The organism is Citrobacter sp. CK188 (assembly GCF_030333525.1).
In the GTDB taxonomy this organism is placed as follows: domain Bacteria; phylum Pseudomonadota; class Gammaproteobacteria; order Enterobacterales; family Enterobacteriaceae; genus Citrobacter_B; species Citrobacter_B koseri.
In genome coordinates this window covers 173,014-403,699 of record NZ_JAOWFU010000034.1, presented here as the reverse complement: position 1 = coordinate 403,699, position 230,686 = coordinate 173,014, and the positions used below count along the sequence as shown (strand labels likewise).

Annotated in this window: 215 protein-coding genes, 3 tRNA genes, 1 other RNA gene, 3 pseudogenes and 1 riboswitch; of the genes and pseudogenes, 120 read left to right on the top strand and 102 right to left on the bottom strand. The window is 54.3% G+C overall.

Going from position 1 to position 230,686, the window contains the following annotated elements; translation table 11 throughout:
• Positions 1-44 precede the first annotated feature (44 nt).
• The 8 genes from sspA (at position 45) to nanQ (ending at position 6,810) form a co-directional block, all read left to right on the top strand.
• Complete coding sequence (gene sspA, locus OGV67_RS15590) at positions 45-683, top strand: stringent starvation protein SspA (RefSeq protein WP_012135361.1); 639 nt, start codon at positions 45-47, stop codon at positions 681-683.
• Positions 684-688: 5 nt separating this feature from the next.
• Positions 689-1,189 carry a ClpXP protease specificity-enhancing factor gene (gene sspB / locus OGV67_RS15585; protein ID WP_012135360.1) on the top strand — a complete coding sequence of 167 codons (501 nt, stop codon included), beginning with the start codon at positions 689-691 and terminating at the stop codon, positions 1,187-1,189.
• A 115-nt stretch (positions 1,190-1,304) separates the two neighbouring features.
• Entirely contained in the window at positions 1,305-2,093 is a 789-nt protein-coding gene (gene nanR, locus OGV67_RS15580) for a transcriptional regulator NanR (RefSeq protein ID WP_012135359.1), read from the top strand.
• 137 nt (positions 2,094-2,230) lie between these two features.
• Positions 2,231-3,124: an N-acetylneuraminate lyase gene (nanA, locus tag OGV67_RS15575; protein ID WP_115614377.1), complete on the top strand. Its 894-nt coding sequence runs from the start codon at positions 2,231-2,233 to the stop codon at positions 3,122-3,124.
• Positions 3,125-3,244: 120 nt separating this feature from the next.
• Complete coding sequence (gene nanT, locus OGV67_RS15570) at positions 3,245-4,735, top strand: sialic acid transporter NanT (protein ID WP_115614378.1); 1,491 nt, start codon at positions 3,245-3,247, stop codon at positions 4,733-4,735.
• Positions 4,736-4,784: 49 nt separating this feature from the next.
• Positions 4,785-5,474, top strand: a complete 690-nt coding sequence (locus OGV67_RS15565; RefSeq protein ID WP_104868130.1) for an N-acetylmannosamine-6-phosphate 2-epimerase — start codon at positions 4,785-4,787, stop codon at positions 5,472-5,474.
• Complete coding sequence (gene nanK / locus OGV67_RS15560; RefSeq protein WP_115614379.1) at positions 5,471-6,343, top strand: N-acetylmannosamine kinase; 873 nt, start codon at positions 5,471-5,473, stop codon at positions 6,341-6,343. Before OGV67_RS15565 ends, nanK begins: the two co-directional genes overlap by 4 nt.
• On the top strand, positions 6,343-6,810 hold the full coding sequence (gene nanQ, locus OGV67_RS15555) for an N-acetylneuraminate anomerase (RefSeq protein WP_115615316.1): 468 nt from the start codon (positions 6,343-6,345) through the stop codon (positions 6,808-6,810). Before nanK ends, nanQ begins: the two co-directional genes overlap by 1 nt.
• Positions 6,811-6,940: 130 nt before the next feature.
• On the opposite strand, the gene OGV67_RS15550 is transcribed toward nanQ, so the two are convergent.
• The 3 genes from OGV67_RS15550 to gltB all read right to left on the bottom strand — a co-directional run bounded on the left by OGV67_RS15550 (position 6,941) and on the right by gltB (position 14,126).
• Positions 6,941-8,026 (bottom strand): PDDEXK nuclease domain-containing protein, encoded by a 1,086-nt coding sequence (locus tag OGV67_RS15550; RefSeq protein WP_115608792.1) that lies wholly within the window; start codon positions 8,024-8,026, stop codon positions 6,941-6,943.
• 209 nt (positions 8,027-8,235) lie between these two features.
• Entirely contained in the window at positions 8,236-9,654 is a 1,419-nt protein-coding gene (gene gltD, locus OGV67_RS15545) for a glutamate synthase subunit GltD (RefSeq protein WP_012135351.1), read from the bottom strand.
• Between the two features lie 11 nt (positions 9,655-9,665).
• Positions 9,666-14,126: a glutamate synthase large subunit gene (gltB, locus tag OGV67_RS15540; protein WP_147293774.1), complete on the bottom strand. Its 4,461-nt coding sequence runs from the start codon at positions 14,124-14,126 to the stop codon at positions 9,666-9,668.
• A gap of 673 nt (positions 14,127-14,799) precedes the next feature.
• On the opposite strand from gltB, the gene mnmL reads away from it, so the two are divergent.
• The 4 genes from mnmL (at position 14,800) to mtgA (ending at position 19,873) form a co-directional block, all read left to right on the top strand.
• Positions 14,800-15,729 (top strand): tRNA modification radical SAM protein MnmL/YtqA, encoded by a 930-nt coding sequence (gene mnmL / locus OGV67_RS15535; RefSeq protein WP_112001513.1) that lies wholly within the window; start codon positions 14,800-14,802, stop codon positions 15,727-15,729.
• A 198-nt stretch (positions 15,730-15,927) separates the two neighbouring features.
• On the top strand, positions 15,928-18,264 hold the full coding sequence (gene arcB / locus OGV67_RS15530) for an aerobic respiration two-component sensor histidine kinase ArcB (protein WP_012135343.1): 2,337 nt from the start codon (positions 15,928-15,930) through the stop codon (positions 18,262-18,264).
• Positions 18,265-18,494: 230 nt separating this feature from the next.
• Positions 18,495-19,148, top strand: a complete 654-nt coding sequence (gene elbB, locus OGV67_RS15525; RefSeq protein WP_115608795.1) for an isoprenoid biosynthesis glyoxalase ElbB — start codon at positions 18,495-18,497, stop codon at positions 19,146-19,148.
• On the top strand, positions 19,145-19,873 hold the full coding sequence (gene mtgA / locus OGV67_RS15520) for a monofunctional biosynthetic peptidoglycan transglycosylase (RefSeq protein ID WP_115608796.1): 729 nt from the start codon (positions 19,145-19,147) through the stop codon (positions 19,871-19,873). The genes elbB and mtgA overlap by 4 nt, the downstream gene beginning before the upstream one ends.
• On the opposite strand, the gene yrbL is transcribed toward mtgA, so the two are convergent.
• The 12 genes from yrbL to OGV67_RS15460 all read right to left on the bottom strand — a co-directional run bounded on the left by yrbL (position 19,848) and on the right by OGV67_RS15460 (position 28,689).
• The gene (yrbL, locus tag OGV67_RS15515) at positions 19,848-20,519 is read right to left on the bottom strand and encodes a PhoP regulatory network protein YrbL (RefSeq protein ID WP_012135340.1); all 672 of its coding nucleotides are present in this window, start codon (positions 20,517-20,519) and stop codon (positions 19,848-19,850) included. The genes mtgA and yrbL overlap by 26 nt on opposite strands.
• 210 nt (positions 20,520-20,729) lie before the next feature.
• Positions 20,730-21,002, bottom strand: coding sequence for a PTS phosphocarrier protein NPr (npr, locus tag OGV67_RS15510; protein ID WP_012135339.1), 273 nt, complete (start codon positions 21,000-21,002; stop codon positions 20,730-20,732).
• On the bottom strand, positions 20,999-21,853 hold the full coding sequence (gene rapZ / locus OGV67_RS15505; RefSeq protein WP_012135338.1) for an RNase adapter RapZ: 855 nt from the start codon (positions 21,851-21,853) through the stop codon (positions 20,999-21,001). The genes npr and rapZ overlap by 4 nt, the downstream gene beginning before the upstream one ends.
• Before the next feature lie 36 nt (positions 21,854-21,889).
• Positions 21,890-22,381: a PTS IIA-like nitrogen regulatory protein PtsN gene (gene ptsN / locus OGV67_RS15500; protein ID WP_012135337.1), complete on the bottom strand. Its 492-nt coding sequence runs from the start codon at positions 22,379-22,381 to the stop codon at positions 21,890-21,892.
• A 125-nt stretch (positions 22,382-22,506) separates the two neighbouring features.
• Complete coding sequence (gene hpf, locus OGV67_RS15495) at positions 22,507-22,794, bottom strand: ribosome hibernation promoting factor (RefSeq protein ID WP_012135336.1); 288 nt, start codon at positions 22,792-22,794, stop codon at positions 22,507-22,509.
• A 22-nt stretch (positions 22,795-22,816) separates the two neighbouring features.
• Entirely contained in the window at positions 22,817-24,250 is a 1,434-nt protein-coding gene (gene rpoN, locus OGV67_RS15490) for an RNA polymerase factor sigma-54 (protein WP_012135335.1), read from the bottom strand.
• 47 nt (positions 24,251-24,297) lie between these two features.
• A complete protein-coding gene (lptB, locus tag OGV67_RS15485) occupies positions 24,298-25,023 on the bottom strand; it encodes an LPS export ABC transporter ATP-binding protein (RefSeq protein WP_012135334.1) in 726 nt (241 codons plus the stop codon).
• 6 nt (positions 25,024-25,029) lie between these two features.
• Positions 25,030-25,584, bottom strand: coding sequence for a lipopolysaccharide ABC transporter substrate-binding protein LptA (gene lptA, locus OGV67_RS15480; RefSeq protein WP_047460976.1), 555 nt, complete (start codon positions 25,582-25,584; stop codon positions 25,030-25,032).
• A complete protein-coding gene (gene lptC / locus OGV67_RS15475; RefSeq protein ID WP_012135332.1) occupies positions 25,553-26,128 on the bottom strand; it encodes an LPS export ABC transporter periplasmic protein LptC in 576 nt (191 codons plus the stop codon). Before lptC ends, lptA begins: the two co-directional genes overlap by 32 nt.
• Positions 26,125-26,691 (bottom strand): 3-deoxy-manno-octulosonate-8-phosphatase KdsC, encoded by a 567-nt coding sequence (gene kdsC, locus OGV67_RS15470; RefSeq protein WP_012135331.1) that lies wholly within the window; start codon positions 26,689-26,691, stop codon positions 26,125-26,127. Before kdsC ends, lptC begins: the two co-directional genes overlap by 4 nt.
• 19 nt (positions 26,692-26,710) lie before the next feature.
• The gene (gene kdsD, locus OGV67_RS15465) at positions 26,711-27,697 is read right to left on the bottom strand and encodes an arabinose-5-phosphate isomerase KdsD (RefSeq protein ID WP_012135330.1); all 987 of its coding nucleotides are present in this window, start codon (positions 27,695-27,697) and stop codon (positions 26,711-26,713) included.
• Between the two features lie 14 nt (positions 27,698-27,711).
• Positions 27,712-28,689 (bottom strand): calcium/sodium antiporter, encoded by a 978-nt coding sequence (locus OGV67_RS15460; RefSeq protein ID WP_012135329.1) that lies wholly within the window; start codon positions 28,687-28,689, stop codon positions 27,712-27,714.
• Between the two features lie 212 nt (positions 28,690-28,901).
• On the opposite strand from OGV67_RS15460, the gene mlaF reads away from it, so the two are divergent.
• The 7 genes from mlaF (at position 28,902) to murA (ending at position 33,744) form a co-directional block, all read left to right on the top strand.
• Complete coding sequence (mlaF, locus tag OGV67_RS15455; protein ID WP_012135328.1) at positions 28,902-29,714, top strand: phospholipid ABC transporter ATP-binding protein MlaF; 813 nt, start codon at positions 28,902-28,904, stop codon at positions 29,712-29,714.
• A gap of 7 nt (positions 29,715-29,721) precedes the next feature.
• Positions 29,722-30,504, top strand: coding sequence for a lipid asymmetry maintenance ABC transporter permease subunit MlaE (gene mlaE, locus OGV67_RS15450; protein WP_047460983.1), 783 nt, complete (start codon positions 29,722-29,724; stop codon positions 30,502-30,504).
• Between the two features lie 4 nt (positions 30,505-30,508).
• On the top strand, positions 30,509-31,060 hold the full coding sequence (mlaD, locus tag OGV67_RS15445; protein ID WP_012135326.1) for an outer membrane lipid asymmetry maintenance protein MlaD: 552 nt from the start codon (positions 30,509-30,511) through the stop codon (positions 31,058-31,060).
• A gap of 18 nt (positions 31,061-31,078) precedes the next feature.
• Positions 31,079-31,714: a phospholipid-binding protein MlaC gene (mlaC, locus tag OGV67_RS15440; RefSeq protein ID WP_012135325.1), complete on the top strand. Its 636-nt coding sequence runs from the start codon at positions 31,079-31,081 to the stop codon at positions 31,712-31,714.
• Complete coding sequence (gene mlaB, locus OGV67_RS15435; protein WP_049010395.1) at positions 31,714-32,007, top strand: lipid asymmetry maintenance protein MlaB; 294 nt, start codon at positions 31,714-31,716, stop codon at positions 32,005-32,007. Before mlaC ends, mlaB begins: the two co-directional genes overlap by 1 nt.
• Before the next feature lie 169 nt (positions 32,008-32,176).
• Entirely contained in the window at positions 32,177-32,431 is a 255-nt protein-coding gene (gene ibaG, locus OGV67_RS15430; RefSeq protein WP_024130986.1) for a BolA family iron metabolism protein IbaG, read from the top strand.
• A 53-nt stretch (positions 32,432-32,484) separates the two neighbouring features.
• Positions 32,485-33,744, top strand: a complete 1,260-nt coding sequence (gene murA, locus OGV67_RS15425) for a UDP-N-acetylglucosamine 1-carboxyvinyltransferase (protein ID WP_012135322.1) — start codon at positions 32,485-32,487, stop codon at positions 33,742-33,744.
• A gap of 71 nt (positions 33,745-33,815) precedes the next feature.
• Here the strand turns inward: murA and sfsB are convergent, their stop codons facing one another.
• Together sfsB and ispB are read right to left on the bottom strand one after the other, a co-directional pair.
• A complete protein-coding gene (sfsB, locus tag OGV67_RS15420; RefSeq protein WP_012135321.1) occupies positions 33,816-34,088 on the bottom strand; it encodes a DNA-binding transcriptional regulator SfsB in 273 nt (90 codons plus the stop codon).
• A gap of 235 nt (positions 34,089-34,323) precedes the next feature.
• Positions 34,324-35,295 (bottom strand): octaprenyl diphosphate synthase, encoded by a 972-nt coding sequence (gene ispB / locus OGV67_RS15415; protein ID WP_024130985.1) that lies wholly within the window; start codon positions 35,293-35,295, stop codon positions 34,324-34,326.
• Positions 35,296-35,553: 258 nt separating this feature from the next.
• Here ispB and rplU point away from each other — a divergent pair, with 258 nt between their 5' ends.
• The 4 genes from rplU (at position 35,554) to cgtA (ending at position 38,392) form a co-directional block, all read left to right on the top strand.
• Positions 35,554-35,865 (top strand): 50S ribosomal protein L21, encoded by a 312-nt coding sequence (gene rplU, locus OGV67_RS15410; RefSeq protein WP_000271396.1) that lies wholly within the window; start codon positions 35,554-35,556, stop codon positions 35,863-35,865.
• Positions 35,866-35,884: 19 nt separating this feature from the next.
• Positions 35,885-36,142: a 50S ribosomal protein L27 gene (gene rpmA / locus OGV67_RS15405; protein WP_012135319.1), complete on the top strand. Its 258-nt coding sequence runs from the start codon at positions 35,885-35,887 to the stop codon at positions 36,140-36,142.
• A 96-nt stretch (positions 36,143-36,238) separates the two neighbouring features.
• Positions 36,239-37,204, top strand: a complete 966-nt coding sequence (locus OGV67_RS15400) for a DMT family transporter (protein ID WP_012135318.1) — start codon at positions 36,239-36,241, stop codon at positions 37,202-37,204.
• A 15-nt stretch (positions 37,205-37,219) separates the two neighbouring features.
• On the top strand, positions 37,220-38,392 hold the full coding sequence (cgtA, locus tag OGV67_RS15395; RefSeq protein WP_012135316.1) for an Obg family GTPase CgtA: 1,173 nt from the start codon (positions 37,220-37,222) through the stop codon (positions 38,390-38,392).
• Positions 38,393-38,540: 148 nt separating this feature from the next.
• Here cgtA and dacB read toward each other — a convergent pair whose 3' ends face one another.
• On the bottom strand, positions 38,541-39,974 hold the full coding sequence (dacB, locus tag OGV67_RS15390) for a serine-type D-Ala-D-Ala carboxypeptidase (protein WP_049010979.1): 1,434 nt from the start codon (positions 39,972-39,974) through the stop codon (positions 38,541-38,543).
• A gap of 247 nt (positions 39,975-40,221) precedes the next feature.
• On the opposite strand from dacB, the gene greA reads away from it, so the two are divergent.
• On the top strand, positions 40,222-40,698 hold the full coding sequence (gene greA / locus OGV67_RS15385) for a transcription elongation factor GreA (protein WP_012135312.1): 477 nt from the start codon (positions 40,222-40,224) through the stop codon (positions 40,696-40,698).
• 155 nt (positions 40,699-40,853) lie between these two features.
• On the opposite strand, the gene yhbY is transcribed toward greA, so the two are convergent.
• The gene (gene yhbY / locus OGV67_RS15380) at positions 40,854-41,147 is read right to left on the bottom strand and encodes a ribosome assembly RNA-binding protein YhbY (protein ID WP_004139797.1); all 294 of its coding nucleotides are present in this window, start codon (positions 41,145-41,147) and stop codon (positions 40,854-40,856) included.
• A gap of 126 nt (positions 41,148-41,273) precedes the next feature.
• Between yhbY and rlmE the strand changes: the two genes are divergently transcribed.
• The 6 genes from rlmE (at position 41,274) to OGV67_RS15350 (ending at position 46,862) form a co-directional block, all read left to right on the top strand.
• On the top strand, positions 41,274-41,903 hold the full coding sequence (gene rlmE / locus OGV67_RS15375) for a 23S rRNA (uridine(2552)-2'-O)-methyltransferase RlmE (protein WP_000145975.1): 630 nt from the start codon (positions 41,274-41,276) through the stop codon (positions 41,901-41,903).
• Between the two features lie 99 nt (positions 41,904-42,002).
• Entirely contained in the window at positions 42,003-43,937 is a 1,935-nt protein-coding gene (gene ftsH / locus OGV67_RS15370) for an ATP-dependent zinc metalloprotease FtsH (protein ID WP_012135310.1), read from the top strand.
• A 90-nt stretch (positions 43,938-44,027) separates the two neighbouring features.
• Entirely contained in the window at positions 44,028-44,876 is an 849-nt protein-coding gene (gene folP, locus OGV67_RS15365) for a dihydropteroate synthase (RefSeq protein WP_286465714.1), read from the top strand.
• On the top strand, positions 44,869-46,206 hold the full coding sequence (gene glmM, locus OGV67_RS15360) for a phosphoglucosamine mutase (protein WP_115614380.1): 1,338 nt from the start codon (positions 44,869-44,871) through the stop codon (positions 46,204-46,206). The genes folP and glmM overlap by 8 nt, the downstream gene beginning before the upstream one ends.
• A gap of 227 nt (positions 46,207-46,433) precedes the next feature.
• Entirely contained in the window at positions 46,434-46,766 is a 333-nt protein-coding gene (gene secG / locus OGV67_RS15355; protein ID WP_012135307.1) for a preprotein translocase subunit SecG, read from the top strand.
• Positions 46,767-46,775: 9 nt separating this feature from the next.
• Positions 46,776-46,862 (top strand) — tRNA-Leu (locus tag OGV67_RS15350).
• Between the two features lie 205 nt (positions 46,863-47,067).
• On the opposite strand, the gene argG is transcribed toward OGV67_RS15350, so the two are convergent.
• Positions 47,068-48,411, bottom strand: a complete 1,344-nt coding sequence (argG, locus tag OGV67_RS15345) for an argininosuccinate synthase (RefSeq protein ID WP_049010995.1) — start codon at positions 48,409-48,411, stop codon at positions 47,068-47,070.
• A 346-nt stretch (positions 48,412-48,757) separates the two neighbouring features.
• On the opposite strand from argG, the gene OGV67_RS15340 reads away from it, so the two are divergent.
• From OGV67_RS15340 to mtr, 12 genes are all read left to right on the top strand, one after another.
• A tRNA-Met gene (locus OGV67_RS15340) sits at positions 48,758-48,834 on the top strand.
• A gap of 207 nt (positions 48,835-49,041) precedes the next feature.
• A complete protein-coding gene (gene rimP / locus OGV67_RS15335; protein WP_012135304.1) occupies positions 49,042-49,494 on the top strand; it encodes a ribosome maturation factor RimP in 453 nt (150 codons plus the stop codon).
• 28 nt (positions 49,495-49,522) lie between these two features.
• On the top strand, positions 49,523-51,010 hold the full coding sequence (gene nusA / locus OGV67_RS15330; protein ID WP_012135303.1) for a transcription termination factor NusA: 1,488 nt from the start codon (positions 49,523-49,525) through the stop codon (positions 51,008-51,010).
• A gap of 24 nt (positions 51,011-51,034) precedes the next feature.
• Entirely contained in the window at positions 51,035-53,719 is a 2,685-nt protein-coding gene (infB, locus tag OGV67_RS15325; protein WP_012135301.1) for a translation initiation factor IF-2, read from the top strand.
• 168 nt (positions 53,720-53,887) lie between these two features.
• Positions 53,888-54,289, top strand: coding sequence for a 30S ribosome-binding factor RbfA (gene rbfA, locus OGV67_RS15320; RefSeq protein WP_001040203.1), 402 nt, complete (start codon positions 53,888-53,890; stop codon positions 54,287-54,289).
• A complete protein-coding gene (gene truB / locus OGV67_RS15315) occupies positions 54,289-55,233 on the top strand; it encodes a tRNA pseudouridine(55) synthase TruB (RefSeq protein WP_049010997.1) in 945 nt (314 codons plus the stop codon). Before rbfA ends, truB begins: the two co-directional genes overlap by 1 nt.
• Positions 55,234-55,385: 152 nt before the next feature.
• Entirely contained in the window at positions 55,386-55,655 is a 270-nt protein-coding gene (gene rpsO / locus OGV67_RS15310; RefSeq protein ID WP_003861789.1) for a 30S ribosomal protein S15, read from the top strand.
• 246 nt (positions 55,656-55,901) lie between these two features.
• Positions 55,902-58,037: a polyribonucleotide nucleotidyltransferase gene (pnp, locus tag OGV67_RS15305; RefSeq protein ID WP_047461008.1), complete on the top strand. Its 2,136-nt coding sequence runs from the start codon at positions 55,902-55,904 to the stop codon at positions 58,035-58,037.
• A 109-nt stretch (positions 58,038-58,146) separates the two neighbouring features.
• Positions 58,147-59,031, top strand: a complete 885-nt coding sequence (gene nlpI, locus OGV67_RS15300; RefSeq protein ID WP_286465713.1) for a lipoprotein NlpI — start codon at positions 58,147-58,149, stop codon at positions 59,029-59,031.
• 105 nt (positions 59,032-59,136) lie between these two features.
• The gene (yrbN, locus tag OGV67_RS15295; RefSeq protein WP_010723222.1) at positions 59,137-59,217 is read left to right on the top strand and encodes a protein YrbN; all 81 of its coding nucleotides are present in this window, start codon (positions 59,137-59,139) and stop codon (positions 59,215-59,217) included.
• On the top strand, positions 59,210-61,108 hold the full coding sequence (gene deaD, locus OGV67_RS15290; protein ID WP_024130983.1) for an ATP-dependent RNA helicase DeaD: 1,899 nt from the start codon (positions 59,210-59,212) through the stop codon (positions 61,106-61,108). Before yrbN ends, deaD begins: the two co-directional genes overlap by 8 nt.
• 153 nt (positions 61,109-61,261) lie before the next feature.
• Complete coding sequence (mtr, locus tag OGV67_RS15285; protein WP_115614382.1) at positions 61,262-62,506, top strand: tryptophan permease; 1,245 nt, start codon at positions 61,262-61,264, stop codon at positions 62,504-62,506.
• 90 nt (positions 62,507-62,596) lie between these two features.
• On the opposite strand, the gene OGV67_RS15280 is transcribed toward mtr, so the two are convergent.
• The 3 genes from OGV67_RS15280 to ubiU all read right to left on the bottom strand — a co-directional run bounded on the left by OGV67_RS15280 (position 62,597) and on the right by ubiU (position 65,782).
• Positions 62,597-63,604, bottom strand: a complete 1,008-nt coding sequence (locus OGV67_RS15280; RefSeq protein ID WP_115614383.1) for a luciferase-like monooxygenase — start codon at positions 63,602-63,604, stop codon at positions 62,597-62,599.
• Between the two features lie 295 nt (positions 63,605-63,899).
• Positions 63,900-64,778: a U32 family peptidase gene (locus OGV67_RS15275; protein ID WP_115614384.1), complete on the bottom strand. Its 879-nt coding sequence runs from the start codon at positions 64,776-64,778 to the stop codon at positions 63,900-63,902.
• Positions 64,779-64,786: 8 nt separating this feature from the next.
• The gene (ubiU, locus tag OGV67_RS15270) at positions 64,787-65,782 is read right to left on the bottom strand and encodes a ubiquinone anaerobic biosynthesis protein UbiU (protein ID WP_047461020.1); all 996 of its coding nucleotides are present in this window, start codon (positions 65,780-65,782) and stop codon (positions 64,787-64,789) included.
• Between the two features lie 220 nt (positions 65,783-66,002).
• Between ubiU and ubiT the strand changes: the two genes are divergently transcribed.
• Together ubiT and OGV67_RS15260 are read left to right on the top strand one after the other, a co-directional pair.
• The gene (gene ubiT, locus OGV67_RS15265; RefSeq protein WP_024130981.1) at positions 66,003-66,527 is read left to right on the top strand and encodes a ubiquinone anaerobic biosynthesis accessory factor UbiT; all 525 of its coding nucleotides are present in this window, start codon (positions 66,003-66,005) and stop codon (positions 66,525-66,527) included.
• Complete coding sequence (locus OGV67_RS15260) at positions 66,521-67,024, top strand: GNAT family N-acetyltransferase (RefSeq protein WP_012135286.1); 504 nt, start codon at positions 66,521-66,523, stop codon at positions 67,022-67,024. The genes ubiT and OGV67_RS15260 overlap by 7 nt, the downstream gene beginning before the upstream one ends.
• Here the strand turns inward: OGV67_RS15260 and OGV67_RS15255 are convergent.
• Complete coding sequence (locus OGV67_RS15255) at positions 67,011-67,313, bottom strand: GIY-YIG nuclease family protein (protein WP_024130980.1); 303 nt, start codon at positions 67,311-67,313, stop codon at positions 67,011-67,013. The genes OGV67_RS15260 and OGV67_RS15255 overlap by 14 nt on opposite strands.
• 52 nt (positions 67,314-67,365) lie before the next feature.
• Between OGV67_RS15255 and OGV67_RS15250 the strand changes: the two genes are divergently transcribed.
• The 3 genes from OGV67_RS15250 to OGV67_RS15240 all read left to right on the top strand — a co-directional run bounded on the left by OGV67_RS15250 (position 67,366) and on the right by OGV67_RS15240 (position 69,702).
• Positions 67,366-67,806: a YhbP family protein gene (locus tag OGV67_RS15250; RefSeq protein WP_115614385.1), complete on the top strand. Its 441-nt coding sequence runs from the start codon at positions 67,366-67,368 to the stop codon at positions 67,804-67,806.
• A gap of 32 nt (positions 67,807-67,838) precedes the next feature.
• The gene (locus OGV67_RS15245) at positions 67,839-68,474 is read left to right on the top strand and encodes an NAD(P)H-binding protein (protein WP_024130979.1); all 636 of its coding nucleotides are present in this window, start codon (positions 67,839-67,841) and stop codon (positions 68,472-68,474) included.
• 190 nt (positions 68,475-68,664) lie between these two features.
• Positions 68,665-69,702 carry a permease gene (locus OGV67_RS15240; RefSeq protein WP_114848364.1) on the top strand — a complete coding sequence of 346 codons (1,038 nt, stop codon included), beginning with the start codon at positions 68,665-68,667 and terminating at the stop codon, positions 69,700-69,702.
• A gap of 96 nt (positions 69,703-69,798) precedes the next feature.
• Here OGV67_RS15240 and dolP read toward each other — a convergent pair whose 3' ends face one another.
• From dolP to OGV67_RS15220, 4 genes are read right to left on the bottom strand one after another with little or no spacing between them, the layout of a single operon-like run.
• Positions 69,799-70,374 (bottom strand): division/outer membrane stress-associated lipid-binding lipoprotein, encoded by a 576-nt coding sequence (gene dolP, locus OGV67_RS15235; protein ID WP_012135280.1) that lies wholly within the window; start codon positions 70,372-70,374, stop codon positions 69,799-69,801.
• Positions 70,375-70,383: 9 nt separating this feature from the next.
• Positions 70,384-70,974 carry a DnaA initiator-associating protein DiaA gene (gene diaA / locus OGV67_RS15230; protein WP_012135279.1) on the bottom strand — a complete coding sequence of 197 codons (591 nt, stop codon included), beginning with the start codon at positions 70,972-70,974 and terminating at the stop codon, positions 70,384-70,386.
• 20 nt (positions 70,975-70,994) lie between these two features.
• Positions 70,995-71,390, bottom strand: coding sequence for a YraN family protein (locus tag OGV67_RS15225; protein WP_047461029.1), 396 nt, complete (start codon positions 71,388-71,390; stop codon positions 70,995-70,997).
• Positions 71,348-73,393: a penicillin-binding protein activator gene (locus OGV67_RS15220; protein WP_286465709.1), complete on the bottom strand. Its 2,046-nt coding sequence runs from the start codon at positions 73,391-73,393 to the stop codon at positions 71,348-71,350. The genes OGV67_RS15225 and OGV67_RS15220 overlap by 43 nt, the downstream gene beginning before the upstream one ends.
• A 62-nt stretch (positions 73,394-73,455) precedes the next feature.
• Between OGV67_RS15220 and rsmI the strand changes: the two genes are divergently transcribed.
• Complete coding sequence (gene rsmI, locus OGV67_RS15215) at positions 73,456-74,319, top strand: 16S rRNA (cytidine(1402)-2'-O)-methyltransferase (protein WP_047461036.1); 864 nt, start codon at positions 73,456-73,458, stop codon at positions 74,317-74,319.
• A gap of 2 nt (positions 74,320-74,321) precedes the next feature.
• Positions 74,322-75,347, top strand: a complete 1,026-nt coding sequence (locus OGV67_RS15210) for a Fic family protein (RefSeq protein ID WP_286465707.1) — start codon at positions 74,322-74,324, stop codon at positions 75,345-75,347.
• Here the strand turns inward: OGV67_RS15210 and OGV67_RS15205 are convergent.
• The 8 genes from OGV67_RS15205 to garD form a co-directional block, all read right to left on the bottom strand.
• On the bottom strand, positions 75,344-76,117 hold the full coding sequence (locus OGV67_RS15205; protein ID WP_047461039.1) for a DeoR/GlpR family DNA-binding transcription regulator: 774 nt from the start codon (positions 76,115-76,117) through the stop codon (positions 75,344-75,346). The two genes, OGV67_RS15210 and OGV67_RS15205, sit on opposite strands and share 4 nt — an antisense overlap.
• Before the next feature lie 110 nt (positions 76,118-76,227).
• Positions 76,228-77,271 (bottom strand): galactitol-1-phosphate 5-dehydrogenase, encoded by a 1,044-nt coding sequence (gene gatD / locus OGV67_RS15200; RefSeq protein ID WP_115614388.1) that lies wholly within the window; start codon positions 77,269-77,271, stop codon positions 76,228-76,230.
• Positions 77,272-77,315: 44 nt separating this feature from the next.
• Positions 77,316-78,689: a galactitol-specific PTS transporter subunit IIC gene (locus OGV67_RS15195; protein ID WP_047461045.1), complete on the bottom strand. Its 1,374-nt coding sequence runs from the start codon at positions 78,687-78,689 to the stop codon at positions 77,316-77,318.
• 4 nt (positions 78,690-78,693) lie between these two features.
• Positions 78,694-78,978 carry a PTS galactitol transporter subunit IIB gene (gatB, locus tag OGV67_RS15190; protein ID WP_058668144.1) on the bottom strand — a complete coding sequence of 95 codons (285 nt, stop codon included), beginning with the start codon at positions 78,976-78,978 and terminating at the stop codon, positions 78,694-78,696.
• A 29-nt stretch (positions 78,979-79,007) separates the two neighbouring features.
• A complete protein-coding gene (gatA, locus tag OGV67_RS15185; protein ID WP_047461052.1) occupies positions 79,008-79,472 on the bottom strand; it encodes a PTS galactitol transporter subunit IIA in 465 nt (154 codons plus the stop codon).
• Between the two features lie 14 nt (positions 79,473-79,486).
• Positions 79,487-80,758: a tagatose-bisphosphate aldolase subunit GatZ gene (gene gatZ, locus OGV67_RS15180; RefSeq protein WP_112001525.1), complete on the bottom strand. Its 1,272-nt coding sequence runs from the start codon at positions 80,756-80,758 to the stop codon at positions 79,487-79,489.
• A 158-nt stretch (positions 80,759-80,916) separates the two neighbouring features.
• Complete coding sequence (locus tag OGV67_RS15175; RefSeq protein ID WP_115614389.1) at positions 80,917-81,771, bottom strand: tagatose bisphosphate family class II aldolase; 855 nt, start codon at positions 81,769-81,771, stop codon at positions 80,917-80,919.
• 273 nt (positions 81,772-82,044) lie between these two features.
• On the bottom strand, positions 82,045-83,616 hold the full coding sequence (garD, locus tag OGV67_RS15170) for a galactarate dehydratase (protein ID WP_012135264.1): 1,572 nt from the start codon (positions 83,614-83,616) through the stop codon (positions 82,045-82,047).
• A 409-nt stretch (positions 83,617-84,025) separates the two neighbouring features.
• On the opposite strand from garD, the gene garL reads away from it, so the two are divergent.
• The 14 genes and pseudogenes from garL to OGV67_RS22180 all read left to right on the top strand — a co-directional run.
• Positions 84,026-84,796, top strand: a complete 771-nt coding sequence (gene garL, locus OGV67_RS15165; RefSeq protein WP_024130976.1) for a 2-dehydro-3-deoxyglucarate aldolase — start codon at positions 84,026-84,028, stop codon at positions 84,794-84,796.
• 28 nt (positions 84,797-84,824) lie between these two features.
• A complete protein-coding gene (gene garR / locus OGV67_RS15160; protein ID WP_012135258.1) occupies positions 84,825-85,715 on the top strand; it encodes a 2-hydroxy-3-oxopropionate reductase in 891 nt (296 codons plus the stop codon).
• Positions 85,716-85,811: 96 nt separating this feature from the next.
• Complete coding sequence (garK, locus tag OGV67_RS15155) at positions 85,812-86,957, top strand: glycerate 2-kinase (protein ID WP_058668141.1); 1,146 nt, start codon at positions 85,812-85,814, stop codon at positions 86,955-86,957.
• A 32-nt stretch (positions 86,958-86,989) separates the two neighbouring features.
• An RNA gene (gene rnpB, locus OGV67_RS15150) (RNase P RNA component class A) lies at positions 86,990-87,368 on the top strand.
• A 970-nt stretch (positions 87,369-88,338) separates the two neighbouring features.
• Positions 88,339-89,277: a transcriptional regulator TdcA gene (gene tdcA, locus OGV67_RS15145; protein WP_047461068.1), complete on the top strand. Its 939-nt coding sequence runs from the start codon at positions 88,339-88,341 to the stop codon at positions 89,275-89,277.
• A gap of 103 nt (positions 89,278-89,380) precedes the next feature.
• Complete coding sequence (gene tdcB, locus OGV67_RS15140; RefSeq protein WP_012135254.1) at positions 89,381-90,370, top strand: bifunctional threonine ammonia-lyase/L-serine ammonia-lyase TdcB; 990 nt, start codon at positions 89,381-89,383, stop codon at positions 90,368-90,370.
• Positions 90,371-90,404: 34 nt separating this feature from the next.
• A complete protein-coding gene (tdcC, locus tag OGV67_RS15135) occupies positions 90,405-91,736 on the top strand; it encodes a threonine/serine transporter TdcC (RefSeq protein ID WP_012135253.1) in 1,332 nt (443 codons plus the stop codon).
• Positions 91,737-91,767: 31 nt separating this feature from the next.
• On the top strand, positions 91,768-92,976 hold the full coding sequence (gene tdcD / locus OGV67_RS15130; RefSeq protein WP_024130974.1) for a propionate kinase: 1,209 nt from the start codon (positions 91,768-91,770) through the stop codon (positions 92,974-92,976).
• 32 nt (positions 92,977-93,008) lie between these two features.
• Positions 93,009-95,303, top strand: a complete 2,295-nt coding sequence (gene pflB, locus OGV67_RS15125) for a formate C-acetyltransferase (RefSeq protein ID WP_047461071.1) — start codon at positions 93,009-93,011, stop codon at positions 95,301-95,303.
• Positions 95,304-95,316: 13 nt separating this feature from the next.
• Entirely contained in the window at positions 95,317-95,712 is a 396-nt protein-coding gene (locus OGV67_RS15120; protein WP_012135250.1) for an enamine/imine deaminase, read from the top strand.
• Positions 95,713-95,812: 100 nt separating this feature from the next.
• Positions 95,813-97,177, top strand: a complete 1,365-nt coding sequence (gene tdcG / locus OGV67_RS15115) for an L-serine ammonia-lyase (RefSeq protein ID WP_012135249.1) — start codon at positions 95,813-95,815, stop codon at positions 97,175-97,177.
• 381 nt (positions 97,178-97,558) lie between these two features.
• Positions 97,559-98,890, top strand: coding sequence for an SLC5/6 family protein (locus tag OGV67_RS15110; RefSeq protein WP_047461077.1), 1,332 nt, complete (start codon positions 97,559-97,561; stop codon positions 98,888-98,890).
• Between the two features lie 25 nt (positions 98,891-98,915).
• Positions 98,916-100,226: an L-cysteine desulfidase family protein gene (locus OGV67_RS15105; RefSeq protein WP_115614391.1), complete on the top strand. Its 1,311-nt coding sequence runs from the start codon at positions 98,916-98,918 to the stop codon at positions 100,224-100,226.
• Positions 100,227-100,241: 15 nt separating this feature from the next.
• Positions 100,242-100,334: pseudogene (locus OGV67_RS22180) on the top strand (hypothetical protein); the annotation flags it as partial.
• 20 nt (positions 100,335-100,354) lie between these two features.
• On the opposite strand, the gene OGV67_RS15100 reads toward OGV67_RS22180, so the two are convergent.
• Both OGV67_RS15100 and OGV67_RS15095 read right to left on the bottom strand, forming a co-directional pair.
• Positions 100,355-100,519: a protein YhaL gene (locus OGV67_RS15100; RefSeq protein WP_047463896.1), complete on the bottom strand. Its 165-nt coding sequence runs from the start codon at positions 100,517-100,519 to the stop codon at positions 100,355-100,357.
• 26 nt (positions 100,520-100,545) lie between these two features.
• On the bottom strand, positions 100,546-101,247 hold the full coding sequence (locus tag OGV67_RS15095; protein ID WP_286465702.1) for a pirin family protein: 702 nt from the start codon (positions 101,245-101,247) through the stop codon (positions 100,546-100,548).
• A 104-nt stretch (positions 101,248-101,351) separates the two neighbouring features.
• Between OGV67_RS15095 and yhaJ the strand changes: the two genes are divergently transcribed.
• Positions 101,352-102,248 (top strand): DNA-binding transcriptional regulator YhaJ, encoded by an 897-nt coding sequence (gene yhaJ, locus OGV67_RS15090; RefSeq protein WP_012135243.1) that lies wholly within the window; start codon positions 101,352-101,354, stop codon positions 102,246-102,248.
• Between the two features lie 89 nt (positions 102,249-102,337).
• On the opposite strand, the gene OGV67_RS15085 is transcribed toward yhaJ, so the two are convergent.
• The 11 genes and pseudogenes from OGV67_RS15085 to OGV67_RS15035 all read right to left on the bottom strand — a co-directional run bounded on the left by OGV67_RS15085 (position 102,338) and on the right by OGV67_RS15035 (position 109,773).
• Positions 102,338-102,703 carry a DUF805 domain-containing protein gene (locus OGV67_RS15085; RefSeq protein WP_012135242.1) on the bottom strand — a complete coding sequence of 122 codons (366 nt, stop codon included), beginning with the start codon at positions 102,701-102,703 and terminating at the stop codon, positions 102,338-102,340.
• 156 nt (positions 102,704-102,859) lie between these two features.
• Positions 102,860-103,855, bottom strand: coding sequence for a glutathione S-transferase family protein (locus tag OGV67_RS15080; protein ID WP_049010352.1), 996 nt, complete (start codon positions 103,853-103,855; stop codon positions 102,860-102,862).
• A gap of 68 nt (positions 103,856-103,923) precedes the next feature.
• Entirely contained in the window at positions 103,924-104,316 is a 393-nt protein-coding gene (locus OGV67_RS15075) for a DoxX family protein (protein ID WP_012135240.1), read from the bottom strand.
• A gap of 277 nt (positions 104,317-104,593) precedes the next feature.
• On the bottom strand, positions 104,594-104,893 hold the full coding sequence (locus OGV67_RS15070; RefSeq protein ID WP_115614392.1) for a YqjK-like family protein: 300 nt from the start codon (positions 104,891-104,893) through the stop codon (positions 104,594-104,596).
• Positions 104,883-105,288, bottom strand: a pseudogene (locus tag OGV67_RS15065) (phage holin family protein). Before OGV67_RS15065 ends, OGV67_RS15070 begins: the two are co-directional and overlap by 11 nt.
• Positions 105,289-105,290: 2 nt before the next feature.
• The gene (locus OGV67_RS15060) at positions 105,291-105,596 is read right to left on the bottom strand and encodes an ElaB/YgaM/YqjD family protein (protein WP_012135237.1); all 306 of its coding nucleotides are present in this window, start codon (positions 105,594-105,596) and stop codon (positions 105,291-105,293) included.
• 41 nt (positions 105,597-105,637) lie between these two features.
• Positions 105,638-106,006: a DUF1090 domain-containing protein gene (locus OGV67_RS15055; protein ID WP_049010354.1), complete on the bottom strand. Its 369-nt coding sequence runs from the start codon at positions 106,004-106,006 to the stop codon at positions 105,638-105,640.
• A gap of 147 nt (positions 106,007-106,153) precedes the next feature.
• Positions 106,154-106,537 (bottom strand): EnvZ/OmpR regulon moderator MzrA, encoded by a 384-nt coding sequence (gene mzrA, locus OGV67_RS15050; RefSeq protein WP_047461090.1) that lies wholly within the window; start codon positions 106,535-106,537, stop codon positions 106,154-106,156.
• Positions 106,538-106,540: 3 nt separating this feature from the next.
• Complete coding sequence (yqjA, locus tag OGV67_RS15045) at positions 106,541-107,203, bottom strand: DedA family general envelope maintenance protein YqjA (protein WP_012135234.1); 663 nt, start codon at positions 107,201-107,203, stop codon at positions 106,541-106,543.
• Positions 107,204-107,552: 349 nt separating this feature from the next.
• Complete coding sequence (exuR, locus tag OGV67_RS15040; RefSeq protein ID WP_012135233.1) at positions 107,553-108,329, bottom strand: transcriptional regulator ExuR; 777 nt, start codon at positions 108,327-108,329, stop codon at positions 107,553-107,555.
• Positions 108,330-108,471: 142 nt separating this feature from the next.
• Positions 108,472-109,773 (bottom strand): MFS transporter, encoded by a 1,302-nt coding sequence (locus tag OGV67_RS15035; protein ID WP_047463898.1) that lies wholly within the window; start codon positions 109,771-109,773, stop codon positions 108,472-108,474.
• A gap of 472 nt (positions 109,774-110,245) precedes the next feature.
• Between OGV67_RS15035 and uxaC the strand changes: the two genes are divergently transcribed.
• The gene (uxaC, locus tag OGV67_RS15030) at positions 110,246-111,658 is read left to right on the top strand and encodes a glucuronate isomerase (RefSeq protein ID WP_104868156.1); all 1,413 of its coding nucleotides are present in this window, start codon (positions 110,246-110,248) and stop codon (positions 111,656-111,658) included.
• 14 nt (positions 111,659-111,672) lie between these two features.
• Entirely contained in the window at positions 111,673-113,160 is a 1,488-nt protein-coding gene (locus OGV67_RS15025; RefSeq protein ID WP_012135230.1) for a UxaA family hydrolase, read from the top strand.
• Positions 113,161-113,430: 270 nt separating this feature from the next.
• On the opposite strand, the gene sstT is transcribed toward OGV67_RS15025, so the two are convergent.
• The 4 genes from sstT to OGV67_RS15005 all read right to left on the bottom strand — a co-directional run bounded on the left by sstT (position 113,431) and on the right by OGV67_RS15005 (position 117,783).
• Positions 113,431-114,675, bottom strand: a complete 1,245-nt coding sequence (sstT, locus tag OGV67_RS15020) for a serine/threonine transporter SstT (protein ID WP_012135229.1) — start codon at positions 114,673-114,675, stop codon at positions 113,431-113,433.
• Between the two features lie 254 nt (positions 114,676-114,929).
• Entirely contained in the window at positions 114,930-115,898 is a 969-nt protein-coding gene (locus tag OGV67_RS15015; RefSeq protein WP_012135228.1) for a TerC family protein, read from the bottom strand.
• A gap of 325 nt (positions 115,899-116,223) precedes the next feature.
• The gene (locus tag OGV67_RS15010; protein ID WP_012135227.1) at positions 116,224-117,210 is read right to left on the bottom strand and encodes a Gfo/Idh/MocA family protein; all 987 of its coding nucleotides are present in this window, start codon (positions 117,208-117,210) and stop codon (positions 116,224-116,226) included.
• A 69-nt stretch (positions 117,211-117,279) separates the two neighbouring features.
• The gene (locus tag OGV67_RS15005; RefSeq protein ID WP_012135226.1) at positions 117,280-117,783 is read right to left on the bottom strand and encodes a M48 metallopeptidase family protein; all 504 of its coding nucleotides are present in this window, start codon (positions 117,781-117,783) and stop codon (positions 117,280-117,282) included.
• A gap of 86 nt (positions 117,784-117,869) precedes the next feature.
• Between OGV67_RS15005 and rlmG the strand changes: the two genes are divergently transcribed.
• A complete protein-coding gene (gene rlmG, locus OGV67_RS15000; RefSeq protein WP_115614394.1) occupies positions 117,870-119,006 on the top strand; it encodes a 23S rRNA (guanine(1835)-N(2))-methyltransferase RlmG in 1,137 nt (378 codons plus the stop codon).
• A gap of 92 nt (positions 119,007-119,098) precedes the next feature.
• Here rlmG and OGV67_RS14995 read toward each other — a convergent pair whose 3' ends face one another.
• From OGV67_RS14995 to ebgR, 7 genes are all read right to left on the bottom strand, one after another.
• Positions 119,099-121,117, bottom strand: a complete 2,019-nt coding sequence (locus tag OGV67_RS14995; protein WP_115614395.1) for an NADPH-dependent 2,4-dienoyl-CoA reductase — start codon at positions 121,115-121,117, stop codon at positions 119,099-119,101.
• Between the two features lie 229 nt (positions 121,118-121,346).
• The gene (gene ygjK / locus OGV67_RS14990; protein ID WP_286465697.1) at positions 121,347-123,698 is read right to left on the bottom strand and encodes an alpha-glucosidase; all 2,352 of its coding nucleotides are present in this window, start codon (positions 123,696-123,698) and stop codon (positions 121,347-121,349) included.
• A gap of 16 nt (positions 123,699-123,714) precedes the next feature.
• Positions 123,715-124,776, bottom strand: coding sequence for a protein YgjJ (ygjJ, locus tag OGV67_RS14985; RefSeq protein WP_200003478.1), 1,062 nt, complete (start codon positions 124,774-124,776; stop codon positions 123,715-123,717).
• A gap of 82 nt (positions 124,777-124,858) precedes the next feature.
• Complete coding sequence (locus OGV67_RS14980; RefSeq protein WP_115614396.1) at positions 124,859-126,292, bottom strand: amino acid permease; 1,434 nt, start codon at positions 126,290-126,292, stop codon at positions 124,859-124,861.
• A 67-nt stretch (positions 126,293-126,359) separates the two neighbouring features.
• On the bottom strand, positions 126,360-126,809 hold the full coding sequence (locus OGV67_RS14975) for a beta-galactosidase subunit beta (protein ID WP_049009427.1): 450 nt from the start codon (positions 126,807-126,809) through the stop codon (positions 126,360-126,362).
• Positions 126,806-129,898 carry a beta-galactosidase subunit alpha gene (gene ebgA, locus OGV67_RS14970; protein WP_071257787.1) on the bottom strand — a complete coding sequence of 1,031 codons (3,093 nt, stop codon included), beginning with the start codon at positions 129,896-129,898 and terminating at the stop codon, positions 126,806-126,808. Before ebgA ends, OGV67_RS14975 begins: the two co-directional genes overlap by 4 nt.
• 207 nt (positions 129,899-130,105) lie before the next feature.
• Positions 130,106-131,089 carry a transcriptional regulator EbgR gene (ebgR, locus tag OGV67_RS14965; protein ID WP_049009429.1) on the bottom strand — a complete coding sequence of 328 codons (984 nt, stop codon included), beginning with the start codon at positions 131,087-131,089 and terminating at the stop codon, positions 130,106-130,108.
• Positions 131,090-131,308: 219 nt separating this feature from the next.
• Here ebgR and OGV67_RS14960 point away from each other — a divergent pair, with 219 nt between their 5' ends.
• On the top strand, positions 131,309-131,641 hold the full coding sequence (locus OGV67_RS14960) for a tRNA-binding protein (protein WP_049009430.1): 333 nt from the start codon (positions 131,309-131,311) through the stop codon (positions 131,639-131,641).
• A 349-nt stretch (positions 131,642-131,990) separates the two neighbouring features.
• Here the strand turns inward: OGV67_RS14960 and ygjG are convergent, their stop codons facing one another.
• Entirely contained in the window at positions 131,991-133,370 is a 1,380-nt protein-coding gene (gene ygjG / locus OGV67_RS14955) for a putrescine aminotransferase (RefSeq protein ID WP_111925746.1), read from the bottom strand.
• A 431-nt stretch (positions 133,371-133,801) separates the two neighbouring features.
• Between ygjG and OGV67_RS14950 the strand changes: the two genes are divergently transcribed.
• Positions 133,802-135,322, top strand: a complete 1,521-nt coding sequence (locus OGV67_RS14950) for a methyl-accepting chemotaxis protein (protein WP_115614397.1) — start codon at positions 133,802-133,804, stop codon at positions 135,320-135,322.
• 327 nt (positions 135,323-135,649) lie between these two features.
• Positions 135,650-137,215 (top strand): methyl-accepting chemotaxis protein, encoded by a 1,566-nt coding sequence (locus OGV67_RS14945; RefSeq protein ID WP_115614398.1) that lies wholly within the window; start codon positions 135,650-135,652, stop codon positions 137,213-137,215.
• Here OGV67_RS14945 and OGV67_RS14940 read toward each other — a convergent pair.
• On the bottom strand, positions 137,212-137,772 hold the full coding sequence (locus OGV67_RS14940; RefSeq protein WP_115614399.1) for a PadR family transcriptional regulator: 561 nt from the start codon (positions 137,770-137,772) through the stop codon (positions 137,212-137,214). The two genes, OGV67_RS14945 and OGV67_RS14940, sit on opposite strands and share 4 nt — an antisense overlap.
• A gap of 239 nt (positions 137,773-138,011) precedes the next feature.
• Between OGV67_RS14940 and OGV67_RS14935 the strand changes: the two genes are divergently transcribed.
• Entirely contained in the window at positions 138,012-138,788 is a 777-nt protein-coding gene (locus OGV67_RS14935) for a siderophore-interacting protein (protein ID WP_047463900.1), read from the top strand.
• Positions 138,789-138,847: 59 nt separating this feature from the next.
• On the opposite strand, the gene OGV67_RS14930 is transcribed toward OGV67_RS14935, so the two are convergent.
• The gene (locus tag OGV67_RS14930; protein WP_115614400.1) at positions 138,848-140,506 is read right to left on the bottom strand and encodes a glycerone kinase; all 1,659 of its coding nucleotides are present in this window, start codon (positions 140,504-140,506) and stop codon (positions 138,848-138,850) included.
• A gap of 594 nt (positions 140,507-141,100) precedes the next feature.
• Here OGV67_RS14930 and OGV67_RS14925 point away from each other — a divergent pair.
• Both OGV67_RS14925 and dhaR read left to right on the top strand, forming a co-directional pair.
• Positions 141,101-142,198, top strand: a complete 1,098-nt coding sequence (locus OGV67_RS14925) for a glycerol dehydrogenase (RefSeq protein ID WP_024130968.1) — start codon at positions 141,101-141,103, stop codon at positions 142,196-142,198.
• Between the two features lie 105 nt (positions 142,199-142,303).
• Entirely contained in the window at positions 142,304-144,229 is a 1,926-nt protein-coding gene (gene dhaR / locus OGV67_RS14920; RefSeq protein ID WP_114848348.1) for a dihydroxyacetone kinase operon transcriptional regulator DhaR, read from the top strand.
• A 54-nt stretch (positions 144,230-144,283) separates the two neighbouring features.
• On the opposite strand, the pseudogene OGV67_RS14915 reads toward dhaR, so the two are convergent.
• Positions 144,284-144,381: pseudogene (locus OGV67_RS14915) on the bottom strand (hypothetical protein); the annotation flags it as partial.
• Positions 144,382-144,968: 587 nt separating this feature from the next.
• On the opposite strand from OGV67_RS14915, the gene OGV67_RS14910 reads away from it, so the two are divergent.
• A complete protein-coding gene (locus OGV67_RS14910) occupies positions 144,969-145,268 on the top strand; it encodes a DUF1889 family protein (protein ID WP_071257989.1) in 300 nt (99 codons plus the stop codon).
• Between the two features lie 116 nt (positions 145,269-145,384).
• On the opposite strand, the gene OGV67_RS14905 is transcribed toward OGV67_RS14910, so the two are convergent.
• A tRNA-Ile gene (locus OGV67_RS14905) sits at positions 145,385-145,460 on the bottom strand.
• Positions 145,461-145,585: 125 nt separating this feature from the next.
• Between OGV67_RS14905 and mug the strand changes: the two genes are divergently transcribed.
• The gene (gene mug, locus OGV67_RS14900) at positions 145,586-146,092 is read left to right on the top strand and encodes a G/U mismatch-specific DNA glycosylase (protein WP_115608821.1); all 507 of its coding nucleotides are present in this window, start codon (positions 145,586-145,588) and stop codon (positions 146,090-146,092) included.
• Between the two features lie 52 nt (positions 146,093-146,144).
• On the opposite strand, the gene rpoD is transcribed toward mug, so the two are convergent.
• The 3 genes from rpoD to rpsU all read right to left on the bottom strand — a co-directional run bounded on the left by rpoD (position 146,145) and on the right by rpsU (position 150,345).
• On the bottom strand, positions 146,145-148,019 hold the full coding sequence (rpoD, locus tag OGV67_RS14895) for an RNA polymerase sigma factor RpoD (RefSeq protein ID WP_256372597.1): 1,875 nt from the start codon (positions 148,017-148,019) through the stop codon (positions 146,145-146,147).
• Between the two features lie 200 nt (positions 148,020-148,219).
• On the bottom strand, positions 148,220-149,965 hold the full coding sequence (gene dnaG, locus OGV67_RS14890) for a DNA primase (RefSeq protein WP_012135203.1): 1,746 nt from the start codon (positions 149,963-149,965) through the stop codon (positions 148,220-148,222).
• Between the two features lie 164 nt (positions 149,966-150,129).
• The gene (gene rpsU, locus OGV67_RS14885; protein ID WP_001144069.1) at positions 150,130-150,345 is read right to left on the bottom strand and encodes a 30S ribosomal protein S21; all 216 of its coding nucleotides are present in this window, start codon (positions 150,343-150,345) and stop codon (positions 150,130-150,132) included.
• A 237-nt stretch (positions 150,346-150,582) separates the two neighbouring features.
• Here rpsU and tsaD point away from each other — a divergent pair, with 237 nt between their 5' ends.
• Positions 150,583-151,596 (top strand): tRNA (adenosine(37)-N6)-threonylcarbamoyltransferase complex transferase subunit TsaD, encoded by a 1,014-nt coding sequence (gene tsaD / locus OGV67_RS14880; protein ID WP_047461129.1) that lies wholly within the window; start codon positions 150,583-150,585, stop codon positions 151,594-151,596.
• Positions 151,597-151,682: 86 nt separating this feature from the next.
• Here tsaD and ureG read toward each other — a convergent pair whose 3' ends face one another.
• The 10 genes from ureG to ttdA all read right to left on the bottom strand — a co-directional run bounded on the left by ureG (position 151,683) and on the right by ttdA (position 159,764).
• The gene (ureG, locus tag OGV67_RS14875; protein WP_115614401.1) at positions 151,683-152,300 is read right to left on the bottom strand and encodes an urease accessory protein UreG; all 618 of its coding nucleotides are present in this window, start codon (positions 152,298-152,300) and stop codon (positions 151,683-151,685) included.
• Between the two features lie 9 nt (positions 152,301-152,309).
• Positions 152,310-152,984, bottom strand: a complete 675-nt coding sequence (locus OGV67_RS14870; RefSeq protein WP_047461132.1) for an urease accessory protein UreF — start codon at positions 152,982-152,984, stop codon at positions 152,310-152,312.
• Positions 152,984-153,442, bottom strand: a complete 459-nt coding sequence (gene ureE / locus OGV67_RS14865; protein WP_115614402.1) for an urease accessory protein UreE — start codon at positions 153,440-153,442, stop codon at positions 152,984-152,986. Before ureE ends, OGV67_RS14870 begins: the two co-directional genes overlap by 1 nt.
• A 9-nt stretch (positions 153,443-153,451) precedes the next feature.
• The gene (gene ureC, locus OGV67_RS14860; protein WP_115614403.1) at positions 153,452-155,155 is read right to left on the bottom strand and encodes an urease subunit alpha; all 1,704 of its coding nucleotides are present in this window, start codon (positions 155,153-155,155) and stop codon (positions 153,452-153,454) included.
• Complete coding sequence (locus OGV67_RS14855; RefSeq protein WP_012135195.1) at positions 155,148-155,468, bottom strand: urease subunit beta; 321 nt, start codon at positions 155,466-155,468, stop codon at positions 155,148-155,150. Before OGV67_RS14855 ends, ureC begins: the two co-directional genes overlap by 8 nt.
• Before the next feature lie 10 nt (positions 155,469-155,478).
• Positions 155,479-155,781, bottom strand: a complete 303-nt coding sequence (locus tag OGV67_RS14850) for an urease subunit gamma (RefSeq protein ID WP_042289336.1) — start codon at positions 155,779-155,781, stop codon at positions 155,479-155,481.
• A 10-nt stretch (positions 155,782-155,791) separates the two neighbouring features.
• The gene (locus tag OGV67_RS14845; RefSeq protein ID WP_197982138.1) at positions 155,792-156,649 is read right to left on the bottom strand and encodes an urease accessory protein UreD; all 858 of its coding nucleotides are present in this window, start codon (positions 156,647-156,649) and stop codon (positions 155,792-155,794) included.
• 89 nt (positions 156,650-156,738) lie between these two features.
• Entirely contained in the window at positions 156,739-158,202 is a 1,464-nt protein-coding gene (locus OGV67_RS14840; protein WP_104868171.1) for an anion permease, read from the bottom strand.
• Positions 158,203-158,250: 48 nt separating this feature from the next.
• A complete protein-coding gene (ttdB, locus tag OGV67_RS14835; protein WP_104868172.1) occupies positions 158,251-158,856 on the bottom strand; it encodes a L(+)-tartrate dehydratase subunit beta in 606 nt (201 codons plus the stop codon).
• On the bottom strand, positions 158,853-159,764 hold the full coding sequence (ttdA, locus tag OGV67_RS14830; RefSeq protein WP_012135190.1) for a L(+)-tartrate dehydratase subunit alpha: 912 nt from the start codon (positions 159,762-159,764) through the stop codon (positions 158,853-158,855). The genes ttdB and ttdA overlap by 4 nt, the downstream gene beginning before the upstream one ends.
• A 210-nt stretch (positions 159,765-159,974) precedes the next feature.
• Between ttdA and ttdR the strand changes: the two genes are divergently transcribed.
• Entirely contained in the window at positions 159,975-160,910 is a 936-nt protein-coding gene (gene ttdR, locus OGV67_RS14825; RefSeq protein WP_115614404.1) for an L-tartrate utilization transcriptional activator TtdR, read from the top strand.
• Between the two features lie 103 nt (positions 160,911-161,013).
• Here the strand turns inward: ttdR and plsY are convergent, their stop codons facing one another.
• A complete protein-coding gene (gene plsY / locus OGV67_RS14820; RefSeq protein WP_012135188.1) occupies positions 161,014-161,631 on the bottom strand; it encodes a glycerol-3-phosphate 1-O-acyltransferase PlsY in 618 nt (205 codons plus the stop codon).
• A 106-nt stretch (positions 161,632-161,737) separates the two neighbouring features.
• Between plsY and folB the strand changes: the two genes are divergently transcribed.
• The gene (gene folB, locus OGV67_RS14815) at positions 161,738-162,106 is read left to right on the top strand and encodes a bifunctional dihydroneopterin aldolase/7,8-dihydroneopterin epimerase (protein ID WP_012135187.1); all 369 of its coding nucleotides are present in this window, start codon (positions 161,738-161,740) and stop codon (positions 162,104-162,106) included.
• A gap of 90 nt (positions 162,107-162,196) precedes the next feature.
• On the top strand, positions 162,197-163,015 hold the full coding sequence (gene bacA, locus OGV67_RS14810) for an undecaprenyl-diphosphate phosphatase (protein WP_071257838.1): 819 nt from the start codon (positions 162,197-162,199) through the stop codon (positions 163,013-163,015).
• Positions 163,016-163,117: 102 nt separating this feature from the next.
• Here the strand turns inward: bacA and OGV67_RS14805 are convergent, their stop codons facing one another.
• Both OGV67_RS14805 and OGV67_RS14800 read right to left on the bottom strand, forming a co-directional pair.
• The gene (locus tag OGV67_RS14805; protein ID WP_012135183.1) at positions 163,118-164,359 is read right to left on the bottom strand and encodes a multifunctional CCA addition/repair protein; all 1,242 of its coding nucleotides are present in this window, start codon (positions 164,357-164,359) and stop codon (positions 163,118-163,120) included.
• Between the two features lie 64 nt (positions 164,360-164,423).
• Positions 164,424-165,044, bottom strand: coding sequence for a TIGR04211 family SH3 domain-containing protein (locus OGV67_RS14800; protein WP_012135182.1), 621 nt, complete (start codon positions 165,042-165,044; stop codon positions 164,424-164,426).
• Between the two features lie 241 nt (positions 165,045-165,285).
• Between OGV67_RS14800 and OGV67_RS14795 the strand changes: the two genes are divergently transcribed.
• The 4 genes from OGV67_RS14795 (at position 165,286) to glgS (ending at position 171,440) form a co-directional block, all read left to right on the top strand.
• A complete protein-coding gene (locus OGV67_RS14795) occupies positions 165,286-166,587 on the top strand; it encodes a CYTH domain-containing protein (RefSeq protein WP_115614405.1) in 1,302 nt (433 codons plus the stop codon).
• A gap of 135 nt (positions 166,588-166,722) precedes the next feature.
• Positions 166,723-169,563, top strand: a complete 2,841-nt coding sequence (glnE, locus tag OGV67_RS14790) for a bifunctional [glutamate--ammonia ligase]-adenylyl-L-tyrosine phosphorylase/[glutamate--ammonia-ligase] adenylyltransferase (RefSeq protein ID WP_114848343.1) — start codon at positions 166,723-166,725, stop codon at positions 169,561-169,563.
• Positions 169,564-169,622: 59 nt separating this feature from the next.
• A complete protein-coding gene (gene hldE, locus OGV67_RS14785; protein ID WP_012135177.1) occupies positions 169,623-171,056 on the top strand; it encodes a bifunctional D-glycero-beta-D-manno-heptose-7-phosphate kinase/D-glycero-beta-D-manno-heptose 1-phosphate adenylyltransferase HldE in 1,434 nt (477 codons plus the stop codon).
• 174 nt (positions 171,057-171,230) lie between these two features.
• Positions 171,231-171,440 (top strand): cell surface composition regulator GlgS, encoded by a 210-nt coding sequence (gene glgS / locus OGV67_RS14780; RefSeq protein WP_012135175.1) that lies wholly within the window; start codon positions 171,231-171,233, stop codon positions 171,438-171,440.
• A gap of 34 nt (positions 171,441-171,474) precedes the next feature.
• On the opposite strand, the gene ubiK is transcribed toward glgS, so the two are convergent.
• Positions 171,475-171,771 (bottom strand): ubiquinone biosynthesis accessory factor UbiK, encoded by a 297-nt coding sequence (gene ubiK, locus OGV67_RS14775; protein ID WP_024130961.1) that lies wholly within the window; start codon positions 171,769-171,771, stop codon positions 171,475-171,477.
• Positions 171,772-171,903: 132 nt separating this feature from the next.
• Positions 171,904-172,109: riboswitch (FMN riboswitch) on the top strand.
• A 105-nt stretch (positions 172,110-172,214) separates the two neighbouring features.
• Here ubiK and ribB point away from each other — a divergent pair.
• Together ribB and OGV67_RS14765 are read left to right on the top strand one after the other, a co-directional pair.
• Positions 172,215-172,868 (top strand): 3,4-dihydroxy-2-butanone-4-phosphate synthase, encoded by a 654-nt coding sequence (gene ribB / locus OGV67_RS14770; RefSeq protein ID WP_012135173.1) that lies wholly within the window; start codon positions 172,215-172,217, stop codon positions 172,866-172,868.
• A gap of 293 nt (positions 172,869-173,161) precedes the next feature.
• A complete protein-coding gene (locus OGV67_RS14765; RefSeq protein WP_012135172.1) occupies positions 173,162-173,338 on the top strand; it encodes a hypothetical protein in 177 nt (58 codons plus the stop codon).
• Between the two features lie 19 nt (positions 173,339-173,357).
• Here the strand turns inward: OGV67_RS14765 and zupT are convergent, their stop codons facing one another.
• Positions 173,358-174,131, bottom strand: a complete 774-nt coding sequence (gene zupT / locus OGV67_RS14760; protein WP_114848342.1) for a zinc transporter ZupT — start codon at positions 174,129-174,131, stop codon at positions 173,358-173,360.
• Positions 174,132-174,272: 141 nt separating this feature from the next.
• Between zupT and ygiD the strand changes: the two genes are divergently transcribed.
• A complete protein-coding gene (gene ygiD / locus OGV67_RS14755; RefSeq protein ID WP_047461156.1) occupies positions 174,273-175,061 on the top strand; it encodes a 4,5-DOPA-extradiol-dioxygenase in 789 nt (262 codons plus the stop codon).
• A gap of 85 nt (positions 175,062-175,146) precedes the next feature.
• On the opposite strand, the gene OGV67_RS14750 is transcribed toward ygiD, so the two are convergent.
• The 3 genes from OGV67_RS14750 to tolC all read right to left on the bottom strand — a co-directional run bounded on the left by OGV67_RS14750 (position 175,147) and on the right by tolC (position 178,666).
• On the bottom strand, positions 175,147-176,307 hold the full coding sequence (locus OGV67_RS14750) for a glutathionylspermidine synthase family protein (RefSeq protein ID WP_115614407.1): 1,161 nt from the start codon (positions 176,305-176,307) through the stop codon (positions 175,147-175,149).
• Between the two features lie 5 nt (positions 176,308-176,312).
• Complete coding sequence (locus OGV67_RS14745) at positions 176,313-176,981, bottom strand: DUF1190 family protein (RefSeq protein WP_012135168.1); 669 nt, start codon at positions 176,979-176,981, stop codon at positions 176,313-176,315.
• A gap of 215 nt (positions 176,982-177,196) precedes the next feature.
• Positions 177,197-178,666, bottom strand: coding sequence for an outer membrane channel protein TolC (gene tolC, locus OGV67_RS14740; RefSeq protein WP_012135166.1), 1,470 nt, complete (start codon positions 178,664-178,666; stop codon positions 177,197-177,199).
• Between the two features lie 199 nt (positions 178,667-178,865).
• Here tolC and nudF point away from each other — a divergent pair, with 199 nt between their 5' ends.
• From nudF to parE, 5 genes are read left to right on the top strand one after another with little or no spacing between them, the layout of a single operon-like run.
• Positions 178,866-179,498, top strand: a complete 633-nt coding sequence (gene nudF, locus OGV67_RS14735) for an ADP-ribose diphosphatase (protein ID WP_024130957.1) — start codon at positions 178,866-178,868, stop codon at positions 179,496-179,498.
• A complete protein-coding gene (locus OGV67_RS14730; RefSeq protein WP_012135164.1) occupies positions 179,495-179,917 on the top strand; it encodes a DUF1249 family protein in 423 nt (140 codons plus the stop codon). The genes nudF and OGV67_RS14730 overlap by 4 nt, the downstream gene beginning before the upstream one ends.
• A gap of 24 nt (positions 179,918-179,941) precedes the next feature.
• A complete protein-coding gene (gene cpdA, locus OGV67_RS14725) occupies positions 179,942-180,769 on the top strand; it encodes a 3',5'-cyclic-AMP phosphodiesterase (protein ID WP_012135163.1) in 828 nt (275 codons plus the stop codon).
• Positions 180,769-181,350 (top strand): esterase YqiA, encoded by a 582-nt coding sequence (gene yqiA, locus OGV67_RS14720; RefSeq protein WP_214143710.1) that lies wholly within the window; start codon positions 180,769-180,771, stop codon positions 181,348-181,350. Before cpdA ends, yqiA begins: the two co-directional genes overlap by 1 nt.
• A 28-nt stretch (positions 181,351-181,378) precedes the next feature.
• Positions 181,379-183,271 carry a DNA topoisomerase IV subunit B gene (gene parE, locus OGV67_RS14715; RefSeq protein WP_012135161.1) on the top strand — a complete coding sequence of 631 codons (1,893 nt, stop codon included), beginning with the start codon at positions 181,379-181,381 and terminating at the stop codon, positions 183,269-183,271.
• A gap of 75 nt (positions 183,272-183,346) precedes the next feature.
• Here the strand turns inward: parE and OGV67_RS14710 are convergent, their stop codons facing one another.
• Complete coding sequence (locus tag OGV67_RS14710; protein WP_115614408.1) at positions 183,347-184,198, bottom strand: helix-turn-helix transcriptional regulator; 852 nt, start codon at positions 184,196-184,198, stop codon at positions 183,347-183,349.
• Positions 184,199-184,363: 165 nt separating this feature from the next.
• On the opposite strand from OGV67_RS14710, the gene OGV67_RS14705 reads away from it, so the two are divergent.
• The 3 genes from OGV67_RS14705 to OGV67_RS14695 are packed head-to-tail and all read left to right on the top strand — an operon-like array spanning position 184,364 to position 188,710.
• Positions 184,364-186,184 (top strand): DUF2264 domain-containing protein, encoded by a 1,821-nt coding sequence (locus OGV67_RS14705; RefSeq protein WP_115614409.1) that lies wholly within the window; start codon positions 184,364-184,366, stop codon positions 186,182-186,184.
• Positions 186,185-186,216: 32 nt separating this feature from the next.
• Positions 186,217-187,485, top strand: coding sequence for an oligosaccharide MFS transporter (locus tag OGV67_RS14700; protein ID WP_058668117.1), 1,269 nt, complete (start codon positions 186,217-186,219; stop codon positions 187,483-187,485).
• A gap of 34 nt (positions 187,486-187,519) precedes the next feature.
• A complete protein-coding gene (locus OGV67_RS14695; RefSeq protein ID WP_112001547.1) occupies positions 187,520-188,710 on the top strand; it encodes a glycoside hydrolase family 88 protein in 1,191 nt (396 codons plus the stop codon).
• Between the two features lie 161 nt (positions 188,711-188,871).
• On the opposite strand, the gene OGV67_RS14690 is transcribed toward OGV67_RS14695, so the two are convergent.
• From OGV67_RS14690 to qseB, 4 genes are all read right to left on the bottom strand, one after another.
• Positions 188,872-189,186 carry a putative quinol monooxygenase gene (locus tag OGV67_RS14690; RefSeq protein ID WP_012135156.1) on the bottom strand — a complete coding sequence of 105 codons (315 nt, stop codon included), beginning with the start codon at positions 189,184-189,186 and terminating at the stop codon, positions 188,872-188,874.
• Between the two features lie 30 nt (positions 189,187-189,216).
• On the bottom strand, positions 189,217-189,798 hold the full coding sequence (locus OGV67_RS14685; protein WP_286465687.1) for an NAD(P)H-dependent oxidoreductase: 582 nt from the start codon (positions 189,796-189,798) through the stop codon (positions 189,217-189,219).
• Between the two features lie 109 nt (positions 189,799-189,907).
• On the bottom strand, positions 189,908-191,257 hold the full coding sequence (gene qseC, locus OGV67_RS14680) for a quorum sensing histidine kinase QseC (RefSeq protein WP_049009955.1): 1,350 nt from the start codon (positions 191,255-191,257) through the stop codon (positions 189,908-189,910).
• Positions 191,254-191,913 carry a quorum sensing response regulator transcription factor QseB gene (gene qseB / locus OGV67_RS14675; RefSeq protein ID WP_049009957.1) on the bottom strand — a complete coding sequence of 220 codons (660 nt, stop codon included), beginning with the start codon at positions 191,911-191,913 and terminating at the stop codon, positions 191,254-191,256. Before qseB ends, qseC begins: the two co-directional genes overlap by 4 nt.
• Before the next feature lie 153 nt (positions 191,914-192,066).
• Between qseB and OGV67_RS14670 the strand changes: the two genes are divergently transcribed.
• The 5 genes from OGV67_RS14670 to OGV67_RS14650 all read left to right on the top strand — a co-directional run bounded on the left by OGV67_RS14670 (position 192,067) and on the right by OGV67_RS14650 (position 199,586).
• Positions 192,067-192,459, top strand: a complete 393-nt coding sequence (locus tag OGV67_RS14670; RefSeq protein ID WP_012135152.1) for a YgiW/YdeI family stress tolerance OB fold protein — start codon at positions 192,067-192,069, stop codon at positions 192,457-192,459.
• Positions 192,460-192,590: 131 nt separating this feature from the next.
• Entirely contained in the window at positions 192,591-194,849 is a 2,259-nt protein-coding gene (parC, locus tag OGV67_RS14665) for a DNA topoisomerase IV subunit A (protein ID WP_115614410.1), read from the top strand.
• Positions 194,850-195,089: 240 nt separating this feature from the next.
• Complete coding sequence (gene plsC, locus OGV67_RS14660) at positions 195,090-195,827, top strand: 1-acylglycerol-3-phosphate O-acyltransferase (RefSeq protein ID WP_047461176.1); 738 nt, start codon at positions 195,090-195,092, stop codon at positions 195,825-195,827.
• Between the two features lie 70 nt (positions 195,828-195,897).
• Positions 195,898-197,310 (top strand): cell division protein FtsP, encoded by a 1,413-nt coding sequence (gene ftsP / locus OGV67_RS14655; RefSeq protein ID WP_012135149.1) that lies wholly within the window; start codon positions 195,898-195,900, stop codon positions 197,308-197,310.
• Positions 197,311-197,414: 104 nt separating this feature from the next.
• Positions 197,415-199,586, top strand: coding sequence for a YgiQ family radical SAM protein (locus OGV67_RS14650; protein WP_115614411.1), 2,172 nt, complete (start codon positions 197,415-197,417; stop codon positions 199,584-199,586).
• A 57-nt stretch (positions 199,587-199,643) separates the two neighbouring features.
• Here OGV67_RS14650 and OGV67_RS14645 read toward each other — a convergent pair whose 3' ends face one another.
• From OGV67_RS14645 to yqhD, 3 genes are all read right to left on the bottom strand, one after another.
• Positions 199,644-200,105 (bottom strand): HIT family protein, encoded by a 462-nt coding sequence (locus OGV67_RS14645; protein WP_049009960.1) that lies wholly within the window; start codon positions 200,103-200,105, stop codon positions 199,644-199,646.
• A gap of 114 nt (positions 200,106-200,219) precedes the next feature.
• Complete coding sequence (gene dkgA, locus OGV67_RS14640) at positions 200,220-201,047, bottom strand: 2,5-didehydrogluconate reductase DkgA (RefSeq protein ID WP_012135146.1); 828 nt, start codon at positions 201,045-201,047, stop codon at positions 200,220-200,222.
• Between the two features lie 103 nt (positions 201,048-201,150).
• Positions 201,151-202,314, bottom strand: a complete 1,164-nt coding sequence (gene yqhD, locus OGV67_RS14635; RefSeq protein WP_115614412.1) for an alcohol dehydrogenase — start codon at positions 202,312-202,314, stop codon at positions 201,151-201,153.
• Positions 202,315-202,507: 193 nt separating this feature from the next.
• Here yqhD and OGV67_RS14630 point away from each other — a divergent pair, with 193 nt between their 5' ends.
• Positions 202,508-203,407, top strand: a complete 900-nt coding sequence (locus OGV67_RS14630) for an AraC family transcriptional regulator (RefSeq protein ID WP_024130956.1) — start codon at positions 202,508-202,510, stop codon at positions 203,405-203,407.
• 47 nt (positions 203,408-203,454) lie between these two features.
• Here OGV67_RS14630 and yghB read toward each other — a convergent pair whose 3' ends face one another.
• Together yghB and metC are read right to left on the bottom strand one after the other, a co-directional pair.
• On the bottom strand, positions 203,455-204,114 hold the full coding sequence (gene yghB / locus OGV67_RS14625) for a DedA family general envelope maintenance protein YghB (protein ID WP_012135142.1): 660 nt from the start codon (positions 204,112-204,114) through the stop codon (positions 203,455-203,457).
• Positions 204,115-204,245: 131 nt separating this feature from the next.
• Positions 204,246-205,433, bottom strand: a complete 1,188-nt coding sequence (gene metC, locus OGV67_RS14620; RefSeq protein WP_115615318.1) for a cystathionine beta-lyase — start codon at positions 205,431-205,433, stop codon at positions 204,246-204,248.
• 251 nt (positions 205,434-205,684) lie between these two features.
• Between metC and exbB the strand changes: the two genes are divergently transcribed.
• Both exbB and exbD read left to right on the top strand, forming a co-directional pair.
• On the top strand, positions 205,685-206,419 hold the full coding sequence (exbB, locus tag OGV67_RS14615) for a tol-pal system-associated acyl-CoA thioesterase (RefSeq protein WP_071257847.1): 735 nt from the start codon (positions 205,685-205,687) through the stop codon (positions 206,417-206,419).
• A gap of 6 nt (positions 206,420-206,425) precedes the next feature.
• Positions 206,426-206,851 (top strand): TonB system transport protein ExbD, encoded by a 426-nt coding sequence (exbD, locus tag OGV67_RS14610; RefSeq protein ID WP_012135139.1) that lies wholly within the window; start codon positions 206,426-206,428, stop codon positions 206,849-206,851.
• Positions 206,852-206,983: 132 nt separating this feature from the next.
• On the opposite strand, the gene OGV67_RS14605 is transcribed toward exbD, so the two are convergent.
• Together OGV67_RS14605 and OGV67_RS14600 are read right to left on the bottom strand one after the other, a co-directional pair.
• Positions 206,984-207,406, bottom strand: coding sequence for a hypothetical protein (locus OGV67_RS14605; protein WP_047461188.1), 423 nt, complete (start codon positions 207,404-207,406; stop codon positions 206,984-206,986).
• A 1-nt stretch (position 207,407) separates the two neighbouring features.
• Positions 207,408-207,812, bottom strand: coding sequence for a hypothetical protein (locus OGV67_RS14600; RefSeq protein ID WP_012135137.1), 405 nt, complete (start codon positions 207,810-207,812; stop codon positions 207,408-207,410).
• Positions 207,813-207,916: 104 nt separating this feature from the next.
• Here OGV67_RS14600 and OGV67_RS14595 point away from each other — a divergent pair, with 104 nt between their 5' ends.
• Positions 207,917-208,420 (top strand): ESA_00282 family adhesion-associated protein, encoded by a 504-nt coding sequence (locus OGV67_RS14595; RefSeq protein ID WP_012135136.1) that lies wholly within the window; start codon positions 207,917-207,919, stop codon positions 208,418-208,420.
• Positions 208,421-208,483: 63 nt separating this feature from the next.
• Here the strand turns inward: OGV67_RS14595 and OGV67_RS14590 are convergent, their stop codons facing one another.
• Positions 208,484-209,524, bottom strand: a complete 1,041-nt coding sequence (locus OGV67_RS14590) for an aldo/keto reductase (protein ID WP_012135135.1) — start codon at positions 209,522-209,524, stop codon at positions 208,484-208,486.
• Positions 209,525-209,680: 156 nt separating this feature from the next.
• Here OGV67_RS14590 and yghX point away from each other — a divergent pair, with 156 nt between their 5' ends.
• The 13 genes from yghX (at position 209,681) to OGV67_RS14525 (ending at position 221,352) form a co-directional block, all read left to right on the top strand.
• Positions 209,681-210,568 carry a YghX family hydrolase gene (gene yghX, locus OGV67_RS14585; RefSeq protein WP_047461196.1) on the top strand — a complete coding sequence of 296 codons (888 nt, stop codon included), beginning with the start codon at positions 209,681-209,683 and terminating at the stop codon, positions 210,566-210,568.
• 216 nt (positions 210,569-210,784) lie between these two features.
• Positions 210,785-212,425, top strand: coding sequence for a methyl-accepting chemotaxis protein (locus tag OGV67_RS14580; protein ID WP_115614413.1), 1,641 nt, complete (start codon positions 210,785-210,787; stop codon positions 212,423-212,425).
• 83 nt (positions 212,426-212,508) lie between these two features.
• Positions 212,509-212,796 carry a DUF2623 family protein gene (locus tag OGV67_RS14575; RefSeq protein WP_012135131.1) on the top strand — a complete coding sequence of 96 codons (288 nt, stop codon included), beginning with the start codon at positions 212,509-212,511 and terminating at the stop codon, positions 212,794-212,796.
• Between the two features lie 187 nt (positions 212,797-212,983).
• Positions 212,984-214,102, top strand: a complete 1,119-nt coding sequence (gene hybO, locus OGV67_RS14570; protein WP_012135130.1) for a hydrogenase 2 small subunit — start codon at positions 212,984-212,986, stop codon at positions 214,100-214,102.
• A 2-nt stretch (positions 214,103-214,104) separates the two neighbouring features.
• Positions 214,105-215,091, top strand: a complete 987-nt coding sequence (hybA, locus tag OGV67_RS14565; protein ID WP_024130950.1) for a hydrogenase 2 operon protein HybA — start codon at positions 214,105-214,107, stop codon at positions 215,089-215,091.
• Positions 215,081-216,259, top strand: coding sequence for a Ni/Fe-hydrogenase cytochrome b subunit (hybB, locus tag OGV67_RS14560; protein ID WP_012135128.1), 1,179 nt, complete (start codon positions 215,081-215,083; stop codon positions 216,257-216,259). The genes hybA and hybB overlap by 11 nt, the downstream gene beginning before the upstream one ends.
• Positions 216,256-217,959 (top strand): hydrogenase 2 large subunit, encoded by a 1,704-nt coding sequence (hybC, locus tag OGV67_RS14555; protein WP_012135127.1) that lies wholly within the window; start codon positions 216,256-216,258, stop codon positions 217,957-217,959. The genes hybB and hybC overlap by 4 nt, the downstream gene beginning before the upstream one ends.
• Positions 217,959-218,453, top strand: a complete 495-nt coding sequence (locus tag OGV67_RS14550) for a HyaD/HybD family hydrogenase maturation endopeptidase (RefSeq protein ID WP_115614414.1) — start codon at positions 217,959-217,961, stop codon at positions 218,451-218,453. The genes hybC and OGV67_RS14550 overlap by 1 nt, the downstream gene beginning before the upstream one ends.
• Positions 218,446-218,937: a hydrogenase-2 assembly chaperone gene (hybE, locus tag OGV67_RS14545; RefSeq protein WP_115614415.1), complete on the top strand. Its 492-nt coding sequence runs from the start codon at positions 218,446-218,448 to the stop codon at positions 218,935-218,937. Before OGV67_RS14550 ends, hybE begins: the two co-directional genes overlap by 8 nt.
• A complete protein-coding gene (hypA, locus tag OGV67_RS14540) occupies positions 218,930-219,271 on the top strand; it encodes a hydrogenase maturation nickel metallochaperone HypA (RefSeq protein WP_012135124.1) in 342 nt (113 codons plus the stop codon). The genes hybE and hypA overlap by 8 nt, the downstream gene beginning before the upstream one ends.
• 17 nt (positions 219,272-219,288) lie before the next feature.
• Complete coding sequence (gene hybG / locus OGV67_RS14535) at positions 219,289-219,537, top strand: hydrogenase maturation factor HybG (RefSeq protein WP_012135123.1); 249 nt, start codon at positions 219,289-219,291, stop codon at positions 219,535-219,537.
• 79 nt (positions 219,538-219,616) lie between these two features.
• On the top strand, positions 219,617-220,669 hold the full coding sequence (locus OGV67_RS14530) for an ABC transporter substrate-binding protein (protein WP_286465683.1): 1,053 nt from the start codon (positions 219,617-219,619) through the stop codon (positions 220,667-220,669).
• On the top strand, positions 220,669-221,352 hold the full coding sequence (locus tag OGV67_RS14525) for a molybdate ABC transporter substrate-binding protein (RefSeq protein ID WP_110493823.1): 684 nt from the start codon (positions 220,669-220,671) through the stop codon (positions 221,350-221,352). Before OGV67_RS14530 ends, OGV67_RS14525 begins: the two co-directional genes overlap by 1 nt.
• 97 nt (positions 221,353-221,449) lie before the next feature.
• Here the strand turns inward: OGV67_RS14525 and yghU are convergent, their stop codons facing one another.
• Positions 221,450-222,319, bottom strand: coding sequence for a glutathione-dependent disulfide-bond oxidoreductase (gene yghU, locus OGV67_RS14520; RefSeq protein ID WP_200003476.1), 870 nt, complete (start codon positions 222,317-222,319; stop codon positions 221,450-221,452).
• Positions 222,320-222,540: 221 nt separating this feature from the next.
• On the opposite strand from yghU, the gene OGV67_RS14515 reads away from it, so the two are divergent.
• The 3 genes from OGV67_RS14515 (at position 222,541) to OGV67_RS14505 (ending at position 228,088) form a co-directional block, all read left to right on the top strand.
• Entirely contained in the window at positions 222,541-224,829 is a 2,289-nt protein-coding gene (locus OGV67_RS14515; protein ID WP_286465682.1) for an FdhF/YdeP family oxidoreductase, read from the top strand.
• 158 nt (positions 224,830-224,987) lie between these two features.
• Positions 224,988-226,850 carry a bifunctional glutathionylspermidine amidase/synthase gene (gss, locus tag OGV67_RS14510; protein ID WP_012135118.1) on the top strand — a complete coding sequence of 621 codons (1,863 nt, stop codon included), beginning with the start codon at positions 224,988-224,990 and terminating at the stop codon, positions 226,848-226,850.
• A 182-nt stretch (positions 226,851-227,032) separates the two neighbouring features.
• Complete coding sequence (locus OGV67_RS14505; RefSeq protein ID WP_012135116.1) at positions 227,033-228,088, top strand: NAD(P)-dependent alcohol dehydrogenase; 1,056 nt, start codon at positions 227,033-227,035, stop codon at positions 228,086-228,088.
• A gap of 51 nt (positions 228,089-228,139) precedes the next feature.
• Here the strand turns inward: OGV67_RS14505 and OGV67_RS14500 are convergent, their stop codons facing one another.
• On the bottom strand, positions 228,140-229,117 hold the full coding sequence (locus tag OGV67_RS14500) for an AraC family transcriptional regulator (RefSeq protein ID WP_223849108.1): 978 nt from the start codon (positions 229,115-229,117) through the stop codon (positions 228,140-228,142).
• Positions 229,118-229,224: 107 nt separating this feature from the next.
• Entirely contained in the window at positions 229,225-230,055 is an 831-nt protein-coding gene (locus OGV67_RS14495; protein ID WP_012135114.1) for an alpha/beta fold hydrolase, read from the bottom strand.
• A 188-nt stretch (positions 230,056-230,243) separates the two neighbouring features.
• Between OGV67_RS14495 and OGV67_RS14490 the strand changes: the two genes are divergently transcribed.
• Positions 230,244-230,669, top strand: coding sequence for a MerR family transcriptional regulator (locus OGV67_RS14490; protein ID WP_058668106.1), 426 nt, complete (start codon positions 230,244-230,246; stop codon positions 230,667-230,669).
• Positions 230,670-230,686 lie beyond the last annotated feature (17 nt).

Genomic DNA, 230,686 nt, shown 5'->3' with positions numbered 1-230,686 from the left:
GTGGCTGGTAGCAGTAAAAATTCTGAATATACCTGGAGGTTTTCATGGCTGTCGCTGCCAACAAACGTTCGGTAATGACGCTGTTTTCTGGTCCTACTGACATCTATAGCCATCAGGTCCGCATTGTGCTGGCGGAGAAAGGTGTTAGTTTCGAGATCGAGCATGTGGAGAAGGATAACCCACCTCAGGATCTGATTGACCTCAACCCGAGTCAGAGCGTACCGACCCTGGTGGATCGTGAGCTGACCCTGTGGGAATCTCGCATCATTATGGAATACCTGGATGAGCGTTTCCCTCATCCGCCGCTGATGCCGGTTTACCCGGTTGCGCGTGGCGAAAGCCGCCTGTACATGCACCGTATCGAAAAAGACTGGTACACGCTGATGAACGTCATCGTGAACGGGTCCGCTTCTGAAGCTGACGTTGCGCGTAAACAACTGCGTGAAGAGTTGCAGGCGATCGCGCCTGTGTTTGGTCAAAAACCGTATTTCCTGAGCGATGAGTTCAGCCTGGTTGATTGCTATCTGGCGCCGCTGCTGTGGCGTTTGCCGCAACTGGGTATTGAGTTCAGCGGTGCGGGCGCTAAAGAGCTGAAAGGCTATATGACCCGCGTCTTTGAACGTGACTCGTTCCTCGCTTCTTTAACTGAAGCTGAACGTGAAATGCGCCTCGGTCGGGGTTAATCAGTATGGATTTGTCACAGCTATCCCCACGCCGTCCATATTTGCTGCGTGCATTCTATGAATGGTTGCTGGATAACCAGCTCACGCCGCACCTGGTGGTGGATGTGACGCTGCCTGGCGTGCATGTCCCTATGGAATATGCGCGCGACGGGCAAATTGTTCTGAACATTGCTCCCCGTGCGGTTGGGAATCTGGAGTTGGCCAACGACGAAGTGCGTTTCAACGCGCGCTTTGGCGGCGTCCCGCGTCAGGTCTCCGTGCCGCTGGCTGCGGTACTGGCGATCTATGCGCGTGAAAACGGCGCAGGCACAATGTTTGAACCTGAAGCCGCTTACGATGAAGACGTCGCCAGCTTAAATGATGACGATGTAACGCCGGGCGCGGAGAGCGAAACGGTCATGTCCGTGATTGATGGTGATAAGCCCGATCATGATGATGACAACAATCCTGATGACGATCCGCCGCCGCCGCGTGGTGGTCGACCCGCATTACGCGTAGTGAAGTAACCAAGACAGACAGGCCCTGAGGGCCTGTTTTTTTTCACGCCTGCCACGATTTCACCCCACTTTCGATCCTGTGATAGGATGGCTTTAGTTGCTGTTTTCCTCGACGATTTACATAATGGACGCTATGAACGCATTTGATTCGCAAGCAGAAAATTCTCCGCCAACCATCGGCCGTAGTTTGCGCAGCCGTCCGCTGGCGCGTAAAAAACTGTCGGAAATGGTAGAAGAAGAACTGGAGCAGATGATTCGTCGCGGTGAATTCGGCGAAGGGGAGCAGCTGCCGTCTGAGCGGGAGTTGATGACCTTCTTCAACGTGGGCCGCCCGTCGGTGCGTGAAGCGCTTGCCGCGCTCAAGCGTAAAGGTCTGGTGCAAATCAATAACGGCGAACGCGCCCGCGTGTCGCGGCCTTCTGCTGATACCATCATCAGCGAACTTTCCGGCATGGCGAAAGATTTCCTCTCGCACCCCGGCGGTATCGCCCACTTTGAGCAACTGCGCCTGTTCTTTGAATCAAGCCTTGTGCGCTATGCGGCGGAACACGCGACGGATGAGCAAATTGATCTGCTGGCGAAAGCCCTGGAGATCAACAGCCAGTCGCTGGACGATAACGCGCTCTTCATTCGTTCCGACGTCGAGTTTCACCGCGTGCTGGCGGAAATCCCCGGCAATCCGATCTTCATGGCGATTCATGTCGCGCTGCTGGACTGGCTGATCGCTGCGCGTCCTGCGGTCTCCGGGCAGGAGTTACATGAGCATAATAGCGTGAGTTATCAAGAGCATATCGCTATTGTCGATGCCATTCGTCGGCGCGATCCAGATGAAGCTGACCGCGCGCTGCAAACCCACCTCAATAGCGTATCCGCCACCTGGCACGCCTTCGATCAAAAGAAAAAATTGCGTTAGCGATCGCGATCCTGACGATCGTTTAGTGAAGTAGATCGCACTCTGTGCGTTCTGTACTGGGGTGCTGCTTATTTGATCTGGTATAACAGGTATAAAGGTATGTAGTCAGATAACACTAATCATCGACAGAGGTCGTTATGGCAAAAGATTTACGAGGCGTAATGCCAGCGTTGTTAACTCCTTTTGATAACCAGCAGAAACTGGATATTGAGAGCCTGCGCCGTCTGGTGCGTTTCAACATTGCACAGGGCATTGATGGGCTGTACGTCGGCGGCTCGACCGGGGAAGCGTTCGTTCAGAGCCGCGCAGAAAGAGAGCAGGTCCTGGAAATTGTGGCGGAAGAGGCGAAGGGCAAGGTGACGCTGATTGCCCATGTCGGTACGGTCAGTACCGAAGAGAGCCAGCAGCTGGCCAGCGCGGCGCATCGTTACGGTTTTGATGCCGTTTCCGCCGTGACGCCGTTTTATTATCCGTTTAGCTTTGAAGAGCATTGCGATCACTACCGCGCCATTATCGATTCCGCTGAAGGATTACCGATGGTGGTGTACAACATTCCTGCGCTGAGCGGCGTGAAGCTGACGCTGGATCAAATCAACACGCTGGTCACGCTGCCCGGCGTTGGCGCGCTGAAACAAACCTCCGGCGATCTCTATCAGATGGAGCAGATCCGCCGTGCGCATCCTGATCTGGTGCTCTACAACGGTTATGACGAAATCTTCGCTTCCGGTCTGCTGGCAGGCGCAGATGGGGGAATCGGCAGCACTTACAACATTATGGGCTGGCGTTATCAGGGGATTGTTAAGGCCTTGCAGGAAGGCGATGTAGTGAAAGCGCAGCATCTGCAAACCGAGTGCAATAAGGTCATCGATCTGCTCATTAAAACCGGCGTGTTCCGTGGGCTGAAAACGGTGCTGCACTACATGGACGTGGTCTCCGTACCGCTGTGCCGTAAGCCGTTTGCGCCGGTTGATGAGAAGTATCTGCCTGAACTGAAAGCGCTGGCGCAGCAGTTAATGCAGGAACGCGGTTGACCGGTTGCCGGATAGCGCTAACGCTTATCCGGCCTACAAAATATGAAACGTAGGCCGGGTAAGGCGCGGCGAAGCCGCCATCCGGCAAAGCGACAATAAAAATCGTCGGGAGAATGAAAAATGAGTACTTCTACCCAGAATATCCCGTGGTATCGCCATCTCAACCGGGCGCAGTGGTGGGCATTTTCCGCCGCCTGGCTGGGATATTTGCTTGATGGTTTTGATTTTGTGTTGATTGCCCTTGTTCTGACGGAAGTGCAGGGCGAGTTTGGGTTAACGACGGTTCAGGCGGCCAGCCTGATCTCGGCGGCGTTTATTTCCCGCTGGTTTGGCGGGCTGATGTTGGGCGCAATGGGTGACCGCTATGGCCGACGTCTGGCGATGGTCACCAGTATCATTCTTTTCTCTATGGGGACGCTGGCCTGCGGTTTTGCGCCCGGCTATACCACCATGTTTATCGCCCGTCTGGTGATCGGTATGGGAATGGCGGGCGAATATGGCTCCAGCGCCACCTATGTCATTGAAAGCTGGCCGAAGCACTTACGTAATAAAGCCAGTGGATTCCTGATTTCCGGTTTCTCCGTCGGGGCGGTCGTGGCGGCGCAGGTTTACAGCCTGGTGGTTCCGGTCTGGGGCTGGCGCGCGCTGTTCTTCATTGGCATTCTGCCGATCATTTTCGCGCTCTGGCTGCGTAAAAACATCCCTGAAGCGGAAGACTGGAAAGAGAAACACGAAGGCAAAGCGCCGGTGCGCACGATGGTGGATATTCTCTACCGGGGCGAACATCGCGTCGTCAATGTGCTGATGACGATCGCCGCCGCAACCGCGCTGTGGTTCTGCTTTGCGGGCGACCTGCAAAACGCGGCGATCGTGGCGGTGTTAGGGTTACTGTGCGCCGTTATCTTCATCAGTTTTATGGTGCAAAGCAGCGGCAAACGCTGGCCAACGGGCGTGATGCTGATGATCGTGGTGCTCTTTGCTTTCCTCTATTCATGGCCGATTCAGGCGCTGCTGCCAACGTATCTGAAAACTGAACTGGCTTACGATCCTCACACTGTTGCGCAGGTGCTTTTCTTTAGCGGCTTTGGGGCGGCAGTCGGCTGCTGCGTGGGCGGTTTCCTCGGCGACTGGCTGGGTACGCGCAAAGCCTACGTTTGCAGTTTGCTGGCTTCCCAGGTGCTGATCATTCCGGTATTTGCGATTGGCGGCGCAAACGTCTGGGTACTGGGTCTGCTACTGTTTTTCCAGCAGATGTTGGGGCAGGGGATCTCCGGGATCTTACCGAAACTCATTGGCGGTTATTTTGATACCGACCAGCGAGCGGCAGGTCTGGGCTTTACCTATAACGTCGGCGCACTGGGCGGCGCGCTGGCCCCTATCATAGGGGCGCTGATCGCACAGCGTCTGGATCTGGGCACCGCGCTGGGATCGCTCTCCTTCAGCCTGACCTTTGTGGTGATCCTGTTGATTGGGCTGGATATGCCGTCTCGCGTACAGCGCTGGCTGCGTCCTGAAGCATTACGTATGCATGATGCTATCGACGGAAAACCATTCAGCGGGGCCGTGCCGTTTGGCGGCGACAAAAGCGCCTTTGTAAAAACCAAAAGCTGATGAGGTTTGCCCGGCCAGTTTGCCGGGCGACCTGCGTAAGGAAGTGGATATGTCGTTACTTGAACAACTGGATAAAAACATTGCCGCCAATGGCGGGTTGATTGTCTCCTGCCAGCCGGTTCCAGGCAGCCCTCTCGATAAACCGGACATCGTGGCTGCGATGGCGCTGGCGGCGGAGCAGGCTGGCGCCGTCGCGCTACGCATTGAAGGCGTGGACAATTTGCGGGCGACCCGTGCGCTGGTCTCCGTACCGATTATCGGTATTCTCAAGCGTGACCTTGACGACTCCCCGGTACGCATCACGCCATTCCTTGAGGATGTGGATGCGCTGGCACAGGCCGGGGCGGATATTATTGCGGTTGACGGTACTGACCGTGTACGTCCGGCGACCGTTGATGCGCTGCTGGCGCGTATTCATCAGCACCAGTTGCTGGCGATGACCGACTGCTCGTCACTGGAGGATGGATTAGCCTGTCAGCGGCGTGGTGCGGAAATTATCGGCACCACGCTGTCGGGATACACCACGCCGGACACACCGGACGAACCTGACCTCGCGCTGGTCAAAGCCCTGCATGATGCCGGATGCCGGGTGATTGCCGAGGGGCGTTACAACACGCCGGCACAGGCCGCTGAAGCCATGCGTCACGGCGCGTGGGCGGTGACGGTGGGATCTGCCATTACGCGGCTGGAACATATTTGTCAGTGGTACAACACGGCATTGAAAAAGGCGACGTCATGAGCACGCTGGCGATCGATATTGGCGGCACCAAGCTGGCTGCCGCGCGGGTGGATGATGATTTACGCATCCGCGAACGACGTGAATTGCCGACCCCCGCCAGCAAAACGCCGGATGCGCTGCGAGAGGCGCTAAAAGCGCTGGTTGAACCGCTGCAAACGACCGCGCAGCGGGTGGCGATAGCCTCTACCGGCATTATCAGAGAAGGCGCGCTACTGGCGATAAATCCGCATAACCTGGGTGGTCTGCTGCATTTTCCGTTGGTGCAGATGTTAGAAGATCTTACCGGTCTGCCGACGCTGGCGGTGAATGACGCGCAGGCGGCGGCATGGGCGGAATACCATGCCCTTGCGTCTGATGTCCGCGATATGGTGTTTATTACCGTGTCGACCGGCGTTGGCGGCGGCGTGGTGAGCGACGGCAGATTGCTCACCGGGATGAGCGGTCTGGCCGGGCATCTGGGGCATACGCTGGCCGATCCGCAGGGGCCGGTTTGCGGTTGCGGACGACGCGGCTGTGTGGAGGCTATCGCCTCAGGACGCGGCATTGCGGCAGCGGCGCAGGGTTCCCTGGCCGGGTGCGACGCCAGAACTGTCTTTGCACATGCGGCTGCCGGGAACGAACAGGCTGTGCGTCTGGTTCAGCACTCCGCGCAGGTTGTCGCGCGGTTAATTGCCGATGTTAAAGCGACAACGGATTGCCAGCAGGTGGTTATTGGCGGCAGCGTAGGGTTAGCTGAGGGATATCTGGCGCAGGTACGCCACTTTCTGGCGCAGGAACCAGCGGTTTATCAGGTGGCGTTGAGCGCAGCGCATTACCGACATGACGCGGGGCTACTGGGTGCCGCGTTGTTAGCTCAGGGAGATAAATGATGTTGATGGGAGAAATTCAGTCGTTACCGTCTGCCGGGCTGCATCCGGTATTGCTGGATGCGTTAACCCTGGCGCTGGCGGTAAGGCCGCAGGAGAAAACGCCCGGGCGCTACGAATTGCAGGGCGACGATGTGTTTATGAATGTGATGCAGTTTGCCACGCAGTCGCCGCAGGAGAAAAAAGCGGAGCTGCATGTGCAGTACATCGACATTCAGCTGTTATTGACGGGTGAGGAGCGCATTCTGTTTGGCGTAGTCGGGTCAGCGCGCGAATGCGAGGAGCTGCATGGTGAAGAGGATTACCAGCTTTGCCGCCGTATCCATGAACAGCAGTCCATTACGCTGACACCGGGGATGTTCTCCGTGTTTATGCCGGGGGAACCCCATAAGCCCGGGTGTATGGCTGGCGAGTCAGGGGAGATTAAGAAAGCTGTGGTGAAGGTGCGCGCCAGCTTATTAGAGGCATGAAAATACCGGATGGTTTATAGCCATCCGGTGTAACGCTTTATATCTCCCGATAGTGCATAATCCCGTCAGTCGAGTTGTTGAAAATTCAGCTCGTGACGCAGTGCTTTTCCTGATGTGCAAAGTAAATTGGTTATTCAGTTGATTCAACTTGCTGTGCAGTCAGTGCTATTTGTGAACGAATGAGCTCATCTGCCAGTAGTTTTTCGTCAGGCAACTGCACTTTGTACTCGCTCGCCATGATGGTATTCGGCAGGCCGTTTAGCGCGTAATGCGCTTCCCCCGCGCCTTTTCCTGCGCACAAAACCAACCCGACGGGCGGGTTTTCTCCCGGCATTGTCCAGTGCTCTTTGGCATAGTTCAGGTACATATTCATCTGCCCGGCATCCGCATAACTGAATTTGCCGACCTTCAGGTCAACGAGCAACAGGCAACGCAAGCGGCGATGGAAGAACAACAGATCGACGCGGAACCAGCTATCGTCTATGCGTAATCGGCGCTGGCGGCCGACAAAAGCAAAATCGTCACCAAGCTCCAGCATAAAGTCCATCAGGTGACTGAGCAGCGCCTCTTCGAGATCCGACTCGGAATACTCGTCCTTCAGGTTAAGAAATTCCAGAATGAACGGGTCGCGTATGGCTCGCTCCGGCAAGACTGTTGGCTCGGCGGGCGCAGGCTGCTGCAACATGGCGGATTTGTCATGGGACAGTAGCGTCCGTTCGTAGAACTGGGTGGAGATTTGCCGATCGAGTTGCCGCACAGACCAGCCGTTACGTAGCGTCTCTTTCTCGTAAAAAGTGCGGGCATCGGGATTTTTTACCGATAGTAAACGCACGTAAGCTGACCAGGGAAGCGGAAAAACTTTAGCGAGTTGTATCAAATGTGAAGATTCCGCAGACACTGTCTGCGGAATTTCAATATACTGAAAACATAGATAAAATGTTCTCATTTGCCACAGATTCCTGGTGGAAAATCCACGCTTATAGCGCTGGCTTAAATCTGCGGATAACCGCTCAATGAGTTGAATACCATAAGCCGCTCGTGCTTCGCCGCCTTGTTCAAACTCGACAATTCTCCTGCCGATTTCCCAGTAGGTTGCCGTCATCAAAGCATTAATACTGCGGACGGCCTCGGTATGGGCATTGTCCACTAATCGAATAATACCGTCATGGATTTGCTGATAATCGTCAGCGTGTTGAAGTGGTGTTGGTACAGTCATGTCATCCCTGGCGCGATAGTTGCGAAATGAAAAATATATCGCTACCAATACGCTTCAGGCATATCCTGGTCAATCCAGGAGAGGTGTATTACATTGAGTTACAGCCGTATTTGCGAGCGGCTTTCGAAGAATGAATTCGCATATATTTAGCAGAGAAATATTGGCTCCCCATCCATCAGCGTCAGGCTGTGGCAGGGGAGCCAGAAGTATTACACTTCCAGGTAATTCAGGATACCGTCTGCCGCTTTACGGCCTTCGGCAATTGCCGTGACCACCAGATCCGAGCCTCGCACGATGTCGCCACCGGCGAAGATTTTCGGGTTGCTGGTCTGGAAGGCGTTTTCATTACCTTCCGGCGCGATAATCCGCCCCTGGGAGTCCAGCTCCACGCTGTGTTTCGCCAGCCACGCCATGCTGTGCGGGCGGAAACCAAACGCCATTACCACCGCATCTGCCGGGATCACATGCTCGGAACCGGCGACGATTTCCGCACGACGACGACCTTTCGCGTCCGGCGCGCCCATTTCGGTACGCACCATCTTCACGCCGCTTACTTTACCGTTGGCATTCACTTCTACGCCCAGCGGCTGCACGTTGAACTGGAATTCGACCCCTTCTTCGCGCGCGTTTTTCACTTCGCGTCTGGAGCCTGGCATGTTCTCTTCGTCACGACGATAGGCGCAGGTGACGTGCGTCGCGCCCTGGCGAACCGAGGTACGCACGCAGTCCATCGCGGTGTCGCCGCCGCCCAGTACCACGACGCGTTTGCCTTCCATACTGACGAACGGTTCGTCAGTGGTTTCGCCAAAGCCCATGATCTGTTTGGTGTTGGCAATCAGGAACGGCAGGGCATCGAACACGCCGTCGGCATCTTCGTTTTCCAGCCCGCCGCGCATTGATTGATAGGTACCAACGCCGAGGAACACCGCATCGTACTCTGCCAGCAAGTCGTCCAGCTGCACGTCGCGACCCACTTCGGTATTCAGTTTGAACTCAATGCCCATGCCGGTGAAGATCTCACGACGGCGGGTCATCACCTCTTTTTCCAGCTTGAAAGCCGGGATACCGAACGTCAGCAAACCGCCGATTTCCGGGTGACGGTCAAAGACCACCGCCTTCACGCCGTTACGGGTGAGTACGTCGGCACAGGCCAGCCCTGCCGGGCCCGCGCCGATAATCGCCACGCGTTTGTCGGTCTGACGCACGCCAGTCATGTCCGGGCGCCAGCCCATTTCGAACGCTTTATCGTTGATATAACGCTCGATGTTGCCGATAGTCACTGCGCCGAACTCGTCGTTGAGCGTACAGGAGCCCTCGCACAAACGATCCTGCGGGCAGACGCGGCCGCACACTTCCGGCAGCGTGTTGGTCTGGTGAGACAACTCCGCCGCTTCGAAAATACGTCCTTCGTTCGCCAGCTTCAGCCAGTTCGGGATGTAGTTATGTACCGGGCACTTCCACTCGCAGTACGGGTTGCCGCAGGAGAGGCAGCGATCCGCCTGCGCTTTGGCCTGGCCTTCGGAAAACGGTTCGTAAATTTCAACAAACTCGATTTTGCGGATCTTCAGCGCCTTCTTCGGCGGATCAACGCGTTGCAGGTCGATAAATTGGTATACGTTCTGACTCATTGCTCTACCCCTTACTGCGCCTGCACACGCAGCTCAGCTGCGCTACGACTACGGTGACCCAACAGTGCTTTCACATCACTGGACTTCGGCTTAACCAGCGCGAATTTGGTTGAGAATACTGACCAGTTAGCCAGGATCTCTTCACCGCGCTGAGAACCGGTATGCTGCACATGCTCGGTAATCAGACCGCGCAGATGTTCTTCGTGGATGGCCAGGTCATCGACGTTCAGCACTTCCACCAGCTCCGGGTTCACGCGTTTGCGGAACTCGCCGTCTTCATCCAGCACGTAGGCGAAGCCGCCCGTCATGCCAGCACCGAAGTTAACGCCCGTTTTGCCCAGTACACAGACAATACCGCCCGTCATGTATTCACAGCCGTTGTCGCCAATGCCTTCTACCACGGTGATGGCCCCGGAGTTACGTACTGCGAAACGTTCGCCCGCGCGGCCCGCCGCATACAGACGACCGCCGGTCGCGCCGTACAGACAGGTATTGCCGATGATGCTGGCCTCATGACTGCGAAACGCTGAACCCACCGGAGGACGCACCGCCAGCAGACCGCCCGCCATGCCTTTACCGACGTAGTCGTTGGCATCGCCCGTCAAATACAGCTCCACGCCGCCCGCGTTCCAGACGCCGAAGCTCTGACCTGCGGTGCCGCTGAAGTGTGCCTTGATCGGGTCAGAGGCCAGCCCCTGATCGCCATGCGTCTGAGCGATATAGCCAGAGAGCGACGCGCCCACGGAGCGGTCGGTGTTGCGAATGTCGAACCAGAAGGTTTTGCTCTGGCGCTCATCGACAAACGGCTTCGCCTGTTGCAGCAGTTGCGCGTTCAGCACGCCGTTATCAAACGGCGGGTTATGCTCGGTGCAGTACAGCGCTTTACCCGGATGAGGCTCAGCGGTTTCCAGCAGTCGGGACAGTTCCAGCTTCTGCTGCTTAGCGGTAAACCCTTCCAGCTCTTTCAGCAGGTCGGTACGGCCAATCAGATCCACCAGACGCTTCACGCCAAGCTGCGCCATCAGCTCGCGGGTTTCGCGGGCGATAAACTCAAAGTAGTTGGTCACTTTGAACGGCAGGCCGTGGTAGTGGTTCTTACGCAGTTTGTCATCCTGAGTCGCCACGCCTGTCGCGCAGTTGTTCAGGTGGCAAATACGCAGGTATTTACAGCCCAGCGCCACCATCGGGCCGGTGCCGAAGCCAAAGCTCTCCGCGCCGAGAATCGCTGCTTTGATGATGTCGAGGCCCGTTTTCAGGCCGCCGTCCACCTGCAAACGGATCTTGTGACGCAGACCGTTAGCCACCAGCGCCTGCTGGGTTTCCACCAGGCCCAGCTCCCACGGACAGCCCGCATATTTCACGGAGGAGAGCGGGCTGGCGCCGGTGCCGCCGTCATATCCGGCGATAGTGATCAGATCCGCATAGGCTTTCGCCACGCCGGTAGCGATGGTGCCGACGCCCGGTTCAGAAACCAGCTTCACGGAGATCATCGCTTTCGGGTTGACCTGTTTCAGGTCGAAAATCAGCTGCGCCAGATCCTCGATAGAGTAGATATCGTGGTGCGGCGGCGGAGAAATCAGCGTCACGCCCGGTACGGAATAGCGCAGTTTGGCGATGTACGGGGTCACTTTATCGCCCGGCAACTGGCCGCCTTCGCCCGGCTTCGCGCCCTGAGCGACTTTAATCTGAATGACGTCAGCATTGACCAGATACGCTGGCGTTACGCCGAAGCGGCCGGAAGCGACCTGTTTGATGCGCGACACTTTGTTGGTGCCGTAGCGCGCCGGGTCTTCGCCGCCTTCGCCGGAGTTGGAGTTACCGCCGATGCTGTTCATCGCTTCCGCCAGCGCTTCATGCGCTTCCGGGCTCAGCGCGCCGATGGACATCGCCGCGGTATCGAAGCGTTTAAACAGCTCATTCGCCGGTTCAACATCGTTGATGCTGATGGCGTTATCGCCAGGATTGAGCGCCAGCAGATCGCGCAGCGTTGCCGCCGGACGTTCGTTAACAAGCGCGGCATATGCCTGGTAATCGCGGTACTCGCCGCTCTGCACCGCCTGTTGCAGGGTGCGCACCACATCCGGGTTATAGGCGTGGTATTCGCCGCCGTGCACGTATTTCAGCAGACCGCCCTGATCCAGCGGTTTACGCGCCAGCCAGGCACGTTTCGAGAGGTTCAGCAGATCCTGCTGGAAGTCGGCAAAACCGGCGCCGCCAATGCGGCTGACCACGCCCTGGAAGCAGTGGCTCACCACGTCATCATGCAGACCGACCGCTTCAAACAGTTTGGAGCAGCGGTATGAGGCGATGGTCGAAATGCCCATTTTGGACATGATCTTGTACAGACCTTTATTGATGCCGTTACGGTAGTTCAGCATCACGGTACGGTAGTCTTTGGCGATGGCCTGGGTGTCGATCAGACGGCCCAGCGTTTCATAGGCGAGATACGGATAGATCGCCGTGGCGCCAAAGCCCAGCAGCACGGCAAAGTGGTGCGGGTCACGCGCGCTTGCGGTTTCTACGATGATGTTGGCATCGCAGCGCAGGCTCTTATCCACCAGACGAGTCTGTACCGCCCCGACAGCCATCGGCGCCGGAACCGGTAAACGGTTTTTGGCGATGTTACGGTCAGAGAGCACCAGCAAGACGGTGCCGTTACGCACCATCTGTTCAGCCTTATCGCACAGCGCTTTCACCGTTTCTTCGAGCGAGGTTTCCGTCACATCGAAGGTGATATCCAGCGTATCGGCGCGGTAATGCTCCTCTTTCATGGTGGTGAGCTGTTTGAAATCGGAGTACAGCAGAATTGGCGATTTAAAGCTCAGACGGTGCGCCTGTCCTTCCGCTTCGCAAAAGACGTTCATCTCGCGGCCAATGCTGGTGGCCAGCGACATGACGTGCGCTTCACGCAGCGGGTCGATTGGCGGGTTGGTCACCTGCGCAAACTGCTGGCGGAAGTAGTCGTAAATAATGCGCGGCTGGCTGGAAAGCACGGCGAAGGGGGTGTCATCACCCATTGAACCGACCGCTTCCTGGCCGTTTTCGCCCAGTACGCGGATGACGGAATCCAGCTCTTCGGCGCTGTAGTTAAACTGTTTCTGATAGCTGGCGAGCATGTCGTCGTCCAGCTCGCGGTTTCCGACCTGATCGTCGGCCAGATCTTCAAACGGCACCAGGCGGCGGACGTTCTTCTCCATCCACTCTTTATACGGATGGCGGCTTTTCAGATCGTCATCGGTTTCCGCAGAGTGCAGGATGCGCCCGCCACGGGTGTCGATCACCATCAGTTCACCGGGGCCGACGCGGCCCTTTTCCACGACTTCGTCAGGCTGGTAGTCCCAGATCCCCACCTCAGAGGCGCAGGTGATCAGTTTATCTTTGGTGATGACGTAGCGCGCCGGACGCAGACCGTTACGATCGAGGTTACAGGCAGCGAAGCGACCGTCGGACATCACGATGCCCGCCGGGCCATCCCACGGCTCCATGTGCATGGAGTTAAAGTCAAAGAAGGCGCGCAGGTCCGGGTCCATATCCGGGTTGTTCTGCCATGCGGGCGGCACCAGCAGGCGCATGGCGCGCACGATGTCCATCCCGCCTGCCAGCAGCAGTTCCAGCATGTTATCCAGCGAGCTGGAGTCGGAACCGGTCTCGTTGACGAACGGCGCGGCGGATTGTAAATCCGGGATCAGCGGCGTCTGGAATTTATAAGTACGGGCGCGCGCCCACTGACGGTTGCCGGTAATGGTGTTGATTTCGCCGTTGTGCGCCAGGTAGCGGAACGGCTGCGCCAGCGGCCAGCGCGGCACGGTATTGGTGGAGAAGCGCTGGTGGAACAGGCAAATGGCCGATTCCAGACGCAAATCCGCCAGGTCCAGGTAGAAGCGCGGCAGATCTGCCGGCATACACAGACCTTTATAGATGTTCACCAGGTTCGACAGGCTACAAACGTAGAAGTCTTTATCGTCCTGAAGGCGTTTCTCAATGCGGCGGCGGGCGATAAACAGGCGGCGTTCCATATCCCGGGGACGCCAGCCCGCAGGGGCGTTAACAAAAATTTGCTCAATACGTGGCAGGGAGGAGAGGGCGATTTCACCGAGGACACCTTCGTTGGTCGGCACATCGCGCCAGCCCACAATCGACAGGGTTTCCCGCTGTAATTCTTCTTCGACGATACGACGTGATGCCGCCGCCAGCTCAGAGTCCTTATTCAGGAAGAGCATACCGACAGCGTAGTTTTTGGCTAAACGCCAGCCGCGCTCTTCTGCAACGATGCGAAAAAAGCGATCGGGTTTTTGCAGCAGCAAACCGCAACCGTCGCCGGTTTTACCGTCAGCGAGGATCGCGCCACGGTGCTGCATACGGGCCAGTGCGTGTATGGCGGTACGCACTACCTTGTGGCTAGGTTCGCCTTCTATGTGGGCGATCAGGCCGAAACCACAGTTATCCCTCTCAAGGGATTTATCGTACAACATATCAGTGAACCTCCCCAGGCTCTGCGGGACTCCCATCCGATACCGATTGCGCACGGGCACAGAAAGAGCGTGGCGACGGGGGTTGCGTATCATACGCTTACCTCGCATTCGCCCTCTTTTATCCTTTTCGCATCGGTAAATACGTTTAAGAGGGAATCTCAATTACTGCATAAATATGATGAGCAGGCTGCTCATCCAGAAAGCTTCCAGCGGATTTCCAACTTATCGGGAATCCACACACAGGTCAAATGGCAATCTTATTTATGCAAAAATGTGCTATAGGTCGATTAACTTTATGAATGTATTGAAAATAATGACTTTTTTACATTGATTTGATGCGGCATAAGCGCGGGGGAGAGTGTGATCTGTCTCACTATCATAACGGCCTGTTAGCCCTTATCTCACCTTGATTATCCGTAATGCTTAGCATTTTATGCTGGTTTAAGCGGTGCAGGCATTTCATGATACTGTTTTTTAGCCAGTGTCATCAGAAGATAAAAAAAGTGTGCAGTTATAAGGAAAAGTAATTAGCTATGGAGTGAATGAAATCGCGGTAATTTTGCTTGATTATGCAATAAATAAAAGCCTGCCGGAGCGATTGATCCAGGTCATCGCCGACAAAGGCTAAAAATGGCAGGCTTTGGCCTCTTTTCAAGGCGCGGTCTATCAGATTATGCAGTTACAGAAATTAGTCAATATGTTTGGTGGGGATCTTTCTCGTCGTTATGGGCAAAAAGTTCATAAACTGACGTTGCACGGCGGATTTAGCTGTCCAAACCGCGATGGCACCATCGGACGTGGCGGGTGTACTTTCTGTAATGTCGCCTCTTTCGCCGATGAGGCGCAGCAGTATCGCTCCATTGCCGAACAACTGGCGCATCAGGCGCATCTGGTCAATCGCGCCAAACGTTATCTGGCCTATTTCCAGGCGTACACCAGTACCTTTGCCGAAGTGCAGGTGCTGCGTTCTATGTATCAGCAGGCGGTAAGCCAGGCCAGCATTGTTGGGCTGTGCGTCGGTACGCGCCCCGACTGTGTACCGGATGCGGTGCTCGATCTGCTCTGCGAATATAAAGACCAGGGCTATGAAGTGTGGCTGGAACTGGGATTGCAAACCGCGCATGACAAAACGCTACGCCGTATTAATCGCGGCCATGATTTTGCCTGTTATCAGCGAACCACCCAACTGGCGCGTGAGCGTGGGCTGAAAGTGTGCTCGCATCTGATTGTGGGTTTACCCGGCGAAGGGCAGACGGAATGCCTGCAAACGCTGGAGCGCGTGGTGGAAACGGGCGTGGATGGCATTAAGCTGCACCCGCTGCATATTGTAAAAGGCAGCATTATGGCGAAAGCCTGGGAGGCGGGACGCCTGAACGGCATTGCGCTGGAGGCGTATACGCTGACGGCGGGGGAGATGATCCGCCATACGCCGCCGGAGGTTATTTATCATCGCATTTCCGCCAGCGCCCGTCGTCCGACGTTGCTCGCCCCGCTGTGGTGTGAGAATCGCTGGACGGGCATGGTGGAGCTGGACCGCTATCTTAACGAACATGGCGCGCAAGGCTCCGCGCTTGGCACTCCGTGGATTCAGCCGGAGAGCTAACCATCCGTAGGCGTGTAGGCCTGATAAGCGAAGCGCCATCAGGCAGCCTGGCGCACATTGCCGGATGGCGGCTATGCCTTATCCGGCCTACCGCCTACCCGGTCATTTCACCGATAACCTCCGCATTTATTGCACAATTTTCAACGTACTGCTCAGAATTGAGTATTATTGTGCGAAGTTGTCGTGAAGGAATCCCCTATGAAGCAAATTCGTATGCTGGCGCAATACTATGTCGACCTGATGATGAAGCTGGGTCTGGTGCGCTTTTCGATGCTGTTGGCGTTAGCGCTGGTGGTGCTGGCGATAGTGGTGCAGATGGCGGTCACCATGGTGTTGCATGGTCAGGTCGAAAGTATTGATGTCATCCGCTCCATCTTTTTTGGCCTGTTAATCACGCCCTGGGCCGTCTATTTCTTGTCGGTGGTGGTGGAGCAACTGGAGGAGTCCAGGCAGCGCCTGTCACGGCTGGTACAAAAGCTGGAAGAGATGCGCGAGCGCGATCTCAAACTCACGGTACAACTGAAAGACAATATTGCTCAGCTTAATCAGGAAATTGCCGATCGCGAAAAAGCGGAGGCTGAGCGCCAGTCGACCTTCGAACAGCTAAAAGTGGAAATCAAGGAGCGTGAAGAGACGCAGATTCAGCTTGAACAGCAATCCTCTTTCTTACGCTCTTTCCTCGATGCGTCGCCGGATTTGGTTTTTTATCGCAATGAAGATAAAGAGTTTTCCGGCTGTAACCGCGCGATGGAACTGCTGACCGGCAAGAGTGAAAAACAGCTCGTCCATTTAAAACCGGCTGACGTCTATTCCCCCGAAGCGGCGGAAAAAGTGATTGAGACCGACGAAAAAGTCTTCCGCCATAATGTCTCGTTGACCTATGAACAGTGGCTCGATTACCCGGACGGGCGCAAAGCGTGCTTTGAAATTCGCAAGGTGCCCTATTACGACCGCGTTGGTAAACGTCATGGCCTGATGGGCTTTGGGCGCGATATTACGGAACGTAAGCGTTATCAGGACGCGCTTGAACGCGCCAGCCGCGACAAGACCACGTTTATCTCTACGATCAGCCACGAGCTGCGTACGCCGCTGAACGGCATTGTCGGCTTAAGCCGCATTCTGCTGGATACCGACCTTACCAGCGAGCAGGAAAAATACCTGAAAACCATCCATGTCTCTGCGGTCACGTTGGGGAATATTTTCAACGATATCATTGATATGGATAAGATGGAGCGGCGTAAAGTCCAGCTGGATAACCAGCCGGTAGATTTCACCAGTTTCATGGCGGATCTGGAGAATCTCTCCGGCCTGCAGGCGCAGCAAAAAGGGCTACGCTTTGTGCTCGATCCGACGTTGCCGCTGCCGCATAAGGTGATCACCGACGGCACGCGTTTGCGCCAAATTCTGTGGAACCTGATCAGCAACGCCGTGAAGTTTACCCAGCAAGGGCAGGTGACGGTGCGCGTACGCTATGACGAAGGCGATGTGCTGCATTTTGACGTGGAAGATTCCGGCATCGGTATTCCGCAGGATGAGCAGGATAAAATCTTCGCCATGTATTATCAGGTGAAAGACAGTCATGGCGGTAAACCCGCGACGGGGACCGGGATTGGCCTGGCGGTATCGCGCCGCCTGGCAAAAAATATGGGCGGCGACATCACCGTTTCCAGCCAGCCGGGTAAAGGTTCCGTCTTTACGTTAACCGTACATGCGCCAGCCGTGGCGGAAGAGGTCGAGGACACGCTGGAAGAGAATGACATGCCGCTGCCTGCGCTGCATGTGCTGCTGGTCGAGGACATTGAGCTGAACGTCATTGTGGCGCGTTCAGTGCTGGAAAAACTGGGCAACAGCGTTGACGTGGCGATGACCGGGAAAGCCGCGCTGGAAATGTTCACCCCGGGTGAATACGATCTGCTGCTGCTGGATATTCAACTGCCGGATATGACGGGCCTGGATATCTCCAGAGAACTTACCCGCCGCTATGCGCGGGAAGAATTACCGCCGCTGGTCGCACTCACTGCTAACGTCCTGAAAGACAAGAAAGAGTATCTGGACGCGGGAATGGACGATGTGTTGAGCAAGCCGCTGTCGGTTCCGGCGTTAACCGCAATGATTAAAAAATACTGGGATACCCGTAACGAAGAGGAGAGCACTGTGACATCTGAAGAGAGCAGTAAATCGCAAGCGTTGTTAGATATCCCGATGTTAGAGCAGTATATCGAACTGGTCGGCCCGAAATTAATTACGGATGGACTGGCGGTGTTCGAGAAAATGATGCCGGGTTACTTAAGCATCCTGGAGTCCAACCTGACGGCGCGGGATACCAAAGGCGTTGTTGAAGAAGGCCACAAAATTAAAGGCGCGGCGGGCTCCGTCGGGTTGCGTCATCTACAGCAACTGGGTCAGCAAATTCAGTCGCCGGATCTTCCTGCCTGGGAAGATAACGTGGGTGAATGGGTTGAAGAGATGAAGCAGGAGTGGCAGCACGACGTCGCGGTGCTGAAAGCCTGGGTGGCAAACGCGGAAAAAAAATGACCCCGGATTGACCGGGGTGCGCGAATACTGCGCCAACACCAGGGAAATCGTGGCTGCGCCGTAAGTTATGATTGTTTTTTACACAGGCGCAGCTCTGCTTTTCAGGCCGCACGCAGTTAAGATAGCAAATCTTAAATGTTTTGTTACATGAATCAGTTAAATGTGTGAAGCGCAGCATTTTAATCAGAATTATTAATACGCTTCAGTAAGTTGCGAAAAGGATCATCACGATGAAAAAAATTGGCGTAGTGCTCAGTGGATGTGGCGTATACGACGGCGCCGAGATTCATGAAGCCGTTCTGACCCTTCTGGCGATTGCCCGCAGCGGCGCGCAGGCCATCTGCTTTGCGCCGGATAAACAGCAGGCTGATGTGATTAATCACCTGACGGGCGAAGCGATGGCGGAGACGCGAAATGTCCTGATCGAAGCCGCGCGCATTACGCGAGGGGAAATTCGTCCACTCGCCCAGGCGATCTCCAGCGATCTGGACGCGCTGATTGTTCCGGGTGGATTTGGCGCGGCGAAAAACCTGAGTAATTTTGCCAGCCAGGGCAGCGAGTGCCGGGTAGATAGCGACCTGGCCGCGCTGGCAATCGCCATGCACCAGTCGGGTAAGCCGTTAGGGTTTATGTGCATTGCCCCGGCAATGCTGCCCAGGATTTTTGGTTTCCCGCTTCGTCTGACGATTGGCACCGATATCGATACGGCGGAAGTGCTGGAAGATATGGGGGCCGAGCATGTGCCATGTCCGGTTGACGATATTGTGGTGGATGAAGATAACAAAATTGTCACCACGCCTGCTTACATGCTGGCGCAGGATATTGCACAGGCGGCGACCGGCATTGAAAAACTGGTGTCTCGCGTACTGGTTCTGGCTGAATGAGTAAAGGGCGTTTCACTCCGCTGGCGTCCCTGCGCCGTTTGCTCCTGCGCATCCTTGTGGTGCTGGCGGTTTTTTGGGGCGGCGGCATCGCGCTGTTCAGCGTCGTTCCGGTGCCTTTTTCCGCAGTGATGGTGGAACGGCAGATTAGCGCGTGGCTGCAAGGCGATTTCGGCTATGTTGCGCATTCCGACTGGGTTGGCATGGATGCGATCTCGCCGTGGATGGGGCTGGCGGTGATTGCGGCGGAAGACCAGAAATTCCCGGAACACTGGGGCTTTGATGTTTCGGCCATTGAGAAGGCGCTGGCGCACAATGAGCGTAATGAAAACCGAATTCGTGGGGCGTCCACGCTTTCTCAGCAAACGGCGAAGAATCTCTTTTTATGGGATGGCCGCAGTTGGCTGCGCAAAGGGCTGGAGGCCGGGCTCACCGTCGGGCTGGAAACCGTCTGGAGTAAAAAACGCATCCTGACCGTCTACCTGAATATTGCGGAGTTTGGCGATGGCGTGTTTGGCGTGGAAGCGGCGTCGCAGCGCTATTTTAATAAACCTGCCAGCCGGTTAAGTATGTCAGAAGCCGCGCTATTGGCGGCGGTGCTGCCAAACCCTTTACGCTTTAAAGCGAACGCGCCTTCAGGCTATGTGCGTAGCCGTCAGGCGTGGATTTTGCGTCAAATGCGCCAGTTGGGCGGCGAATCGTTTATGACGCGTAACCATCTGTATTAAGATTGCGCTGACGCGCGGCCTCAAGAGAGGGGAGCGGCAGCGCGCTTTTGTCTTCTTCCTGGCGGTTCATCTTCAGCGCCGCCACCAGACCCGGTTGGGCAATCAACCGTTCCCACTGTCTTTCCTGTTTGCGATGGCAAAACCAGGCTGACCAGCTTGCCAGCGGGATCAGCGTGCTCTCGCCGATGTTGTCGCAGATCACCGGGATCGCTTCGGATTCGCTAATGCGGTGACACAGAATATTTTGCGGCTTCAGGGTCATGGTGACGATGCGGTTATCGTAGATATAACGCTTGAGCGTTTTCAGCAACTGGCGCAGGACGGCGGCATCTTCGTCATTGCGGCACTGCGCCACAAATTCAGTCAGCGTGACGGACGGTTTGCCATCGAAATCGGTTATCACATCGTAGACGTAACCCGTACCACAATCGGTCTCTACCGTACCGTGATAGCGCGGGATGCCGCTCCAGTCTTGCAGGTAACGTGACAGATGCGCGTAATATTTCAGCTCGCGGCGGATCTCTTTCTTGCCGCTGCGGTCGGCATTGTAAATGATCTTAATGCAGCGTTGGGCATCGCCCGGATGCGCATAACATTTACGATGGCGTCCGGTGCCCAGGGGATTTTGTTCAGATAAAAGTATCATGAGATCTCCTGGTAATGTTGCTAATAGAACCAGTATGAACGCTCAACTTAAATAGAACGTAAACAACACTTCTTAAGGTTTTCTTAAGGTTTAATCAGGACGGAAAAGCGCACGGAATGTACAATATCGACGCAGGCAGAAAGGCGAGAGAATAAAAAAAACGCCGGATGGCGTTTTCTGGGAGAAAGGAGGAGACGAAAGCGAAATGGCCTAATCTTCGTCGAATCCTGAATTGAACAGCGCGATCACCGCCGCCAGCGCTTCGACCTCCTGCGGGCCGGTAGCTTCAATTTCTATCTGGCGACCTTTAGCAGAGTCCAGCATCAGCAGGGCAATGACGCTATTGGCTTCGGCTTCGGTGCCTTCATCATTGCGTAACAGCACTTCGGCCTCAAAACCCTGCATTAATTCAAACAGTTTCATGGCAGGCCGGGCATGCATACCCAGCTTGTTCGTGACTTCTACAGTCTGCTTCACGGTCATGTTTTGCGTTTTTCCAGCGTTCTATGGCGTGACTGCACGTTCTTACCGCGTGAGCGGAAGTAGTCTGCCAGCTGTTCTGCAATATACACCGAACGGTGTTTCCCGCCGGTACAGCCGATGGCTACGGTGAGATAGCTACGGTTGTTTGTCTCCAGCATGGGTAACCATAACTCAAGATAGCTGCGAGTCTGGTAGATAAAATTGTGTACTTCTGTGTGCCTGTCGAGGAATGCCGCAACCGGTTTATCGAGACCGGTCATTGGACGCAGTTTCGGGTCCCAGTGCGGGTTAGGCAGGAAGCGCACGTCAAAAACATAATCGGCATCGATTGGAATACCGTGCTTGAAGCCGAAGGACTCGAACACCATTGTCAGCTCGCGTTCGCGCTTACCCAGCAGACGGGTACGCAGCATTTCCGCCAGTTCATGCACGGACATTTCAGAGGTATCGACAATCAGATCGGCGCGGGAGCGCAGCGGTTCCAGCAGATCGCTTTCCTGGTCGATGGCGCTCTCCAGGGAGAGATTTTTGCTGGAAAGCGGATGCAGACGGCGCGTATCGCTGTAACGGCGAATCAGCGTGTTGCGATCGGCATCAAGGAACAGAAGCTGTGGTGAAAACGCATCGGGCAGGTTGTTCATCGCCTGCTCGAAAATTTCAGGGGACTCAGGCATGTTACGCACGTCAATGCTGACGGCCGCAGAAATCTGGCGATCGGCCAGCGTACGAGCCAGATCGGGCAACAGCACCACGGGGAGGTTGTCCACGCAGTAAAAACCCATATCTTCCAGCGCACGCAGGGCGACAGATTTCCCTGACCCTGAACGACCGCTGACGATCATCAGTACCATGTACCGTTTCTCCTCACAACAGATGCCATTGGGTGGTTATGCCTCATCCTTTCCACCTTCGGTGTCAGTGATGATTTGATACAGCTCTTCGTCACTCTGCGCGGCGCGCAGGCGGCGGCAGATGGTTTTATCCGCCAGACGTTTAGCGACCAGCGACAGTGTATGCAGATGTGTTTTGGTCTGATCTGCGGGCACCAGCAGGGCGAAAAGCAGATCGACCGGTTGATTATCAATGGCATCGAAAGCGATAGGCGTTTCGAGTTGGACGAACACGCCGACGGCGCGCAGCGTATCTTCTTCCAGCTTGCCGTGCGGGATGGCGATACCATTGCCAATACCGGTACTGCCCATTTTCTCACGCGTCAGGATTGCTTCAAATACCACCTGCGGAGGCAGGCTGAGCTGTTTTGCCGCCAGTTCACTGATAATCTCCAGCGCACGTTTTTTGCTCTGGCAGTGAACGCCGCTGCGCGTACATTCCTGGTTAAGTACGCTGCTCAGTTGTAGAGTCGTATCGTTATTTGTCATAATTTCACCTAAGAACCTGTTCCATCAGAATGATTCCTGATGAGGCAGATTCGGAGCGCTAACTGTACAAATGGCCTGTTGTGCGTCACAACAGGCCGTCCTGCACTCGCTAACTGCCCGGACAATTAGTGTTGTTTCAGTTTATCTTTGTGTTTCGTTAGCTGCCTTGCCAGTTTATCGATCAAACCGTCAATGGCGGCATACATATCCTGACCTTCCGCGCTGGCGTGAATTTCGCCACCGTTTACATGCAGTGTCGCATCCGAGATGTGTGTTACCTTCTCCACTTTCAAAACAACGTAGACCTGATTAATCCTGTCAAAATACTGCTCAAGTTTGGCGAATTTGGTTGAGACAAAGTCGCGCAGGGCTTCAGTAATTTCGACGTTATTTCCAGTGATGTTGAGCTGCATAGTGTCTTCCTTATCGGTTGGTTCAAACCAGCTGTTTGCGCTGATTGGACGGCGGAATGGATAAAGACTCTCGGTACTTCGCAACGGTGCGGCGCGCCACCATGATACCCTGATCCGACAACATAGAGGTTAACTTGCTGTCGCTCAGCGGCTTCGCGGGGTTCTCCGCAGCAATTAATTTCTTCACCAGCGCACGTATCGCCGTGGAAGAGGCTTCGCCTCCGCCTTCGGTATTCACATGGCTGGAAAAGAAATACTTCAGTTCAAAAATGCCGCGTGGACTGTGCAGATACTTCTGCGTGGTCACACGGGAAATCGTCGATTCGTGCATCTCGACGGCCTGGGCGATGTCCGCCAGCACCATCGGTTTCATAAACTCTTCGCCTTGCTCGAAGAAGGCCTGCTGCTGCTCAACAATACAGCGGCTCACGCGTAACAGGGTGTCGTTGCGGCTTTCCAGACTTTTGATCAGCCACTTCGCATCCTGAAGGTTGCTGCGAATGAACTGGCTGTCGGCATCATTACGCGCGCCGTTGCACAGGGCGGCATAATGTTGATTGATCTGTAGACGGGGAATGCTGTCGCCGTTCAGCTCCACCATCCAGTAACCGTTATGCTTACGCACCAGCACATCCGGGATCACATATTCAGGTTCGCCGGTCTGGATAGACTGACCCGGTCTGGGATCGAGCGACTGGATAAGATTGACTGCCTCTTTCAGCACCTCTTCTTTCAGCCGCGTAACGCGCATCAGGGTGCGGAAGTCATGATTGGCCAGCAGATCGAGGTGATCGCTGATGATCAACCGGGCGTCTTCCAGCCAGGGCGTGGATTTATCGAACTGTGAGAGCTGGATCAGCAGGCAGTCACGGAGATCTTTCGCCGCCACGCCGATGGGATCGAAGCGTTGAACGCGTTTGAGTACCGCTTCTATTTCATCGAGGCCGATCTCTTCATCGCCGATGCTTTCGAGAATGTCATCCAGCGAAATGGTGAGATAGCCGGTATCATCAACGGCATCGACAATTGAGGTGGCAATCGCGCGATCGGTATCCGAGAACGGAGTCAGCCCGACTTGCCACATCAGGTAGTCCTGGAGGGACTGCGTGGTTTCGCCCTGGTACACCGGCAGCTCGTCGTCGATGTAGTCGCCGCTGGTGCCGGACGGCGTACCTGCGGTGTAAATCTCATCCCAGCTGGCGTCAAGCGGCAGCTCTTCGGGCATCTCTTTCTGTTCGAGCGCGTCTGCGGTATCCAGGGCTTCGTTGTCCTGGGTTTCGCGCGTGTCGATTTCATCGTGAAGATCGGTTTGCTCAAGCAGCGGATTACTCTCCAGCGCTTGCTGAAGTTCCTGCTGAAGTTCCAGCGTAGACAACTGCAACAGACGGATGGCCTGTTGTAGCTGGGGCGTCATCGCCAGTTGTTGGCTGAGCCTGAGTTGCAAACCTTGCTTCATGTTCAGAGTCGTTTTCTCCCGCTGTGACGTCGCAGTCTTCTACCCTATCAGAGTCTGAAGTCTTCCCCAAGGTATACGCGCTTAACGTGCTCGTCTTGCAGGATTTCTGTCGGTGTGCCGTGTGCGATCAGATGCCCCTGGCTGACAATATACGCGCGTTCACACACCGCCAGCGTTTCACGAACGTTGTGGTCGGTAATCAGAACGCCGAGACCGCTGTCGCGCAGGTGCTCGATAATGCGTTTGATGTCGATGACGGAAATCGGGTCAACGCCTGCAAACGGTTCATCCAGCAGGATAAATTTCGGATTTGCGGCCAGCGCGCGGGCAATCTCCACACGGCGGCGCTCACCGCCGGACAACGCTTGTCCGAGGCTGTCGCGCAGATGCTCGATGTGGAACTCTTCCATCAGTTCATTGGCGCGGTCTTCACGCTGTTCGGTCGTGAGATCGTCGCGAATTTGCAGCACCGCCATCAGGTTATCAAACACGCTCAGACGGCGGAAAATGGAGGCTTCCTGCGGTAAATAGCCAATACCGCGACGCGCGCGGGCATGCAGCGGCAGCAGGCTGATGTCCTCATCGTCAATAATAATGTTGCCAGCATCGCGCGGCACAATGCCCACCACCATGTAGAAGGTAGTGGTTTTGCCTGCGCCGTTCGGCCCGAGCAGACCGACGATCTCCCCGGAATTCACGGTGAGGCTGACATCTTCCACCACGCGACGGCCTTTATAGGCTTTCGCAAGATTCTTTGCAGTTAATGTTGCCATAACGAATTAGTTACCCTTCTTCTGTGCCGGGGTCTGGTCTTTGTTTTTGTCCTGCAACTGCGACGGCACCAGAACCGTCGTTACACGTTTGCCTTTTTCGCTGAACGCCTGCATTTTCTGCTCTTTCACCAGGTAAGTGATCTTATCGCCGGTGATGTTGCTGTCGAGCTGCTCCAGGTAGGCGTTACCGGTCAGGACGACGAAATCTTTCGCCAGTTCATAATGCATTTTTTGGGCATGGCCTTTTACCGGCTTGCCGTTGTCCTGCATCTGATAAAACGTCGCCGGGTTGCCGAAGCCGTCGATCACCTCTTTGCCTTGCTCGCCGCCCGGACGGGTGACGACCACTTTGTCGGCATTGATTTTGATGGTGCCCTGAGTCACGACGACATTTCCGGTAAACGTCACCACGTTACCCTGCATATCCAGTGACTGCTGGTCCGATTCAATATGAATCGGTTGTTCGGTATCGCCGGTGACCGCGAACGCCGGAAGACTGGCGGCCAGAAGTGTGCTGGCAAGCACAAGATTAAGGCTGAGTTTGTTTGTTTTGAATTTCATAGGAGGTTCTAACCTTTTCAATCAGCTCGGCGTTCTTGCTGCGTAAGTTGCCGCGCATTTTCAGTCCGCTGGAGTTAAATGTTGTTCCGTATAACGTGACCAGATCTTCAGAGGTGACATCCTGCGTCACCAGGTTGATCGTCGCGTTATCCGTCGTGATTCTGCGTAGTTGAGCGTCAGGCGCCAGCGCATTGACTTCAACGTGACCATACAGATAGAGCATCCGGTCTTCGGTCAATTTCGCCTTATCCGCTTTAATCGACCATGTCGGGACTTTATCTTTATCAAAGGTGGTTAATACCGGTTGGGTAAACCACGAAAGCGCCTGTTCTGAATAATATTCAACGTGCTGCGCAATAAGACGATAGTTCAACGCGCCTTCCGGGCTATAGACGACCGTATCGGTATGCTCGCTCTTATAAGTCGGATCGCTGGTGTTCACCACAACCTGAGCAGGATCGTCTTTATCCGCCAGATTAATTCCGATCAACACCAGTACGGCCAACGACAGTAGAATGATAACCCAACGTCTGGTTTTACTCATATCGATTGCCCTTTGGCCTCATCAAGCTTACCCTGCGCCAGCAAGAGTAGATCGCACACTTCCCGCACCGCGCCGCGTCCACCGGCGATATGCGTCACATAGTCGGCGCGGGGGATCAGGAGCGGATGCGCATCAGCGACCGCAACGCTCAGACCCACTTTTTCCATCACCGGCCAGTCGATCAGATCGTCACCGACGTAAGCCACATTTTCAGGCGCAACGCCCAGCTTATCGAGCAGGTCGCCAAACGCGATAAGTTTGTCCGACTGCCCCTGATAGAGATGCGTGATCCCCAGGGTGGCACAGCGATCTTCTACAAGTTTAGCCTTTCGTCCGGTAATAATAGCGACCTCAATCCCGGAAGTGAGCGCACAGCGAATGCCGTAGCCATCACGGACGTTAAAGGCCTTCAGCTCTTCACCGTTGTTGCCCATATAAATCAGACCATCAGACAGCACGCCATCCACATCGAGGATGAGCAGACGGATGTTTTCCGCCTGGGCGATAACCTGTGTACTGACGGGGCCATAACAGGTCGCAAGCGACGCACCTGCTTTACTCATTTCTTTTATCCTTGAGTTTCTACACTACGCCTGCACGCAGTAAATCATGCATATGTAACACACCCAGTAACTGGTCGCCATCAGCAACCAAAACGGAGGTGATATGACGGGACTGCATTAAGTTCAGGGCGTTAACGGCGAGAATACCGGGGCGAACGCGAATTCCCCCTGGCGTCATGACGTCGGCAATCCCTAACTGGCGAACATCCACACCCATATCGAAAACACGACGCAAGTCGCCATCGGTAAAGATGCCGTCAATCTTCATTGTGTCATCACAAATGACGGTCATGCCGAGATTTTTACGCGTAATTTCCAGCAGGGCATCACGCAGGCTGGCGTTTTTATTCACATGCGGGATTTCATCGCCGGTGTGCATGATATCGTTAACGCGCAGCAGAAGTTTACGGCCAAGTGCGCCGCCCGGATGCGACAACGCAAAATCTTCGGCGGTAAAGCCGCGGGCTTTTAATAACGCGACCGCGAGCGCATCGCCCATGACCAGCGTAGCCGTGGTGCTGCTGGTCGGTGCCAGACCCAACGGGCAGGCTTCTTTCGGCACTTTAACACACAGATGCACATCCGCCGCACGCGCCATGCTGCTTTCTGGCCGCCCGGTGATACAAATCAGCGGCACCTGCAAGCGTTTGAGAACCGGGATTAATGCGGCAATCTCATTGGATTCGCCAGAGTTGGAAATCGCGATCACCACATCCTGCGAGGTGACCATGCCGAGATCGCCATGCGCGGCCTCGCCCGGGTGAACAAAAAAGGCGGAAGTGCCGGTGCTGGCAAAGGTGGCGGCCATTTTCCGCCCGATATGACCTGATTTTCCCATCCCCATGACAACGACTTTGCCTGTGCACGAGAAGATTTTTTCACAGGCGAGCGTGAAGTTCTGGTCGATGTATTGATCAAGCTCCGCCAGGCCTTCACGTTCAATCTCCAGGACGTCTTTGCCTGCTTTCTGAAAGTCAAAACCCGGTTGTAACGCTAAGTGCGACATAGTCCGTTTTCCCGTTATCCAATAAGAAGCGGCGATAGCCAGTACAGCATCGCCAGCCATACGATAAAACCGCCGGTCAGCAGCACGCCTGCGCCCCGACCAATCTGGCGCGGACGCCGCCAGCACAGCAATGCCAAAACAATGCTCACTAACAGCATCACGCTATAGTCACGCCCAAACGCCAGCGGGTTGACGTCGCCTGGCGTAATCAATGCAGGCAGCCCCAGAACGATGGCGATATTAGAAATATTGGCGCCGATAATGTTGCCAATGGCGATATCATTTTCACCTTTGCGGATGCCCGCGATCGCCGTCGCCAGCTCCGGCAGGCTGGTGCCAATCGCAATCACCGTCAGGCCGATAGTCAGTTCGCTCATGGCGAAGTAGTTCGCCAGTACGGTGGCGTTATCAACCACCATCCGCGTCGCCATCGGCATAATAATCAGCGCGATACCCAGCCACAAAAACGCGACGGGTAAGCCGCCTTCGCGCGGCAGCTCTGCCACCTGCTCCCGGGTGAGGCTGTCATTTCCCTGCCGCTCCGCCAGGCGCGCGATCTTAACAATGAACAGCAGCCATAGCACGGCCAGCAGCAGAAGAAAGATTCCGTCGCTACGGCTCAGCTCGCCATCGTGCAGGACGGAACCCGCCAGCACACTGACAAATAACATTAGCGGCAATTCGCGGCGCAAAACATCAGAATGCACGGTAAAAGGGTGAAACAGCGCCGCCAGGCCCAGAATCAGCAAGATATTGATGATGTTGGAGCCGAGCGCGGTGCCTACGGCTAAGTCCAGTTGCCCGTGAAGCGACGCGGCAACCGAGACAATTATCTCCGGTAATGATGTTCCGATACTGACGACCGTCATCCCGATAATGAGCGGAGGAATCCCCACTGCCCGACACAAAATCGATGCGGCAAACACCAGACGATCGGCGCTGTAGACCACCAGAAGTAAACCAATAATTAACAGCGCCGTAGCTAAAAGCATCTAAAGTCCTTTCTTCAGGTATACTCGCCGGTCCACTGGAGGGATCTTCTGGAAGCCGTAACGAAGTCTTAATTTTGACTTTATGCGGCTAAAAAGTAAAACAAATGCCAGCTTTAGCTAACCAGGGCAGGTAATATTCTGTAAATATGTTGGGTTCATGGCTAAATTCAGCGCCATGCTTAGATCAACAAGGCGATACAAAGGATGAATCAATGGGTCAGTCTGTGGCGAATTTAGTCGATATGCGCGACGTCAGCTTTTCGCGTGGCGACCGCTGCATTTTCGATAATATTTCCCTGACCGTGCCACGCGGGAAGATCACGGCGATCATGGGGCCATCGGGGATCGGTAAAACCACGCTGTTACGACTGATTGGCGGACAAATCCCGCCGGATAGCGGGGAAATACTGTTTGATGGCGAAAACGTACCGGCTATGTCTCGCTCGCGGTTGTACACGGTACGAAAACGGATGAGCATGCTGTTTCAGTCGGGGGCGCTATTCACCGACATGAACGTGTTTGATAACGTAGCCTACCCACTGCGGGAGCACACGAATTTACCCGCGCCGCTGTTGAAAAGCACGGTGATGATGAAACTGGAAGCCGTTGGTCTGCGCGGCGCGGCAAAGCTCATGCCCTCTGAACTGTCCGGGGGGATGGCGCGGCGTGCGGCATTAGCCCGTGCTATTGCGCTGGAACCCGACCTCATTATGTTCGATGAGCCGTTTGTGGGTCAGGACCCGATTACGATGGGCGTACTGGTGAAGCTGATTTCAGAACTGAACAGCACGCTGGGCGTAACCTGCGTTGTCGTGTCCCACGATGTGCCGGAGGTGCTGAGCATCGCCGATCACGCCTGGATTATGGCGGACAAAAAAATCGTGGCGCACGGTAGCGCGAAGGAACTGCAAGAAAATGCCGACCCGCGCGTCCGCCAGTTCCTGGACGGTATTGCCGACGGGCCGGTTCCGTTCCGCTATCCGGCGGGCGATTATCACTCCGATTTACTCGAAACAGGGAGTTAAGCCACTCATGCTGTTAAATGCGCTGGCATCGCTCGGACACCGGGGGATCAAAACCCTCAGAACGTTCGGGCGTGCCGGGTTAATGTTATTCAATGCGGTGATTGGTAAGCCGGAATTTCGCAAGCATGCGCCGCTGCTGGTGCGTCAGCTCTATAATGTGGGCGTCCTGTCGATGCTCATTATTATCGTCTCTGGCGTTTTTATCGGCATGGTGCTCGGGTTGCAGGGCTATCTGGTTCTGACGACCTACAGCGCGGAAACCAGCCTGGGTATGCTGGTGGCGCTTTCATTGCTGCGTGAACTGGGGCCGGTTGTCGCGGCGTTGCTGTTTGCCGGGCGCGCAGGGTCTGCGCTGACCGCAGAAATTGGTCTTATGCGAGCGACTGAGCAGCTCTCCAGTATGGAAATGATGGCCGTCGATCCGCTGCGCCGGGTGATCTCTCCGCGCCTGTGGGCGGGGGTGATTTCGCTGCCACTGCTGACGATTATCTTCGTGGCCGTTGGCATCTGGGGAGGATCGCTGGTTGGCGTTAGCTGGAAGGGGATCGATGCCGGTTTCTTCTGGTCGGCGATGCAGGATGCCGTCGACTGGCGTCTGGATCTCGTGAACTGTTTGATTAAGAGCGTGGTGTTCGCCATCACGGTAACGTGGATTGCGCTGTTCAATGGGTATGACGCGATTCCGACCTCTGCCGGGATTAGCCGCGCAACCACGCGCACCGTTGTGCACTCGTCTTTGGCCGTTCTGGGTCTGGATTTTGTGTTGACCGCACTGATGTTTGGGAATTGAGTTCATGCAAACGAAAAAAAGTGAAATTTGGGTAGGGATCTTCTTGCTGGTTGCGTTGCTGGCGGCGCTGTTTGTTTGCCTGAAAGCGGCCAATGTCACCTCAATGCGCACGGAGCCGACCTACACGATTTATGCGACCTTCGACAATATTGGCGGCCTGAAAGCGCGCTCTCCGGTGCGCATCGGCGGGGTGGTTGTCGGCCGGGTTGCGGATATCTCGCTGGATCCGAAAACCTACCTGCCGCGCGTCACGCTGGATATTGAAGAGCGCTATAACCACATTCCTGATACCAGTTCGCTGAGTATCCGCACCTCTGGCCTGCTGGGGGAGCAATATCTGGCGTTAAACGTTGGGTTTGAAGATCCTGAACTGGGAACGTCTATCCTCAAAGATGGCGACACTATTCAGGACACCAAGTCCGCGATGGTGCTTGAAGACATGATTGGTCAGTTCCTTTACAACAGTAAAGGGGACGACAATAAGAATTCTGGCGATGCGCCAGCGCCAACTGAAGGCAATAATGAAGCGACACCGCCTGCGGGCGCAACAAATTAATCACAGGAGAATCGATGTATGTTTAAGCGATTAATGATGGTAGCGCTGCTGGTCATTGCACCGTTGAGCGCGGCAACCGCGGCGGACCAGACTAACCCGTATAAATTGATGAATGAGGCGGCGCAGAAAACCTTCGATCGTCTGAAAAACGAACAGCCGAAAATCCGTGCCAACCCTGATTACCTGCGCGACGTCGTTGACCAGGAACTGCTGCCGTATGTGCAGGTGAAATACGCGGGCGCGCTGGTACTGGGTCGTTACTACCGGGAGGCGACGCCGGCGCAGCGTGACGCCTATTTCGCGGCGTTTCGTGAATACCTGAAACAGGCTTATGGTCAGGCGCTGGCGATGTACCACGGCCAGACTTACCAGATTGCGCCGGAACAACCGCTGGGCAATGCGACCATCGTGCCGATCCGCGTGACGATCATCGATCCGAATGGCCGTCCTCCGGTTCGACTGGATTTCCAGTGGCGTAAAAACACCCAGACCGGTAACTGGCAGGCTTATGACATGATCGCGGAAGGCGTCAGCATGATCACCACAAAACAGAATGAGTGGAGCGATCTGCTGCGTACCAAAGGCATCGACGGCCTGACCGCGCAGTTGCAGTCAATTTCTCGTCAGAAAATTTCGCTGGAAGAGAAAAAATAATGACGCAGTCACTTAGCTGGACGCGCGAAGGTGACACGCTGGCATTAGCGGGAGAGCTGGACCAGGACGTGCTGAACCCTCTGTGGGATGCGCGCGTTGATGCGATGAAAGGCGTAACCTGCATCGATCTGAGCCAGGTCTCCCGGGTGGATACCGGTGGTCTGGCGTTACTGGTGCATCTTGTCGATCAGGCGAAACGACAGGGCAACAGCGTTTCGCTGCAAGGGGTAAACGAGAAGGTTTACACGCTGGCGAAGCTCTATAATTTGCCTGCTGACGTGCTTCCACGTTAATTTTTGTAGGCCGGATAAGGCCTTGTGCCACCATCCGGCACAACCCCTAAGTGGGATTTGCCACCAAAGCCTTGCCTGATTTATCAGCTGGGCTTTTTGCTTATTTATGACAGCGCCACTTTGCTCTAAGATGTTGGGCTGTTTTCCCTATTTGACGAATGAAGAGCCCATGGAAAATCATGAAATTCAGAGCGTGCTGATGAGCGCACTCTCCCTCCAGGAAGTCCACGTCTCTGGCGATGGCAGTCACTTTCAGGTTATCGCCGTGGGTGAGATGTTTGACGGCATGAGCCGGGTCAAGAAGCAGCAGTCTGTGTACGGCCCGTTGATGGAGTTTATTGCGGATAACCGTATCCATGCCGTATCGATCAAAGCGTATACCCCAGCGGAATGGGAACGCGATCGCAAACTTAACGGTTTTTGAGCGACGGGCGACACGCCGGTAGCAGATATGAATTCTTAACAGAGAACAGAATAATGGATAAATTTCGTGTACAGGGGCCGACAACGCTCCAGGGCGAAGTCACAATTTCAGGCGCTAAAAATGCCGCATTGCCGATCCTTTTCGCGGCGCTGCTGGCAGAAGAGCCGGTAGAGATCCAGAACGTTCCAAAGCTGAAAGACATCGATACGACGATGAAACTGCTCAGCCAGCTTGGAACGAAAGTGGAACGTAACGGTTCTGTCTGGATCGACGCCAGCCAGGTCAACATCTTCTGCGCGCCTTACGAACTGGTAAAAACCATGCGCGCGTCGATTTGGGCGCTGGGGCCGCTGGTTGCGCGTTTTGGTCAGGGACAGGTTTCTCTGCCAGGCGGCTGCGCCATCGGCGCGCGTCCGGTCGATCTGCACATCACCGGCCTGGAACAATTGGGCGCTGAGATCAAGCTGGAAGAAGGCTATGTGAAGGCGTCTGTTAATGGTCGCCTGAAAGGCGCGCATATCGTGATGGACAAAGTCAGCGTCGGTGCGACGGTGACCATCATGTCTGCGGCAACGCTGGCCGAAGGGACCACCGTGATTGAAAACGCCGCGCGTGAGCCGGAGATCGTCGATACCGCGAACTTCCTGGTGACGCTGGGAGCGAAGATCAGCGGTCAGGGCACCGATCGTATTACCATTGAGGGCGTTGAGCGTCTGGGCGGCGGCGTATACCGTGTTCTGCCCGATCGCATTGAAACCGGCACCTTCCTGGTCGCGGCGGCGATTTCCGGCGGTAAAATCGTCTGCCGTAACGCGCAGCCGGATACGCTGGATGCCGTACTGGCTAAACTGCGTGACGCCGGAGCGGATATTGAAACCGGTGAAGACTGGATCAGCCTGGACATGCATGGCCAGCGTCCGAAAGCTGTGAATGTGCGCACCGCGCCGCACCCGGCTTTCCCGACCGATATGCAGGCGCAGTTCACGCTGCTGAACCTTGTCGCGGAAGGGACGGGTTTCATCACGGAAACCATTTTCGAAAACCGCTTTATGCATGTGCCTGAACTGATCCGTATGGGTGCGCACGCGGAAATCGAGAGCAACACCGTGATTTGCCACGGCGTTGAAAAACTCTCCGGGGCGCAGGTGATGGCGACCGACTTGCGTGCGTCTGCGAGCCTGGTGCTGGCGGGATGCATTGCAGAAGGTACGACGCTGGTCGATCGTATTTATCACATCGATCGTGGCTATGAGCGCATTGAAGACAAACTGCGCGCGCTGGGCGCGAATATTGAGCGTGTGAAAGGCGAGTAATTTTTTCCGCATGCACTGGTAGCCCCTTGTTCGGGGGCTACCGTTCAGAGCGTTATCCGTTCCTTACTTCTCTATTTCCCTTTTCGAGCCCGCATCAGACGCGTTCTGTCAATGAACTCATGGGTTTCTGGGTCATGATAGCGCGACGGCCAGATCACCCAGGGTTCTGTACCCAGCGCCTTCGCAATGATGAGCTCTCCTTTCGGCCACGGTCGGGTCAGGGCGTTTGCCAGCGTCGAGGAACTTAATCCATTCTTGCGTGATTCCGCCGCCATAGATGTCCCTTTTTTACGTAATCCGGCAATGATGTCTGCGGGATGCCAGTCAATGAGTTTATTTTCCATTATTCCCTCACTCCTTCGGTCAGTCAGTCGCTTGCGGCCTGGATAATCAGCCTGTGAGAAATACTATACGCCAGGTGATAGTATTGCTCTAATATGTTCCTGTAAAGAGTATGCATATTCATAAAATGTGACAGCATACGTGCGATGGGTAAAGGGCTGGGAAAGAAACGAACAACTGGAATTTACTGGAACTTAAAGATTCATCCCGCGCAGAGCACGGGATGAGAAGGGAGGGTTAACGATCGCGTTGTACGGCGATGTGCGCCAGACCGATCAGGGCTTCGCGCCACGGCGTATCAGGCAGAATCTGTAGGGCGGCGATGGCTTTATCGGCCTCGTCTTCTGCACGCTGACGCGTCCATTCCAGTGAACCGCAGGCGGTCATGGCTTCCAGAACGGGTTCCAGAAGGTGGCGCCCATTGCCTTGTTCAATGGCGGTACGGATCATTTGCGCCTGCTCTGGCGTACCGTTACGCATAGCGTGCAGCAGCGGCAGCGTTGGTTTTCCTTCGTTGAGGTCATCGCCGACATTTTTACCTAACTGCTCGCCATCAGCGCTGTAATCGAGTAAATCGTCAATCAGCTGAAAGGCCGTACCGAGATAACGACCATAATCCTGCAACCCTTTTTCCTGCTCAGGAGTACAGCCAGCAAGAAGACCGGAACACTGCGCCGCAGCTTCAAACAGGCGCGCCGTTTTGCTGTAAATCACGCGCATGTAATTTTCTTCGGTGATATCCGGGTCGTTGACGTTCATCAGTTGCAGCACTTCGCCTTCGGCGATGACGTTCACCGCTTCTGACATTACTTCCAGCACTTTCAGCGAGCCAAGGCTGGTCATCATCTGGAACGCGCGGGTGTAGATAAAATCACCGACCAGGACGCTGGCGGCGTTGCCAAATGCCGCATTCGCCGTTGCCTTCCCACGACGCATATCGGATTCATCCACAACATCGTCGTGTAGCAGGGTGGCGGTGTGGATAAACTCGATTAAGGCAGCGATCGTGACGTGCGCATTTTCCTGATAACCAACGGCGCGCGCAGCGAGTACGGCAATCATCGGGCGGATACGTTTTCCGCCGCCGCTAACGATGTAATACCCTAACTGATTGATCAGTTGGACGTCGGAATTGAGCTGTTCAAGGATTGTCGCATTGACACCCGCCATATCTTGCGCGGTTAACTCATTGATTTTTTCTAAATTCATCGCAAAAGCCGGGCTTATCGCCCCGATTAACTCATCATGGGATGAGATAACTAAGGGTTTAGGGTTAGGAATATATGCTGATTGTACTGAAAAAACGGCGCAGATAAACGTTACCGTACACGTTGTGTTTTTTTTCTTCATGTATTGACGGTAGCACTTGTCAAAGGCTCGCGTTTTGCGTAATATTCGCGCCCTATTGTGAATATTTATAGCGCACTCTGAATCATTGAAAAGGCGTGCGCGGAAGCGGAGTTTTTTATGTACGCGGTTTTCCAAAGTGGTGGTAAACAACACCGAGTAAGCGAAGGTCAGACCGTTCGCCTGGAAAAGCTGGACATCGCAACTGGCGAAACTATTGAGTTCGCTGAAGTTCTGATGATCGCAAACGGTGAAGAAGTCAAAATCGGCGTTCCTTTCGTTGATGGCGGCGTAATCAAAGCTGAAGTTGTTGCTCACGGTCGTGGCGAGAAAGTTAAAATCGTTAAGTTTCGTCGTCGTAAACACTATCGTAAGCAGCAAGGCCACCGTCAGTGGTTCACTGATGTGAAAATTACTGGCATCAGCGCCTAAGACCTGAGGAGAGATTTAAATGGCACATAAAAAGGCTGGCGGCTCAACTCGTAACGGTCGCGATTCAGAAGCTAAACGCCTGGGCGTTAAGCGTTTCGGTGGCGAAACCGTTCTGGCGGGTAGCATCATCGTTCGTCAACGTGGCACCAAATTCCACGCTGGCACTAACGTAGGTTGCGGTCGTGACCACACTCTGTTTGCTAAAGCAGACGGTAAAGTGAAATTCGAAGTTAAAGGCCCGAACAACCGTAAATACATCAGCATCGTTGCTGAGTAAGTTCTTCGTGGTCCGGTAACGGATTAAAGCCCCGCAACGTGTTGCGGGGCTTTTTACATTGAAAACCCGGAAAATTTTCTTGTAGGGAAAACGGGCATGAAGCAGCAGGCTGGCATTGGCATCCTTTTAGCACTCACCACTGCAATGTGTTGGGGCGCCTTGCCAATTGCAATGAAGCAGGTGCTGGAGGTGATGGAACCTCCGACCATTGTCTTCTATCGCTTTTTAATGGCGAGTATCGGCCTTGGCGCAATCCTGGCAGTTAAAAGAAAGCTCCCGCCATTGCGTATTTTTCGCAAACCGCGCTGGCTGGTGTTGCTGGCGATTGCAACAGGTGGACTTTTCGGGAATTTCATCCTGTTCAGCTCTTCCCTGCAATATTTGAGTCCGACGGCATCGCAGGTTATCGGTCAACTGTCACCGGTTGGCATGATGGTCGCCAGCGTCTTTATTTTGAAAGAAAAGATGCGCGGCACGCAGGTGATTGGCGCGCTCATGCTGCTTTGTGGGCTGGTGATGTTCTTTAATACCAGTCTGGTCGAGATTTTTACCAAACTGACCGATTACACCTGGGGTGTGATCTTTGGGGTCGGTGCGGCGACGGTCTGGGTGAGTTATGGCGTCGCGCAAAAGGTGTTATTGCGTCGTCTGGCCTCACAGCAGATCCTGTTTTTACTGTACACTTTATGTACGATTGCGTTATTGCCGCTGGCGAAGCCGGGGGTTATCTCGCAGTTAAGCGACTGGCAGCTCGCGTGTTTGATTTTCTGTGGGCTGAATACGCTGGTAGGATATGGCGCCCTGGCGGAAGCGATGGCGCGTTGGCAGGCAGCGCAGGTAAGTGCGTTAATCACGCTCACTCCGCTGTTTACGCTGTTATTTTCAGATCTATTATCTATGGCCTGGCCCGATTTCTTCGCCAGACCGATGTTAAACCTTTTAGGTTATCTCGGTGCGTTTGTCGTGGTTGCGGGCGCGATGTATTCCGCCATTGGTCATCGTATTTGGGGCGGTTTACGCAAGCATGAAACGGTGGTTTCGCAACCCCGCTCAGGCGAATGATTTACGGAGAGTAAAATGAAGTTTGTTGATGAAGCATCGATTCTGGTCGTTGCTGGCGATGGCGGTAATGGTTGCGTGAGCTTCCGCCGCGAAAAATACATCCCGAAAGGCGGCCCGGATGGCGGTGATGGCGGCGATGGTGGCGACGTCTGGCTGGAAGCCGACGAAAACCTGAACACGCTGATCGATTACCGCTTTGAAAAATCGTTCCGCGCTGAACGTGGTCAGAATGGCGCAAGCCGTGACTGCACCGGTAAACGTGGGAAAGATGTCACGATCAAAGTGCCTGTCGGTACGCGTGTTATCGATCAGGGCACCGGCGAAACCATGGGCGATATGACCAAACACGGTCAGCGTCTGATGGTTGCCAAAGGCGGCTGGCACGGCCTGGGCAATACCCGCTTTAAGTCCTCTGTTAACCGTACTCCGCGTCAGAAAACGATGGGCACGCCGGGCGATAAGCGCGATTTGATGCTGGAGCTGATGCTGCTGGCGGACGTGGGTATGCTGGGGATGCCAAACGCCGGTAAATCAACCTTTATCCGCGCGGTATCTGCGGCAAAACCGAAAGTGGCGGACTATCCGTTTACCACTCTGGTGCCGAGCCTTGGCGTTGTGCGTATGGACAACGAAAAGAGCTTTGTGGTTGCCGATATTCCGGGGCTGATTGAAGGCGCGGCGGAAGGCGCGGGTCTGGGGATTCGCTTCCTGAAGCACCTGGAACGTTGCCGCGTACTGCTGCACCTTATTGATATCGATCCTATCGACGGTTCCGATCCGGTGGAAAACGCCCGTATCATTATCGGCGAACTGGAAAAATACAGTCAGGATCTGGCTGCTAAGCCGCGCTGGTTAGTGTTCAACAAAATTGATTTGCTGGACCAGGCCGAAGCGGAAGAAAAAGCGAAAGCTATCGCGCAGGCGCTGGGCTGGGAAGATAAGTACTACATGATTTCCGCTGCCAGCCAGACTGGCGTGAAAGATCTCTGCTGGGATGTGATGACCTTTATCATCGAGAACCCTATCGTTCAGGCTGATGAAGCGAAGCAGCCGGAGAAAGTGGAGTTCATGTGGGACGATTATCACCGTCAGCAGCTCGCTGAAGTCGAAGACGAAGCGGAAGATGACTGGGATGACGACTGGGACGAAGACGACGAAGAAGGCGTCGAGTTCATCTACAAACGTTAATCTGGTTCAAATGCCCGGTGGCGCTTACGCTTACCGGGCCTACGGATAGTAGGCCGGATAAGGCGCAAAGCGCCGCCATCCGGCAATTAAATGACCCATCTAGTGTGTAGGCCGGATAAGCGTCAGCGCCATCCGGCACTATCCTCACCTAGTTGTTCTGATAAAGATCTTTGTACAACCGGCTTTCAAAACGTACTAACGGAATACGACGATTGCGCTGGTCAGCTGGCGTAACGGCATACCCGGAAAGATACTGAACAAACGCCATCCGTTGCCCACTTGCCGTTGTAATAAATCCCGCCAGATTATAGACCCCTTGCAGCGAGCCTGTTTTCGCCGAAACTTTACCATCAACCCCAGCCTGATGCAGACCCGCACGGTATTGCAGAGAGCCGTCATATCCCGCCAGCGGCAGCATGGAGATAAAGTTCAGCTCGTTGTCGTGTTGGGCGATGTATTGCAGCACCTGCATCATGGTGGCCGGGGCAATCAGGTTGTGGCGAGAGAGGCCCGAACCGTCAGCGATGATGGTATTGCCAATATCAACGCCAGCCTGCTGACGCAGGATCTGGCGTACGGCATCAGATCCCGCCCGCCATGTGCCGGGGACGTTGAAGCGTGCGTGGCCGATCATGCGAAAGACGGTATCGGCAATCATGTTGTCCGATTTTTTCAGCATAATCTTAAGCAAATCATGCAGCGGCGCAGACTGCTTGCTGGCAACCACCGTTCCGGGTTCGTTGACCTGCGTCTGGCGTAACAGCGTACCGCTGTAGGTAATACCTGCTTGTTTTAACTCGTCTTTCAGGATCGCTCCGGCATAGCTGGCGCCGTCCTGAATGGCGAAGGCCAGCGGTAACGGTTCGGCGCGCTGCGGCAGGCAGCCTGTCAGCGTGAAGCGGTTTAAATCCCCCGGAACGACATCCAGCTCACAGTATTGCGCTTCCGCAGAGCCGCGTGGGAGGGTGCGAACCTGACTGAACATGGTCACCGGGTAATAGGACGCCACGCGAATATACGCTAAGTCATTCGGTTTTTGCGCGCTGTAGAGGGAGATGGAAAAGCAGTTGCGATCGACAATGGCGGCTGCGGGGGGGGCGCTAAAACATTGCGTCATGTCATTCCAGGGCCAGCCTGGCGCTTTATCATGGCTGGCGAAAATGGAGGTGTCGATGAGCACATTTCCCGCAATTTGCGTCACGCCGGATTTTTTCAGCGTCGCGACCATATTGCGAATATCCTGGCGTTTTAGCGTCGGATCGGCACCAAATCGCGCCACTAAGTCCCCTTTTAAGACGCCATTGTCCACGTTGCCTTTTGTCTCCAGCGTGGTGGTAAAACGAAAATCGGGGCCGAGCTGAATCAATGCCGCGAGGGCCGTGATCACTTTTTGCGTACTGGCGGGCAGCGCCATCTGCTGGCTATGGTAATCAATCGCGGGCGTGGACGCGCCGACCTTCTGAGCCATGAAAGCAAGGTTGGCCCCATCAGGGAGCTGATTGATGTATTCATCAACATTCGCGGCCTGGACGCTGAACGCTATACTGGTGGTCAATCCGATGATAAATCTGGAAAATCGCATAATCTCGCGCTAACAACCTGGAAACAAGCCGTCATACTACGGCGCAATGCCCTGGAAAGTAAACGATGACCCATAGGGAACTCCAGGGTAAAATACGTATCAAATTGAGAATTGTAGCTGACCTGGGGCTTTGTACCCGGGTCGGTATTTTTTTGCTTCTGGCTTTGGTAGAACGCATACCGGAGCAGGCTTAGCAGCCGAGGCGGGGTCAATCACCCCCTACAGGAATGTTCAAGAGGTATAACAAATGCAAGCTATTCCGATGACTTTACGTGGTGCCGAAAAACTGCGCGAAGAGCTGGATTTTCTGAAATCTGTGCGCCGTCCTGAAATCATCGCCGCTATCGCGGAAGCGCGTGAGCATGGCGACCTGAAAGAGAACGCCGAGTATCACGCTGCGCGTGAACAGCAGGGTTTCTGCGAAGGACGTATCAAGGATATCGAGGCGAAGCTGTCGAATGCGCAGGTGATCGACGTGACGAAGATGCCGAACAACGGACGTGTTGTTTTCGGCGCAACGGTAACTGTTCTGAATCTCGATAACGATGAAGAGCAGACCTGGCGTATTGTCGGCGATGACGAAGCGGATTTTAAACAGAACCTGATTTCCGTGAATTCACCTATCGCGCGCGGCCTGGTTGGCAAAGAGCAGGATGACGTCGTGACCATCAAAACGCCTGGCGGCGAAGTGGAATACGAAGTGATTAAGGTGGAATACCTGTAAGAATTACCCAATACTCAAGATGTTGATGTATTGTAAAGAAAGGAAAAAGGCCGCTATGCGGCCTTTTATCAACGAAGAGAGCGTGGCATTTTGCTCTCCTGCTTGCGGAAAACCCCTCGTTTTACACAGATTTTGTGTTCGACTTTAGGATATTCTTAGCGTGGCAGCGAGATTTTACGTTCTTTAGTTGGGCGATAAAGTACCAGCGTTTTACCGATGACCTGTACGTTACAGGCGCCGGTTTCGCGTACGATAGCTTCCACGATCAAGGTTTTGGTTTCGCGATCTTCCGAGGCGATCTTCACCTTGATAAGTTCATGGTGCTCTAACGCTTGTTCAATCTCGGCCAGTACCCCTTCGGTCAAACCATTGTTGCCAAGCATAACTACCGGCTTGAGCGGATGTGCCAGACCTTTCAGGTGCTGTTTTTGTTTAGTACTCAGATTCATCGTATATTTTTGCTTACGTTGGGATTGAAAACGGGTCATTCTACCGCCATCTCCCATATATCACCAAATGAGCGCGTAAAAATTTACGCTACGGGTAACGATGAATTGCCCCGACGGGAAAGTTAAATGACAGGTAAAAAGCGTTCTGCCAGCTCGAGTCGCTGGCTTCAGGAACACTTTAGCGATAAATATGTTCAACAGGCGCAGAAAAAGGGGTTACGTTCCCGTGCCTGGTTTAAACTTGATGAAATACAGCAAAGTGACAAACTTTTTAAGCCGGGGATGACGGTTGTCGACCTCGGTGCTGCGCCAGGAGGCTGGTCACAGTATGTGGTCACGCAGATTGGCGGCAAAGGCCGTATCATCGCTTGCGATCTTTTACCTATGGATCCTATCGTTGGTGTGGACTTTCTTCAGGGCGATTTTCGTGATGAACTTGTTATGAAAGCGCTGCTGGAACGCGTGGGTGACAGTAAAGTACAAGTTGTCATGTCAGATATGGCACCAAACATGAGCGGAACACCGGCGGTGGATATCCCCCGCGCCATGTATCTGGTGGAACTGGCGTTAGAAATGTGTCGTGATGTGCTGGCGCCAGGTGGAAGTTTTGTAGTGAAGGTGTTCCAGGGCGAAGGTTTCGATGAGTACCTAAGGGAAATTCGCTCCCTGTTTACGAAGGTTAAAGTTCGTAAGCCGGACTCTTCGCGTGCGCGTTCACGCGAAGTGTATATTGTAGCGACCGGGCGAAAACCATAACCGGGGGATTTCAGACGAAAGTTTGAAAGAAGCTGGATATAGAGTATCCTGACGCTGTTTTTAACACAGTTGTAATAAGAGGTTAATCCCTTGAGTGACATGGCGAAAAACCTAATACTCTGGCTGGTCATTGCCGTTGTGCTGATGTCAGTATTCCAGAGCTTTGGGCCCAGCGAGTCTAATGGCCGTAAGGTGGATTACTCTACCTTCCTGCAAGAGGTCAACCAGGACCAGGTTCGTGAAGCGCGTATCAACGGACGTGAGATCAACGTTACCAAGAAAGATAGTAACCGTTACACGACCTACATTCCGGTTAACGATCCGAAGCTGCTTGATAACCTGCTGACCAAAAACGTCAAGGTTGTTGGCGAACCACCTGAAGAGCCGAGCCTGCTGGCTTCAATCTTTATTTCCTGGTTCCCGATGCTGTTGCTGATCGGCGTCTGGATCTTCTTCATGCGTCAGATGCAGGGCGGCGGTGGCAAAGGCGCCATGTCGTTCGGTAAGAGTAAAGCGCGCATGCTGACGGAAGATCAGATCAAAACCACTTTTGCCGATGTTGCAGGTTGTGACGAAGCGAAAGAAGAAGTGGCTGAGCTGGTCGAGTATCTGCGTGAACCAAGCCGCTTCCAGAAGCTGGGCGGTAAAATCCCGAAAGGCGTCCTGATGGTCGGCCCTCCGGGTACGGGTAAAACCCTGCTGGCGAAAGCTATTGCAGGCGAAGCGAAAGTCCCGTTCTTTACGATTTCCGGTTCTGACTTCGTCGAAATGTTCGTCGGTGTTGGCGCATCTCGTGTGCGTGACATGTTCGAACAGGCTAAGAAAGCGGCGCCGTGCATTATCTTCATTGATGAAATCGACGCCGTAGGCCGCCAGCGTGGCGCGGGTCTGGGCGGCGGTCATGATGAACGTGAACAGACATTGAACCAGATGCTGGTTGAGATGGACGGCTTCGAAGGTAACGAAGGTATCATCGTTATCGCGGCGACTAACCGTCCAGACGTACTTGACCCTGCGCTGCTGCGTCCTGGCCGTTTCGACCGTCAGGTCGTGGTAGGTCTGCCAGACGTGCGTGGTCGTGAGCAGATCCTGAAAGTGCATATGCGTCGCGTACCGCTGGCGCCGGATATCGATGCGGCAATCATCGCACGCGGCACGCCGGGCTTCTCTGGCGCCGATCTGGCGAACCTTGTGAACGAAGCGGCGCTGTTTGCTGCCCGTGGCAACAAGCGTGTGGTATCCATGGTTGAGTTCGAGAAAGCGAAAGACAAAATCATGATGGGTGCGGAACGCCGCTCCATGGTGATGACGGAAGCGCAGAAAGAATCTACCGCTTACCACGAAGCAGGCCATGCGATTATTGGTCGCCTTGTTCCAGAGCACGATCCGGTGCATAAAGTGACGATTATTCCGCGCGGTCGTGCGCTGGGTGTGACCTTCTTCCTGCCTGAAGGCGACGCGATTAGCGCCAGCCGTCAGAAACTGGAAAGCCAGATCTCCACGTTGTACGGCGGTCGTCTGGCGGAAGAGATCATCTATGGCGTAGAGCATGTTTCTACCGGTGCGTCGAACGACATTAAAGTCGCGACTAACCTGGCGCGTAACATGGTCACCCAGTGGGGCTTCTCCGATAAGCTCGGTCCGCTGCTGTATGCAGAGGAAGAGGGTGAAGTGTTCCTGGGACGTAGCGTTGCGAAAGCCAAACACATGTCTGATGAAACCGCGCGTATCATCGACCAGGAAGTGAAAGCGCTGATTGAACGTAACTACAATCGCGCTCGTCAGATCCTGAATGACAATATGGACATCCTGCATGCAATGAAAGATGCGCTCATGAAGTATGAGACTATCGATGCGCCGCAGATTGATGACCTGATGGCGCGCCGCGAAGTTCGCCCGCCGGCTGGCTGGGAAGATCCGAACGGCACCAACAACTCTGACAACAATGGTACGCCTCGTGCGCCGCGCCCGGTTGATGAACCGCGTACGCCGAACCCAGGCAACACCATGTCAGAGCAGTTAGGCGACAAATAAGTTATCTGTTATTGATGACTCTGCTTCACCGAAACCCTGGGGCTTGCTCCGGGGTTTTTTATATTTGAAATAACATCAGAAGGATTAGCTATGAAACTCTTCGCCCAGGGCTCCACGCTGGATCTCTCTCACCCACACGTAATGGGCATCCTGAACGTCACGCCGGATTCTTTCTCCGATGGCGGGACGCACAATACGCTGGTGGAGGCGGTGAAGCACGCTAATCTGATGATTAACGCCGGAGCGACGATTATTGATGTCGGCGGCGAATCAACGCGACCGGGAGCGGCGGATGTCAGCGTTGAAGAAGAACTGGAACGCGTGATCCCGGTAGTTGAGTCCATCGCCCAGCGTTTTGAGGTATGGATTTCAGTGGATACCTCAAAACCGGAGGTGATTCGGGAATCGGCAAGAGTGGGTGCTCACATCATCAACGACATTCGCTCTCTCTCTGAACCGGGCGCGCTTGAGGCGGCGGCTGAGACTGGTTTACCGGTCTGCCTGATGCATATGCAAGGGCAGCCTAAAACAATGCAGGAAGCGCCAAAGTACGAAGACGTTTTTGCGGAGCTCAATCGCTACTTTATTGACCAAATAGCACGCTGTGAAAGGGCAGGCATCGCAAAAGAGAAATTGTTGCTCGACCCGGGATTCGGTTTCGGTAAAAATCTCTCCCATAACTATACGTTACTGGCACGTCTGGCGGAGTTCCATCATTTTAACCTGCCGCTGCTGGTGGGAATGTCACGTAAATCGATGATTGGTCAGTTGCTCAACGTCGGGCCCTCCGATCGTTTGAGTGGGAGCCTGGCGTGTGCGGTTATCGCCGCAATGCAGGGGGCGCATATCATTCGTGTCCATGACGTTAAAGAAACCGTAGAAGCGATGCGTGTGGTAGAAGCCACTCTGTCTGCAAAGGAAAATAAACGCTATGAGTAATCGTAAATATTTTGGCACCGATGGGATCCGTGGTCGTGTAGGCGATGCGCCCATTACTCCTGACTTTGTGCTTAAGCTGGGCTGGGCCGCAGGGAAAGTGCTGGCGCGTCATGGTTCACGTAAAATCATTATCGGTAAAGACACGCGTATTTCTGGCTATATGCTGGAGTCTGCGCTGGAAGCCGGTCTGGCGGCAGCGGGATTGTCTGCCTCTTTTACCGGCCCGATGCCGACGCCTGCGGTGGCTTATCTGACCCGAACCTTCCGTGCAGAGGCCGGGATCGTTATCTCCGCTTCACATAACCCGTTTTATGACAACGGGATTAAATTCTTCTCCATTGACGGCACCAAACTGCCTGATGAAGTTGAAGAGGCCATTGAAGCAGAGATGGAAAAAGAGATCACCTGCGTGGATTCCTCAGAGCTGGGTAAAGCCAGCCGTATTGTGGATGCTGCGGGGCGCTACATTGAGTTCTGCAAAGGTACGTTCCCGAACGAACTGAGCCTGAATGAGCTGAAGATTGTTGTGGATTGCGCCAACGGCGCGACCTATCACATTGCACCGAACGTCCTGCGTGAACTGGGTGCGAATGTCATTGCGATTGGCTGTGAGCCGAACGGCGTCAATATTAATGAAGAAGTCGGCGCTACGGATGTGCGTGCGCTACAGGCGCGCGTGATTGCGGAGAAAGCTGATTTAGGGATCGCGCTGGACGGCGACGGCGATCGCGTGATCATGGTTGACCATGAAGGGAATAAAGTCGATGGCGATCAGATCATGTATATCATCGCCCGCGAAGGTTTGCGTCAGGGTCAACTGCGCGGTGGCGCAGTCGGTACGCTGATGAGCAACATGGGCCTGGAGCTGGCGTTGAAACAGCTGGGCATTCCGTTCGCGCGTGCTAAAGTCGGCGACCGCTACGTGCTGGAAAAACTGCAAGAAAAAGGCTGGCGTATTGGGGCGGAAAACTCCGGCCACGTTATTCTGCTGGATAAAACCACCACCGGTGACGGTATTGTCGCGGGGCTACAGGTTCTGGCGGCGATGGTGCGTAACCACATGAGTCTGCACGATTTGTGCAGCGGCATGAAAATGTTTCCGCAGATTCTGGTTAACGTACGTTATGCGGCCGGTAGCGGCGATCCGCTGGAGAATGACAACGTTAAGGCGGTGACGGCGGAAGTCGAAGCGGTGCTGGGAAATCGTGGTCGCGTGCTGCTGCGTAAGTCCGGTACTGAACCGTTAATTCGCGTAATGGTAGAAGGCGAGGATGAAGCGCAGGTTACTGAGTTTGCTCATCGTATTGCGGATGCCGTAAAAGCGGTTTAATCCTGGTGATAAGTGACTAAAAAGGCGGCGTTTGCTGCCTTTTTGTTGCAGGAAAAAGACCTTTTTGCTGTTTTTTTCCGCAGTTGATACAATGCACTAAAATTGCCCTTGCGAAGGTCATTCGCTTTGGTTAGTATTCACACCCGCTTCAGTGGGAAACAGTAAATTATCCCGCTTTATTGGTTGAAGCATTGGTATGCGGCAACTCCGCAAGGAACAGGTTGATTATGTACGAAGCTCTTTTGGTAGTTTTCCTTATTGTGGCAATTGGCCTGGTAGGCTTGATCATGCTACAGCAAGGTAAAGGCGCTGATATGGGAGCCTCCTTTGGAGCAGGCGCTTCCGCTACGCTGTTTGGTTCAAGTGGTTCTGGTAACTTCATGACCCGTATGACGGCTGTACTGGCAACGTTGTTCTTCATCATCAGTCTGGCGCTGGGCAATATCAACAGCAACAAGACCAATAAAGGAAGTGAGTGGGAAAATCTGAGCGCTCCGGCAAAAACCGAGCAGACTCAGCCAGTTGCACCGGCACAGCCGAGCAGCGATATCCCACACTAAGATTTCCGTGCCGAGGTGGTGGAATTGGTAGACACGCTACCTTGAGGTGGTAGTGCCCAATAGGGCTTACGGGTTCAAGTCCCGTCCTCGGTACCAATATTCCGAAAGAAAGACGCTGAAAAGCGTCTTTTTTTTCGTCTGTATTTCGCGGGGGTTATAGACTTTGTTTTTGTCGGTTGGATAAGGCGTTTACGCCGCCATCCGACATGTTACGTAATGTGCCTGATGGCACTTCGTTTATTAGGCCTACACCGCCCACAAAAAAGGCCGCTTATGCGGCCTTTAATCGTTGTCCGTTAACTTACTTGCTTTTGTTTTCCAGATTCTCAACCTGCGGCAAACCTGTCGCGGAAGAGGCGGAAAGCAGGCCTGACTGCGCATAACCAAACAGTTTTTCACGCGTATCGGTGATATCCAGATTGCGCATCGTCAACTGACCGATACGGTCATCCGGCGAGAACACGGAGTCACCTTTTTCCATCGTCAGACGCTCTGGTTTGTAGGTCAGATTGTCAGAGACGGTATTCAGGATCGAGTAGTCGTTACCACGACGCAGCTCCAGCGTGACTTCACCAGTAATCTGGCTGGCCACCCAACGTTGCAGACCGTCACGCAGCATCAGCGCCTGGGAGTCAAACCAGCGGCCCTGATACAGCAGGCGGCCTAACTGACGGCCATGCGCATGATATTGCTCGATAGTGTCTTCGTTGTGGATGCCGGTCAGCAGACGCTCATAGGCGATATGCAGCAGAGCCATCCCCGGCGCTTCATAGATACCCCGGCTCTTCGCTTCGATGATACGGTTCTCAATCTGATCGCTCATGCCCAGACCGTGACGGCCGCCGATACGGTTAGCTTCCAGCATCAGTTCAACATCATCGCTGAAGGTCTTACCGTTTAGCGCGACAGGATGCCCCTGTTCAAAGCGCACGGTAACTTCTTCCGCCGGGATTTTCACGTTTTCATCCCAGAACTTGACGCCCATGATTGGATTGACGATTTTGACGCTGGAGTTCAGGAATTCCAGATCTTTGGCTTCATGGGTCGCGCCGAGCATGTTGGAGTCAGTGGAATAGGCTTTTTCGACGGACATCTTGTAGTCGAAACCGCAGGCAATCATAAACTCGGACATCTCATGACGACCGCCCAGCTCATCAATAAAGTCGGTATCCAGCCACGGTTTGTAAATCTGTAGCTCCGCGTTGGTCAACAGGCCGTAACGGTAGAAACGCTCGATGTCGTTTCCTTTATAGGTACTGCCGTCGCCCCAGATGTTAACACCATCTTCCTTCATCGCAGCGACCAGCATCGTGCCGGTAACGGCGCGGCCCAGCGGCGTGGTGTTGAAATAGGTCAGTCCGCCGGTGGTGTTATGGAAAGCGCCGCACTGAATCGCGGCGATCCCTTCGGCAACCAGCTGTTTACGGCAATCAATCAGGCGAGCGTTCTCTGCACCGTATTCCATTGCGCGACGAGGAATGGCGTCATAGTCATCCTCATCCGGCTGACCCAGATTCGCAGTATATGCATAAGGGACAGCGCCTTTTTGTCGCATCCACAGCAGTGCAGCACTGGTGTCCAGGCCGCCGGAAAAAGCGATACCAATACGTTGACCTACCGGAAGATGCTTGAGAATCGTCGTCATAAATAAAACCCTGCTTGATAGACTGATGAAGAGATCGGCTTTCTGCTCTAAGTGCATTTTTATGCAAAATAAGTGAGTTTTCATTTAATCATCTTTTACGGATGACAGGAAGAGTTTAGTGATAATTTCGTTAAAAAACGGTATGGGGTGGCTTCTTTCCTGACTGGCGCGGCTTCTTAACGGAGGCCGGGTTGGTATTCATTCATGTGCATATTATTAACGCGGTTGACATATCGCATATCGAATCAATATAATACGCGCAGATTTTACGTCCCGTCCTCGGTACCAAATCCCAGCAGTATTTGCATCTTTTACTCAAAGCGAGTAAAATTTGCCACGTTTCAGGCGCGGGGTGGAGCAGCCTGGTAGCTCGTCGGGCTCATAACCCGAAGGTCGTCGGTTCAAATCCGGCCCCCGCAACCACTTTCCCTTAGAGTTCTTTTTCAAATATACTGTGAAGACTTAGGCCTTCGTAGCTGGATTTGAAAAAAATTCTTTCGGAAGGTTCTCCAGACCGCAGTTGCGGTTATAGGGTTCAGTTATCTAAAGCCCCGATTTATCGGGGTTTTTTGTTATCTGACTACAGAATAACTGGGCTTTAGGCCCTTTTTTTATGTCTTGGGGGTGGGCTTGTCCACATTAGAGCAAAAATTAACAGAGATGATTACAGCGCCAGTTGAAGCCTTAGGTTACGAACTGGTCGGCATCGAATTTATTCGCGGTCGCACATCCACACTGCGCATCTATATTGATAGTGAAGATGGCATCAATGTTGATGATTGTGCTGATGTGAGTCACCAGGTGAGCGCGGTGCTGGATGTCGAAGATCCCATCACTGTGGCATACAACCTGGAAGTCTCCTCGCCAGGTCTCGACCGTCCTATGTTCACGGCTGAGCACTACGCGCGTTTCCTGGGTGAAGAAGTGACGCTGGTACTTCGTATGGCGGTACAAAACCGTCGTAAATGGCAGGGCGTTATCAAAGCGGTTGACGGTGAAATGATCACTGTCACAGTCGAAGGTAAAGATGAAGTGTTCGCGCTGAGTAATATCCAGAAGGCGAACCTGGTTCCCCACTTTTAATAGTCTGGATTGAGGTGAAAAGCCCGCGATGAACAAAGAAATTTTGGCCGTTGTTGAAGCCGTTTCCAATGAGAAAGCGCTGCCACGCGAGAAGATTTTTGAAGCGCTGGAAAGTGCGCTGGCTACAGCAACGAAGAAAAAATACGAACAAGAGATCGATGTTCGCGTACAAATCGATCGTAAAAGCGGTGATTTCGATACCTTCCGTCGTTGGTTAATCGTAGAAGAAGTCACGCTGCCGACAAAAGAAATTACGCTGGAAGCGGCGCGTTTTGAAGACGAAAGCCTGAACCTGGGCGACTACGTTGAAGATCAGATTGAATCGGTCACCTTTGACCGTATCACCACCCAGACGGCAAAACAGGTTATCGTACAGAAAGTACGTGAAGCCGAGCGTGCGATGGTGGTCGATCAGTTCCGCGAGCACGAAGGCGAAATCATCACCGGCGTGGTGAAGAAAGTAAACCGCGACAACATCTCTTTGGATCTGGGCAGCAATGCTGAAGCCGTGATCCTGCGTGAAGATATGCTGCCGCGCGAAAACTTCCGTCCTGGCGACCGTATTCGTGGCGTTCTGTACTCCGTTCGCCCGGAAGCGCGCGGTGCGCAACTGTTTGTGACGCGTTCCAAACCGGAAATGCTGATCGAGCTGTTCCGTATCGAAGTACCGGAAATCGGCGAAGAAGTCATTGAGATTAAAGCGGCGGCCCGCGATCCGGGTTCCCGTGCGAAAATCGCGGTGAAAACCAACGACAAGCGTATCGATCCGGTCGGCGCCTGTGTGGGTATGCGTGGTGCGCGCGTTCAGGCTGTTTCTACTGAACTGGGCGGCGAGCGTATCGATATCGTCCTGTGGGATGATAACCCGGCGCAGTTCGTGATTAACGCGATGGCGCCAGCAGACGTCGCTTCTATCGTGGTGGATGAAGATAAACACACCATGGATATCGCTGTTGAAGCCGGTAACCTGGCTCAGGCGATCGGACGTAATGGTCAGAACGTCCGTCTGGCTGCGCAACTGAGCGGCTGGGAACTTAACGTGATGACGGTTGATGACTTGCAGGCTAAGCATCAGGCTGAAGCACATGCAGCTATCGATACCTTCACCAAATATCTCGATATTGATGAAGAGTTCGCAACCGTACTGGTTGAAGAAGGTTTCGCGACGCTGGAAGAACTGGCCTACGTGCCAATGAAAGAACTGCTGGAAATCGACGGGCTGGATGAACCGACCGTTGAAGCGCTGCGCGAGCGTGCCAAAAACGCACTGACCACTCTGGCACTGGCCCAGGAAGAAAGCCTTGGTGATAACAAACCGTCTGACGATCTGCTGAATCTGGAAGGATTGGGTCGCGACCTGGCATTCAAACTGGCTGCCCGTGGTGTTTGTACGCTGGAAGATCTCGCTGAGCAGGGCATTGATGATCTGGCTGATATCGAAGGGTTGACCGACGAAAAAGCCGGTGAGCTGATTATGGCTGCCCGTAATATTTGCTGGTTCGGCGACGAAGCGTAATAAACTGTAGCAGGAAGGAACAGCATGACAGATGTAACCGTAAAAGCGCTGGCCGCAGAGATACAGACCTCCGTGGATCGCCTGGTACAGCAATTCGCTGATGCCGGTATCCCGAAGTCTGCTGATGACTCTGTGTCCGCACAAGAAAAACAGACTTTACTGGCGCACCTGAATCGTGAAAATGGTTCAGGGCCGGATAAGTTGACGCTGCAACGTAAAACGCGCAGCACGTTGAATATTCCAGGTACCGGTGGAAAAAGTAAATCGGTACAAATCGAAGTCCGCAAGAAACGCACCTTTGTGAAACGCGATCCGCAAGAGACAGAACGTCTCGCCGCGGAAGAGCAGGCGCAGCGTGAAGCGGAAGAGCAAGCCCGTCGTGAGGCAGAAGAAACAGCCAAACGCGAGGCGCAACAAAAAGCTGACCGTGAGGCCGCAGAACAAGCTAAACGTGACGCCGCTGAAAAAGCGAAACGTGAAGCTGCGGAAAAAGACAAAGTGAGCAATCAACAGACTGACGATATGACCAAAACCGCCCAGGCCGAAAAAGCCCGCCGTGAAAATGAAGCAGCAGAGCTGAAGCGTAAAGCGGAAGAAGAAGCGCGTCGCAAACTTGAAGAAGAAGCGCGTCGCGTAGCAGAAGAAGCTCGCCGCATGGCGGAAGAGAACAAATGGACTGATAACGCGGAGCCGACTGAAGACACCAGCGATTATCACGTTACCACGTCTCAACACGCCCGCCAGGCCGAAGACGAAAACGACCGTGAAGTTGAAGGCGGCCGTGGTCGTAGTCGCAATGCGAAAGCAGCGCGTCCGGCGAAAAAAGGCAACAAACACTCTGAATCGAAAGCCGATCGTGAAGAAGCCCGTGCGGCCGTTCGCGGCGGTAAAGGCGGTAAAAACCGTAAAGGTTCTGCTCTGCAACAGAGCTTCCAGAAACCGGTTCAGGCTGTTAACCGTGACGTTGTGATTGGTGAAACCATCACCGTTGGCGAGCTGGCGAACAAGATGGCGGTAAAAGGCTCTCAGGTCATCAAAGCGATGATGAAACTGGGCGCGATGGCAACCATCAACCAGGTCATCGACCAGGAAACCGCACAGTTGGTTGCCGAAGAGATGGGCCACAAAGTTATCCTGCGTCGTGAAAACGAGCTGGAAGAAGCGGTAATGAGCGACCGTGATACAGGTGCGGCGGCAGAACCGCGTGCTCCGGTTGTGACCATCATGGGTCACGTTGACCACGGTAAAACCTCTCTGCTGGACTACATTCGTTCAACGAAAGTGGCCTCTGGCGAAGCGGGCGGCATTACCCAGCACATCGGTGCTTACCACGTTGAAACCGACAACGGTATGATCACCTTCCTGGATACCCCGGGTCACGCCGCGTTTACCTCTATGCGTGCTCGTGGTGCGCAGGCAACGGATATCGTTGTTCTGGTTGTGGCGGCAGACGACGGCGTGATGCCACAGACCATCGAAGCTATCCAGCATGCGAAAGCGGCGGGTGTGCCGGTTGTGGTTGCGGTGAACAAGATCGATAAGCCAGAAGCCGATCCGGATCGTGTTAAAAACGAACTGTCCCAGTACGGCATCCTGCCGGAAGAGTGGGGCGGCGAAAGCCAGTTCGTCCACGTATCTGCAAAAGCGGGTACTGGCATCGACGAACTGCTGGATGCAATCCTGTTGCAGGCTGAAGTCCTCGAACTGAAAGCAGTTCGTAAAGGCATGGCGAGCGGCGCGGTAATCGAATCCTTCCTGGATAAAGGTCGTGGTCCGGTTGCAACTGTCTTGGTTCGTGAAGGTACGCTGAACAAAGGCGACATCGTCCTGTGCGGCTTCGAATATGGCCGCGTTCGTGCAATGCGTAACGAACTGGGTCAGGAAGTGCTGGAAGCGGGTCCGTCCATTCCGGTTGAGATCCTGGGTCTGTCCGGTGTTCCGGCTGCCGGTGATGAAGTGACCGTGGTTCGTGACGAGAAGAAAGCCCGTGAAGTTGCGCTGTATCGTCAGGGTAAATTCCGCGAAGTTAAACTGGCGCGTCAGCAGAAATCTAAACTTGAGAACATGTTCGCTAACATGACCGAAGGCGAAGTTCATGAAGTGAACATCGTACTGAAAGCGGACGTTCAGGGCTCTGTGGAAGCGATCTCCGACTCTTTACTGAAACTGTCTACCGACGAAGTGAAAGTGAAGATCATCGGTTCCGGCGTAGGTGGTATCACCGAAACCGACGCAACCCTGGCTGCTGCATCCAATGCGATCCTGGTTGGCTTCAACGTGCGTGCCGATGCCTCTGCGCGTAAAGTGATTGAAGCGGAAAGCCTGGATCTGCGCTACTACTCCGTCATCTATAACCTGATCGACGAAGTGAAAGCGGCAATGAGCGGCATGCTGTCTCCAGAACTGAAACAGCAGATCATTGGTCTGGCTGAAGTCCGTGACGTGTTCAAATCACCGAAATTTGGCGCTGTCGCAGGCTGTATGGTTACTGAAGGTACGATTAAACGCCACAACCCGATCCGCGTACTGCGCGACAACGTGGTTATCTACGAAGGCGAGCTGGAATCCCTGCGCCGCTTCAAAGATGACGTTAACGAAGTCCGTAACGGCATGGAATGTGGTATCGGCGTTAAGAACTACAACGACGTTCGCGTTGGCGATATGATCGAAGTGTTCGAGATCATCGAGATCCAACGTACGATTGCGTAAGGTCGGCCGGGTTGTAGGCCGGATAAGGCGTTTACGCCGCCATCCGGCAATGTAATGCCTGATGGCGCCATGCTTATCAGGCCTACAATTTATAGCCCACGCCACCCGGCATGAAATTTAAAAAGGGGCTTTTGGCCCCTTTTTTGTCTTTATTCTGGAGAATTTATTATGGCGAAAGAATTTGGTCGCCCGCAGCGCGTAGCCCAGGAAATGCAAAAAGAGATCGCTATCATCCTGCAACGCGAAATTAAAGATCCGCGTCTTGGCATGATGACCACCGTTTCCGGTGTGGAGATGTCCCGCGATCTGGCCTATGCCAAAGTGTATGTCACCTTTCTGAACGACAAAGATGAAGACGCGGTAAAAGCGGGCATCAAAGCGTTGCAGGAAGCGTCTGGCTTTATCCGTACCCTGCTGGGGAAAGCGATGCGTCTGCGTATCGTGCCGGAACTGACCTTCTTCTACGACAACTCGCTGGTTGAAGGGATGCGTATGTCTAACCTGGTGACCAACGTGGTGAAACATGACGAAGAACGTCGTGTGAACCCGGACGACAGCAAGGAGGACTAATGAGTCGTCCTCGTCGTCGTGGTCGCGACATTCACGGCGTCCTGCTGCTGGATAAGCCGCAGGGCATGTCCAGCAATGACGTCTTGCAGAAAGTAAAACGCATCTATAACGCCAACCGTGCCGGACATACCGGCGCGCTGGACCCGCTGGCGACGGGCATGTTGCCCATCTGCCTCGGGGAAGCGACAAAGTTTTCGCAGTATCTGCTGGATTCTGACAAACGTTATCGCGTGGTTGCCCGCCTGGGGCAGCGTACCGACACCTCCGATGCCGATGGTCAAATCGTGCAGGAACGTCCGGTGACCTTCAGCGCAGAGCAGTTAGCTGCCGCGCTGGAGACGTTCCGTGGCGATATCGAGCAGATTCCATCGATGTATTCGGCGCTGAAGTATCAGGGCAAGAAGCTCTACGAATATGCGCGTCAGGGGATTGAAGTTCCCCGTGAAGCCCGCCCGATTACCGTTTACGAACTGCTGTTTATTCGCCATGAAGGGGATGAACTGGAGCTGGAGGTTCACTGCTCGAAGGGCACCTACATTCGCACCATTATCGATGATTTGGGTGAGAAACTTGGGTGTGGCGCGCATGTGATCTTCCTGCGACGTCTGGCGGTCAGTAAATATCCGGTTGACCGTATGGTCACGCTGGAACAGTTACGTGAGCTTGTTGAACAGGCGGAACGGCAGGATATTCCGGCTGCGCAACTGTTAGATCCACTGCTGATGCCGATGGACAGTCCGGCTTCGGACTATCCAGTTGTCAATCTTCCTTTAACGTCATCGGTTTACTTTAAAAACGGTAACCCGGTACGGACGACAGGCGTGCCGCTTGAAGGGCTGGTTCGCGTGACGGAAGGTGATGACGAAAAATTTATTGGCATGGGCGAAATCGACGATGAAGGCCGCGTGGCGCCTCGTCGGTTAGTGGTTGAGTACCCGGCGTAATGCTGCTCCGTCTTGCGATAACAGGACGCTACGAGTAGAATACCGCCGCTTAACGTCACGTAAATTTTTTAACAAGTTCGCGCGGCGTTTACATGGGGTCGCTGAATTAGAGATTGGCACCCTTTCATTCTTTATTATTTTTGGAGTTCATCATGTCTCTAAGCGTTGAAGCTAAAGCTAAAATCGTTTCTGAGTTTGGTCGTGGTACTAACGACAGCGGTTCTACCGAAGTTCAGGTTGCTCTGCTGACTGCACAGATTAATCACCTGCAGGGCCACTTTGCAGAGCACAAAAAAGATCACCACAGCCGTCGTGGTCTGCTGCGCATGGTTTCTCAGCGTCGTAAACTGCTCGACTACCTGAAACGTAAAGATGTTGCACGTTACACCGCGCTGATCGAGCGTCTGGGTCTGCGTCGCTAATTCTTGCGAGTTTCAGAAAGAGGGGGCCTTCATGGCCCCTTTTTTCAACCAGACGGCAGCAATTCACTGGAAACTAATGTATTGTTGCTATGGATGATCTTCCGTTGCAGAGGTTCGCGCGGCTAATGAGAGGCTTCACCCAAAGAGCATGGGTTAGGGTTGTCATTAGTCGCGAGGATGCGCAGAAGATCGGGTATTAACGATGGCGCCTGAGTGTGCCGTCAAAAATTAAGAAAGGGTATTATTTTGCTTAATCCGATCGTTCGTAAATTCCAGTACGGTCAGCATACCGTTACGCTGGAAACTGGCATGATGGCGCGTCAGGCAACTGCCGCCGTTATGGTAAGCATGGATGACACTGCGGTATTCGTTACCGTTGTTGGTCAGAAAAAAGCGAAGCCGGGCCAGGATTTCTTCCCGCTGACCGTTAACTATCAGGAGCGTACTTACGCTGCTGGCCGTATCCCGGGCAGCTTCTTCCGTCGTGAAGGCCGTCCGAGCGAAGGCGAAACCCTGATTGCGCGTCTGATTGACCGCCCGGTTCGTCCGCTGTTCCCAGAAGGCTTCGTTAACGAAGTTCAGGTTATCGCAACCGTCGTTTCCGTTAACCCGCAGGTTAACCCGGATATCGTCGCGATGATCGGTGCTTCCGCCGCGCTGTCTCTGTCCGGCATTCCGTTCAACGGCCCGATTGGCGCCGCGCGTGTTGGTTATATCAATGACCAGTATGTACTGAACCCGACTCAGGACGAACTGAAAGAAAGTAAGCTGGACCTGGTGGTTGCCGGTACTGAAGCGGCTGTTCTGATGGTTGAATCCGAAGCAGAACTGCTGAGCGAAGACACCATGCTGGGCGCCGTGGTATTCGGCCACGAGCAGCAGCAGATTGTGATTCAGAACATCAACGATCTGGTGAAAGAAGCGGGCAAACCGCGTTGGGACTGGCAGCCGGAAGCGGTAAACGAAGCGCTGAACGCGCGCGTTGCTGCACTGGCCGAAGCTCGCCTGAGCGACGCTTACCGTATCACCGACAAACAGGAGCGTTATGCTCAGGTTGACGTGATCAAATCTGAAACCATCGCTGCGCTGGTTGCAGAAGACGAAACCCTGGACGAAAACGAACTGGGCGAAATCCTGCACGCTATCGAGAAAAACGTTGTTCGTAGCCGCGTACTGGCCGGCGAGCCGCGTATTGATGGCCGTGAAAAAGACATGATCCGTGGCCTGGACGTGCGTACTGGCGTGCTGCCGCGTACTCACGGTTCCGCGCTGTTCACTCGTGGCGAAACGCAGGCGCTGGTCACGGCGACGCTGGGTACCGCTCGTGACGCGCAGGTTCTTGATGAACTGATGGGCGAACGCACTGACAGCTTCCTGTTCCACTACAACTTCCCTCCGTACTCCGTTGGCGAAACCGGCATGGTCGGTTCTCCGAAGCGTCGTGAAATTGGTCACGGTCGTCTGGCGAAGCGCGGCGTTCTGGCAGTTATGCCGGAAATGGACAAATTCCCGTACACCGTTCGCGTGGTGTCTGAAATTACCGAATCCAACGGGTCTTCCTCTATGGCTTCCGTGTGTGGCGCTTCCCTGGCGCTGATGGACGCAGGCGTGCCGATTAAAGCGGCCGTTGCGGGTATCGCGATGGGTCTGGTGAAAGAAGGCGACAACTTTGTTGTTCTGTCTGACATCCTGGGCGACGAAGACCACCTGGGCGATATGGACTTCAAAGTGGCGGGTTCCCGCGACGGTATCTCTGCGTTGCAGATGGATATCAAAATTGAAGGTATCACCAAAGAGATCATGCAGGTTGCGCTGAACCAGGCAAAAGGTGCGCGTCTGCACATCCTGGGCGTGATGGAACAGGCGATCAACGCGCCGCGTGGCGACATTTCTCAGTTTGCTCCGCGTATCCACACCATCAAGATCAACCCGGACAAGATCAAAGACGTTATCGGTAAGGGCGGTTCTGTTATCCGTGCTCTGACCGAAGAAACCGGCACCACCATCGAAATCGAAGATGACGGTACGGTGAAGATCGCGGCGACCGACGGCGAAAAAGCGAAACATGCTATCCGTCGTATCGAAGAGATCACTGCGGAAATCGAAGTGGGCCGTATCTACAATGGTAAAGTGACCCGCATCGTTGACTTTGGCGCGTTTGTTGCCATTGGCGGCGGTAAAGAAGGTCTGGTACACATCTCTCAGATCGCTGACAAGCGCGTAGAGAAAGTGACCGATTACCTGCAAATGGGTCAGGAAGTACCGGTTAAAGTTCTGGAAGTTGATCGCCAGGGCCGCGTACGTCTGAGCATTAAAGAAGCAACTGAGCAGTCTCAACCAGCTGCTGCGCCGGAAGCTCCGGCAGCAGAACAGGGCGAGTAAGGTTGCCATTTGCCCTCCGCTTTGGCGGAGGGCCTTTGACCCGGCAGGACGCCTTGTCAGCAACCGGGGAACAGGACGTTCATTCAATCGTTGTCTTCGGGAGTGGGAAATGAAGCCTTTTTTGCGCTGGTGTTTCGTTGCGACAGCACTCACGCTGGCAGGATGCAGCAACTCTGCCTGGCGTAAGAGTGAAGTCCTCGCGGTGCCATTGCAACCGACTTTGCAGCAGGAAGTGATTCTGGCACGCATGGAACAAATTCTTGCCAGTCGGGCTTTAACCGATGACGAACGCGCACAGCTTTTATATGAGCGCGGAGTGTTGTATGATAGTCTGGGTCTGAGGGCATTAGCGCGAAATGATTTTTCACAAGCGCTGGCAATCCGACCGGATATGCCTGAAATATTCAATTACTTAGGCATTTATTTAACGCAGGCAGGCAATTTTGATGCTGCCTATGAAGCGTTTGATTCTGTACTTGAGCTTGATCCAACTTACAACTACGCGTACTTAAATCGCGGTATCGCATTGTATTACGGCGGTCGCGACAAGTTAGCGCAAGATGATCTGCTGGCGTTTTATCAAGACGATCCCAATGATCCTTTCCGCAGCCTGTGGCTTTATCTCGCTGAGCAGAAGCTCGATGAGAAGCAGGCGAAAGAAGCGTTAAAGCAACGCTTCGAGAAATCGGATAAAGAACAATGGGGATGGAACATTGTCGAGTTCTACCTGGGCAACATTAGCGAAGCAACGCTGATGGAACGCCTGAAGGCGGACGCAACGGATAACACCTCGCTCGCTGAGCATCTCAGTGAAACCAACTTCTATTTAGGTAAGTATTACCTAAGTCTGGGGGATTTGGACAACGCTACGGCATTGTTCAAACTGGCGGTGGCTAACAACGTTCATAACTTTGTTGAGCACCGATACGCATTGTTGGAATTATCGCTCCTGGGCCAGGACCAAGATGACCTGGCAGAATCGGACCAGCAATAGCTGACGTACACATCAGCCCGTAATCTTTTTGATTGCCATCACCTTCACGGGTGAGGGCGTTGTTGTTCGTTAATACACCTACTTTGAGCCGGTTCACACTTTTCAATGAAAATTGCAGATCAATTTCATGATGAGTTATGTAGACTGGCCGCCATTAATTTTGAGGCACACGTACTACATGGCTGAATTCGAAACCACTTTTGCAGATCTGGGCCTGAAGGCTCCTATCCTTGACGCCCTTAACGATCTGGGTTACGAAAAACCATCTCCAATCCAGGCAGAGTGCATCCCGCATCTGCTGGGCGGTCGCGATGTTCTGGGTATGGCCCAGACCGGTAGCGGCAAAACCGCAGCGTTCTCCTTACCGCTGCTTAACAATCTTGATCCTGAGCTGAAGGCACCTCAGATTCTGGTGCTGGCACCGACCCGCGAACTGGCGGTTCAGGTTGCTGAAGCCATGACGGATTTCTCTAAACATATGCGCGGCGTGAACGTGGTTGCCCTGTACGGCGGCCAGCGTTATGACGTGCAGTTACGCGCCCTGCGTCAAGGGCCGCAGATCGTTGTCGGTACGCCGGGACGTCTGCTTGATCACTTAAAACGCGGCACGCTGGATCTCTCAAAACTGAGCGGTCTGGTGCTGGACGAAGCTGACGAAATGCTGCGTATGGGCTTCATCGAAGACGTTGAAACCATCATGGCGCAGATTCCTGAAGGTCATCAGACCGCACTGTTCTCTGCCACCATGCCGGAAGCGATTCGTCGCATTACCCGCCGCTTTATGAAAGAGCCGCAGGAAGTGCGCATTCAGTCCAGCGTGACCACGCGTCCTGACATCAGCCAGAGCTACTGGACTGTCTGGGGCATGCGTAAAAACGAAGCGCTGGTGCGTTTCCTGGAAGCTGAAGATTTTGATGCGGCGATTATCTTCGTTCGTACTAAAAATGCGACCCTGGAAGTGGCTGAAGCGCTGGAGCGTAGCGGTTACAACAGCGCCGCGCTGAATGGCGATATGAACCAGGCGCTGCGTGAGCAGACTCTGGAGCGTCTGAAAGACGGTCGTCTGGATATCCTGATTGCAACTGACGTTGCGGCCCGTGGCCTGGACGTTGAGCGCATCAGCCTGGTTGTAAACTACGATATCCCGATGGACTCCGAGTCTTACGTTCACCGTATCGGCCGTACCGGTCGTGCGGGTCGTGCTGGCCGCGCGCTGCTGTTCGTTGAGAACCGCGAGCGTCGTCTGCTGCGCAACATTGAACGCACCATGAAGCTGACCATCCCGGAAGTGGAACTGCCGAACGCAGAACTGCTGGGCAAACGCCGTCTGGAAAAATTTGCAGCGAAAGTTCAGCAGCAGCTGGAAAGCAGCGATCTGGATCAGTATCGCGCGCTGCTGGCGAAAATCCAGCCGACCGAAGAAGGCGAAGAGCTGGATCTCGAAACGCTGGCTGCCGCACTGCTGAAAATGGCGCAGGGCGAACGCACGCTGATCGTACCGCCGGATGCGCCGATGCGTCCTAAACGTGAATTCCGTGACCGTGATGACCGTGGTCCGCGCGATCGTAACGATCGTGGCCCGCGTGCTGACCGTGGTGACCGTGAAGATCGTCCGCGTCGTGAACGTCGTGACGTTGGCGATATGCAGCTGTACCGCATTGAAGTGGGCCGTGACGATGGTGTTGAAGTGCGTCATATCGTTGGCGCGATTGCTAACGAAGGCGACATCAGCAGCCGTTACATTGGTAACATCAAGCTGTTTGCTTCCCACTCCACCATTGAGCTGCCGAAAGGTATGCCGGGTGAGGTGTTGCAGCACTTTACGCGCACCCGCATCCTGAACAAGCCGATGAACATGCAGCTGCTGGGCGATGCGCAACCGCATTCCGGTAACGAGCGTCGTGGCGGTGGTCGTAGCTTCGGTGGCGAGCGTCGTGAAGGCGGTCGTGGTTTTGGCGGCGAACGTCGTGAAGGTGGCCGTGGTGATGGTCGTCGTTTCAGCGGTGAGCGTCGTGAAGGCCGTGCGCCGCGTCGTGACGACTCCACCGGTCGTCGTCGTTTCGGCGGTGATGCGTAATTCACGCTAAATCGCGGTCTCGCACCGTAAAGTAAAATATACAGCCCCGATGATTGCGATCGGGGCTTTTTTTATTTCCTTTGTACTCGCGTACTGGTACAGTGCGACACAATAAAATGTAGTCGCAATATTATTCACTGGAGAGAGGGCTGAATGGCAACACTAACCACCACCCAAACGTCACCTTCGCTGCTTGGCGGCGTGGTGATCATCGGCGGCACCATTATTGGCGCGGGAATGTTCTCCCTGCCGGTGGTCATGTCCGGTGCGTGGTTCTTCTGGTCGATGGCGGCGTTGGTGTTTACCTGGTTCTGTATGCTGCATTCCGGGCTGATGATCCTCGAAGCCAACCTCAACTACCGGATTGGCTCCAGCTTTGACACCATCACCAAAGACCTGCTGGGTAAAGGCTGGAACGTGGTGAATGGGATCTCTATTGCCTTTGTGCTCTATATCCTGACCTACGCCTATATCTCGGCGAGCGGCTCGATTCTGCATCATACCTTTGCTGAAATGTCGCTGAACGTTCCGGCGCGGGCGGCAGGTTTTGCGTTTGCGTTGCTGGTGGCTTTTGTTGTCTGGTTAAGTACCAAAGCGGTTAGCCGGATGACGGCGATTGTGCTGGGCGCGAAAGTCATCACCTTCTTTCTGACGTTCGGCAGTCTGCTGGGGCACGTCACGCCGGCGACGCTGTTTAACGTGGCCGAAAGCAACGCGTCTTACACGCCGTACCTGCTGATGACACTGCCGTTTTGTCTGGCGTCGTTTGGTTATCACGGCAACGTGCCAAGCCTGATGAAGTATTACGGTAAAGATCCGCGTACCATCGTGAAATGCCTGGTGTACGGTACGCTGATGGCGCTGGTGCTGTATACCATCTGGCTGTTGGGTACGATGGGTAATATTCCGCGCCCGGCGTTTATCGGTATTGCGCAGCAGGGCGGTAATATTGATGTGCTGGTACAGGCGCTGAGCGGCGTACTGAACAGCCGCAGTCTGGATCTGCTGCTGGTGGTGTTCTCTAACTTTGCGGTAGCGAGTTCGTTCCTCGGCGTGACGCTCGGTCTGTTTGACTATCTGGCGGATCTGTTTGGTTTTGATGATTCGGCGCTGGGGCGCTGCAAAACTGCGCTGCTGACTTTCCTGCCGCCGGTGATTGGCGGTCTGCTGTGGCCGAACGGGTTCCTGTATGCTATCGGCTATGCGGGGCTGGCGGCAACCATCTGGGCAGCCATTGTTCCGGCTCTGCTGGCGCGAGCTTCACGCCAACGCTTCGGCAGCCCGAAATTCCGCGTCTGGGGCGGCAAGCCGATGATTGCGCTGATCCTGGTATTCGGTATCGGCAACGCGCTGGTGCATATTCTGTCGAGCGTGAACTTGCTACCAGTGTACCAGTAAGTTTGTTGTGCCGGATGGCGGCTACGCCTTATCCGGCCTGAACAATCTCGTAGGCCCGGTAAGCGAAGCGCCACCGGGCAAAACAACGCACTACCCCACCAACTCTTCTTTCACCTGCATCGCCAGGTCAAACGAATGCAGCCGCGCCTGATGATCGAAAATCTGCCCGTTGACCATAATCTCATCCGCCTGCGTTTCGCGCAGAATAGATTCCAGCCCGTGACGTACTTTGGCTTTATCGCCCACCAGCGACATGCTCAGCACCTGCTGCACGCCATATTGCTCGGACGGCGACCAGAACTGATCCATATTTTGAATTGGCGCGGGTAGCTGCCCGGTCTCGCCGCGACGCAGTTTCACAAACGCCTGCTGCATAGAGGTAAACAGAAATTCCGCATCGCGATTGCTGTCAGCGGCGATGATATTGATGCACACCATCGCATACGGTTTTTCCAGCCGCGCGGACGGCTTGAACTGGGTGCGATAGAGATGCAGCGCCTGGAACAGCATATCGGGCGCGAAGTGGGAGGCGAAGGCGAACGGCAGACCACGCTGCGCCGCCAGCTGTGCACCGTACAGGCTGGAACCCAGCAGCCACACCGGTATCTTCTCGCCATAGCCCGGAACCGGGCGTACATGTGGATTGGGATCGCGCGCGTCGAACCAGTCCACCAGTTCAGCGACGTCGCGCGGGAAATTATCAATATCGCCGCTCATATGACGGCGCAGCGCCATCATGGTGCGCTGATCGCTTCCCGGCGCGCGCCCCAGGCCCAGATCAATCCGTCCAGGATAGAGCGTATTCAGCGTACCGAACTGCTCGGCGATAACCAGCGGTGAGTGGTTGGGGAGCATCACCCCGCCAGAACCCAGATGCAACGTGGTGGTATTGGCGGCCAGATAGCCAATCAGCACCGATGTCGCCGCGCTGGCGATACCGGTCATGTTGTGATGTTCCGCCAGCCAGTAGCGGTGATAGCCGCGCCGTTCTGCCAGACGGGCGAGATCCAGTGAGTGTGAGAAGGCCTCTTTCGCAGAGGAGCCTTCGGGGATCGGTGCCAGATCCAGCAGCGAAAATGGAATGGTTTTGTCAGTCATAACGGCTCACTTTGTCGTCGGTGAATCATTTAATACTGCATTAAAATTTGATTACCGTTGTTAACAAAGTGAGCGGTATAAGGCGGGGAGCAAACATCAACTGCCTGATGGCGCTTCGCTTATCAGGCCTACAAACGCATTGTAGGCCGGATAAGGCATTTATGCCGCCATCCGGCAAAAGTTTATCAGTCCAACCGTAGGCCGGATAAAGCATTTATGCCGCCATCCGGCAAAAGTTTATCAGTCTAACCGTAGGCCGGATAAAGCATTTATGCCGCCATCCGGCAAGGTTCAGTTACACCTGTAGTTCCAGACCGGCCAGGCGTTTCCAGTAACCGTTGCAGTCGCTGTGCGCGGCCAGCGGCAACGGCGCGCTGCCGTTTTCATTGGCGCGGAAGGCGTCGAGCATGGCGAATGTCTCCGTACCCAGCGGGGAAAGGCGCACAATGTCGACCAGCCCCTGCATGGAGGTCAGTTCGTTGCCGAGGTTATAAACGTAGCCGCTCATGGTCTGAATACCGTTAAGCACGAACACCTGCTGATTCTCCTGCGACAACACGTTGCGCCCGTTCGGGTACTTGATGCAGCAGGTTTCACACTCGTCTTTCGGGCGGTCTTCCGAACGCGCGGTAAAACAGCGGGCGGAGTACGCCAGCGGCAGATGACCGTAGCTCAGCACTTCCACTTCAAACTGATTGCGGATGCCGAGCTCATCGCACTGGTTCAGCAGATTCACCAGCCAGTCGCGGGAAAGCTCGACCGGCATGCACCAGCGCACCATGCCCTGTTTAAGCAGCAGACGCAGCGTTACCGCGTTATAGCAGTTAAGCGCGTGACCGGCGACAAACGGCAGCTTGCGCTCGGCGCACATATTCACGACGCCGAGGTCGCTGGCCTCCAGCAGGAAGTCGCCGTTTTCCACATAGCGTTTTAGTTCGCCTAATTCAGAGGCGGCCTGTACCAGCGCCAGCGTGGAGAGCACGATCTGCTTGCCGCTTCCGGCAAGGGATTTCGCCATATCAAGCCAGTCGCCCACTTTGGTGGCGCGGCGTTTGCTGCACACCGCTTCGCCAAGGTAAATCACGTCGGTGCTGCTGGTGGCAGCCTGCTGATAAAATGCTTCCAGCGTCTCTTTCGGCCAATAGTAAAGCACCGGCCCTAAGGAATATTTCATTGCTTCTCTCACTGCCATTTACGGTGATACGCGCCAAGCGTGGTCTGAGTGCCTTCGGACATGGAGCCAAGCGTCTCCATCCAGGCGCTTTGCGGGACGAAGTTTTGCGGGTCGGCCATGCAGCGGTCGATCGCCTGACGCCACACTTTCGCCACCTGGCTGACATACGCCGGGCTGCGCTGACGTCCTTCAATTTTCACCGAGGCGATATTCGCCGCCAGCAGGTCAGGCAGCAGTTCCAGCGTGTTGAGGCTGGTAGGTTCTTCCAGCGCGTGGTAGCGCTCGCCATCAACCAGATAGCGACCTTTACACAGCGTTGGATAACCGGCGTTCTCACCGTCCTGATAGCGGTCGATGAGCACCTCGTTCAGGCGCGATTCCAGCCCCTGGGAGGTCTGTTGCCAGCGCACGAAGCGGGCCGGAGAGCAGGCGCCAACGGTATTGGGGGATTCACCCGTCAGATAAGAGGAGAGGTAGCAACGGCCTTCCGCCATAATGCACAGGCTGCCGAAGGCGAAGACCTCCAGCGGCACGGGCGTGACGCGGGCGAGCTGTTTCACCTGATGAATGGAAAGCACGCGCGGCAGGACGACGCGCGCAACGTCAAAGTTGCGATGGTAGAAGTTAATTGCTTCTTCATTCGTTGCCGATGCCTGAACAGAGACATGGCGCTCAATATGCGGATAGCGTTCTGCTGCATACTCAAGCATAGCAAGGTCGGCCAGGATCAGCGCATCCGCGCCCAGTTGCGCCGCCATATCCACGGCACGCTGCCAGCGAACATATCCATCCGGGTGTGCAAACGTGTTAATCGCGATGTGCAGTTTACGGCGATGTTGATGGACGTAATTCACCGCTTCCTGCAATTTTTTCTCAGTAAAATTAAGACCGGCGAAGTGACGGGCGTTAGTATCATCTTTTAGCCCGATATAAACGGCATCAGCACCGTTCTCAATGGCCGCCTTAAGCGCCGGGAGATTTCCGGCAGGGCAGAGCAGCTCCATAATTATTCCTGAATGTTGCGCCGTCCAGGCCGCAAAATTGTTAACGAAGAGAGATTTTAGTTAACCTTGCTGCGACAATTTTTGATTTAAGGCAGTTAAAGGCGTATTGGTTACACCTATAACTGGGTAACAATTTCGTATCGAATTGTTGATTTACGCCGCTATGTCGTTTATCTGATATGGCAAAATAACGGGATTATTGAAACAGGGAGTAAAGCTCGTGTTGGATAAACTGCGTTCACGCTTAGTACATTTTGGCCCGTCTCTGATGAGTGTTCCGGTTAAACTGACGCCCTTTGCGCTGAAGCGCCAGGTTCTGGAACAGGTTCTGAGCTGGCAATTTCGTCAGGCGCTGGCAGATGGGGAGCTTGAGTTCCTCGAAGGCCGTTGGTTAAGTATTACGGTGCGTGATATTAACCTCAGATGGTACACCTCTGTTGAGAACGGCAAACTGATTGTCAGTCAGAACGCTGAGGCCGACGTGAGCTTTAGCGCCGATGCCAGCGACTTGTTGATGATTGCTGCGCGTAAGCAGGACCCTGATACGCTCTTCTTCCAGCGTCGTCTGGTCATTGAAGGCGATACAGAGTTAGGGCTGTATGTGAAAAACCTGATGGACGCCATCGAACTGGAGCAGATGCCGAAAGCGTTACGCATTATGCTGCTGCAACTGGCGGATTTTGTTGAGGCGGGTATGAAAACCTCGCCAGAAACCAAACAGACCTCGGTAGGTGAACCATGCTGATTCGAGTTGAAATTCCCATTGACGCGCCCGGTATCGACGCTTTGCTGCGCCGCACGTTCGAAAGCGATGCGGAAGCGAAGCTGGTGCATGACCTGCGCGAAGATGGCTTCCTGACGCTGGGTCTGGTCGCCACTGACGACGAAGGTCAGGTGGTTGGCTATGTGGCGTTTAGTCCGGTCGATGTACAGGGTGAAGACCTGCAATGGGTGGGAATGGCGCCGTTGGCGGTAGATGAAAACTACCGTGGACAAGGGCTTGCGCGCCAACTGGTCTACGAAGGACTGGATTCACTCAACGAGTTTGGCTATGCGGCGGTCGTCACGCTAGGCGAGCCGGCATTGTACAGCCGTTTCGGTTTTGAACTGGCGGCGCATTACGATCTTCACTGCCGCTGGCCGGGCACCGAAAGCGCTTTCCAGGTACACCGCCTGGCGGAAGACGCGCTGGACGGCGTGACGGGCCTGGTGGAATACCACGACCATTTCAATCGCTTTTAAGCGTTGGGGTTTGCAGGCTGGCCAGTAACGCCTCAAACCCTTCACCTTCTGTCACGAGGCGCTCCTTCTGGCGCTTTGTGAGTCTCTTGATGCGATACTCCATGCGCAGGGCAAGCGAGCGCTCGCCGACCTGCGCCGAAAACGCCAGGGTGAGTTCCCCTTTTCCGCGCAACGCTTTTGCGCCTTTACCACTTTGATGCTGCTTATAGCGGCGCGCCACATCGGTCGTAATCCCGGTGTAGAGGGCATTGTCTGCGGTGCGGATCAGATACAGATACCAGGGTGTCATCATGACCATTAGCGTGTTAATTTTCAGATGCCCAGTATAAGAGAGAATAACGATGGAAACACTCACCGCGATAAGCCGCTGGCTGGCAAAGCAGCATGTGGTCACCTGGTGCGTTCAGCATGAGGGCGAACTCTGGTGCGCAAACGCGTTTTATCTGTTTGATGCGCAAAAGGTCGCGTTTTATGTACTCACGGAAGAGAAAACGCGCCATGCGCAGATGTCCGGCCCGCGCGCGCCCGTTGCCGGAACGGTCAACGGCCAGCCGAAAACGGTGGCGCGGATTCGCGGAATACAGTTTAAAGGGGAGATCCGCAAGCTTGAGGGAGAGGAACGCGATGCGGCGCGTCAGGCCTATCTCCGCCGCTTTCCTGTCGCCAGAATGTTGCCTGCGCCAGTATGGGAAATCCGCCTGGATGAAATCAAATTCACTGACAACACGTTGGGATTTGGCAAAAAAATGCACTGGCTACGCAGCCCGATCCGTAGCCTATAGTTAGATGAATGGTTGAGGTTATGGAGCGCGCGATGACTCAGGTGTTAATTACAGGGGCGACGGGGCTGGTGGGAGGACACCTCCTGCGGATGTTGCTTAATGAACCCCGGATTCATTCGATAGCCGCGCCCACACGCCGCCCTCTGGCGGATATGGTCGGCGTTTATAATCCTCACGATCCTCAACTGACCGATGCGCTGGCGCAGGTGACCGATCCGGTGGACATTGTTTTTTGCTGTCTGGGAACGACTCGCCGCGAGGCCGGAAGCAAAGAGGCATTTATTCATGCGGATTATACGCTGGTGGTGGATACCGCGCTGACGGGGCGGCGGCTGGGCGCCCGGCATATGCTGGTCGTGAGTGCGATGGGCGCAAATGCGCGATCGCCGTTTTTCTATAACCGGGTCAAAGGTGAAATGGAAGAGGCGTTAATCGCCCAGCAATGGCCGCGCCTGACGATTGCGCGTCCCTCCATGTTGCTTGGCGACAGAGCTAAACACCGGATGAATGAAACGCTGTTTGCGCCACTGTTCCGGCTGCTGCCGGGAAACTGGAAATCCATCGACGCCAGAGATGTGGCGCGTGCGATGCTGGAGGAGGCTCTGGCGCCGGAGCAAGAAGGCGTTACCATCCTGACCTCATCCCAGTTGCGGGAAAGGGCGTTATAGCATCTGTTCACTGCCGGATGGTGGCTAACGCCTTATCCGACATGGGATTTCGTGGCGTTCTCCAGGCCCGATAAGCGCGAGCGCCACCGGGCATTTTGCCCCCATCCGATAAAAAACGACGTTTCCAAACATTTCCCAAAGGCGTAGTATTCACGGGCTTAATTATCTCAATAACTTCCTGGGGAATGCTATGGCTGGTCAGTCTTCATCTCAGGCGGTGACGCCATTTCAATGGTGGAAACCCGCACTCTTCTTTCTCGTCGTTATCGTTGGCCTCTGGTATGTGAAATGGCAGCCTTATTACGGCAAAGCCTTCACGGCTGCGGAAACGCACAGTATCGGTAAATCTATTCTGGCGCAGGCGGATGCGAACCCGTGGCGAGCGGCCTGGGACTACGCGATGATCTATTTTATCGCGGTCTGGAAGGCGGCGGTGCTGGGGGTGATCCTCGGTTCGCTGATTCAGGTGTTGATCCCGCGCGACTGGCTGCTGCGTACGCTGGGGCAGTCGCGTTTTCGCGGCACGCTGTTTGGCACCCTGTTCTCGTTGCCTGGCATGATGTGTACCTGCTGCGCCGCGCCGGTGGCAGCGGGAATGCGTCGCCAGCAGGTTTCTATGGGCGGCGCGCTGGCGTTCTGGATGGGTAATCCGCTGTTAAACCCGGCAACGCTGGTGTTTATGGGCTTTGTGCTCGGCTGGCATTTTGCGGCTATTCGTCTGGTTGCCGGGCTGGCGATGGTGCTGGTGGTGGCGACGCTGGTGCAGAAATGGGTGAAAGAGTCGCCGCAGGTAGACATTCCTCAGGAGATCGCCGTATCTGAACCGCAGGGCGGATTCTTTGCTCGCTGGGGAAAAGCATTGTGGGCGCTGTTCTGGAGTACGATCCCGGTTTATATCCTGGCGGTACTGGTATTAGGCGCGGCGCGCGTCTGGCTGTTCCCGCATGCCGATGGCGCAGTTGATAATACGCTGATGTGGGTTATTGCGATGGCCGTCGCGGGATGCCTGTTTGTGATCCCTACCGCCGCAGAGATTCCGATTGTACAAACGATGATGCTGGCAGGAATGGGAACCGCGCCTGCTCTGGCGCTGCTGATGACCTTGCCGGCGGTGAGTCTGCCATCGCTGATTATGCTGCGTAAAGCCTTCCCGGCAAAAGCGTTGTGGCTTACAGGCGTACTGGTGGCGATTTCTGGGGTGATAGTGGGAAGTATTGCGCTGGTGTGAAGTGGCAATGCCGGGGGCGCTTCGCTTGCCCGGCCTACGTAAGTGCTTCTCTGTAGGCCGGATAAGGCGCAGCCGCCATCCGGCTAAAACGGCGGGTTATTTGATAAACGTAAAGGCGGTGGTGACGCGTTTCACACCGCTGACCCGGCTGGCGATGTCCGCAGCGGCTTTTGATTCACGCTCGGTGACCAGACCCAACAGGAAAACCTCGCCATTTTCGGTCGTCACTTTTACGTTGGACGATTTCACCTGATCGCTGGTCAACAGCTGCGAACGCACTTTGGTGGTGATCCAGGTATCGTTCGAAGCCGTCCCAAGACCAATCGGCTGGCCCTGACGGATTTCGTTATACACTTCTGTCGCCCCATCGACACCCATCGCAATCTGTTTTGCCCGCGAGGAGAGTTCGCTATTCGGCGACTGACCCACCAGTAATACCTTGCCCTGATACGCCGTTACGTTGATGCGCGCTTCTTTCTTGATTTGTTCGTCTTTCGACAGCGCGCTGTTTACGCGCAGCTCCAGGGTTCCGTCATCCACCTGGGTGCCAACGCTACGCGGATCGGTTGCGGCTTTCGTACCCACAGCGGCGGTTCCAACCACCGCGGCAGCGACGCAACCTTGCAACAGCAACGCAGAAATAAGGACTGCGAGTGGCGAAAATGCCTTCATATGTACTCCTTAATCATCCTGGTGAGGGAAAAGCGTGTTGTCGATCAAATCGCACAAGCAGTTTACCGTCAGCATATGCATTTCCTGAATGCGCGCGCTGTGGTGCGAGGGAATACGGATTTCAACATCCTGCGGCCCTAATAACCCGGCCAGCTCGCCCCCGTCATAGCCTGTCAACGCCACAATGGTCATATCCCGAGTGACGGCGGCCTCAACGGCCTTAACGATATCGCGACTGTTGCCACGCGTAGAAATCGCCAATAAAACATCACCGGCATGGCCCAGCGCACGGACCTGTTTTGCATAGATTTCATCATGCAGGCGATCGTTGGCAATCGCTGTTAAGACCACATTATCGGTATTAAGTGCAATAGCGGGTAAACTGGGACGTTCTGTTTCAAAACGGTTGATCATGCTGGCAGCAAAATGCTGTGCGTTGGCGGCGGAAGTACCATTACCACAACAGAGAATTTTGTTGCCGTTGAGCAGGGAGTGAACCAGCGTCATGGCGGCACGGGAAATTGCATCCGGGAGAGCTTCTGCCGCAGCAATTTGCGTTTGAATGCTTTCTGTAAAGCAGACCTTAATTCTATCGAGCACGCTAATCCTTAAATCTTCAATTATGAGCGGTCGTTAAAGGCATCCTTAAACCACTCAACATCATTTCCGGTGAAGGCTAACACATCGAACCGGCAATCCACAGTATCAAAACTCCCATTGTGGCGAGCAAGCCACAAGCGGGCGGTCTGTAATAATTTGTGTTGTTTGCTCCAGGTCACACTGGCGGCCGCGCCGCCAAACTGTGCCGAGCGGCGATAACGAACCTCAACAAAGACCGTGGTTTTTCCGTCACGCATTATCAGATCGATTTCGCCGCCGCGCTCACGCACGTTGGCGGCAACAAAACGCAGTCCCTTGCTCTCCAGCCAGCGGCGTGCGGCGGCTTCCCACACGTCGCCGGTCTGTTTACTCGTTAACTGGCGGGGACGATTTGCCCTTGCTGGTATTTGAGCCATGATAACTTCCTGTTAATCACGCAATCCTGTGTGGCGGTTAACGCCCCGGTATTACCGTTAATTTCAAAACCCGGCACCTGGCGCATCTGCGAGAAGTGGTTCGCCAGCGACCACGCGTCTACGCCCATCGCGTACATACGGGCAAGGGAGTAGTCGTTGCGTACGGCGCCGAGCGCCAGCTGCATTAACGGCATGTTGCTACCGGCCAGCATTGGGATCTCGCTGTACTGCAAGCCTTCCATCTCCAGACGGAAGTCGGGGCCGGAAGTGCCCTGCGCGCTGCGCGAGCTGGCGTACAGCGTTGCGCCGCTTTGGCTGCCGTTACGCATGGCGATCATCGGTTTAATAAACCCGATCTCTTCCGGCGTCGCCAGAATGTAGACCGCGTCAACGCGACCGCCGCCGCCAGTGATCTGCGCGTCTGTCGGTGGTGCTGGAATCGTCAGGCCGCCAATGGTGACGCCTGGCTGTGAGGGCTGGCTGGCGGCGACAGGGCTGCCCGTCAGGGCAATGCCGGAGCCGCCGTTGACGCCCATTCTCAGTTCAGCGGTAGAACCGAATTTCTGCTGCAACACCGTGCCGCCGCCCAGCTTCTGCCACTCCTGAGCGAAAGCGTTCGCCACGCGATCGCCCAGCCCGCTGCGTGGAATCAGCAACAGCGGATTTTGTTTGCCCTGGTCGTGAATATGATGCGCCGCGTCGCGGGCTTCATCTTCAGGTGAGAGGGCAAAGTAGCAAATATTGGCGTGGTTCTGCACCTTCTCAGGCTGATTAAGCGCCAGGACATTCAGCGGCGTATTGCTTTTGATCAGCTCTTCAACGTTATTTTTCAGCAGCGGGCCGACAACAATGCTGGCGCCATCCTGCTGAACCTGCGTGAGGATCTGATCCAGCGGTTGAGAGGTGGTGTCGTAGATTTTCAGTTCAGCGGAAGGGTTGGCCGGCGCGCTCGCCGTAGCGGTCTGCGCCGGGGCGCTTACCGGTTGTTCGACAGGCTGCGTTTGTTCGTCGCCGGTTAAATCGTTCACCGCCGCCTGGGAAGGGCTGGCGACGCCGTCAGCGGCTTGCGGCTGGGCAGGTTCTGCCGACGCTGTCGGTTCCGCGACAGGCGCAGCGGCAGGCTGCGCGTCCACCGGTTGCGTCCCCAGATTTTTCGCCGCTTCAAAACCTTGCTGAATGGTGCGGCCAAAAATGGCGGCCTGGCCGTTCAGCGGCAGCAGCAGGGCGATTTTGCTGGTAGAAGCCGGTTTAAAGCTTTGCACATTGACCAGTTGTGTAGGCAGCAGTTTTGCCCCTGGGTTTTGCGGGTAGCGTTTTTGCCAGTCGGCAATCCCGGCTTTCATCATGTCCGGGTCGTTACGGTTATCGAACCAGACACGCTGTAAATCCAGCCAGCCTTGCAGGACGTTTTCATCGGCGTTAATGACCAGCGCCTGAGCCTGTTCCTGGGTCATAGAGGAGAGCGCTTGCCAGGTGGCGTCCATGTTCTTCTGCTTGTCTTTTGCAGACAGCAGCGGCTCCTGGGCGATTAACGCGCGCAGCAGTGAAAGAGAAGGGCGGCCCTGGCTGGCATCAATTTTCGCCTGCCAGTAACGCGCCTGTTGGTTCTGAACCAAATCAGCCGGAGTGAGTTTTTCCAGCAGCGCCTGCGCGCCGGCGATATCTTTCTGCGCCAGTTTGATCTCAACCGCCAGCAGCGACTGTTCGCGACGTTGCGCATCGTTCAGGTTTTGCGGCAACTGGTTGAATAATTCGATGGCATGTTGGCTTTTGCCTTCTTTCAGCAGTGCACGAATGGCGAGTAATTGCCAGTTGGTCTTGCTATCATCTGAACTTTGCTGCATTTGTTGCAGATAAAAGCCGGAATCAGCTTGTGCCGTGCCCTGCATATGGGCAGCACTTTGATCCGGCGCCTGGGTGCCACAGCCCGCGAAAATCAATGCTGCCAGAATGACAGGCAGCGCGCGCGCGGCTTTCAAACGAGAAAATGTTGAGGGTACCATACTGTATCCAGTGATATTTTTTACGCAATGCTCAATATTAAATCGGCAATACGGACGACACAATGAAACAAAACGAATCGGCGGATAATTCTCAGGGCCAACTCTATATTGTACCTACTCCTATCGGGAATTTGGCTGATATTACCCAACGAGCGCTCGAAGTTTTGCAAGCCGTTGATTTAATTGCCGCTGAAGACACTCGTCATACCGGACTATTGTTACAACACTTCGCGATTAACGCCCGCTTGTTCGCTTTACATGACCACAATGAGCAGCAAAAAGCCGAGACGCTGGTGGCGAAGCTGAAAGAGGGGCAGAACATTGCGCTGGTTTCTGATGCCGGAACGCCATTGATCAATGATCCGGGTTACCATCTGGTGCGCACCTGTCGTGAAGCCGGCATCCGTGTGGTTCCGTTGCCGGGGCCGTGCGCCGCGATTGCCGCGCTGAGCGCCGCCGGGTTGCCGTCCGATCGTTTTTGCTATGAAGGTTTTCTGCCCGCGAAATCGAAAGGCCGCCGTGATGCGCTGAAAGCGATTGAAGCAGAACCACGGACGCTGATTTTTTATGAATCCACGCACCGTTTGCTGGACAGCCTGGAAGATATGGTCGCCGTGTGGGGAGAATCTCGCTACGTGGTGCTGGCGCGTGAGCTGACCAAAACCTGGGAGACCATTTACGGCGCGCCGGTCGGCGAACTGCTGGCATGGGTGAAAGAGGACGAAAACCGCCGCAAGGGGGAAATGGTACTGATTGTCGAAGGGCACAAAGCCCAGGACGATGCGCTTCCCGCCGACGCGCTGCGAACGCTGGCGTTGTTACAGGCGGAACTGCCGCTGAAAAAGGCCGCCGCTCTTGCCGCCGAAATCCACGGCGTGAAAAAGAACGCGCTGTATAAGTATGCGCTGGAGCAGCAGGGGGAGTAACAGTGAGCACCTACCAACCACCTTTCGTCATCACTCCATTGATCCTCAATCAAGTCATTGAGGTTGGTGAGTTGATGGGGCATTGGGCTGCGATGGCTGGTAGGACATCTCCTCTTTTGCGCAAAGAGAATCGTATTCGCACTATTCAGGCCTCTTTAGCGATTGAGCATAATTCGTTGACTACGGAACAAGTCACCGCTCTGATGGAGGGGAAACGTATTCTGGCTCCTGCTAAAGATATACAGGAAGTTAGAAATGCGATTCTGGCCTATGAAAAGATGTCGGAATGGAAAAGTGAAAAATTATCTGACCTTTTACAAGCACATCGGGTCCTTATGCTCGGTCTGGTCGATAATCCGGGCCAGTTACGTACCGGAAATGTTGGTGTTTACAGGGAAAAACAGCTTATTCACATGGCTCCTCCGGCCTCACAAGTTTTTCGTTTGATGAATGATTTACTTGGCTGGTTAAAAACGACAGAGCTCCACCCACTGATTGCTGGTGCTGTTTTCCATTATGAGTTTGAATTTATTCATCCTTTTGCCGACGGAAATGGACGTATGGGGCGGTTGTGGCAGACATTAATCCTACGTGAGTGGCGATCGGAATTGGCGTGGCTACCTGTAGAGACGCTGATCCACTACCAACAGGACCGATATTACCAGGTGTTAGGGCAGTGCGATCGGCAAAGTAGCTGTACGCTATTTATAGAATTTATCCTGGAAAACATCATCTCTGCTTTGCAGGAGGGATTGGGAAAATCACCAGCCCTGTCGGAAGAAATGTCGGAAGAAATGTCGGAAGAAATGTCGGAAGAAATGTCGGAAGAAATGTCGCCTGATTTACTGGATATAGAAAAACGCATTCTACAAATCTTGTCGAATCATCCGGGCAGATCCGCCAAAAGTATCGCTGATGAGTGTGAGCTCTCAGCCCGAACCGTAGAACGCTATCTGAAAGCGTTGCAGCTAAAAGGCAAACTGCAACGCGTTGGCGCGACAAAAGGGGGGATGTGGCGGGTAATTTAAACGACCAGCAGTTCAACGCCTGTTTTGGCCAGCGCTGATTTATCCTGTTTGCTGATGCTGTCGTCGGTTATTACACAGTTAATCTTCTCCATTGGAAGTACCTGATTAAAACCACGTCGGTTAAATTTTGTCGCATCCAGTACGGCAATGACCTTATGTGCCGCAGCAGCCATCACGCTACTAATCGAATAGCCTTCATTGAAAGTTGTAATGCCGTTAGTTGCATCAATCCCATCAGCTCCAACAAACATGAGATCCGCACTGATCCCATGTAGCGAGCGTTCCGCAATTGTGCCATGCATGGAATGCGTTTTGTGTCGCACGGTACCACCACAAACGACCAGGGTCAGGTCTTTATTGTCGGATAAGGTAAATGCGGCAGGTAAGCTATTTGTGATAACGGTGATATTGCTTTTTCGGGTTAATGCTTCAGCAATCAGCAATGTCGTACTTCCGCTATCCAGAATAATGGTCATCCCTTCTTCAACCATCGAGGCTGCGGCCTGGGCAATCCGTTTTTTAGGGTCGCTGGCGAGTTGATAGCGATCTTCGAGTATGACTTCCTGATTGTCGCCTTCAGCCAGATGACTTCCAGGTTTTGCCGCGCCGCCATGAAAACGTGTGACAAGCCCTTTTTCTTCCAGCAAACGCAGGTCGGCGCGGATAGTGACTTCAGAGATACCAAAGGTATTCGAAAGATCCATAACCAGTACGCTACCCTGCGTATTAATCAGATCGACAATTTTGTTCCTTCTCTCAAATGAGTTCATATTGATTTGCCTGACAATTAACTGTGACTAGTTTAATCGAAGGATTGCGAAAGGTGAACGCTAAATTTCGAAAGTAATTGTGAGCCAGCGCAGGTTGCTGGCTCATGATGTCAGGAGAGCTTAAGTAAGATTTTTCCCTGCATTGGCGTGCCGTTAAGCGCTTTCACTGCGTCGGCAAAACTATCAGCATCACCGCGATGGGCAATTAACGGTTCAAGTTGTAGACGTTTTTCCGTGAGTAAACGCGCTGCGGTTTCCCACTCTTCACCAGGCCAGGGACTGGAATAGTTCATCCAACTACCAAGTATTGTTAACTCTTTACGCAGAATTTGCCCAAACACGCCTGATGTCAGCGTCAGGTCATGGTGCAATGTTCCTACCAGAGCTAACTGGGCGCGTGGCCCTGCTATTTCGATGGTCAGGGAGACCGTTTGCGGCGTACCTGCTGTCTCCAGAATCAATTGATCAAACTGAATATCAGATAGTGCGGTGTAGATCTCTGACGCGGTCATTTCACGACTGTTAAAGGTGTACGTTGCGCCCAGCTCTTTAGCCAGTTCAAGTTTCTGGGGATTAATATCAATTGCTGTAACGCTTTTGGCTCCCAACTCACGGGCGCACTGCATCGCCAGCAGTCCAATGGTACCTGCCCCTACGATAATAACGTTTTTACCTTTACAGCCTTGCGCCAGGTGAAAGGCGTGTAACCCTACGGTGATGGGTTCGATAAATGCGCCATCTTCAATTGGCATATCGGAAGGAAGCCGGAAGAGGTTGGCGCGTTTAACGACAACGTATTCAGCATTGCCCCCTTCACTACGTGAACCGACAAACTGGTATTGCTTGCATAATGAAAAATATCCCCGTTCGCATTGCGGGCAGTGAAAGCAAGGAAGAAGCGGAACACAGGCGACGGCATTGCCAGGCTGCATATCGGTAACACCTGAACCATAAGATTCAACGTAACCGCTAAATTCATGGCCTAACGTGATTGGATAATAATGCGCTCCGTGGGCGAAAATACGGGGGATATCTGAACCACAAAGACCCGAGCTAATAACCTTGATTAATACATCATCATCGGCCTGTATTTGTGGTATGGGACGTTCTTCAACGCGTACGTCTCCCTCAGCGTGAATCACCACTGATTTCATAAGTTTCTCCAAAGATGTTAAGGGGAGCGAATGCTCCCCTGGAATTAAGAGGCTGTTTGACTTTGCTGGGTAGCTGCTGCTTTTTCAGCGGCCATAAAGTTGCGGGCTCTGCGCCAGGTCAACAGAACGCCGGTAAAGTAGATGGCACCGATAACCACGAGACCAATAACATTTTGCCAGGTGAAAAGTTCAATGAGTAACCAGGTGACTGGAGAACCCCCCTGGTCCATGGAAGCTACCATCCCGCCAGCCTTCAGAGCCCCGGCATTAGCGGCGAGCTGGGTATGCAGGCCGATAGTTTGTGTGGCGATCCATAGCGTGATACCCATGATAATGACACCGGATATCAACGTGCGGAACAGGTTACCCTGATGTACTGCTACCGCCATTGCGACAAAGAAACCGATAGTGGCGAGATCACCGAATGGGAGTACCTGATTACCGGGCACCAGTACCGCGATCAGAATAGTCAGCGGAATAAAAATCAGGCTGGCGGAAACCACTGAGGTGTGGCCTAGTAATAGTGCAGGGTCCAGGCCAATCAGGAATTCCTGCCCGCCAAATTTAGCTTGCAGACGTTTGCGGGCATGCCTGGCAATAGGCGTTAAACCATCCATGATCGGTTTAATCACCCGTGGCATCAGGAGCATGACTGCTGCTGTTTTTACAGCCAGTTGCAGCACGCTTTTCACGTCATAGCCTGCCAACATACCGATAACGAGCCCCATGACGAAACCGACAGTAACGGGTTCTCCGAAAGGACCAAAGCGTTTTTGTACATCATCTGCGCTGAAGTGAATGCGATTCAGGCCCGGAATTTTTTCAATGATCGTATCAACCAGTACCGCTATCGGGCCAAGATAAGCAGACGAACCATGTGGGATGGCGATCCCCTCCAGACCAAAGAAATCGCGGGTATCTTTGGCAAACCAGTCACCCAGTTTGTAGACAAAGGCGGCATGAACAACGACGCCCAGGATACCCAACCAGTAAGAACCTGTCGCAAGATGCAGCATGGCGCCAGTAAATGTCATGTGCCAAATATTCCAGATATCGACATTCACAACGCGTGTCATTCGCGTGATCAGCATGATGACATTAACGCCAATAGCGACAGGGATGGCGATCAGTGCAATTTGCGACGCCCATGTCATCGGAGACGAACCCGGCCAACCGATATCAATAACATGCAGGTTTATCTGGAACTGTTCTGCCATGGCTTTCGCCGCAGGTCCGATAGAGTCGAGCATCAGACCAATCACCAGCCCAATACCAACAAAACCAATGCCGATGTGCAGACCGGATTTAAAACAATCCCCGAGCTTCATCCCCAGTAATTTAGAGAAGACGATAATCACCAGAGGCAGCATTACCGTGGGTCCTAAGTCCAGGATATAACGCATTATTTCGCTAAACATGACGTTACCCCTTAAGGATGCTCAGGATTTTTTGCTGCAATGCTTCAATACCCACGCCAGAAACAAATGGCATGCCGTGAACGACCGGGATATCGCCAAAGGTACGGTCAACGCGGGCGGTGGTACAAATAAGATCCGCGCCATCCATATAGGTTTCGATCTCCGTGACCCGGCATTGCACGAGATCAAGATCGATATTGTGAGCTTCACATAATTCTTTAATTTCTTCTGCGGCCATGGTTGAGGTCGCTACCGCACCGCCACAGGCCACGATTACTTTACGTTTCATAGGGTATTCCTTTTATTATCAGTTTGTTATTAGACCTGGGCGCACGGCTCAGACTCAAGGATGGTTTCCCGGAAGAGCGTAGCCAGCTCGGAATCAGGTGCGCTCAGCAAGGCGTCAAGAATGCTCGGATTTTGTAGCTCACTAAAAAGACGGCGCAGAAGCTTCAGCTGTGCCGCAGGGTTTTCAACGATGAGTGCGATGATTAAAGAAACGGCGATCTCTTCGTCATCGTCGGCCTGTTGAAACTTCACCGGGTTATCCGGTCGAATCAGATAGATTGCGGGTGATTTAGCATGAATGGCTTCGCAGTGCGGAATGGCGACGGCATGGCGTTCCAGCGCGATCCCTGTCGGGAAATTCGCCTCGCGTTCTACCAGTGCCTGCGGATAGCTTTCATGTACAACACCTTTTGCCAGCATCTCCTCTCCAATGTGTGCCAGCACTTGCTGGCACGAGTTAAAGTCAATTCCGGTTCGGACAAAAAGTTGGCTCATATATTCTCCGAATATCAGGCGGTTTCAGGCACACAACCAAAGCGGTAGGCACGCAGAACGTCCTGGATTTTGTCGATAATCAAGTTATGAGGTGTGGCGGTTAGTACCCCTTCGGACAGACGTTCAAACTGTACGGGCATAAACTGACTGATGAGTCCTGGCGGTAATGAAACCCCGTTCAGATTGGCAATTAATTTCTCCACACTTTGACGAATGCGTGGATGCGGCCAGTAGTAGCGAATACGATCGGATAAGCTGAAGTGAATATCGATCATCGCCTGGCTCCAGGTCGGACGATAATACTTCTTCCAGTAACCTGGCTCGTTAAGCATCACTTCATCGATCACTTCCAGTACCCGGCTGCGTTGTTCTGGAGAAATCAGTTCGTTCTCCATTTGCGCGAGTGCAAAAATCGCTTCACGTAAAGCAAAGGTCAGTGCCGGGCCGACTTTCAGAATGGCGTAGTGATCGCGTACCAGTGCGCGGTAGGCGTGACGTGTTTGATAGTCGGTAGAGTGGGCCTCATACACCATCGGCGTGTCTTTAATCCATGCGGAAAGCGCTTCAGCGGCCTGCGGTTGATAATGAATAATTTGGGAGTGATCGAATTCCACGCCAGGCTGTACCACAATGGCGATAATGCGAGTTAATGCTTCCTCGAGCCCTAATGCGCGAAAGGCGACCTGGTGCGTTTCCAGCGTACGGGCGGCATCTTCTTCACGCGTGACGTGAACGCGGCCGATGCTACTGGCTTCACCGCCGGGAACAGGAACTTCAGTGCCAATGACATAGGTTAAATGGCGCTTTTGTTCTTCAGTGGCCGTTGTTTCAGCGGCCTGGCAAAGTACAGCTGCGCGTTGGGCCACGACCATAGGATCAAGTGGGGTTGGATCGTCGGCACATGACATTGATGCATCCAGGTGGATTTTGCTAAAACCTGCGGCGACATAAGCCTTAATTAACTCAACAGATTTCTCCATTGCGGCGGCTGCGGATTCATTCTGCCAGCAGTTAGGCCCCAGGTGATCGCCACCCAGAATCAATCTTTCACGCGGGAATCCTGTTTCCTGTGCAATGTTATAAACAAAATCGCGGAAGTCGGCGGGTTTCATGCCGGTATAACCGCCGAACTGATTAACCTGGTTGGATGTTGCTTCAATCAAAACTTTATTGTTTGTCGCGAGATCAAAGCGTAGCGCCGCTTCAATCACTAACGGATGTGCTGAACAGACGGAACAAATGCCTGACGCTTCACCTGCCTTATGACGAGAGATTATCTCTTTCACATCTATCTCCGATATCTTTTGTTTATCTTCATAATATTTTTGGATTGAAGGCAAAGGGTAAAAGCGACTTTCGTGATCCAGCTATAAAAAGATACCCTTGACCAAAATCCTTACAATTCATGTAAATGAATGAGTTAAGAGGCTGTGATATAGCAGCCTTATAGCCTTCCTTCGCAACCGCAGTCGGTGATGACTTTACGTACGACATCTTTCATTGCGGCTTTGGCCGGAACCATGTAGTGCCGTGGATCGCTGGCATCGGAATGTGTATGCAAATAATTTTTCAGGGCGTCGGAAAAAGCGATTTTTAGCTCGGTTGCGACGTTGACTTTACAAATACCCAGTGAGATAGCCTTGCGAATATCACTGCCGGGTAGCCCTGATGCGCCATGTAAAACTAAAGGGATATCAACATGCTGTCGGATCTCTGCCAGGCGTTCGAAATCCAGTTTCGGTTCTGCGGTATACAGACCATGTGCGGTGCCAATCGCTACGGCCAAAGAGTCGATACCTGTTTTAGCTACAAATTCTTGAGCCTGTTCTGGATGGGTATACAAAGCATCTTTGCCATCCACGATGAGATCATCTTCCTGTCCGCCCAGACGCCCCAGTTCTGCCTCAACACTGACGTCATAACGATGGCAGTAATCCGTTACGTTTTTCACTAAGGCGATGTTGTCTGCAAACGGCAGGTGCGAGCCGTCGATCATCACTGAGCGAACGCCTGCCCTGACTTTCTCTTCGATATCCATTGTTTTCTCATGATGATCGAGATGAATGGCCAGAGGATGGTTCCAGGTTTTTGCCAACTCGCTGGCAATTGCCACGATATTACTGACGCCAGCGTAGCTGAAGGTTCCTGGTGTTCCGGCAACGATCAATGGCGCACGCATTTCAGCGGCGGTTTCCACCACGACCTGTAATGTTTCGAGGTTGTGGATGTTGAATGCGGGCACCGCGTAACCTTCACGCTGAGCTTTCTTTAGCATCGTTTTGGTTGAAATGATAAACATCCTTCCTCCGAATTCTTTCGTTTGTTTTCTTCGAAAGAAGATATAGGGTTTCGTAATGTTGTTTTGTGATTTTGATCTAATAAATGAAAGTTTCGAAAGTATCTGGAGGATTACGAAAGTCGTGCGATGAAAAGCGCTGTAAGAATGAAGCAAGGGTTGGGGGGCTTATCAATTCAGACGTAGAAAGAGGGAGGCAGCAGAAGATATAAAATGTAGAGTCTTTAAAAAGCGTTGCCGGATGGCGATGCGATCCCCATCCGGCCTTTTTCGTCATCAGGTCACTGGCGCGGGGTTAAACACGGCCAGCTGGTTATGCAGCCCCCATTGGTCTGAGAAGGTTTTCTTACGACCGCTCGCGACGTCCAGAATAAAGTGGAACAGCTTCCAGCCCACGTCCTCAATGCTCTCTTCCCCTGTGGCAATGGTGCCCGCGTTGATGTCCATCAAATCAAACCAGCGATTCGCCAGCTCTGTGCGGGTCGCCATTTTGATTACCGGAACCGCCATCAGGCCATATGGCGTTCCGCGACCGGTTGTGAACACCTGCACGGTGATCCCGGAAGCGACCTGCTGCGTGCCGCAGACAAAATCACTGGCGGGCGTGGCGGCGTAAATTAAACCGCGTTTTGTCGGTCGCTGACCGGGGGACAGCACTTCCACAATTGCGCTCTGCCCGGATTTTGCGATAGAGCCCAACGCTTTTTCCACCACGTTCGCGAGACCACCTTTTTTGTTGCCCGGCGACGGGTTGGCGCTGCGGTCGGTTTTCCCCATATCAAGATAATTATCGTACCAGGCCATCTCTTCCAGCAGGCGTTTGCCGACCTCTTCGTTAATCGCGCGTGGCGTGAGAAGGTGGATCGCATCACGGACTTCGGTGACTTCCGAGAACATCACCGTCGCGCCGCAACGCACTAACAGATCCGAGGCGTAACCCACCGCCGGGTTGGCCGTCACGCCGGAAAACGCATCGCTGCCGCCGCACTGCATTCCGACCACCAGTTCGGAAGCCGGGCAGGTTTCACGCTGGCGCTGGTTGAGCTTCGCCAGGTGGCGTTCGGCCACCTGCAAAATATCCTCGACCATCGACTTAAAGCCGACGTGCTGCTCATCCTGCAAACGCACAATACTGGCGCTGTCCACCGGAATCCCTTTCACATCTTCCGTGCCTTCCAGCAGACGTTCCGGCTGAAGTTTTTCACAGCCAAGGCCGATGACCATAACTTCGCCGCCGAAGTTCGGGTTCAACGAGATGTTATGAATGGTGCGGATAGGCACCACGGCCGCAGGCGCGTTGATCGCCACGCCGCAGCCGTACAAGTGGTTCAGACCGACAACGCCGTCTACATTCGGGTATCCGGGTAGCAGGTCACGCTCAATGATCTTCACGACATAATCCACGACGCCCGCCACGCAGTGTACGCTGGTGGTGATGCCGAGCAGATTCTTGGTGCCGACGCTGCCATCCGCGTTGCGGTAGCCTTCAAACGTGTAGCCTTCCAGCGGCGGCAGCGGTTCCGGCACTTTCGTCGCCAGCGGCAGGGTGTGTAACGGCGGCGCTTTCGGTAGCTCAACCAGCGACTCATCTATCCAGCTGCCGCGTGCGATGTCGCGAACGGCATAGCCGATCACCTCGCCATAACGCACGATTTCGCCGTGGGCAGGAATCGCCTCCAGCGCCACTTTATGCCCCTGAGGAATATGTTCAACCAACGCCAGACCGTCCGGGAAACGCGTTCCGGCTTGCAGACCATTGTCATTAACAATAATTGCCACGTTATCGGTGTCATGCACTTTAATATAAAACGCGGTTGGCGATTCTTGTCTAATTTCGATATCGGCCATTGTCCAGTATTCTCCAGCCAGGTGGTGATAATAAATGTGTTAAAGAGAACAACTGCTTTTTATTGTCAGAATTAAAAATACGTTGCTGCTAAATAAAGAATGCCAGGAGTTTTTGTTTAAAAATGTGATCGCGATCGGCCATTATTCCCGATGATACGGGCGCTGGGCGAGTAATGTACAAATCTGTGCATCACCGCCCATGACGTTGTGCAAATGCTCAAAATATTATTCATTGTGAATATTAAAATTGAGCAATACAACAATGTTTAGCGGCGTAAGTATGATTATACTGATTCACGACTTTCATTATCCGCTATCGATAAAATATCAGCGTAATTCCTTAGATGAGCAAATCGAAATATCTCCCGGAATTGCGGAAATAAATAATGATTCATCCAGGGTATAAATGATGAGTAACGATATCTTCCCGAACAAATTTAAAGCTGCGCTGGCAGCGCAACGCATTCAGATCGGCTGTTGGTCCGCGCTGGCAAACCCCATCAGTACGGAAGTGTTAGGGCTGGCAGGTTTTGACTGGCTGGTGCTGGATGGCGAACATGCGCCGAACGATATCTCAACTTTTATTCCACAACTGATGGCGTTGAAAGGCAGCGCCAGCGCGCCGGTGGTACGGGTGCCGACGAACGAGCCGGTCATCATTAAGCGTCTGCTGGATATCGGTTTCTATAACTTCCTGATCCCGTTTGTCGAGACGGAAGAAGAAGCCGTTCGCGCCGTGGCCTCGACGCGTTATCCGCCGGAAGGCATCCGCGGGGTCTCCGTTTCCCATCGCGCCAATATGTTTGGCACCGTGCCGGATTACTTTGCCCAGTCAAATAAAAACATCACCATTCTGGTGCAGATCGAAAGCCAGCAGGGGGTGGATAACGTTGATGCTATCGCGGCCACTGAAGGCGTTGACGGTATTTTTGTCGGCCCAAGCGATCTGGCTGCGGCGTTAGGTCATCTTGGCAACGCCTCTCACCCGGAAGTACAGAAAACCATTCAGCATATCTTTGCCCGCGCCAAAGCCCACGGTAAACCGTGCGGCATTCTGGCGCCGGTCGAAGCCGACGCGCGCCGCTATCTGGAATGGGGCGCGACGTTCGTTGCTGTGGGGAGCGATTTGGGCGTGTTCCGCTCCGCCACGCAAAAGCTGGCTGACGCCTTTAAGAAATAACCACCACTGAAACAAGAGAGAGAAGATTATGACGATGAAAGTAGGTTTCATTGGCCTGGGCATCATGGGTAAACCAATGAGCAAAAACCTCCTCAAAGCCGGTTACTCGCTGGTGGTTTCTGACCGTAACCCTGACGCGATTGCCGAAGTTATTGCCGCAGGCGCAGAAACCGCAACCACGGCAAAAGCCGTTGCCGAACAGTGCGATGTGATTATCACCATGTTGCCGAACTCGCCGCATGTGAAAGAAGTGGCGCTGGGCGAAGGCGGCATTATTGAAGGCGCGAAGCCAGGCACCGTTTTGATCGATATGAGCTCTATCGCTCCGCTGGCAAGCCGTGAAATCAGCGACGCGCTGAAAGCAAAAGGTATCGATATGCTGGATGCGCCGGTAAGCGGCGGCGAGCCGAAAGCGATCGACGGCACGCTGTCGGTGATGGTTGGCGGCGATAAAGCGATTTTCGATAAATATTACGATCTGCTAAAAGCAATGGCCGGTTCCGTGGTGCATACCGGTGATATTGGCGCGGGCAACGTGACCAAACTGGCTAACCAGGTGATTGTCGCGCTGAACATCGCAGCCATGTCTGAAGCGCTAACGCTGGCGACCAAAGCGGGGGTGAACCCGGATCTGGTGTATCAGGCGATTCGCGGCGGTCTGGCGGGTAGCACCGTGCTGGATGCGAAAGCGCCGATGGTGATGGAACGGAATTTCAAACCGGGCTTTCGCATCGATCTGCATATTAAAGATCTGGCGAATGCGCTGGACACCTCTCATGGCGTAGGCGCGCAGCTGCCGCTGACCGCCGCCGTGATGGAAATGATGCAGGCGCTACGTGCCGATGGTCTGGGCACGGCCGACCATAGCGCCCTGGCCTGCTACTACGAAAAACTGGCGAAAGTGGAAATCGCTCGCTAATGACGTCATGCCCGGTCGCGCGCGGCGGTCCGGGCCTATGACCCTGGCCGGATAAGTGAAACGCCATCCGGCGTTGTGCAGTAACAGGCTACAACTATGAAAATCGTAATCGCCCCAGACTCTTATAAAGAAAGCCTTTCTGCCGCTGAAGTTGCGCAGGCGATAGAAAAAGGATTCCGGGAAATTTTTCCCGATGCGCAGTATGTTTCTATCCCGGTCGCTGACGGCGGAGAGGGAACGGTCGAAGCCATGATTGCCGCCACGCATGGAACGCAGTATACCGCTTTTGTGACGGGGCCGCTGGGGGAGACCGTCATGGCCAACTGGGGCATGTCCGGGGACGGCAGCACCGCGTTTATTGAAATGGCGGCGGCCAGCGGGCTGGCGCTGGTTCCGCCAGAAAAGCGTAATCCGTTGATTACCACGTCGCGCGGTACCGGAGAGCTGATCCTGCATGCGCTGGAGCACGGCGCCAGAAGCATTATCATCGGCATTGGCGGCAGCGCGACCAATGACGGCGGCGCGGGCATGGTGCAGGCGCTGGGCGCCCGATTAACGGATGCGAACGGTACTGAAATTGGGAACGGCGGCGGCAGCCTGAACAGCCTGAATGCGATTGATATCTCTGGTCTCGATCCGCGTTTAAAAACGTGTGCTATCCGGGTGGCCTGCGATGTGACCAATCCACTGACGGGCGAAAATGGCGCGTCGCGAATCTTTGGGCCGCAGAAAGGCGCGACCGAAAAGCTCATTCATGAACTGGATGGCAATCTTGCTCATTATGCCGACATGATTAAAAAGTCGCTGCGCGTGGATGTGGAAAATGTCCCCGGCGCGGGCGCGGCTGGCGGGATGGGGGCGGCCTTAATGGCTTTCCTCGGCGCAGAGTTACGCAGCGGCATTGAGATAGTCACCACGGCGCTCAATCTGGAAGAACATATCCACGACTGCGCGTTAGTCGTCACCGGCGAAGGGCGTATCGACAGCCAGAGTATTCACGGCAAAGTACCGATAGGCGTCGCCAGTGTGGCGAAAAAGTATCATAAGCCAGTGATTGGGATCGCGGGGAGTCTGACGCATGATGTGGGAGTGGTGCATCAGCATGGCATTGATGCCGTGTTCAGCGTGCTTACCCGCATTGGCACGCTGGATGAAGCCTTTCGCGGCGCGTTTGATAATATCTACCGCGCCTCGCGAAACATCGCCGCAACGCTGGCGATAGGAATGCGCAGTGCAGGGTGACAATGGCGTGCAAACCCTCTATACTGCGCGCCGAAGCTGACCAGACAGTCGCCGCTTCGTCGTCGTCCCTTTCGGGGGAGACGGGCGGAGGGGAGGAAAGTCCGGGCTCCATAGGGCAGGGTGCCAGGTAACGCCTGGGGGGCGCAAGCCCACGACCAGTGCAACAGAGAGCAAACCGCCGATGGCCCGCGCAAGCGGGATCAGGTAAGGGTGAAAGGGTGCGGTAAGAGCGCACCGCGCGGCTGGTAACAGTTCGCGGCACGGTAAACTCCACCCGGAGCAAGGCCAAATAGGGGTTCATAAGGTACGGCCCGTACTGAACCCGGGTAGGCTGCTTGAGCCAGTGAGCGATTGCTGGCCTAGATGAATGACTGTCCACGACAGAACCCGGCTTATCGGTCAGTTTCACCTCTTCATGTAAAAACCCGCTTCGGCGGGTTTTTGCTTTCATAGCGTTTGGGTTTCCCGGTACTGCCTGATGGCAGAGCGCTTTGGTAGGCCGGATAAGACGCGTGAGCGTCGCCATCCGGCAGATTCCCCGCGTACGTTGCCTGATGGCGCTACGCTTATCAGGCCTGTGGCAGAGCGCTTTGGTAGGCTGGATAAGACGCGCCAGCGTCGCCATCCGGCGGATTCCCCGCAGAGATTGCCTGATGGCGCTATGCTTATCAGTCCTGTGGCTGAGCGCTTTGGTAGGCCGGATAAGACGCGTTAGCGTCGCCATCCGGCGGATTCCCCGCAGAAGGTGCCCGATCGCGCTGCGTAACATAATCTCCCCGCCAAAAGATATTTCTTGTTCTGTGACCACTAACACAAAACGCTGTGTGGTGATTTTTTAACCGGATAAAAGATTGGCAGTTGATCGCTATCACAAAATTACGCGCTACAAAAATTGACAATCACAGTGTTAATATATTGTTGGTAATGATAATGGCGTGTATTAAATGAATTAAATATTCGTGTGTGTAATGTTTTTTTACAAACAAATAAGAAGAAAAAATGTGATATGCCACAATCTTTAATCCCAATAAGGGCGTAATTGTACTTATTTTTGATTAATTGTCCGTTAAATTTAAACGTAAATCTGCGTGTTAATTATGCGATAATTGATTGAATTATCGTCTTTCCCGAATTTGTAAAATAGCGAATGAAACGCATATGTTATCGCCATAAAATATTGTTATCCCCTCATGATTTTTTGACAAAAATCATGATAAAGTGCAGTCGTGTTCTTTCAACTTGTTGATAATAAATGGTTTATTTTTTAAAAAATAAGCTTGCAAAATGTAAGGTCAGTTAATTTGTGAGTAGTCGCACATAACCATGTAACCTTTATTTGGTACACTTCATGCCGTCAACAAAGTAATTAGTGCAGGTCGATATGAATACTATTCTTCTCCCTAAAACACAGCACTTGGTGGTCTTTCAGGAAGTCATTAGAAGTGGTTCTATCGGTTCTGCCGCAAAAGAGTTAGGGTTAACTCAGCCTGCTGTAAGTAAAATTATCAATGATGTTGAGGCCTATTTTGGCGTTGAGTTAATCGTTCGCAAAAATACCGGTGTCACGTTAACCAGCGCAGGTCAGGTGCTGCTTACCTGGTCTGAATCCATCACCCGTGAAATGAAAAACATGGTGAACGAGATGAACAGCATGACCTGCAACACGGTGGTCGACGTTTCGTTTGGTTTTCCTTCGTTGATTGGCTTTACCTTTATGTCTGACATGATTCATAAATTTAAAGAGGTGTTCCCAAAAGCGCAGGTGTCGATGTATGAAGCGCAGCTCTCCTCGTTCCTGCCCGCGATTCGCGACGGACGCCTGGATTTCGCTATCGGCACGCTCAGTGATGAGATGAAACTACAGGATCTACACGTGGAACCGCTTTTTGAGTCAGAGTTTGTCCTGGTGGCCAGTAAGTCCCGAACATGCACCGGCATCACCACACTGGAATCGTTGCAGAACGAACAGTGGGTGTTGCCACAAACGAATATGGGCTACTACAGCGAACTCCTCACCACGTTACAAAGAAATGGCATCAGCAGTGAAAACATCGTTAAAACAGATTCCGTTGTCACTATTTATAATCTTGTTCTCAATGCTGATTTTCTGACCGTCATTCCCTGCGATATGACATCTCCATTCGGTTCAAACCAGTTTATTACGATTCCAGTAGAGGAAGATTTACCGGTCGCGCGTTATGCCGCGATCTGGTCTAAAAATTATCGGATTAAAAAAGCAGCATCGGTTTTGGTGGAATTAGCCAAAGAATATTCATCTTATAATGGTTGCAGACGAAAGCAATTAATAGAAATTAAGTAACGGATTAAATTTAGTTTAATCAAAAACTGATGCCATCTGTCTGAATATCAGACGTTGGTACTGACTATTTATTTTACCTTAATACCCAGGTTAAGAGGTTATAATGCATATTACATACGATCTCCCGGTTGCGATTGAAGATATCCTCGAAGCGAAAAAAAGACTTGCGGGGAAAATTTATAAAACAGGTATGCCGCGCTCTAACTATTTCAGCGAGCGCTGCAAAGGCGAAATATTCCTTAAGTTCGAAAATATGCAACGCACGGGCTCTTTTAAAATCCGCGGTGCGTTTAACAAACTCAGTTCATTAACGGAAGAAGAAAAACGTAAAGGCGTGGTGGCTTGCTCTGCCGGTAACCATGCGCAAGGGGTGTCTCTCTCCTGCGCGATGCTCGGTATCGACGGCAAAGTCGTGATGCCGAAAGGCGCGCCGAAGTCCAAAGTGGCGGCCACCTGCGACTACTCCGCTGAAGTGGTGCTGCACGGTGACAACTTCAACGATACCATCGCCAAAGTGAGCGAAATTGTTGAGACTGAAGGCCGCATTTTTATTCCACCTTATGACGATCCGAAAGTGATTGCCGGGCAGGGAACGATTGGCCTGGAAATTATGGAAGATCTGTATGATGTCGATAACGTCATTGTACCAATTGGCGGCGGCGGTCTGATTGCCGGTGTTGCGATTGCTATTAAATCCATTAACCCGACAATTAAAGTTATTGGCGTACAGTCCGAAAACGTACACGGCATGGCGGCATCTTATCATGCAGGAGAAATAACCACTCACCGAACGACCGGCACCCTGGCGGATGGTTGTGATGTTTCTCGCCCGGGTAATTTAACGTATGAGATTGTTCGTGAATTAGTGGATGACATTGTCCTGGTCAGCGAAGATGAAATTCGTAACAGCATGATTGCATTAATTCAGCGCAATAAAGTCGTCACTGAAGGCGCTGGCGCACTGGCATGTGCCGCATTATTAAGCGGGAAATTAGATAGCTATATCCAGAACAGAAAAACGGTCAGCATTATTTCTGGCGGCAATATCGATCTTTCTCGTGTATCGCAAATTACGGGCTTAGTTGACGCTTAAACCCGGCTATTAATCTTTTCGTTGAGGATAGGATATGAGTACTACTGATAGCATTGTATCCAGCCAGACAAAACAGTCGTCCTGGCGTAAATCGGACACCACATGGACACTGGGACTATTTGGTACTGCCATCGGCGCCGGGGTGTTGTTCTTCCCTATTCGCGCAGGCTTTGGCGGGCTGATCCCGATTCTTTTGATGCTGGTGTTGGCCTACCCCATCGCGTTTTACTGCCACCGTGCGCTGGCGCGCCTGTGTCTTTCCGGTTCTAACCCTTCCGGCAACATCACAGAAACGGTAGAAGAGCACTTTGGTAAAACAGGCGGCGTGGTCATCACGTTCCTGTACTTCTTCGCTATCTGTCCGCTGCTGTGGATTTATGGCGTAACCATTACCAACACCTTTATGACCTTCTGGGAAAACCAGTTGCAGATGCCGGCGCTTAACCGTGGCTTTGTGGCGCTGTTCCTGCTGCTGCTGATGGCTTTCGTTATCTGGTTTGGTAAAGACCTGATGGTTAAAGTGATGAGCTACCTGGTATGGCCGTTCATTGCCAGCCTGGTGCTGATCTCTCTGTCGCTGATCCCTTACTGGAACTCTGCGGTTATCGATCAGGTGGATCTCAGCAATATCGCGTTAACCGGGCATGACGGCATTCTGGTTACCGTGTGGCTGGGTATCTCCATCATGGTGTTCTCCTTTAACTTCTCGCCTATCGTCTCTTCTTTCGTGGTTTCCAAACGTGAAGAGTATGAGAAAGACTTTGGTCGTGAATTTACTGAGCGTAAATGTTCACAGATCATCTCCCGCGCCAGCATGCTGATGGTGGCCGTGGTGATGTTCTTCGCCTTCAGCTGCCTGTTCACGCTCTCTCCGGCCAACATGGCGGATGCGAAAGCGCAGAACATTCCGGTGCTCTCATATCTGGCGAACCACTTTGCGTCGCTGTCTGGCACTAAATCAACGTTTGCTACGGTTCTGGAGTACGGGGCTTCCATCATCGCACTGGTCGCTATCTTCAAATCGTTCTTCGGTCACTATCTGGGCACGCTGGAAGGCCTGAACGGTCTGGTGCTGAAGTTTGGTTACAAAGGCGATAAAACCAAAGTTTCACTGGGCAAACTCAACACCATCAGCATGATCTTCATCATGGGTTCCACCTGGGTTGTGGCATACGCCAACCCGAACATCCTGGACCTGATTGAAGCAATGGGTGCGCCGATCATTGCCTCGCTGCTCTGCCTGCTGCCGATGTACGCCATCCGTAAAGCGCCGTCACTGGCGAAATACCGTGGTCGTCTGGATAACGTGTTTGTGACCGTGATTGGTCTGCTGACCATCCTGAATATCGTGTACAAACTGTTCTAATCCTTTAGCTCAGGATGAGCGGAGTAGTGAAATGAATGAATTTCCGGTAGTTCTGGTGATTAACTGTGGATCGTCTTCCATTAAGTTTTCAGTACTGGATGCAACCCATTGCGATGTGTTAATGGCAGGAATTGCGGACGGTATTAATTCTGAAGATGCGTTTTTATCCGTAAATGGAGGAGAGCCAGCTAAGCTGGCTCACCACAGCTACGAAGGCGCATTAAAGGCGATTGCGTTTGAACTGGAAAAACGTAATTTAATCGACAGCGTGGCCTTAATTGGCCACCGTATTGCCCACGGCGGAAATATCTTTACAGCATCAGCCATTATTACGGATGAAGTTATCGAGAATATCCGCCGGGTTTCTCCTTTAGCGCCGTTACATAATTACGCCAATTTAAGCGGAATTGAATCGGCGCAGCATCTTTTCCCGGGCGTACAGCAGGTGGCGGTATTTGATACCAGCTTCCATCAAACGATGGCGCCTGAAGCGTATTTGTACGGCTTGCCGTGGAAATATTTTGAGGAGTTGGGCGTCCGGCGCTATGGCTTTCATGGCACCTCGCACCGCTATGTCTCGCAACGTGCGCATGACCTTCTTGCGCTACAGGAAGAGGACTCGGGTCTGGTTGTCGCGCATCTGGGCAATGGCGCTTCTATCTGTGCCGTTCGTAACGGTCAAAGCGTCGATACCTCTATGGGGATGACCCCGCTGGAAGGGCTGATGATGGGCACCCGCAGCGGCGATGTGGACTTCGGCGCGATGGCGTGGATTGCCAGCGAAACCAACCAGACGCTGGGCGATATGGAACGCGTGGTGAATAAAGAGTCTGGTTTGCTGGGGATTTCCGGTCTGTCATCTGACTTACGTGTGCTGGAAAAAGCCTGGCATGAAGGGCATGAACGTGCGCAACTGGCGATTAAAACCTTTGTGCACCGTATTGCCCGCCACATTGCCGGGCATGCCGCATCGTTACACCGTCTGGACGGTATTATTTTTACCGGGGGGATTGGCGAAAACTCCGTGTTAATTCGCCGTCTGGTCATTGAACATTTGGCTGTTCTGGGCGTGAAATTAGATCACGAGATGAATAGCCTGCCTAATTCTCACGGTGAAAGAATTATCTCCAGCAAAGACACCAACGTTATTTGTGCCGTCATTCCAACGAATGAAGAAAAAATGATTGCCCTCGACGCTATTCATTTAGGCAAAGTTAACGCACCTGTGGAATTTGCATAATTTATTGTTGTTCTGTAGAGAGACTATTTTTCATGAAGGTAAATATCGATACCAGCGATATGCTGTATGCCGAAGCCTGGCTTGGCTTTAAAGGTACGGACTGGAAAGAAGAAATTAATGTCCGTGATTTTATTCAGCACAACTATACACCCTATGAGGGAGATGAATCCTTCCTCGCGGAAGCCACGCCTGCGACTACCGCATTGTGGGAAAAAGTTATGGCGGGTATTCGTATTGAAAACTCGACGCATGCGCCAGTCGATTTCGATACCAATATTGCGACCACCATTACTGCCCATGACGCGGGTTATATTGAGCAGGAGCTGGAAAAAATCGTCGGTTTGCAAACCGATAAGCCACTCAAGCGCGCGCTGCATCCGTTTGGCGGCATCAACATGATCAAAAGCTCATTCCAGGCGTATGGTCGTGAAATGGATGCTGATTTTGAATATCAGTTTACCGAGCTGCGTAAAACCCATAACCAGGGTGTATTCGACGCGTATTCACCGGATATGCTGCGCTGCCGTAAATCCGGGGTGCTGACCGGCTTACCGGATGGCTACGGCCGTGGGCGCATTATCGGCGACTATCGCCGCGTTGCGCTGTACGGTATCCGCTATCTGGTGCGCGAGCGTGAATTGCAGTTTGCCGATCTCCAGTCAAATCTGGAGTGGGGGCAGAACCTTGAAGCGACGATTCGCCTGCGTGAAGAGCTGGCCGAACACCGCCGTGCGCTGCTGCAAATGCAGGAAATGGCCGCCAAATACGGTTGCGATATCTCCCGTCCGGCGCGTAACGCGCAGGAAGCCGTCCAGTGGCTTTACTTCGCCTATCTGGCAGCGGTGAAATCGCAGAACGGCGGCGCAATGTCGCTGGGCCGTACCGCGTCGTTCCTCGACATCTACATTGAGCGAGACTTCAAGGCCGGGATCTTAACGGAAGAACAGGCGCAGGAACTGATCGACCACTTCATCATGAAGATCCGCATGGTGCGCTTCCTGCGCACGCCGGAATTTGACACGCTGTTCTCCGGCGATCCGATTTGGGCAACCGAAGTGATCGGCGGTATGGGGCTGGATGGCCGCACGCTGGTGACCAAAAACTCCTTCCGCTATCTGCATACCCTGCACACGATGGGGCCTGCGCCAGAGCCGAACCTGACCGTGCTGTGGTCAGAAGCGCTGCCGGTCGCTTTTAAAAAGTATGCGGCACAGGTGTCGATCGTCACTTCATCTTTGCAGTATGAAAATGACGATCTGATGCGCGCTGACTTTGACAGCGATGATTACGCCATTGCCTGCTGCGTCAGCCCAATGGTCATCGGTAAGCAGATGCAGTTCTTCGGCGCCCGTGCCAACCTCGCTAAAACGCTGCTGTATGCAATCAACGGCGGTGTGGATGAGAAGCTGAAAATCCAGGTCGGGCCGAAAACGGCGCCATTAATGGATGACGTGCTGGATTACGACACGGTGATGGAGAGCCTTGACCACTTCATGGACTGGCTGGCGGTGCAGTACATCAGCGCGCTGAATATCATCCACTACATGCACGACAAGTACAGCTACGAAGCGTCGCTGATGGCGCTGCACGATCGTGACGTTTATCGCACGATGGCATGCGGCATCGCGGGGCTGTCCGTGGCGGCGGATTCGCTGTCCGCCATCAAGTACGCGAAGGTGAAACCGGTGCGCGACCACAACGGGCTGGCAGTCGATTTTGTCATCGAAGGCGAATATCCGCAGTACGGCAACAACGACGAGCGCGTGGACAGTATTGCCTGCGATCTGGTTGAACGCTTTATGAAGAAAATTAAAGTGTTGCCAACCTACCGCAACGCGGTGCCGACGCAGTCCATTCTGACCATCACCTCGAACGTGGTGTACGGCCAGAAAACCGGGAACACGCCGGATGGACGTCGTGGCGGTACGCCGTTCGCTCCGGGTGCGAACCCGATGCACGGCCGTGACCGTAAAGGCGCTGTCGCTTCGCTGACTTCCGTCGCGAAACTGCCGTTCACCTATGCCAAAGACGGGATTTCCTACACCTTCTCCATTGTGCCTGCGGCGTTGGGCAAAGATGACGGCGTGCGGAAAACCAATCTGGTCGGCCTGCTGGACGGATACTTCCATCATGAAGCGCATGTGGAAGGCGGTCAGCACCTGAACGTCAACGTGATGAACCGTGAAATGCTGCTGGATGCCATCGAGCACCCGGAAAGCTATCCGAACCTGACGATCCGCGTGTCCGGCTACGCCGTGCGCTTTAATGCGCTCACCCGCGAGCAACAGCAGGATGTGATTTCACGTACCTTTACCCAGGCGATATAACGCCGGAGGCGCTATGAGAAAGATTATTGCCACCCAACATGCACCGGGAGCCATCGGCCCCTACGTACAGGGTGTGGATTTGGGCAGTATGGTGCTGACCTCAGGTCAGATCCCGGTATGCCCGCAAACGGGCGAGGTCGCGGAAAATGTCGTCGATCAGGCGCGTCAGAGCCTGGAAAACGTCAAAGCGATTGTGGAAGCTGCGGGCCTGAAAGTGGGCGATATCGTGAAGACCACTGTGTTCATTACCGATCTGAACGATTTCACCACCATCAACGAGGTGTATCAGCAGTTCTTTGATGAGCATCAGGCGACTTACCCTACGCGCAGCTGTGTGCAGGTCGCCCGTTTGCCGAAGGATGTGAAGCTGGAGATTGAAGCTATCGCGGTGCGTGGCGATACGCTGTAACCCCCTGCGGGGCGATCGTCAGGATCGCCCCGATCCCAAAAACGAGTGTGAAACTATTTGATGTCTGGTCTCCACTGAACGGCAATCCGAGGTTCTGGATATGATTAGCGCATTCGATATTTTTAAGATTGGCATTGGACCTTCCAGCTCCCATACCGTAGGGCCGATGAATGCAGGAAAATGTTTTATCGATCAACTGACCAGCAAGGGTGATTTACTTCGCACGACGCGTATTACGGTTGATCTGTATGGATCGTTATCGCTGACCGGGAAAGGTCATGCGACGGATACCGCCATCATGATGGGGCTGGCAGGTAACAGCCCGCAAAACGTGAATATCGACGCGATTCCCACCTTTATTGAAGACGTAACGCGCAGCGGACGCCTGCCGGTGGCCGAGGGAGCGCACGTTGTTGATTTCCCGGTAGCAGACAGCATTCTCTTTCACGCCGAAACGCTACCGCGCCATGAAAACGGGATGCGTATTACGGCATGGAACGGGCAAGAGACGCTGTTGAGCAAAACCTATTACTCCATCGGCGGCGGGTTTATCGTCGAAGAGGAGCGTTTCGGGCAGGCGCATGATGTCGAAACGCCTGTGCCTTATGATTTTCACTCGGCCAGCGAACTGCTGAAACTGTGTGAGCGAAACGGGCTTTCGGTCTCTGGCCTGATGATGCAAAACGAGCTGGCGCTGCGCAGCAAAGAGGAGATTGACGCCGGATTCGCGCGCATCTGGGATGTGATGCACGCCGGGATTGAACGCGGCATGAACACCGAGGGCGTACTGCCGGGGCCGCTGAATGTGCCGCGTCGCGCCGTTGCGTTAAGGCGTCTGCTGGTCTCCAGCGACAGCCTCTCCAGCGACCCGATGAACGTTATCGACTGGATCAACATGTTTGCGCTGGCCGTCAGTGAAGAGAACGCGGCAGGAGGACGGGTCGTAACGGCGCCAACTAACGGCGCATGCGGCATTATTCCTGCTGTACTGGCCTATTACGATAAGTTCCGCCGTCCGGTGAATGCCAACTCGATTGCCCGCTATCTGCTGGCTGCGGGCGCGATTGGCGCGCTGTATAAGATGAATGCGTCTATCTCCGGTGCGGAAGTGGGCTGTCAGGGTGAAGTTGGCGTCGCCTGCTCGATGGCGGCGGCAGGGCTGACGGAACTGCTGGGCGGTAGCCCATCGCAGGTTTGCATTGCGGCGGAAATCGCGATGGAGCACAACCTGGGATTGACCTGCGATCCGGTGGCCGGACAGGTGCAAATTCCTTGCATTGAACGTAACGCGATTAATGCGGTAAAAGCGGTGAATGCGGCGCGAATGGCGCTGCGGCGGACGTCTGAGCCACGGGTGTCGCTCGATAAAGTGATCGAGACGATGTATGAAACCGGCAAGGATATGAACGATAAGTACCGCGAGACTTCGCGCGGTGGGCTGGCGATTAAGGTCGTTTGTACCTGAGGTGAATAGCCGTGCCTGATGGCGCTGCGCTTATCAAGCCTACGGTTTACGTACGTTTGCAGGCCGGAGAAGGCGCAAGCGCCGCCATTCGGCAATGAATTAATCAACATGGCATGATAAAAAAGGTGCACTTTAGTGCACCTTTTTTGTTGTGATCGGCTTCAAAAATAGAAATTTAATTCTTTATTTGGCTGTAAAAGAGAAAATATTTCTTAACTTTTAGAAATTACAGGGGTTTGTTTGTGAAGTTTTTCTCTGATCCTGCGCGTATGATTCCCTCACTACTCCAATAACTCGCCTGCGCACGACGTACCGCGTATCGCCTTGATGCGGCACGGAAAAATAATAAAAAACTCTACCTACATATTAAGCGAGAACGTAATGGAAACGGCAACGAATAACAGCGTAATACTCGACGTATCAGCTCCGGCGCGCCGGGCAGGGATGACCGAAAGCGAATGGCGCGAAGCCATTAAATTCGACAGCACCGACACGGGCTGGGTCATCATGAGTATTGGTATGGCGATCGGCGCGGGGATTGTTTTTCTCCCGGTGCAGGTCGGTTTAATGGGGCTGTGGGTCTTTTTACTCTCCTCTATTATCGGCTATCCCGCGATGTATCTGTTCCAGCGCCTGTTCATCAACACGCTGGCGGAGTCCCCGGAATGTAAAGACTACCCGAGCGTCATCAGCGGCTATCTGGGGAAAAACTGGGGCATCCTGTTAGGCGCACTCTACTTTGTGATGCTGGTGATCTGGATGTTTGTCTACTCCACCGCCATCACTAACGACAGCGCCTCTTATCTGCACACCTTTGGCGTCACGGAAGGTTTGCTCTCCGACAGCCCGTTTTATGGACTGGTGCTGATTTGCATTCTGGTGGCGATCTCGTCACGCGGCGAGCAGCTTCTGTTCAAGATTTCGACCGGCATGGTGCTGACTAAACTGCTGGTGGTCGCGGCACTCGGCGTCTCAATGATCGGGATGTGGCATTTGTACAACATTGGCGCGCTGCCGCCGATGGCGCTGTTGATTAAAAACGCCATCATCACCTTGCCGTTTACGCTGACCTCTATCCTGTTTATCCAGACCTTGAGTCCGATGGTGATCTCTTATCGTTCACGCGAAAAATCCATTGAGGTCGCACGGCATAAAGCGCTGCGCGCCATGAACATCGCGTTCGGCATTCTGTTTGTTACCGTCTTTTTCTACGCGGTCTCTTTCACCCTGGCGATGGGGCATGACGAAGCGGTCAAAGCCTACGAGCAGAACATCTCTGCACTGGCGATCGCCGCGCAGTTTATTAGCGGCGCGGGTGCGGGCTGGGTGAAAGTGGTCAGTGTGATCCTGAATATCTTTGCCGTTATGACCGCGTTCTTCGGCGTTTACTTAGGCTTTCGCGAAGCGACTCAGGGAATTGTGATGAACCTGCTGCGCCGCAGAATGCCTGTCGAGAAGATTAACGAACGCTTCGTGCAGCGCGGCATTATGGTTTTCGCCATCTTACTGGCCTGGAGCGCCATTGTGCTGAATGCGCCAGTGCTGAGTTTCACCTCTATTTGTAGCCCGATCTTCGGCATGGTGGGATGTTTGATCCCGGCCTGGCTGGTCTACAAAGTTCCTGCACTGCACAAATACAAGGGCGCGTCTCTGTATCTGATTATCGTCACGGGTTTGCTGCTGTGCGTTTCTCCGTTCCTGGCATTTGCTTGATCTTCCTGAAAGTAAGGTTGTTGTTATGTTTGAGTCTACAGAAAATCCGTTATGGCAGCGTTTTATCCTCGCAGTACAGGAAGAGGTAAAACCGGCACTGGGATGTACGGAACCTGTCTCTCTGGCGCTGGCGGCGGCGGTTGCCGCGGCTGAACTTGACGGCGAAGTTGAACGCGTTGACGCGTGGGTCTCGCCGAACCTGATGAAGAATGGCCTGGGCGTCACCGTGCCGGGCACCGGGATGGTTGGGCTTCCCATTGCGGCAGCGCTGGGGGCGCTTGGCGGCGATGCCAGCGCGGGGCTGGAAGTGTTGAAAAACGCCTCTTCGGGGGCGATTGCGGATGCGAAAGCGATGCTGGCTGCCGGGAAGGTGTCGGTGATGTTGCAGGAGCCATGCGACGACATCCTCTTCTCACGCGCTAAAGTGTACAGCGGCGATGCGTGGGCCTGCGTAACGATCGTCGGCGGGCACACCAATATCGTGCGCATTGAAACTCACACTGGGGTGATCTTTACGCAGACCGAAAGCGTGCAGGGGGAGGCGCAAGAATCGCCGCTGTCGGTCTTATCAAAGACCTCGCTGGAAGAGATTCTGGCGTTTGTGAATGCGGTGCCGTTTGCGTCAATCCGCTTTATTCTGGAGGCCGCCAGACTGAACGGCGCGCTGTCGCAGGAAGGATTGCGCGGCACCTGGGGGCTGCATATCGGGGTGACGTTGCAAAAGCAGTGCGCACGCGGTCTGCTGGCGGACGATCTGTCAACGGCGATCCTGATTCGCACCAGCGCAGCCTCGGATGCGCGGATGGGCGGCGCGACGCTGCCAGCCATGAGTAACTCCGGCTCCGGCAATCAGGGGATCACCGCGACGGTTCCCGTAATGGTGGTGGCGGAGCATGTGGGGGCGGATGACGAACGTCTGGCGCGCGCCCTGATGCTCTCGCACCTGAGCGCGATCTACATTCACCATCAGCTTCCACGCCTGTCAGCGCTCTGTGCGGCGACCACGGCGGCAATGGGGGCGGCGGCAGGAATGGCGTGGCTGATGGATGGCCGCTATAACACGATTGCGATGGCGATCAGCAGTATGATCGGCGACGTGAGCGGGATGATATGCGACGGCGCATCGAATAGCTGTGCGATGAAGGTATCGACCAGCGCGTCTGCGGCCTGGAAAGCGGTGTTAATGGCGCTGGATGATACGGCGGTAACCGGCAACGAAGGGATTGTGGCGCATAACGTCGAGCAATCTATTTCGAATTTGTGCGCGTTGGCCTGTCATGCAATGCAGCAAACCGACCGTCAGGTTATCGAAATTATGGCCAGTAAGGCACATTAACCCGGTGGCGCGGGTTTGCCTGATGGCGCTGCGCTTATCAGGCCTACGGTAACTTGTGTTCGTAGGCCGGATAAGGCGTTTACGCCGCCATCCGGCATTACGTTTATCGGTAATCAGAAGCCGCCTTTTCAGGCGGCTTCATCTTCTTCCGCTAACCGGATCTCTGCATCCGCGACGATCGCTTCCAGTTCGGTTAGCATCTCCTCGTAGCCAAATTTCCCGGGCGCGTTTGCCGCATCCTGTGCTGCGGGTTGGGTTACGGATTGATGCTTTTTAGCCGATTTTTTGCTCACAGTCATAACTCCCTTATTTTTTCTGACTACACAGGCAAATCTATCAGTAAAGCGCGCAATGGCGTGTCGGCAACTAACGTTATGTTAGCTTCATCACGAATAAATGCGCCGTCGCCGCAGGTAAGCGCTTCTCGCTCCTCGTTATGCGTTACCGCATGAAACGTACCGTGAATCGACTGCAAATAGGCGCGTGGGCCATGCAGTTGAAAGCTCAGCGACTCGCCTTTTTTCAGCGCAATATGGTGCACCCAGACCTGCTGGCGTAATTGCAGGCTGTCATGCTCTCCATCCGGGGAGGCGAGGAGTTGCTGTTTGCCCGCGGTTAGCGTGGTTTTCTGTACCAACGGGTTTTCCCGCTCAGGACAGGCGTCCAGCCATAGCTGCATCCTGGTAAGCGACTTATCTTTACTGAGGTTATGCTCGCTATAGCTAATGCCCGGCTGCGTGGCGAGCAGCAGGGCTTCGCCCGCTTTCGCCTGGACATGATTGCCTTCGCTGTCGCGATATTCCGCTTCACCTTCCAGAATCAGGTTTAAAATATCCACCTTCGGGTAGGTGCGCGGCTGGAAGGAGGCGCCCGGCGCCAGCACTTCCTGGTTGAGTACGCGCAGGGAGGCATAGCCCAGCAGTTTTGGGGCGAAGTAGTGTCCAAAGGAGAAGGTATAACGGGCCTGCAACCATCCGTAGTCTGCCTGTCCGCACTGTTTGGCTGTTCGGGTAGTAATCATAATTCTTGACCTCTCTTTACTTCCTTTTATGTTAAGGGGCTGGACGCTGCATTGTTAGCCAGATATTCTGCCCGGTATGTTCAAATTTCCTGAATGAGAACGATATGGCCAAAGAAAGGGCGTTAACACTGGAAGCGTTACGCGTCATGGACGCAATAGATCGACGCGGGAGCTTCGCGGCGGCGGCAGATGAGTTAGGTCGCGTACCATCCGCGCTCAGCTACACCATGCAAAAACTGGAAGAGGAGCTGGATGTGGTGTTGTTTGACCGTTCCGGCCATCGGACAAAATTCACCAACGTGGGGCGTATGCTGCTGGAACGCGGGCGCGTATTGCTGGAAGCGGCAGACAAGCTGACCACCGATGCCGAAGCGCTGGCGCGCGGTTGGGAAACGCACCTGACGCTGGTGACAGAAGCGCTGGTGCCGACCTCAGCCTTCTTCCCGCTGATTGACCGACTGGCCGCGAAAGCCAACACCCAGCTTTCGGTGATCACGGAAGTGCTGGCGGGCGCCTGGGAGCGTCTGGAGCAGGGGCGGGCCGATATTGTGATTGCACCGGATATGCATTTCCGCTCGTCGTCAGAAATTAACTCCCGCAAGCTGTATACGCTGATGAACGTCTACGTGGCGGCGCCGGACCATCCGATTCATCAGGAGCCGGAGCCGCTGTCTGAAGTGACCCGCGTGAAATATCGTGGTGTGGCGGTGGCGGATACCGCCCGCGAGCGACCGGTATTGACCGTGCAGCTGCTGGACAAACAGCCGCGCCTGACGGTGAGTACCATTGAAGACAAACGTCAGGCCTTGCTGGCCGGGCTGGGCGTCGCGACCATGCCGTATCCGCTGGTCGAACAGGATATTGCACAAGGAAGACTGCGGGTCGTCAGCCCGGAATCGACCAGTGAAATTGATATTATTATGGCCTGGCGACGCGACAGCATGGGCGAGGCGAAAGCCTGGTGCCTGCGGGAAATCCCGAAACTGTTTGCCAGCAGATAAGAGCGCAAGCCCGGTTTAGCCGGATGGTGGTGCAGGCGCTCGCGTAGGCCTGATAAGCGCAGCGCCATCAGGCATCTACCGGCTTCACTTCAGGGCAGAATTTTAGGGTCCTGCCCGAAGCGGTTTTCGCCTGGCGTACCGTTCTGGCAGTTAAAGAGGATGATGACCAGCCAGCCAATAACAGGGATGAGGAGCAGCAACAGCCACCATGCGGAACGATCGGTATCATGCAACCGACGGAACTGTACTGCCCACCACGGTAAGAAAATCAGAATGCCATAAATGGTTGTCAGCACGCCTTCGCCCCCGGCGCGTTGCCAGCCGAACATCTTGTCCAGCACGCCCAACACGAACGTAAAAATGACGTTGACCAGAATAAACATCCAGTACTCTTTACGACGCGCGCGGCCGCCAAAGCCGATATAGTTCTTCAATACTTTTAAATACCAGTCCATTTTCGCCTCAACATACGGTCAATCACTTGTTTTTAAATAAGAATAGCCGTGAATGGAATGGTGGTAAATATTCGAATGATTAATGTTTAATGCACCGGGCGGGTAAGGCGAGTTAGCGCCGCCACCAGACTGTTTCCTGGTGGCGGCGTAAAGGGATTATCCCGCTTTTGCAAAGCGGACGTCGCGCCCGTGAGGCTCATTGAGATCCTGCAACGGGCCGATTGAGATAATCCCCGTCGGGTTGATGGTTTTGTGGCTACGGAAGTAGTGGTTACGGATATGGTCGAAGTTGACGGTTTCCGCAATGCCGGGCATCTGCCAGATATCGCGCAGGAAACCATAAAGGTTCAGGTAATCGCTGATGCGGTATTTGTCGCATTTGAAGTGCGTAACGTAAACCTGGTCAAAACGCACCAGCGTGGTCCACAGGCGAATGTCCGCCTCGGTTAACTGGTCGCCGGTCAGGTAACGGTGCTGCCCCAGGATTTGCTCCAGACGCGCCAGTGACTCGAACACTTTCTCTACGGCTTCATCATAGGCCTGCTGGCTGGTGGCGAACCCGGCTTTGTACACGCCGTTGTTGACGTTGTCATAAATCCAGCTATTGAGCTCGTCAATTTTTCCGCGTAGGGCTGTCGGGTAGTAATCCCCGGCTTTGGCGCCCAGCGCATCGAATGCGGTATTGAACATGCGAATGATTTCCGCCGATTCATTACTGACGATGGTGTGATTCTTTTTATCCCACAATACCGGTACGGTGACGCGACCGCTGTAGTGCGGATCGGCATGCAGATAGAGTTGATACAGAAACTCGTGTTGATACAGCGTATCACCGGTTGCCGCCGGGAAATTATCATCAAACGTCCAGCCATTCTCCAGCATCAGCGGATTCACAACAGAAACGGAGATAAACGGTTCCAGCCCCTTGAGCTTGCGCAGGATCAGCGTGCGATGCGCCCACGGGCAGGCAAGTGAAACATACAGGTGATAGCGATCTTTTTCGGCGGCAAAGCCCCCTTCGCCAGTCGGGCCCGGCGCGCCATCAGCGGTGAGCCAGTTACGGAAAGCCGATACAGAACGTTGAAATTTCCCCCCCGTAGACTTGGTGTCATACCAGGTGTCATGCCATACGCCGTCAATCAGTTGTCCCATTTTCTCTCTCCTCCAGATAGCAAAAACGAGGAGAATATCCCCTCGTTTTTTGATTCAGTATAGCGTGCTTACCACTTTTTATTCAGGACGCGGTCGATGCTGAATGCGCCCGGCCCCGTGATAGCCAGCAGCAGGAAACCGCCTGCGATGGTCAGGTTTTTCATGAACATCAGTGAGTTAACGCCTTCCGCAAAGTTGCTGTGGAAGATGAACGCGGTCAGCAGGGTAAAGCCTGCGGTAAACAGCGCCGTTGTACGGGTCAGGAAACCGAACAGAATCGCCAGACCGCCGCCAAACTCAAGCAGGATAGTCAGCGGTAACAGGAACCCCGGAACCCCCATCGCTTCCATGTATTGTTGGGTACCCGCATAACCGGTGATTTTTCCCCAACCTGCGGTGATAAACAGAATGGGCATCAGAATGCGCGCTACCAGTACACCAACATCTTCTAATTTTTTCATTTTACTCTCCAGGGAACCACTCAGGCTGCTGATTTCATTTTTTGTGCAATCACGCGGAATGTCGCGTCGTTGCGGTTGATGGAGAGAATCATAAACGTGACATGTAACAATTGTTAGCAAGGAAAACTGTCAATAATTTTCAAAAATTTTGAGTGACAGGGCACAGATTGCCGAATGGCGGTGTAAACACCTTATTGGATCAACAGCAATACGTAGGCCCGATAAGCGTAGCGCCATCGGGCGTTATGCCGGATGGCGAGGAGGAAGGGTGCAGGAATCAGTCGCGCAGCTGCTGTTTTCGGATCGTGCTTTTGACCAGCCGCCAGGCGCTCCAGATGCCAAAACCGCGTTTTGCCCAGCGCACCAGCAGATTCGGGTGGCGAATTGTCCAGATAGCCATAACGCTGCTGCCGACCAGCGCCCAGGAACGCAGGCTGATCAGCGTGTTCCAGCCGCGATCCCAGCTGTCCGTCGCTTCCAGCCAGTCGCGACGACCGGCTGAAAGGTCCAGCCTTTGCTGCTGGATTTGGCTGAGCAGCAACGCCTTACGCTTTTGACGTTCGACTTTACTGCTCACGGCTTATCATCCTCCAGAATTTGCCGGTCGTTAGCCAGTTCATGACGCGTATGGCGTAACAGCGTTGACTGGCGGGCTTTGTGTAACGTCCAGAGTCCGCCGATCAGCGCCAGAACCAGCAACACAACGGTGGTGGCGATCATTGCATTGAGGCGATACTGAGGGTCAACCGCCCAGATGATAAGCACCATCAGGCTCATCAGACCGAATGCCGCGAAAAGCATGGTCAGCCCCAGCATCAGCAGAAGCTGAAAGAGATTCGCTTTTTCCTCTTCCAGTTCCACAACCGCCAGTCGCAGTCGGGTTTCTACCATCTCAACAAGGATAGTGACAATCCGCTGCCCGATGCCCAGAACGCTTTTGCCTGGCCCCTGCGCGTGATGAGAATCCGCCATAATTAACGACGCGTCAGCAGTACGCCCAGCACCACACCAACGGCTGCGCCAATGCCGACGCCCGTCCACGGGTTCTCGCGTACATAGTCGTCAGCGCGCGCTGCGGCTTCGCGGGTTTGTTTGGCAATCGCATCGCCGGTTTCGCCCAGACGGTTGCGGCTTTCTTTCAGCGCGCGCTCGGCTTTGCTACGAATCTTACTCAACTCTTCTTTCGACTTATCGCCAGAGGAGCTAAGCACCTCTTCGAGCGTATCAGCCAGGGATTTCAACTCAGCGCGCAGATGTTCCGTAGTGTTATCTTTCGACATAGTTTTCTCCAGGTGAGTGAGTCGTTAACGTTTGATTTGACTTAGTAGTCGCGTGCCTCAAGCTTTTTCAGGTCATCCTGAGCTTCAGCCAGCTTGCGTTCACGTTTCGCAATTTTATCCGCATCGCCTTTTTGTTTTGCTTCGACCAGATCACGCTGACGTTCAGCAATCTCATCTTTTTGTTTTGCGATCTTTTTCTGATGGTCAGCACGCAGTTTACTGTCGGTGCAGTTTGCTCTGAGTTCGCTGAGCGCTTTATTCAAACCATTAATGCGGTTCTGGTTGTTGTGCTTTTCGGCGTAGCTAATTTCCTTCTGTATATCCTGCTCTTTTTCCTGACAGAGGGTATTGGCATAGCTGCCTGCACTGAGCGTGAAAAGGGTAATAGCGAAAGCGATGCGGTATTTCATTCTTGAACCTTCCATTGTGATTCGAACCCGTTACCGGGGGACGATGATCCAGGTCATAACACGGCGGACAATAAGTCCGCCTTATTAATCATAGTCAGTAAACGGCGAAATCACCAAAGTGGGTGATATGATTCGGATTCCTGGAAATTAACCGAAGCGATGTGGGTTATCCCGTAAGCGGGTCAACCACTGTACGGCCTGGCTGTCGCCGTTCTGTTGGGCGATGATATAGCCATGCGGCAACGTTCTGTCCAGCACGGCCTTAGCCGCCGCGCTTTGCGCGCTGGAGTCAAACGTAATAAGCAGCGCGTCATTTTGTGGCGTGATGCTTTTGAAGCGAATGCCGTTAGCGTCCAGATGATGCCAGATGGAAAAGCCGTCCGGCATACTGACGCCCTGATGGATGGCGCGAATGGCCAGCGTGGATTCCTGCTGGCGAATGGTCGACCAGACGAGAAAAAGCACGCTCATCAGCACGAGAAAAGAGGTTGTCCAGGCCAATTGTCGAAGCGTTATGCGTGGTTTCACCATACTCTATCCCCGATTTCCGTATTTCTTTTTCCAGAGCACCACCAGCGAACCCGCCAGCCCAAAGACCAGCAGTACCACCGGCAGCAGCATCAGACATGACATCAGTTGGTCTTCATACTTCAGGAATACAGGCGTTTTGCCCAGCAAGTAACCCAGCGAGGTCAGGATCAGGACCCACAACAACCCGCTCATCCAGTTAAAGAATTGAAAGCGCGCGTTATTAAGGCCGGACAGACCCGCGATAGTGGGTAACAAGGTACGAACGAAAGCGATAAAACGGCCAATTAACAGCGCGGACAGGCCATGTTTATGGAACAAATGGTGAGCGCGTTGATGATAATGCGCGGGCAGATGCGACAGCCAGTTTTGTACAATACGCGTGTTGCCCAGCCATCGCCCCTGAATATAACTGACCCAGCAGCCCAGGCTGGCGGCCACGGTTAACAGCAGGAGCGTTTGCGGAAACCCCATTGCGCCTTTGGCGATAAGTACGCCGACCAGCACCAGCAAACTGTCACCAGGTAAAAAGGCGGCAGGAAGCAACCCATTTTCCAGGAACAAAATCATAAATAGTACGAAATAAAGCATGCCAATCATGGAAGGGTTGGCGAGTGTTTCAAAATCCTGAGCCCACAGGGCATTCAGTAATTGAGTCAGTAGTTCCATTCAGTATTCCTGGAGAATCGGTTAACGTCACGCCGGTTTTTTGAGTTTGCAATACCGCAACATTATTCATTTTCTACTTGGGTTGCGGACGGGCGCAAAATCGCGGCCTGAACCATTCCTTGTTAAGTTGTGAAGTAAGCAAGCACTAACACACAAAAATTCAAAATGCATCTAATTGTAACAAAGGTCGACGTAGTCCGTTATAGAAATCGCACGTCGTTAAAATATGATTTTGCTTATCACAAAGGTGGGTGGCGAGAGGATTTACACAGGCTGACACTTTATATCTTACGCTTACTGAGCGGCGTCGCAGACAGGCGCCCTGATGCACCTGCCAGCGTAAGATTGTCTATTTTGCCCCGTTAGCGGCGGTGTCCAGATGAACAACGGGATTTTCAGCAAAAAGATAGCGGTCGGCGTTAAATTCGAAATCGTCGCTGGTTTCGTTAAACAGCATCTGTTTGGTGTTCTCCAGATGCTGCCACATTGCCAGTTTCGCGGCATGAGGATCTTTGCGAATCAGCGCCTTGAGAATATGGTCATGATCGTCGCACCAGTTATCGACGGTGCGTGAATCAATATGATCGTGCAGTTTTTTCCAGTACGGGTTATGTACGCGCTGAGTCCACATTTTTTCGACAATGGCGGCCAGCGCGGTATTTTGCGTCGCCAGCGCGACCTGCACATGGAACTGGAGATCCCATTCGGAGTCGCGGAAACATTTTTCGTTACGCGCTTTCTCCTGGATTTCCATCAGCTTCATGATGTCCTGTTTCGTCACCTGCGTGGCGGCAAACTCGGCAATATTGCTTTCTATCAACTGGCGCGCCTGGAGAAGTTCGAACGGGCCATAATTGGCAAACTCAAGGTTTTCATCCGGGGCGACATAATATTTCGGTTGATTTGAAATGACGTGGATGCCGGAACCTTTGCGGACTTCTACGTAGCCTTCGACCTCCAGCATGATAATCGCTTCACGAACCACCGTACGGCTGACGTTTTTCTCATCGGCAATAAAGCGTTCGGCAGGGAGTTTATCGCCCACAAGGTAGACGCCCTGTTCGATGCGCTCTTTCAGGTCAGCAGCAAGTTGTTGATACAAACGTCGTGGTTCGGTGATTTCCATATGCGCTCCAGGCATAAGACGGCAGACTATATTTGTTATACCACTTTTGCGAGGCTGGCTCCACTTGTACCGTTGAAAAAGCCGCCTGTTTAACAGGCGGCTTTGGATGAGTAAACCTTGTTGGATGATGGCGCAGGTCAAGTCAACTTTGCGTTGCGGGGTGATTGACCTGCGACCCTGGCCCCGCCTCGCTGGCCGGTTTGTTTTGCAGCACCGTCCAGATAACCAGCGCGCCGAGCAGGTCGAACACCGCCAGTACCGCGAACAGCGGGCTGAAGCCGATGGTGTCAGCCAGCGCGCCGACCACCAGAGCAAACAATGTGCTCGCCAGCCAGGCGGACATCCCGGTCAGGCCATTCGCGGTTGCCACTTCATTACGGCCAAAGACGTCAGAAGAGAGCGTAATCAGCGCGCCGGACAGCGCCTGGTGAGCGAAACCGCCGATGCAAAGCAGCATGATGGCGATATACGGGCTGGTGAACAGGCCGATCATGCCTGGGCCAATCATCAGCAGCGCGCCCAAGGTAACGACCATTTTACGGGAGACGATCAGGTTTACGCCGAACCAGCGCTGGAACAGCGGCGGCAGATAACCGCCGATGATGCAGCCTAAGTCGGCAAACAGCATGGGCATCCAGGCGAACATGGCGATCTCTTTCAGGTTAAAGCCGTACACTTTAAACATGAACAGCGGGATCCAGGCGTTGAAGGTTCCCCATGCCGGTTCCGCCAGGAAACGTGGCAGGGCGATACCCCAGAACTGGCGGTTACGCAGGATCTGCGCGAGAGACATTTTCTTCGCAGTATTGTCTTTGTGCTGCGCTTCCTGACCGCCAATGATGTAGTCGCGTTCTGCATCCGTCAGCTTTTTCTGGTCGCGCGGGTGTTTATAGAACACCAGCCAGGCCATTGCCCAGATGAAGCTCAGCACGCCGGAAATAATAAACGCCATCTGCCAGCTATGCATCACGATAGCCCAGACGACCAGCGGAGGCGCAATCATCGCGCCGATGGAAGAGCCGACGTTAAAGTAGCCGACCGCAATGGAGCGTTCTTTTGCCGGGAACCATTCAGAGCTGGCTTTCAGGCCCGCCGGGATCATCGCGGCTTCAGCAGCGCCGACCGCGCCGCGCGCCAGCGCCAGGCCGCCCCAGCTTCCAGCCAGTGCGGTTGCGCCGCAGAATACGGCCCACAGAACGGCGAACATGGCGTAACCCACCTTCGTACCGAGAACATCCAGTACGTAACCGGCTACGGGTTGCATGACAGTGTAAGCAGCAGAATAGGCTGCGATGATATAGGAATACTGTTGTGTGGAGATGTGTAACTCTTCCATCAGCGTTGGCGCAGCCGCCGCCACAGTGTTACGCGTCAGATAGCCCAGCACGGTGCCTAATGTCACCAGTGCAATCATATACCAACGTAACCCTTTAATTTTACGCATGTAAAACCTCATCGTTTTGTTATTTCCGCAACAATCGCGGTTATCTTCCTGCGCTGAGCGGGGAAGTTATTGACGACGGGATAACCGAAAAAAAGCCGGTACGCCCCGAACGTTGCCATGAGTCATCGTGCTAATTCGGTTTCCGTACCGGTCAATTCGATGTCTTAACCATCGATAACTTTGCATTCCGTCGGCTTATGTATCGCGACGGCCAGAAAGATAACTTGTCATACAACTTCAAAAGGTGAGTGACATCACAAATGCAGGATTCTTAGTGTGGTCATTATTTCGATTTAGAAATACCAGCAATGGCGCGGCCTGGAGCGCTGTTTACTCTTTTAGGGGTAATTTATTTGTTGGTTTTTATTGATCCAACTCACGAAAATATCTTCAGGGTCTGGAAATTGGTGTGATAACTTTGACAGCATCAAAACATAAGCAATCTGACGCACTCGTTGAGAGGAAGACGATAATGACCCCGTTTATGACTGAAGATTTTCTGCTGGATACCGAGTTTGCCCGCCGTCTGTACCATGATTACGCAAAAGATCAGCCCATCTTCGACTATCATTGCCACCTGCCGCCGCAGCAGATCGCGGAAAACTACCGTTTTAACAACCTGTATGATATCTGGCTGAAAGGCGACCACTATAAATGGCGGGCGATGCGCACCAATGGCGTTGCTGAGCGTCTGTGTACGGGCGATGCGTCCGATCGTGAGAAGTTCGACGCCTGGGCCGCCACGGTGCCGCACACGATCGGCAACCCGTTATATCACTGGACGCACCTTGAACTGCGTCGCCCATTTGGTATTACAGGTAAGCTGCTGTCGCCTGCGACGGCAGATGAGATCTGGGATCGCTGCAATGAATTGCTGGCGCAGGATGCATTCTCCGCGCGGGGAATCATGCAGCAGATGAATGTAAAAATGGTCGGCACTACCGACGATCCTGTCGATTCGCTGGAGCACCACGCCACGGTCGCGAAAGACAGCGCGTTCACCGTTAAAGTGCTGCCGAGCTGGCGCCCTGATAAAGCGTTCAACATTGAGCAGGCAACCTTTGGCGATTACATGACGAAGCTGGGCGAAGCATCGGATACCGATATTCGCCGCTTCACCGATCTGCAAGCCGCGCTGACTCAGCGTCTGGATCATTTTGCCGCCCACGGCTGTAAGGTTTCTGACCACGCGCTTGACGTCGTTATGTTTGCTGAAGCCAGCGACGCTGAACTGGACAGCATTCTGGCACGCCGTCTGGCGGGCGAGACCCTGAGCGAGCATGAGGTCGCGCAGTTCAAAACGGCCGTACTGGTGTGGCTGGGCGCGGAATATGCGCGTCGCGGTTGGGTGCAGCAGTACCACATCGGCGCGCTGCGTAATAACAACCAGCGCCAGTTCAAACTGCTGGGGCCGGATGTCGGCTTCGATTCCATCAACGATCGTCCGCTGGCGGAAGAGCTGTCAAAATTGCTGAGCAAGCAGAATGAAGAAAATCTGCTACCGAAAACTATCCTGTACTGTCTGAACCCGCGCGATAACGAAGTGCTGGGCACCATGATCGGCAACTTCCAGGGCGAAGGGATGCCGGGCAAGATGCAGTTTGGTTCCGGCTGGTGGTTCAACGATCAGAAAGACGGGATGGAGCGTCAGATGACGCAACTGGCGCAGCTTGGCCTGCTGAGCCGCTTCGTCGGTATGCTGACCGACAGCCGCAGCTTCCTGTCTTATACCCGTCACGAATATTTCCGTCGCATCCTGTGCCAGATGATAGGCCGCTGGGTTAATGCGGGCGAAGCACCGGCGGATATCCAGTTGCTGGGTGAAATGGTACGAAACATCTGCTTCAACAATGCGCGCGACTATTTCGCCATTGAACTGAACTAAGGTCTGGGGTTGATATGCAATACATCAGGATCCATACGCTGGATAACGTTGCGGTAGCGTTGGCCGATTTAACGCAGGGCGCTGAGGTCAGCGTCGATAACCATACCGTGACGCTACGCCAGGATGTCGTACGCGGTCATAAGTTTGCCTTACGCGATATTGCGCAGGGGGAGAACGTCATCAAATATGGCCTGCCTATCGGCCATACGTTGGTGGACGTCGCGGCGGGTGAGCATATTCATGCCCACAATACCCGGACTAACCTCAGCGATTTGGATGAGTACAGCTATCAACCCGATTTTCAGGCCCCTGAAGTACAACCGGCGGATCGCGATGTACAGATTTACCGCCGTGCCAACGGAGACGTCGGTGTGCGCAATGAGCTGTGGATTCTGCCGACCGTCGGCTGTGTCAACGGCATTGCGCGGCAGATCCAGAACCGTTTCCTGAAAGAGACTTTTGATGCCGAAGGAACTGACGGTGTTTTCCTCTTCAGCCACACCTACGGCTGCTCTCAACTTGGCGACGATCACATCAACACCCGCACCATGCTGCAAAACATGGTGCGTCACCCGAATGCGGGGGCGGTGCTGGTGATTGGACTGGGTTGCGAAAACAATCAGGTGGATGCCTTTCGCGAGACGCTGGGCGAGTTCGACCCTGAACGCGTTCATTTTATGACCTGCCAACAGCAGGACGATGAAGTGGAGGCGGGCGTTGAGCATCTGCATCAGCTGTATAACGTGATGCGCCATGACAAACGCGTGCCGGGCAAACTGAGCGAACTTAAGTTTGGTCTGGAATGCGGCGGTTCAGATGGGTTGTCCGGTATTACCGCGAACCCGATGCTGGGTCGCTTCTCCGACTATGTTATCGCTAACGGCGGGACGACGGTGCTGACGGAAGTGCCGGAAATGTTTGGTGCAGAACAGCTGTTGATGAGCCATTGCCGCGATGAAGAGACGTTTGAAAAACTGGTGACAATGGTCAATGACTTCAAGCAATACTTTATCGCTCATGACCAGCCGATTTATGAAAATCCGTCGCCGGGTAACAAGGCGGGCGGGATTACGACGCTGGAAGACAAGTCTCTGGGGTGTACGCAGAAGGCGGGTTCCAGCCAGGTTGTGGATGTGCTGCGCTACGGTGAGCGCCTGAAAACGCGCGGTCTGAATCTGTTAAGCGCGCCAGGCAACGATGCGGTCGCCACCAGCGCGCTGGCGGGCGCGGGTTGCCACATGGTGCTGTTCAGTACCGGCCGCGGTACGCCATATGGCGGGTTTGTCCCGACGGTGAAGATCGCCACCAACAGCGAACTGGCGGCGAAGAAGAAGCACTGGATCGATTTTGACGCCGGGCAGTTGATTCACGGTAAGGCGATGCCGCAGTTGTTGAATGAATTTGTGGATACGATTGTGGCGTTTGCCAACGGCAAGCAGACCTGCAATGAGCGCAATGATTTCCGCGAGCTGGCGATTTTCAAAAGCGGCGTAACGCTGTAAAAAAATGCCGGATGGCGACGTAAACGTCTTATCCGGCCTACGTGTGGGGCGTTGTAGGCCTGATAAGCGCAGCGCCATCAGGAAACGAAAAATGCCGGATGGCGACGTAAACGTCTTATCCGACCTATGTGTGGGGCTGTTGTAGGCCTGATAAGCGTAGCGCCATCAGGCAATGAAAAATGCCGGATGGCGACGTGAACGTCTTACCCGGCCTACGAGTGGGAGTCGTTGTAGGCCTGATAAGCGTAGCGCCATCAGGCTTGTGGTTATTTAGCTACGCAGCGCGCTTTTCGCTAAACGCGCGTCTTCCGCCTGACATACTGCGGCGGTAAACATAACGTCGGTAGAGGAGTTGATTGCGGTCTCGCAGGAGTCCTGCAACACGCCGATAATGAAGCCAACCGCAACCACCTGCATGGCGATTTCGTTCGGAATACCGAACATGTTGCACGCCAGCGGAATCAGCAACAGTGAACCGCCCGCCACGCCGGAAGCGCCGCATGCGCACAGCGATGCCACCACGCTCAACAGCAGCGCCGTCGGCAGATCAACCGGAATACCCAGCGTATACACCGCCGCCAGCGTCAGCACGGTAATCGTGATTGCCGCACCGGCCATATTGACGGTTGCTCCCAGCGGGATGGAAACAGAATAGGTATCTCTGTCCAGATTCAGTTTTTCGCACAGCGACATATTCACCGGAATATTTGCAGCGGAGCTACGGGTAAAGAAGGCGGTCACGCCGCTTTCACGCAGGCAGGTGAGAACCAGCGGATACGGGTTGCGGCGGATCTGTAAAAAGACCAGCAGCGGGTTGATGACCAGCGCCACAATCGCCATACAGCCAATCAGCACCAGTAACAGTTGCGCATAGCCCCACAGCGCTGAGAAGCCCGTAGTGGCGAGCGTTGAGGCGACCAGGCCAAAGATACCGATCGGCGCGAAACGAATCACCAGTTTCACAATAAAGGTGACGGCGTCGGACAGATCGTTCACCAGATTTTTGGTGGTTTGATTACTGTGGCGCAGCGCAAAGCCCAGGCCGATAGCCCACACCAGAATACCGATGTAGTTGGCGTTGATCAGCGCATGGATCGGGTTCGCAACGATGCTCATCAGCAGCCCGTGTATCACCTGGACAATGCCGCTCGGCGGCGTGATATCCGTGGCGCCAGTCGTCAGTTGCAGCGTGGACGGAAAGAGGAAGCTCACCACAACCGCCGTCAGCGCGGCTGAAAATGTGCCGAGCAGATACATCCACAAAATCGGGCGAATATTGGTTTTCTGACCGTGTTGATGATTGGCGATAGACGCCATCACCAGCGTCAGTACCAGAACCGGCGCGACAGCTTTCAGCGCACCAACGAACAGGGTGCCCAGCAGACCCGTTGCCTCTGCGGCAGGTTTTGAAACTAAAGCCAGTAAAATTCCCAGTATAAGCCCAATTAAAATTTGTTTAACCAGGCTCCCTTGAACCAAACGCTGGAGTAGCCCCGATGAACGTTGCGTAGTCATTTCATGATCCTTTCAGTGTGATGTTGTTCATCCTTTGCACGCTCTGTTGGCGCATCTTTCAGGATGTAACAAAGTGTTTGCCTGGGTGAGTATAAGGAAAGATGGGGATTGGGAAAGCGTAAAATGCTGGAATTTACGTACTACGTCATATTTTTTAACTAAGCATTTACATGTTATCGGGTAGTGCTGCGTGTACTCAACCCACGACTGTGGTTTTTGTAAGCCCGGCAGACATAGCGCTGCCGGGCAGGGTCTTACTGTAGCTGCTGCTTTTTATCGTTCTGGCGATTTACCCACGCGTTAACAATCAGCGTGATCACCAGAATACTGAACACCACGCCCAGCGAGATGGCGATCGGAATGTGGTAGAAATCGACGATCAGCATCTTAATACCGATAAAGACCAGAATGACGGCCAGACCATATTTGAGCATCGAGAAGCGCTCTGCTACCCCTGCCAGCAGGAAGTACATGGCGCGCAGACCCAGGATCGCAAACAGGTTGGAGGTCAGGACGATGAACGGGTCGGTAGTCACGGCAAAGATGGCCGGAATGCTATCGACGGCGAAAATCACATCGCTCAGTTCCACCAGAATCAGAACCAGCATCAGCGGCGTCACGAACAGCAAGCCATTCTTACGCACAAAGAAATGCTCGTTTTCGATGGTATCGGTCATGCGAAGGTGGCTACGCAGCCAGCGAACCAGCGGTTTGTCGCCGATGCCGGATTCGTCCTCTTTCACCAGCGCCATCTTCACGCCCGTAAACAGCAGGAAAGCGCCGAACAGGTACAGTATCCAGTCGAACTGGGCGATCAGCCAGCTACCGGCGAAAATCATAATCGTACGCAGAACAATGGCGCCAAGTACGCCATACACCAGAACCCGGCGTTGCAGGGCAGGCGGAACAGAGAAGTAGCTGAACAGCATCAGCCAGACAAAGACGTTATCAACGGCCAGCGATTTTTCGATCAGATAACCGGTGAGAAACGCCAGCGCCTGCGGATCGGCCACCGCCCGGCCCTGGGTCTCCGCCAGATACCACCAGAAGGCGGCGTTGAACAGCAATGAAAGTGTCACCCAGACCAGAGACCAGGCCGCCGCCTGCTTCATGGACATCGTATGTACGCCACGACGCCCCTGCAACAGAAGGTCGATAGCCAGCATAATCACCACAACGACAGCGAATCCGCCCCATAACAACGGTGTGCCGACAGTATTCATAGAATTTCCTTACACATAAAAAAAACGGCCAACGTCGAAAGACGTCAGCCGCTGCTTTTTATATGCATAGACCTCGCCTTCCGGCAAGGTCTCACTTACAACAAGAAAGTGATATGTACTCACTCCACGGGTGATGGCGAATCGGCTTCGTCATCAATCAAAGACATGAAGGCACATCACTTTCTTATTGCCCGGCGACCGGATGTGGTTTTTCACACATCGTAATGACGATCGACCGACAATGAAGTTACTCCCCTTTGCACGTAACAAAATATGACAGGCCATACGATCAGTCAATGGCCTGTTACATCTGTTTTACATTGTTTTACGCTGTGGCGTCATCAGCGGGGAAGACGACGCCCGTCTGCCGACGAATCTCCGTGAGCAGTTTGGCCGTGATACGGCTGACGGTCAGCTCGGGATGGTTCACCTCGTTGGTCTCGACCAGGTGTGCAAAGCGTTCCGCCTCATACAGCATCGTATTGATATGCTGAGGAACGGATAAATCCTGCGTTTTTCCGCCGCGCGGAATGAAGCACACTTTCTGACATTCCGAAATTTTCTCGATGACCAGAGAACCGGCTTCGCCCTGGATTTCGCTGGGCAGTACGGAATCACTCACTTTGGAATGCTGTAGGGTGACGCTGAAGTCGCCGTAATCCAGTACCGCCACGCCATGCGCATCGACACCGCTTTCCAGCAGACTGGCGGACGCCTGAACGTTTTGCGGTTCTCCCCAGAGCGCAACCGCTGACGCCAGACAGTAAAAACCGATATCCATAATGGAGCCATTCGAGAAGGCCGGATTAAAGGTATTGGGGTTTTCGCCGTCCAGATAGCGCTGGTAGCGCGAAGAATACTGGCAGTAGTTGATAAGGGCTTTGCGCATTCTTCCTGCTTTCGGCAGCGACTGCTGTAGCAACTGGAAATTAGGCAGGCTGGCGGTTTTAAAGGCTTCGAACAGGACGACCTGATTTTCACGCGCACATGCGATGGCGGCGTCGACTTCGGCCAGATTCGAGGCCAGCGGCTTCTCGCAGATCACATGCTTTTTGTGGCTTAAAAAGAGCTGAGTCTGGGGGAAATGCAGCGAGTTCGGGCTGGCGATATACACCGCATCAATGGCGTCGCTTTGCGCCATTGCTTCAAGCGAAGTGAATAAATGCTCGACGGGATAATCATTGGCGAAGGTTTGCGCCTGTTCGAGGCGACGGGAATAGACTGCGGTTAACTTATATTTGCCGGTTTCATGGGCGGCATCGACAAACTGGCGGGTGATCCAGTTTGTGCCAATAACAGCGAAACGTATCATAAACGCCTTCAGGCTCCATAAAGGGATTCTTTCGTCAATTTAGCATGCCTTTATGACAAAGCCAGTGCGCTACTGCTCAGATTGCTTTAACGAAAGATGCGTTAACCACAGGCGGGTATCAAACTCAAGCTGGTGGTACTGCGGCTCCATATGACAGCACAGTTGATAAAACGCTTTGTTGTGCTCTTTCTCTTTCAGATGCGCCAGTTCGTGAACCACGATCATTCGCAGAAAAGGTTCCGGCGCATTGCGAAACACGGTAGCGACGCGGATCTCGGCTTTCGCCTTCAGCTTGCCACCCTGTACGCGTGAAACGGCGGTATGCAGCCCCAGCGCATTTTTCAGCACATGGATCTTGTTGTCATACATCACTTTGTTGATCGGCGGGGCGTTACGCAGAAACTGGCTTTTCAGATCCTGGGTATACTGCCAGAGCGCTTTATCGGTCGCAAAATCATGCGTTCCCGGGTAGCGTTTTTCCAGCACTGCGCCCAGACGCTGTTCAGCAATGAGCGTGCGTACCTGAGACAGTAAATTCTCCGGGTAGCCGTGGAGATAAGTAAGTTGACCCATCAAAGCCCCAAATTAAATCTAAAAAAAGAGTATACTCACGCACCCTTTCAGGGATAACAGCGAAATTTTACCATTCAGGAGGGCCGATGAGCCACGTAGACAACGGTTTCCGTTCACTGACACTGAAACGTTTCCCGGAAACGGATGACGTTAACCCGCTTCAGGCGTGGGAAGCGGCGGATGAATATCTGCTGCAACAGTTAGACGACACGGAAATCAGCGGCCCGCTGCTGATCCTGAATGATGCCTTTGGCGCATTAAGCTGCGCGCTGGCTGAGCATACACCATACAGCATCGGCGACTCGTATTTAAGCGAGCTGGCGACGCGCGAAAATTTACGCCACAACGATATCGCTGAATCCAGCGTGAAGTTTCTCGACAGCAGCGCCGCGTACCCGCCGGCGCCGGGCGTCGTGTTGATTAAGGTGCCGAAAACGCTGGCGCTGCTGGAGCAACAATTGCGCGCGTTGCGCCAGGTCGTGACTCCGCAGACCCGTATTATTGCGGGAGCAAAGGCGCGTGACATTCATACCTCCACGCTGGAACTGTTCGAAAAAGTGCTCGGCCCCACGACCACGACGCTGGCCTGGAAAAAGGCGCGCCTGATCAACTGTACCTTCAGTAAGCCTGAACTGGCGGATGCGCCGCAGACGCTGAGCTGGAAACTGGACGGCACCGACTGGACTATCCACAATCATGCGAACGTTTTCTCGCGTACCGGCCTGGATATCGGCGCGCGCTTCTTTATGCAGCATTTACCGGAAAATCTGGAAGGGGAGATCGTCGATCTCGGCTGCGGTAATGGCGTGATTGGCCTGACGCTGCTGGCGAAGAACCCTCAGGCGAGCGTCGTGTTTGTCGATGAATCGCCGATGGCGGTCGCGTCCAGCCGTTTGAATGTGGAAACCAACATGCCGGAAGCGTTGGATCGCTGCGAGTTTATGATTAACAACGCTTTGTCCGGCGTGGAACCTTTCCGCTTTAACGCCGTGCTGTGCAACCCGCCGTTCCATCAGAAACATGCGCTGACGGATAACGTTGCCTGGGAAATGTTCCACCATGCGCGCCGTTGCCTGAAGATCAACGGCGAGCTGTACATTGTGGCGAACCGTCACCTGGATTATTTCCACAAGCTGAAGAAGATTTTCGGTAACTGCACCACCATCGCTACCAATAACAAATTCGTGGTGTTGAAAGCGGTCAAAACCGGTCGCCGCCGCTAATAGCGTGTGCCGGATGACGGCTAACGCCTTATCCGGCCTACAACGTGCTACCCCGTAGGCCTGATAAGCGTAGCGCCATCAGGCAATGCCCCTTAAATCGCCAGCGCTAATTTTGTTCCCTGCGCAATTGCCCGCCGCGCATCCAGCTCCATCGCCACGTCGCATCCGCCAATCAGGTGTACCGTTTTCCCTGACGCGCGCAGCGGCTCCGCCAGTTCGCGCCGTGGCTCCTGCCCCGCGCAGATCACGACATGATCGACGTTCAGAAGCTGCGGTTCGCCGTTGATCAATACGTGCAATCCGTCATCGTCGATCTTCTGATAACTGACTGCCGGGATCATTTTTACGCCGCGGGACAACAGCGTTGCGCGATGGATCCAGCCGGTGGTTTTCCCCAGCCCCTGACCGGGTTTACTGGCTTTACGCTGTAGCATCACAATCTGACGTGGGCTGCGAGACAGATGCGGCCCTTCCGGGCGTAACCCGCCGGGCTGTTGCAGACTGGTGTCGATCCCCCATTCCACGCAGAACTCGGCAATGCTCTGGCTGCTGGGATCGCCTGGCTGGCTGAGGTACATCGCGGTATCAAAACCAATCCCGCCGCAGCCGATAATCGCGACACGTTTCCCGACGGGAGTTTTATCGCGCAGCACCTCAAGATAGGTCAGCACTTTCGGGTGATCGATGCCCTCGATCGACGGTTTACGCGGCTCGATCCCGCAAGCGAGGATCGCTTCATCAAACGGTTGCAGATCGTCTGCGGTGACAAACCGGTTGAGCTTCAGCGTCACGCCGGTCACTTCGATCATCCGGCGGTAATAGCGCAGCGTTTCATAAAATTCTTCTTTGCCGGGGATCTGTTTAGCGATGTTGAACTGCCCGCCGATCTCGGCCAGGGCATCAAACAGCGTAACGTCGTGCCCGCGCGCTGCCGCGTTAATGGCAAATGCGAGACCCGCCGGGCCTGCGCCGACGACGGCCAGGCTTTTCTTATGTTCAGCCGGAACTATCGGCATTTTGGTTTCGTGACAGGCGCGTGGATTCACTAGGCAAGAGGTGACTTTACCCACGAAGATCTGATCCAGACAGGCCTGGTTGCAGCCGATACAGGTGTTGATCTCATCCGCCCGCCCTGATTGCGCTTTCGACAGCAGCTCGGCATCCGCCAGGAACGGGCGCGCCATCGACACCATATCCGCATCGCCGCGCGCCAGAATATCGTCCGCTACTTGCGGATCGTTGATCCGGTTGGTCGTGACCAGCGGAACGGTGACGTGGCCTTTCAGTTTGCGCGTTACCCAGCTAAAGGCGCCGCGCGGAACCGGCGTGGCGATCGTCGGGATACGCGCTTCGTGCCAGCCAATACCGGTGTTGATGATCGTCGCGCCAGCCGCTTCAATGGCCTGCGCCAGCTGTACGGTTTCGTCGAACGTCCCGCCGTTTTCCACCAGGTCGAGCATCGACAGACGGTAGATAATGATAAAATCGCTGCCCACGCGCTGGCGTACCGCCCGTACCACTTCCACCGCGAAACGCATACGCCTGGCGTAATCGCCGCCCCATTCATCATCGCGCTGGTTCGTGCGCACGGTAAGAAATTCGTTGATCAGATAGCCTTCCGAACCCATCACCTCGACGCCGTCGTAACCCGCTTCCCGCGCCAGCTGGGCGCAGTGGGCGAAATCGTCAATCAGTTGCAGGATTTCATCGTGCGTGAGTTCGTGCGGCGTAAAACGGTTGATGGGCGCCTGGATCGCCGAAGGGGCGACCAGATGCGGCTGATAGCTATAGCGTCCGGTATGCAGGATCTGCAACGCAATTTTCCCGCCTTCTTCATGAACGGCGTCCGTGATCACGCGGTGGTGCGGCAGCTGGCTGGCGTCATTTAACGTGGCGCCGCCTTCTATTCCCACCCCGGACAGTACAGGGGCAATCCCCCCGGTGACGATCAGCGCGACGCCATGCCGCGCACGTTCGGCGTAGAAAGCCGCCAGCCGTTCGGCGCCATCGGGGTATTCCTCCAGCCCGGTATGCATCGAACCCATTAGCACACGGTTTTTAAGCCGGGTAAAGCCCAGATCGAGCGGGGCGAAAAGCGACGGATAGCTCATAAGTGTGTCCAGTATGTAAAATTATTGTTATGTGGTCGGATGAGTTAATAATTTAGCCGTCGCGGCGTAAAAGGGAAAAGGGGAATGCGATGATTGTGATGGGATTCAAAAAAGGAGCGGGGCCAGAGAACGAATTTGCCGGATGGCGATGCTGGCGCGTCTTACCCGGCCTACGGATCGGATTCCTGTAGGCCGGATAAGCGTAGCGCCATCCGGCACGCATTTCAGATTACAGTTTCCTGAAGAAGTCGTTATACAGCATATACAGGTGCGCGGCGCTCCAGGAGAAGTTCGGCGCGCCCTGCTGTGCGCCGGTCAACGGGTTGTAGTTTTCCTGAATCGGCCCGTCGGCGGTCAGCCCTTTCGCATGCCTGAAGAAAGTATCCGCCAGCTTCAGCGCATCATCACGATAGCCGTAACGCGCCATGCCTTTTAATCCGAACCAGAACTGATCCACCCACACGCGTCCACGCCAGTAAATATCCGCGCCGAACGCCGGATTGGTCAGCGCGGCGGTGCCGAGCGGTACGAAAGTGTTGAACTCTTTCGGGTCAAACATCACCTTCACAACCGCATCGGCGTGAGCCTGCGTCGCAGCGCCGTTAAACAACGGCGACCAGCCTTCCGGCCCCTTGCCACGCTCAACGATCGGTTTCCCCGCACAGCCGTTTGCCAGCGGCTTTTCTTCAATCCGCAGGTCATAGAAGAAGTGTGTTGTCGGATCGAACATGCAGGTGTTGATGTAATCCGCGAGCTTTTGCGCCAACTGTCGATAGTGCTGCGCCTCGTTCGGCTTATTGAGGAGAGTCGCCATTTCCGCCAGATAGTGGTTGTCGCTGTACATATAGCTCGCCTGATCGACCGACTCCTGTCGTAGCGAATAGCCCAGCAGCGTGCCGTCCTGGCGACGGTTTTCCGCAAATTTCACCGTCCAGTCGCTGCGTTTGCCGCCGTTTGCGACATATTTATCCAGCTGCGCTTTATCAATAAAACCGAATACTGCGGCGTCATCACGCCCGGACTCCCAGGAGGCGGCGACCTGTGCTGGAATTTCCAGGCTGTCGTACTGGCCTTCGCTGATGATGCGGGCATAGTTTCTCAGCCCGGATAACGTCTCTTCCTTGTCGCCCTGTTTTACCGTAAACAGCATTTCGCCGGTGTCGGTATTGTGGGCTTTATCGCGGGTTGCGCCATATTCCGGGACGCCATTGCCGTTGTGATCGCGGTTACGCAGCCACCAGTCATGGTATGCCACCAGTTTCGGGTACATCTCTTCAAGCCAGGCTTTGTCTTTGGTGACGTTGTAGACCTCCATCACTGACCATGCCGCAAGGCTTGGCTTGGTGTTGCGCTCGTTCCAGTTGCCGCCATCGCCGCCGCGTTCCGGGCTGAGGTTCCAGGCGATCAGATCGGGAACGAAGCCCGCATCCTGTGGGCGAAGCGGATCGTCGGGTTGAATCTGCCAGGAGAAGACGGCGCGAATATTCTCTTTGGCGATTTCCGGGTTGAAATGCGCCATCGCAAAGGCCTGCTTCCAGGTGTCCCACGGCCAGGTCTGATTACCGGAAAACCAGCGGCCAGTGACCGATGGCGTCACGGTATGGTGTTTGATCGCGCCGCCTGGCGAGCGCCAGTTGCCGTTCAGCGTTTCAATGGCTTTAACCGCAACCCGCGTCTGTTCTGGCGTGGCGTCCGGGTTGGTTAAGCCTTTTTGCAGATAGCCCTCCCAGCGTTTTTGTGATGCGCTGAGATAGTCAGTCGGGCGAGCCAGAATGTCGCGGATCTGCGCCTGCTCGTTATCCACTTCCTGCGCGGTGAGCAGATGCGACCAGGTGGTATAAAACGTGGTGGAACCGTTGATGTGCGCCTTGCTGGTAAAGCGGTGGCCGTTGACCTTCGTGTCTGTTGGCAGGGATTTATGTATCTGATATTCAGATTCGCCGGAAGTGAGCAGATCCCAGGTGGAACGCACTTTGCCGAAGGTGACTTTCAGACCATCACGGGTGGCGATGATTTTTCGCTGATAGCCCGGGTATTCTCCATCAATGGTTTTATCGGAGAGCGCTTTTCCCTCTTTCGCTTCCAGTTTTTCCAGTAACTCGCCGTCCCACACCAGATCCAGCGGCGTCTTGCTGGTGATTTTCGTTTCCAGCAGGGCCGTGCGCGAACTGGCGAAGCGCAGCGTCATCTCAACCTGCACGTCCTTTGAGGATAATTTTTGGATCAGCGCGCCGGGAATGCTGTAAGCCTCAAGCGCAAAGTCAACCTGTTGGCCGTTTTGATACACCAACAGACGGTCAAAATGGGTGGACATAAAGTTGATGTACTCTTCCGTCAGCAGTGCGACGCCGGGAAAGCCGCCCATCGTGGCCTTGCTGTCTGGCAGCAGGTATCCATGCCACGCGCCAAGATCGAAAAACGGATTAAAACGCTGGTGATCATCGTAATCGTAATCATGCATATAGCCCGGCGCGCCGGTGCGGTTAATGACATTTTTATAATCGTCCGCAGTGGCGGCATGTGCGGAGAGGCTTATCAGTAAAGCGCAGGTCAGCGGCGTCAGGGCCGTCGTGATTTTCATGGTGTTCATGTCCTTATTACCAGTAGAAATATTGCATCAGGAAAATCTGGTCGCTGGGATCGCCAGATGCGTTTTGCATATAGAACCGGCTGTCGAAGGCGGTGGCGAAACGCCCGCCGCCGTATTCGTACCAGACGCCAAACTGCATAAAAGAGGTGGTTTCGTCTGCGGCATGATCTGGCCGGTGCCTGGCATAGCTGTAGGCCGTAGAGAGATAAACGCCTTTTAGCGCTTCGTACATGGCGCTGACCATAAAGCCGGTTTCGCTGCCCGGCACGTCCAGACCGTCGGCGCGACCAGTGTGGTGCCAGGCGCGGGCGGCCAGGTTGGGAGAGAGAACGCCGGTCAGAAACAGTTGCCCGGTGCCGTCGGTAACTTCCAGACCGTTCATCCAGGTGACGCCTTCGACAAGATCGTACTGGATATAACCGTTGATCATCGCCGGATAGGTGTATTTATCGTCATAGCGATCGTATTTGCCGAAATGCAGCCAGGCTTTCCCCTCATCGTGATGCCCGGCTGGCGTGGCGGTGGCGCTATAACGGAAGGTGCCGCTCAGATTCTGCACCTTAATCGCGGTCATGATGTCACGGGTATTGGGGATGACGTAGCCCAGATCAGGCGTAAAATCGCCCCACCATTGCAGGTCATCCAGCGAGGAATCCTGACGCAGGCTCAGCATCAGTTCCGTGCCGTCATCAGTACGATAACCGCCATAAAAACGGTTGATTCCGCCTTCGAACCCGCCCCAGCTATGATCGGGAACCCAGGCGTTACCCTGATGGTCGGCCTGCACCGTCCAGCCTTCGCCGTAAATCAGGCCAAACCATGAGCCGTATTTCATCTCCAGGCCGCCTTCAATATAGGTGCCGTCACTGTATTTATGTTTATCCTGTCCTTCTAAATCCATATATCCCCCCAGCCCCATCTCGCCGTAAAAACGAAAGGAGGGAGAGGTGATGGCTGGCGTTTTTGTGTCGTCATGTTCTGCCGGATGAACGTCTTCCGCAGCCAGGGGAAAAACACAGAGGAAGGGCAGGGCAATCATTGCCCTGCGAATATTTTTCATCATTTTCATGCTTCTGTCCTAAGCCAAAATAAATATTTTTTATTGTTATAGCCAATGTGAAAATGGTTCTTATAGTTATAAAATCAATCTGTTAATTAATGTTTGATGCGGGTGCGGCTTCAATATCCTGTTCTTCTTTTGTGAGTCCTTTAATGTATCGGCTGTATTTCCACCAGGCGAATCCGAGGAAAATAACAATACCGCCCACGTTATAGAAAACAATGGTCATAATATTGCCGCCGGTTGGGAAAGTGGAGGCAATAAATCCGATGGTAAATATAACAATTAACATCGACACGACGATAATACCGGTTCTTTGCGATCCCATACGGAAGTCTCGCGGTAAGTGCTCCAGTTTTGCCCGCAGATTCAGGTAGGCCAGCATAATAAACAGTGGAGGCAGCATGGAGGCCGCTGCGGTCATATTAATGATGGTGTTCATTAATTCCTGAACGGTATTCGAGCCGAGCATCGGGATAATCATCAACGGAATGACAATCAGGAACTGAATCCAGGCGGCGCGAGCGGGGACGCCGTTTTCATTCAGTTCGACGGTTTTTTTGCCAAAAATCCCTGCGGGAATTTCGGAGAAGAAAATTTTAACCGGCGTTGCAGTCCACATCAGCAGAGAGCCGAACATCGCAGTAAAAGAAACCAGACCGACAAAGCGGTTTATCAACAGTTCGGGCAGACCAAACCAGGCTGCCAGACCGTGGAAGACCTGTACTGAACCGCCGGTAAATTTCAGCTCTTTACTGCTCACGAATACGTTGATCAGTACCGACGAAATGGAATAAAGTACGCCGATGAAAATCCCGGCCAGGATGATCACTTTTACAAATGATTTTGATCCGCCTTTTACGTCGTTAACATACACCGCAACGGATTCCGCGCCGCCTGCGGCCATAAAGATCCAGGTCGTAATACCGAGGAATGCCCAGTTAACGTTCGGGATCATCGCCTCCATGGTGATCGGATCGGCAGGCTGAACGCCGCCCACCAGCGCCGTACCGGCCAGTAAAATATAGGAAAGCGTCAACAGGAGCATCAGTGTGGAGGTGACGGAGGTGATTGGCCCCAGCATTTTCGCCCCGTTGGTGGAAACCCAGGTTGAGAAGGCGAACAGCACCATACTCAATACGGTTGTTGCGACCGGCGTCAGAATATATTCGTAGCCCAGGAACGCATAAGAGGCATAGGCAATTACGCGCGGGAGCAGCGAGGTGAAAAAGAACAAGTTAACGAACCAATAGGTGTAGGCGGTAATAAATGCCCAGCGTCCGCCGAGGGAGCTTTTTACCCAAGCATAAACGCCCGCTTCAGAGTTTTTATTTAATGAAACGAATTCTGCAATAATTAAACAGAAGGGGATAAAGTAGAAAATTGTTGCCAGGAAAAACATCGGTGCCGATGCCAGTCCCAGCTCAATATTATTATTGATAACGTTATTAAAACTGTAAACGGCGGCAAAGGTAAGCGAGAGTAAGCCGAATTTGCCGATTGTATTACGTTTGGTATCAGACATAACACATCTCCGATTCCTGATTTTTGTAGGGTAGTTAGCGGCACATCACAGGTGCCGCCCGTTATTTTTATTTGTTATGAAAATAACCATCTTCAATGGTCACTTTGAGTACGACTTTTTTTACAGCGTGATTACAGATAAAACGGTAGGCTTCATGGTTGTCGCAAATCACCATCTGTCCTTCGTGAACCTCCACGGTGTTTCCGCAACCTTTCAGATATTCGCGATCGGTTTCATCGCGATAATATTCAACGACCTGCAACGTATCTTTGGCGGCATATTCAATTTTTTGTCGCCCTTGCAGGTAGTAATGCACTTCAACGTAACGGCGATGCCCGGTAAACAGCGCATCAGCGGCAGAGTCGGTTTCCACGCGATACGTCAGAGAATCCCCGATGGAGTGAGCGACGCCGGGCTGAATGTTGTCGATATTTTCAATCGCTTCAATGCAGCGCTGCCATTTTCGACCAGAGGCGTAGACCTGCCGGAACTGTTCTAAGTTATCGAGGAGCCTCATTTTTCATTCTCGCTATGCAAATTTGTGGAAAAGAAGTCCGTGCCGAAGGCATGGCCGGCGATAGCCTGGGCGGTCGCTTCGCCGCCGGACACCGGCAGCAACGTAAAGCCATAACGGAATGACCGGAACCAGACGCGCCAGGAATCGAGCACTTCGCTTCCCCAGGAGTTGGAACCCAGCCCAAGCAACTGATGATCCAGATTCAGAGTGATGTCGTCGCAGCGCTGCAACTCATTGCAGTGCTGTGCGGCAAAGAGGTTTTCTGGCGTGTAATGCCAGGCGCTGAAGTTGATGGGGCGTTGCGGCACCACCAGCAGACCGTTGCCGTGGCGGTTGGTTAGCGTCGCCCAGCGTACATGCTGGCGGTTACCGTTGTTCTGCGGGAACGGGTAATTCTCAAACATGTCATCCACGGTGGAGCGCCAGATGTCGATAATGTTGGCCTGCTGACTGTCGGCATAGTTTTCTCCCGGACCGCGACCATACCAGGCAACCTGATCGAAGGCGCCATTGATTCCCATCGTGAAGCCAATGCACGGAATAATGTGCGGATATTCGCCGTAGGGTTCGCCGGAAAGCGCGACGTTTACCTGACCATCCATCGCAATGCGCCAGCGATACGTACAGAGCATGCCGAAATCAAATACCGGCGGAGCAACAAGGGTGTGGCTGGTAATCAGCACCGCATCTTCCGTTTGCTCGACGGTAAACGCCCGCAGATGCTCCTGCATGATGTGCAGATGGTTTGGTTGCCAGAGCCCGTCGAACTCCTGCTTGTGGTTATCAATTGTCGGCTTAAAGAAATTGATTTTTGGCGCGCGGGTCAGCAGCGCTTCACCATTAACGTTCCAGGCGGTTGGCTTCCCGTTCAGTTTTGAGAACGTCAGATGGAAGTTGTAGCCGCGCACGGTGCAGCTCAGACGATCGTCTTCCAGCGTCAACGCGCGCGCGTTTGGCTGGCTAAACGGTACAGGAGGCGCCGTTCTGGCCTTCAGCGGGAACTGACAGGTGGCGATATGATGCCCTGCGTCGCTGTAAAGTGTGGGGGAGTCTTTGGTCACGGTGACGTTAAGAAACGTTTCTCGCCCATCCAGCGCTGGCAACGTGCAGTGCAGTAACGCCTCGCTATTCGGCGCGACGTCGCGCAGTTTGATCTGTTGCGTGGAGAGCGTCTCCCCTTCGGCACGAACGTCAATATGCAGGGTATAGTCGTCAAGGGAGGTGAACCACAGCTTGTTTTCTACTTTCAGTTCGCCACGTTCCAGATCCTGTGCGTGGATTTTTACAGGTGCAATGACCTGCTTGTACTCCTTCAGACCCGGGCCCGGCGTCTGGTCAGGGTAAATCAGACCATCAAGGCAGAAGTTGTAGTTATTCGGGTAGTCGCCGTAATCGCCGCCAAATTTGTACCACACGTTGCCATCGTCGTCTTTCGCCTGAATACCGTGATCGCACCATTCCCAGACATAGTGCCCCTGAATGCAGTCGTGCTGGTAAAAGACATTTTGATATTCGGTTAGCCCACCGGGGCCATTGCCCATCGCGTGGGCGTATTCGCAGATGATGCGCGGCTTCGGATGCGGGTACTCACCAAACTCGTTCATTAGCGGCACGCGGGTATACATGGTGGAGATGATATCCACCACTTCTGCGTCGCGGTCTTCTTCGTAGTGAATCAGGCGCGTGTCATCCAGCGCTTTGGCGGCGTGGTACATCGCGCGAATATTACAGCCGTACCCGGATTCGTTGCCCAGCGACCAGATGATGATAGAAGGGTGGTTTTTCTGCGCATGGATATGGCGCACGATGCGCTCGACGTAGACCGTTTCCCACGCCGGGTCGTCGGTGATGCGGCTGATATCGCCGATGTTAGCGAATCCGTGTGACTCGACGTCGGTTTCCGCCATCACAAACAGGCCGTAGATATCGCAAAGCTCGTAGAAACGTGGATCGTTAGGGTAGTGCGCGGTTCGTACCGAGTTGATGTTGTGCTGTTTCATTAACCGCAGATCTTTTTCAACGCGATCCATGCCGACAGCCCGACCTTTAAGATGATCGTTATCGTGGCGGTTGACGCCGTGCAGCATCACGTAGCGGTTGTTGATGTAAAACAGCCCGTCGCGAACCTGAATATCGCGAAAGCCCACGCGTTGCGGCACTACTTCAAGAGTATTGCCGTTGGCGTCTTTCAGGGTCATCACCAGATGGTAGAGATACGGCGACTCAGAGGACCACTGGTGCGGAGTGCGAACGCCAACAGCAAAGTCGGTGCTGATGCGCTGGTCAATGGTCAGTGCGTTGATGGTGCCTGCGTGTACAACATCCTCACCGTCAAACAGCGCATACTCCAGAGAAGCGATTGCCGGGTCGGCGGTCAGGTTTTCCAGAACCAGCTGGCAGGAGAGGGTGGCATTGCGATAATCGTCGTCAAAATCGGTGCGAACGGTGAAGTCCTGAATGTGGACGGTGTGTTTACCAACCAGATAAACGTCGCGGAAGATGCCCGCCGACCACCACATATCCTGGTCTTCAACATAGGTGGAATCTGCCCACTGCATCACGCGGACGCATAACAGGTTGTCGCCCGTCTTCGCGACCGCGCTGATGTCGAACTCTGCCGTCAGGCGGCTGCCTTTGCTGAATCCCACATAATGGCCGTTCACATAAACTTCGAAATACGTTTCGACGCCGTCGAATTTAATCAGCGTTTGCTTTCCTTGCCAGCCTTCGCTCAGCGTGAAAATGCGTTGATAAGCGCCGGTGGGGTTATCGCTGGGGACGTACGGCACATCGATTGGGAACGGGAAGCCTTCGTCGGTATATTGCAGCTTGCCGTGGCCTTCCATTTGCCACATCCCCGGAACGGTAATTGTTCCCCAGTCACGCATATACTCTGAGGTAAAGGCTTCCGGCACCTGAAGCGGGTGGTCGAAGAACTGAAAGTTCCACTGACCGCTTAGCGGCAAAAAATAGCTGCTAGTTTCGCGGGCGAATGTGCGAGCCTGAGCTATTGAGTCATAAGAAAAAAAGTAGGCGCGTGGCGCCAGTCTGTTTTCGTGGGTCAGCTGAATGTTTTCCCAGCGATTCATAATGCCTCCCTGTGGAGCGAAGTCGGAACCCTTCAAGGCGATGGTAAGTGTGCGTTATGGGAAATGATTTTAGTAAAATATTTACTAAAATGTAGTGGGTAAAATGATTTACTTTAACTGGATCACGAAAATAAGCAGTGAGAAGAAAAACGGCGAAAAGCGGAATGCGCCCGGCTATCAGGAAAACCGGGCGGTGGAAAAGGGGAGTTAGCGGCTGGTGCCGCGCAGTTTAAGTTTACTGGGAACGAAGACCAGCAGCGGCAGTGCACGCCCGTCACGGGCTTTTTCGTACACCAGATTTACGCCCTGGCTGCCCATCATTTCGGAATGAATGCGCACCGTGGAAAGCGGTGGGAAGGTGAATCGCGCCGTCGGAATGTCATTCACGCTTATCAGGGAGATGTCGCGCGGGATCTCAAGGCCATGCTCATGGATTGCGCGTAACACGCCAATGGCTATCGAGTCGGAGGCGACAAACAGCGCGCGCGGATAATCCGCTTTAGCCAGCATTTGTTTCGCCAGTTCGTAACCTGATGAACTGGAAAAACCACCGCGCCAGATATCATCTTCACGCACGACCTGCTTCAGGCGGCCATATTCGACAAACGCGGCTTCGCGGATATCGGCTTTGCCGGGCTCATCCTCCCCGCCAATAAAACCGATACGGGTTGCGCCCTGAGCAATGAAAAAGTCGATGATCTCTTTGCTGATGCGGGACAAATCGATATCGACGGCATCGTATTCACTGCCTGATTCGTGAAAGTCGATAAAGCAGATATTGTCAGTCAGCGCGGCGGCGGCGTCGCGTAAGGCGGCTGAAGGCTTGCCGACAATGAGAATGCCGGTGATGTTTTTAAGATCCGGCAACCCGCTGTGTTCGTAGCAGTTGGTCAGTTCAATCCCCAGTTTTTCACACTGTGTCTCAATCCCGTGGCGGATTGCCAGATAGTAGGGATCGTTAATTTCCAGCTCTTGCTGATAACTGTAGATGGCAAGGATGTGTTGCAGGCTGACCGTACTATTCTGGCTCTTACGGGCGCTGCTGGTTTTGTACTCCAGCTTTTCCGCGATTTCCAGAATGCGGTGTTTGGTCTCTTCTTTGACATTCAGCGTGGGGTCGTCGTTTAAGACCCGCGACACTGTCGCCAGGGATACGCCAGCTTCAATTGCGATATCTTTAAGTGTTGCCATGATTACCTTTTTCGACTTTCCCCTGAGTAGCCTTTTCATTGTAAAGGAAGTGCTTATCTATGCATCTGTTTTCAGTAAATAAAGCGCGTTTATTTGACGTGCCAGGGGTAAATTTCAGCTTAAAGAGTGTGATAAACGCAGCATTTCCCCTTTTTTAAGAACAGCGCCTGGAAAAATTATTGCTATGATTTAGTAAATTTTTACCAAAGGGAGAAAAAGATGGAGACGGTGGCCTTTGCGGATTTTGCCCGACTGGAGCTGCGTGTTGGAAAGATTGTACAGGTAAAGCGTCATGATAATGCCGATAAGCTTTACATTGTGCAGGTGGATGTGGGCGAGCGTACGCTGCAAACGGTAACCAGCCTCGTACCTTATTACCGTGAGGATGCGCTGATGGGGAAAACGGTGGTGGTACTGTGCAATCTGCAAAAAGCCAAAATGCGTGGTGAAACGTCAGAGTGCATGTTGCTGTGCGCCGAAACCGATGACGGCAGTGAAAGCGTATTGCTGACGCCGGAACGCGTAATGCCTGCGGGCGTGCGGGTTGTGTGAACATTGCCGGATGGCGATGCTGGCGCATCTTATCCGGCCTACAGGCGGGCGTGCGGGTTGTGTGAACATTGCCGGATGGCGATGCTGGCGCATCTTATCCGGCCTACAGGCGGGTGTGCGGGTTGTGTGAACATTGCCGGATGGCGATGCAGGCGCGTCTTACCTGGCCTACAGGCGGGTGTGCGGGTTGTGTGAACTTGCCGGATGGCGACGCAGGCGCGCCTTATCCGGCCTACAGGCGGGTGTGCGGGTTGTGTGAACTTGCCGGATGGCGATGCTGGCGCATCTTATCCGGCCTACGGATCGGATTCCTGTAGGCCGGATAAGCGTAGCGCCATCCGGCGATGTGTTATGTTTCCTCCACGCTCACCCGTAACGCCGCCAGAGCCTTGCGGGTCGCCTTTAATACCTGTTCACACTGCTCAATTGTTAATGTCAGCGGTGGTTCGATGCGAATCGTTTTCGAGTTGTTGAGCGTCCCGGCAACCAGTACCCGCTGGCGGAACATCTCGCTGGCGAAGTTGTAGCCGATTTCGTTGTCAACAAACTCAATCGCCATCAACATCCCTTTTCCGCGAGCGTCCTGCACCAGGTCAGGGTATTCCCTGGCAAGCTGGAGGAAGCCGTCCAGCAACATATCGCCTTTCTGCTCCGCCTGTGCCGGTAGATTCTGCTCCAGCAACACGTTAATGGTCGCTAATGCTGCCGCACAGGCCAGCGGGTTGCCGCCAAAGGTTGTGGTGTGCAGGAACGGATTATCGAACAGAACGGAGAACACCTCTTCGGTGGCGATGGTTGCCCCAACCGGCATCACGCCGCCGCCCAACGCTTTTGCCAGACATAAAATGTCAGGCTGCACGTTTTCATGTTCGCAGGCGAACATCTTACCGGTGCGCCCCATGCCGGTCTGGACTTCATCCAGAATCATCAGGGCGCCAAACTCATCGCAGAGTTTACGCACGGCGGTCAGATAGCCCTGCGGCGGCAGGATCACGCCGCCCTCGCCCTGAATTGGTTCCAGAATGACGGCTGCCACATCGTCGCCGGTTTTTTTACACTCGCTAAGCGCAGTACGCATGGCCTCAATGTTGCCAAACGGTACATGGCGAAAACCCGGCAGCAGCGGCATAAACGGCTTGCGGAACGTGGATTTCGCCGTGGCGGAAAGCGACCCCAGCGATTTACCGTGAAACGCGCCGCTGGTAGCGATAAAGGTAAACTTACCGCGCGGCGACTGATACGCCTTCGCCAGTTTCAGCGCCGCTTCTACCGATTCGGTGCCGCTGTTGCTGAAAAAACTGTACTTCAGTTTTCCAGGCGTAAGCGCTGCGAGCGTTTTAGCCAACATGGCCCGGAGCGGGTCCAGTAACTCCTGGCTGTGCAGAGGTTGTTTTGCGAGTTGATTCTGTACGGCGGATACGACAACTGGATTACGGTGCCCCACGTTGAAAATGCCAAAACCACCCAGGCAATCAATAAACTCCTGTCCCTGGGTGTCGACAAGCGTATTCAGACTTCCCGCTTGCCACTCTACGGCTCCGTAATCCCCGCCAGCGGTCACAGATTTTCGATACTCTAAAAACCCCGGATTAACATGCTCTTTGAAGTAATCAATCACCTCTCGGTTCAGTGCTTTCATTTCCTCATGATCAAGCGTTCGCTTTTCAATGAGATTCAGTGCGTGTGCGCTACAGGCCAGGGCCGATGCGCTGGAAGGTAACCTGTTCAAAATATGCTCCCGGAACTCGCGTATCACATGATACTGAGTTAAGTATTGCAGGGATTGCGCCATATCGGCGCGGATCATGAAAATCGGGATAAACACCAGGGAAAATATCAAGTGTGCAATATTTAATCTCATTCATTAACAATTGGTGATGTTTTGCGCAGTGCGTGTGCAGGGAAGCGGGGGCTGACGAGCGGGCAGTCGCACCAGAACGGTGCGGGCGGTGTGCGTATATGGGGCGGAAGTTATAGTGGAACTGAATAGTTACTTAACGAAAGTATTTTAAATCAATGAATTAGAAAACATACAAATATTACGGTTTAAACGCAAATTGCGATCTAAATCAAATTTAACAACTAAAGATAAACAAATTATCGCCGAAATAACATCTGACAGAAAAGTTAACATTCAAGTAACCTGCACAGGACGCAACCATGTCTTCTCATCCCTACGTCAGCCAGCATAATTATCCGCTGGATGATGATACAACCCTGATGTCCACAACTGACCTGCAAAGCTATATCACCCATGCAAATGATACCTTCGTTCAGGTAAGCGGCTTTACGCTGAATGAACTGCTTACGCAACCGCATAATCTGGTACGCCACCCGGACATGCCGAAAGCCGCGTTTGCGGATATGTGGTACACCCTCAGGCAGGGTGAGCCGTGGAGCGGCATCGTGAAAAACCGACGGAAGAATGGCGATCACTACTGGGTGCGGGCGAATGCGGTGCCGATGGTGCGGGAAGGGCGCGTGACCGGCTATATGTCGATTCGTACCCGCGCGACAGATGAAGAGATTGCTGCCGTTGAGCCTTTGTATAAGGCGCTGAATGAAGGCCGCAGCAACAAACGTATCCATAAAGGACTGGTGGTGCGTAAAGGCTGGCTGGGGAAACTGCCGGCAATCCCCATTCGCTGGCGTGTACGCAGCGTTATGGCGCTAACGGGCGTGGTGCTGATGGCGGCGATGGCGCAAATGGGCGTTGCGTGGCCAGCGCTATTCGTGAACGCCCTGCTGATGCTGGCGGGAACGGCGGTGTTTGAATGGCAGATTGTGCGTCCGATCGAAAATGTCACCCGGCAGGCGTTGAAAGTCGCAACGGGCGAGCGTAACAGCGTATCGCATCTTAACCGTAGTGACGAACTGGGGCTGATGTTGCGCGCGGTAGGCCAGCTTGGGCTTATGTGCCGCTGGCTGATTAATGACGTCTCAAGCCAGGTTTCCAGCGTCAGAAACGGCAGCGAGACGTTAGCGAAAGGCAATGACGATCTGAATAAACACACCCGCCAGACGGTGGAGAATGTGCAGCAGACGGTGACGACTATGAACCAGATGGCGGAGTCCGTGAAGAAAAATTCCACCACCGCGTCCGCCGCCGATAAATTATCCAGCGCGGCCAGCAGTGCGGCGACGCAGGGCGGAGAGGCGATGGAAACCGTCATTAAAACGATGGATGACATCGCTGACAGCACGCAGCAGATTGGCACAATCACTACGCTGATTAACGATATTGCTTTCCAGACGAATATCCTGGCGCTGAACGCGGCGGTTGAAGCGGCGCGAGCGGGCGAGCAGGGTAAAGGATTTGCCGTTGTCGCCGGGGAGGTTCGCCATCTTGCCAGCCGAAGCGCCAGCGCGGCGAATGATATTCGTAAGCTCATTGACGCCAGCGCAAGCCGGGTACAGTCTGGTTCCGAACAGGTGCATGCGGCAGGACGCACGATGGATGATATTGTGGCCCAGGTGCAAAACGTCACTCAGCTTATTGCGCAAATCAGCCACTCGACGCTGGAACAGGCGGACGGACTCTCCAGCCTGACCCGCGCCGTGGATGAGTTAAACCATATCACGCAGAAAAATGCCGAGCTGGTGGAGGAGAGCGCTCAGGTTTCAGCGATGGTTAAACATCGCGCCAGCCGTCTGGAAGACGCGGTAACGGTTCTGCATTAAATCAAATTCCCTTTATTTCTGCCGACAAACGCTTATCGAAGCCGATAAGCGTTTTGTCATAATATTGGGCTAACAATGTTAAGCACATATTAAATATTTACCATTTCGAGCTATTTCCTTATTTAGACCCGCTGCGTTATTTTGTGTGATTCTTCATTTTTCTGAACCTGAAAAATGAATTGTATAACGATCGGTCTGCCGATATTCATCGTTGAAAACTATTTATCGTAATAACTTGAAATAAAAAACGATCAATATCATAAAGTTAGCGCAACCGTAACCGATAACGAACCCTGTATAGAGGAAAAACAATCTCCAGGGGGAAATATGCTTTTGCATAACATGAAGATCCGCTCGAAATTATTTATTGCGTTTGGTTTGTTTATTGTACTGATGATCGTGAGTTCTGGCCTTTCGTTGTTCAGCCTGGATCGAACGAATACCAGTATGCAGAACATCATTACTCACGATTATCCCACGACGGTGAAAGCCAACCTGCTGATCGATAATTTTCAGGATTTCGTTAGCACGCAGCAACTGATGCTGCTGGATGAAGAAGGACGCTGGAGCCAGGAGTCGCAAAAGTATCTGGATGCGATTAGCCAGCGCATTACGGTATTGCTCGATGAACTGTCCGCCAGCCGTCAGGACGAGGCCTCAAAGGCTATTATCGCCGGAATTCGCGATGTGCGTCAGCAGTATCTGGCCTCCCGGTTCCGTATTTTGCAGGAAATTCAGAACCATAATCGTCCGGCGGCGATACAGGAAATGATGACGACCACCGTCAACATACAGCAGGCGTATAAAGCCAAAGTACAGGAGCTGATCGCTATTGAAGATACGCTGATGCGCAACGCGGGCGCGTCGGTTGACCAGGATTTTCGCACCAACCGGGCACAGCTGATTCTCCTGGCGCTTATCAGCATTGCCGCCGGAGTGATAATGGGATGGTACATCGTACGTTCCATTACCCGACCGCTTAATGACGCCGTGCAGTTTGCCGGGGCGATTGCGGAGGGGGATTTGACCCGCACGATTCATATCGCGCAAAAGGATGAAACCGGCGTGCTGTTGCAGGCGTTGATGGAGATGAAAAACCGTCTGCTGGTGATCGTGCAGGAAGTTCAGAACGGCTCTGAAAATATCTCCAGCGCGGCGGCGCAAATTGTCGCGGGCAACCAGGATCTGGCGGCGCGTACTGAAGAACAGGCCAGTTCTGTTGAGCAAACGGCGGCCTCTATGGAGCAGATTACCGCCACCGTCAAAAATACGGCGGACCACACCAGCGAAGCGACCCATCTTTCTGCCGATGCGGCCAGCGTGGTGAAAAATAACGGTGAGATGATGCGTCAGGTCACGCAAAAAATGCGCGTGATAAATGAGACCTCTAACCGCATGTCCGACATTATCAACCTGATTGATTCTATTGCCTTCCAGACCAACATTCTGGCGCTTAACGCCGCCGTGGAAGCCGCTCGCGCCGGGGAACACGGGCGTGGCTTCGCGGTCGTGGCGGGGGAAGTTCGTCAACTGGCGCAAAAAAGCGCGTCGTCGGCCAGTGAGATCCGCCACCTGATCGAAGACTCTACCAGCCAGACGCAAGAGGGGATGCAACTGGTGGAAAAAGCCAGTGCGTTGATTAATGGTATGGTGGATAACGTTGAAGAGATGGATGTGATTCTGCGTGAAATCGGCCAGGCCAGTCGCGAACAAACCGATGGGATTTCGCAAATCAACAGCGCGATTGGGCTGATTGACGCCACCACGCAACAGAACTCGTGTCTGGTTGAGGAGTCCGTTGCGGCAGCGGCGTCGCTGAATGAGCAGGCCCAGCACTTAAAAGAGATCGTGAAAGTGTTCCGCATCCGTGCGGAGGACGTACCGCCTGCTTAATCCAGTTGGCTGATTTCCAGCGCCGCGCGATCGATAACGCCAATGATCTGCTTAAGCTGCGCGTCGCTGATCCCGCCCTGATTCACCCGCAGATCCAACACGGCTTTGAAGTTGTCCAGCGCCCGTTTCATCTGCGGGTTCTTACGCAGTTCAAAGCCGACGCAGCGCGCTTTCACGCGTTCGTGGATGTGCTCCAGGTGTTCACGGTTCTCTTCCAGCCACCGTTGCCCCTGCTCTGTAATGGTGATCTGCTTACGCCCGCCGTCCTCTTCTTTGATAGTGATAAATTCCTGATCCTGAAGAAAATCCAGCGTTGGGTAAATCACGCCTGGGCTTGGGGTGTAGTTGCCCAGCGTCAGGTTCTCGATGGCTTTAATCAATTCGTAACCGTGGCTGGCCTCGCGGGTCAAAATTTCCAGAATCACCAGGCGTAGTTCGCCGTGGCCAAAAAAGCGCTGGCGACGTCCGCCGCCAGCGCCCCGGCCATGACGGTGCTCGCAGCCATGTTCATGGCCGTGGTGATGCTCTCTCTCGCAACCTTCATGATGATGTCGCATGATGTACTCCTGTTTTATTTAGATATATCTAATTTATATCTAAAACTTGTAATCTTGCAAGTCTGTCGATTTTTATTTTGTTTAATTTATTGATTTTAAAGTGATTAAAATTATTTTGTATTGTGAGGTATATCGAAAGTTACTGTATCAAAAAAGTGCTTGCAATCTTCATAACTAACAATCATTATCATTTAAAATTTAATTTAGATATATCGTATTATCTGCATGAAGGCGAAAAAATGATAAATACATCCTCACGCTACCCACAGCGCGTTCGTAACGAACTGCGTTTTCGTGAACTTACCGTTCTGCGCGTCGAGCGTATTAGCGCCGGTTTTCAGCGCATTGTTCTTGGCGGTGAAGCGCTGGAAGGCTTTAGCTCGCGCGGCTTTGACGATCACACCAAAGTGTTTTTCCCTGAACCGGGCAGCCTGTTCGTTCCTCCGACGGTAACGGACGAAGGGATTGTCTGGGGAGAGGGCGTACGTCCTGCTTCCCGCGATTACACGCCCTTATATGATGAAGAGCGGCACGAGCTGGCGCTGGATTTCTTTATTCACGACGGCGGCGTGGCGAGCACATGGGCAGTAAACGCTCGCGAAGGCGACACGCTCACCATCGGTGGGCCGCGTGGATCGCTGGTGGTGCCGGAAGACTATGCATATCAGGTTTATGTCTGCGATGAGTCAGGGATGCCAGCGCTGCGCCGCCGCCTGGAAGCGCTCGATCGCTTGTCCGTTCGCCCGCATGTTACGGCGCTGGTCAGCGTACAGGATGCCGCATATCAGGATTATCTGGCGCATCTTGATGGCTTTGCCATTGAATGGGTGGTCGGACACGATGAGCAGGCGATTGATGAGCGACTGGCGCAATTAACGGTGCCGGAAGCGGATTATTTCATCTGGATCACGGGTGAAGGGAAAGTGGTTAAGCATCTGAGCCGTCGCTTTGAGACGGAACAGTTTGATCCGCAACGGGTGCGCGCCGCAGCATACTGGCATCGTAAGCCGGCTTAATCATTCCTTATAGGTGGAAACTTAACCGGGCCACTGCGGGCCCGGTTTTCTGCTGACTATCAGGCGTTGTGACTTTCCGCCAGCGCTTTAAACACCATTGCCACGGCGTGTGCGCCAGGGTCCATATTGCCAAGCAGGCTTTCGCTGCTGAGGTAGGATGCGCGTCCGGCGTTGGCTTTGCTGGACTGACAGGTACGTTCTGCGCCATTTTGCGCGGCGGAAAAGGCCGCGTGCAGATCCTGTGGCTGCGCAAGCAACGATGTCAGGGCCGGCTGTAAAGCGTCGATCATGGTACGATCGCCTTCATCCGCGCCACCGTAATACTTCATCTGCGCCAGACCGGTATTCAGCGCTTCCGCCACACTGGCGCCTTGCTCCAGTTTCTGCCCTGCGGCGGTAAAGAAAATGGACATCAGCACACCGCTGGAGCCGCCCATGACGACGGTCAGGCGTTCGCCAATGAGTGCGAACAGCGTGGCGAGATGGTCGAGCGGCAACTGCTGGCGGTGTAGCAGGCCCGCGATTTCACGCGCGCCTGCCGCAAAAGTTGAGCCGGTATCGCCGTCGCCGACTTTGGCATCCAGCGCGTTAAGATCCATTTCCAGATCGGACAGCGTGCGGGTGACCTGCTCAACAATCCCGGCAACTAACGCGTTCTCTGAAGGCTGAAACTCTACCCGCGCGCTTTGCAATGAGGATGGCATAATGGTTATCTCACGCGGCGGCACCGGCGTTTGCCAACTGCTGGTTTCCACCCCGGAGAGCAACGCTTTTTCGATACTTTCTTCCAGCACCATTGCCGTCAGTGAAAAACCTTTCATGTCCAGCGCAGTCACTAGCGAAGCCGGGCCGATAAGCCAGTCGATGCGTTTATGTAGCGTGCTGCGCGCCAGTTCACGCGTGATGATGGCCATTTCCGCGACGGAGACGCCGCCAAGGTTATTGACCATCACCGCCAGCCGACCGGTCTCAGGCAGAGCGGAGAGGAGTTTGTCGGCCATCAGGCTCACAATCTGCGCGCTGTTTTGGGTATCAATGACTGATGCGCCGGGTTCACCGTGGATCCCCATGCCCAGCTCAGACTGATTAGGATGATGGCGTGGTGCGTTCTCCGTCTCCTGCGGCAGATGGCAACTGGAAATCGCAACGCCAAGACTCACGGTATTGTTGGCGGCGTACTGCGCTTCACGCAAGACGGTCGCCAGGTTGTAGCCGCGTTCGGCAAAATAGCCGGCGACTTTATGAACCAGAATGGTGCCCGCGATACCACGCGGGTGCTTATTGTCTGGCAGCGAAATGTCATCCCCGACAATCAGCATTTCAACGTTGTAGCCCAGACGGCGCGCTTTCTCTGCCGCAAGGCCGAAGTTCAGACGATCGCCGGTATAGTTTTTTACGATTAACAGGCAGCCGGCGTCGCCAGTGACTGCCTGGATAGCGGTCAGCACTGCATCGACGCTGGGGGAGGCAAACAGATCGCCGCAGACGGCAGCGGTTAACATGCCTTTCCCGATGAAGCCAACGTGGGCAGGTTCGTGCCCGGAGCCGCCGCCGGAAATCACCGCGACGTTGTTACGGTTCAGATCGCGGCGAACCACGACACGAATCGCCGGATCGCTCTCCAGGCGCACCAGATTGTTCCACGGGCTGGAGATAATCGTTCCTTCAATGACGTCGTTGACGAGATGGGGTCGCTGGTTAAAAAAGAATTGAGTCATAACGGTTCCTGGAGAGTGGGAAAAACAGACCCCCGGCTGCACATTATGGTTGCGGAGGCGCTCATCATCGGGACGCTGCGGGGCAGGTCGGCGATGAGGAGATTCTGGCTGAGTTCATGAAGAAAAAAATTTGAAGAAAAGGAGTTTCATTACGAAACGAAATTATTCTTTTACGTTCCTTAATGAAACGTTTTTTGATGGAAAAAAGCCAAAATGCGAGCCGGAGCGCGCCTTTTTCCCGCTCATTCACGCAGAAAAGTTGGCCGGACAGAAAAATATTTTCCTGTCTTGTCGACAATCGACGGCGAAAACCACGCATGATTCCCCTTTTTTCAGATGCATTATGAGAAGGCTGAACGGATCGAGATCGCAATCCTGCCGTTTTTTAGGGTTTATTGTTCCACTATGAAACGTGATGAATTTTTCTGTGTTCCATTTCAGAACAAAAAGAGGAAAGATTTTTTTGGCGATGCCTCGTCCTACAGTGATTGCATCGCTCCGGTATCGCTCCGTTTTCGCCATTAACACAGGGCCAAACAGAATAACGCCAGGGCTCACCATGTAAATACATGCACTTATTTGAGGATGACAGGAATGCTAAAAGTTATTCAATCTCCAGCCAAATATCTCCAGGGACCTGATGCTTCTGTCTTATTCGGTCAATATGCCAAAGACCTGGCGGACAGCTTTTTCGTGATTGCAGATGACTTCGTCATGAAGCTGGCGGGAGAGAAGGTGCTGAATGGCCTGAATAGCCACGAAATCCGTTGCCACGCAGAACGTTTCAATGGCGAATGCAGCCATGTTGAAATCAACCGTCTGATGGCCATTTTGAAACAAAAAGGCTGCCGTGGCGTGGTGGGGATCGGCGGCGGGAAAACGCTTGATACGGCAAAAGCCATTGGTTACTACCAGAAACTGCCGGTCGTTATTATTCCGACTATTGCGTCCACCGATGCCCCGACCAGCGCATTGTCGGTTATCTATACCGAAGCGGGCGAGTTTGAAGAGTATCTGATCTACCCGAAAAACCCGGATATGGTGGTGATGGACACGGCAATCATCGCCAAAGCGCCGGTGCGTTTACTGGTGTCCGGGATGGGGGATGCGCTTTCCACCTGGTTTGAAGCGAAAGCCTGCTATGACGCCAGAGCGACCAGCATGGCGGGCGGGCAGTCTACGGCGGCGGCCTTGAGCCTGGCGCGCCTGTGTTATGATACATTGCTCGCAGAAGGTGAAAAAGCGCGTCTGGCGGCTCAGGCTGGCGTTGTGACTGATGCGCTGGAGCGTATCGTTGAAGCCAACACCTATCTCAGCGGCATTGGCTTTGAGAGCAGCGGTCTGGCCGGGGCGCATGCGATTCACAACGGTTTCACTATTCTGGAAGAGTGCCACCATTTGTATCACGGCGAAAAAGTCGCGTTTGGCACGCTGGCGCAACTGGTATTACAGAACAGCCCGATGGAAGAGATCGAAACCGTTCTGGGATTCTGCGAGAAAGTGGGGCTGCCGATTACCCTCGCGCAGATGGGCGTGAAAGACGGCATTGAAGGGAAAATTCAGGCGGTGGCGAAAGCGACCTGCGCGGAAGGCGAAACCATCCACAATATGCCGTTTGAGGTGACGCCGGACAGCGTTTATGCCGCGATTCTGACGGCGGATCTGTTAGGCCAGCAGTGGCTGGCGCGTTAATCCGCCTTTAGTTACGTTCTCTTCCCGAGATGAAAAGGCAGTTTCTCCTCCCCTCTGACCGTTCCGGCCGGAGGGGTTGTCTATGGTAAAACAGCGGAAAAGGATATGACGGCTCAGACGCAGGACATCGGGAAGGAAGTATCTTCCGTCATCGCTCAGTCATGGCATCGTTGCAGCAAGTTTATGCAGCGAGAAACCTGGCAGACGCCGCACCAGGCGCAAGGGCTGACCTTTGAATCGATTTGCCGACGCAAAACGGCGTTGCTGACGATAGGCCAGGCTGCGCTGGAAGATGCCTGGGAGTTCATGGATGGACGACCTTGCGCGCTGTTTATCCTGGATGAATCCGCCTGTATCTTAAACCGCTGCGGCGATCCCGGGACGCTGGAGAAACTGGCGGAACTGGGCTTTCTCGACGGCAGCTACTGTGCGGAAAGCATCATCGGCAGCTGTGCGTTGTCGCTGGCGACCATGCCGGGGCAGCCAACCAAAACGGCCGGAGAGCAGCATTTTAAACAGGCGCTGCACCCGTGGTCATTCTGCTCAACCCCGGTATTTGATAATCACGGCCGCCTGTTTGGCTCCATTTCGCTCTGCTGTCTGGTGGAGCACCAGTCAGTCTCTGATTTATCGCTGACGCTGGCGATCGCCCGTGAAGTGGGAAATTCACTGTTAACCGATAGCCTGTTGGCCGAGTCTAACCGTCATCTGAATCAGATGTACGGGCTGCTGGAAAGCATGGACGATGGCGTTATGGCGTGGAACGAGCAGGGCGTGTTGCAGTTTCTCAACGCACGGGCGGCCACGATGCTGCATCTGGATACGCAGGCCAGCCAGGGGAAAAACATCCATGATCTGGTCAATTTGCCTGCCTTGCTGCGTCGCGCCATTAAACACGTCCGCGGGTTGAGCCATGTCGAAGTGACTTTTGAAAGTCAGCATCAGTTTGTTGATGCCGTCATTACCCTGAAACCGATTGTTGAGGAGCAGGGCAACAGCTTTATTCTGCTGCTGCACCCGGTGGAGCAAATGCGCCAGTTGATGACCAGTCAACTGGGGAAAGTGAGCCATACCTTTGAGCAGATGTCGACGGACGATCCAGAAACGCGCCGGTTGATTCACTTTGGCCGCCAGGCGGCGAGGGGGAGCTTCCCGGTTCTGCTGTGTGGTGAAGAAGGGGTGGGCAAAGAGCTTCTCAGCCAGGCTATCCACAACGAAAGCGAACGCGCGAGCGGGCCTTATATCGCCGTAAACTGCCAGCTCTATGCCAATAGCGTGCTGGGGCAGGATTTTATGGGCAGTGCGCCGACCGATGATGAAAATGGTCGTCTGAGTCGCCTTGAACTGGCGAGCGGTGGCACGCTGTTTCTGGAAAAAATTGAATATCTGGCGCCGGAGTTGCAGTCCGCGCTGCTGCAAGTGATCAAGCAGGGCGTGTTAACCCGCCTTGACGCGCGACGTCTGATCCCGGTGGATGTGAAAGTGATCGCGACGACCACGGTTGATCTGGCGAATCTGGTTGAGCAGAACCGCTTTAGCCGTCAGCTTTACTATGCCCTGCATTCGTTTGAAATTATTATTCCTCCGCTGCGCGCGCGGCGTAACAGCATCCCTTCGCTGGTCTATAACCGGCTGAACGGCCTGAAAAAACGCTTTTCAACCAGCCTGAAGGTGGATGATGATGCGCTGGCGCAACTGGTGGCCTATTCCTGGCCGGGCAATGACTTCGAGCTGAACAGCGTCATCGAAAACATTGCTATCAGCAGCGATAACGGCCACATCCGCCTGAGTAATCTGCCGGAATATCTGTTTTCTGAACGCCCCGGCGTGGATACGACATCATCGCTGCTACCCGCCAGCCTGACGTTTACGGCTATCGAGAAAGAGGCGATTATCCATGCCGCCCGCGTCACCAGCGGACGGGTGCAGGAAATGTCTCATTTGCTGAACATTGGCCGCACTACGCTGTGGCGTAAGATGAAGCAGTACGACATCGACGCCAGCCAGTTCAAGCGCAAGCATCACGACTAGACCGGCTTTCGCCGGGGGCTCCCGGCGATATCCGCAAATTTTTCCGGGTTACAGCCCGCCCAATAGTTTGCAGCGTTCGCCCACAACCGAAATGGCATTGGGCCGAAAAAGTTCACATTTGGCACCAGATAATCAAACATACGATAGCTCATAATAAGACCTTCCCGGGTTCGGATGAGCATTCAGAGAAACAGCGCAACGCAGTTTCTGCCAATAACATATCCTGCTACGACGTACAGGGCTGAGGCCGCGATGAATTATCGCGCGGCGGTAAATGTTTTATTTCGTGTTCTTTATTTTGTCGCTCTCAGGTATTAAGTCAACAGGATAAAAATTGCTCAATTGATAACGTAATTATCTTCCGAACGTATTTTTTGATTAATGTCATTCGACATGATCACACTTTTCTCTACAGACCATTATTTGTGTTTCATACTGAAACTCATATTTTTAGAGGCGTATCAAACTGGAGCGTAATTAATTTTGTTTTTTCTCTCGGTGAACCCGGCACTGACCGCCCCTCACCAGGCGTCTAATCCCCCACACTTGCTGCGCTTGTTGTCTCCTGCCTTGCGGGCTATCTGGTTGATCTGTGGAGCGGAAGACGGATGGTGTTGTGACTCACCTCGAAACCTGGTTGAAAGAAAAGGATAAATTTAATGATTTCTTTGATATTAAGTTCAATCCAGGGGCATATTAGAGAGGTGTTTTTCAGATGGTTAATTTTAAGGATAAAAGTATGCCAGCAGTCATTGATAAAGCCTTAGATTTCATTAACGGTATGAATACATCCGCTTCAGTTCCACACCCAATGGATGAAAGTACAGCCAAGGGGATTTTTAAATATTTGAACGAGTTGGGGGTTCCGGCGAGAGCAGCAGATGTGGCAGCCCGAGGCGATCGGGAAGGGTGGAATGCCGGGTTTACGGAAAAATTGGTCGGGTGGGCTGAAAAAATTGCGTCAGGAGAGCGGGTGCTTATTAAAAACCCTGAATATTTTTCTTTATATATGCGAGAGCAGCTTCGGGCACTGGTATAAGCTGAGCGCGCGCAAAAAGATCTATCTGCCCCGATGCTCTCGCCTTCAATACGGGAGCATTTATTCCGGCCTCCCAGAAAAAAAGGACCTGCGATTTCTCGCAAGTCCTTGAAATTTGGTGGCCCCTGCTGGACTTGAACCAGCGACCAAGCGATTATGAGTCGCCTGCTCTAACCACTGAGCTAAGGGGCCGTGGCGGTGGATTATAAAGTAACTCCGTGTTGCAATCCAGCCATAACCGTACGGATGCTGTTTTTATAAACAACGTATTTTCAATCCGTTATACTTTCAGCCTGATGTATCGTTCAGGAGTTAATATGGTTAAGGACATACTGGCGCGGGAGCTGAGAGTGGTATTTTGCGGCATCAATCCCGGCCTCTCTTCTGCGGGGACAGGGTTCCCGTTCGCGCATCCTGCCAACCGTTTCTGGAAGGTAATCCACCTTGCCGGATTTACCGGGCGTCAACTGAAACCGGAAGAGGCGCAGCATCTGCTGGATTTCCGCTGTGGCGTTACCAAATTTGTCGACAGACCTACCGTACAGGCGAACGAAGTTAAGCTTCAGGAGATGCGTAGCGGCGGCCATAAGCTCATTGAGAAGATTGAGCACTATCAACCTGCGGCGTTGGCGATTCTGGGCAAGCAGGCGTTTGAGCAGGGATTTAGCCAGCGCGGCGCGCAGTGGGGAAAACAGACGATGACCATTGGCGATACGCAGGTCTGGGTGTTGCCGAATCCCAGCGGCTTAAATCGCATCAGGACGGAAAAGCTGGTGGAGGCGTATCGGGAACTTGATGAATCGCTGGTGGTTGATGGACTGTAAGCGGTAAAAAAAAACGCCACCTTGCGGTGGCGTTGATGCTTATGCGGCGAGACTAATCGTCCAGGAAGCTACGCAGCACTTCAGAACGGCTCGGGTGACGCAGTTTACGCAGCGCCTTCGCTTCGATCTGACGGATACGTTCGCGGGTAACGTCAAACTGTTTACCCACTTCTTCCAGCGTATGGTCGGTGTTCATATCGATACCGAAACGCATACGCAGCACTTTTGCTTCACGCGCCGTCAGGCCAGCCAGCACGTCATGCGTTGCAGCACGCAGGCTCTCGGTGGTGGCAGAGTCCAGCGGCAGCTCGAGGGTGGTATCCTCGATGAAATCTCCCAGATGCGAATCTTCATCGTCGCCGATCGGCGTTTCCATGGAGATAGGCTCTTTGGCGATCTTCAGCACTTTACGGATCTTGTCTTCCGGCATCAGCATGCGCTCGGCCAGCTCTTCTGGCGTCGGCTCGCGACCCATTTCTTGCAGCATCTGGCGGGAGATACGGTTGAGTTTGTTGATGGTCTCAATCATATGCACCGGAATACGGATGGTGCGCGCCTGATCCGCGATAGAGCGGGTGATCGCCTGACGAATCCACCAGGTGGCATAAGTGGAGAATTTGTAACCACGACGGTATTCGAACTTGTCTACCGCTTTCATCAGACCGATGTTGCCTTCCTGAATCAGATCCAGGAATTGCAGACCACGGTTGGTGTATTTTTTGGCGATAGAGATAACCAGACGCAAGTTCGCTTCAACCATCTCTTTCTTCGCACGGCGGGCTTTCGCTTCGCCGATGGACATGCGACGGTTGATGTCTTTTACCTGCTCGATGGTCAGGCCGGTTTCTTCTTCAATCTGTTGCAGTTTTTGCAGGCTGCGCTGAACGTCTTCAGTGACATCGTGCAGCTTTTCGGACCACGGCTTGTTCATTGCAATGGCGGCATTGAACCAGGTTTCGCTGGTTTCGTTGCCGGTGAACAGGGTGATGAAGTTTTTCTTCGGCATTTTGCACTGCTCAACGCAGAGCTTCATGATCAGGCGTTCTTGCGTGCGAACGCGATCCATCATGACGCGCATGCTGTTCACCAGGTAGTCGAACTGCTTCGGCACCAGGCGGAACTGCTTAAACACTTCAGACAGCTTCAGAATTTCGGTCTGCGCATCGGCGTGGCTGCGACCTTTCGCTTTGATGGTGTCACGGGTGACTTCGTACTGCGTACGCAGCTCTGCGAATTTTTCGCGCGCCAGTTCCGGGTCGATGCTGTTGTCGTCATCGCTGCTGTCGTCGTCTTCTTCTTCGTCTTCATCATCGTCGTCGTCCATCTCTTCCTGAGAGAGTTCAGAACCGACGTGCGTGGCGGTAGGCGCCATATCTTCTTCAGCGTTCGGGTCAACAAAGCCGGTGATCAGATCTGACAGGCGAGCTTCTTCGGCTTCAACGCGATCGTACTGTTCAAGCAGATAAGTAATCGCTTCCGGGTATTCGGCAACGGAGCATTGAACCTGGTTGATCCCGTCTTCAATACGTTTAGCGATGTCGATTTCGCCTTCACGGGTTAACAGTTCAACCGTACCCATCTCACGCATGTACATGCGTACCGGGTCAGTGGTACGACCGATTTCAGATTCAACACTGGATAAAACTTGAGCAGCAGCTTCTTCCGCGTCTTCGTCGGTGTTGTTGGTGTTTTCAGCAAGCAGCAGATCATCGGCATCCGGTGCTTCTTCCATCACCTGAATACCCATGTCGTTGATCATTTGGATGATGTCTTCGATTTGATCTGAATCGACGATATCTTCCGGCAGATGGTCATTGACCTCGGCATAGGTCAGATAGCCTTGCTCCTTACCACGGGTGACAAGAAGCTTCAGCTGTGACTGCGGGTTTTGCTCCATAAGACGGTATCCACACTTATTTCGTTTGATTGGTGTCGGCGGTGTATCTGCCAACCTTTAAAGCGAGGGCGTACTTATATTTTTGCCGCTGCCTCTCAGTGCGGCTGTCGGGGGCTTCCCGATCGCTATTCGGCACTTAAGCCGTTAAATACGTTATCCTTCAAGTTGTCTCTGCGTTAGCTGCGTTCTCTTGCTGCCTTAATACAACTTGAACGATTTTGTCTATCAATTCATTTTTTGGCCAGTTCCTGGTTCAGCGTCCAGAGTTCCCGGCGTTCTTCGTTGCTTAAACCGTGTGTGCGATCGCGAGCAATCAACTCTTCCTGGCGCAGCTTAAGCATCGAATCAAACATATGGTTGAGTGAGTCGGTGAAGGTTTTTTCAGCAATGTCCTTATCAGCTATATCGTCCCACATCGACAATTTTTCAAGGGTCGCAGCACTATTTGTGCCGCGATAATGTTCTAAAAGTTGGCCGGTGGTCAGACCTGGTTGAGACAAACAAGTGTTGACCAGTTCTTCAAATAAGCCAAGCCCGGGCAGCTTTTTTTGATCCAGACCGCCTAGCGGTGGTACTAACGGCGCCAAATCCGGGTTTTGTACCAGTAACCCTATAAGTATACGCATGGTCGTGCGTTTTAGCTGCGGAGCAGGGCGTACCGTGCCACTTTCTGCCTGTTTTGGCATTAAGCGGTCAAGCTGGCTATCGTCAAAGATGCCTAATTTCAGCCCCAGCATCTGTCGTAGCTGGATCCTGTGCGTATCTCCGGGAACCTGGTTAATCAGCGGCAGCGCCAGCGCGGCAAGCTGCGTACTTCCATCCGGCGTACTCAAATCAACCTGCGGCAAGAGGCTATTGAAGAGAAACAGAGAGAGCGGCAGAGCCTGCTCCATCCGTGCTTCGAATGCTTCTTTGCCCTCTTTACGCACCAGCGTATCCGGGTCTTCGCCATCAGGCAGGAACATAAAGCGCAACTGCCGTCCGTCGGTGATATAGGGCATTGCCGTTTCAAGCGCTCGCCATGCCGCATCGCGTCCGGCCCGATCGCCGTCATAACAGCAAATCACATTGTTAGTCGCCCGGAATAACATGTGGATATGGTCGGCTGTTGTCGATGTCCCCAACGATGCCACGGCGTAGTTAATGTCGTACTGCGCCAGCGCGACAACGTCCATATAGCCTTCAACAACAAGCAGTCGCTGCGGTTCAGCGTTATGTTGCTGAGCTTCATAAAGGCCATACAGCTGTCGACCTTTATGGAAAATATCGGTTTCCGGGGAGTTCAGGTATTTCGGCGTATCGTTACCGAGTACGCGACCACCAAAACCAATCACCCGTCCTCGTTTATCGCGAATCGGGAACATCACCCGATTACGGAAACGATCGTAGGTTCTGCCCTGGTCATTGTTGACCAGCATTCCGGCATCCAGTAACAGCGCTCTGTTGTCGCTATTATTACCGAAACGTTTTAATGCATTATCCCAGCCTGGCGGAGCGAAACCAATCGCGAAGCGTTGAACGATTTCAGCGCTAAGGCCGCGTTTTTGCAAATATTGGCGCGCAGGCTCTGCTGTGGGGTGGGCGAGCGACTGTTGATAAAACGCATTCAGCCCGTCCATTAACTGATAGAGGTTTTGCCGTTGATGGCGCTCTATCTGGCTAAGACCTGTCCCTGCTTCGTAGGGAATTTCCAGGTTGTGCATTGCAGCCAGTTCTTCGACGGTTTCCACGAAATCGAGCTTGTCGTAGTTCATGAGGAAATCGATCGCGTTGCCGTGCGCGCCGCAGCCAAAGCAGTGGTAAAACTGTTTTTCACCGTTCACGGTGAAAGAGGGGGTTTTTTCGTTATGGAACGGACAGCACGCGTGAAAATTCTTGCCCTGCTTTTTCAGCTTCACCCGCGCATCGATCAGATCGATGATGTCGGTGCGTGCCAGCAGGTCATTGATAAATACGCGTGGGATTCGTCCAGCCATATGCCCCTTTTATACACTTCATCCTTCAGGCGCCGCTTTGCCGCATCCTGAATGATTTTGTATATATGCCAATGCATAAACGAAAATAAGCCGCGCATTCCTTTCGGAAGCACGGCCTTACAACTACAACTCGGTCTGAATCGAGAGCTTACGCCCTCAACGCATTAGTACAGACGAGTGCGGCGTGCGTTTTCGCGAGCCAGTTTCTTCGCGTGACGTTTCACTGCTGAAGCTTTAGCGCGCTTACGTTCGGTAGTCGGTTTTTCATAGAACTCACGACGACGAACTTCCGCCAGAACACCTGCTTTTTCACAGGAACGCTTGAAGCGACGCAGAGCTACGTCGAACGGCTCGTTTTCACGTACTTTAATTACCGGCATGTGCCTCTCACCTTTGATTAAATCGGTTTGCCGCTGGCATCAGCGCCAGCTTATTTCAAAATGGTGCGGAATTTTACTGCAATTGCTGCTGCTTTGTAAAGCACCGACGCCTTTTTTGAAAGGGACTTTTATAAGGGTGAGGAGTATACACGAGGCTGTCGCCAGGGGCGAACAAAGTTTTACATCAACCCGCATTGGCCCTACACTGCGCGGTATCAGAGTGAGGTAAAACAAGTCATGCGTGTACTGGGTATTGAGACATCCTGCGATGAAACCGGCATCGCTATTTACGACGACGAAAAAGGTCTGTTAGCCAACCAATTGTATAGTCAGGTGAAATTGCACGCTGACTACGGCGGCGTAGTGCCTGAACTGGCCTCGCGCGACCACGTACGCAAGACCGTGCCGCTGATCCAGGCGGCGTTGAAAGAGTCGGGTCTGACGGCGAAAGAGATTGATGCCGTGGCCTATACCGCAGGGCCGGGTCTGGTGGGGGCGCTGCTGGTCGGCGCGACCGTTGGCCGTTCGCTGGCGTTTGCCTGGAATGTTCCGGCGATTCCGGTACACCATATGGAAGGGCACCTGCTGGCGCCGATGCTGGAAGACAATCCGCCGGAATTTCCGTTCGTGGCGCTGCTGGTCTCCGGCGGTCATACCCAACTTATCAGCGTGACCGGGATTGGTCAGTATGCGCTGTTAGGCGAATCCATTGACGATGCGGCCGGTGAAGCGTTTGATAAAACCGCCAAACTGCTGGGACTGGATTACCCTGGCGGCCCGATGCTGTCGAAAATGGCGGCGCAGGGCACCGCAGGGCGTTTTGTCTTTCCGCGTCCGATGACCGACCGTCCTGGGCTGGATTTCAGCTTCTCCGGGCTGAAAACGTTCGCCGCAAACACGATCCGCAGCAACGGTGATGATGAACAGACCCGCGCCGATATTGCCCGTGCGTTTGAAGATGCGGTGGTGGATACGCTGATGATCAAGTGTAAGCGAGCGCTGGATCAGACCGGCTTTAAGCGTCTGGTGATGGCGGGCGGGGTGAGCGCCAACCGCACGCTGCGTGCGAAGCTGGCGGAAATGATGCAAAAACGGCGTGGCGAAGTGTTCTACGCGCGGCCAGAGTTTTGCACCGATAACGGCGCGATGATCGCCTACGCCGGTATGGTGCGCTTCAAAGCGGGCGCAACGGCGGATTTAGGCGTGAGCGTGCGTCCTCGCTGGCCGCTGGCGGAGCTGCCTGCGGCGTGATTTTTTGCCCGGTGGCGGCTTCGCTTACCGGGCTTACAATACCGTAGGCTGGCTCAGTCGAAGCCGCCGCCCGGCGATAAAAAACGCTACACCCGCAACATCCCTTTATCTTCCAGAAACGCAATAATCGTCGCCAGGCCGTCACCGATTTTCAGGTTGGTAAACGCCCACGGCCGATCTCCGCGCATACGCATTGTATCGCGCGCCATCACCTCCAGCGACGCGCCCACATACGGCGCCAGATCCGTTTTGTTGATCACCAGAAAATCGGATTTGGTAATCCCCGGCCCGCCTTTACGCGGGATCTTCTCGCCTTCGGCCACGTCGATCACATAGATCGTCAGATCGGCCAGCTCCGGGCTGAAGGTGGCGCTCAGGTTATCGCCGCCGCTCTCGACAAAGATCAGATCCAGGTTGCCGAATGTCTCGCTTAATGCTTCCACCGCCGCCAGGTTCATTGAGGCGTCTTCGCGAATGGCGGTATGCGGACAACCGCCGGTTTCCACGCCGACAATCCTTTCCGGCGCCAGCGCGCCCGCTTCGGTAAGAATGCGCTGATCCTCTTTGGTATAAATATCGTTAGTCACCACCGCCAGTTGATACGTATCGCGCATCGCTTTGCATAACGCTTCCAGCAGGGCGGTTTTACCGGAACCCACCGGACCGCCCACGCCGACGCGCAGGGGATGTTTATAGTCGTTCATCGTGTCTCCTCAGGAGCGAAATAATCGGCAATATTGTGTTTCGTGACGGGCAGAAGCGATGGCGGCCAGCGGCGTGGATGAGCCCAGATCCGCATCCGGGCGAGCCAGCGCCTGCGCCATACCCTGCGCGTAATGGTCGCAAAGCGAAAGAATGAGCTGCTGCGCCGCCTGTTGTCCGAAGGGCACCAGCTTCACCCCCGCCATCACCGCGCTTTCTAACCAGCTGTAGCCGAGGCTTAACGCCAGATCCGTCAGCGGGATGCGCCAGCGCACGCCCAGCCACGCCATACCGCAGAGCTGGCTGTCGGCAAAAAGCGGACGCCACGTCTGCGGGCAGTCCGGCACCCAGTCCACCACCAGGCGTGTAAACGCCGCCCCCCGGCTGCGCTCTTCTTCGCGCAGTTCCCGGGTTTCCCGGCAGGCCAGCAGATATGCGCTCCAGCGGCGAGCGGCGGTAACGTCATTCCGTTCACAGGCGTGGTACAACCGGGCGAAAATCGGCAGGTCGACGGTAAAAAAGTTCTGCTCCAGCTGTTGCGTTTGCCAGTGCGCAAAGTCTTCCGCGTTTTTCACCCAGCCGATCTCCACCGCCCACTCCAGCCCCTGAGACCAGGTAAACGATCCCACCGGTAAACTGCTGCTGGCGAGCTGCATCAGGCGCAGCCGTTGTCTGGCGTCAGTCATCAGTGGGCGTGGCCGTGGTGATGGCCGTGAGATTCGCTGGCATATGCTCCCGCCTCCGGTTCAAAGGGCAGATGCGCGAAAGTCACCTCTAAGCTGAGCTGGCGCAGCATGTCGTCGAGTACGTGATCGTGGTGATAGCGCAGCTCGTCAGGCAGAATTTGCAGCGGAACGTGGCGGTTGCCCAGGTGGTAGCAGGCTTTGGCGAGCAGGAACGGATCGGCGCAGCGCACGACCGAAACGGCTTCGTTTGCGGCGATGATCTCCACCACCTCTGCACCATCTTCCGTACTCAGGCGATCGCCGCCGCGTAACAGCAAACCGCGCGGCAGCAGTAAACCGGCTTCGCGTCCGTCGCCCAGCACTACCTTCGCCCGGCTTTTGACGCGGACATCAATGGGGAGCGTCAGCGTTGCCGTGACGGTGGCGGGCGTTTCAATACGTTGCGTCAGATACAGCATGTCGTCTCCTCAGAATAAAAAATAACGCTGGGCCATCGGCAACACGTCTGCCGGTTCGCTGGTGATCGGCTTACCGTCAATGCGCACCTCGTAAGTCTGGGCGTCAACGGTGATGTTGGGTTGCAGGCTGTTGTGGATCATGTCGGCTTTTTTTACCGTCCGGCAGCCTTTCACGACGGCGGTGGCGCTGCGTAAGTTGAGCTGCTGCGCAATGCCGTTTTCAACCGCAGCCTGAGAAAGAAAGGTCAGGCGACAGTGATGACGCGCCGCGCCAAGCGCGCCAAACATCGGCCGGTAATGCACCGGTTGCGGTGTGGGAATCGAGGCGTTGATATCACCCATCGGCGCGCAGACAATCATCCCGCCTTTGATGAGTGTTGTGGGTTTTACGCCAAAAAAGGCCGGAGACCAGAGCACCAGATCCGCCAGCTTTCCGGCCTCAACAGAACCGACCTCATGGGCGATGCCGTGGGTTAGCGCCGGGTTTATCGTGTACTTGGCGATGTAGCGTTTTACGCGCTGGTTGTCGTTATCGCCCGTCTCCTCCGCTAACGGGCCGCGTTGTACTTTCATCCGGTGCGCCACCTGCCAGGTTCGCAGAATGACTTCGCCCACCCGTCCCATCGCCTGGGAATCCGACGAGGTCAGGGAAAAGGCGCCGAGATCGTGCAGCACATCTTCGGCGGCGATGGTTTCCCGACGAATACGCGACTCGGCAAACGCCACATCTTCGGCGATATCCGGGTCGAGATGGTGGCAGACCATCAGCATATCGAGATGCTCGTCAATGGTGTTGACGGTATAAGGCAGCGTCGGGTTGGTGGAGGAGGGGAGAATATGGGGATGCGCGCAGGCGGTGATAATATCCGGGGCGTGACCGCCGCCCGCCCCTTCGGTATGAAAGGTATGGATCGTGCGATCGCCAATTGCCGCCAGCGTGTCCTCGACGAAACCGGACTCGTTTAACGTGTCGCTGTGCAGCGCGACCTGAATATCCATCTCTTCAGCTACGGTCAGCGCACAGTCGATCGCCGCGGGCGTCGCGCCCCAGTCCTCGTGGATCTTCAGGCCGATCGCGCCGGCGGCAATCTGCTCACGCAGCGCGTCCTGGTTCGAGCCATTCCCTTTGCCGAGAAAACCGATATTCACCGGCAGGCTGTCCGCCGCCTGCAACATACGGGCGATGTACCACGGGCCAGGCGTACAGGTAGTGGCATTGGTGCCCGCCGCCGGGCCGGTGCCGCCGCCAATCATGGTCGTCACGCCAGAGACCAGCGCCTCTTCCGCCTGCTGCGGGCAGATCCAGTGAATATGCGTGTCCACGCCGCCTGCGGTAACGATCTTTCCTTCACCGGCGATCGCCTCCGTGCCGACGCCAATCGGGATCGTCACGTTGGGCTGAATATCCGGGTTACCGGCTTTGCCGATGGCGAAGATCCTGCCATCTTTGATGCCGATGTCCGCTTTGACGATCCCCCAGTGATCGACGATCAGCGCGTTGGTGATCACCAGATCCACACACGCGCGAGCACGCATTTGCCCCTGGCCCATACCGTCGCGGATCACTTTACCGCCGCCGAATTTCACCTCTTCGCCGTAGGCCGTGAGATCGTTTTCGACTTCGATCCACAGTTCGGTATCCGCCAGACGCACCCGGTCACCGGTCGTCGGGCCAAACATGTCGGCATAAGCCTGCCGGGAAATCTCAGTCATTGTCTGCCTCCAGAGAGCCCATTACCTCGCCGCGAAAACCAAAAATACGCTGTGCCCCGGCGACGCGCACCAGTTCGACCTCGCGTTTTTGCCCCGGCTCAAAACGCACTGCCGTGCCTGCGGGGATGTTCAGGCGAAAACCGCGTGCGGCTTGCCTGTCAAAGCGTAATGCGGGGTTGACCTCGTAAAAGTGATAGTGCGATCCGACCTGAACCGGGCGATCGCCATGATTCTCAACCACGATCGTGCAGGTTTCTCTGCCTGTATTGATCGCGATGTTTCCCGTGGAGATCCTGTATTCGCCTGGAATCATGGTTCCTCCTTTATACGATCGGGTTATGAACGGTGACCAGTTTCGAGCCGTCTGGAAAGGTGGCTTCAACCTGAATATCCGGGATCATTTCCGGCACGCCCTCCATCACCTGATCGCGGGTCAACACATGGCGACCGTCTTCCATCAGTGACGCCACGCTTTTGCCGTCGCGGGCGCCTTCCATAATGAAAGCGCTGATCAGCGCCACCGATTCCGGGTAGTTCAGCTTCAGTCCACGCGCCAGACGACGCTCCGCCACCAGCGCGGCGGTAAAGAGCAACAGCTTGTCTTTTTCTCTGGGAGTCAGTTCCATAGTGATTCTCTTATGTCTGCCAGATACGGGGCAGGAGTGGCGGTTTTTGGGTCAGTTGTGGTCGTAAGGATTGCCAGACGGCGCGCATAACGCGCTGGATAAGCAGGTTGTCGTGCCCGAGAAAGCGCAGGGCCAGCAGTGAATCAATCAGCGTCGCGCCAGCGTAGTCGCCGAGGGGGGCAATTTGCTCGCGTATGCCGTCCAGCATCTTTTCCGTGGCGGGATAACAGAGCAGCGTACCGCTCCAGGGATGTCTGGCGACGGTGTGCAGGTTTCCTCCCTCAAGATGCAGCCTTTCTATTAATAGCGGCGTACCGTCCCGCCATACTTCCAGGCGGTTGCGCAGTGTGCCGTGGCTGAAGGTCTCCTGCATCACCGGTCGCCCCAGACAGAGCAGATCCCAGGCCAGCAGCCGGCTCTCTTGCGCCAGATGAAAGACCGACTGGATGTTAGCGTTCGCGCCGGGAAAAAGGATCGTATCCTGCGGCAGCCACTCCAGCGTGGCCTGCGGGGCGAGATAAAAATCCTGCCGCAGCTGCGCCTGAGGGCCGCGACTGCGGTAAAACTTCCCTGCGCCAGGCTGGGTGATTAACGCATGGCTGTCTGTTGCAAGCGTGGCGGAAATCGTGAGTTCATCGCCCCCGACAATGCCGCCCGGCGGATGAAGCAAATAGAGGTGGCAAACGTCGTCTTCCGGGTAAAACGGACGCTGTACCGTCAGCGGGCCGACGTGTCGCGCCGAAGTGAGCACTGTTTTATGCGCGGCGCGGGTAAACCGCAGATCCAGTTCGGCCTGCCAGCCCCGTGTGAGAGTCTTGTGCGCAACGGTGTCCAGAGCGTTTCCCTTATCAGCGTGAGGGGAGTGCATACAAAAAAGTATGCCTCAGCGCATCGGGAAAACGGTCATACGAGAAGCTTATGGAAAAAAGAGGCGACGTCATGCCGCCCCAACGAGGTTTACAGCAAAACGAGAGGCATCCAGATAAGGCCGGTTATTACCAGCAGAACCAGGAAGATCAGGCCAAAAATAGCGCCCAGCCGCCAGTAATCCACCGTCGGCAGATAACCGCTACCGTAATAGATGGGGCTTGGGCCGGTCGCATAGGGGGTGAGAATGCTGCCCAGACCAATGGCGGCGCCGACCATCAGGCAAAACACCGGTAAGGGGATGTCCGGCATCGCCAGCGCGGCGGCAATCATCATCGGCGCCAGCGCGGAGGTATAAGCGGTAGCGCTGGCAAAAAAGTAGCGTAACAGATAAAACACCACGATGAGCGCGACCATCACCATCATCGGCGAATAGCCGCTTAGCCCGTTTGCCAGCAGTTTGCCAAACCAGGTGATAAAGCCGGTATTGTTCAGTCCGGTGGCGAGCGTAATCAGCGAAGCCAGCCAGAAGAAAACGTTCCATGCCGCTTTATTGCTGACGATGTCATCCCAGGAGATGATGCGTAATACCAGCATCAATGCCACCACGCTGTAACCGACCATTGCGGCATCAATGTAATCGCCGCCGAAGATCCACAGCACCAGCGCGCCGACCATCAGCACCAGCATCTTTTTCTCGCGCGAGCAGAGCGGGCCCATCTCCTTTAGCTCAGCTTCCGCCCAGCGCGGCACCTGGTCGCCCGACTTCAGCACCGGCGGATACAGCACGTAGGCCAGCCACGGAACCAGCAAGACCAGCAGAATGCTTAGCGGCAGCATTCCTGAGAACCAGTCGCCCCAGCTTAGCGCCGTATGGGATGCGCTTTTCATCAGGCCAATCAGCAACAGGTTAGGCGCCATCGCCGTCAGGAAAATGGCGCTGGTAACGCAGTCGGCGGTGATGCCCATCCACATAATATACGAGCCAATGGAGCGGGAACTGGCGTCGTTAGGCTGCGAGTTATAGAGCGGCGGCAGGTTGCGGATAATCGGGTAGATGATCCCGGCGCCGCGCGCGGAGTTAGACGGCGTGACCGGGGCGAGGATCAGCTCGGAAAACATCACCGCATAGCCAAGAAACAGCGTGCGATGGCCCATCTTTTTTACCAGCATCAGCGCAATTCGCCGACCGAGACCGGTTTTTTCATAGCCGGTGCCAAACATAAAGGCGGCGAAAATCAGCCAGATAACCGAGTTAGAAAAACCAGACACCGCCCACGAGAGGGCTTTGGCGGTAAATTTAAAACCTTCCTGCGCGAGCTGATCGGGGCTGAACAGCAGCCACGGCGACAGAACGGCAATGATCGAAATCCCGATCATCGCCACGACCGCGCCCGGCACAGGTTCCAGAATGAGTCCCACAATGACGCCGGTAAAGACCGCAAAATAGAGCCAGGTGTGGCTCTCAAGACCGGTGGGGACGGGCAAAACAGCAATAATGGCGATGACCACCAGTGGAGCCAGGTATCGCCACCAACCAGATAAAGGTGCCATTGTCGTATCCCTGAGAAAAGGGAGAGGCGCAGCGCCTCTCCTGAAGGGTTATTTGATGTAGTGCACGTACTCGCAGATCTCGTCAACGATGGGACCGCGACGCTCGGCGAACTGTTTTTTGTTGTCGGCGATCAGGTTGTTGCCGTGGGTATCGATAGAAACAATCAGCGGCCCGAACTCTTTCACCCGGCAAACCCACAGCGATTCCGGCATGCCGAGTTCCGTCCAGTGCACCTCTTCTATCTCTTCGACCTGGGTCGCCGCCAGCACCGCGCAGCCAGCCGGGAAGATGACGTGCAGCGCTTTGAATTTCTGGCAGCCTTCTTCGGTCAGCGGCCCCATCCCGCCTTTTCCGACCACCAGCTTCACGCCGGTCTGCTCAATGAACTCTTTTTCAAAGGCTTCCATACGCATGCTGGTGGTCGGGCCGACGGAGACCATCTCCCATTTATCACCGTTTTTACGCACAATCGGCCCGGCGTGGAAAATCGCTTTGCCGTTGAGATCGTAAGGAATGGGGCGCTTGAGTTCGATCAGACGGCGGTGACAAACGTCGCGACAGGTCACCAGCGTTCCGGTCAGGTAGATCACATCGCCAATGCGGATATCTTCCAGGTCTTCGGCTTTGATCGGGGTAGTGAGGATCTTTTTCATAACGCGCTCCGGGTGTGGGACAGGTTTTCGAAGGAGAGGTCAGAATGAACCAGCAGCGTACCGCGACGGTGCGCCCAGCAGCCGGTGGAGACAGCCACGCCAATGGTTGATGGATGGCGTGCGGCGGATTCGATGTGTACGCCCATCACCGAGCTGTTGCCGGTCAGCCCTTGTGGGCCGATTCCCAGGCGGTTTAGTCCTTCTTCCAGCCGCAGCTCAAGCTCTGCTGCCTTTGGATTCGGATGACGGGTGCCTATCGGGCGCAGAATCGCTTTGCGGGAAAGCACGGCGGCGGTTTCGACGGAGGTTGCGATGCCCACGCCGACCAGTACCGGCGGACAGGCATTGACCGCCAGCGTGGAGATGTTTTCAAAGACGAATTTCACCACGCCTTCGTAGCCTTCGGAAGGCATCAGCACTTTGGAACGCCCCGGCAGCGTGCAACCGCCGCCCGCCATATAAACTTCAATTTCCGCATCGTCGCCATCGGGAATAATCTCCCAGGTGACCCACGGCACGCCGCTGCCGGTGTTTTTGCCGGTATTCACTTCGTCGAAAATTTCGACCGCGTTATGGCGTAGCGGCGCTTTTACGGTGGCGTCTTCCACGGCCTGCTTAAGAATACTTTGCAGCTCGCCCAGCAGCGGGAAGCGGGAACCGACCTTCACGAAGAACATAATTTCACCCGTGTCCTGGCAGGCCGGGCGGTTCAGGTCGATTGCTTTCTGCATGTTATCGAACATCGTGTGGTAGATAATGTTTCCCATCGATGAGGTTTCGGCATCACGCAGCTGTTTTAATTTATCGACGACGTCGTCGGGCATTCGGGTGGAGATCATGGCGGTAAAATTAGCGACAATATCCGTCAACGTAGTAACCGCATTTTGGTTATTTTGATTGCTCATCATATCAACTCCAGTTCTTTTATTAATCTGGAAATAAATTCTCTGGAGTAAACTACCACTAAAGGTGTGGTTTTATATTTTTTGTCACTGTGTATATGCAATTAACAGTTCGTGAATCACACTACAGAAAGGTGATGAAAATTGAGCAAAGGCAGGGTTTAACGACGTTAAGAGATTTACACTGCGCGTATTAACATCACGGATAACCGACAGATGCTGAACAACTATCCCTTAGCCAAAGACCTACAGGTTTTGGTTGAAATTGTCCATACGGGAAGCTTTAGCGCGGCAGCGGCGGCGCTGGGGCAAACGCCCGCGTTCGTGACGAAACGGATTCAGATTCTTGAGACAACCCTTGCCACCACGCTGCTGAACCGCTCGGCAAGAGGTGTTGCGCTGACGGAAAGCGGGCAACGCTGCTATGAACATGCGCTGAAGCTCCTCACGCACTATCAGCGGCTGGTGGATGAGGTGACGCAAATTAAAACGCGCCCGGAGGGAATGATTCGCATTGGCTGTAGTTTTGGTTTTGGCCGCAGTTATATTGCACCTGCCATTACCGACCTGATGCGCAGTTATCCTGAATTACAGGTTCACTTTGAACTCTTCGATCGGCAAATTGATTTGGTACAGGATAATATTGATCTGGATATTCGGATTAACGATGAAATTCCTGATTATTATATTGCGCATTTGTTAACAAAGAATAAAAGAATATTATGCGCGTCTCCCGCATATCTCCAGAAATATCCTGAGCCAAAAACCTTACAAGAATTAAGCGGTCATGATTGTCTGGTGACAAAAGAACGCGATATGACCCACGGCATATGGGAACTGGGGAACGGGCAAGAGAAAAAATCAGTGAAAGTAACCGGACACCTCTCTTCCAATAGCGGTGAAATTGTTTTGCAGTGGGCGCTGGAGGGCAAAGGGATCATGCTGCGTTCAGAGTGGGATGTGCAGCCGTTTCTGGCGAGCGGTAAACTGGTGAGGGTATTGCCGGAGTATGCGCAGAGCGCCAATATCTGGGCGGTCTATCAGGAACCGCTGTATCGCAGCGTAAAGTTACGGGTATGTGTGGAGTTTCTGGCGGCATGGTGCCAGAAGCGACTCGGCAAGCCAGACGAGGGATATCAGGTGGCGTGGTGAACCAATCTGTAGGCCGGATAAGACGCTTTGCGTCGCCATCCGGCGATGCGTATGTGCCTGATGGCGGCTTCGCCTTACCTGGCCTACGGCGTGGTGTAAAAAGCTACTGCGGATCTTTCTCGCGCTTCTTCTTGAGTTTCGTCCAGATCTTCGTCTCCTGACGACGCCACAGGCGCTGGATGTTGTCATGGTGGCGCAGCAAAATCAGGCAAGACAGCATAGAGACCGGGAAGGTGAACTGGGGTTTAAACCACCACACGTAGAATGGCGCAATCAGCGCGCTGACGATCGCGCCCAATGACGAGTAACCGCTCAGTAAGACGGTCAGCAGCCAGGTGCCCGCCATCACGCCAGTTAAGTCCCAGCCGATGGGCGCGATCGCGCCGAATGCGGTCGCGACGCCTTTTCCGCCTTTGAAGCCAAAAAAGACCGGCCAGATGTGCCCCAGACAGGCGGCGATGGCAATCAGGCCCAGCCAGAAAGGGGTTACGCCTAATGCATAAGCGCCCCAGACGGGCAGCATGCCTTTGAGGACGTCGAAAATCAGTACCGCTACGGCTGCTCCCTTGCCCCCTATGCGTAACACATTGGTCGCGCCAGGGTTACCGGAGCCACTCTGACGCGGGTCGGGTAAACCTGCAATGCGGCAGACCAGAATGGCACTGGAAATTGAGCCGCAGAGGTACGCGAAGAGGATCATTCCAGGCGCGATTGCACTCATAAGCTGTTCCGTTTTGAAAATGTCGTGTTAAACGCTACTTCTGTGGATAATACGCATATTTCGCCGGAAGTGGTATCCGGGTTAGCCAAAAAGCAGGCAGGTCGTGATGGATATTGTATTTATAGAGCAACTTTCGGTAATCACCACTATCGGTGTTTACGACTGGGAGCAAACTATCGAACAGAAACTGGTGTTCGATATCGAAATGGCGTGGGACAACCGTAAGTCAGCCAGAAGCGACGACGTTGCGGATTGTCTGAGCTACGCCGACATTGCCGATACGGTAGTCAGCCATGTGGAGGGCGGCCGTTTTGCGTTAGTCGAACGCGTAGCGGAAGAGGTGGCGGATCTGCTGCTCAGCCGCTTTAACTCTCCGTGGGTGCGCATCAAGCTCAGCAAGCCCGGCGCCGTAGCGCGTGCGGCGAATGTTGGCGTTATCATTGAGCGTGGCAATAATCTGAAAGAAAATAATTAACTTCATAGTTTTTAAACCAAACGGCGATATATGGGTCTTAAAGCTGGAGTCATAACTGCTGTTCGTTTTTTTTGATTTAGGGGTTTATTGATGAGCGATATACACTCGCTGCTGGTGGCGGCAATTTTGGGTGTGGTCGAAGGATTGACGGAGTTTTTGCCCGTCTCCAGCACGGGCCATATGATCATTGTCGGTCACCTGTTGGGTTTTGAAGGCGATACGGCAGAGACGTTTGAGGTGGTAATTCAGCTGGGATCGATCCTGGCGGTGGTGGTGATGTTCTGGCGGCGTTTGTTCGGCCTGATCGGCATTCACTTTGGCAAACAACCACATGAAGGCACCGGAAAAGGACGCCTGACGTTAGGGCATATTGTGCTGGGGATGATCCCGGCCGTGGTGCTGGGCCTGGTGTTCCATGACACCATTAAGTCTTTGTTTAATCCCGTTAACGTGATGTATGCGCTGGTCGTGGGCGGTCTGCTGCTGATTGCCGCGGAATGCCTGAAGCCGAAAGAGCCGCGCGCGCCGGGCCTGGACGATATGACGTATCGTCAGGCGTTTATGATTGGCTGCTTCCAGTGTCTGGCGCTGTGGCCGGGCTTTTCCCGTTCCGGCGCGACCATTTCCGGTGGGATGTTGATGGGGGTGAGTCGCTATGCCGCATCGGAATTCTCATTCCTGCTGGCTGTTCCGATGATGATGGGCGCGACGGCGTTGGATCTCTACAAGAGCTGGTCGTTCCTGACGGTGGAAGATATCCCCATGTTCGCCGTGGGATTTGTGACTGCGTTCATTGTGGCGCTGATCGCCATCAAAACCTTCCTGCAATTGATTAAGCGCATCTCGTTCATTCCGTTTGCGATTTACCGCTTTGTCGTGGCTGCTGCGGTCTACGTTGTTTTCTTCTGATAACGCTTGATGCCGGATGGCGGCGTTTACGCCTTATCCGGCCTACGGTTCGATTTTGTAGGCCGGATAAGCGGAGCGCCATCCGGCAACAAAACGGTGAGCTTACGCCTCGGGTTTCGGGCAACGCCGTTCCTTCCAGTTAGCCACCGCTGCAATTCGCCGTCTGGTGAGTTCTTCGCGGATCTCCGCGCCTTTAAAGCCTGCCTCCACCACCTCTTTTGTCGGCACCGCCTGCGCGACCAGCCACGCTTCGCGCAGCCAGCGGCCTTGCGGATAGTCAGACGCCTCAAAACCGGTACGACCGCGCACGTCGGCCTCGCTGGTCAGGGCGATTTGCTCTACGCGCTGCGGCTTACGCCAGGCGTCAATCGAATCGAACAGCTTCACGATCGTTTTCGGCTGCAAAATCGGGAAGGTATGGATGAGATCGTGGAATTCCGCCACCAGTTTGGCTAAATCCCGAATCTCATTCGGCACACGCAGACGCTGGCATAACTGCTCGACCAGCTTTACGCCTGCCGGGCCGTGACCATGATGGCGCGGCCAGAGCGCTTTGGGCGTCAAGCCTTTGCCAAGGTCGTGACAGAGCGTGGCGAAACGCACATCAACGTTCGGGCTGAGCATGGCGGCCATTGATAACGTCATTAATGTGTGGATGCCGGTATCGATTTCCGGGTGCCACTTTGCCGGAGCCGGAACGCCAAACAGCGCGTCCACTTCCGGGAACAGAACGCGTAGCGCGCCGCAGTCGCGCAGCACCTGAAAGAAAACCTGCGGATTGCGCGTGGTTAAGGCGTTCTCGGTCTCCTTCCATACGCGCTCCGGCGTGAGGTGTTCCAGTTCGCCTGCGGCGGTCATGTCGCGCATCAACGCCAGGGTTTCATCAGCGATGCGGAAACTGAGGTGCGCGTAGCGGGCGGCAAAACGCGCCACGCGCAACACGCGCAGCGGATCTTCGCTAAAGGCGGGGGAAACATGGCGCAGCAGGCGATTGTCCAGATCGCGACGCCCCTGATAGGGGTCGACGATATGGCCGTCGTCATCCTGCGCGAGGGCATTAATGGTGAGGTCGCGACGTTGCAGGTCTTCTTCCAGCGTCACGTCCGGCGCGGCATAGCAGGTAAAGCCGGTATAGCCTGAACCGGATTTACGCTCGGTGCGCGCCAGCGCATACTCTTCACGCGTTTGCGGATGAAGAAACACGGGAAAATCGCGGCCTACCTGCTGGTAGCCCGCGTCAAGCATCTCCTGCGGCGTGGCGCCAACCACCACCCAATCTTTATCTTTGACCGGTAGCCCTAACAACGCATCCCGAACAGCACCACCGACCAGATAAATCTTCACGCCACTTTCCCTTCCTGAAAAAAATCATCCCTTAATCATATGTCAGTGCGGCAGAGAAGGCGATTTAGTTCATCCAGCGGTCTTTGCGTTTACGGCTTGGGATCATGTGCGGGAGAACCAGGCCGAGCAGCAGGCCGAGTCCCAGCACGCCGCCGCCATACATGAACCACTGCATAATAATGGTGCGCTGCTTGTCATCAAGTTGCAGATTGGCGGCGCTGACTTTCTTCTGCGCCACGATCAGCTCGTTTTTCAGCTTCTGGTTTTCTTCTTTCAACCCGTTAATCACGCTGTCGCTCTGCGACACTTTTTGCTGCATGTCGGCCGTGCGCTGATTCCAGGTGGTATCAATATTGTTCAGCTTATCGGTCAGCGTCTTAACCTGATTTTCCAGATCCGGTACGCGGATACGCAGGCTGGGCGAGCTGTTCAGCTCTTTCATCGGGATCCAGGCAGTACGACCTGTACTGTCTTTCACCTGAGCGTAATTCGTGTTGGCGTCAGTCTGTAATAATGTCACTTCCTCGCCGGCATTCACCGTACCCACGAGGCGATAATTATCTCCCGGACCGCTGCGGACCCAGGTATTCAGTTCGTCAGAGACATAGCGCTTCTCTTCTGCGTGGGAGACGGCAGTGGCGCTAAGTGCAAGTAAAGTTAATCCAATCAGGCGTAATTTTGGCATCAGGCTGTCGTTTTTGTCATAAAAAGTGGAACGATAGTAGTGGCATCAGTGTCTCTACGCAAAGCATTCGACATCAATCGGAATCATCTGTGTCATCTTTGCCACTGTTTTAAACTTTTACGCCCGTCAAATTGCTCGTTGCATGGCAATTTGGCGCAAAATACTATCTACTGACAAAAAAGAACGCGTTAAGTTCGCCGTCATTCTTCCCATATGTGACATAACCCATAAGTACAAGGCAATGGCTCAGGAAATCGAATTAAAGTTTATCGTTAATCACGACGCTGTAGACGCGTTGCGTGACCATCTGCAAACACTCGGCGGCGAGCACCATGCGCCCAGCCAGTTACAGAACATTTACTACGAAACGCCGGACAAGTGGTTGCGTGGCCATGATATGGGTCTGCGCATCCGTGGCGAGAATGGTCGTTATGAAATGACTATGAAAATCGGCGGTCGGGTTACGGGGGGTCTGCATCAACGGCCGGAATACAATGTTGCGCTGAGCGAGCCGACGTTGGATCTCGCACTGCTCCCGCAGGAGGTCTGGCCGAACGGCGAGCTGCCCGCGGATCTCGCTTCACGCGTGCAGCCGCTGTTCAGCACCGATTTTTACCGTGAGAAATGGCTGGTGGACGTTGACGGCAGCCGTATTGAAATCGCGCTCGATCTTGGCGAAGTGAAGGCCGGAGAATGTGCCGAGCCAATTTGCGAGCTGGAGCTGGAACTGTTAAGCGGCGAGACCCGTGCGGTGTTGAAACTGGCAAACCAACTGGTGTCGCAAGCGGGTCTGCGTCAGGGCAGCCTGAGCAAAGCCGCACGGGGATATCATCTGGCGCAGGGGAATGCTCCGCGTGAGATCAGACCTACTGCGGTGCTGAAAGCGCCAGCCAAAGCCAGCATTGAGCAGGGGCTGGAAGCGGCGCTGGAGCTGGCATTGTCGCAATGGCAGTACCATGAAGAGCTGTGGGTGCGTGGAAATGACGCCGCCAAAGCGGATGTACTGGCGGCGATGGGGCTGGTTCGCCATGCGCTGATGCTGTTTGGCGGCATTGTACCGCGTAAAGCAAGCGCTCACTTACGCGATTTGCTGACGCAGTCGGAAGCGACCCTTGTCTCTGAGGTTTCAGCCATTACGGCTATCTATAGCACGCAAACAGCGATGGCTAAACTGGCGCTGACCGAATGGCTGGTCACCAAAGCCTGGCAACCGTTCCTCGACGCCAAAGCGCAGGCGAAAATGGCCGATTCTTTCAAACGCTTTGCCGATATTCACCTGTCGCGCCACGCGGCGGAGCTGAAAGCGACTTTCGGGCAGCCGTTGGGCGATCGGTATCGCGATCAGCTTCCGCGCCTGACCCGCGATATTGACAGCATTTTGCTGCTGGCAGGTTATTACGACGCGAATGCGGTACAGGCCTGGCTGGAGAACTGGCAGGGCCTGCGCCACGCGATTGTGACAGGGCAGCGCATTGAAGTTGAACACTTCCGCAATGAGGCGATCTTCCAGGAGCCGTTCTGGCTGCATAGCGGAAAACGATAACCAGTAACGCCTGATGGCGATGCTGCGCATCTTATCAGGCCTACGACGCACAGGTTTTGTAGGTCGGATAAGGCGTTGCGCCGCCATCCGGCAACACTCATCGGGATTAGTTAGCCATCTGAGGACACACCTTAAATGAAGCCGCTTTCTTCACCGTTACAGCAGCACTGGCAGACCGTGGTTGAGCGGTTACCAGAAATCCTGGCTGAAGCCACGCTTAGCGTTCAGGCGAAGTCAGTACTTACATTTAGTGACTTTGTGCAGGACAGCGTGATTGCGCATCCCGAATGGCTGACTGAGCTGGAAAGCGCGCCGCCGCAGGCCGATGAGTGGCGGCATTATGCCGCGTGGCTACAGGACGCGTTGGCGCAGGTGACTGATGAAGCGGCGCTGATGCGTGAGCTTCGCGTATTCCGTCGCCGCATCATGGTACGTATCGCCTGGGCGCAGGCGCTGTCGCTGGTGGAAGAAGAAAACATTCTGCAACAGCTAAGCCAACTGGCGGAAACGTTGATCGTCGCCGCGCGCGACTGGTTGTATGACGCCTGCTGTCGCGAATGGGGTACGCCCTGCAACCATGATGGCGTACCTCAACCGTTGCTGATTCTGGGGATGGGAAAACTGGGCGGCGGCGAGCTGAATTTCTCCTCGGATATCGATCTGATCTTCGCCTGGCCGGAGCACGGTTCCACCCGGGGAGGTCGGCGCGAGCTGGATAACGCGCAGTTCTTTACCCGCATGGGGCAGCGTTTGATCAAAGTGCTGGACCAGCCGACGATGGACGGCTTTGTGTACCGGGTGGATATGCGCTTGCGCCCGTTTGGCGACAGTGGCCCGCTGGTGCTGAGTTTTGCCGCGCTGGAAGATTATTACCAGGAACAAGGGCGCGACTGGGAGCGTTATGCGATGGTCAAAGCGCGCATTATGGGCGCTGCCGACAGTGCGTATGTCGATGAACTACGCGCCATGTTGCGACCTTTCGTGTTCCGCCGCTATATCGATTTCAGCGTGATCCAGTCCCTGCGTAATATGAAAGGGATGATTGCCCGTGAAGTGCGTCGTCGCGGTCTGAAAGACAATATTAAGCTTGGCGCCGGCGGTATTCGTGAAATTGAGTTTATCGTGCAGGTGTTCCAGTTGATTCGCGGCGGACGGGAACCCTCGCTGCAATCGCGCTCGTTGCTGCCGACGCTGAGCGCGATTGATGCGCTGCACCTGTTGCCAGAAAATGACGCCGGACAGTTACGCGCGGCCTATCTCTTCCTGCGCCGTCTGGAAAACCTGCTGCAAAGCATCAATGATGAGCAGACCCAGACGCTGCCGGGCGATGAACTGAACCGGGCGCGCCTGGCCTGGGGAATGCGCACGGATGACTGGTCGCAGCTCACCGACATTCTGGCGGCGCACATGGCTAACGTGCGTCGGGTATTTAACGAACTGATTGGCGATGACGAAACCGATACTCAGGAAGATACGCTGTCGGAACACTGGCGCGAGCTGTGGCAGGATGCGCTACAGGAAGATGATACCACGCCGGTGCTGGCGCATCTGTCCGACGACGATCGCGGACGCGTGCTGGCGTTAATCGCCGACTTCCGTAAAGAGCTGGATAAGCGCACCATTGGCCCGCGCGGGCGGCAGGTGCTCGACCATCTGATGCCGCATCTGCTTAGCGACGTGTGCTCGCGCGAAGATGCCTCTGTGCCGCTGTCGCGTATTACGCCTCTGCTGGTGGGGATCGTTACGCGTACCACCTACCTTGAATTACTGAGCGAATTTCCCGGTGCGCTGAAGCACCTGATTTCGCTGTGCGCCGCTTCGCCGATGGTGGCGAGCCAGCTGGCGCGTTATCCACTGTTGCTCGATGAACTACTGGATCCGAATACGCTGTATCAGCCAACGGCGACCGACGCTTATCGCGATGAGTTACGCCAGTATTTGCTGCGTGTGCCGGAAGATGACGAAGAGCAGCAGCTGGAAGCGCTGCGCCAGTTTAAACAAACGCAACTGTTGCGCATTGCGGCGGCGGATATCGCCGGTACGCTGCCGGTGATGAAGGTCAGCGATCATCTGACCTGGCTGGCTGAGGCCATTATCGACGCCGTTGTCCAGCAGGCGTGGGGGCAAATGGTGGCGCGCTATGGGCAGCCGACGCACCTTGCTGAGCGCACCGGACGCGGGTTTGCGGTGGTGGGTTATGGCAAGCTGGGCGGCTGGGAGCTGGGCTACAGCTCCGATCTTGATCTGATCTTTTTGCACGATTGCCCAATGGATGTGATGACCGACGGCGAGCGTGAAATCGACGGCCGCCAGTTCTACTTACGCCTGGCGCAGCGCATTATGCACCTGTTCAGCACTCGCACCTCTTCCGGTATCTTGTATGAAGTGGACGCGCGGCTGCGCCCGTCCGGCGCGGCGGGAATGCTGGTCACGTCGGCGGAAGCCTTTGCCGATTATCAGAAAAACGAAGCCTGGACATGGGAGCATCAGGCGCTGGTGCGCGCCCGTGTGGTTTATGGCGACCCGCAACTGACCTCGCAGTTTGACGCCGTGCGTCGCGATATCATGACCCTCGCCCGCGAAGGCAAAACGTTGCAGACCGAGGTGCGCGAAATGCGCGAGAAAATGCGCGCGCATCTGGGCAACAAGCATCGCGATCGTTTTGATATCAAAGCCGATGAAGGCGGGATCACCGATATTGAGTTTATTACCCAATATCTGGTGCTGCGCTATGCGCATGAAAAGCCGAAGCTGACGCGCTGGTCCGATAACGTGCGCATTCTGGAACTGCTGGCGCAAAACGACATTATGGATGAACAAGAAGCGCAGGCGCTGACGCAGGCCTATACCACGCTGCGCGATGAGCTTCATCACCTTGCGCTACAGGAGCTTCCGGGGCATGTGGCGCAAGAGTGCTTCAGCAAGGAACGCGCGCTGGTACGGGCAAGCTGGCAGAAGTGGCTGGTTGCCGGGTGAAGTGTGCTATTATCGCGCGCAAATTTTAAGACCCTCAGAGAATCTCTCAGGAGACAGGAATGAAAGTAACGCTGCCAGAGTTTGAACGTGCAGGAGTCATGGTTGTTGGTGATGTGATGCTGGATCGCTACTGGTACGGGCCGACCAGCCGTATTTCCCCCGAAGCGCCGGTGCCCGTTGTCAAAGTGGACACCATTGAAGAACGTCCGGGCGGCGCGGCGAACGTGGCGATGAACATCGCTTCTCTGGGCGCAAATTCGCGTCTGGTGGGTCTGACCGGTATTGACGATGCGGCGCGCGCGCTGAGCAAAACGCTGGCGGATGTGAACGTAAAATGCGACTTCGTTTCTGTGCCTACGCATCCGACGATTACCAAACTGCGTGTACTTTCCCGTAACCAGCAGCTGATTCGCCTGGATTTTGAAGAAGGCTTTGAAGGCGTCGATCCGCTGCCATTGCACGAGCGTATTAACCAGGCGCTGGGCTCAATTGGCGCGCTGGTGTTGTCTGATTACGCCAAAGGCGCGTTGGCCAGCGTTCAGCAGATGATTCAGCTTGCGCGTAAAGCGGGCGTCCCGGTGCTGATCGACCCGAAAGGCACCGATTTCGAACGTTATCGCGGCGCCACGCTGTTGACGCCGAACCTGTCTGAGTTCGAAGCGGTGGCGGGTAAATGTAAAAGTGAAGAAGAGATTGTCGAACGCGGCATGAAGCTGATTGCCGATTTCGAATTTTCTGCGCTGCTGGTGACCCGTTCCGAGCAGGGAATGACGCTGCTGCAACCGGGTAAAGCGCCGCTGCATATGCCGACCCAGGCGCAGGAAGTGTATGACGTTACCGGTGCCGGGGATACGGTGATCGGCGTACTGGCGGCCACATTAGCGGCGGGGAACTCCCTGGAAGAGGCCTGCTATTTCGCGAACGCGGCAGCAGGCGTTGTCGTCGGTAAACTGGGAACATCAACCGTTTCGCCAATCGAACTGGAAAATGCGGTGCGCGGTCGTGCGGATACCGGCTTCGGCGTGATGACGGAAGCCGAACTGAAACAGGCCGTGGCCAGCGCGCGTAAACGCGGCGAGAAAGTGGTCATGACCAACGGCGTTTTTGACATTCTGCATGCCGGACATGTGTCTTACCTGGCGAACGCCCGCAAGCTGGGCGATCGCCTGATCGTCGCGGTGAACAGCGATGCCTCCACCAAACGTCTGAAAGGCGAAACTCGCCCTGTGAATCCGCTGGAACAGCGAATGATCGTGCTGGGTGCGCTGGAGTCCGTTGACTGGGTGGTTTCTTTCGACGAGGACACCCCGCAGCGGCTGATTGCTGGCGTGCTGCCGGATCTGCTGGTGAAAGGCGGTGACTATAAGCCAGAAGAGATTGCCGGTAGCGAAGAAGTCTGGGCCAACGGCGGCGAAGTGCTGGTGCTTAACTTCGAAGACGGTTGTTCGACCACCAATATCATCAAGAAAATCCAGAAAGACAGCGATAAATAACCGCTGAACAGACGGCCCGATACGCACAGCGCCATCGGGCATCTGGCTTGTTTCCAAAGTGTGATGTCAGGCAACTGATATGCGCACTTTTTGCACAACCGTTCAACACATATAAGAGAATACTGAAATTAGAAAAAGCATATGGCCTTAACAGATATTTGATAACTGGAGGGTATGCTGATGAACGACAAGAACGTATATTCGTTAAACAATTTTGATTTTCTGGCGCGCAGTTTCGCCAGGATGCAGGCTGAGGGCCATCCTGTTGATATCCAGGCCGTTACCGGAAATATGGATGAGGCGCACCGCAGCTGGTTTTGCAAACGCTATGCGCTTTACTGCCAACAGGCGACACAGGCTAAGAAGCTAGAACTCGAACACTGAAAATATCAACGGGCCTTACGGCCCGTTGTGGTTTTTACTCTTGCGGATCGACAGGCGGGATGGCGGGCGCAGGTTTAACATCTACAGGTTTCTCACGCGCTTCCAGCTCGCTGAGGCGTTGCTCCAGCAGCGCCAGCTTTTCGCGGGTGCGCAGTAAGACCTGAGTCTGCACGTCAAACTCTTCACGGCTCACCAGATCGAGACGCGTCAGCTGCGATTGCAGCGTCTGACGGATTTTCTTCTCGATATCTTCCCCGAACTCCCGAACCCCTTTCGGCATCGACTCGTGAACCTGACGAGCGAGTTGCTCAATTTTTTTCGGGTCAATCATTGTGGTTTCCCTGAACTGGTAAGTGTCAGAACACATTGTAGTGCGATATGCAGGCGTCATAAACCAGAATTGTGTGTCGCTTAGCGGAGTAAAGGCGTTGATGAAGGTAATCAATAGCGTTATAGTTAACTCGCTTATTCTCAGGGCGGGGCGAAATTCCCCACCGGCGGTAAATCAGCGTATGTCCAAAAGATTTCGCGTTGCGGCAATGCAGCAGCGGCGTGAAAGATGAAGGACAGGTTGAAAGCCCGCGAGCGCTTCAGGTGCAAATCTGAAGGTCAGCAGATCCGGTGTAATTCCGGGGCCGACGGTTAAAGTCCGGATGGGAGAGAGTAACGATCTAGTCGGGCATGGGCCCGCTCACGTTATTTTTTTGCCGCTTGTCGGTACTCCTAAGACTGCCCTGATTCTGGTAACCATAATTTTAATGAGGTTTTTTTACCATGAATCAGACGCTACTTTCCTCTTTTGGTACGCCTTTTGAACGTGTGGAACATGCGCTATCCGCGCTGCGTGAAGGACGCGGTGTGATGGTGCTTGATGATGAAGATCGCGAAAACGAAGGCGATATGATTTTCCCGGCCGAAACCATGACCGTTGAGCAGATGGCGCTGACCATTCGCCACGGCAGCGGCATTGTTTGTCTGTGCATCACTGAAGATCGTCGCAAGCAGCTCGATCTGCCGATGATGGTGGAGAACAATACCAGCGCCTACGGCACCGGTTTTACCGTGACCATTGAAGCCGCAAAAGGCGTGACTACCGGCGTTTCTGCCGCAGACCGCGTAACGACCGTTCGCGCAGCCATTGCCGATGGCGCGAAACCTGCCGATCTGCACCGTCCAGGTCACGTTTTCCCGCTGCGCGCGCAGCCGGGCGGCGTTCTGACCCGTGGCGGTCATACTGAAGCCACCATCGATCTGGTGACGCTGGCCGGGTTCAAACCTGCTGGCGTACTGTGCGAGCTGACGAATGACGATGGCACAATGGCGCGCGCGCCGGAATGCATCGCGTTTGCCGGTAAACACAACATGGCAGTAGTGACGATCGAAGATCTGGTGGCTTACCGCCAGGCGCACGAGCGTAAAGCCAGCTAATTCTGTAGGCCTGATAAGCGAAGCGCCATCAGGCGATGAGATGATAATAAAAACCGAAGCCGATTCGCAGGCTTCGGTTTTTTGTGTTTACAGAGGTCATTAATCCCGCCGTTTATCCCTTATATTTTGCTTTTTTAAACATCCCATCTGTTAATAAAAGCCCAACCTTTTTCTCTATGATCAAAATCATATTCTCGATTTCATACTGTGCCAGTATATAGGGCTACCTCAATATAGGTAGAAAAGGTTTTAACGCTAATTGTTTGGTAATATTAGATTTTAAGGGTAAAAGGATGTTTATCGCCTGGTATTGGCTCGTCTTAATTTTTCTGGTGATCGTAGGGTATTTTTGCCATATGAAACGCTATTGTAAGGCGTTTCGGCAGGACAGAGATGCGCTGCTGGAAATCCGCAATAAATTACTTCGTCGCGATGATGAAGAACGCGTTATGACCAAAGAGCAGGAATAAGCGCTTCCTGCTGCCTCTGTTATCCGATTCCCATCGCCTGAAGCACGACAAGACTCAACCCCATCACCGACATTCCACACAGTACGCCGTAGCTGGGATTATTATTAGGGTCGATCTCTTTTGCCAGCGGCATCAGCTCATCAACGGATAATGCCACCATAATTCCCGCGACGGCGGCCATGATGGACGCCATAACGACCGGTGAGATCAGGCTGCCCAGAATAAGCCACGCCATTACACCGCCAAGAATTTCCGCCATCCCGGAGATACCGGCCCAGAAAATTGCTGTCCGTTTTGAACCGGTTGCGGCGTAGACTGGCCCGGCGACCGCTAATCCTTCAGGAATATTGTGCAAGGCGACCGCCAGGGCAATGCCAAAACCCAATTCGAGGTTGCTGCTGGCGGTGACGAAGGTGGCGATACCTTCCGGGAAGTTGTGCAGGCTGATGCCCAGCGTCAGCAGGATGGCGGTGCGTTTTATCGAGCCGGAGAGAGGACGCGCGGTTTTTTGCACTAAATCTTGTGGATGGGCGTGGGGAAGCAGCCTGTCGAGACCGAAATAACCCAGCAAGCCGATAATAAACATGCCGTAACCCAGCACCGGAGACATGCCATCCGCCGCCAGCGCGGCTGGCAGCATCTCCATCAGCGAGATCAACAGCATAATGCCTGCGGCGAATCCCAGTGAAAACGCCAGCACGCGGTTGGACGGTTTTTGCCCCAGCACGCCAAGAAACGCGCCAATAAAGGTGGCAGCGCCCGCCAGTAAGGTCAGAATTAAAGGTACTGACATCGACAACTCCTTATGATTCAACTGTCCGAACCTGACCTTCAAAATAACTGATGATCTTCATCATGGTTATCTGAGTTCTTCATCCATCGAAAAAGCGTATTGTGATGATATCAAAATGACTCCCTCAGTAAGGATATCATCATGTCTTCAACACGTATGCCAGCATTGTTTTTAGGTCACGGTAGCCCGATGAACGTTCTGGAAGATAATGTGTATACCCGCGCCTGGCGGCATCTGGGGGATACATTGCCGCGTCCAAAAGCGATTGTCGTTGTCTCGGCGCACTGGTTCACGCGAGGGACGGGCGTGACGGCGATGGAAGCGCCAAAGACGATCCATGATTTTGGCGGCTTTCCTCAGGCATTGTATGACACGCACTATCCTGCGCCCGGTTCGCCGGAACTGGCGCAACATCTGGTTGAGTTGCTGTCGCCGACGCCGGTCGCGCTGGATAAAGAGGCGTGGGGCTTTGATCACGGCTCCTGGGGCGTGTTGATCAAGATGTACCCGAATGCGGATATCCCGATGGTGCAGTTGAGCATCGACAGCACCAAACCGGCGGCCTGGCATTTTGAAACAGGGCGCAAACTGGCGGCGTTGCGGGACGAAGGCATTATGCTGGTCGCCAGTGGCAACGTGGTGCATAACCTGCGCACGGCGCGCTGGCATGGCGAGAATACGCCCTACCCGTGGGCAACGTCATTCAATGAGTATGTGAAAGCGAATCTGACATGGCAGGGGCCGGTAGAACAGCATCCGCTGGTTAATTACCTCGATCATGAAGGAGGATCGCTGTCGAACCCAACGCCGGATCACTATCTGCCGCTGCTGTATGTGTTAGGCGCATGGGATGGCAAAGAGCCGGTGACGATCCCGGTTGACGGCATCGAGATGGGCAGCCTGAGTATGCTGTCGGTACAGGTGGGATGATTAATGCCCGATGGCGCTACGCTTGTCGGGCCTACGGCACGAATTGTAGGCCGGGTAAGGCGGAGCCGCCACCCGGCACAAGAGACTATTCGACAAAGATATGCGGGTAGAAGCGGGACAGATCCTGGGTGATCAACGCTCTGTCTTCGCGAATACCGATCCCGGCTGGTTGATCGTTGATCAACCAGCTGCCAATCAGCATATAGCTGTCGCCAAACTTCGGCAGCGGGCAGAACTGCTGCACAATCATGCCTTCTTCGCCGTAAGGGCCTTCCACCGCTTCGATCGTTTTCCCGTTTTCAATGATGGAGACGTTAGCGCCTTCACGCGAGAAGATCGGTTTGACGACGAATTTTTCCATTTGCGGATAGTCATCTTCCGCAAAATAAGCCGGCAGCAGGTTAGGGTGATCCGGGAACATTTCCCATAACATTGGGAGCAGCGCTTTATTGGAGATAATGCTCTTCCAGGCCGGTTCCAGCCAGCGAACGCCAGCATCTTCCAGCTTGGTGGAGAACATTTCACGCAGCATAAATTCCCACGGATAGAGCTTAAACAGGTTGGCAATCACCTGATCCTGCAAGTCCGAAAACTGACCTTTTTCACCCAGGCCGATATCTTCAATGTAGAGGAACTCGGTGGCGATTTCAGCTTCGGCGGCGCAGTCCTGTAGATACTGGATCGTCCCGCGATCTTCCACGGTGTCGCGACAGCAGGTGAGGTGCAGCAGTTGGAAGCCATACTGCTCATGTAGCTCGGCGAAGCGTTCGATCAGCTTTTCTTGCAGGCTGTTAAACTGATCGCTGCCTTCCGGCAGGTTGCCCGCATTGAGCTGGTCTTCCAGCCAGATCCACTGGAAAAACGCGGCCTCATACAGTGAGGTCGGCGTATCGGCATTATTTTCTAAAAGTTTAGGCTCACCCGTGCCATCCCACGCCAGATCGAGGCGGGAATAGAGTGACGGCTGCTGCGTTTGCCAGGACTGACGTACAAAGCCCCAGGTATGCTTAGGAATGCGAAATTTCGTCATCAGCTCGTCGCTGGCGATCACTTTCTCCACGACCTTAAGGCACATCTGGTGCAGTTCAGCGGTGACGTCTTCCAGCTTCTCAACCTGGTCGAGCGTCAGCTTGTAGTACGCGTCTTCACACCAGTACGGTTCCCCGTACATCGTGTGAAAATTAAAACCGTATTCGGTGGCTTTCTCGCGCCAGTCCGGGCGCTCAGTAATACTGATTCTTTCCATGCGTCTTAGCCGCCCATCGAACGATTCGAGGTGCCGGTGGCGCTACGCTGCATTGTGCTTTGTTTTGCCACTGACTCGCCAAAACCACCACGGGTAACGGTTGTGGTTGTAGCGGGTTTCGGCGCCATCGCGGTTTTCGGTACAGTCATGGTACGGCCAGGCTGTGCGGCGCCGTAGTTCTTGCCGCTGGCGTCGGTGTATTTACCGTAGGCCGGGCTGGCCGGGTTTTTTGAACTGAACAGTGGTTGCTGAGCAAAGCCCGCGCCGCCGCCCATCATTCGGCCCATCATGTAGCCCGCCATCAGCGGCATCCAGAAGCTGCCGCTGGATTGCGCCTGCGCCTGATTTTCCGGCGCCATGCCAGCCTGAGCCGGCGCCTGCTGGCACTGGCCTTCGCCGAATTCAGCCACGCAGTCTTCACGCGTCGCGTATTTCGGCGCGGTACGTTCCGCTTCTTTCAGGGCATTGTTGAATGCGGTCGTACATTCAGCGTTTTTGCCCGGGTTCGCTGCCGAGCAGTCGTCGGCGTTTTGATACAGCGAAACCGTTTCGTCGCTTTTTTCACAACCGGCCAGCATAAAGACAGCGGTAACCGCCAGAGCAACCGGAGTAAGATGACGTGCGCTCCAGCTTTTGCGGAACGAGGCGTGATGTATAGATTTTGTCCGTTTCATTTTTGTCTTCCAGGACCCAGTGGTAAACACAATAAATAATGCTCAGGATAGTGGATGGCTGGTCGAAATTGAAGCGAGAAGAGGCGAGAATGCGGCAGAATGGCGGGATCTTTACGTTGCCTTACGTTCAGACAAGGTTTAGCGCCCGGTGGCGCGACGCTTACCCTGCCTGCGATCAGGTAGGCTCAATAAGCGAAGCGCCATCGGGCAATTCATCAGTTACGGAACGGGTTGTTACCGTTGCTGCTGGTGGAACGTGCTGAAGCAGGCTGAACCGTACTGGCATTATAGCCATCCGCTGCTGCATCCTGTTGCGGGGTTTCCGGCGCGACGTTGTCCGGGGATGTCGAGATCGGTTTACCCAGCGCATTGTTCAGCGCCACCAGATCCTGCTCGTTCAACGTACCGAGAGCATTCTTGATGTTCAGCTGGTTAATCAGATAGTTATAACGCGCATTCGCCAGTTGTTGCTTCGCTTCATACAGCGCGGTGGTGGCATCCAGCACGTCAACAATGGTACGCGTACCCACGGAATAACCGGCTTCGTTTGCATCCAAAGAGCTTTGCGCGGAAACAACGGCCTGTTTGTAAGCGTTAATGCTGCTGATAGAAGCATTAATGTTGTTGAAGGAAGAGCGCACAGTCTGCACGACGCTGCGGTGCGCGCTTTCCAGCTGTTCGCTCGCGCCAACAAAGTTGTACTGCGCCTGTTTCACCTGAGAGTTGACCATCCCACCCTGATACAGCGGCAGCGAGAAGCTCAGACCGATTTTGTTCTGGCCCATATTGCTGTCGTCATACTGCGTGCTGTTATGGGTTTTAGAGCCGCTATAAGAGGTGTCAGACACGCCGGTAGAAGCGGTTAAATCCAGCGTTGGCAGATGACCGTCCTGCGCCTGGCGGATTTGCTCGCGCGCCAGATCCTGGCTCAGACGCGCCTGCAACAGCGTCAGGTTACGGTTTTCGGCCTCTTTCAGCAGAGCGTTAACGGCCTGCGGCTTATCGGTTTTAAAGTTCGTGACATTCAGCGAAGCCAGTTCCGGGTAGTAGTTACCAGTGACCTGGCGCAATTCTTCTACGGCGTTATCCAGATTGTTGCGGGCGGTGACTTCGTTCGCCAGCACGGTATCGTATTGTGCACGGGCGTTTTGCACGTCAGTGATAGCGACCAGGCCGACGTTAAAACGCTGGGTGGTTTGATCTAACTGACGATAAACGGCTTCTTTCTGCGCCTGCGTATAAGAGAGAACGTCAATGGCGTTCAGGACTTTAAAGTAGGCGCTCGCCGTATTGAGGATCAGCGTTTGCTGATCGGTCTGGAACGTGACGTCCTGGATACCTGCGGATTTTTCCTGCAACGTCAGCGCGCGCCATTTTGACATATCAAAAAGGGTCTGGGTTAATTGCAGAGAGGCGCTGGTGGCGTTGGAGTTGATGCCATTCGCATCACGATAGCCGTTGCTGTAGGTGTAATCGGCACCTAAACCCAGTTGCGGCAGTAAAGGACTACGCGCTTCGTTAATTTTTTCGAATGCAGCATCGCGATCGGCGGCGGATTTACGCAATTCCGGGTTGCTCAGGCGTGCTTGCTGATAAACTTGCATCAGGTTCTCTGCCTGGCTCAGTGTGCTGAACCCCGTCAGGCTCAGGCCGATAAGGATGGGGAGCAATTTCTTCATTTGCATTCCTTGTTGTGAAGCAGTATTTAGCGCTGATCAAATTGTAAAAATAATTGCTGATTCTAGCAGAATCCGCCACTGCAAAAAGTTGGCGTTACGTGCCATCCGGCGTTAATTTGCACCAATTTATCACAAGGTCGCTGAAACGGCAGTCAAACGCCCTTGAAATTCACATTTTAATCACTATTGGTACCAGGACAGCACAATGCATAAACCAGACAACTCGCCAATGACTTTCTCCAAAAACGATGTAGAAATTATTGCACGAGAAACGCTATATCGCGGTTTTTTTTCACTGGATCTCTATCGTTTCCGCCACCGCCTGTTCAACGGTGAAATGAGCGGTGAAGTGAAACGCGAAATTTTTGAGCGCGGCCACGCCGCAGTGTTGCTACCCTTTGACCCTGAGCGCGACGAAATTGTACTGGTCGAACAGATTCGTATCGCGGCGTATGACACCAGCGAAACGCCGTGGTTGCTGGAAATGGTCGCCGGGATGATCGAAGAGGGCGAAACCGTTGAGGAGGTCGCTCGTCGCGAAGCAATGGAAGAGGCCGGACTTGAGGTCAAACGGACGAAACCAGTCATGAGTTACCTGGCAAGCCCCGGCGGCACCAGCGAGCGTCTTTCTATTTTAGTGGGTGAAGTGGATGCCACGACCGCGAACGGGATTCATGGTCTGGCCGATGAAAACGAAGATATTCGTGTTCATGTGGTAAGTCGGGAGCAGGCTTACCAGTGGGTAGAAGAGGGGAAAATCGACAACGCGGCTTCTGTCATCGCTTTGCAATGGCTGCAACTGCACTATCAAGAGTTAAAACACGAGTGGAAAAAATGAAGCGTTACACACCTGACTTCCCTGAAATGATGCGCCTGTGCGAAACTAATTTTTCGCAATTGCGCCGCCTGTTGCCGCGCAATGACGCACCCGGCGAAACAGTAAGCTATCAGGTGGCCAACGCGCAATATCGGTTAACGATCGTTGAATCGACCCGATACACTACGCTTGTTGCGATCGAGCAGACGGCGCCAGCCATTACGTACTGGAGCCTGCCGTCACTTACGGTGCGCCTGTACCATGACGCGATGGTGGCCGAAGTGTGTTCAAGTCAGCAGATCTTTCGCTTCAAAGCGCGGTATGATTATCCAAATAAAAAGTTGCATCAACGCGACGAAAAGCATCAAATTAATCAGTTTCTGGCCGACTGGCTGCGTTACTGTTTAGCACATGGAGCGATGGCGATTCCGGTTTATTAGCGTCGTGAAACCTAAGGACACCATTTGGAAAGCCTGTTAACCCTTCCTCTGGCTGGTGAGGCCAGAGTCAGGATCTTACAAATTACCGATACTCACCTGTTTGCCGAAAAACATGAAACGCTGCTGGGCGTGAATACCTGGGAAAGTTACCAGGCGGTGCTGGATGCGATTCATGCCGGGCAGCACGAATACGATCTGATCGTGGCGACAGGTGATTTAGCGCAGGATCAAACGGCTGCGGCCTATCAGCACTTTGCTGAAGGTATCGCAAGCTTTCGCGCGCCTTGCGTTTGGTTGCCGGGTAACCATGACTTTCAGCCCGCGATGTACAGCGCGTTGCAGGAAGCGGGGATCTCCCCGGCCAAACGCGTGTTTATCGGCGATCAATGGCAAATCTTGCTGCTGGATAGCCAGGTTTTTGGCGTACCGCATGGTGAATTGAGCGACTTTCAGCTTGAATGGCTGGAGCGTAAACTTGCCGATGCGCCGGAGCGCCACACCTTGCTGCTTCTGCATCACCATCCATTGCCTTCGGGATGCAGCTGGCTGGATCAGCACAGCCTGCGTAACGCGGCCGAACTGGACAGCGTGCTGGCGAACTATCCACGCGTCAAATACCTGCTGTGCGGTCATATTCATCAGGAGCTGGATCTTGACTGGAATGGCCGCCGCCTGCTGGCGACGCCGTCCACCTGCGTCCAGTTCAAGCCACACTGCGCGAACTTCACGCTGGACACGATAGGGCCAGGCTGGCGGACGCTGGAACTGTACGCCGAGGGTTCTCTGGAAACGCAAGTGCATCGTCTGCCGGGGACTCAATTCCGACCCGATACCGCTTCGGAAGGATACTGATGTCTACGCTTCTTTATCTGCATGGGTTTAATAGCTCTCCGCGTTCGGCAAAGGCATGTCAGCTTAAAAGCTGGCTGGCGGAGCGCCACCCTCATGTTGAGATGATCGTGCCGCAACTGCCGCCGTATCCTGCTGATGCGGCAGAGTTGCTGGAATCTATCGTGCTTGAACACGGTGGAGCGCCGCTCGGCGTCGTTGGATCGTCGCTGGGCGGCTATTACACCACCTGGCTGTCGCAGTGTTTTATGTTGCCTGCGGTGGTGGTGAACCCGGCGGTGCGGCCGTTTGAACTGCTGACCGACTACCTCGGTCAGAACGAGAACCCCTACACCGGGCAGCAATATGTGCTAGAGTCTCGCCATATTTACGATCTTAAAGTCATGCAGATTGACCCGCTGGAAGCGCCGGATTTGATCTGGTTGCTGCAACAGACGGGGGATGAAGTGTTGGACTACCGCCAGGCGGTGGCGTATTACGCCTCCTGCCGCCAGACCGTTATCGAGGGCGGAAACCATGCATTCACGGGCTTCGAAGATTATTTCAACCAGATTGTCGATTTCCTTGGACTGCACAGTTTCTGACAATCAATTCGAATTGCTAATTTAAATCATGACGCAAACTTATAACGCTGATGCCATTGAGGTACTCACTGGGCTAGAGCCGGTACGCCGCCGCCCGGGGATGTACACCGATACAACCCGCCCGAACCATCTTGGGCAGGAAGTGATTGATAACAGTGTGGATGAAGCACTGGCGGGTCACGCAAAACGCGTGGATGTGATTTTACATGCCGATCAGTCACTGGAAGTGATTGATGATGGCCGTGGGATGCCGGTGGATATCCACCCGGAAGAGGGCGTTCCGGCGGTTGAACTGATCCTCTGCCGACTGCATGCGGGCGGTAAGTTCTCCAACAAGAACTACCAGTTCTCCGGCGGTCTGCACGGGGTGGGGATTTCCGTCGTCAACGCCTTGTCAAAACGCGTGGAAGTCACCGTGCGTCGTGATGCTCAGGTCTATAGCATCGCCTTTGAAAACGGCGAGAAAGTGCAGGATCTTCAGGTTGTCGGGACATGCGGTAAACGTAATACCGGCACCAGCGTTCACTTCTGGCCGGATGAAACTTTTTTCGACAGCCCGCGTTTTTCCGTCTCTCGCTTAACCCATATCCTGAAAGCGAAAGCGGTGCTGTGCCCTGGCGTTGAAATCACCTTTAAAGATGAGGTCAACAATAGCGAGCAGCGCTGGTGCTATCAGGATGGCCTGAACGACTATCTGGGCGAAGCGGTTAACGGCCTGCCGACCCTTCCTGAAAAACCGTTTATCGGTAATTTTGCCGGTGATACGGAAGCCGTAGACTGGGCGCTGCTGTGGCTGCCGGAAGGCGGCGAGCTGCTGACCGAAAGCTACGTTAACCTGATTCCGACGATGCAGGGCGGTACCCATGTAAACGGGCTGCGCCAGGGTCTGCTGGACGCGATGCGTGAATTCTGCGAATACCGCAATATTCTGCCGCGCGGCGTGAAGCTGTCTGCGGAAGATATCTGGGATCGCTGCGCTTACGTGCTCTCGGTGAAGATGCAGGACCCGCAGTTCGCCGGGCAGACCAAAGAGCGTCTCTCTTCGCGCCAGTGTGCGGCGTTTGTGTCGGGCGTGGTGAAAGACGCCTTCAGCCTGTGGCTGAATCAGAACGTTCAGTCTGCGGAGCTGCTGGCGGAGATGGCCATTTCCAGCGCCCAGCGTCGACTGCGCGCGGCGAAGAAAGTGGTGCGCAAAAAGCTGACCAGCGGCCCGGCGCTGCCGGGTAAACTGGCGGACTGTACCGCGCAGGATCTCAATCGTACCGAACTGTTCCTCGTGGAAGGGGACTCGGCGGGCGGTTCCGCCAAGCAGGCGCGCGATCGTGAATATCAGGCGATCATGCCGCTGAAAGGTAAGATCCTCAACACCTGGGAGGTCTCTTCCGATGAAGTGCTGGCATCGCAGGAAGTACACGATATTTCTGTGGCGATCGGCATCGATCCAGACAGCGACGATCTGAGCCAGCTGCGTTACGGCAAGATCTGTATCCTGGCGGATGCGGACTCCGATGGTCTGCACATCGCCACGCTGCTCTGCGCCCTGTTTGTGAAGCACTTTCGCACGCTGGTGAAGCACGGGCACGTCTACGTTGCGCTGCCACCGTTGTACCGTATCGATCTCGGCAAAGAGGTTTACTATGCGCTGACGGAAGAAGAGAAAGCGGGCGTGCTGGAACAGTTGAAGCGTAAGAAAGGCAAGCCGAACGTGCAGCGCTTTAAAGGTCTGGGTGAAATGAACCCGATGCAACTGCGCGAAACCACGCTCGATCCGAACACCCGTCGCCTGGTGCAGCTCACTATCAGCGACGAAGACGATCAGCGTACCAACGCCATGATGGATATGCTGCTGGCGAAGAAACGCTCCGAAGACCGCCGCAACTGGTTGCAGGAAAAAGGCGATATGGCGGATCTCGACGCGTAATCGACCATTGAATGCCTTATCCGGCCTACGCTCGCATTGTGCCCGTAGGCCGGATAAGCGAAGCGTCATCCGGCGTTACTGTCTATGCCGCTTGCGATACTGTAACGGCGTTTCGCCAATCCCTTTGCCAAAGGCACTAATAAAGTACGTCACGTCTGAAAACCCCACCTGTCGGGCAATCTCCCGCACACTCTCCTCGCTGTGTAACAACGCTTCGCAGGCTTTGCGTAACCGAAGGGTATTGAGATAATTGAGGATGCTTTCACCGGTTTCAAAATGAAAGCGCCGGGAAATGTAGCTTTTTGATTTTCCTGACTCTTCTGCCAGCTTGCTGAGGCTGAATTTACGGGTGTAATTTTCATCCAGCCAGAACATCACCTGGCTTGCTATTCCGGTGCCAATCTCCGTCATATTGACGTTATCTTCGGGCAACAGGCTAAATAAACTCAATAACAGGCAGGAAATCTGTTCGGCGTTAAGCGGCTTGAGCGCTGCCATTTTCTCGTAACGGCTGAAGAGAAAATCAACGTGCGGGTGAATATCCGCCACATCGAATACTCTGGCCTCGCCGCCACGTACGGTCAGACTTTGCAGACGCTGTTGATTAAGCGGAAAATCGCGCAGCACTTTCAGTACCGCATGCTGATCGAGGTGAATAATGGTTCGGCGGTAGTGGTCTTGCGCCTGCTCATCCACCATGATTTTATGCAGGGTAAAGGGCGGGAAAAAGAACAATCGACCTGGTCGCATGGTGTATTGCTGGTGATCGACGATCACCACGCCAAATCCTTCCTCCACATACAGCACCTCCAGACACTGATGCCAGTGGTGATAGCGAACCGAGTTAGCAAATAATCGACTAAATGACGCAATGGCGTCATTGAGCGCGATCAGTTCCAGATGTTCCTGAGATGAGGGTGCATTCATAGTGCAATAGATTTAAATTTTTGCCGCTGAATTCTGGTTTATAAACCTTGTTTTTAAATTTTTTCAATCACTGTTTTATTTTAATTCTATTGGTGTGATTGAGATAACATTTCCGCTTGTCGGCGATTCACTATCCTTTAGCCACTTAATTCAGAGGGGCAGAGTATGTGGTCGGCAACTGAAGAAAAATCAAATCCATTGTCATTCCGTGAAGACGTAATCAGCGCCGTCACAACGATGCTGAGCGCGCTGGATAAACAGTTTCCCGCAGGGGCGGCGCAGTTTTCACTGGGTGACACCTGCGCGCACTACAGTGTGGATATCGCCTGCATGGAAGGGCTCTCCAGAGCGTTATGGGGTCTGTTTCCTCTGATGGCTGGCGGCGCTGAGGTGCCGTTTGCTGATAAGTATATTCAGGCGATTAAACTCGGCACCAATCCACTCAGTCCGCACTACTGGGGCGATACCGACCCTTACGATCAGCGCCTGGTTGAGATGGCCGCCTATGGCCTCGGCCTGGCGTTGCTGCAAACGCGTTTAACCGACAAGTTCAGCGAAACGGAACTGGCGAATCTTCATCGCTGGCTAAACCAGATCACCGACGCGCAAATGCCGGACAGCAACTGGAACTACTTTGCGATTATCGTCCAGTTGGGTTTCAAACGTGCCGGGCTGCCGTTCGATCAGGCGGCGATCGACCGCCGTTTTACGATGATGGAAGCGTACTACCTGGGTGACGGCTGGTATGCCGATGGCCCCGGTCGCCCAAAAGATTACTACATCTCGATGGCTTTCCATTTTTACGGGCTGCTGTACGCCACGCTGAACCCGGAAGATGCTGCCCGTGTCGCCACCCTGCGCGAACGCGCTCGCCTGTTTGCCGCTGATTTTATCTACATGTCGGCAGCAGATGGCGCATCCGTACCGTTTGGCCGCAGTCTGACCTATCGCTTTGCGATGGTCGCGTTCTGGAGCGCGGCGGCGTTTGCTGAGCTGGATGTCTTCTCGCCGGGCGTGATTAAAGGGGTGATCCTGCGGCATCTGCGCTGGTGGCAGCAGCAGCCGATCGTCGATCGTGACGGCATTCTGACGCTGGGGTTTGCTTATCCGAATCTGGCGATGTGTGAAGATTACAACTCGCCGGGCTCCCCTTACTGGGCGCTGAAGGTTTTTTTGATCCTCGCCTTGCCGGACGATCACGCCTTCTGGCAGGCCGAAGAACTCCCGCTGCCGCAATGCGCAGAAAAACACGTTATTCCCCATGCCGCACAAATTTTGCAGCACAGTGAGAATTCAGACCATGTCACGATGCTGACTTCGGGCCAGCTTGAACTGAATAACTACGTTAACACTGAAGCGAAATACACGAAGTTTGCCTACTCCAGCCGTTTTGGTTTCACCATTGAACGCGGACGCTATGGCCTTAAACATGCGTCGTGCGACTCCATGCTGCTGCTGGCGGATGGCGACAACTATTTCCGTGGCCGCCGTCGCTGCGACGAAGTGCGGGTCGATGAGAATTTTATTTTTTCCCGCTGGTCTCCGTGGCATGACGTCACTGTCGAGACCTGGCTGGCGCCCTTCGGCGAGTGGCATCTCCGCCTGCACCGCATCCACAGCGCGCGAACGTTGCAAACCGTGGAGGGCGGCTTTGCGGTGATGAAAACGGCGCATCAGCTCAGTGAGCGCGGATGCTACCTGGCGGCGGAAAACGGATGCAGCACGATCGTCGATCTGTCGCCCGCGCTGGCCCGCCAACCGGACAGCATTATTACGCCGCCGAACAGCAGCATTATGTTTGCACAATGCGCCGCGATTCCACTGCTTACCGCAGAAATTGCACAGGGCGAAAGCTGGCTGTGTTGCGCGGTTTCTGCTTCCGGGCAACAGAAAAAATATACGGCAATTCCGCAACTGCAAATAAACGATAACCAGGTGGTTATTCGCGAACCAGAAAGCGCACGCCAGTTATCGTTCTTTTTATAAAACTCTGGCCCCTACACGTTGGCGAGGATGGTATGAAAAATTGTTCAACAAATAACAGAACTGAATATTATAAAATCAGTAGCTTTATATTCCTCTATTTCTTTACCTGGTCTGCCAGTATTGGTTTACTGGCCATCTGGCTGGGGCAGAAAGCACAGCTAAGCGGCACGGTTATTGGTACGGTGTTTGCGGTAAACGGTATTTTTGCGGTCATTCTGAAGCCCATTTATGGCTACATTCTCGATAAAATCGGCATGAGCAAATACCTGCTCTATTTTGTTGTGATGATATCGGCACTAATGGCGCCATTCTTTATTTATGTTTATCAGCCATTATTACTTTCAAACACCATGCTGGGCATTGTTATCGGCGCGATTTACCTGAGCTTTGCCTGGTATGCTGGCGTGGCGGCTTGTGAATCCTACTCTGACCGCTTCAGCCGTCTTAACGGCATGGAGTTTGGCCAAATACGCATGTGGGGCTCGCTGGGGTGGGCGGTGGCGTCGTCGTTTTCCGGCCTGCTGTTTAACCTCTCTCCGGCGTATAACTTCATTATGGGCAGCGTGGCGTCGGTGGTGATGCTGGTGGTACTGCTGAGTCTGAAAGTGAATGTGAATGCGGCAAACGCAGCGGACGTGCTGACAAAAGAGAAAATCGTCCCGGCGGATGTCTACGCTCTGTTGCGCAGCCGTAAGTTCTGGGCGTTCTGTCTGTATGTCGCCGGCGTGGCGTGGATGATGTTTATCGCAGAGCAGCAGTTCTCCCGCTACTTTGTCACCTTCTTCTCTGACGTTCATGAAGGCAACGCGGTGTTTGGCTATCTGGGAACCGTGCAGTCGGGAATGGAATTTGTCATGTATATGGTGGTTCCATTATTTGTTAACGCGATCGGCGCTAAACGCGGTTTGTTGATTGTGGGGGCGCTGGTTGGCGCGCGTCTGATTATTTCCGGGCTGTGTGATTCACACCTGCTCATCTCCGTACTGAAGCCGCTGTATGGTCTGGAAATCTGTCTGCTGTTGGTTTCGGTCTTTAAATACATTGCTGAACACTTTGATAAACGCGTCAATGCGACCATGTATTTATTGGGCTATCAGGCGATGCTGTATGTCGGCAATGTGGTGATCTCTTCACCTGCCGGATTAATGTATGACCGAATTGGTTTTGAGAAAACGTATATCATCATGGGGATGATTGCGCTGACCTTTACGCTTATTTCGGCATTTACCTTATCGGCATGTCAGAGTAAATCCCGCCATCGTACTGCTATTGAGATCGCCGAAAATAATACGGCGCATTAAATTTCATTGGGTTTAATTTAGAAGGAACCGAAATATGTTAAATCATATCGTTGAGGAAACGTTGCGCGCATTTCCTGGCAGCCCGGTTGACGCCGGAACTTTTCAGGATGAAATGATCGGCGCGCGTGAACACGTCCTCGAGCTGATTAGCCGTCATTTAACGGAATTCGGTGAAAAATTTCCTGCCGAAACCTGCGTTAACGGTTATTACCCGTTAACTGACAACGTTGAGTGGACCACCAGCTTCTGGACCGGGCAACTGTGGCTGGCGTGGGAGATGAGCGGCGAGGCGAAATATCGTGAACTGGCGGAAAAACATGTGCGTTCTTTTGGCCTGCGTATTGCCGGACGCCACGACACCAACACCCACGATCTGGGGTTCCTTTATACCCTGTCCTGCGTCGCAGCCTGGCGACTGACGGGCAACCGCGATGCGCGTGGTTTTTCGCTGATGGCGGCAGAAGCGCTACTGGAGCGTTTCCATGAAAAGGCGCAGATTATCCAGGCGTGGGGCGATCTTAACGATCCCGAACAGGCCGGGCGGATGATCATCGACTGCAACATGAACCTGCCGCTGCTGTACTGGGCGAGCGAGCAGACGGGCGATCCGCGTTTTGCCGAGGCGGCAAAAGCCCATGTGGCGCAGGCCGCGAAATACCTGATTCGTGAAGATGCATCCACTTTCCATACTTACTACATGGATGTGAAAACCGGCGCGCCGCGTTACGGCAACACCCAGCAGGGTTATGCGGATGATTCATGTTGGTCGCGCGGTCAGGCGTGGGGGATTTATGGCTTCCTGCTGAGCTATATCTATACGGGCGACAAAGAGATGGTGGCGCTGTCGAAAAAGCTGGCGAACTATTTCCTTAATCGCCTGCCGGAAGACGCGGTCTGCCATTGGGATCTGGCGCTGGTGGGGACAGACGCGCTGCGTGACGCCTCGTCGGCGGCGATTGCCGTGTGTGGCCTGCTGGAGTTGATCAAACACCTGCCCGTGACCGATCCGGATCGTGAGCGTTATCAGCAGTGGGCGATGGGAATCATGTCATCGCTAACGAAGCGCTATCTGATGGCGAAAAATGAGAAGGGGAACGGGCTGTTGAAACATTCGGTGTACCACCTTTCGAGCAACAAAGGGGTCGATGAGTGTGCTAGCTGGGGGGATTATTTCTACGTGGAAGCGTTAACGCGGTTTACCCAGTGCTGGAAGCTGTACTGGTAACCATATTGCCCGGAATTGCCTGGAATTGCCCGGTGGCACTGCGTTTACCGGGCCTACATTCGGGGAATGCGCTGTAGGCCGGATAAGCGGAGCGCCATCCGGCGTTAGTGTCGTGCTGTAGGCCGGATAAGCGAAGCGCCATCCGGCATTTAGCGCAAAACTTAAACGCCTGACTCCAGAATACGGATACTTGTTTCCAGCACGTCGCCTTTAACGGCTTCGGCGTAGGCTTTCATATGCGGGGTTTGCAAATGCGCTTCGAGATGCGCAACGCTTTCCCACTGTTCAACCATCACGATTGAGTCAGGTGCGGTCGTCTGAAAGGCCACGCCCGCAGCATGATCGACCATCGGCGCGTAGCCGTGGCAACCCTCTTCTTTCAGCACGGTCGGAATGATTTTGGCAAACTGATCCAGTACCGCCTGACGGTGATGTTGACCTGGACGGGTACGGATTTCAGCAATGACAGTAAGCATGGTTAACTCCTTCTAATTCCAGGCTACTAGTTAACCAAAAATCTCGCTCAGATGCTTGCGATATTCTGCGATATAACGCGGAACATCCGGCATTTTGATGACGTCATTGGTGATAAAGGTTGGCAGCGCTTCCATTCCGAGGAACTGATTGGCCTTGTGGAACGGCAGGTATACGCCATCCACGCCAACGCCGTGGAAGAACTGATCGTTGTCGGTGAAGGCCCCCATCGGTGCGTTCCAGGTCAGAGAGAGCATGTATTTTTTCCCCTGAATCAGACCGCCGGAGCCGTATTTTTTTGACGCGTCCGAACGGGTGCGGCCATCGCTGGCGTACAGCGTACCGTGGCCTTCGGTAAAGACGTCATCCATGTATTTTTTCACGGTCCACGGTGCGCCCATCCACCAGCCGGGCATCTGCCAGATAACCACGTCAGCCCAGACGAAGTGCTGTACTTCGGCTTTGACATCGTAATCACTTTCAGCGCGGACGATTTTGACATCATGCCCGAGGTCGCGCAGAAGGCCATCCGCCACTTCGGTCAGGGTGTCGTTCAACTGACCATTGGAGTGCGCAAATTTTTTCGCCCCGTTGATAATCAGAATGTTGCTCATTATTTGTCCTCTCAGGAATGCGTTTGAAACAGATTTTACGCAGATGAGCGGCCCGGTGAAATGAGCAAAATGTGCAAAGTCTTTTGCTCATTGCGCAATAATCTTGCGATCACCAGGTTACTACGGCTTCAAAGCCTCCTTCCGGCGCATTGCCAAACGAGACGCTCATCCCATGCAGCGAGGCGATGCGGCGGACAATCGACAAACCCAGACCACTGCCGGTGACGCTCTGACCTGGCGGGCGATAGAATCGTTCGCCGATACGCGCCAGCACCGCCGGCGAAACGCCGGGGCCATTATCCCGGACGGTAAAATACCGGGCATTCAGCGTCACGTTCACCACACTGCCCTGTGGGCTGTAACGAATGGCGTTATCCAGCAAATTGCGCACCAGCAGGCTGAGCAGCAGCGGTTGGCCCGTGCGCGTGACGTTGTGGGCGTTAACGTGCAGACGCACGTCAATATGCGCCTGCTGTGCCGGTTGCCAGATATCCATTACGGCGGATTGCAGTAGCGCCTCCAGCGAGACTTCCGCGACATCTTGCAGGTTATCGAGCGAGTCGAGCCGTGAAAGGGTTAAGAGCTGATCCACCAGGCGCGTGGCGCGCTCAATCCCCGTATGCAGTTGCATGAGCGCTTTTTGACGCGCCTGCGGGTCGTCGTCCGAGAGCTGCGCCACCTCGGTTTGTACTTTCAGCGCAGTGAGCGGGCTGCGTAACTCATGCGCCGCGTCCGACGTGAATTGCCGCTCGCGCACCATCATCGAATGCGTACGGGCAAATAACTGGTTGAGCGCGCCGACTAACGGACGAACCTCACTTGGCACACCCTTATCGTCAAGCGGCTCTTCCGATTCCGGGGAGCGCAAACGCAGCGCCTGGGCGAGCTTTTTCAGCGGCCTGAGCTCCCGGCTAAGCAGCACAATCAGGATGAGCAGCATCAGCGGAAGCGCGATCAGCCACGGCGTTAGTTGCGCGGTGACAATCGCCAGCGCCATATCCTCGCGGTACTCCAGCTCCTGAGCGACGACGATACGGTACTTGCCATCCGCAGAGGTCAGCCAGACAAAACGCCATTTATCATCATCGCCATTCAGGTATCCGTCATCAAAACCTTCCCGACGATAGCTGTAGGGAATATCCCGGCCATTATCGCCATCGTTCAGCACCATTCTGCCGTCGGCGGTATACACCGCAAAGGCCAGCACATCGTCATCGACATGACCATGCTTCAATTTTTTCGGCGTCTGTGCCATCCGTTCAGGCGCCGAGATTTCGTTGACATCCAGAGTAATAAGGCGCTTCGCAAACAGCATGAGCTGGGTATCAAACAGCTCGTCGACGTTGTCGGTCGTCTGTTTCCAGGCCACGAAGCTGGAGGCCACCCAGGTGATGGCGGCCAGGATCAGAAAAATAAGCGTGAGCCTGACGCGCAGGCTGAGACGTTGTGTGAGTTTCATGGGTTGCCCAGGGTGTAGCCGATCCCGTGTACGGTGCGGATAAAATCACTGCCCAGCTTACGGCGTAAGTGATGAACATGTACCTCAATGGTATTGCTGGAGACATCTTCGTCCCAGGTATACAGCTTCTCTTCGATGAGCTTACGCGGCAACACGCGCCCGACGTTGCGCATCAGCAGCTCCAGCAGGGCAAACTCTTTCGGCTTCAGGGGCAGCGGCTCACCTGCCAGCGTCGCGACCAGATTACCGGGATTGAGCGTAACCTGGCCGTGGCGCAGTTCGTTGCTCACCTGGCCGTTAGCGCGGCGTAACAGCGCTTCCAGGCGGGCGGCGACTTCAATCAGCGCGAAAGGTTTGCACAGATAGTCGTCCGCTCCCAGACGCAGCCCCTCCACGCGTTCCGCCAGCGCATCGCGCGCCGTCAGAATCAGTACGGGTTCGCGTTTTCCCTGTTCACGCCATTCGCGCAGGATATCCCGTCCGTCCATCCCCGGTAGCGTAAGGTCGAGGATCACCGCATCATAAGGCGCGCTGTAGAGCGCTTCTTTACCCTGACGACCTTCGGTGAACCAGTCGACGCTGAATCCCATTTTGCTTAAACCCGCCTTGATGCCGTCGCCAATCAGCGCGTCATCTTCTACCAGTAAAATACGCATATGTTCATCCCTGCGGTGACTCTTTCTCTCGCCAGTAAACCCTGTCGTGGCGCGCGTTGTACAGAAAAAAAAGTATCTTTTTTTGCCTTAAGAAGTTGTTAAGGATTACCTTATTTAATTGAGACGAAACAGCGTAAAAAGGGAGAGAGAGTCATGAAAAAATTGGCTGCAATGGTTGCCGTAATGGCGTTGTGTTCCGCTCCGGTTCTGGCGGCTCAGCAAGGTGGATTTTCTGGCCCGACGGCGACGCAAAGTCAGGGCGGTGGGTTTGTTGGTCCGAACGGGAGTAATACGACCGTAGAAAGCGCGAAATCAATGCGTGATGACGCCTGGGTCACCCTGCGCGGTAACATCGTTGAGCGTATCTCCGACGATCTGTATCTGTTCAAGGACGCCACCGGGACGGTGAATGTCGATATCGACCACAAACGCTGGAACGGCGTTACCGTAACGCCGCAGGACCTGGTTGAAATCCAGGGCGAAGTGGATAAAGACTGGAATTCCGTTGAAATCGACGTGAAGCAAATCACCAAAGTCGCCAAATAAACCCCATCAGGGCCGCACTCGCGGCCCTTTTTCTTTGTGACTCAACGCGCCAGATAAGGTAGTATCTGCGGCAATATTGCCTGACGGATACTGGGTTATTGTTCAGGCTAACAGTTGAGGAACCACGATTAATGAGCGATATGGCAGAGCGCCTTGCGCTGCATGAATTCACGGAAAACGCCTATCTGAACTACTCCATGTACGTCATCATGGACAGGGCGTTGCCGTTTATTGGTGACGGACTGAAGCCGGTTCAGCGTCGCATCGTGTACGCGATGTCTGAACTGGGGCTGAACGCCAGCGCCAAATTTAAAAAATCCGCCCGTACCGTCGGCGACGTGCTGGGTAAATACCATCCGCACGGCGACAGCGCCTGTTATGAAGCGATGGTGCTGATGGCGCAGCCGTTCTCTTACCGTTACCCACTGGTTGACGGGCAGGGGAACTGGGGCGCGCCGGACGATCCGAAATCCTTCGCGGCGATGCGTTATACCGAATCCCGTCTGTCGAAATACGCGGAAGTCCTGCTGAGCGAACTCGGTCAGGGGACGGCGGACTGGGTGCCGAACTTTGACGGTACCCTGCAAGAGCCGAAGATGCTGCCTGCGCGTCTGCCCAATATTCTGCTCAATGGCACCACCGGCATCGCCGTTGGGATGGCGACAGACATTCCGCCGCATAACCTGCGCGAAGTGGCGAAAGCCGCGATCACCCTGATTGAGCAGCCGAAAACAACGCTTGAGCAGGTGCTGGATATCGTGCAGGGGCCGGACTACCCGACCGAAGCGGAAATCATCACCTCCCGTGCGGAAATCCGTAAGATTTACGAAAATGGTCGCGGCTCCGTGCGTATGCGCGCGGTATGGAAAAAAGAAGATGGCGCGGTGGTGATTACCGCGCTGCCGCACCAGGTGTCCGGCGCTCGCGTACTGGAGCAGATCGCCGCCCAGATGCGGAACAAAAAGCTGCCGATGGTTGACGATCTGCGCGACGAGTCCGATCACGAAAATCCGACCCGTCTGGTGATCGTGCCGCGTTCCAACCGCGTGGATATGGAGCAGGTGATGAACCACCTGTTTGCGACCACGGACCTGGAAAAGAGCTACCGCATCAACCTGAACATGATCGGTCTGGACGGTCGCCCGGCGGTGAAAAACCTGCTGGAGATCCTGACCGAATGGCTGGCGTTCCGTCGCGATACCGTGCGCCGCCGCCTGAACTATCGTCTGGAGAAAGTCCTCAAGCGCCTGCATATTCTGGAAGGTTTGCTGGTGGCGTTTCTCAATATCGACGAAGTGATTGAGATAATCCGCCATGAGGATGAACCGAAACCGACGCTGATGTCGCGTTTTGGCATCACGGAAACCCAGGCCGAAGCCATCCTCGAACTGAAACTGCGCCATCTCGCCAAACTGGAAGAGATGAAGATTCGCGGCGAACAGGATGAGCTGGCGAAAGAACGCGATCAATTGCAGGGCATTCTGGCCTCCGAGCGCAAAATGAACACCCTGCTGAAGAAAGAGTTGCAGGCGGATTCAGACGCGTATGGCGACGATCGCCGCTCCCCACTGCGCGAGCGTGAAGAAGCTAAAGCGATGAGCGAGCATGACATGCTGCCGTCTGAACCGGTGACGATCGTGCTGTCGCAGATGGGCTGGGTGCGTAGCGCCAAAGGCCATGATATTGACGCGCAGGGTCTGAACTATAAATCGGGCGACAGCTGGAAAGCCTCGGCGAAAGGCAAGAGCAACCAGCCGGTGGTGTTTATCGACACGACCGGGCGCAGCTACGCCATCGACCCGATTACGCTGCCGTCGGCGCGTGGTCAGGGCGAGCCGTTGACCGGCAAACTGACGCTGCCGCCGGGCGCGACCGTAGAGCATATGCTGATGGAAGGGGATGAGCAGAAACTGCTGATGGCTTCGGACGCCGGCTATGGTTTCGTCTGTACCTTTAACGATCTGGTGGCCCGCAACCGCGCGGGTAAAGCGCTGATCACGTTGCCGGAAAACGCGCACGTTATGCCGCCGGTGGTGATTGAAGATGAAACCGATATGCTGCTGGCGATCACCGCCGCCGGGCGTATGTTGATGTTCCCGGTCAGCGATCTGCCACAGTTGTCGAAGGGGAAAGGGAATAAGATCATCAACATTCCGTCTGCGGAAGCGGCCAGAGGCGACGATACGCTGGCCCAGCTCTACGTTCTGCCGCCGCAAAGCACGCTCACGATTCATGTCGGCAAGCGCAAAATCAAACTGCGCCCTGAAGAGCTGCAAAAAGTGACCGGCGAGCGCGGTCGTCGCGGTACGCTGATGCGCGGTTTGCAGCGCATCGATCGTATTGAGATTGACTCGCCACGACGCGCCCGCGACGGCGACAGCGAAGAATAAGGCGATTTTAAGCGCCATCAGGCCATCTCATTGTGCCGGATGGCGGCGTAAACGCCTTGTCCGGCCTGCGGTTTTAACGATGCTGTCAGGCCGGATTAACAATAAAATTTCCCGTAAAACCGTTGTTTATTCGCGCATTGCGATTAACAATACGCTTTTCCAGAGAGCCGCTCTTAACAAAGCCCTAACCTGATATCAGGTGACGTAGAATGCGACGCTCTTAGGCCTTCAGAGGTTGTTATGCTATATATCTTTCGTCTAATCATTACCGTTATTTACTGCATTCTTGTCTGCATTTTCGGTTCGATCTACTGCCTTTTCAGCCCGCGTAACCCGAAGCACGTCGCGACGTTTGGCCATATGTTTGGCCGTCTGGCGCCGCTTTATGGCCTGAAGGTGGAGTGCCGTAAGCCTGCTGATGCCGAAAGCTATGGCAACGCTATCTATATCGCTAACCATCAGAACAACTACGATATGGTGACGGCAGCCAACATTGTGCAACCGCCTACGGTGACGGTCGGCAAAAAGAGCCTGGTCTGGATCCCGTTTTTTGGCCAGCTGTACTGGTTAACCGGTAACTTGTTGATTGACCGAAATAATCGTGCCAAAGCGCACGGCACAATCGCGGAAGTGGTGAGCCATTTTAAAAAGCGCCGTATCTCTATCTGGATGTTCCCGGAAGGAACGCGCAGCCGTGGCCGTGGCCTGCTGCCGTTTAAAACCGGCGCCTTTCATGCCGCTATCGCCGCCGGTGTTCCGGTGATTCCAGTGTGTGTTTCCAATACATCGAATAAAATTAAGCTTAACCGACTGAATAACGGTCTGGTGATTGTAGAGATGCTGCCGCCGGTGGACATCAGCCAGTTTGGTAAGGATCAGGTTCGTGAACTGGCGGCGCATTGCCGCTCGTTGATGGAACAAAAAATTGCAGAACTCGATCAGGAAATTGCAGAGCGCGAAGCGACCGGCAAAGTCTGAATCAGTGTGATCGCGTTTTTGTGGGAAACGACTTCCTGCGCACTCTTTGTCTGTTTTAAATGGAGCTTATATGTCACTCAGTCGGCGTCAGTTCATTCAGGCTTCGGGGATCGCACTGTGTGCCGGTGCCGTTCCGCTGAAGGCTAATGCAGCCGGTCAGCAGCAGCCTCTGCCCGTTCCGCCGCTGCTGGAGTCCCGTCGCGGGCAGCCGTTGTTTATGACGTTGCAGCGCGCGCACTGGTCCTTTACGCAGGGTACGCGCGCGCCCGTCTGGGGGATTAACGGGCGTTACCTGGGGCCGACGATTCGCGTCTGGAAAGGGGATGACGTTAAGCTCATCTACAGCAACCGCCTGACTGAAAATGTCTCCATGACCGTCAGCGGATTGCAGGTGCCGGGGCCGCTGATGGGCGGCCCTGCGCGGATGATGTCGCCCAACGCTGACTGGGCGCCGGTATTGCCGATTCGTCAGAACGCCGCCGTGCTGTGGTATCACGCCAATACGCCAAACCGTACCGCGCAGCAGGTCTATAACGGCCTTGCCGGGATGTGGCTGATCGAGGATGAGGTCAGCAAATCGCTGCCGATCCCCAATCATTACGGCGTGGATGATTTCCCGATCATTATCCAGGATAAGCGGCTGGATAATTTCGGTACGCCGGAGTACAGCGAACCGGGCAGCGGCGGGTTTGTTGGCGATACGCTGCTGGTCAACGGCGCGCAAAGTCCTTACGTGGAAGTTTCCCGCGGCTGGGTACGCCTGCGCTTGCTGAATGCGTCAAACTCTCGCCGTTACCAGTTGCAAATGAGCGACGGTCGCGCGCTGCATGTTATTTCTGGCGATCAGGGCCTTTTACCCGCGCCGGTGTCCGTCAAACAACTGTCGCTGGCGCCCGGTGAACGCCGGGAAATTCTGGTCGATATGACCAATGGCGATGAGGTGTCGATCACCTGCGGGGAAGCGGCCAGTATTGTCGATCGCATCCGTGGCTTCTTTGAACCTTCCAGCATTCTGGTCTCTACGCTGGTGCTGACCTTACGGCCAACCGGGTTGCTGCCGCTGGTGACTGACAGCCTGCCGATGCGTTTATTGCCAACGGAGATTGTCAGCGGCGCGCCGATTCGCAGTCGGGATATCAGCCTCGGGGATGATCCCGGCATCAACGGGCAATTGTGGGACGTCAACCGCATTGATATCACCGCCCAGCAAGGTTCCTGGGAGCGCTGGACCGTTCGCGCCGATATGCCGCAGCCTTTCCATATTGAGGGTGTCTCTTTCCTGATCCGCAACGTCAATGGCGCCATGCCGTTCCCGGAAGATCGGGGCTGGAAAGATACGGTATGGGTGGACGGGCAGGTGGAATTGCTGGTTTATTACGGACAGCCTTCCTGGGCGCACTTCCCGTTCTACTTCAACAGCCAGACGCTGGAAATGGCCGACCGGGGGTCTATCGGACAAATGCTGGTGAACCCGGCGCCGTAAATCTTCCCTCGCCCGCAAGGGCGAGAAGTGAATACCCTTCTCTTTCGTTCCGGCATATAATCCCCGGCCTTTGATTATTTTTTTACCATTTTTTTGGAAGCATTATGAGCGCAATATCCCTGATCCAGCCAGACAGAGATCTTTTCTCCTGGCCTCAATACTGGGCGGCCTGTTTTGGTCCCGCGCCTTTTTTGCCGATGTCACGCGACGAAATGGATCAACTTGGCTGGGATAGCTGCGACATTATTCTGGTTACCGGTGATGCGTATGTCGATCATCCGAGCTTTGGGATGGCGATTTGCGGTCGTATGCTGGAAGCGCAGGGTTTCCGTGTCGGCATCATTGCCCAGCCGGACTGGAACAGCAAAGATGATTTTATGCGTCTGGGGAAACCGAATCTGTTTTTCGGCGTCACTGCGGGCAACATGGACTCGATGATCAACCGTTATACCGCCGATCGCCGACTGCGCCATGACGACGCCTATACGCCGGATAACGTGGCGGGCAAGCGCCCGGATCGTGCGACGCTGGTCTATACCCAGCGCTGTAAAGAGGCCTGGAAAGACGTGCCGGTGATCCTCGGCGGTATTGAAGCCAGCCTGCGTCGTACCGCGCACTATGATTACTGGTCTGATACCGTACGCCGCTCGGTGCTGGTGGATGCGAAAGCCGATATGCTGATGTTCGGCAACGGCGAGCGCCCGCTGGTTGAAGTTGCGCACCGCCTGGCAATGGGGGAGCCGATCGGCCAGATCCGCGATGTGCGTAACACCGCGATTATTGTTAAAGAAGCCCTGCCGGGCTGGAGTGGGGTTGATTCCACGCGTCTGGATACGCCAGGGAAAATTGATCCGATCCCCCATCCGTATGGTGAAGATCTGCCGTGCGCGGATAACAAACCGGTTGCGCCGAAAAAGCAGGAAGCCAAAGCCGTGACCGTTCAGCCGCCGCGTCCGAAGCCGTGGGAGAAAACCTACGTGCTGCTGCCGTCCTTTGAGAAGGTGAAGGGCGATAAGGTATTGTATGCGCACGCGTCGCGTATTCTGCATCACGAAACCAACCCTGGCTGCGCGCGTGCGCTGATGCAAAAGCATGGCGATCGCTATATCTGGATCAACCCGCCCGCCATTCCGCTCTCTACCGAAGAGATGGACAGCGTTTTTGCGCTGCCGTATAAGCGCGTGCCGCATCCGGCATACGGTGACAGCCGCATTCCGGCTTACGAAATGATCCGCTTCTCGATTAACATCATGCGCGGGTGTTTCGGCGGCTGCTCGTTCTGCTCGATTACCGAACACGAAGGCCGCATTATTCAGAGCCGTTCAGAAGATTCGATCATCAATGAGATCGAAGCGATCCGCGATACCGTACCGGGCTTTACCGGCGTGATTTCCGATCTCGGCGGGCCGACGGCCAACATGTATATGCTGCGCTGTAAGTCGCCGCGCGCGGAACAAACCTGCCGCCGCCTGTCGTGCGTGTACCCGGATATCTGCTCGCATATGGATACCAACCATGAGCCGACGATCAACCTCTATCGCCGCGCCCGCGATCTGAAAGGCATCAAGAAGATCCTGATCGCCTCCGGCGTGCGTTACGACATTGCCGTTGAAGATCCGCGTTATATCAAAGAGCTGGCGAGCCATCATGTGGGCGGCTATCTGAAGATTGCGCCGGAGCATACCGAAGAAGGGCCGCTGTCGAAGATGATGAAGCCGGGCATGGGCAGCTATGATCGCTTCAAAGAACTGTTCGACCTTTACTCAAAACAGGCCGGGAAAGAGCAGTACCTGATCCCGTATTTTATCTCTGCGCACCCCGGTACGCGGGACGAAGATATGGTGAATCTGGCACAGTGGTTGAAACGCCATCGCTTCCGTCTGGATCAGGTGCAGAACTTCTATCCGTCGCCGCTGGCGAACTCAACGACTATGTATTACACCGGGAAAAACCCGCTGAGTAAAATTGGCTATAAGAGTGAAGACGTGGTGGTGCCGAGAGGAGACAAACAGCGTCGTCTGCATAAAGCGCTGCTGCGTTACCACGATCCGGCGAACTGGCCGCTGATTCGCCAGGCGCTGGAAGAGATGGGGAAAAAGCATCTGATTGGCAGTCGTCGCGAGTGTCTGGTTCCGGCGCCTACGCTGGACGAGATGCGTGAAGCCCGTCGTCAGAACCGCAACACGCGCCCGGCGTTGACTAAGCATACGCCAGTGGCGCATCAGCGTCAGACGCCTGCGGGCAATAAAAAACGCAGCAAGGTAGCCGGACGTTAAACCCGTTAGCTGTTTGCCGGATAAGGTGCCTGCACCGCTATCCGGCAAACGGACGGATTACGCGTTCGCTTCACGAATTCTGGCGGCCAGCGCTGCCAGTTTTTCGTCATCCGCTCGCTCGTGGTCATGCGATGACAAATAGCCTTCGTACTGTTCAAAGAATTTCGCCTGCCGCGATTCAATAGGCTTCCATTCGTTCAGGTTAGCGGTGCCGTGCATCGGGCTGAGCTTGCTGTGCACATGATCCACGCCAAATCCTTCAAAAAACATTCCCGTACGTCCCACGTCCGGGAAGGCGTTATCCAGCTTTTTCGCCACTTTTTGGGTGGCAAGCATCAGATCGGCCAGCGCCTGCGGCGGCAAGTCGAACGCATAGCTGGGATAATGCTTCTTCGGGATCACCACCGTAAAACCGTCGGTGTTCGGGAAGATGGAGAGGAAGGCCAGATGATGCTCGTCTTCCCAGATCTTATGGCAGGGGGCTTTACCCTCAACGATTTGGCAAAAAATACAGCTCATTCCTTTTCTCCGTTGCTGAGTTCACAATTTGCGTCGCGTACAGACTCAACACTTTCTACCAAACCCGCCAGGTAGTCAAAAAGCCCGACAGAAATGTCGGGCCGGAAAGGAAGGTTAGCCGCCGAACTGATCCGGGTCCGGCCCCAGGCGTTTACCCTGGTCAAGTTTGGCCACTTCGCTTAATTCGTCTTTGTCGAGACGGAAATCCCAGACGTCGAAGTTTTCCGCAATACGTGAAGGGGTGACGGATTTAGGGATCACCACCAGCCCGTTATCCAGATGCCAGCGGATCACAATTTGCGCCGGAGATTTACCGTACTTATCCGCCAGATCGCGAATGATTTTCTGATCGAAAACGCCTGCGCCGCCTTGCGCCAGCGGGCTCCAGGACTCGGTCTGGATCTTGTGCGTCGCATTCCAGGCATGCAGCTGACGCTGTTGCATCAGCGGATGCAATTCGATCTGGTTGATCACCGGTGTAACGCCGGTTTCATCGATCAGACGCTGGAGGTGGTTTACCTGGAAGTTACACACGCCGATGCTTTTCACCAGTCCTTCTCTTTGCAGTTCAATCATCCCTTCCCAGGCGTCAACATAATGGTCGATAGCCGGAACGGGCCAGTGCATCAGATAGAGATCGAGGTGATCCAACTGGAGCTTATCCAGGCTTTCCTGCAAGGCTTCTCGAGGGCGTTTCTGATCGTCATTCCACAGTTTGGTGGTAATAAACAGCTCTTCCCGGTCGATACCGGCATCTTTTAACGCTTTTCCGACGCCTTCTTCATTCTTGTACGCCGCAGCGGTATCAATGGAGCGATATCCCACTTCCAGCGCCTTATGAATGGCGGAAATTGCTTCCTCGTTGCTTGCCTTCCAGACTCCCAGGCCCAGTTGTGGCATTACGTTGCCATCCTGTAGCTTGATAACGGTTGGATTAGCCATGCGTTCCTCCTTTATGCGATCTCACCGGAGCAAACTCCGGTGAGGTTGTGTGACTTAAGTCTGGACGAAATGTCCAAAAACGAAAGCCAGAGGCGAAAAAACCTTAGCGAGCCGCTTCGTAAATCCGACGGCTGACATCCAGCGTAATGTCCTGATGTTCACCCAGATTTGTACCGCCGTGCGCTTCCAGTTTTGCCAGCAATGCCGGAATGGAACTGCCGTCCAGACCGTAATCAGACAGGCGAGTCGGTACGCCCATTTGTTCAAAGAAGCGGCGGGTGGCGGCGATGGCGGCATCAATACGCGCATCGTCGGAACCGTCGGTGAGATTCCAGACTCGCTCTGCGTACTGCAACAGTTTGGCGCGTTTGGTATCGCGTTTTTCATTCCACAGCGCAGGCAGGACGATAGCCAGCGTCTGCGCGTGATCAAGGCCGTGCATCGCCGTCAGCTCATGACCCAGCATATGCGTTGCCCAGTCCTGCGGGACGCCCGCGCCGATCAGACCGTTCAGCGCCTGAGTGGCCGCCCACATTACGTTGGCGCGGACATCGTAGTTTTCCGGCTCTTTCAGCGCTTTCGGGCCTTCTTCGACAAGCGTCAGCAGGATACCTTCGGCGAAGCGATCCTGAATTTTTCCGTCAACCGGGTAAGTGACATACTGCTCAACGGTGTGAACGAATGCATCCACAACGCCGTTAGCAACCTGGCGCGGCGGCAGGGTGTAGGTATAAACCGGATCGAGCACCGCAAACACGGGTTGGACGAACGGTGTCATAAAGGCCAGCTTATCGCCGGTGGTTTTACGGGAAATCACCGCCCCGGAGTTAGATTCTGAACCCGTTGCCGGCAACGTCAGCACCGATCCCATCGGTACGGCGCTTTTCACGTCGTTGCCACGGGTTTCCAGAATGCGCCACGGGTCCACGCCTTCGTCATATTGCGCCGCCGCCGCGATAAATTTAGTGCCATCCAGCACGGAACCGCCGCCGACCGCCAGCAGGAACGTCACTTTCTCATCACGTACAATGTTGACGGCGTTCATCAGCGTTTCATAAGACGGGTTTGGCTCGATGCCGCCAAATTCCAGCACGTCCAGACCTTTCAGCGCGTCATGTACCTGATCCAGTACGCCGGTCTTTTTCACGCTACCGCCGCCGTAGGTGATCAATACGCGGGCGCCCTGAGGGATTTGATCGCGCAGATCGGCAATCGCGCCTTTACCAAACAGAATGCGGGTTGGGGTATGCAGATTAAAGTTGTTCATTGCTCGTTCCCTTATGTGGGTAAAAAAGTGGGCAGGCGAATGTCTGCCTGATGGTGAACATTGTGGTCGCCAGCCGCCTTCCTCTCAATGCTCATTTCTGCCAATGTCTTGCCCATTTCTCCAGAGCGCTGGAGAAAAAAGATAAATTTGCGCACAATCAACGCGTCGTAAACCGATGAGAAAAAAGCGCGCCATGAACCGTGAAGCCATCTGCCTGTTGCTGACAGATAAAATTAAGCAGCTGATAAACAATCAAAATAACCTGAATGACTGCCTGCCCGACGTGCGTCTGCTCTACGGCACGGAGCCGGGGTCGCGCACGCCTGTGATGTATCAGCCTGGCATCATATTTCTCTTTTCGGGGCATAAGATCGGTTATATCAATGAACGCGTATTTCAGTACGATGCCAATGAATATCTGCTGCTGACAGTACCTTTACCCTTTGAATGTGAAACTTATGCGACGCCGGAAGTACCGCTCGCGGGGATTCGTCTGAATGTTGATATCCTGCAATTGCAGGAGTTGCTGATGGACATTGGCGAGGACGATCTGTTTCAACCGTCGATGGCGGCAAGCGGGATTAACTCCGCCACGCTGTCGGATGACATTCTTTGTGCGGCGGAACGCCTGTTAGATGTGATGGAAAGGCCGCTGGATGCGCGCATTCTGGGGAAACAGATTATTCGCGAAATTCTGTATCACGTTCTGATGGGGCCGCGTGGCGGCGCGCTGCTGGCGCTGGTCAGCCGCCAGACCCATTTCAGCCTGATTAGCCGGGTGCTGAAGCGGATTGAAACCAAATACACCGAGAACCTGAACGTTGAGCAACTGGCGGCGGAAGCCAACATGAGCGTCTCGGCGTTCCATCATAATTTTAAATCCGTTACCAGTACCTCGCCGTTGCAGTACCTGAAAACCTACCGTCTGCATAAAGCACGGATGATGATCATTCACGACGGGATGAAAGCCAGCGCCGCTGCGATGCGCGTTGGCTACGAGAGCGCGTCGCAGTTCAGTCGGGAGTTCAAACGCTATTTTGGCGTAACGCCGGGGGAGGATGCGGCACGAATGAGAATGATGCAGGGAAGCTAATCATGTGTAAGCCGGATAAGCGTGAGCGCCATCCGGCAATCAGCAAATCAGGCGCTGCAATACTTCTTCTTGATCACGACGAATAATGTGCCGATCAAACCGGCGGCCAGCAGGGCAATCGGCAGGATCATCAAAAACGTCATCACCTGATCTTCATGACGTTTCACGAACGGGATCATGCTGAGCGCGTAGCCGAAACTGGTCACCACGCCGACCCACAGCAGCCCGCTCAACCAGTTAAAAAACTGAAACCGGCGGCTGGACAACCCTGAAATCCCCGCCATTGTGGGCAGCAGGGTGCGCACAAACGCCAGAAAGCGCCCGGCAAGCAGCGCCAGCAGGCCGTGCCGGTCGAACATACAGGTCGCGCGCTGATGGTATTTAACGGGAAGCTGCGCCAGCCAGCCTTTTACCGTTTGCGTATTTCCCAGCCAGCGCCCCTGAATATAGCTCAGCCAGCAGCCGAGACTGGCAGCTGTCGTCAGAATAAGGATCGTGGGGACAAAGTCCATGACACCTTGTGCAACCAGCGCGCCTGCCAGTAAGAGCAGGCTGTCTCCGGGTAAAAAAGAGGCCGGGAGCAGGCCGTTTTCTAAAAATAGTGTGGCAAACATCACAAAGTAGACAACGCTAACAACGTGTGGGTCCGCCAGCGCGGCAAAATCGTGTTGCCAGAGCGCAGCGATAATATCTTGAATGACAGCCATGGACTTTCCTGTGGAACCGCGTTTATGGGGCTATTGTACTCCTGAATTGCCCGGGATGCCTTGATCCCGGACGCAACAAATGCAGACTTTTCTGCCCGGAGTGTCTGCAATTCTGTCCATGACCGGAAACTTTACACAATACGCGTGAATCCTGCGGCTAAATCTGCAATCAGATCGTCAACATTCTCTAAACCGATGTGCAAACGGATCAGCGTGCCGGTGAAATCAACGTCGCCTTCGGGACGAATGGCGGCGATATGTTCCGGCTGGTTAGGCAGAATTAAGGATTCAAAGCCGCCCCAGGAGTAAGCCATGCTGAACAAGCTGAAATTATCCAGATAAGCGGAAAGCGCCTCATTACTCAGCCTTTTATTCAGCACAAACGAGAACAACCCGCTACTGCCCGTGAAATCGCGCTTCCAGAATTCGTGGCCTTTGCTGCCAGGAAGGGCGGGATGATTAACGCGGGCGACCTGAGGGTGATTCGCCAGCCACTCGGCGACTTTCAGGCTGCTTTCATGATGCTGGCGCAAGCGCACGCCCAGCGTACGTAGCCCACGGCTGGTCATATAAGCGGTATCCGCGTCCAGCATTTGCCCCATCAGATAGGCGTTTTCGCGCAATTGCTCCCAACAACGCGCATTAGACACGGCGGTGCCGACCATCGCATCCGAGTGACCAATCAGGTATTTCGTTCCTGCCTGGATGGAGATATCGATCCCGAAATCCAGCGCTTTAAACAGCACGCCCGCCGCCCAGGTGTTATCAATCATAATGACGGCGTCTGGCGCAACGCGTCTTACCGCGCCGACAATCGCCGGGATGTCATGCACTTCCATCGTGATGGAGCCAGGAGATTCGAGAAACACTACTTTCGTATTGGGCTGAATATGCTTCACGATATCCGCGCCGACCAGCGGATCAAACCAGCCGGTCGTCACGCCGAGTCTGGCGAGAACTTTGGTGCAAAAATCCTGACTGGGTTCATAAGCGGTGTTGGTCATCAGGACGTGATCGCCCTGTTCCACAAAGGCCAGAATCGTGTTGGCGACAGCCGCCGCGCCGCAGGGGAAGAGTGCGCATCCGGCGCCGCCTTCCAGTTCGCACATGGCTTCCTGTAGCGAAAAATGGGTTAGCGTTCCGCGACGGCCATAGAAAAGCTCGCCATTGGCGCGGTTGCGGGTGGCGTACTTTTTGGCTTCTACGGTGTCAAATACCAGCGAGGAGGCGCGCTGAATGACGCTGTTCACCGATCCCAGCGTGTATTTTTTGCTGCGTCCTGCGCTCACCAGTTTGGTTTCAAGATGTTTTTCTGCCATGTTGGAGTACCCATTTTTATACGTCTGGATGTCTAAACTATCATGAATGATGAGTGACGCATCCTGAAGAATCGGCATAAAGCAGAAAATTTTCTCAAAATGACATCTGGTGACTTTTTTACTGCGTAAGCGCAAGGAAAAGAAACCAAAGGTGCGGCACTATGTAAATAGTAATGAGAACGACTATCAATTCGACGTCGTTTTGATATTATTACGCTCAGAATTTGTGATTTGCGTCCTGGAGATACAGAGTGGGTAATAATTTGATGCAGACGGATCTCTCCGTCTGGGGTATGTATCAGCACGCCGATATCGTGGTTAAGTGCGTGATGATTGGTCTGATTCTGGCGTCAGTAGTCACCTGGGCTATCTTCTTCAGTAAGAGTCTTGAGTTCTTTACGCAGAAGCGTCGGCTCAAGCGTGAACAACAGCAGCTGGCTGAAGCGCGTTCTTTAGACCAGGCCAGCAATATTGCCTCCTCATTCGCGGCAAAAAGTTTAAGCTCACAGTTGCTCTATGAAGCGCAGAACGAGCTGGAACTGTCGGAAGGCAGTGAAGACAACGAAGGTATTAAAGAGCGTACCGGGTTCCGCCTGGAGCGTCGCGTAGCGGCGGTTGGCCGTCATATGGGACGCGGCAATGGCTACCTGGCGACCATCGGCGCCATCTCTCCGTTTGTCGGTCTGTTTGGTACGGTATGGGGCATCATGAACAGCTTCATCGGCATCGCGCAAACCCAGACCACCAACCTCGCGGTTGTCGCGCCGGGTATCGCGGAAGCGTTGCTGGCTACGGCGATCGGCCTGGTCGCGGCAATTCCTGCGGTCGTGATTTACAATATTTTCGCACGTCAGATCGGCAGCTACAAAGCGACGCTGGGCGACGTGGCAGCACAGATTCTGTTGCTGCAAAGCCGCGATCTGGATCTGAACGCGAGCGCTTCCGCTCAGCCGGTACGTACCGCGCAGAAATTACGTGTAGGATAATGTTCCATGGCAATGCGTCTTAATGAAAATCTGGACGATAACGGTGAAATGCATGAAATCAACGTGACGCCGTTTATCGACGTCATGCTGGTTCTGCTGATTATCTTTATGGTGGCCGCGCCGCTGGCAACGGTGGACGTGAAGGTGAATCTTCCTGCGTCCACCAGCACCCCGCAGCCGCGCCCGGAAAAACCGGTTTATCTGTCCGTGAAGGCCGACAACAGCATGTTTATCGGCAACGATCAGGTAACGGATGAAACCATGATCGGCGAGCTGAACGCGTTAACCGAAGGGAAGAAAGACACGACGATCTTCTTCCGTGCGGATAAAACCGTTGATTATGAAACAATGATGAAAGTGATGGATACGCTGCACCAGGCGGGTTACCTGAAAATTGGTCTCGTGGGTGAAGAGGTCGCAAAAGCGAAGTAATCGTTGTTGCTGATGGGCTGACAGACAGGCCGGGTAGGGCGCAAGCCGTACCCGGCTTTTTTTATTGCCTGATGGCGCTGCGCTTACCAGGCCTGCATGATGCGGCAATCGCTGGATTGCTGATTCGCCAGATTACTTCGTCGTGGGAAAACGTTTTTCATTCAGCGCGACGGTGGTGATATTGGTCGTTCGGTAATCGCCATCGGATAGCTTACGGGTCAGGCGCAGGGTCGCCGTTTCTCGCGCCAGTAAGTGCTGATATGTGCTCTCCAGGCGCGCCATGATTTTGTCCCGCATCTCGGGATGTTGCTCAATAATCGTATTGATAACCGAACCGTAGATCTCTTCTTTGACCTGGAGCGCATAGATTTCGCGGCGATTTTGCCATTTCAGCCGCACTAACGCGGCGGGAATCGACACGATCTCCTGCGCCACCTGTTCGAGGGTCGCGTTTTTATTGGCGATAAGCGCTTTAAGATTTTGCTTTAAGATAAATTCATCGCTTTTATTATTATCTAAAGCTAAATAAACATTATTATCTTCAACGTCTTTCATATTATTTCTCTTCCAGAGAATAAAAAACGGGAGAGTTTTTCTCTCTGGTTATGAGATTAAGCCAAATTTCATTGCCGTGATCGTTTATTTTTGTTGTGGCATCTGCCAGAATTTTACTTAATGCCTGAGCATCAACATCGCCTTCCGCCTGTAGGCTATTAATAAGACGAGCAAACGTCTCAATTTTAGCTACGCGATAAAGCCGGTCTTTTAAATGACGGTCACGTTCTTCAAGTAACATGTTTTTAGATTGACCAGTCGGTGTGGCGCTAATTAAAATATCTGGCTCGTAATCGCTCAGCGTTTTCTTTCCCTGAGTCAAATTTTCACTATTTTCTACGGTCTCAGCATCGCCTGGCGAGGCAGATAAATGAAAACGAGTCGGCACAAGATGCTCGGGAAGCATGTTGGAATGTCCTTTACTATCAATAGTATATTGTTTTTTATAAGGCAGGTCTCGTTGACAATAGCATGGTGTAATTTTAAAATCAAAAAAAATGGAGTCGACATATGAACAGCATTTTTTATTCTATTATCACTCTGCTATTACTCACTGGTGGCGTGCTTTTCTTGATGCACGAATTTAATAAACAGCGCTCTGCTGAGGCGTCTAATCCAGTAAATCAAGCGGAACCCTTGTCCAAAGAGGAGGGCGAAGATCATTTTTCGTCGCTCATGAATACTATTACACCGGTATGGTACTGGCGAGTCAATCACGAATATATTGATTTTCTTCACGCAACGATAAAGCGGATGACGATGGCGGAGCTAAACGGAACGCCGGGGTTATTTGATGCGCAGCGCCGTTGCAGCGATCTCAACTCTGCGGTCTATAAATATTATGACAACATTAAAAAGCGTTGTCTGAACGGGGAAAAGGTTCCGCATTCCGATCTGGATGTGCTTAACTTGCGGCAATGTTTCCGGGAATTTAGCCTGGAGGCGTATCCCTCCCTGGTTGCTCTGGTGTGGCCTGAATATCAGCGGCCGCTAATCAAACCGGAAGAGGTTTAATAAACGCGCCTGACGTTGGCCGGGTAAGGCGAAACCGCCACCCGGCGCGCGTGCCCGAAAGCGTTATTTATCCGATGAGGCTTGCCAGAGGTTCAGCTCGCCATCCGCGACATGTTTATCGATTTGCGCTAACTCGTCAGCGCTGAATGTCAGGTTCGACAACGCCTGCACATTTTCTTCCAGTTGCTCTGGTCGACTGGCGCCGATCAGCACTGACGTCACGCGATTATCTTTCAACAGCCAGCTAAGCGCCATCTGCGCCATTGACTGGCCGCGACGTTGCGCCATCTCATTGAGTAAACGCAGGCTGTTCAGATTCGCTTCCGTCAGCATATTCTCCGTCAGACCGCGAACTTTTTTCCCTTCACGCTGCATACGTGAACCTTCCGGGATACCGTTTAAGTATTTTCCGGTTAACAATCCCTGAGCCAGCGGTGTGAACGCAATGCAACCCATGCCGTTGGCCGCCAGCGTATCCAGCAGGCCGCTTTTATCCACCCAGCGGTTGAGCAGGTTGTAGGACGGCTGATGAATCAGCAGCGGGATTTTCCATTCGCGCAGCAGTTCCGCCATTCGTTGAGTTCGCTCAGGCGAATAGGAGGAGATGCCGACGTAAAGCGCCTTACCGCTTTGTACCGCCTGCGCCAGCGCGGATGCGGTCTCTTCCATCGGCGTGTTTTCATCGACACGGTGGGAATAGAAGATATCGACATAGTCCAGCCCCATCCGCTTCAGGCTCTGATCGAGGCTGGCGAGCAGGTACTTACGCGACCCGCCGGAGCCGTATGGCCCAGGCCACATGTCATAACCCGCTTTGGTGGAAATGATCAGCTCATCGCGATATGGCGCAAAATCTTCCCGCAGCAAACGGCCAAAGTTCTCTTCTGCGCTTCCCGGCGGCGGGCCGTAGTTATTGGCTAAATCAAAATGGGTGATGCCTGAATCAAAGGCTTTACGCAGCAGCGCACGCTGTGAATCCAGCGCCTGAACGTGGCCGAAACTGTGCCACAAACCCAGCGATAGCGCGGGTAAACGCAAACCGCTTTTACCGCAGTAGCGATAAAGCATCTGCTCATAACGTTCGGGGTTGGCTAACCAGGCCATGTCATCTCCTTAGAGAAAGTGAATTTCAAAACAACGTTTCTATTCTAGCGGCTCAACGGGGTTTATCCCGTTCGTCAGGTCACATTGATGCGAAAAATTGGGCAAAAACACGTCGTTATGCTTTGCTTAAAAAAACATCAATTCAGGAGTGAAACTATGCCGCGTCTGACTGCCAAAGACTTTCCGCAGGAGTTGCTCGATTACTATGACTACTATGCACATGGAAAAATCTCTAAACGCGAGTTTCTTAACCTCGCGGCAAAGTATGCCGTCGGCGGCGTGACCGCGCTTGCGCTGTTTAATCTCCTGAAGCCGAATTACGCACTGGCGGTGCAGGTGGAATTTACCGACCCGGACATTTTGCCGGAATACATTACGTATCCGTCACCGAACGGGCATGGCGAGGTGCGCGGCTATCTGGTGAAACCGGCGAAGGCGACGGGTAAAACGCCTGCGGTCGTGGTCGTACACGAGAACAGGGGGCTGAATCCCTATATTGAGGATGTCGCACGACGCGTGGCGAAAGCGGGTTATATTGCGCTGGCGCCTGATGGATTAAGCTCAGTAGGCGGATACCCCGGTAATGACGATAAGGGCCGGGAATTACAACAGCAGGTTGATCCCACAAAATTAATGAATGATTTCTTTGCCGCGATTGAGTTTATGCAGCGTCATCCGGCGGCCAGCGGAAAAGTGGCTATTACGGGATTCTGCTATGGCGGCGGCGTATCAAATGCGGCGGCGGTGGCCTATCCAGAACTGGCGTGCGCCGTTCCTTTTTATGGTCGTCAGGCTCCGGCGTCAGATGTACCTAAAATTAATGCGCCTTTATTATTACATTACGCCGAGTTAGATACCTCAATTAATGAAGGTTGGCCTGCCTACGAAACGGCGCTGAAGGCGAATAATAAAGTCTATGAAGCGTATATCTATCCTGGGGTGAATCATGGTTTTCATAATGATTCGACTCCCCGCTATGATAAGGCCGCAGCGGATCTGGCCTGGGCGCGCACTCTGGCCTGGTTTGAGAAATATTTACAATGAAAAACAAACGATTATTTCAGGTGCGGCATATTGCTTTGCGGCATAATAATGCCGTTATGCTTTATAAGCATTCACAGGAATAGCGTGCTGACGATGATTCGTATACTTAGTTAAGTAAAAAAACAATAAAGAAAGTATATATTCTGCATTCTCTGCCGATAACGAGGATAAGTGTCGCCTGATGGCGAATCCCTCAAGCCCGGCAAGGAAATTCTTATGCGTTTGCTGCAAAACTTCACTATTCGTATTGTCATGCTGACAATATTGGGGCTCTTCTGTCTTCTTTGGTCGGGCGTTGGTTTATTCAGCGTCCATGCATTATCTAAAGTGGCGGAAGGGAATGATATCGATCGTCATATTGTGCGTCAGATGACGGTGCTAAGTCAGGGGAACGATCAGTATTTTCGTTTTGTCACGCGTTTAAGCCGTGCGATGGACGTTAAAATCGGCGGCGGTACGCCCGATTTTGTACCAGTACAGCAGGCGCTGGACAATATGAGCAAAAAGCTGGAAGAGATGAAAACGCTCTCTCCAGGGCCGATGGACCCGGAGATCGCCGCTGCGGTATTGGCAAACTGGCAGGCGTTGCTTGATAAGGGCGTCGCGCCGCAGATGCAACTGGCGCAGCAGGGTACGCTCACCGAATTTGCAGAACAGGCGAATAATGTCACCCCCGCCCTGAGCCGCGCCTTCGGCGCCAGCGCAGAACGTTTTAACAGCGCGGCTGGCACGATGCTGGACAGCACCCGCGTGATGGTGGACGGCAAAACGTCAATTATCCGCACCCTGATTATCACCGCCGTTATTCTGGGAATTGTGATTCTCTTCTTTACCGACCGTTACCTGGTCACGATGTTAGTGAAACCGCTGGCGCGCATTCGCCAACAGTTCCGCCAGATTGCGCAAGGCGATCTGAGCCAGCCGATTGAAGAGTTTGGCCGTAACTGTGTCGGTCGTCTGGTGCCGCTACTGAGCGCGATGCAGGATAGCCTGCGGGAAGCGGTCAGTTCGATTCGTTCAGGCAGTGACAATATCTGGCGCGGCGCGACAGAGATCTCCAGCGGCAATAACGATCTCTCTTCCCGTACGGAAGAGCAGGCGGCGGCGCTGGAAGAGACAGCTGCAAGCATGGAACAGCTCACCGCGACGGTGAAATTGAATGCGGATAATGCGCGCCAGGCCAGTCAGCTTGCTGATGCCGCTTCCGCGACGGCCGGAAAAGGCGGCACGCTGGTTTCTGAAGTGGTCGAGACGATGGACGGTATTTCAGCCAGCTCCAGACAGATCGCCGAAATTACGAATGTCATCAACAGTATTGCCTTCCAGACCAATATTCTGGCGCTGAATGCCGCCGTTGAAGCCGCCAGAGCCGGTGAACAAGGGCGTGGGTTTGCGGTCGTCGCCGGTGAAGTGCGTAATCTGGCCAGCCGTAGCGCCGGGGCCGCCAAAGAGATTGAAACGCTGATCGCTGAATCCGTGCGTCGTGTCGAGCAGGGTGCGCAGCTGGTGCAGGAGACGGGCGCGACAATGGAGGCCATTCTGCGCGGAGTAACTGAAGTCACCACCATCATGAAGCAGATCGCCGCCGCTTCCGAGGAACAAAGCAAAGGGATCTCTCAGGTTGGTGTGGCGATAACCCAGATGGACAGCGTGACCCAACAAAACGCCGCGCTGGTGGAGCAAGTTTCTGCGGCAGCGGCGGCGCTGGAACGGCAAACGGAAGAGCTGCAACGCTCTGTGCAACAGTTCCGACTTTCTCATAATGACGCGCAAATCAGCCCGGCGAAAACGGTCCCTCCAGCCAATCCGCGCGGGGCGTCTGCCGCGAAGTCAGGCGATGAATGGGTCGCCTTCTGATCCGGTAAAAAAAAGTATGTGATACCTCTGGCGTTCGCTTAAAAAATCGCTATATAATTTGTTATATAGCGATTGGAGGTATCATGGACAATCATTTTGGTAAGGGCCTGATGGCCGGATTAAACGCAACGTGTGCCGATAGCGCGCGTAACGTGGCGGGTTTTTGTTCTGATTATAAGCGCGGATTCGTATTAGGATTTTCGCATCGCATGTTTGAAAAAACCGGCGATCGACAATTAAGCGCCTGGGAAGCGGGGATTCTGACGCGCCGTTATGGCCTGGACAAAGATATGGTGATGGACTTCTTTCGGGAGAATCAATCGAATACGACTATCCGGTTCTTTATGGCGGGTTATCGTCTCGAAAATTGATCCGAAGGGGGTATTACCCCGGTTTAATTAATTACACTATTGTCTTACTCCTTCGTTTTGTTGTTCCGTCAAAGTATCATGGTTCAATAACCATAAAGAAAGTGTGGTAAATGGCGCGCCGATCGCAATAAGTTATTTGTGAACGGTGCAAAATAGAGCCAGGTCTTTGCAACGGAATAACAATAAAATGACTGGAGATAATACTCTCATCACTTCTCACGGCGTTAATCGTCGTGATTTCATGAAGCTTTGTGCAGCACTGGCCGCAACCATGGGGCTCAGTAGCAAAGCCGCCGCAGAAATGGCCGAATCGGTTTCCCGTCCGCAGCGCCCGCCCGTCGTCTGGATCGGCGCTCAGGAATGTACGGGATGTACCGAATCGCTCCTTCGCGCGACCCACCCAACGGTAGAAAACCTCGTTCTGGAAACGATCTCTCTGGAGTACCACGAGGTCCTCTCCGCCGCCTTCGGCCATCAGGTTGAAGAGAACAAGCATAACGCTCTGGAGAAGTATAAAGGGCAGTATGTGTTGGTTGTCGATGGTTCCATCCCATTAAAAGATAACGGTATTTACTGCATGGTTGCCGGCGAGCCGATTGTGGATCACATCCGCAAGGCGGCGGAAGGCGCAGCGGCGATTATCGCGATCGGCTCCTGTTCCGCGTGGGGCGGCGTCGCTGCCGCTGGCGTGAACCCGACCGGCGCCGTCGGGTTGCAGGAAGTCCTGCCGGGCAAAACCGTTATCAATATCCCGGGCTGCCCGCCGAACCCGCATAACTTCCTGGCAACGGTTGCCCACATCATCACTTACGGTAAACCGCCGAAGCTGGATGCCAAAAACCGTCCAACCTTCGCCTATGGCCGTCTGATTCACGAACACTGCGAACGCCGCCCGCATTTTGACGCCGGTCGCTTCGCCAAAGAGTTCGGCGATGAAGGCCACCGTGAAGGCTGGTGCCTCTACCATCTGGGCTGTAAAGGGCCTGAAACCTACGGCAACTGTTCGACGTTGCAGTTCTGCGATGTTGGCGGCGTATGGCCGGTGGCGATTGGGCACCCCTGCTACGGCTGTAACGAGGAAGGCGTTGGCTTTCATAAAGGCATCCACCAACTCGCCCATGTGGAAAATCAAACCCCGCGTTCCGAGAAGCCGGATGTCAACCTGAAAGAGGGTGGCCACATTTCCGCAGGCGCCGTCGGGCTGCTTGGCGGCGTGGTTGGGCTGGTTGCCGGTGTCAGCGTGATGGCGGTACGTGAACTGGGGCGTCAGCAGAAGAAAGATAACGCTGACTCACGGGGAGAATAACCGTGAACAGACGTAACTTTATTAAAGCAGCCTCTGGCGGGGCATTGCTGCTGGGCGCGTCGCCGTCCATCAGCCATGCGGCTGCGGAAAACCGTCCGCCCATCCCGGGTTCCCTGGGGATGCTGTATGACTCGACGCTGTGCGTGGGCTGTCAGGCGTGTGTGACCAAATGCCAGGATATCAACTTCCCGGCGCGTAACCCTGAAGGGGCGCAAACCTGGTCGAATAACGACAAGCTGTCGCCTTACACTAATAACATCATTCAGGTGTGGCATAGCGGAAGTGGCGTCAATAAAGATCAGACAGAGAACGGCTACGCGTACATTAAGAAACAGTGTATGCACTGCGTTGACCCTAACTGCGTCTCCGTTTGCCCGGTATCCGCGCTGAAGAAAGACCCGAAAACCGGCATCGTTCATTACAACAAAGACGTCTGTACCGGCTGTCGCTACTGCATGGTCGCCTGCCCGTACAACGTGCCGAAATACGACTACAACAACCCGTTTGGCGCGCTGCACAAGTGTGAACTGTGCAACCAGAAGGGCGTTGAGCGCCTGGACAAGGGCGGTCTGCCGGGGTGCGTTGAGGTATGTCCGGCGGGCGCGGTGATTTTTGGTACGCGAGAAGAGCTGATGGCGGAGGCGCAAAAACGCCTGGCGCTGAAGCCTGGCAGCGAATACCACTATCCGCGCCAGACGTTGCAGACTGGCGATACGTATCTGCATACCGTACCGAAGTATTATCCGCATCTGTACGGTGAAAAAGAGGGCGGCGGCACGCAGGTGCTGGTGCTGACCGGCGTTCCTTACCAGAATCTGGATCTCCCTCAACTGGCCGATCTGTCAACTGGCGCGCGTTCTGAACACATTCAACACACCCTGTATAAAGGCATGATGCTGCCACTGGCTGTGCTGGCGGGCTTAACCGTGATGGTTCGTCGTAATACGAAAAACGAGCATCACGACGGAGGAGACGATCATGAGTCATGATCCTAAACCGCTGGGCGGGAAAATAATCAGTAAACCGATCATCATCTTCGGGCCGCTTGTCGTCCTGTGCATGCTTCTCATTGTGAAACGTCTGGTCTTCGGGCTGGGATCGGTCTCCGATCTGAACGGCGGCTTCCCCTGGGGCGTGTGGATCGCTTTTGACCTGCTGATCGGCACCGGCTTCGCGTGCGGCGGTTGGGCGCTGGCGTGGGCGGTGTATGTCTTCAACCGGGGGCAATACCATCCGCTGGTGCGCCCGGCGCTGCTGGCAAGCCTGTTCGGTTACTCTTTGGGCGGGCTGTCGATCACCATTGACGTTGGTCGTTACTGGAACCTGCCGTATTTCTACATCCCAGGACACTTCAATGTGAACTCGGTGCTGTTTGAAACGGCGGTCTGTATGACCATCTACATCGGCGTGATGGCGCTGGAGTTTGCCCCCGCGCTGTTTGAACGCCTGGGCTGGAAAGTCTCGCTTAAGCGTCTGAACAAAGTGATGTTCTTTGTTATCGCTCTCGGGGCGTTGCTGCCGACCATGCACCAGTCGTCAATGGGATCGTTGATGATTGCCGCCGGTATTAAAGTACATCCGCTGTGGCAGAGCTATGAAATGCTGCCGCTGTTCTCATTGTTCACCGCTTTCATCATGGGTTTCTCCATCGTTATTTTTGAAGGCTCTCTGGTGCAGAGCGGCTTAAAAGGCAACGGCCCGGATGAGAAAAGTTTGTTTATCAAGCTGACCGGTACTATCAGCGTTTTCATCGCGCTGTTCCTCGTGTGCCGTTTTGGTGAACTGATTTACCGCGACAAGCTCTCTTATGCGTTTGCCGGTGACTACTACTCCTTGCTGTTCTGGGTTGAAGTCCTGCTGATGGTCTTCCCGCTGGTGGTGCTCCGTCTGCCGAAACTGCGCGGCGACTCGCGGATGTTGTATCTGTCCGCCCTCAGTATGCTGCTGGGCTGCGCAACGTGGCGTATGTCCTACTCGCTGGTGGCGTTCAATCCCGGCGGCGGCTACCACTACTTTCCCACCTGGGAAGAACTGCTGATTTCTATTGGTTTTGTGGCTATTGAGATTTGTGCATACATCTTACTCATTCGTCTACTGCCGATACTTCCTCCATTAAAACAAAACGATCACAATCGTCATGAGGCGAGCAAAGCATGAGCCAGAGAATTACTATTGATCCGGTAACCCGTATTGAGGGTCATTTACGCATCGACTGCGAAATCGAGAACGGTGTGGTGTCAAAAGCATGGGCATCCGGCACCATGTGGCGCGGCATGGAAGAGATCGTGAAGAATCGCGATCCGCGCGATGCCTGGATGATTGTGCAGCGTATCTGTGGCGTATGTACCACGACCCACGCGATCTCTTCCGTTCGTGCGGCGGAGAGCGCGCTGAAGATTGACGTTCCGGTCAATGCGCAGTACATCCGTAACATCATTCTGGCGGCGCATACTACCCATGACCATATTGTGCACTTCTACCAGCTTTCTGCGCTGGACTGGGTGGATATCACCTCTGCGCTGAAAGCCGATCCGGCGAAAGCGTCGGCGCTGTTGAACGGCGTGTCGAGCTGGCACCTGAATAGCGCGGAAGAGTTCACGAAGGTGCAGAACAAGATCAAAGATCTCGTTGCCAGCGGCCAGTTAGGGATTTTCGCTAACGGCTACTGGGGACACCCGGCGATGAAACTGCCGCCGGAAGTGAACCTGATTGCGGTCGCGCACTATCTGCAAGCGCTGGAATGCCAGCGTGACGCCAACCGCGTGGTGGCGCTGCTGGGCGGTAAAACACCGCACATCCAGAACCTGGCGGTGGGCGGGGTGGCGAACCCGATCAACCTCGACGGTCTCGGCGTGCTGAACCTTGAACGCCTGATGTACATCAAGTCCTTCATCGACAAGCTGAGCGACTTTGTTGAGCAGGTTTACAAGGTGGATACGGCGGTAATCGCGGCGTTCTATCCAGAATGGCTGGAGCGCGGAAAAGGCGCGGTTAACTATCTGAGCGCGCCGGAATTTCCGACCGACGGTAAAAACGGCAGCTTCCTGTTCCCTGGCGGCTATATCCAGAATGCGGATCTGTCGACGTATCGCCCGATCGCCTCGCATTCCGATGAATACCTGATTAAAGGGATTCAGGAGAGCGCGAAGCACGCCTGGTACAAAGACGAAGCGCCGCAGGAACCGTGGGAAGGGACTACCGTCCCGGAATACACCGGTTGGTCTGATGACGGTAAATACTCGTGGGTTAAGTCCCCGACCTTCTACGGCAAAACCGTTGAAGTGGGGCCGCTGGCCAATATGCTGGTTAAACTGGCGGCGGGACGCGAGTCCACGAAGGCCAAACTGAATGAAATCATCGCGATCTACCAGAAACTGACCGGCAAAACGCTGGAGGTGGCGCAACTGCACTCCACGCTGGGGCGTATCATTGGCCGCACCGTTCACTGCTGCGAATTGCAGGGTATTCTGCAAAATCAGTACAGCGCGCTGATCGCCAATATCGGGAAAGGCGACCACACCACGTTCGTCAAACCGGATATCCCGGCGACGGGTGAGTTTAAAGGGGTGGGCTTCCTTGAGGCGCCGCGCGGTATGCTCTCTCACTGGATGGTCATTAAAGACGGCATTATCAGCAACTACCAGGCGGTGGTTCCGTCCACCTGGAACTCCGGTCCGCGTAACTTTAACGATGAAGTGGGGCCATACGAGCAGTCGCTGGTGGGGACGCCGATCGCCGATCCAGAAAAACCGCTGGAAGTGGTGCGTACTATTCACTCCTTCGACCCTTGCATGGCGTGCGCGGTGCACGTAGTGGACGCTGACGGGAACGAAGTCGTCTCAGTTAAGGTTCTGTAATGCGGATTTTAGTGTTAGGGGTCGGCAATATTTTGCTGACCGATGAAGCCATCGGGGTGCGTATCGTTGAAGCGTTAGAACAGCGGTACATCCTGCCGGATTTCGTGGAGATCCTTGATGGCGGCACGGCGGGAATGGAGCTTCTCGGCGATATGGCGGACAGAGATCACCTGATCATCGCGGACGCCATTGTGTCGAGAAAGAACATGCCGGGAACCCTTATGATCCTGCGTGATGATGAGGTGCCTGCGCTGTTCACCAACAAAATCTCACCGCATCAGCTTGGCCTGGCCGACGTTCTGTCGGCCCTGCGCTTCACTGGCGAGTTTCCGAAAAAGCTGACGCTGATCGGCGTGATCCCGGAATCGCTGGAGCCGCATATCGGCCTGACGCCAACGGTTGAAGCGATGATTGAACCTGCTCTGGCGCAGGTTCTTGCCGCGCTGCGCGAGTCAGGCGTTGAGGCTATTCCACGGGAGGCTGCGCATGTCTGAGGAGATTTCAGGGTTCCCGTCCTCTCCGAAAATGCAGGTTCAGGCGGCGTTTGAAGAGATTGCCCGACGCTCAATGCACGATCTCTCGTTTTTGCACCCGAATATGCCAGTGTATGTCTCTGACTTCACCCTGTTTGAAGGGCAGTGGACGGGCTGCGTGATCGCGCCGTGGATGCTGAGCGCGCTGATTTTTCCCGGCCCCGATCAGCTCTGGCCGGTACGCAAAGTCAGTGAAAAACTCGGATTACGTCTGCCGTATGGCGCGATGACCTTTACCGTTGGCGAACTGGACGGGGTTTCGCAATACCTCTCCTGCTCGCTGATGTCGCCGCTCAACCGCGGTATGTCGGCACAAGAGGGGATGCGTCTGGCGGACGACTGCGCGCGGATGCTGCTGTCGCTGCCGGTCAGCGATCCCGATGCGCCGCAGCTGGCAGGGCGTCGTGCGCTGCTGTTTGGACGCCGGAGCGGCGAGCATGCATGAGCTGTCCCTGTGCCAGAGCGCGGTTGAGATTATCCAGCAGCAGGCGGAACAGCATGGCGTGACGCGAGTCACCGGCGTATGGCTGGAAATTGGCGCGCTCTCATGCGTAGAAGAGAGCGCCGTGCGCTTCAGCTTTGATATCGTTTGCCAGGGTACGCTCGCGCAGGGGTGTGCGTTGCACATCGACTATAAACCCGCTCAGGCGTGGTGCTGGGATTGCAGCCAGGCGGTTGAAATCACGCAGCATGACGCGCAGTGCCCACACTGTCAGGGCGATCGTCTGCGGGTGGATACCGGCGACTCGCTGAAAGTGAAAAGTATTGAAGTGGAATAACGTCCAGGTGGTTAACTATGTGTATTGGAGTCCCGGGGCAGGTTCTGTCCGTTGGTGAAGATATTCACCAGCTTGCGCAGGTTGAAGTGTGCGGCATCAAGCGTGATGTGAATATTGCCCTGATCTGTGAAGACAGCCCTGCAACGCTGGTGGGGCAGTGGGTGCTGGTGCATGTGGGATTTGCCATGAGCATCATTGATGAAGAGGAAGCCAAAGCCACATTAGACGCGCTACGCCGAATGGAGTATGACGTTACCAGCGCCTGATAATCCCTGAAGGCAATCTATCAAGCGGCCTTGCAATCGTTGTATACTAATGTATATATCGATTGTGAGGACATCTCCCATGTTTAAATCCTTACGCCAGCTCTCCCTGCTGGCGTTGCTTTTTTCCCTGCCGTTTATGGCTCAGGCCGAGCGTACGTTTACCGATCAGATTGGTCGCCAGGTTACCGTCCCGGATACGGTGGATCGCGTAGTGGTACTCCAGCATCAGACGCTGAATTTGCTGGTGCAGATGAACGCCACCGACAAAATTGTTGGCGTGATGGCGAACTGGAAACAACAGCTTGGCGACGGTTATGCCCGCCTGGCGCCGGAGCTGACAACGAAAGCCGCGTTGGGTGATTTAACCCACGTTGATGCGGAAAAACTGGTCGCGCTGCATCCGCAGGTGGTGTTTGTCACTAACTATGCGCCGCAGGAAATGATCGACAAAATCAGCAGCCTGGGCATTTCGGTGGTGGCGATTTCTCTGCGCCATGATGCGGCGGGCGAACAGGCAAAAATGAACCCGACAATGACGGATGAAGAACAGGCTTACGATCAAGGGCTGCGTGAAGGGATCACGCTGATTGGCGATATCGTCAATAAACCTGACGAAGCAAAAGCGCTGATTGCCGCAACGGATGAGGGGCGCAAGATGGTGAGCGAACGCCTGAAAAACATCCCGGAAGATCAACGCGTTCGCGCCTATATGGCGAACCCGGAACTGACCACCTACGGCTCCGGTAAATATACTGGCCTGATGATGGCGCACGCGGGGGCGTTGAACGTGGCGGCATCGACCATTAAAGGCTTTAAGCAGGTCGCAATGGAACAGGTTATCGCCTGGAATCCGCAGGTGATTTTTGTTCAGGATCGCTATCCGAAAGTGGTGGATGAGATCCTGCAAAGCCCGCAGTGGCAGGTGATTGATGCGGTGAAAAATCATCGCGTCTATCTGATGCCGGACTACGCGAAGGCCTGGGGCTATCCGATGCCGGAAGCGATGGGCATTGGCGAGCTGTGGATGGCGAAAAAACTCTATCCGCAGAAATTCCAGGATATTGATATGCGCAAGGTCGCCAATGACTGGTATCAGCGTTTTTATCGCACTGACTATCAGGGCGTTGACTGATGAAAATCCTTGCCGCAGGCAGCCTGCGTGCCGTCTGGCAACCGCTAATGGCCTGTTTTCAGGCAGAGACGATCCGCTGTGATTTCGGCCCGGCGGGATTGCTGCGTGAACGGATTGAAGCCGGTGAGCCGTGCGACTTTTTCGCCTCGGCTAATGTGGCGCATCCGCAGGCGCTGCTGGCGAGCGGGCGGGCGCTGTCGGTTTCGTCCTTTGCGCTGAATCGCCTCTGCCTGACCGTGCGTGCTGACGTTATGCGGGAGGGCGACGACTGGCGGTCGCTGTTGATGCGCGAGGATCTGCGAATTGGCACATCAACGCCGGGCTGCGATCCTTCCGGTGATTACACGCAACAGCTTTTTTCGCGAATGGGAGCCGTCGGCGAGGCGATCCGCTCGCGTGCTGTGGCGCTGGTCGGCGGCCGCGATTCTTTGCCGCTTCCCGCCGGAGCGCTGGCGGCGCAATGGTTAATCGACCACGATTACACGGATGTTTTTATTGGTTATGCCAGCTATGCCCCCAGACTGCGGCAAATCAGTACCCTGCGCGTGGTTGATATTCCTGAACCGTATAATCCGATCGCTGAGTACGCGTTTGCCTGTCTGACGGCGCGCGGAAAACCGCTTGCCGAATTTCTGCTTTCCACTCCGGCAGGACTGATTCTCATGCAACATGGGTTTAATTAAACGCCGACTATCACAAACCCGTGGGCCTGATAAGCGAAGCGCCATCAGGCAATATAACGCCTGATGGCGACGTTAAAATCTCATCCGGCGTCACGGTTTAGCTCTGACGCTTATCTTCGGTTTGTGTGTCGAAGTCGCTGGCGTCGTGACGCTCATGAAGCTGCTCGTTGAGCGGCCCGTTGGAGCGGTTCACAATGCGCCCGCGTTTGACCGCCGGACGTTCCGCAATCTCTTTCGCCCAGCGCTGTACGTGCTTATAGCTTCCCGCATCCAGAAATTCTGCGGCGTCATACACGTTGCCGAGCACGACATTGCCAAACCACGGCCAGACAGCCATATCGGCAATGGTGTACTCATCGCCCGCCACATACGGATGACGCGCCAGCTGCTTATCCAGCACGTCCAGCAGACGCTTGGCTTCCATCGTAAAACGGTTGATCGCGTACTCTATTTTCACCGGCGCGTAGTTGTAGAAGTGACCAAAGCCGCCGCCGAGGAACGGCGCCGCCCCCTGGAGCCAGAATAACCAGTTCAGGGTTTCGGTACGTTTAGCGAGATCCTGCGGCAGGAAATAACCAAATTTTTCCGCCAGGTAGAGCAGAATTGCGCCGGACTCAAAGACACGCAGCGGCGGGTTCTGCGAGTGGTCGCGCAGCGCCGGGATTTTTGAGTTTGGGTTCACATCGACAAAACCGCTGGAGAACTGATCGCCGTCGCCAATGCGAATCAGCCAGGCGTCATACTCTGCGCCCGTCACGCCCTGCGCCAGCAACTCCTCCAGCATGATGGTCACTTTCTGGCCGTTTGGCGTTCCCAGGGAGTAGAGCTGTAGCGGATGCTTGCCGACGGGCAACGTCTTGTCGTGAGTCGGGCCAGAAACGGGACGGTTGATATTGGCGAATGCGCCGCCGCCTGCGGATTTATCCCACGTCCATACTTTCGCGGGTTGATAAGTATTCTCTGACATGTTGACCTGCCTTCTGGGTTGGTGTGTTGAAGCAGTGTAGCAGTCGGAGGCCATGCGGTTTAACAGATTGGGACATTAAGCGCCGGTTTTTTCGCTGGAAGGGGAACACAATATAACCCGTTAATTGTAGCCCGCCTGTACTCCATCAAGAGGAAATCAATATCAAGCGGAAATTGTTACCGTACTCGCCATTAAAAATTGGCAGTGAATAAGCAGTAACAATGAAAAATGGTGTTCCAGGAGTAAGCGGTTATCAGGGCCCGGCGGGCGGCTGGGGAGCTGTGAAAGCGGTCTCTGCGTCGGTGTTTTCCCAAAAGGCCGTCACGCGCGATATTATCGCGATGTTCAAAATGAATCAGGTCAAAGGCTTTGACTGCCCTGGCTGCGCATGGCCTGACCCTGGCCATCGGGCGCCGATGGAACTTTGTGAGAATGGCGTCAAAGCGGTCTCCTGGGAAACCACCAGCAAGAAAGCCTCACCGGCGTTTTTCCGTCGTCATCCGGTGTCCACTTTATGGCAGTACAGTGATTACGAGCTGGAAAATATTGGCCGCCTGACGCACCCGATGAAATATGATGCCGTAACCGATACCTGGCAAGCCGTGGAATGGGACATCGCGTTTCAGGAAATCGGCGAACGCCTGCGCAGCTACGATTCCCCGGAACAGGTAGAGTTTTATACCTCCGGCAGAACCTCGAATGAAGCGGCGTTCCTGTATCAGCTGTTTGCCCGCGAATACGGCAGCAACAACTTCCCGGACTGTTCCAATATGTGCCACGGCCCGACCAGCGCAGGGCTGACGCGCGCTATTGGTCTGGGGAAAGGCACCGTTGAACTGGCGGATTTTGACCACTGCGATCTGGTGATTTGCATCGGGCATAATCCGGGAACCAACCATCCTCGTATGCTGACCACGCTGCGCGATGTGGCAAAGCGCGGCGCCAAAATTATCGCTATCAATCCGCTGGCGGAGCGAGGACTTGAACGCTTTAGCTTCCCGCAAAGCCCTAAAGAGATGCTCACCGGCCAGGCGACCGAACTCAGCAGCAGCTACTACCAGGTGAAAATGGGCGGCGATGCGTCGCTGCTCAAAGGCATGATGAAGGCGCTGATTGAAATGGATGAGGCGCGGGTGCTGCTAAACCAGCAGCCTTGCCTCGATCATGAGTTTATTGCTGCGCATACCGCCGGTTATCAGGCGCTGTATGATGATCTGCGCCAGTGCCACTGGGCGGAACTGGAAGCGGATTCAGGTCTGACGCGCAGCCAGATGGAAGATTTAGCGCACAGCTACAATAAATCGCGCGCCACCATCATTTGCTACGGCCTGGGGATCACCCAGCATAAAAACGGCACCGGGAATGTGCAGCAACTGGTTAACCTGCTGTTGCTGAAAGGCAATATCGGAAAGCCGGGCGCGGGTATCTGCCCGTTGCGTGGGCATTCCAATGTGCAGGGCGACCGTTCGGTAGGGATTAACGAAGCGGCGTCGGACGCCTTCCTGCAACGCCTTGAAGCGCGTTTTGCCATTACCGTTCCTCGTCAACATGGCCGCGCCAGCGTGGAGAGCATTCGGGCGATAGAGCGGGGCGAGGCTAAGGCGTTAATCTGCATGGGCGGCAATCTGGCCGTGGCGATGCCGCAGCCGCAGCGGACGTTTGCGGCGATGCAAAAGCTGGATATGCAGGTGCATGTGGCAACCAAACTGAATCGCTCGCACCTGCTGCTGGCGAAGCATAACTATCTGCTGCCCGCGTTGGGCAGAACGGAGCGCGACCTTCAGGCGACAGGGATTCAGTCCGTCACCGTCGAGGATTCAATGTCGATGGTGCACGCCTCCTGCGGCTCTCTGAAACCGGCTTCGCCGTGGCTGAAATCGGAACCTGCGATTGTGGCGGGAATGGCACGCGCCACGCTTACGCGTTCGCCGGTGAACTGGGAAGAGATGGTGGGAAACTATGCTCTGATCCGCGACGCCATTGAAGCCGTTATTCCGGCGTTTCATGACTACAATGCCCGCATTGCCGCGCCGGGCGGATTTCGCATGGACACGCCTGCCTCGCGCCGTGAGTGGCATACCGGGAATGGCAAAGCCAACTTTGTCGTTAGCCAGCAGCGCGCCGTTGAGCGTCAGCAGCAACCCGCTGATGCGCTGGTGCTGGCAACGCTGCGCAGCCACGATCAGTACAACACCACCATTTATGGCCTGAATGACCGTTATCGCGGCATTACCGGCCGCCGTGACGTCGTGTTTTTAAATGCGGCGGAAGCCAGCGCGCGCGGGCTGGCGCAGGGCGATGTGGTGACCATTCAGGCGCTGGACGATCATGGCCGCCCTTGTGAGGATCGCGCGATGTGCGGGCTGACGGTCGTGATCTACAACATGGCGGCAGGATCGATTGGCGCCTATCTGCCGGAAGCGAATGTGCTGTTGTCTCTGGATGCGGTCGATAGCGAAAGCCTGACGCCAGCCTATAAGAGCGTGCCGGTGGTTATCAATAAAGCATAACATCGTTCCCGCTATGAATTTTTTGTCTCTGTGCGCCGTCTGGCCGGGTAGAGGTGTATGATGAATCGACCTCTGTCCGGTTAGTGTTATTGAGCAGGCAAGCAGAGCGAAAAATTCACGCCATACTGCTCAGGCTGTATTGTTTTGAGGTAAGGTGCATGAGCAAAGGAACGACCCGTCAGGATGCCCCATTCGGGACATTATTGGGCTACGCCCCCGGTGGCGTAGCAATCTACTCTTCAGATTACAGCTCCCTCGACCCACGGGAATACAGCGATGATGCCGCGTTTCGCAGCTACATCGGCAACGAGTATATGGGCCATAAATGGCAGTGCGTTGAGTTCGCCCGCCGCTTTCTCTTTCTCAATTATGGGGTTGTGTTCACGGATGTCGGCATGGCGTGGGAGATCTTCTCGCTGCGTTTCCTGCGCGAAGTGGTGAACGACAACATCCTGCCGTTACAGGCGTTCCCCAATGGTTCGCCCCGCGCGCCGGTCGCTGGCGCGCTGCTTATCTGGCAAAACGGCGGCGAGTTTAAAGATACCGGCCATGTGGCGATCATTACCCAGTTGCTGGACAACAAGATCCGTATCGCCGAACAGAATGTGATCCACACGCCGCTGCCCCCAGGGCAACAGTGGACCCGCGAGCTGGATATGGTGGTGGAAAATGGCTGCTATACCCTGCGCGATACCTTTGACGACACCACGATCCTGGGCTGGATGATTCAGACCGAGGACACGCAGTACAGCCTGCCTCAACCAGACATCGCCAACGATTCACTGAAGATTCGTGGCGCGCGGCTGGAAGAGAAAGGGCAGTTTGACGGCAAATGGCTGGATGAGCGGGACCCGCTGCAAAAAGCCTATGTGCTGGCGAACGGGCATGTGATTAATCAGGACCCGCATCAGTATTTCACCATTACGGAAAGCGCCGAGCAGGAGCTGATTAAAGCCACCAACGAGCTGCATCTGATGTACCTGCATGCCACTGACAAGGTGCTGAAAGACGATAACCTGCTGGCGCTGTTCGACATTCCGAAAATCCTCTGGCCGCGTTTGCGCCTCTCCTGGCAGCGTCGTCGCCACCATATGATCACCGGTCGTATGGATTTCTGTATGGATGAACGCGGCCTGAAGGTGTACGAGTACAACGCCGATTCCGCATCATGCCATACCGAAGCGGGGCTGATCCTCGAACGCTGGGCCGAAAAGGGCTACACCGGGAAGGGGCATAATCCGGCGGAAGGGTTGATCAACGAACTGGCGGGCGCATGGAAACACAGCCTCGCGCGTCCTTTCGTCCACATCATGCAGGATAAGGACATTGAGGAGAACTATCACGCCCAGTTTATGCAACAGGCGCTGCGCCAGGCCGGGTTTGAAAGCAAAATTCTCCGGGGACTGGATGCGCTGCGTTGGGACGATGCCGGTCAGCTGATTGACGGCGATGGCCGCCTGGTGAACTGCGTCTGGAAAACCTGGGCGTGGGAAACCGCAATTGAACAGGTGCGTGAAGTCAGCGAGACGGAATACGCCGCCGTGCCGATTCGTACCGGCCATCCTGAAAATGAAGTGCGGTTGATTGATGTGCTATTGCGACCGGAAGTGCTGGTGTTTGAACCGCTGTGGACGGTGATCCCCGGCAATAAGGCTATTTTGCCTATCCTGTGGTCGCTCTTCCCGCATCACCGCTATTTGCTGGATACCGATTTCACGGTTAATGACGAACTGGCGCGCACCGGTTATGCGGTGAAACCGATCGCCGGGCGCTGCGGCAGCAATATCGATCTGGTGAGCCATCAGGAAGAGTTACTCGATAAAACCAGTGGGAAATTTGCCGCGCAGAAAAACATTTACCAGCAGTTGTGGTGCCTGCCAAACGTGGCCGGGAAGTATATTCAGGTCTGCACTTTCACCGTTGGCGGCAACTATGGCGGTACGTGTCTGCGTGGCGATGATTCGCTGGTTATCAAAAAAGAGAGCGATATCGAGCCGTTAATTGTGGAAAAAGGGGAATAGCCTCTTCTGAAAAAGAGCCTTGGGCGTGATGCGCCAGCGTCCGCCCTGGCCATTCAATGCCTGGGGATGCGTGACAGACGTTCTGTCGGGAGTATCAGGCAATCATCCGGCAGGATTAGGCTCACTCTGCCATTCATCAAACCGCTACAGTTTCAGGTGGAAAACAAACAACTGGAGCTGCTATGAAAACCATCGGTTATGCTGCATTAAACGCGACTACGCCACTGGCCCCTTTTACGTTTGAACGACGCGCATTGCGTGCCAATGATGTGGCGATTGAGATCCTGTGGTCAGGCGTCTGTCACAGCGATCTGCATCAAACCCGTGACGACTGGAAAGAGTGGGGCGCGACGATTTACCCCTGTATTCCCGGACACGAAATTATTGGCCGGGTGATTGATGTCGGCAGTAAAGTGACGCGTTATCAGGTCGGGCAACAGGTGGCGGTCGGAACCCTTGTCGATAGCTGTCAGGAGTGCGATCAGTGCCGCAGGCACGAAGAGCAAATGTGCCGTGAGTTTCCGACGGTGACCTATAACGGGCGTGACCGCATCTCAGGAGACGTCACTTACGGCGGTTACTCAAAACATATCGTGGTTCGCGAGGAGTTTGTCCTGAATCTGCCGGAAGGCCTTGATCCGGCCAGAGCGGCGCCGTTGCTCTGCGCGGGCATCACCGTTTACTCGCCGCTGCGGACCTGGAACGTTGGCCCCGGCTCGCGCGTTGGGGTGATTGGCATCGGTGGCCTGGGGCACCTTGCGGTTCGTCTGGCGGCCGCTTTGGGCGCAGAGGTGACGGTTATCACCCGCAGTGAGTCAAAAGCGAAAGAGGCGCATGAGCTGGGCGCCGAACACGTTCTGCTCTCGACTTCCGCAGAGGCGATGAATAACGCGGCGTCCTCTTTTGATGTGATTATTGACACCATCCCGACGCGCCATGATGTTTCACCCTACGTTCAGCTACTTGATGTGGAAGGGGCGCTGGTTATTGTCGGTAATCTGGGGAATATGGAAGGGTTCAGCACCTTGCCGCTGATTCTGGGGCGTCGTCGCATCACGGGTTCACCGTCTGGCGGGATTGCACAAACGCAGGAGATGCTGGATTTCTGCGCCCGTAAAGGTGTGTACCCGGAGTGTGAGATCATCGATATCCAGCAGATTAACCAGGCTTTTGAGCGTATGGAGCGGGGTGATGTGAAATACCGCTTTGTGATTGATATGGCTTCACTGTCGAACTGACGGTAAGCAACGCATATCGGATCGACTGTTTTGCGGTCCGATATGCGTGTATCAGCGCGGTATCCCGGTCAACGTTCCCGCTTCCCGGACGCGTTCTGCGCCTTTCAGCGACTGCACTTTATCGCCGATTGGCGTGATGCCGAACAGGCGTTTGTACTCCCTGTGAAACTGACTGACGCTTTCATAACCCACTCTGATGGCCGCTGTCGAGGCATCCACATTATCTGACAACAACAGGCGTCTGGCTTCATGGAGCCGTAATTGCTTCTGATACTGCAACGGGCTCATGTTGGTCATGCGACGAAAGTGGTGATGCAGCGTCGAAACGCCCATTCCTGCAATCCCGGCCAGATCCTCCATTTTTAATGGTTGGGAATAGTGCGTGCGTAACCAGTTGATTGCGGAAGATATCCTCTGGCTGCTCGATCCTGTCAGTACGGTTTCCCGCAGCGTCATACCTGCCGGGCTGGTTAAAATGCGATACAGAATTTCCCGCTGAATCAGGTTGCCGATATACCCTTTATCCTGCGGGCGTTCTGCGAGCGTGATGTAGCGCAGTATGGCGTCAAACAAAAAACGGTCGGCATGGCTGAGCGAGAGTCCTTCGCCTGCGAATCCCACGTCATTGCCGTGCTGTTCCATATCAACCAATACTTCACGCGCAACAGATAAATCCAGTTCCAGCAACAGCGATATAAAAGGACGCTCGGCGCTGGCCTGCATCACTTCGGCGACGGTTGGCAGATTGACCGCCGTCAGAAGAAAACGGGATTCGTTGTACACATAGGCCGTATCGCCTAACGTGACGCGCTTTTCTCCCTGGAGGATCAGCGACACGCTGGGCTGGTAAATATAAGAAAGCGGCGGCATTGGGCCGTGGAGTTCAGCAACGCTCAGACCGGGGAACGGGTAGACGACCCGTTCCTGATGTTCGGTATATGTTCTGACTTTTGCGGTAATTTCGTGGCGCAACGATGCGGTGTCCTGCCGCAGGCGATCATCCTGTGAGTTCGGGCGGTGATCCAGCATGGTCAGACTCCTCAACATAGGTTCGTATGTTTTAAACTGGAATGCAGCCGCCCGCGACCCCTTTTTTTGCTAATTGACTTGCCAGCCCATCCGTCGTGGTCGGTGCATCAGCTATTCACAAAGGCCAGCAGGTCGGCGTTAACCCGATCTGCATGCGTGGTGGGGATGCCGTGCGGGGCTCCCTTGTACGTATTCAGCGTACCGTTTTTGAGCAGCCCGGCTGAAAGTACGCCGGAATCATGGTAGGGAACGACCTGATCGTCATCGCCGTGGATAACCAGAACCGGGATAGTGATACGCTTGAGATCTTCCGTGAAATCCGTCTGCGAGAACGCGACGATACCGTCGTAGTGCGCTTTGGCTCCCCCCATCATTCCCTGACGCCACCAGTTCCAGATGACCGCCTCAGACGGACTGGAACCCGGACGGTTGTAGCCATAGAAGGGACCCGCAGGGATATCGTAATAGAATTGCGCCCGACTGGCGGCCAGCTGCGCCTGGAAGTCGTCAAACACCGACCGGGGCGTACCCTGCGGATTGCTGTCGGTTTTTACCATCAATGGCGGAACTGCGCTGATCAGCACGGCCCTGGAGACGTTATCTTCGCCGTGACGCACGATATAGCGCACGACCTCGCCACCGCCGGTTGAATGCCCGACGTGCATTGCGCCCTGGACGCCTAAATGCTTAACGACTGCGGCAACGTCATCGGCATAATGATCCATGTCATGACCGTCCCACACCTGGCTGGAACGTCCATGACCACGCCTGTCGTGCGCGACGACCCTGAACCCCTTGTCCACGAAAAACAGCATCTGAGCATCCCAGTCGTCGCTGGAGAGCGGCCAGCCGTGGTGGAAGAAGATCACTTTTCCCTCTTTCGGCCCCCAGTCCTTATAGAAAATGTCAACGCCATCGCTGGTTGTTACGTAACCCATATCGTTTCTCCGGTTCAGTAAGTTGTTAAAGGGAGAGACTTGTCTTGCGCGTAGCGCCAGGACGTTGGCTCCCGAAAAAAGGAGAAACGTCAGGGTCTGCGCGCTCGTCCGGCAACGATCTTCTGTTGACCGTTTAGAGAGTATAAGTTTAAAGTTAACTTTAAGGTCAAGAGAGGTCTGTAAACGGTATGAAGATTGGTGAACTGGCAAAAGTAACGGGGCTTACGCCCTCCCGTATTCGGTTTTACGAAGCAGAAGGGCTGATCAGTCCTCCTCAGCGTCAGAGCAACGGGTATCGTAATTATTCGGCGGAGGTGGCGAATCTGCTGAAGATTATTGATAACGCTCAGCGTGCCGGTTTTTCACTTGAGCAGATCCGCTGCTTTTTACCGCAGGAGCAGAAAAAGTGGGATCACGAGGGGCTGATACAATCCCTGGAGAAGCGTATCGCGGAGATCGAACTCATGCAGAAGCAGCTTGAAGAGAGCAAGAGCGAGTTGCTGAGTCTGATCGCCAGTATTGCAAACCGGCCTGACGGGATTTCCTGTGAGGACAACATGCAGCGGCTGATAGGGCAATTGCGTAATCCGGCGACCGCCACGGAAAACCGGTAAAATAAATGGCGAGGGGA

Bases quoted from the DNA above. Each gene is read 5' to 3' on its own strand.
- sspA (WP_012135361.1), top strand. From the start codon at position 45: ATGGCTGTCGCTGCCAACAAACGTTCGGTAATGACGCTGTTTTCTGGT.
- sspB (WP_012135360.1), top strand. From the start codon at position 689: ATGGATTTGTCACAGCTATCCCCACGCCGTCCATATTTGCTGCGTGCA.
- nanR (WP_012135359.1), top strand. From the start codon at position 1,305: ATGGACGCTATGAACGCATTTGATTCGCAAGCAGAAAATTCTCCGCCA.
- nanA (WP_115614377.1), top strand. From the start codon at position 2,231: ATGGCAAAAGATTTACGAGGCGTAATGCCAGCGTTGTTAACTCCTTTT.
- nanT (WP_115614378.1), top strand. From the start codon at position 3,245: ATGAGTACTTCTACCCAGAATATCCCGTGGTATCGCCATCTCAACCGG.
- OGV67_RS15565 (WP_104868130.1), top strand. From the start codon at position 4,785: ATGTCGTTACTTGAACAACTGGATAAAAACATTGCCGCCAATGGCGGG.
- nanK (WP_115614379.1), top strand. From the start codon at position 5,471: ATGAGCACGCTGGCGATCGATATTGGCGGCACCAAGCTGGCTGCCGCG.
- nanQ (WP_115615316.1), top strand. From the start codon at position 6,343: ATGTTGATGGGAGAAATTCAGTCGTTACCGTCTGCCGGGCTGCATCCG.
- OGV67_RS15550 (WP_115608792.1), bottom strand. From the start codon at position 8,026: ATGACTGTACCAACACCACTTCAACACGCTGACGATTATCAGCAAATC.
- gltD (WP_012135351.1), bottom strand. From the start codon at position 9,654: ATGAGTCAGAACGTATACCAATTTATCGACCTGCAACGCGTTGATCCG.
- gltB (WP_147293774.1), bottom strand. From the start codon at position 14,126: ATGTTGTACGATAAATCCCTTGAGAGGGATAACTGTGGTTTCGGCCTG.
- mnmL (WP_112001513.1), top strand. From the start codon at position 14,800: ATGCAGTTACAGAAATTAGTCAATATGTTTGGTGGGGATCTTTCTCGT.
- arcB (WP_012135343.1), top strand. From the start codon at position 15,928: ATGAAGCAAATTCGTATGCTGGCGCAATACTATGTCGACCTGATGATG.
- elbB (WP_115608795.1), top strand. From the start codon at position 18,495: ATGAAAAAAATTGGCGTAGTGCTCAGTGGATGTGGCGTATACGACGGC.
- mtgA (WP_115608796.1), top strand. From the start codon at position 19,145: ATGAGTAAAGGGCGTTTCACTCCGCTGGCGTCCCTGCGCCGTTTGCTC.
- yrbL (WP_012135340.1), bottom strand. From the start codon at position 20,519: ATGATACTTTTATCTGAACAAAATCCCCTGGGCACCGGACGCCATCGT.
- npr (WP_012135339.1), bottom strand. From the start codon at position 21,002: ATGACCGTGAAGCAGACTGTAGAAGTCACGAACAAGCTGGGTATGCAT.
- rapZ (WP_012135338.1), bottom strand. From the start codon at position 21,853: ATGGTACTGATGATCGTCAGCGGTCGTTCAGGGTCAGGGAAATCTGTC.
- ptsN (WP_012135337.1), bottom strand. From the start codon at position 22,381: ATGACAAATAACGATACGACTCTACAACTGAGCAGCGTACTTAACCAG.
- hpf (WP_012135336.1), bottom strand. From the start codon at position 22,794: ATGCAGCTCAACATCACTGGAAATAACGTCGAAATTACTGAAGCCCTG.
- rpoN (WP_012135335.1), bottom strand. From the start codon at position 24,250: ATGAAGCAAGGTTTGCAACTCAGGCTCAGCCAACAACTGGCGATGACG.
- lptB (WP_012135334.1), bottom strand. From the start codon at position 25,023: ATGGCAACATTAACTGCAAAGAATCTTGCGAAAGCCTATAAAGGCCGT.
- lptA (WP_047460976.1), bottom strand. From the start codon at position 25,584: ATGAAATTCAAAACAAACAAACTCAGCCTTAATCTTGTGCTTGCCAGC.
- lptC (WP_012135332.1), bottom strand. From the start codon at position 26,128: ATGAGTAAAACCAGACGTTGGGTTATCATTCTACTGTCGTTGGCCGTA.
- kdsC (WP_012135331.1), bottom strand. From the start codon at position 26,691: ATGAGTAAAGCAGGTGCGTCGCTTGCGACCTGTTATGGCCCCGTCAGT.
- kdsD (WP_012135330.1), bottom strand. From the start codon at position 27,697: ATGTCGCACTTAGCGTTACAACCGGGTTTTGACTTTCAGAAAGCAGGC.
- OGV67_RS15460 (WP_012135329.1), bottom strand. From the start codon at position 28,689: ATGCTTTTAGCTACGGCGCTGTTAATTATTGGTTTACTTCTGGTGGTC.
- mlaF (WP_012135328.1), top strand. From the start codon at position 28,902: ATGGGTCAGTCTGTGGCGAATTTAGTCGATATGCGCGACGTCAGCTTT.
- mlaE (WP_047460983.1), top strand. From the start codon at position 29,722: ATGCTGTTAAATGCGCTGGCATCGCTCGGACACCGGGGGATCAAAACC.
- mlaD (WP_012135326.1), top strand. From the start codon at position 30,509: ATGCAAACGAAAAAAAGTGAAATTTGGGTAGGGATCTTCTTGCTGGTT.
- mlaC (WP_012135325.1), top strand. From the start codon at position 31,079: ATGTTTAAGCGATTAATGATGGTAGCGCTGCTGGTCATTGCACCGTTG.
- mlaB (WP_049010395.1), top strand. From the start codon at position 31,714: ATGACGCAGTCACTTAGCTGGACGCGCGAAGGTGACACGCTGGCATTA.
- ibaG (WP_024130986.1), top strand. From the start codon at position 32,177: ATGGAAAATCATGAAATTCAGAGCGTGCTGATGAGCGCACTCTCCCTC.
- murA (WP_012135322.1), top strand. From the start codon at position 32,485: ATGGATAAATTTCGTGTACAGGGGCCGACAACGCTCCAGGGCGAAGTC.
- sfsB (WP_012135321.1), bottom strand. From the start codon at position 34,088: ATGGAAAATAAACTCATTGACTGGCATCCCGCAGACATCATTGCCGGA.
- ispB (WP_024130985.1), bottom strand. From the start codon at position 35,295: ATGAATTTAGAAAAAATCAATGAGTTAACCGCGCAAGATATGGCGGGT.
- rplU (WP_000271396.1), top strand. From the start codon at position 35,554: ATGTACGCGGTTTTCCAAAGTGGTGGTAAACAACACCGAGTAAGCGAA.
- rpmA (WP_012135319.1), top strand. From the start codon at position 35,885: ATGGCACATAAAAAGGCTGGCGGCTCAACTCGTAACGGTCGCGATTCA.
- OGV67_RS15400 (WP_012135318.1), top strand. From the start codon at position 36,239: ATGAAGCAGCAGGCTGGCATTGGCATCCTTTTAGCACTCACCACTGCA.
- cgtA (WP_012135316.1), top strand. From the start codon at position 37,220: ATGAAGTTTGTTGATGAAGCATCGATTCTGGTCGTTGCTGGCGATGGC.
- dacB (WP_049010979.1), bottom strand. From the start codon at position 39,974: ATGCGATTTTCCAGATTTATCATCGGATTGACCACCAGTATAGCGTTC.
- greA (WP_012135312.1), top strand. From the start codon at position 40,222: ATGCAAGCTATTCCGATGACTTTACGTGGTGCCGAAAAACTGCGCGAA.
- yhbY (WP_004139797.1), bottom strand. From the start codon at position 41,147: ATGAATCTGAGTACTAAACAAAAACAGCACCTGAAAGGTCTGGCACAT.
- rlmE (WP_000145975.1), top strand. From the start codon at position 41,274: ATGACAGGTAAAAAGCGTTCTGCCAGCTCGAGTCGCTGGCTTCAGGAA.
- ftsH (WP_012135310.1), top strand. From the start codon at position 42,003: ATGGCGAAAAACCTAATACTCTGGCTGGTCATTGCCGTTGTGCTGATG.
- folP (WP_286465714.1), top strand. From the start codon at position 44,028: ATGAAACTCTTCGCCCAGGGCTCCACGCTGGATCTCTCTCACCCACAC.
- glmM (WP_115614380.1), top strand. From the start codon at position 44,869: ATGAGTAATCGTAAATATTTTGGCACCGATGGGATCCGTGGTCGTGTA.
- secG (WP_012135307.1), top strand. From the start codon at position 46,434: ATGTACGAAGCTCTTTTGGTAGTTTTCCTTATTGTGGCAATTGGCCTG.
- argG (WP_049010995.1), bottom strand. From the start codon at position 48,411: ATGACGACGATTCTCAAGCATCTTCCGGTAGGTCAACGTATTGGTATC.
- nusA (WP_012135303.1), top strand. From the start codon at position 49,523: ATGAACAAAGAAATTTTGGCCGTTGTTGAAGCCGTTTCCAATGAGAAA.
- infB (WP_012135301.1), top strand. From the start codon at position 51,035: ATGACAGATGTAACCGTAAAAGCGCTGGCCGCAGAGATACAGACCTCC.
- rbfA (WP_001040203.1), top strand. From the start codon at position 53,888: ATGGCGAAAGAATTTGGTCGCCCGCAGCGCGTAGCCCAGGAAATGCAA.
- truB (WP_049010997.1), top strand. From the start codon at position 54,289: ATGAGTCGTCCTCGTCGTCGTGGTCGCGACATTCACGGCGTCCTGCTG.
- rpsO (WP_003861789.1), top strand. From the start codon at position 55,386: ATGTCTCTAAGCGTTGAAGCTAAAGCTAAAATCGTTTCTGAGTTTGGT.
- nlpI (WP_286465713.1), top strand. From the start codon at position 58,147: ATGAAGCCTTTTTTGCGCTGGTGTTTCGTTGCGACAGCACTCACGCTG.
- yrbN (WP_010723222.1), top strand. From the start codon at position 59,137: ATGAAAATTGCAGATCAATTTCATGATGAGTTATGTAGACTGGCCGCC.
- deaD (WP_024130983.1), top strand. From the start codon at position 59,210: ATGGCTGAATTCGAAACCACTTTTGCAGATCTGGGCCTGAAGGCTCCT.
- mtr (WP_115614382.1), top strand. From the start codon at position 61,262: ATGGCAACACTAACCACCACCCAAACGTCACCTTCGCTGCTTGGCGGC.
- OGV67_RS15280 (WP_115614383.1), bottom strand. From the start codon at position 63,604: ATGACTGACAAAACCATTCCATTTTCGCTGCTGGATCTGGCACCGATC.
- OGV67_RS15275 (WP_115614384.1), bottom strand. From the start codon at position 64,778: ATGAAATATTCCTTAGGGCCGGTGCTTTACTATTGGCCGAAAGAGACG.
- ubiU (WP_047461020.1), bottom strand. From the start codon at position 65,782: ATGGAGCTGCTCTGCCCTGCCGGAAATCTCCCGGCGCTTAAGGCGGCC.
- OGV67_RS15260 (WP_012135286.1), top strand. From the start codon at position 66,521: ATGCTGATTCGAGTTGAAATTCCCATTGACGCGCCCGGTATCGACGCT.
- OGV67_RS15255 (WP_024130980.1), bottom strand. From the start codon at position 67,313: ATGACACCCTGGTATCTGTATCTGATCCGCACCGCAGACAATGCCCTC.
- OGV67_RS15250 (WP_115614385.1), top strand. From the start codon at position 67,366: ATGGAAACACTCACCGCGATAAGCCGCTGGCTGGCAAAGCAGCATGTG.
- OGV67_RS15245 (WP_024130979.1), top strand. From the start codon at position 67,839: ATGACTCAGGTGTTAATTACAGGGGCGACGGGGCTGGTGGGAGGACAC.
- OGV67_RS15240 (WP_114848364.1), top strand. From the start codon at position 68,665: ATGGCTGGTCAGTCTTCATCTCAGGCGGTGACGCCATTTCAATGGTGG.
- dolP (WP_012135280.1), bottom strand. From the start codon at position 70,374: ATGAAGGCATTTTCGCCACTCGCAGTCCTTATTTCTGCGTTGCTGTTG.
- OGV67_RS15225 (WP_047461029.1), bottom strand. From the start codon at position 71,390: ATGGCTCAAATACCAGCAAGGGCAAATCGTCCCCGCCAGTTAACGAGT.
- OGV67_RS15220 (WP_286465709.1), bottom strand. From the start codon at position 73,393: ATGGTACCCTCAACATTTTCTCGTTTGAAAGCCGCGCGCGCGCTGCCT.
- rsmI (WP_047461036.1), top strand. From the start codon at position 73,456: ATGAAACAAAACGAATCGGCGGATAATTCTCAGGGCCAACTCTATATT.
- OGV67_RS15205 (WP_047461039.1), bottom strand. From the start codon at position 76,117: ATGAACTCATTTGAGAGAAGGAACAAAATTGTCGATCTGATTAATACG.
- gatD (WP_115614388.1), bottom strand. From the start codon at position 77,271: ATGAAATCAGTGGTGATTCACGCTGAGGGAGACGTACGCGTTGAAGAA.
- OGV67_RS15195 (WP_047461045.1), bottom strand. From the start codon at position 78,689: ATGTTTAGCGAAATAATGCGTTATATCCTGGACTTAGGACCCACGGTA.
- gatB (WP_058668144.1), bottom strand. From the start codon at position 78,978: ATGAAACGTAAAGTAATCGTGGCCTGTGGCGGTGCGGTAGCGACCTCA.
- gatA (WP_047461052.1), bottom strand. From the start codon at position 79,472: ATGAGCCAACTTTTTGTCCGAACCGGAATTGACTTTAACTCGTGCCAG.
- OGV67_RS15175 (WP_115614389.1), bottom strand. From the start codon at position 81,771: ATGTTTATCATTTCAACCAAAACGATGCTAAAGAAAGCTCAGCGTGAA.
- garD (WP_012135264.1), bottom strand. From the start codon at position 83,616: ATGGCCGATATCGAAATTAGACAAGAATCGCCAACCGCGTTTTATATT.
- garL (WP_024130976.1), top strand. From the start codon at position 84,026: ATGAGTAACGATATCTTCCCGAACAAATTTAAAGCTGCGCTGGCAGCG.
- garR (WP_012135258.1), top strand. From the start codon at position 84,825: ATGACGATGAAAGTAGGTTTCATTGGCCTGGGCATCATGGGTAAACCA.
- garK (WP_058668141.1), top strand. From the start codon at position 85,812: ATGAAAATCGTAATCGCCCCAGACTCTTATAAAGAAAGCCTTTCTGCC.
- tdcA (WP_047461068.1), top strand. From the start codon at position 88,339: ATGAATACTATTCTTCTCCCTAAAACACAGCACTTGGTGGTCTTTCAG.
- tdcB (WP_012135254.1), top strand. From the start codon at position 89,381: ATGCATATTACATACGATCTCCCGGTTGCGATTGAAGATATCCTCGAA.
- tdcC (WP_012135253.1), top strand. From the start codon at position 90,405: ATGAGTACTACTGATAGCATTGTATCCAGCCAGACAAAACAGTCGTCC.
- tdcD (WP_024130974.1), top strand. From the start codon at position 91,768: ATGAATGAATTTCCGGTAGTTCTGGTGATTAACTGTGGATCGTCTTCC.
- pflB (WP_047461071.1), top strand. From the start codon at position 93,009: ATGAAGGTAAATATCGATACCAGCGATATGCTGTATGCCGAAGCCTGG.
- OGV67_RS15120 (WP_012135250.1), top strand. From the start codon at position 95,317: ATGAGAAAGATTATTGCCACCCAACATGCACCGGGAGCCATCGGCCCC.
- tdcG (WP_012135249.1), top strand. From the start codon at position 95,813: ATGATTAGCGCATTCGATATTTTTAAGATTGGCATTGGACCTTCCAGC.
- OGV67_RS15110 (WP_047461077.1), top strand. From the start codon at position 97,559: ATGGAAACGGCAACGAATAACAGCGTAATACTCGACGTATCAGCTCCG.
- OGV67_RS15105 (WP_115614391.1), top strand. From the start codon at position 98,916: ATGTTTGAGTCTACAGAAAATCCGTTATGGCAGCGTTTTATCCTCGCA.
- OGV67_RS15095 (WP_286465702.1), bottom strand. From the start codon at position 101,247: ATGATTACTACCCGAACAGCCAAACAGTGCGGACAGGCAGACTACGGA.
- yhaJ (WP_012135243.1), top strand. From the start codon at position 101,352: ATGGCCAAAGAAAGGGCGTTAACACTGGAAGCGTTACGCGTCATGGAC.
- OGV67_RS15085 (WP_012135242.1), bottom strand. From the start codon at position 102,703: ATGGACTGGTATTTAAAAGTATTGAAGAACTATATCGGCTTTGGCGGC.
- OGV67_RS15080 (WP_049010352.1), bottom strand. From the start codon at position 103,855: ATGGGACAACTGATTGACGGCGTATGGCATGACACCTGGTATGACACC.
- OGV67_RS15075 (WP_012135240.1), bottom strand. From the start codon at position 104,316: ATGAAAAAATTAGAAGATGTTGGTGTACTGGTAGCGCGCATTCTGATG.
- OGV67_RS15060 (WP_012135237.1), bottom strand. From the start codon at position 105,596: ATGTCGAAAGATAACACTACGGAACATCTGCGCGCTGAGTTGAAATCC.
- OGV67_RS15055 (WP_049010354.1), bottom strand. From the start codon at position 106,006: ATGAAATACCGCATCGCTTTCGCTATTACCCTTTTCACGCTCAGTGCA.
- mzrA (WP_047461090.1), bottom strand. From the start codon at position 106,537: ATGGTGAAACCACGCATAACGCTTCGACAATTGGCCTGGACAACCTCT.
- yqjA (WP_012135234.1), bottom strand. From the start codon at position 107,203: ATGGAACTACTGACTCAATTACTGAATGCCCTGTGGGCTCAGGATTTT.
- exuR (WP_012135233.1), bottom strand. From the start codon at position 108,329: ATGGAAATCACCGAACCACGACGTTTGTATCAACAACTTGCTGCTGAC.
- OGV67_RS15035 (WP_047463898.1), bottom strand. From the start codon at position 109,773: ATGCGTAAAATTAAAGGGTTACGTTGGTATATGATTGCACTGGTGACA.
- uxaC (WP_104868156.1), top strand. From the start codon at position 110,246: ATGACCCCGTTTATGACTGAAGATTTTCTGCTGGATACCGAGTTTGCC.
- OGV67_RS15025 (WP_012135230.1), top strand. From the start codon at position 111,673: ATGCAATACATCAGGATCCATACGCTGGATAACGTTGCGGTAGCGTTG.
- sstT (WP_012135229.1), bottom strand. From the start codon at position 114,675: ATGACTACGCAACGTTCATCGGGGCTACTCCAGCGTTTGGTTCAAGGG.
- OGV67_RS15015 (WP_012135228.1), bottom strand. From the start codon at position 115,898: ATGAATACTGTCGGCACACCGTTGTTATGGGGCGGATTCGCTGTCGTT.
- OGV67_RS15010 (WP_012135227.1), bottom strand. From the start codon at position 117,210: ATGATACGTTTCGCTGTTATTGGCACAAACTGGATCACCCGCCAGTTT.
- OGV67_RS15005 (WP_012135226.1), bottom strand. From the start codon at position 117,783: ATGGGTCAACTTACTTATCTCCACGGCTACCCGGAGAATTTACTGTCT.
- rlmG (WP_115614394.1), top strand. From the start codon at position 117,870: ATGAGCCACGTAGACAACGGTTTCCGTTCACTGACACTGAAACGTTTC.
- OGV67_RS14995 (WP_115614395.1), bottom strand. From the start codon at position 121,117: ATGAGCTATCCGTCGCTTTTCGCCCCGCTCGATCTGGGCTTTACCCGG.
- ygjK (WP_286465697.1), bottom strand. From the start codon at position 123,698: ATGAAAATCACGACGGCCCTGACGCCGCTGACCTGCGCTTTACTGATA.
- ygjJ (WP_200003478.1), bottom strand. From the start codon at position 124,776: ATGAAAATGATGAAAAATATTCGCAGGGCAATGATTGCCCTGCCCTTC.
- OGV67_RS14980 (WP_115614396.1), bottom strand. From the start codon at position 126,292: ATGTCTGATACCAAACGTAATACAATCGGCAAATTCGGCTTACTCTCG.
- OGV67_RS14975 (WP_049009427.1), bottom strand. From the start codon at position 126,809: ATGAGGCTCCTCGATAACTTAGAACAGTTCCGGCAGGTCTACGCCTCT.
- ebgA (WP_071257787.1), bottom strand. From the start codon at position 129,898: ATGAATCGCTGGGAAAACATTCAGCTGACCCACGAAAACAGACTGGCG.
- ebgR (WP_049009429.1), bottom strand. From the start codon at position 131,089: ATGGCAACACTTAAAGATATCGCAATTGAAGCTGGCGTATCCCTGGCG.
- OGV67_RS14960 (WP_049009430.1), top strand. From the start codon at position 131,309: ATGGAGACGGTGGCCTTTGCGGATTTTGCCCGACTGGAGCTGCGTGTT.
- OGV67_RS14950 (WP_115614397.1), top strand. From the start codon at position 133,802: ATGTCTTCTCATCCCTACGTCAGCCAGCATAATTATCCGCTGGATGAT.
- OGV67_RS14945 (WP_115614398.1), top strand. From the start codon at position 135,650: ATGCTTTTGCATAACATGAAGATCCGCTCGAAATTATTTATTGCGTTT.
- OGV67_RS14940 (WP_115614399.1), bottom strand. From the start codon at position 137,772: ATGCGACATCATCATGAAGGTTGCGAGAGAGAGCATCACCACGGCCAT.
- OGV67_RS14935 (WP_047463900.1), top strand. From the start codon at position 138,012: ATGATAAATACATCCTCACGCTACCCACAGCGCGTTCGTAACGAACTG.
- OGV67_RS14930 (WP_115614400.1), bottom strand. From the start codon at position 140,506: ATGACTCAATTCTTTTTTAACCAGCGACCCCATCTCGTCAACGACGTC.
- OGV67_RS14925 (WP_024130968.1), top strand. From the start codon at position 141,101: ATGCTAAAAGTTATTCAATCTCCAGCCAAATATCTCCAGGGACCTGAT.
- dhaR (WP_114848348.1), top strand. From the start codon at position 142,304: ATGACGGCTCAGACGCAGGACATCGGGAAGGAAGTATCTTCCGTCATC.
- OGV67_RS14910 (WP_071257989.1), top strand. From the start codon at position 144,969: ATGCCAGCAGTCATTGATAAAGCCTTAGATTTCATTAACGGTATGAAT.
- mug (WP_115608821.1), top strand. From the start codon at position 145,586: ATGGTTAAGGACATACTGGCGCGGGAGCTGAGAGTGGTATTTTGCGGC.
- dnaG (WP_012135203.1), bottom strand. From the start codon at position 149,965: ATGGCTGGACGAATCCCACGCGTATTTATCAATGACCTGCTGGCACGC.
- rpsU (WP_001144069.1), bottom strand. From the start codon at position 150,345: ATGCCGGTAATTAAAGTACGTGAAAACGAGCCGTTCGACGTAGCTCTG.
- tsaD (WP_047461129.1), top strand. From the start codon at position 150,583: ATGCGTGTACTGGGTATTGAGACATCCTGCGATGAAACCGGCATCGCT.
- ureG (WP_115614401.1), bottom strand. From the start codon at position 152,300: ATGAACGACTATAAACATCCCCTGCGCGTCGGCGTGGGCGGTCCGGTG.
- OGV67_RS14870 (WP_047461132.1), bottom strand. From the start codon at position 152,984: ATGACTGACGCCAGACAACGGCTGCGCCTGATGCAGCTCGCCAGCAGC.
- ureE (WP_115614402.1), bottom strand. From the start codon at position 153,442: ATGCTGTATCTGACGCAACGTATTGAAACGCCCGCCACCGTCACGGCA.
- ureC (WP_115614403.1), bottom strand. From the start codon at position 155,155: ATGACTGAGATTTCCCGGCAGGCTTATGCCGACATGTTTGGCCCGACG.
- OGV67_RS14855 (WP_012135195.1), bottom strand. From the start codon at position 155,468: ATGATTCCAGGCGAATACAGGATCTCCACGGGAAACATCGCGATCAAT.
- OGV67_RS14850 (WP_042289336.1), bottom strand. From the start codon at position 155,781: ATGGAACTGACTCCCAGAGAAAAAGACAAGCTGTTGCTCTTTACCGCC.
- OGV67_RS14845 (WP_197982138.1), bottom strand. From the start codon at position 156,649: ATGCACTCCCCTCACGCTGATAAGGGAAACGCTCTGGACACCGTTGCG.
- OGV67_RS14840 (WP_104868171.1), bottom strand. From the start codon at position 158,202: ATGGCACCTTTATCTGGTTGGTGGCGATACCTGGCTCCACTGGTGGTC.
- ttdB (WP_104868172.1), bottom strand. From the start codon at position 158,856: ATGAAAAAGATCCTCACTACCCCGATCAAAGCCGAAGACCTGGAAGAT.
- ttdA (WP_012135190.1), bottom strand. From the start codon at position 159,764: ATGATGAGCAATCAAAATAACCAAAATGCGGTTACTACGTTGACGGAT.
- ttdR (WP_115614404.1), top strand. From the start codon at position 159,975: ATGCTGAACAACTATCCCTTAGCCAAAGACCTACAGGTTTTGGTTGAA.
- plsY (WP_012135188.1), bottom strand. From the start codon at position 161,631: ATGAGTGCAATCGCGCCTGGAATGATCCTCTTCGCGTACCTCTGCGGC.
- folB (WP_012135187.1), top strand. From the start codon at position 161,738: ATGGATATTGTATTTATAGAGCAACTTTCGGTAATCACCACTATCGGT.
- bacA (WP_071257838.1), top strand. From the start codon at position 162,197: ATGAGCGATATACACTCGCTGCTGGTGGCGGCAATTTTGGGTGTGGTC.
- OGV67_RS14800 (WP_012135182.1), bottom strand. From the start codon at position 165,044: ATGCCAAAATTACGCCTGATTGGATTAACTTTACTTGCACTTAGCGCC.
- OGV67_RS14795 (WP_115614405.1), top strand. From the start codon at position 165,286: ATGGCTCAGGAAATCGAATTAAAGTTTATCGTTAATCACGACGCTGTA.
- glnE (WP_114848343.1), top strand. From the start codon at position 166,723: ATGAAGCCGCTTTCTTCACCGTTACAGCAGCACTGGCAGACCGTGGTT.
- hldE (WP_012135177.1), top strand. From the start codon at position 169,623: ATGAAAGTAACGCTGCCAGAGTTTGAACGTGCAGGAGTCATGGTTGTT.
- glgS (WP_012135175.1), top strand. From the start codon at position 171,231: ATGCTGATGAACGACAAGAACGTATATTCGTTAAACAATTTTGATTTT.
- ubiK (WP_024130961.1), bottom strand. From the start codon at position 171,771: ATGATTGACCCGAAAAAAATTGAGCAACTCGCTCGTCAGGTTCACGAG.
- ribB (WP_012135173.1), top strand. From the start codon at position 172,215: ATGAATCAGACGCTACTTTCCTCTTTTGGTACGCCTTTTGAACGTGTG.
- OGV67_RS14765 (WP_012135172.1), top strand. From the start codon at position 173,162: ATGTTTATCGCCTGGTATTGGCTCGTCTTAATTTTTCTGGTGATCGTA.
- zupT (WP_114848342.1), bottom strand. From the start codon at position 174,131: ATGTCAGTACCTTTAATTCTGACCTTACTGGCGGGCGCTGCCACCTTT.
- ygiD (WP_047461156.1), top strand. From the start codon at position 174,273: ATGTCTTCAACACGTATGCCAGCATTGTTTTTAGGTCACGGTAGCCCG.
- OGV67_RS14750 (WP_115614407.1), bottom strand. From the start codon at position 176,307: ATGGAAAGAATCAGTATTACTGAGCGCCCGGACTGGCGCGAGAAAGCC.
- OGV67_RS14745 (WP_012135168.1), bottom strand. From the start codon at position 176,981: ATGAAACGGACAAAATCTATACATCACGCCTCGTTCCGCAAAAGCTGG.
- tolC (WP_012135166.1), bottom strand. From the start codon at position 178,666: ATGCAAATGAAGAAATTGCTCCCCATCCTTATCGGCCTGAGCCTGACG.
- nudF (WP_024130957.1), top strand. From the start codon at position 178,866: ATGCATAAACCAGACAACTCGCCAATGACTTTCTCCAAAAACGATGTA.
- OGV67_RS14730 (WP_012135164.1), top strand. From the start codon at position 179,495: ATGAAGCGTTACACACCTGACTTCCCTGAAATGATGCGCCTGTGCGAA.
- yqiA (WP_214143710.1), top strand. From the start codon at position 180,769: ATGTCTACGCTTCTTTATCTGCATGGGTTTAATAGCTCTCCGCGTTCG.
- parE (WP_012135161.1), top strand. From the start codon at position 181,379: ATGACGCAAACTTATAACGCTGATGCCATTGAGGTACTCACTGGGCTA.
- OGV67_RS14710 (WP_115614408.1), bottom strand. From the start codon at position 184,198: ATGAATGCACCCTCATCTCAGGAACATCTGGAACTGATCGCGCTCAAT.
- OGV67_RS14705 (WP_115614409.1), top strand. From the start codon at position 184,364: ATGTGGTCGGCAACTGAAGAAAAATCAAATCCATTGTCATTCCGTGAA.
- OGV67_RS14700 (WP_058668117.1), top strand. From the start codon at position 186,217: ATGAAAAATTGTTCAACAAATAACAGAACTGAATATTATAAAATCAGT.
- OGV67_RS14695 (WP_112001547.1), top strand. From the start codon at position 187,520: ATGTTAAATCATATCGTTGAGGAAACGTTGCGCGCATTTCCTGGCAGC.
- OGV67_RS14690 (WP_012135156.1), bottom strand. From the start codon at position 189,186: ATGCTTACTGTCATTGCTGAAATCCGTACCCGTCCAGGTCAACATCAC.
- OGV67_RS14685 (WP_286465687.1), bottom strand. From the start codon at position 189,798: ATGAGCAACATTCTGATTATCAACGGGGCGAAAAAATTTGCGCACTCC.
- qseC (WP_049009955.1), bottom strand. From the start codon at position 191,257: ATGAAACTCACACAACGTCTCAGCCTGCGCGTCAGGCTCACGCTTATT.
- qseB (WP_049009957.1), bottom strand. From the start codon at position 191,913: ATGCGTATTTTACTGGTAGAAGATGACGCGCTGATTGGCGACGGCATC.
- OGV67_RS14670 (WP_012135152.1), top strand. From the start codon at position 192,067: ATGAAAAAATTGGCTGCAATGGTTGCCGTAATGGCGTTGTGTTCCGCT.
- parC (WP_115614410.1), top strand. From the start codon at position 192,591: ATGAGCGATATGGCAGAGCGCCTTGCGCTGCATGAATTCACGGAAAAC.
- plsC (WP_047461176.1), top strand. From the start codon at position 195,090: ATGCTATATATCTTTCGTCTAATCATTACCGTTATTTACTGCATTCTT.
- ftsP (WP_012135149.1), top strand. From the start codon at position 195,898: ATGTCACTCAGTCGGCGTCAGTTCATTCAGGCTTCGGGGATCGCACTG.
- OGV67_RS14650 (WP_115614411.1), top strand. From the start codon at position 197,415: ATGAGCGCAATATCCCTGATCCAGCCAGACAGAGATCTTTTCTCCTGG.
- OGV67_RS14645 (WP_049009960.1), bottom strand. From the start codon at position 200,105: ATGAGCTGTATTTTTTGCCAAATCGTTGAGGGTAAAGCCCCCTGCCAT.
- dkgA (WP_012135146.1), bottom strand. From the start codon at position 201,047: ATGGCTAATCCAACCGTTATCAAGCTACAGGATGGCAACGTAATGCCA.
- yqhD (WP_115614412.1), bottom strand. From the start codon at position 202,314: ATGAACAACTTTAATCTGCATACCCCAACCCGCATTCTGTTTGGTAAA.
- OGV67_RS14630 (WP_024130956.1), top strand. From the start codon at position 202,508: ATGAACCGTGAAGCCATCTGCCTGTTGCTGACAGATAAAATTAAGCAG.
- yghB (WP_012135142.1), bottom strand. From the start codon at position 204,114: ATGGCTGTCATTCAAGATATTATCGCTGCGCTCTGGCAACACGATTTT.
- metC (WP_115615318.1), bottom strand. From the start codon at position 205,433: ATGGCAGAAAAACATCTTGAAACCAAACTGGTGAGCGCAGGACGCAGC.
- exbD (WP_012135139.1), top strand. From the start codon at position 206,426: ATGGCAATGCGTCTTAATGAAAATCTGGACGATAACGGTGAAATGCAT.
- OGV67_RS14605 (WP_047461188.1), bottom strand. From the start codon at position 207,406: ATGAAAGACGTTGAAGATAATAATGTTTATTTAGCTTTAGATAATAAT.
- OGV67_RS14600 (WP_012135137.1), bottom strand. From the start codon at position 207,812: ATGCTTCCCGAGCATCTTGTGCCGACTCGTTTTCATTTATCTGCCTCG.
- OGV67_RS14595 (WP_012135136.1), top strand. From the start codon at position 207,917: ATGAACAGCATTTTTTATTCTATTATCACTCTGCTATTACTCACTGGT.
- OGV67_RS14590 (WP_012135135.1), bottom strand. From the start codon at position 209,524: ATGGCCTGGTTAGCCAACCCCGAACGTTATGAGCAGATGCTTTATCGC.
- yghX (WP_047461196.1), top strand. From the start codon at position 209,681: ATGCCGCGTCTGACTGCCAAAGACTTTCCGCAGGAGTTGCTCGATTAC.
- OGV67_RS14580 (WP_115614413.1), top strand. From the start codon at position 210,785: ATGCGTTTGCTGCAAAACTTCACTATTCGTATTGTCATGCTGACAATA.
- OGV67_RS14575 (WP_012135131.1), top strand. From the start codon at position 212,509: ATGGACAATCATTTTGGTAAGGGCCTGATGGCCGGATTAAACGCAACG.
- hybO (WP_012135130.1), top strand. From the start codon at position 212,984: ATGACTGGAGATAATACTCTCATCACTTCTCACGGCGTTAATCGTCGT.
- hybB (WP_012135128.1), top strand. From the start codon at position 215,081: ATGAGTCATGATCCTAAACCGCTGGGCGGGAAAATAATCAGTAAACCG.
- hybC (WP_012135127.1), top strand. From the start codon at position 216,256: ATGAGCCAGAGAATTACTATTGATCCGGTAACCCGTATTGAGGGTCAT.
- OGV67_RS14550 (WP_115614414.1), top strand. From the start codon at position 217,959: ATGCGGATTTTAGTGTTAGGGGTCGGCAATATTTTGCTGACCGATGAA.
- hybE (WP_115614415.1), top strand. From the start codon at position 218,446: ATGTCTGAGGAGATTTCAGGGTTCCCGTCCTCTCCGAAAATGCAGGTT.
- hypA (WP_012135124.1), top strand. From the start codon at position 218,930: ATGCATGAGCTGTCCCTGTGCCAGAGCGCGGTTGAGATTATCCAGCAG.
- hybG (WP_012135123.1), top strand. From the start codon at position 219,289: ATGTGTATTGGAGTCCCGGGGCAGGTTCTGTCCGTTGGTGAAGATATT.
- OGV67_RS14530 (WP_286465683.1), top strand. From the start codon at position 219,617: ATGTTTAAATCCTTACGCCAGCTCTCCCTGCTGGCGTTGCTTTTTTCC.
- OGV67_RS14525 (WP_110493823.1), top strand. From the start codon at position 220,669: ATGAAAATCCTTGCCGCAGGCAGCCTGCGTGCCGTCTGGCAACCGCTA.
- yghU (WP_200003476.1), bottom strand. From the start codon at position 222,319: ATGTCAGAGAATACTTATCAACCCGCGAAAGTATGGACGTGGGATAAA.
- OGV67_RS14515 (WP_286465682.1), top strand. From the start codon at position 222,541: ATGAAAAATGGTGTTCCAGGAGTAAGCGGTTATCAGGGCCCGGCGGGC.
- gss (WP_012135118.1), top strand. From the start codon at position 224,988: ATGAGCAAAGGAACGACCCGTCAGGATGCCCCATTCGGGACATTATTG.
- OGV67_RS14505 (WP_012135116.1), top strand. From the start codon at position 227,033: ATGAAAACCATCGGTTATGCTGCATTAAACGCGACTACGCCACTGGCC.
- OGV67_RS14500 (WP_223849108.1), bottom strand. From the start codon at position 229,117: ATGCTGGATCACCGCCCGAACTCACAGGATGATCGCCTGCGGCAGGAC.
- OGV67_RS14495 (WP_012135114.1), bottom strand. From the start codon at position 230,055: ATGGGTTACGTAACAACCAGCGATGGCGTTGACATTTTCTATAAGGAC.
- OGV67_RS14490 (WP_058668106.1), top strand. From the start codon at position 230,244: ATGAAGATTGGTGAACTGGCAAAAGTAACGGGGCTTACGCCCTCCCGT.